Source organism: Novosphingobium sp. BF6, assembly GCF_058273105.1.
The window spans coordinates 2568375-2794313 of the sequence record NZ_CM177775.1; the positions used below are offsets into that span (position 1 = coordinate 2568375).

The following is a 225939-nucleotide window of genomic DNA, read 5'->3' on the forward strand; positions in this document are numbered from 1 at the left end:
AGCCACGACCTCGACATTCGCGGCGCGGGTAACCTGCTGGGCGACGAACAATCGGGCCATATCCGCGAGGTCGGCTTCGAACTCTACCAGTCGATGCTGGAGGACGCGATCCTCGAAGCCCGCGCGGGCGGTGTCGGGCTGGAGAAGAACACATCGGGCCTGTCGCCGCAGATCACGGTGGAAGCGCCGATCATGATCCCGGAGGACTACGTTCCCGATCTGGCCGTGCGCATGGCGCTCTATCGCCGCCTCAACGATGCGGACAGCAAGGACGAGATCGAATCGCTCTCTGCCGAGATGATCGACCGTTTCGGGCCGCTGCCATCTGCCACGTCGAACCTCGTCCAGCTCATCCAGATCAAGCGGCAGGCGATCGAGGCGCATATCGCCAAGATCGATGTCGGCCCGCGCGGCACGCTGGTCAGCTTCCACAACGACAGCTTCCCGAACCCGCTGGGCCTCATCGCCTATGCCGAACGTTTGCAGGGCGCGGTCAAGCTGCGGCCGGACAACAAGCTGGTGCTGCAACGCGCCTGGGGCGACCCCAAGTCGCGCCTCAACGGCCTGCTGCAATTGACCAAGGGCCTCGCAGCGGTAGCGCGCAAAGGCTGACGCTGCGCCACCCCATCAGGCCCTGCCCTACATCAACGGCACCCTGATCCGCGCGATCAGCCCTCCACAGGGCGACGTCGCGAAGGACAGCTGCCCGCCGAACCGCATCATCAGCCTGTGAGCAGTAGGGATACCGAGGCCGAAGCCCGGAGTGTCGCGCGTGCGCGCTTCGTCGAGACGGAAGAACGGCGTAAGCACGTCTTCGAAATGGCTCGGCGGAATGCCGGGGCCGGTATCCTCCACGTCGATGAACCAGTCCGCCCCTTCATGGCGCAAGGCAACCTCCGCGCGCCCACCGAAGCGGATGGCGTTCTCGACCAGCGCGCCGGTCGCCAGCGCCAGCGGCTCGGGGAAACTCTCGACCACGGCCTTGCCCGCCCCCGTCAGCCGCGCCCGATCGTCGTAAGGCGCGATAACGCCCGCCACGAGTTCGCCGAGATCGACCTTCTCCGCGTCCGAGGAGAGGTGCTGGGCGCGCAGATAGCCTTGCAGGGAGGCCAGCAGCCCCTCCATCTCGTCGATACTGGACTGCATGATCTCGGAGATTTCCGGATCATCGATAAGGTCGGTGGCGATCTGCTGGCGCGAGAGCGGCGTTCGCAAGTCGTGGCTGATCGCTTCGAACGACCGAGCCTGGTCCTCCAGCAGTCGGGCGATGCGCTCCTGCATGACGTTCATCGAATGGGCGAGGTTGCGCAGATCCTCCGGCCCGCTCTCCCGAATCTCGACGCGCTGGCCGTGGCCGATGGCATCGGCGGCCTGGGTAAGGCGGCGCAGCGGATTGGTGAGGAGGCGCAGCAGGATCAGCCCGATGGCGATGCAGGCGAGCGCGGTGCAGAGCATGAGCACACTGGCCCGCAAGGCGATCGGCCACATCGAGGTGATGTCGCGCGAGCGGAAATTCAGCCACTTGCCGTCGGCAAGACGCACCGACCCCACGAGATCGCTCTTGCCGCCGGACGTATCGGCGGTCGCAAGATGGAGTGGACGGGAAGCGAGACCCGGTTCCCATTCGATCACCTGCCCGGCGATTCGGCGCAGCGATTCGGAATTGGCCATGCCCCGCACCGCCGGTTCGAGCGAAAATTCCGCCTTGAGATGGCCAGTCGTCATGATCGGGGCGGCAAGATTCGGCTGAAGCGCGTGGATACGGTCGCTGACAACGATCAGTTCGGCGATTCGCCGCGCATGGTCGGCGCGAATCGTCTGCCGGTCGATGGACTGGTAGAACAGGAGGCTACCGATCAGCTGCGCCACGCAAAGCGCAAGGAAAACGACCGCAGCCAGGACTGCCAGACGCGGAATACTGATTCGGGTCACATTTCCTCTCACGGGATGCCCGATTGTTATGCGTGATATGCCGGGGCGTCCTGCAAGAGCGCTCTCACCGGATGAGGCGTTCGTCAATGCGCTGCTTGCTTGGGAAACATTTTGACACTTGCGGAGATAACCGCAACACTCGCTTTCTTGAGCAGAGCGACTTTCCCGCTTCCGGTTTTCCGGAAGGAAGGAAGTGGCTCCCCGAGTAGATGTCACATTTCATCGTGTTGACCCGCTGTTTTCTGTCGTTTTCAGGTTTGCGTAATTGGGCGGATGCCCCCTGAAGTGCCCCCTCAGGGATCAGCAATTTGACCGGCACTTTTTTAATCTTGGCGATTCGCGAACGGGCGCTGCCGCTTCCATTCCTCAATTTCGGAAGACCACCAGCCGACTGCCTGGATGCCGATTCGGACTTGTTTCGGAAACGTCCCGCGGGCCATCGCCCGGTAGATCGTGGGCCTGCTCAACCCAGTTTCCTGCTCGACTTCCTTGCGCCGCATGAACCGGCCCATGCCCCCCTCGCTCACCAGGTGCGCTCCCGCGCTTGGAGTGGATGTCGGATAGGTGTTCATGCGCGCGCCCCGGCGATTGCGAGTGGTTGGGAGAGTCGAACGCCGGCGCTGTGCGCACTTTGCGTAGGCAGCGGTGCTGCGATGAGGTGGAAGTCGATCACGAGGACCTCGGGATTGTTCTCCCAGAGCTGGTCGCCCTTTGTGAGGGAGAGGTTCTTGTCCCAAGCCCGCGAGAATGCCGTGCGGTGGGTAAAGCCCTGGGCCTTGATCTCGTCGATCGTGATGGACTGAAGCGGCGCGCGGCCGATAAATGCGACCTGCAGGTGCTGGCGATGCCACACGCGCAGCAGCTCGCGCGCGAAACGGCGGCGGCCGAGCGTCGGCGCCGGTTCCGGCGTTTCGATATCGGTAACGAACGTCGGCCGCGCGCCGCGCAGCTCTGCCTGCACGGGAGACTTGTGCTCGAACTCGCGTGGCAGGTGGAAAGGCTCGCGGACCCACAGTAGATCACCCGGCCGGATGGCTTGGAGCCTTCCGACCGGGCGATAGAGGCGAGAGAGGCAACCATCGACGAGCCGCTCTATTTGCGGCTCGACGATCGTGAAGGGCTGGGATTTCACTCCGCTGCCTCCCTGCTTCCGCTCTGTTCGGATGCCCCGTTTTCGGGGCTTTGTGCGACACCGAAGGACAGCAGCGGATGGACCCAGCCCGCAGCTTGCGCGAGCACTCCGACCGTGGCGCCGGTCAGCACCTGGTCGTTGAGCTTGTTCCAGGAACGGAATTCTTCTTCGCCGACGTGCGGCTGGGCGAGGCCGAGCCGGTTCAACTTGGGGAAGAGGCTGACGAAGCGCGCGGTCGGCGACCAGTAGCGCCGCACTTCCTCTCCAGTAGCGGCGAAAAGTTCGGCAATGACATCGTGGGCACCGATGCGCCAACCTGGGGTGTTCGCCGATCGTAGCAGAGCGAACCCTGCCAGCACTGCACCGGCGCGACGCTTCGTTTTTTCCGGCGCGAAATAGAACGCCCTGAAGGCCTCCGCCGGATCCTCGATCGTCATGAACAGCTCAGCGCGGATCTTCTCGATCGCGGACAGCCACACCGTCTGTGCGGCAGTCTCTTCGAGGAGCGGCGCCACGAAATCTACCGGCTCAGCATCCTCCGCGCCGTTCCATTCGGAGGATAGGCCGCGCGCACCGACGTGGTTCGGCCGGACGCCCTTCTCCAACGCCATGCGAAGTTGCGCCCACACCAGGTAATCGCGGCCGATGGTACCGCCCTCATCAGCGTCATCGGCCAGGATCGCGCGGAGGACTTCGCGCCGGATCGAGCGCATGGCCTGCAACCCGTCGCCCGTCAGACCGTGGATATCCTTGACCGCGGCACGGGCCGCCTGGGCTGTAAAGTTTGCCGAGGTATCGAAGGCTTCTCCGGCCGCCACCGTCACTCCGATCGACGTCGTCACCTTCGCCGCCACCTTCTCTGGCGCGAGACTCCGTTCCGCCTCCCGCTTGGCCTTGCGGCTGGCCCACCAGAACCGAGACTCGGCCTTGCCGCCCTGGTCGACGACAAGGGTCACGACGATTTCACCGGATGGGAGGTCCAGGTCAGCGCCCCTCCCCGCAGTGCTTGGAAACACCTCGAGCGCGTTATCCGTGAAGCCTTGTGCCTTCGGCGGTTCGGCCACGAAGCGAAGATCCGCACGGCCAGTGCGCTGACGCAGATCCTTCCGCATGTAATCCAGCTTGCTCTCGGCGAGCTGACGCAACGTGCCCTCGTCCAGCACACGGCCTTGCTCCGGGCCTTCCGCAAATAGATCAAGCTCGATCCGTCCACCGGCGCGCCGATATTCTTCAGGATCGACGAAGCGCAGAAGGCGCTCGTTCTCCGCATCACCGATCTTCAGGTAGGCGCGGATTTTGCTCGGCGTGCGGTCATACGGCTGGAGGGCCGAGAAATGCTTCCATGCGGCGCGCTGGAGATCTGCATCTGCCGTCGCGGCAAAGGCCCTGATTTCCTCGCGGTCGATCTCCTGTGCGACATAGGCTTCGAAGATCTCTGGAACTAGCCTGCCGAGCCGAAGGTGCTGAGAGACCCAGATCGGACGCTGGCCCAAGTTCGTCGAGATCTGCTCGATCGAGGCGCCCTGCTCGTGAGCGCGCGCGATCGCCGCGTGCACCTCGTAGGGGCGAAGTCCGCGCCTCAGTAGGTTTTCAGCCAAGGAAAGCTCGGTGATTTCCGCCGGCGACAGATCGCGGATCACCACCGGGATTTCGTAATCCCGCGGCAGGCGGCCTGCGTCGATCAGCCGCGCGATTGCGCGTAAGCGGCGGCCGCCAGCGAGGACCCCGTATGGCGCGACCTCGCCGTCCGGAAGCGGATGCGCGAGCAACGGGAGCATGAGCCCGATTTCCAGGATCGACTGCTCGAGACCACTTGTCGCCTCTGCGTCTTCCTCATTCGTCCGCACGTTCAGCGGCGAAACAACCAGGTCGTCGATCGTGAGCATGGCCATCGTCATGACAGTGCACTCCGTTGAGCGGCGCTCTTCGCGCGCCGGGCGGCCTTGCGCCGCGAGTTGAGCTTGATCGGGAAGGCGAGTTGAGTGCCCTCGCCCGGATGAGCGGCATCGAGCGCTTGGCACTGGGCGCATTTGCAGCGCGTCGAGCGCGGTCGAGAGGTCACGATTGCACCTCCGTTTCGGTGCGCTCGTTGCGGCGACGGCGCAATTCGTCCAGGAGCTGGAGATCGTCGGCCGACATGGGGATGACGCGGGCGGCCGGGCGGCGGCGCAGCGCCTTCAGGAGGCGCATGATCACCGGCCCGCTCCCGACAGTGCCGCGATGAGCGCGGGCACCATGAAGCAGAGGCCCGTAGCGAGCAGCGCCGCCCACAAGCCGGCGAGCCGCTGCTCGGTCCGGATTGGCCGGCCGAGCTGGCTGCTGATCCACGAGGCCCCCCGCGTGAACATCAGTCGATCCCAAGCGCCGTCTTGTAGGTGTCGAGGAGCATGTCCATTTCGCGGCGATCGTCGGGCTTCATCTTCCGGATACGGAGGATCTGCCGCATGATCTTGACGTCATACCCGACGGCTTTGCCCTCGTTGAAGACGTCACGGACGTCGTCAGCGATGCCCTTCTTCTCTTCCTCCAAGCGCTCGATGCGCTCGATCAGCAGGCGGAGGCGATCGTCGGTGGTTTCAGCCATTGGTCGACGCCTTCGCGCTGGTCCGCGTGAAACCGAACAGGTTGCTCAGGTGTCGGAGGTCCTTCAGCATGAAGTCGAGGCGATCGTGAGCCAGCTGGAGCGCAAGTTCGGTTGCCACCAGCCTGACGCCGCTAGTCGCCGCGCCTTCTGTCAACCTGAGCAGCGCCGCAACGCATTCATCCGCCGCGTGGCAGGCAACGTCGACAACCTCGGAGGTTTGGGACGTGGTCGCCCCGCCCGTGCTCACGAGGGCGCGAAGCTCGCGACGGAAGGCTTCATCGTACAGAGTTTTCACGCGAACTCTCCCTGGAGCGAGTTGTCGGGCAGATGACGGGCAAGCCAGCCCGCGCCCGCGCGGCGATCGCTGCGGAGTGCGGCAGGCGTCGGCAGGTGGCGGGCGTGCATGATCTTTTCGAGGATGCCGAAGTGGCCGTAGACGACGTCATCGTCGAACGGGTCGAAGTCTGCCCCGGCGCGCATGGCGTACTCGGCGCAGAGCGGCGTTTCCTCGCAGTCGATCCAGGACTCGCCGGAGACGCGATCCCACCAGTCCTCGATCGTGAAAACGTGGCCCTCGTAAGTGCCGCTGGCGATGACGACGGTCTGTCCCGCGAGCGGGTGCGGCTTCCGATGCATGGTCACGCGAATTCTCCCTGTCGGGTGGATCGCACCTGGTCGTCGCCGAGACAGCCGGTGCAGAGATTCGAGGTTGCGCTCGTCCAGCGGCACGGGCCGGAGCTCGTCCGGCAGGCATCGAGCCAGGAGCAGCCGCAGTCGCGGCAGATGTGCGGCATGGGCAGCGAATTGCCCTCGCCCGCGTAATGCCGCAGGAACAGCAGCTCGTAGACGCTGGCGTCGAAAGCGAAGATCCGGCGCAGCAGGCTGGCTTCCAGCGGTGGCAGGCACGGCTCGTTTTCCTCGGCCGCGAAAAGCCGGTGTTCCAGCTTCAGGACGTCTGAGTCCGTGATCGGGCGGATCGGCCCGCCAAATGCCAGCAGCGCCGCGGCGACCTCAGCCACGTCCAGGCCCGCCGCGACGCGACGCTTCTGAAGGTAGGCTCCGGGCGACATGGGCATGGTTCACCGTTTCACTGGACAGCAGAAAGGCGCTTCGAAAGGCGTGCTGCCGATCGAGCGCGGGGAAACTTCGAGGTGTTGATGGAGGGTGCCTCTACCCCTCGATCGCTGGGGGTCCCGTCGCGCGAGGAACCCCCACCAGATCTTCCATCATCGACGGGCCGGTCAGACGGCCGCCGTTGGCCATCGCGGTCACGAAGACGCGGGCCGTCTGGTAGTCTTCCTGCGCGTCATCCAGGCGGATGAGCGCTTCGCGATAGTGCTCGCGCCCGGCGCCCGGCTGGGATGCCAGCACTAAAGCAGCATGCGCTTCGCTGCTTTCGACAATCAGCTCGGCGACGATGCGGCCAAGCCCGAGATTGTCGGCAGCGTGGAAAGTGCCCGCCTGGTCCAGGCGATAGGCGAAATGCTCCAGCAACGGCGCGCCGTCGCCGCCCGATCGGCGGAACAGCAGGTCGAGCTTGATCGCGCATTCGAGCGGGATCTCTTCGCGCCGGTCAGGATCGCCCCAGGCGCGCACGATGCTCGGCTTGCGCGGCGCGAGCTCGGCCGCCATCGCGGCCCAACCGCCCGGCACCGCGTCGGCAATGTCCTCAAGGGCGGCATGGAGCGAGAGTGGCGGGCGGCGCTTGGTCACAGCTCGCACCGCATAAAGGGCGCCCGGCGGCATCCGGTATGCTGCCGCCGGGCTATCGTCGGGCGTCCACCTACCGACGAATTGGAATGGGTACCGGCTCGCAGCAGCTGTTGGGACACTAAACTGGCGCGTTCAGCACTGCGGCTCAGCCAGAAGCGCGCGGCACGGGCGGCGCCGGCGGACGCCTGGTCTGCTGAAAAGCGGGCGCGCGATTGCAGCTTTGCAGTCGAGCGCGCACCGATATGTCCTGCCCCCATGGACGAGATCATGACTGTAGGCCTTGCACCGGGTCTTGGACGCCGGCGGCAGCGGGGGGGAGGGATGCTGCCGCCGACGATCCGCCCGCATGCTCATCGGGCATCTCGATGGGGTAAATGTCGGGCCGCAATTCGTGCCGCGAAACGCCGGTCAGCTCTTCGACTGCCAGGACATACTGCGGCGGAATCGCGCTGCCACGCTTCACCCAACCCGAAACGGCCTGCTGCGTAATGCCGAGAGCGCGCGCGAGAGAGCGCTGCGAACCTGCGCACTCAATCGCCTTCTCCAAGGCCACACGAGAGGATGAATCGGATAACACGCCATGTTGTTACAACACGCATTGTTGCAGGTCAACACCGAGACGGAAGTATCAGCATAACAGCATCAGTTGTACCCAGCAGGTAATGCTGATCCCTGAACGTCTCCGCGACCAGATGGCCGCCTGCGGTATGTCGCAGGCCGCTTTGGCGCGCCGAGTGGGAGTGAGTCAGCAGACGGTTGGGCGGCTTGTCACAGGCGAGGCATATAGCTCTCGCTATCTGCATAAGATCGCTCGCGAACTACATACCACGCCCGCATACCTCACCGGCGAGACTGATGATCCGGAGGCAGAGAGCCCGGATTTCGCAACCACTTCGGAAGAGCGCGAGATCATAGAACTTCTGCGGGCGTTGACCCCGGAAGAACGATCAGCTGCCTTGGTCCTGATCAGGTCTCTTGCCGTCAGTGCAAGGTCGCCGAAGGTGCATGGTTAGGGGCGTTGTTGCCGTGGGGGCGGGGTCAGTTTGGTAACGATATCGATTGCAATGCGCGGGGCCGTGTTGATGGCCGCATTTCTCGGCGCATCAGCGCTCAACGCTGAGTGCGGCATCGAAAGCTCGCAGGACCAGATCAGCGACGAGGCTTCCCGCATAATCTGGCGACAAAGCATGAAAAAAGTCGAAGCAGAAGCTGCGATCGACAAGGAAACCAGCCAGCTCTTGCTCGGGCGGCTCTTCGATCTCGAAACCGGCGAAAGGCTAAAGCTTAACGATAAGCTCCAACAGCAATACACCATAGATGCAAAGTACTTTGCGGAAGCTCTCCGTACGGAAGCCGCTGCTAGGCGCGCCAGCGCAGAAGCGATCTTCAGCCGCATCAAGCCGTGCGATCTGGAAGACGAGGACAAACACCGTGGCGGAAATTGATGGCGACGAAGGCGGGTTCGAAGGCGCAGACGTCGTTGCGGTCGTGACTCATGCGCTCACCAAGCAAGCTGCGGTGAACATCGAAGTGCTGAAAATCCTGCAGAAAATGGCTGATGGCGCGCGTTTGACGCAAGATGACGTAGAGGAACTGCGACTACGGATAGTTGAGATGCTGGATAAAGCGGAGGAATCAGCGACGCTCTTGCGCGGGAAGTTTGGCGTATGAGTTTGGACCAACGGCTGCGTGAAATCACTGCAACTCAGCAAGAACTGCGTGCTATGCAGGACGAGGCTCGTCACCGTGGCGGTGGTCCGAGTGGTGGCGGAGACAATCCTGGAGCTATGGACCATCGCGTCGTTCGCCTTGAAAGCCAATTCGAAAAGCTGCGCGAAGAATCGGTAGCGGTTCGCATTCAACTGGCTACGTTGACTGAGAAGGTTGCTCACCTTCCCGGCAAGGGCTTCATTGTCGGCGCCACCCTCAGCAGCCTCGCCGTCATGGCGGCGATCATAACCTTTGCCGAAAAGTTGCAAGCTCTCGTCCGCTAAGCGGGCGAGAAAGCGAAACTTTCGCTAGAGTTCTGGGGGCATCGCCGGGGGTATCGACCTTGTTCCCGCAGCCGGGAAATTTCCAAATAGCGCCATTTCGCGATCTGACCCGGGCGGAGGGTGTATCCGCCACAATCAGTTTTTTCTTGTGAGGACCAATATGAGCGACTTTGAACGTTTCGTGGAGCAACAAACCGCTCAAGGCAGTACGCCGGAACCCGATTGGAACAGGCAGAAGGAAAAATGGCTCGCCAGGGTTGATGAGCTTTATGGTCGGATTGAGCAGTATCTCGGGCGCTTCGTTGCGGAAGGCTCTATAAAGCTGGAGCGTAAAACGGTTGAGCTAAGGGAAGATTTCATCGGACGATATGCGATCGACCAATTGCGAATTCTTATCGGTAAGCAGGTCGTCACTTTGAAACCCGTCGGCACGTTGCTTATCGGCAGTGCTGGTCGGGTAGACGTGGAAGGTGCACGAGGCACCTCGCGTATCGTTCTAGTTCCTGAAGGGTCGGATGGTCCTAAAATCAACATTACGATGCGCACGTCGCCCCATGAACTGAATGTCGAAGAGCCGCTTCCGGAGCCGAATTGGACTTGGAGGTTGGTCGTGCCCGGCCCCCCGATGCGCTACATCGAACTCGATCTCGAAACCTTCCAAACTGCGCTGATGAATGTTGCCGGTGGCTGATCGGGTCCCGTTATCGAATCAGCAGCTCGGACTGCTGGGGGTGGTGGCTCAGCGAGACGATGTTCACGCTGGCCTCCAGCTACATCATTCACCCATCAACCCTCGTTACAATACGCGGTTCGCTACGTACGCACCTGATGCGGTCTCGCAGGAACTCGAGGTACGGGCAGAAGAAGTTGATCGACAAGCCATACTGAATTTGCTTGCTGCAATCGAGGCTGCCTTCTTTGTCGATTATCTCCAGCGAACAAATAGACGCGGCAAGGAACCTATATCACGAGCAATGAGGACTTTGTACCGGGAGAAGGGTGCTCGCGCCTCTTTGGACCGCGATATCCTCGAAACGTGGAAGGAAAATACCCTCGGTGCATCTCGCCTAATTTCTGAGATTAGAGCGGCGTTTAACTTAAGGCATTGGCTCGCTCACGGTCGATGGTGGGAGCCAAAGCTTGGACGACGCTACGACTTTTTCTCTATCGAAACCCTCGCCACAGAGGTGTTCAATTCGTTTCCATTTGAGAGTTGATAGATCGATGTCGTGGCGGAGATATCTCAGCTGTTTATGCCCGCAACGCGCGACGTTTGTGGGGTTGCAATGTTGAAGTTGACGATTGGTGCAGAAGACAAGGGCATGGACTGGCTAGATTGGTCGGCAAACGTCATCGGATCCCTTGCTTGGCCGATCGCTGCTCTCATTCTCGCGATCATGTTTCGAAGCCAGATAGCCGCCCTTCTAGCCAGAATCAGCGAACTCAACTGGGGGGACAAGTCTGCAAAGTTCGCCGCCAAATTGGATCAGATCGAGCAACGGGCGATCGCTAAACCCGAGGGAGAGAAGGCTCCGCCGAACGTCCCAAGCCAAACCACCAAGTTGGGCGATGTCACCTCTCTGCCATCACGCTTCGAGTTGTTGGTCCCGATCTCACCGGCGGCCGCTGTCCTGGAAGCGTGGAATTGGCTCGATACCCGGCTACGTCAACTCGCTGAAAACCACCGGGTGGTGTTTCAGACGAAGACCACCGCCATGCCCGTCGCAATAGCGCTTTACCGAGCTGGAGTGATCGACAAAGGGACTATGTCGCTAATTCAGGACTTGAATAAGCTGCGCAATGATGCGGCACATAACCAACCAGTGTCAGAAGTGGATGCATATCGTTTCAACGGGATTGCCCAAGGCCTCCTCAAGATCCTTGAGGCCAAGTAGGCCGTCTGGCGCCCTCGACACGTCCATCACAGCATCGCCCTGCCGCCAACAGGTGATGACGGGACGATTTGCATCCGTGCAAGGGATGTAAAATTTAGATTTTCTTGCTATGTTCTCCCCGGGGGACCTGGGGGCGAACAGGTGCGAACTGGAAACTCGACAATGACCGGCGAGGCTGCCTCGGGCGCCTCGCTCCGACTTCACCCTGCGATGACAAGCCGGCGGCTTCTCGTCCTCGACTTCGTCCGCAAATACATCCTGCGGTATGGCGGGAGCCCGTCCTATGGCGAGATCGCCAACGGCCTGGATATAAGCCCGACCCGCGCGCGCCAGTTGGTCCAGGCTCTCGTAAAGTCGGGGCAGCTGCTGCGCACGCCAGGCCCGCGCGGCCTGTCCCTTCCAGCGCTTCGGGACGAAGCCGTGAGGCAACTCCGTGAACTCGGTTGGCAGGTCTACGCCCCCTGCGCAGAATCGGCTCTGCCGAACGCCCCGATGCTCGATTACGTCCCGGATGAACAATCGGAGACTGCGGGGCAATGGGAACAGCAACGAGCCGACGCTCGAGGGAACGCCTGAAAGAACAGGCACGGGCGCACGACGACATCCACCGGAAATGGGCCGCGCGCCATCCTCTACGAGCCCGCGACGAGCGCCAGCTCCGCAAGTTCAACGCGACTGTTCGCAAGGATTTCGGGCACAAGGTCAACGGCACTCCCGAGACCTGTGCCCGCGCGTCCGTAACACGTCAGGGCGCCGTCGCCCGGTTGTTCGAGGCGGGCGACATCGATGCCGAGCAGCTGGCGGCTTCCCAATCGATCGCCCAGACCCACGCGCGGATCACCGGCGACGTCGCGATCAACACGGTCAGCTTCGAGACCCGCGTTGATCAGAGCGGCCACTTCGGTGACGCATTCTTCGAAAAACTCGGCAGCGTCCGCGCCGAGGTCGCCTACACCGGCTGGCGCCAGGCGCTGTCCCACCCTGCCCTCGTCCTGGCGGTGATCATCGGCGACGAAGGCATCAGCATAGTCGCCAAGCGGTTCGGCATGCGAAACTCGCGGGCGAAGAAGATCCTCATCGACGCGCTGGATCTCTGGCGCAGCTTCTCGATCGAGGCCTGCAAGTTCGTCGACGACGCGACGTTGGCGGCCGCGCAGGCCGGCATTCTCAGTTAGCGTTCGCCTCCTGCTGTTCACGGATCAAGCGCGCAACTAGTTCTTCATTCGAGCGGCGTTGTTCGTACTCGATACCCTTCCGCTCGAGACGGAGCTCCAAGTGACCCAAACCCTCGATCGATATCGGGTCGCCCACCGGCCTGCCCTCTAGGTCGGCCACAATTTGAAGGGCTCGCCTCGCCGCCCTCACAGCATGTTGGCGCACGACATCGCTGGCATAGTGCTCATCAAGTTGAATTTCCCAGAACGTGTCCACGAAAGCGCGGAGCTGCTCAACTTGAGACACAAACTCGAGAAATTCCCCAGTCCGATCCGCACCGAGAACTTTCCAGTCGATACTTTCGAGAGAGGACGGAGGCTCTGGCAGATTTCTGGCCAGGCACCCAGCCGCACCATGCGATTCGTCGAACCGCTCTGAGGCCATCACCAACGCATAAGCTTCGCGAGCGAAGTTCTTCAATGCGGCCGTCAGGTAGATTGTCGAGAGTCGGCGGTCTTCGCTTTTGCCCTTGGCATCTCTCCACCAGCTTAACGCTTGGGTAACTAGCGCAGACACGACGGACGAGCTTGCAACCAGCGTAACGATACCCGCCGTCGTAAATTCTACTTGGCCGCCCATTCAAACCGCTCCCATTTCGTGCAGACCCCCTGCGCAAATTCGACCCTGCCATTTCGTCACCTTACAAGGCAAATCCGACCCCGCGATAGCTGCGCCTACCCTTGATGGCTCAGCTGAATGGATCCCGAAAAGCCCGTCAGCCTTCCCCGGCCGGCGGGCTTTTTGCTTGCCCGGAGATTGCTCAAGTGAAGATGCGCAGCGAACATGCCAACGGTCGCCGGCCGCTCGGCTTTACCCCCATCGGCAACGCACGCATCGCCAAGGCACTTCAGGTCGCATTCGCCCGCGCGATCGCGCTGCACATGACGCCCCGCCTTGCCGACATCGAGGCGCGAGCCACAGTGGCACGCGCCCTGCCTCCTTTGCCCTTCGCGAAGCGTTACCGCCTGCCCAAGCCGTCCAGGTCCGACGATCCCAGCTACCGCAAGCCGATCGTCTTGAAGAGCCACAGGTCGTGCGCGGTCCCCGCGTAACGCGCCGGCTGAGCCTCGAGGCACAGCTCGACGAGCAGCAAAGCGAACTTGACCAGGTGCTGGCCGAAGTCCGCAGCGGCGTCCGTGATGCCCGTCATTACGACGAGCTCGAGGAGCGCACCCACTCCATCGCTGGCGGCCTCAAGTCCGCCTTCCGAACTTCCCGAGGAAAACGCTCGTGATCGATCTCGATAAGGCCCTGCAGATTGTCGGGGACGCGCATGACAATGCCACCATCACCGTCTCGGCTAGGTGGCTGAGACAGGCGATCATCGAGATCGGCAAAGGTCGCAAGTCTCAGCCGGTCGCGCTCCTCGATCTTCCGCCGGCGCCGAGCCGCTGACCCTTCCGACATCCAACAGCTGGAGAGCCTGATGTCCATCCGCACCCCCAAGACTGACCAGGCGGCAACCGTGCTGCTGCAACGGTTCGCCCAGCTGCTGGCGTCGATCGACCTGCTCGAGAATGCCCGCAACGACGCCATCGCTGCGGCGAACGCCGAGGCGGACAAGAGCCTGGCACCACTCATCAAGGAGTGCGACGAGATCCGCTCGAAGCTTGAGCCATGGTGGAAGCAGGCCACTGCCGCCCTCACCGGCGGCAAGCGCAAGTCCGTCCAGCTTGGCGGCTGCATGGTCGGCACCCGCACCGGCCGCGCCAGCGTCGCGATAGACGGCGACGAGGCGGCGATCGTCGCCAAGCTCCAGAAACGGACTTGGGCGGAGGGCCTGCTTCGGGTGACGACGAAGCTCGACAAGACCGCGATCCTCAAGGCGATAGCCGGTGAGCACGGCAAGAAGCTCAAGGCCCTCGGCCTGTCGAAGAGCGACGGCACCGAGACGTTCTTCGTCGAACGCGCCGAACAGGACGGCACCGTCGCCGCCGTCGCCTGATGAAAGCCTCCGAAGTCGAGCAGGCCGCCGAGCTCATCACTGCTCGGGAGACCGTCGAGTTCCTGATTGCGACGGCCACCCTATCGATCGACGGCGCGCCGCTGGCGCATTCGTTCCGGGTCTTCGTCGGCGACGTCCCGGTGGGCGGCGTACTCCTCAAGGCGCTCCATGCCGAGCTGCTGGTCGGGCTGCGAGCGCGTAAGGACGAGATCGACGCCGAATTGCACGAGCTCGGCGTCGACATAGGCTGATGCCTACCCAGAACCCACGGTTCCGCCCGCCGGGCTGGCGAGAGCCGCAGCCTTGGGAACGCCCCCTGCTCCATCGTGACCAGCGCAAGCGCGGCCGCGCCGGGCAGCGCGATCGGGAGCAGGTCCGCCGTGAGGAGCCCTTCTGCCGGCGCTGCCTTGAGGACGGCAAGTACGTCGCCACGAACGTCGTCGACCACATCGTGCCGCTCGCCGAGGGCGGCAGCGACGACCGAGAGAACAAACAGGGCCTCTGTGACCCGTGCCACGACGCGAAAACCCGCGACGAGGCGCGACGAGGCCGATCCCGTTCAGGATCGCCAAGCGAAACCTGAACCGGGAGGGGGAGGGGGCGGATCTGGAGCCGATTTGGCCGGACACCGACGCCCTCCCCAAATTTTCACGCGGGCAAATTCAAAGGGTAAAAAGTTACGCGGCTTCGGCCTCGCAGCCGGTACCCCCAGCTTCAGATGGAGGTGCCGGTGTCGAGAGGTGGATCCCGACCTGGTGCCGGTCGGCCGCGCAAAGCCCCGGAGCTGAAAGCCCTCGCCGGCACCGATCGCCCCGATCGCGAACTTGCGGTGGGAGAGGAGCCGAAAGAGGGCGATATGATTTGCCCACTGCACCTTTCCGACCTGGCGCGACTGCACTTCGAGTCGATCGCGCTGATCCTGGAAGAGCAGAAACGCTCAAGCCCGCATTATGCCGAACACGTGGCGCTGCTCGCGCAGCGGCTTGAGCAGATCCAGCGCTACCAAGCGGTGATCGAGGTCGAGGGCGACACCTTCACGTCTGAATCGGCGAAGAAGGTGAACGGCAAGATGGTAGTGACCCGGATGGTGCGAGCTCGACCGGAAGTTGCGATGCTGAACGAAGCCATGCGCCATGCCCAATCACTTCTTGGCGAACTTATGCTGACCCCGGCGGCCGCCCTGCGGATCGCCAATGGGAAGCCACCGGAAGCCGGCGACTTCGACGGCTTCTAATGTGGAGGAGCGCGATTACGCGGCGATCGCCCGCCAGTACGCCGGCGACATTGTCTCCGGTAAAATCCCGGCCTGCAAGTCCGTCCTGCTGCAATGCACCCGGTTCCTGGATGACCTGAACGCCCAGGACTCCGACGAATTCCCCTATCGGTTCGACGAGGATAAAGCCGCTCGCCCGTGCAAGTTCATCGAGTTGCTCCCGCACTCGAAGGGAAAATGGGCCAGTAAAAAGCTTAGGCTGCGGCTGGAGCCTTGGCAGGTATGGATAATTGCCTGCACGTTCGGCTGGTTGCGAAAGCGCGACGGGTTGCGCCGGTTTCGGCGGTTATTCGTGGTGGTCCCACGTAAGAACGGCAAGTCGGCACTGGCCGCAGGCATCGGCCTGTACATGTTCTGTGCCGATAACGAGTTCGGCGCAGAGGTCTATTCCGGCGCCACCAACGAAAAGCAGGCCTGGGAAGTCTTCAGCCCCGCCCGCCTCATGGCGCTGCGCACACCGGCATTGCTGAAACGCTTCGCCATTACCGTGAACGCCAAGAATCTGATGCGCGTCGATGACGCCTCCAAGTTCGAGACCATCATCGGTGATCCTGGCGACGGGCAGTCGCCCAGTTGCTCGATCCACGACGAGTACCACGAGCACGGCGACGACGGGCAGGTCGATACCATGCTGACTGGCATGGGCGCACGCGATCAGCCCTTGCAGGTGCTCATCACGACGGCGGGCTATAACCTCGCCGGACCTTGCTACGCGGCAATTCTCGACGAGCAGAAGAAGCTAGCCGGCATCGGCCATAATGGTGGGCCACCGCTCGACGACGAGACCTTCTTCGTCGAGTACACGATAGACAAGGATGACGACTGGAAGTCGGCGGACGCCCTTCGCAAGGCCAATCCGAACTACGACATTTCGGTCACCGAGGACTTCCTAAAGGCCCGGCAGCGCGACGCCGTCTCCACCCCGCGCAAGGCTGGCGTCTTCAAGACCAAGCACCTCAACCTGTGGGTTTCGGCGAAAGCCGCATTCTATGACGTTGAGGCCTGGCGGAAATGCGCACGGACAAAGATCCCCGCGGATCCACGGGAAGCCCTCAAGCTCGATTGGCTTCAGGGCCGACGCGTCATCCTCGGGCTTGACCTGGCATCGAAGGTCGACATCGCTGCTTTGGAGTATCTCTTCCTCCCGAACGGGGAGAAGGCAACCAAGGAAGATCCGTACATTCGGATCGGCCGGTACTTCCTGCCGACTGACACCGTGTCCGACGTTCCTGCCTACCAAGGGTGGGATGCGCAGGGCCTCCTCGATGTCACCGAGGGGAATATCGTCGATTACGACGAGATCGAGCTGGCGATCGAAGAGGCCACCAGCTGCTTCCAGGTCGAGCATGTGCCTTACGACCCGTTCCAGGCAACACAGCTCTCCACGCGCCTCCAAAAGAAGGGCGTGCCGATGATCGAGTATCGGCCGGTGGTGCTCAACTTCAGCGAGCCGATGAAGGAGCTGGATGCGCTCATACGCTCCCAGCGACTGATCCACGGCGGCGACCCCGTGATGGAGTGGGAAATCTCCAACGTGGTCGGCGCCCCCGACAAGAAAGACAACGTCTACCCCAACAAGCCGGAGGGGCAGGCACACCTCAAGATCGACAACCCGGTCGCGCTGATGAGCGCGCTCGGCGTCGCCATGGGCGGGAAGGAACCAGAGGAAGAGCCGAGCTCGCCCTGGGACGACCCCAATTTCAGTATGAACGGGGAGAACGAACCGTGATGTCGCCCGACGACTACATCCACCGGTCGGCGGCGCAGCGCGCAAGCGAAGTCCGTTCGATCGAGGATCCCACCCATCGCCTGAGCGAGAACCCCGAGGCGCTCCTGGCAATGCTGGGTGCCCTCGACAGCAGGAGCGCTCTGCCGCCGGTGTCGATCGACGCCGCGCTGGGCGTTCCTGCTGTCATGTGCGCCGTCGGTTTCTTGTCGCGCGCTCTCGCCAGCCTGCCCCTGCAAGCCTTCGAGGGAGGCAACGGCGGCGAAAAGGTCGACGATGGCCTGGCCATGCTGCTCAACGAGGCTCCGAACGAGGAGACATCGAGCTTCGAGTGGCGCCGGCACATGTGGCAACAGGTGTTCACCGGCGGCCGCGGTATGAGCTGGATCGAGCGCGCGGGCGTCCGTCCCGTCGCGATCTGGCCACTCGATCCGAAGGAAACCTCGATCCAGCGTCGGAATGGACGCAAGATCTTCATCTCCGAGGGCCGCGAGTATCCGGCGCGCGACATCATCGACGTGTCGTTCATGCCGAAATCCGACCTGGTCGGGCACTACAGCCCGATCTTCCTGGCTCGAAAGGCGATCTCGCTCGCCATCGCCATGAACGATTTCGCGGGCAGCTTCTTCGCCAGCGGGGGCGTTCCTCCGCTTTCGTTGGAAGGGCCGCTCCCACAGGGCATTGACGCATTCAAGCGCGCGCAGGCGGATATTCAGCGCGCCATCGACCATGCCAAGAGGACGAACGCGCCCTTCTTCGGCATGCCACCCGGTCACGCGCTGAAGCCGATCGGCATCGAGCCTGCAAACGGCCAGATGATCGAGCAGCGGCTCTTTCAGATCCAGGAGATCGCCCGGATCTGGGGCCTGCCACCTGTCTTCCTTCAGGATCTGTCCAAAGGCACCTTCTCCAACACGGAGCAGCAGGACCTCCAGCTGGTGAAGCATGTGATCGGCCAGTGGGCGAAGGCGTTCGAAGACGAGCTCAACCTGAAGCTGTTCGGCCAGCGCCAGCGCAGCCGCAAGGCGAAGCACAACCTCGACGGCATGCAGCGCGGCGCCTTCAAGGATCGGATCGAGGGCATCGCCCGGGCAATCCAGACTGCCCAGATGACCCCAGATGAAGCCCGCGCGCTCGAGAACCGGCCGCCAGACCCCTCCGGCGCTGGCGCAAAACTCTACATCCAGGGCGCGACCGTCGAGCTGGGAACTTCGCCCGGCCAGGGCCACAACGGCGGCCCGCCGCTCAACGACAACGAGGAGAACGGCGGCGATGCCGGCGACGACGACCAAACCGAAAACTGACGAGCGCGAGTTCCGCGCCCTCACCGAAGGCCTCGAGCTCCGCTCCGCGACCGCCGCTGGCGAGGTGCGTACGGCCACCGGCTATGCCGTGCTGTACAATCAGGACGCGAGCGTCGCCGGGTACTGGATCGAAACGATCGCGCCCGGTGCATTCGACAAGTCCCTCCAGGAGCGCGACGTGCTGGCGGTGCACAGCCACGACACCGGGCGCGTTCTCGGTCGCAAGGATGCCGGCACGTTGACCCTGCGGTCGGATAGCAAGGGCCTCGCATTCGAAAACCCGCTTCCCGACACAAGCGACGGTCGCGATCTCGCTGTGCAGATCGATCGCGGTGATATTCCTGGCATGTCGTTCGGGTTCCGCTCGCTGAAGGAGGAGTGGGACGACACGCAGGATCCGCCGAAGCGGACAATTCTCGAGGGTGAGCTCTACGAGATCACCTACAGCCCGATGCCCGTCTACAAGCAGACGGAAGTCGGCCTGCGATCGCTCGACGCGGCCCGCCAGGAGCGCCGCGCGCACAACCGCGCCGGGGCGACCGGCCGGATCGCTGCCAAGCGCATGAAGCTGGCGCAGTCCGAACGGAAAATCTGAGTTCCCGGCCAAGCCGGAGGTGGCGAAAGCACCCGCTTCTCGCCCTGATCGCCCCGCCAGCGCGGGGCTTTTTCATTCCAGGAGCATGAGATGACCATTCTCACCCAGTATTACGAGGAGCGGGGCCAGCTCGTCACGGAGGCGCGCGACCTCCTTGGCCAGGCCGAAAAGGAAACCGACACCACCAAGGCGGCCGAGCTCGAGCAGCGCCATGACCAGGTGATGGGCAAGGTCGATGCGCTCGACCTGAAGATCAAGCGCGAAGAGCGAACTGCCGCGGCCGAAAATGCCGAAGAAGAACGCCGCTCGCGCAATCGCCCGGGCCGCAGCAACGTCGACCATCGCGGCCAGGAGGGTGGCGAAGGCGAGGAGCGCTCGGCCGAGCAGCTGCAGACCGAATATCGCGACGCTTTCTACGCGGTCATGGCGGAAGGCGGCGACGTCAGCGCTGTATCCCCCGAGCAGCGATCGCTCCTGCGGCGCGGCTACGTCGAGAACCGTACGCAGACCGCGGGCTCCCCCGCGGCCGGCGGCTACACCGTTCCCACCACCCTCGCGAACCACATCGTCGAGACCATGCGCGATTGGGGTCCGATGTATGACCCGGGCATCACCGATGAAATGGTGACGAGCTCGGGCAACCCGTTCGATATCCCCACGAACGACGACACCGCCAACACGTCCGAAGCAAAGGACGAGGGCGACGATCTGACCGATGACAACAGCGGCGATCTCGAATTCGGCGAAGCCAACCTGAGCGCCTATGTGTTCGCCACCCCCTGGCTGAAGATCAGCTTCGAGCTCCTCCAGGACTCCGCCTTCAACATCGAGCAGTTCGTCGGTCGCAAGCTTGGCGAACGTCTCGGGCGGGGCGCCAACAAGTTGCTGACCATCGGCACCGGCGTCAATCAGCCGCGTGGAATCATCACCGCTTCCGCGCGCGGCAAGTTGGCAGCTGCAGTCGCAGCGCTGACGGCCGAGGAACTGATCGACCTGCAGCACTCGGTCAACGCGGCGTATCGTCGTAGTCCGTCCTGCCGCTGGATGTTCGCCGACACCACTCTGGCAGCGATCCGCAAACTGAAGGATGGCGAAGGCCGCTTCCTGTGGACCATGGGCGACGTGCGCGTCGATGCCCCCGATCAGATCCTCGGCAAGCCTTATTCGGTCAACGACGACGTCCCCGAGATCGGCGCCGGCGCTCGTTCGGTCCTGTTCGGCGACATGAGCCGTTACACCGTGCGCAAGGTCGGCTCGCCGCTGATCGGCACCGTGCGCGAGCGCTTCTGGCCCAAGGTCGGTCTGGCCGGCATCATCCGTTACGATGGTGACCTCCTGGACGCCGCTGCGGTCAAGCACCTGCAGCAGGCCGCAGCCTGATCAAGATCCGGGCGGGGTCACTCCCGCCCGGGCCTTTTCCTGACGCCGGTGCGCCGGTGGCACGGAAAGGCAAGTTCCAGGAGCTCACCATGAAAATCAGAATGATCGCAGGCCTTTCGGGGCCAAAGGTTTCGCTCGCCCCCGGCGACGTCAGGGACTTTCCGAACGAGAAGGAGGCGCAGCGCTTGATCGACGCCAAGTTCGCCGAGCTCGTCGTCGAGGACGCGACGGCATCCACGGCGATCGACGAGACGCCGGCGGAACGCGTCGCTCGTCTCGAGGCAGAACTGGCGGATGCCAAGGCCGCGCACGACGCCGTGTCCGAAACGACTGAACGTGCGGAGCCCGATGCGGCACCGGCTGCGCCGGTCGCAGCCGAGACGCCCGCCGCCAAAACCGCCGCAAGCAAGGCCACCCAGGCCAAGCCCGCCGCCTCGAAGGCCTGATCATGTGGCAGTCACCGGTCATCGTTACGCCGCCGGCGGCCGAGCCGGTGACGCTCGACCAGGCGAAGGAGTTTCTGCGCGTCGATGATGCCGACGACACCTTCGATACCGAGATCGGGCTTCAGCTCGCCGGTGCCCGCAATCACATCGAGTCCGTTACCGGCACCAGGCTGATCAGCCAGGTAGTCGATGTGCAGGCGGACAACTTCGAAGATCTCGCTCTGATCAAGGTCGGGCCGATCGTCACGATCGACGAGATTACGTACCTCGATCGCAACGGCGCCGAGCATACGCTCGCGGCCGAGGCGTACGAGCTTACCGGCGCCGGCCTAGAGCGCGGTGCCCGGCCGGCCCCTTCCAAGCGATGGCCGGTTGCGTCCACCGCCGGCGGCGCGATCACCGTCCGCGTCACGGTCGGCTACGGTGATGACGGTGACGCCATTCCCCAGGCCGTTCGCCTGGCGATCCTGCTGAAACTGCGCGCGCTGTTCGAAGACAGCTCGGCCGACATCGACTATCTACTCGTGAACGATCGGATCTGGCTGTGACCAAGGTCACCAAGCGCACCACGCGAATCTCGATCGAGCGCGCAGCGGTCGCCCAGGACGACTATGGCGAGGAAATCGCTAGCTGGGCGCCGATCGCCCGGCCGTGGGCCGCCATGTTCTACGGAACCGGCCAGGAGCGGCGTCAAGCGGCCGCCGAAATGGGCCAGCAGTCCATCACGCTCAACGTCCTTGCTTCCGCCCTCACCCGTGCTGTCACCCTGAAGGACCGGATCGTCGTCGGCGCCGAGACCTGGGACATCGTCGGCATCTCGCCGATCGGCCGCCGGGAGATCGACTTTACCGCCGTGAGGTCGCAATGAGCTTCGAACGGGACCTGCGCACCCGCCTCATCGATGACGCCGCGATCGGCGCGCGGGTCGGAACCTCCGTCTATTGGCGGATCCGGCCGCAGAACGGGCCGATCCCGGCGATCGTCCTCACCATCATCTCGGATCCGCGCCCACAGCACCTCGAGGGCTTCCACGCGCTGCGCGACACGCGGATCCAGCTCGACTGTTATGGTCGCTCCTACGACGAGACGGTCGCGCTCCGCGAAGACGTCGTCACCGCGATCGCGCCGTACGCGCGCGTCGGCGACACCCGGTTCGACCATACCGAAATCGAAAACGTGCTCGACCGCGGCGACGATACCGCCACCGCCTTCCAGCACTGCCACGCCATCGATGCCACGATCTGGCACGGAAAGGAGTAACCCATGCCCATTTCTGAAGTGACCACCGGTCACGGCTCTCAGCTGCACCTCAATCCCAGCGGCGTCCTGACCAAGGTCGCAGAGGTCGACGACATCCCCGAGCTACCCTCTTTCACCACCACGCTGTACGAGGTCTCGAGCTTCGACACCGAGGAGGCGAAGGAGTTCAAGAAGCAGCCGCTGAAGGAAGGCGTCGAATACACGATCGCCGGCAACTTCGTGCTCGGCTCGCCCTCGACCACCCTGCTCGATGCCGCCGAGGCGAACAACGAGCCGATCCCGTACGAGATCCACCTGCCGCAGGGCGAGGACACCTACGTCGTGAGCGGCACCGCGCTGTTCTACAACCTCAAGTACCTGAACGTCGCGAACGAAAAGCGGAAGTTCAACATCACCATGAAGCCGACTTCCAAAGCGGCGCGTGAGAAGGAGACGCCGTAATGGTCGCTCCGGTCGACGCGAAGAGCGTCATCACGGTCGACGGTGAGGAATTCACTTTCCGCCTCGGCTTCCGCGCGATCGCCCTGGGCGAGCACCTGGGCGTAGACCTGTTCGCCGAAAAGGGCATCGACTTCACGATCTCGAAGATCGCGCTCCTGGTGAAGTGCCTGACGGTCGCCGATCACCCCGAGCTTACCGAGGAAGACGGGCTGGCGATCGCCTTCCGCTATGGCATCGAGAACATGGCGCCGCTGATCCTCGATCTGCTGAACCGCTTCGGCGGCCGGGCCGAAGAGCCGAGTGCCGAGGGAAAGGCAAAGCCGGCAGCGAAGCGGACGAGGAAGCCGACAACGGCCCTGTAACCACCGAGCGTTTCTTCGTCATGTGGTGCCAGTCCGGCTTCGATCCCGACAGCTTCTGGCATCAGACGCCCCTGCACTTCCAGCTCGCCATGCGCGGCGTGCGCAAACGCCTGACGGCCGCCGCCGAAGCGAGTCTCCGAGAGGCTTGGTGGGGCGGGGCTTTTGCGGGCCTTACCCAGTCGAAGGGCGGCCTGAAACCGCTCGATCACTATCTGCGCAAGAACAGCGATCGCCGTATGGCGCCGGACGCGATGCTCGCCGCCTTCCAGTCCATGGAAGCGCGCGGTGCCCCGATGTCGATCCGGAAATTCACCCGCGCAGAACTGGAGGCGAGGAATCGCGATGGCTGACGAAGCAATCTCGCTCGACGGTTTCGCCGACCTGGACGCGGCCCTGTCCGCACTGGCCGACGAGGCGCTCGAGCGACAGACGCTCATCAATGCCGGCATGCGCGCGCTTCAGCCCGTCCAGGCCGAAGCGCGCCGCCTGGTTCCGGTCCATGAGGGTAAGCTGCGCGATTCCTTGCTCATCGCCACCAACGGCCTGACCCGCGATGCCGCCCGGGACGAGATCATCGACAAGGGAGCGGTGCGGATCTTCTTCGGCACGGCAAACCGCAACGGCGTGCCACGCGAGTTCGGCACGTTCCGCTCGGTCGCCAAGCCTTTTGCCCGACCGGCATGGGATGCGAACGTCGACAGCATGCTGGATACCCTCGCGGCCGAAATTGGTCCGGGCGTGGAGGCGGCCGCCGAACGCCTCTCGAAACGGCGCGGCCGCAAGGGCTGATCAGGCGTCGAGGCCCTTTTCGACCAAGCGGCGGATCGCTTCGGACACCGTTACGCCTTCCGCCTCGGCGAAGGCCTCTAGCCGTCCTTTCAGCCCCTCATCGAACCGAACACCTATCCGGGGCGAGTGCCCCGTTGCCGGACGGCCGCGACGTTTCTGTGGGACACTTATTGACGACATATTTTCTGTGTGCCATAAAGTTCGGGCTGGAGCAAGGTAGCCGCCTTGTCCCAGCCCTAACCATCAACATGGAGAGACCCATGTATCAGGCTGCGGCCGCTTCTAGCATTCCACACCTTCCCGCCAACCCGTTCCGTCGTCTGATCGAGCGCCTGACCGGCGATCGCCAGCTGGCGGCCGACTGCACGACGGAAATCAGCCTGGTCCAGCGCCGACTTGTTGCCTTGCGCGGATCCGCTCCGACCTGGCACCCGCTGCACCTTCGGCGCACCGTCAGCCGGACAGTCGTAGAACCTCTGCGCTCCATCCTGCCCCAGCTGCGCGGTTCCGCCGCGCGTCAGGTGGCAGAGGCGATGGCCGTACTGGTGGGCACGGGCGACATCTCGATCGAGGACCTCGACCGCGCCGCGCTGCTCCTTGTCGGCCCTGCCGGGGAACGCCGCGGTGCATAGCGGCACCGCAATCGCGGTCGGCAGTAGCGTCGCACCGGCCCTCGATATGGCGCGCCAGCATCAGGCCGCGCTCGATCAGCTCGAGGAGCTGCTTTCCGGCGCCAATCGACCGACCATGGACGATGCGGCCGCCGCCGTAATCATGCTTGGCGCGCAGTTCCAGCTGCTCGTCCAGGAACTCGAGAAACTGACCTGACCGCCTAGCCGGTCAGTCGATAGCTCCCATCAGGGGCGGTCCTTTGCAGGGCCGCCCCTTTTTCGTGGCCGGATGGCCGGAAGGAACCCGCGATGGCCGCCAAAATCGGTTCGCTTCGCGCGGACCTGACGCTTGAGACCGCGCGCTTTAGGGCAGGTGCCGCCGACGCGCAGGCCAAGATGGCGGCGCTGAAGAACAGCATCAACGTCGGCTCCCGCGAGATCCGCAAGGCCGCCAACGACATGGGCACGAGCATGGCCGGCTTCAGCCGCCAGCTCGCCGACCTGAAGGCGCGCCTCGATCCGCTCTCCGCTGCCCAAGCGCAGTACAGACAGGAAGTGGATCTCGCGCGCAAGGCACTGAGTCTCGGCGCAATCTCCGGCAAGCAGTACGGCCAGGCCATGGTCGAGGCCGGGCAGAAGCTCGCCCAGTTCCGCAGAGATCTAAATGGTTTGAAGGAGGGTGCCGGGGCGACGACGGCGCTCTCGGCTGAAATGGCCGCCCTGAAAGCCCGCCTCGACCCTGCCAGTGCCGCCCTCGCCGCCTACCGCAACGAGACCAAGCTACTGCGCCAGGCGCAGCGCGAAGGCGTGATCTCGACGGCGCAGTTCGTCACCGGAATGAAATCGGCGACCGCCGCCTATCGCCAATCGTCCTCGGGTGTCGTCGCCGCAAACGGGGCCGCGCGCGCCGGCATGCAGCAACTGCAATTCCAGATAAACGACGTCGCCACCATGTGGGCGATGGGCGCGAAGCCCATGCAGATCTTCGCTTCCCAGGCTGGCCAGATCGTCCAGGCGCTCCAGTTGATGACGAACGGCGCAGGGAAGTTCGGCGCCTTCATGGCCGGGCCTTGGGGCTTGGCGATCACGTCGGCGGTAATTGTACTGTCGACGCTTATCCCGAAGCTGCTCGACACCGGCAAGGCCATGGAAGACGTCAAGCTGGCGTCGAATGGCCTATCCGATGCGCAGTCGGTCCTCGGCGAAATGTTCGATCTGACGACGGGCAAGCTGAAGCACCAGAACGAGATGCTCCGGCTGAATGCCACTCTCATGGCGATCAATCTTCGAGCGCAAGCCGCCGGTGAAAAAGCCAGTTCGGAGAAGACCTTCGGCAATTTCCAGTCCGGCAATCTCGGTCTGTCGTGGGGTCAGAAAGCACTGGGCGCCGTCGGTGTCGACGTCACGAGTGCCATGAACCGCAACAACGCGGTGCGAGATCTTTACGCACAGTTCAAGTCGGGTGAGGTCGGCAGCATCGAAACCGCCCGACGGGCCGAGAAACTGGACTTTGACGGCCTAGCGGTCAGCAAGCAGGAGTTCCTTCAAGCGATAGCCGACGGTGTCTCGTACCCGGGCAAACAAGACATTGCCGCGAAGATCGAAAAGTCGCTTGCTGAGAATTCCCTCGACCCCTCGCTTCGCCGCGAAAAAACGGAACGCAAGAAGCGTCCGCCCGCCATGGCGACGGACGCCCAGCAAGACGAGGAACTTGCCGCCCTCAATCGCGAATACCTTCAGGCAAAGCTCGATGTCACCACCGATGCGGAAGAGCGCGCCAAGATCGAGAACGAGCTGCTCGCCGCCGATCGTACGAAGCGCCTCCTTGAGGTCGACGCCAACAAAAAGCTGACGGACGCCCAGAAAGCCGAGCGCAAGGCCGCGATCGAGCGGATCTATGGACCGGAAAGCGCCTCCGGCGATATCGGCGTCACGCTCGCCCCTGCGCTGCTCAAGCTGGCCCGCGAGCGCGCCGATCGCGCGGTCCAGCTCGACAACGACATGCTTTCCCGCCAGGCCGAAACGCTTCAGGCCATGGCCGACATCGAGCCGAACACGCGCAAACGCGCAGAGCTCGAAGGCAAGGCGTTGGAGATCCAGCAGGAGATCCAGCGCAACCTGCTCGATCAGCAGATCGCCAACGGCGACATCGCCGATGCCGACAAGGCCCGATCGGAGCTGGCCGCGCAGCAGACCGCCCAGCGTCAGCGTCTCGCGATTCAGAACATGTCGCCAGGCCAGCAGTACGTCTACCAGCTGCGCAGCCAGGTCTCTAATATCAACGACGCGATCGAGGGCATCAAGGTCGACGGCATCGACGCCATGATCAACGGCTTCGCAGACGCGACGGTCGGCGTCCGCAAGTTCGGCGACGTGTTCAAGAACGTGGCTCAGCAGGTGATCTCGGACCTGGTGCGGATCCAAATCCGCAAGGCCATGGTCGGCGCCCTGGGGAACATCTTCGGCGGCGGGCTTTCGCTCGGCGGCGGCGGATCCTCCAACATCTCCAGCGCCGGCGCGTCCTACGACTTCAGCGCGTTCAGCGGGATCTCGCTTGCCGGCGCGCGCGCCGATGGCGGCCCCACTGCAGCCGGCCTGCCTTACTTGGTCGGCGAGCGCGGACCGGAGATCTTCCTGCCCAGCTCCTCCGGCCAGGTCATCCCGAACCACGAGCTATCGAACCTTGGCGGCGGCAACGGCATAGGGACGCAGAACAACTACTACGGCCCCGGCTCCGAGCTGTTCTGGAGCCAAGTGGACCAGCGCGCCGCCGGCGTCGCCGGGCCCATGTCCGTCGCGTCTGGCGTCCAGGCCCGATCGGCCGCCGGCGCCGACATGTCGCGCCAGGCCCGCCGACGCATCCCATAAGGAAAAGCACCTGTGGCAGCGATTGCTATGCCGGCGGAGGTCGTCCCGAACTCCGCCACCGTATTCCTGCGCGAATTCGGCGCGGTCCTGTCGCCATTCCTTGGCGGCCCGGAGCAGCTGATCGACCGGTTCGGAACCCGGTTCGGCGTTCGCCTTCAGCTTCCGTCGAAGCGAACCGAGACCGAGGCCATGGTCATCCAGTCCCGCCTGCTTCAGGCGCGAAAGCAGCGGTTGATCATGCCCTTCCCGCAGCCGGGCTTCGATACCGGCAATCCGGGCGCGCCGGTCCTCGCGAGCGCCGTGCTCGCGGGCAGCTCCATTCCGCTCACCGGCCTCACGCCGGGTTATGTCGCCGCCGAGGGCCAGTTCTTCTCCATCATTCGCGCCGGGCGCCGCTACCTGCACATGTTCCGGACTGGCGGAACAGCAGCCGCCAACGGATCGCTGACGGCGAACATCTTCCCGATGCTCCGCGTGCAGCTCGGCGCAGGCGACGTCGTCGAAATCGCGCAGCCCATGATCGAGGGCCTCGTCAGCCCCGGCGACGAGCTCAACTGGCAGATTTCAGTGTCCCGCCTGACCGCCTTCAGCTTCACGATTTCCGAAGGGGCCTGACCCGTGGATCCCACGCTACAGAGCGCGCTGGCGCAGTCGTCTGTGCTGCTGTTCGGCGCGGTGCGTATCGAACTGCCGAACTACACCCTCCGCCTCCTCGATGGCGCCGGCACTGTCCTGATCGACGGGGAAGCCTATTCCGGGATCGATCCGACCTTCGGCACCCTGTCCACGATCTCCGAGCTTTCGGAGGAAATCGGCGACGAGGCGCCGGAAGTGACGATCGGCCTGATGCCGCCCGACATCAGCGCGATGTCCGTCCTGGCCAATCCCTCCATGCAGGGATCGCTCGTCCGGATCATGGTCGGCGCCGCGGATCCGATCACCGGCATGGCGATCGGCCAGCCCGAGACCCTGTTCCTGGGCGAGATCGACGTGCCGACCCCCGGCCTCGATGCCAACGGCGCCCGCACCCTGGAATATACCGTCGTCAGCGTCTTCGAGCGCCTGTTCGAGGTCGAGGAAGGTCAGCGCGCCTCCAACGCCTGGCACCAGTCGATCTGGCCGGGCGAGCGCGGTCTCGAATTCATGACGGGCACCGACAAGAACCTCTATTGGGGCGTCAAACCACCCAAGAGCAGCGCGACCGCAAAGTCGGGCCTCGGGGTGATCACTGGCGCCAGGCAGGCCATCGCATGACCCCGCTTGAACGGCGCCACGCCGCGACCGAAGCCACCCTCGCCCGCTATCGCGGCCGCGCCTTCAAATGGGGCGCTGTCGATTGTGCCAAGGTCTCCGCGTTTCACCTGAAAAAGCTCGGCCACAAGATCTTGGTCAGCAAGGCCGGCGCATATCAGAGCGAATTCGGCGCCGCCCGCGCGCTGAAGCGGCTCGGCTATTCCACCCTCGCCGAAATGGCGGACGGTGTCGGCCTGGTCGCGATCGCGCCGGCGCGCATGCTTCTAGGCGATATCGCGCTGATCCCGTCGGAGGGAGCGATCGGCGCGCTCGGCATCTATGCGGGCAACGGCAACCTCTTCTGCTTCCACCAGGATCATGATGGGCTTGTGACGTTCAGGCCGACCGAGATCCTGCGCGCCTGGAGTGTCCTCGCATGAAGACCCTTCGCACCGCCGGGATGGTTGTCGCGGCCGTCGCCCTGGTCGCAACCGGCGTCGGCGCGCTCGCCGGCGCCGGCGTCCTCGGCGCTGCCGCCATGGGCTCCGCCGGTGTGGTTGCGGGCATTTCGACCGCCACCATCACCGCTGTCGGAATGTACGCGGGCCTCGCAGCCGGTGTGATCGGCATGATCGGCGCGGCCACGGCGCCGAAGGTCTCAAACCAGGGCAGCGCGACAAGCTTCACCACGAATCCGCAGAGCGGCCTTCCCTACGCGATGGGCCGCACCCGCATGTCGGGCCTGCGCTTCTTCGCGGACACAAACACGCGGCCAGGCTACACCAAGTTCAACGACCTCCTCTGGTTCGGCGCCCTGCTGACGATCGGCGGGCAGATCGAGGGCATCGAACAGTTCACCGGCGACAACGAAGCCGTGACTTTCGCAGCCGATGGCAATGCGATCGGCACCTATCACGACTATCAGGCCCAGAAAGTTCACCTGGGCGGGCCGATGTCGTCGGCGCTGGCGGTCTCACTCGGCGGCGGTACCGCCCCGGGCTGGACCACCGCGCACAAGCTCTCCGGCATCACACATGCCATGTGGTGCCTGCGCTACAACAAGCAGGGCGAGATGTACGGCGCTGGCGCGCCCGAACCCTCCTGGATCGGCAAGTGGGTCAAGGTCTACGATCCGCGCCTCGACAGCACTTATCCAGGTGGCTCGGGCAGCTGCCGCGCCCTGATCGAGACGACCTATGTGTGGTCGGACAATCCGGCGCTGCATGCGCTGACCTGGTCGCTCGGCCGCTACCAGAACGGCAAGCGCACGTGCGGCATCGGCGCACCGATCGCGAACATCCGCGTCGAAGAGTTCGTCGAGTGCGCGAACGTCTGCGAAGCCAACGCCTGGAAGGTCGGCGGTGTCGAATGGACCACCGACAGCAAGTGGAACACGCTGAAGCGGATCCTTCAGGCGGGCGGCGCGGTGCCGACCCAAACCGGCGCGATGATCGGCTGCCTGGTCTATACTCCGCGCGTCGCGATCGCGACGATCGAGAGCTGGCACCTCCACGACGGCGCTTCGTTCCCGATGACGAAGAGCCGGCGCGACCGGTTCAATACCGTCATCCCGCGCTACGTCGACGAAGCCAGTGATTGGTCGGTCATCTCGGGCACGGCTATCACCGAACCGGCGTACGTCGCGGCCGACAAGGGGCAGCGCACCAAGGAAATCGACTTCCCACTGGTGCAGGTATTTACCGGCCAGCAGGCGAAGCAACCGGGCCAGCTTGCCGCCTACGAGATCGTCAACAGCCGGGAGGCCGGGCCGTGGACGTTCACCACGGGGCCCCAGCACATCGGCCTGAAAACCGGCGACGTCGTCAACCTGAACGTGCCCGACGAGGGCATTGTGTATCAGCCGGTGCTGATCACCAGGCGCTCGATCGACCCGGCTACCGGCAAGGTCTCTTTCACGGTCCAGACCGAGACACCTTCGAAGCATGCCTATGCGCTTGGCCAGACGACGACACCCCCCGCGCCGTTCCAGCTGAGCGCCCCCGATCTCAAGCCCCCGGCACCGGTCGAAACGGAATGGAGTGTTTCCGGGACGACGTCCGGCGAGGGCTTCCCCGCACTTCTCGTCGCCGGCGAGAGCGAGATGCCCTCCGCCGACGCCGTGGTGATCGACTATCGCCTGCATGCCGACGGTCAGGGTGTGAGCGAGAACTGGACGAGCTCCGCAATCCTCTCCGGCGCCGGTGCGGTGCGGCACGTCATCGCCCCGCTCCAGAGTGAGACCCGGTACGACGTCCGCATCAGCTACCGGATCGGCACGATCGACGGCGACATCACGATCTTCTCCAACGTCCTGACCGGCGTCGGCAAGATCACGATCATCGAGGAGCAGCTTGACGATCAGGCCATCAAGTTCGCGCAGCTAGAAGACGATGCCGCCGCCGCGAAGGTGATTATCGACAAGGCCGTCGACGACATCCGCGATCAGGGCTCCGCGATCGAGAACATCGAGGCCGCCGTCGAGGGTAACACCGAGAACATCGAGCTGCTCGTGGAGCAGATCGAGGCACTCGACGGCGACGGCCTTGCCCAGCTTTCCAACAAGCAGGGCGTGATGGTTCGCGACCAGGAGAGCCAAGCCGGTTCGCTTTTGGCCATGGTTGTCCAGAGCGGCGCTCAAAATGCTGCGATCACGAGCGAGCGCACGATCCGCTCGAACGCCGAAGCAGCTATCGCGCGCCTGGTGGACCAGGTCGCCGTCGGCATGGGCGGCGCCGAGGCCGGGCTGGAGCAGGAGGCAATCCTTCGTGCGGCCGCCGACCAGGCAATCGGCATGCTGATCACCACGCTATCGGCGACGGTGAATGGCAATACGGCATCGATCACCCAGCAGTCAGAAGTCCTCGCTCAGGCTGTGGGCGATGTAGTCGCCCTGTTTGCCCGCGCCGCAGTCACCCTCGACGTCCAAGGCTATGTGACGGGGTGGGAAGCCAGAAATAATGGAGAGGTCGGAGACTTCACCATCCGATCCGATCGCTTTCGTGTGATCCCACCGGGAGGACTGGGGAGCGATGGGTGGACCGTCGATGTCGACGGTTCGGGGCGGACGACCGAGTACATCTTGGCAGGTGGAGTTCGCGTCATCGAGCAGGGGTGGCTTACCTGATGCCTTACGGGTTTCGACAGCGAAACGCCGCGGGCGCCATCACGCTTGAAATTACTGACAGGATCACCCGCTTCGCGGGAACGTTCACTGTGACCACCGCAAACACCGGCTCGTTTGTAGACGGTGTGCTTTTGGGAAAGTCTGCCTGGTTTCACCCCCTGGGATCATACCGGGCGCCACGAATAACTTTTGCCGCAGGCACAGGCACATTCAATTGGGACTGGGAGGGGATACCCGCCGTTTACCGCTCTGCGCGCATTATTCGATACGGGCTTTATTGATGGGCGAGTACGGCGTCCGCATAACCAATCAATCTGGCATTGTGCAGATTGATGGAACCTATCGCAATTTCCAGTTGGTAGACAAAGGCGTTGCTATCCCCGACACAACGACCTCGACCACCCAAGGCGAGTACTTCATGCAGCGGAAAGTTCTGAATTTCTCAGGACTGAACAACCCTATCATGGTCATCTACTGCACTGACCAATCATTTGTCAGCCAGAGCCGATCTGGAGGAACCGACACTTTCACGTTGTATAGGCGAAAGACCTATTCCTCCCCCATTGAGTGGTGGCTGTTCGACGACGCGAAACCCACCTCGATCGCTCCCGGGTGGGGCCAGCGTATCCGCAACAGGTCTACCGGACAGGTCGTCTACGACACTCGCCTGCCGCCTTTCCGCGTGGCAGGCATCATTGAGAGATCGGTTCGAGACGCGGCCGCTGACTTCACCTTCAAGGCCAACCGCAAGTACGCCTATGTCCCTTGCCGGATGGGTGAATTCTATGATGTCTCACTGGGCCCGGGCGGCGTCGGATCAAATCCGACCATTGCTATCAACAACACGGTTTCATGTTGCGCTGGAATACCTGGCGGTGTGCGGATCGGGAACGAGTCCTGGTACGTCTTTGTCGGAAATTACAACCAAGCGCCCCAGGGGGACGCTTGGAACTCCATACTCGCGACCTGGCTGATCGTCGACGTGACAAACATTTAACGGGCTACCTCAAGAACGCACCTTGCGCCGGTAGCAGGTGAAGTCCGCATCGGGGTACTTCTGCTTGGCCTCTTCGACCTGCTGCTTGCCCGCTGCAATGCATGAAGCCCGATCATCGAAATGCTCGGTGTGCTTCACAACAACGTTGCCGCCGAGCGTGTTATAGACGGCAATTACCAGAATAAATTTAATCATTTCGCCCCCATTCAATTCTGAAAGCATAGTGACTGGTTTTACCTAAGTCACTCCCGCTTCAACATTTTAAGGGCGGCGAAACTTAGCGGCGGCAATCCGCCGCTCTCCCACATCAATAATTCGCTCCCAAAGGAGACTTCGCGGCCATGTGGTATAACGCGGGGACGGCTTCTGTCGTCAACAACAGCGTCGATGTGACGGGCGTCCTCACGCTCTGGGTCGATAACGTCGATGCCGGGCAGGCTTTCATCGGGCCGGACGGCATCCCTTACGAGATCGCCTCGATCGTCTCGGCAACGGCGCTGAAGCTGCGCACCCCCTATCGCGGCGCGACGACGGGCGGGCAGGCCTACACGATCATGCCCGCGCAGGGATATCTCATGGCGCTGGCGAAGGCTGCTGCGGCGCTCGTGCAGTCCTTCGCCGATGTTCGCGATGGCATCGGCCAGGGCGTGTTCCCGGCGGGCAGCGTGGCCACGCCCGGCTTCCGCTTCGCTGGTGACGAGAACACCGGTATCACCCAGACCGGGCCGGACACGTTCGCCATCGTGGTGGGTGGTCAGGTCGTCGCGAACTTCAACATCAACGGCTTCTCCCCCGAGCGCATCTTGGTGGGCGACGGCACGCTGGCCGCGCCCGCGATGGGCTTCATTTCCGATCCGAACACCGGCTTCCGTCGCCCCGGCGAAGGTCAGTTGGCGGTCACGAACAACGGCGTGGACACCGCTCTGTTCGATGCTGACGGAACCATGCGGCTCTACAAGGCGGCTCGCTTTGCAAGCGGCACGGCCGCGCTACCCGGCATCACGTTCGAGGGCGATCTCGATACAGGGGCGTACAGGCCGGGTGCAAACATTCTCGGTCTCGTCACCGCTGGAGCAGAGCGGGCGCGGATTGACGCGGCGGGCAACTTCGGGATTGGCACTTCCAATCCTACTTTCAGGCTTGATGTTGTTGGTACTGCCGCTTTCCGAAATGGAATTTACCTCGGCGCTAATGCTGTCCAGAATATAGCTGCCGATGCTTCTACTCTTTACCTGCGCGGCGGGTCGTTTGCCTGGCAGAATGCCCTTGCCACCACAACATCCGCATTCATGGACAGTAGCGGCAACTTTGGAATTGGCACAACTGCGCCAGCCCAAAAACTTGACGTGAACGGTCAGGCGCGAATTGCTAGTAGTCTGTCTGTTGGTCCGGGTGGTGTTGTAGTCAGCGACTCCAACGATTTTTATGTTAGAAATTCCGGGGGCGGAATACTCTATCTCGGTTCTAGCAACCAAAATCTAATTAGACTGAATACGGCGGCTTTCCATCCAAACAGCGACAATGCGTTGGCGCTTGGCTGGAACTCTCTGAGATGGTCGGTCGTGTATTCTGCTACAGGTGCGATCAACACCTCCGATGCCCGATCGAAAACCGAGCCCGACCCCATCCCCGACGAATGGCTTGATGCTTGGGGCGCCGTCGAATGGGTCCGCTTCAAGTTCAAGGATGCGGTCGCGGAAAAGGGCGATGATGCGCGCTGGCATACAGGCTTGATCGCGCAGCAAGTAAGGGACGCGTTTATCGCACATGGTCTCGACGCAACTGAGATCGGGTCAAAAAACGCCCTGCTCTGCTACGACGAATGGGAAGAAGAGCGCGAGCCGATCATGGAAGAACGCCAGATCGACATCGAGACGGTGGTGATCGCGCGCATCGCAACTGGCGTTCTCGACGCCGAGGGCAACATCATCTTCCGAGAGGTCACCGAGGACCGCCCCGTCATGGGCATGGTCGATACCGGCGAAACTCGCGTGACGCTGGAAGCCGGAAACCGCTGGGGTCTGCGCTACGACGAGTGCCAGGCCATGGAAGCCGCATGGCAGCGCCGCGAGCTGGCGAGAGCACTCGCGCGCGAAGCCGCGATGCGGGCGCAGTATGACGGGATGATAGCCGATCTCGTCGACCAAATCACGGCGCTCGCTGCCTGATCGCGGGCCGCGTTCGATCACCTCAACTCCTACGAACTTCGGAGACGCAAATGTTCGATAACACGCAGGGTGTCGGCGAATACGCCGGCGCCGTGGGGAAGGCTGCGCCCCCGATTGCCGTCAGCACCGCTGCCATTGCAGGCCTGAGCCTGCAGGATTGGGTGCTTATAGCCACCCTCGCCTATACGCTTCTGCAGATCGCACTCCTGGTCTGGAAGTTTGTCCGGGACCAGCGCCGTGGCTGATACTTCGAAAAAGCTCGTCGGCCTGGCGGCGGTTGTCGGGACGGCGGCGGCCGCCATGCTGCTCACTGTCATCCCCGAGGATGAGAGCGGCCGGAAGGTTCAGGTCTCGATCGCGCAGGATGGCAAGGCGACGGTGACACACGTCGCCGGCCGCCAGTACCTGAAGGCCTACCTGGACATCGCCGGCGTCGCCACTGCATGCGACGGCCTGACCAGGTACAAGGGCAAACCGATCCGGATGGGCATGAACTTCACCGAGGCGCAGTGTGCCTCGATGCTCGAGGACGAGCTGGTCGCCCATGGCAAAATCGTGATGGCCTGCACGCGCTGGGATAAGGAGCTACAACCGCACCAGATTTTCGCCAGCGTCAGCATGAACTACAACACCGGCGGTTGGTGCGGATCCACCGCCGCCAAGCGTGTCGCCGCTGGCAACTTGGTCGGCGGGTGCGAGGCACTGCTGATGTGGAACAAAGCCACCGTCAAAGGCCGCAAGGTCGCGGTGCCGGGCCTGACGAAGCGCCGTCACCGCGAGCTCGAGTATTGCCGCACCAACGTCGTTCCCGGCGCGACGGCCGCAAATCTTCAGGAGCGCCTGAAGCCATGGCGCTGAACCCGTTCTCGGCATTGGCCGCCAAGATCTACGCCGGACTGTTCGGCGCGGCGCTTGCCCTGGTCGTGGTGCAGACCGTCCGTATCAACGGCCTCTGGTTCATCACCGGCCTGGAGGAGATGCTCGAAACCGCCCGCACCAAACTTGCCAACGAGCGGACCGGCCGCGCCGATGACCGCGCCGAGTGGGCGCGCCAGGTCGCCACCGCCACCGCCGCGCGAGCGGCGGCCGAACAAACCTCGAAGGAGATCGCCACCGATGCCCAAGCCTCCCATGAATCGCTGCTGGCGGATAATGCTGGCCTGCGCGAGTACATCGCTTCTCATCGCCTGCAACAGGGTGGCCCCGTCCGTACCGCACCTTCCACCGGCGCCGCCGGTGATCTCGCTCCCCGCATTCCTGAAGGAACCGCCGCCGGTGCCATCGTGGCGACGTCCGAAGCCGACCTCCGCGCCTGCGACGCCGATTACGCCTACGCCGTCAGCGCCTATGAGTTCGGTCAGCAGCTGATCGCGGAAAAGCTCGCCAAGTAGGCCGAAATCGCCCCGGAAAATGGGGGTATCGGTTGGGGTATCGGAATCTGTCCGGCCCCTCACGAACGGCGGAAATCCGCCAGATCAACGCTTGACCAGGGCGGAGGGATCATCCGCCGTTTTCAATCTCGAGGACAGATCGCCCCTCGGCAATCATGCTCTCTAAAGCCTTGCGAAGTGCTTGACCGTCAGCGTCCAACCTTTCCCAGTTCGCCCTGAAGGGCTCGTCATCCGCTAACTCTGCATCCATTTTGTTCAAGATCGTGGTCGTCGACGTAGGAAGAAGGAGCCGGGCGACAGCGCTCACCTCGTCGACCTTCCTCTTGGCTTCCGAATAACGCTGACTTTGGCGCTCACTCCAAGTCGCATTCGTTTCGCCGCCTTCTTCTTCCTCTGTCAGCCACGCGGAATTGATCCGGTCCATTTCAGCCAGCGCAGTCACAACGTCAGCATAGGCCGCGAGGCGGCGTTCCCAGACCTTTTCTGCTTTGTAGCGTGAGAGCGCCCAGCTCACGGACATTCGGGCGACCACGAACGCCAACGCCAACTGCGCGAATAGCTTGAGCACCTCAAAGCCGCCCTCAAAACAACTGATCATCGTTCCCCCCTGTGGTTCGATTTTATCAGTCAGAACTCTTGGAAAAAAAGCAATGCTTACCAACGGTGCCGTTAAGGCCGCCGCAGCGCAGTCGCGCCCCTACAAGATCAGCGATGCCGGGGGCCTCTACCTCTATGTCACGCCCGCCGGCACCAAGTCTTGGCGTCTGAAGTACCGCTGGCAGGGCAAGGAAAAGCTGCTGGTGATCGGCCGCTTCCCCGGCATCTCGCTCGCCGAAGCGCGCCAGCGCCGGGAGGATGCCAAGGCGAAGATCCGCCAAGGCATGGATCCGTCGTCCAACGCGGAGAAGCTCGAGACCTTCGAACAGGTCGCGCGCGCATGGTATCGACATAACGAGAACGGCTGGTCACCAGCCCATGCCGGCGACGTCCTAGCGAGCCTCGAGCGCGACGTCTTCCCGGCGATCGGTGCGCGGGCGATCGCCTCGATCGAGCCGCCAGAGCTGCTCGACGTTCTGCGCCTGGTTGAAGGCCGCGGCCGGATCGAGACGGCGCGCCGCCAGCGCCAACGCCTCTCTGCCATCTTCGGCTACGGGATCGCGCGCGGCCTCACCGATCGCGACCCTGCCGAGCATGTCGGCCGCGCCATGAGCACTGCGCGCCCGGTACGCCCGCAGCCGGCGCTGACCATCACCGACGAATGCCGCGAGTTGCTCGCGGCCGCCGATCGCCAGCCCGGCCGCCCGGCGACGAAACTTGCGTCGCGGTTCCTGGCACTGACGGCCGTCCGTCTGGAGGCGGTGCGCGGCATGCGCTGGAGCGAGATCGAGGGGCTGGACGGCGACGCGCCGGTGTGGCGCGTGCCGTCGGCGCGGATGAAGCTCAAGAAATCGAAGAAGGACGATCCGCGTTTCGCCCATCTCGTGCCTCTTTCGAGTCAGGCTGTGGCCGTTCTCCGCGAGGCGGCGCGCGAATTCGGCTACGCTGGCGCGTGTCCCGAGGCTGACGATCTGGTCTTCCCGGGGCGGGATCGGGGCCGGCCGATTGGTGAGAGCGCGATCGGCGCGCTTTATGATCGAGCCGGCTTTTCGGGTCGCCATGTTCCGCATGGCTGGCGCTCGAGCTTCTCCACGATCCTGAACGAGACGCTGGGACCGGACGCCGCCAGCGACATAGACCGCGCGCTCGCCCACAGTCCCAAGGACAAGGTCGAGGCCGCCTACAATCGTGCGGAGCTGCTCGGCCGCAGACGCGCGCTGTTCAATCGATGGGGCGAGTTGCTAGCTGAGTGACAGAACCACACCCTTCGCTCAACCTGCCCGTCTCTTCGTAATATCCGATTGCATAGGAAATGCCGAGGCTAAGCGCCGCACCCTCGGTCGGCTGCTTCACGACCCAAGTGACGAGCCGGTTGTAAACGGTTCGCTTGCCCAGGCTGACCTCGGCGCGCCAAGCCCCACGCTCCGGGATTGTTCGCCAGGCCCACTCGAAGTTCCGTTTCGCCGCGAAAGCCGCCAGACGGGAATCGTCCAGTGGCTCTCGTTCCGGCCGGGTCTCAGAGGTCGAGGTTTCGTCGTTCGATTTCATCGAGAACTGCATTTTCTTCAGGTGAGAGATCCGGGCCGCCTTCGACCTGGTCCCAAGCTTTAATGAGCTCGGCATCCGTCATCGCTTTAGGATCTTTCGCAGTATTCTCGGCCGCCATGGTCCACCTCGGGTCATGTTTCTCGACTCGAATTTAGAACGAACTGAGAACATTTGATAGCGCGCAATTGCGCCACTGCGCCGTCGCGCAGCTATCTCACGGACTATTCCGAAAAATTTCTTCCGCCCGAGCCCGCCAGCCTGACCGGCCGGCGGGGCGGGGGTTTCCGGGCTGACCCCCGGGCACCGACGAGTAATGGCTCGCCACGACACAGCTGGCCGACTGGCCGCCCCGCACCCGCATACGGGCGGGGTCATGGAGCCCATATAAAAAATGCTGTCAATACAAAGTGTTCGCCCCGTTTCCCCCGCCGCTGGTTATCAGGGCGGCAAGCGGAACTTAGCGCGGCGGATCTGCGCGATGATCGACCGTACCCCTCACGAGGCTTATGCCGAGCCGTTTGTCGGCATGGGCGGGATTTTCCTGCGCCGCGGCACGCGGCCGAAGGCCGAGGTCATCAACGATATCTCCGGCGACGTCGCCACGTTCTTCCGCGTGCTCCAGGAGCACTACCCCTATTTCATCGACATGCTGAAATGGCGCGTCGCGAGCCGGGCGGAGTTCGAGCGGCTGCGCGATCTGGATCCGGCCCGGCTAACCGATCTGCAACGCGCAGCGCGGTTCCTCTATCTTCAGCGCCTGGCATTCGGCGGCAAGATCGTCGGTCGGACATTCGGCGTCAGCGCCGGCACCGCCTCCCGCTTCAATGTCACGAAGCTGGAGCCGATCCTTGCCGACATCCATGAGCGGCTCGCCGGCGTGGTGATCGAACAGTTGCCCTTCGACAAGTTCATCGCGCGCTACGATCGGCCGGACATGCTGTTTTATCTTGATCCGCCCTATTTCGGCTGCGAGACCGACTATGGCGCCGGCGCGTTCGATCGTGGCGACTTCGAGCGCCTGGCGGCGATCCTCGCCACCGCGCGCGGCAAGTTCCTTCTCTCGATCAACGATACGCCCGAGGTGCGCGAGATCTTCTCGGCATTCGAGATCAGGGACATTGAGACGACCTGGACGATCTCCAGCGAGGCGAAGAAGGTGAACGAGCTGATCATCAGCAATTTCGCGCCCGTTTGACAGAGCAATCGAAGGGGCCGGGGCTACGATTCAGAATGGCACGGCCATTGCTCCCGGCCCCCTGGGACACCCTGGGCGGCGCAGCCGCCCTCACGCGCCGGTGCGTCCGGCGCTTCGTTTCTGGTCAGAACTGCCCTGAAGGCCTCGGGGGACGGAACAAACCGGGGCGAAGCCGGCTCCATAGGGCGCCGAAGCGCCCTATGTCCCTATCGGATTAGGATAATCCCCCGGTCTCTCCGATTGTGGAAGATTCGCCCTTGCGGAAATCGCGCGCGTCGAGCGAAGCCGCGAGACGCCGCAGCGTCTCGCCCAGGAGGCGATCGCCGCTCCAGGTCGCGTTGTGGCGCTCCTCGGCCGTCAGGGATGCGAGCATCGCCTCGTAGGCTTCCTGCTGCTGTTTGCGGCGATCTTGCTCGCATTGCGAGGCTGGCGCGCTCTTGAAGAGCGATCGCAGCCAGTCCTTCATCTCAGTTGGAACGAGCAACGCATATGCGTTCTGTATCTGTTCCACCTGCTGACCACCCGGCTCCGGGTTGTCGAGCGGGCGGGACCGGCGCATCCAGTGCAGAAAGCCCTCTTTGCGCAATCTGCAAAGTGCCACGTGCACGGCACCATACGATCGCCCGACGCCATCAGCGATCGTTTGGATCGCCGGCTCAAGCCGGCCGGTAGAGAAATCGACGAGCTCGTAAAGGAACTCGAGCACTTCGATGCCGATCTCACCGAGCACGCCGTTGCGGGCGCCCGGCTCCTTCTCACGGCGCTTGAGCCGCGTTCTGTATTCGAGCGCCTTGGCCGCCTTCAGCAACGCGCCGACCCAGCGCTTGCCACCGCGTGGCGTGCCGTCGTGGATCGGCTTCCAGACGCGATCCTCGATCGTGCCCTCGGTGTAGGAGTTCCGCCAGACCTTCTCACCGCTGCGCGGGCTGTCGCCGCGCTCCAGGAGGGCGCGTGTCTTTCGGCCGAGGGCCGCCTTCGTAACCTTTGCCGCGATCAGGCCGAAAGGCGAGGCGTCGGTGTATGTGGCGGCCGTCATGCGCGGCCGCCCTTCGTCAGCGCCGAGGACCTATCAGCAAGGTCTCGGGATGATGCACTCCATCCAGAAGCAGATCTGCCCACTCCTGCGCTAGTTGCCGGCGCCGCGGCATGTACGCCGCGCGGTTGTAATGCGCCTCGACGCCCTCCGGCTGGTGAGCCAACATAAGGTCGATGATCGCCCGGTCGCCTGGTCGATCGAGATCCATCGCGCGCTCGTTCATGATGGTCGAGAACGACGATCGCCAGCCATGCGGAACATGCCGACCTGCAAAGCCGGAGCGCCGATATGCGCTGCTCAGCGCATTCTCGCTGATCGGCAAGTGCGACTTCGAAGCCGATGCGAAAACGTACTTCCGATTGCCGGTCATCTGGCGAACGGCAAGAATCGTCTCGACCGCTTGCCGCGATAGCGGCAACACGAACTCGAAGGCCGCTTGCTCGCTCTCCTCGCGCTCCAGCTTCATCTTCTCCGCCGGTACCCGCCAGATCGGCGAAGGCCCGTCCAGGCTCTCGAACTCGTGATGCTCGACGAATCGAATCATCCCCGGTCGAGCCGCTGTTAGCGCCAGGAGCCGCGACGCGAGCTTCACCGTTGGGAAGCCAGGCTCGCTCTCGACCTTCAGCAGACATTGCCGAGCTGACCGCAGGTCCAGTAACGCCGGATGTTTGCGCTTCACGATCGGCTTCAGCGCCTTGGACAGGGAGGCTGCAGGATCGGTCCTGATCAACTCCGCGACCACGGCCGTCTGAAAGATAGCTGAGAGCCTGGACCTGATTCGGTGCGCGGCTTCCGTCGCGCCGCGATCCTGAATCTCGGTCAGCAGCTCGAGGACGTCCGCCGCGCTGATCTGATCCAGTGGGCGCTCGCCGAGCGCCGGATAGACCTCCTTCTCCAGGCTCTGCTCGACGTCCTTGGCATGTTTCGGTTTCCAGACGTCCGCCTGCAGCGCCATCCAACGCAAAGCCATCTGCCGCATTGTTGGCACCGCCTCGGCTACCTTCACAGCTCCGGGGTCGAGGCCATCGCGTAGCGTGCGCCGCGCTTCGTCGCGCCGATCGCGCGCTTCCTTCAGCGACACCTCCGGCCAAGGGCCAAAGGTGATTCGCTTTTCCTTGCCCGCGAATCGGTATTTGTAACGCCAGCTCTTGAAGCCGGTCGTCGTGACGTAGAGGTGTAAGCCCTTCTCGTCGGTCAGCTTGTACGCTTTTTCTTTCGCAGCGGCCTTGCGGCACTGCAACTCGGTCAACATCGGGTGCCCCCACTTCCGAAAACCGGTGCCCCAAGAATGCCCCCGCTATGCGTGAGCTTCCATGAGAACGGTTGATCTTGGTTGAGCACCCGGTAGGGCCAAAAAGCTCGACATTACAAGGCTTGTGAGCCTGCTGGAGCTTCCTTGAGAAAGGAAAGTGGCTCCCCGAGTAGGATTCGAACCTACGGCCATTCGATTAACAGTCGAATGCTCTACCGCTGAGCTATCGGGGAGCAGCCTGTCAGTGTTTCCACCGCCGGGCAGGAGTGCGCCTATAAAAGGGGTCCTCAGGGTTGGCAAGCACTCTGTCATGAAAATGATGCAAAAACTTTTCCACAGGGCAAAGTCTTCGCATGGCGCCTTTCCTCAGACCTGGAACTGCTCGGCGAAGATGCGCTCCTCCAGGGTGAAGCCCGGATCGAACAACAGGGTCAGTTCCTTCTCGGCATTGGCGACGATGCGCACGGTCTTCACATCGCGCACTTCCTTCTGGTCGGCCACGGCGGCGACCGGACGCTTGCCCGGCTCGCGGATGCGGAATTCGACTTCGGCGCTCTCGGGCAGGATCGCCCCCTTCCAGCGGCGCGGACGAAACGGGCTGAGCGGGGTCAGCGCCAGCATCCGTGAGCCCAGCGGCAGGATCGGCCCATTGGCAGAAAGGTTGTAGGCGGTGGAGCCGACCGGCGTAGCCACGAGCACGCCGTCGCCCACCAGTTCCTCCATCCGCACCTTGCCGTTGATCGTCACTTCCAGCTTGGCGGTCTGGCGCGTCTCGCGCAGCAGCGAGACTTCGTTGATCGCATAGTAGACGAAACTGCGCCCGTCGTGGCTGGTCGCGTGCATCTGGAGCGGACGCACCGGCACCGGATGCGCCTCTGCAATCCGTTCGGCGATGGGAACGCCGTCGTGCGGTCCGTTCATCAGGAAGCCCACGGTGCCGAGGTTCATGCCGTAGACCGGCTTGATCGCGTCCCGGTCCAGCATCTCGTGCAGGATGTGCAGCAGGAAGCCGTCCCCGCCGACCACGACGAGCACATCGGCCTCGGCGGGATCGACCCAATCGTGGGCCTTGCGCAGGTCCGCCGCGCCGCACTGCGCCTTGGCGCTGTCGGAAACGATCAGGCCCAGCTTGGGTTCGTCAGTCATTGCAATTCCCGGTGCGAAGAGGTGCGAACGCCCGCTCGGCGTTCATCTGGGAACAATTCATGAGATCCCGTCTCATTTTGAAGCCCTTTTCATGCCGCGGACCTTTCGAATTTTGCATCGTTTGGCAAGGCCTTTGGCTATAGCAAAGGCGATGGGCGAACGACGCAAAGGTTTGCCGCGGGAACATGCCCGCGGGCTGGAAGACAGACTGACCGGAATTCCCGGCCTCGACGCCGTGCGCGAACGCATTGCCGGATGGCGCAGCGATGCCGAGAGCGCCCCGCAGCATGCCCATGTCCACGCAATGCTGGTCTCCCTGCGGCGGCTCGACACGATCAACATGGCCTATGGCGCGGAAGCCGGCGACGGCGCGCTGGAGGAAGTGGCCGGACGCATCGCCCATTTCGCGGGCGAGGAACTCGACGGCCCCTGGCTGGTGGCACGCGCGGGCGGCGGTTCCTTCGTGCTGGTCGCCAACGAGGCCTGCAGCCGCGAGCGGTGGCACCTCGTGGCCGACCAGCTTGCCGACTTCATTTCCCGCCCGATCGCCCTGCCCACCGGCGTGCTGCGCCTGTCGCCCCGCATCGCCCTGATTCGCGCACTCACCGGCGAGAGCGTCGATTCGATGCTCGACAGGCTCGGCCATGCCCTGGTCGATCTGCAGGACCAGTCCGCCACCCGCCTGGGCTGGGCGGACGGCGAAGTCACGGTGCCGGGCCGCTCCGCCGCGCAACTCGAAGCCGACCTGCTCGGCGCCATCGACCGCGACGAGATCGAGATCCTGTTCCAGCCGCAGTTCAGCCTCACCGACGATTCGCTTACCGGCGCGGAGGCGCTTGCCCGCTGGAACCACCCGGTGCTCGGCCGCATCGGCGCGGGTGCCCTCTTCGCCATCGCCGAGCGCGCCGACCATATCGGGCCACTCTCCCGCCATATCGCCGCCAAGGCCATGGCCGCGGCGGGCCAGTGGCCGGGCGACTTGCGCCTCTCGATCAACGTCACCCCGGCCGATCTCGCCTTCGGCACTTACGTGCGCCAGATGCTGGACCTCGTGCGCGAGAGCGGCTTCCCGCCGCGCCGGTTGACGCTGGAGATCACCGAGCAGTCGCTGATCAGCGACATCAGCCAGACCGCGCAGATGATGGCGGAATTCTCCTCGCAGGGCATCCGCATCGCCCTCGACGACTTCGGCGCGGGGTTCTGCAACTTCCGTTATCTCAAGGTCCTGCCGATCCACTATCTGAAGCTGGACCGGACGATGATCGAAGGCGTCGCCACCGACCGCCGCGACGTGGCGGTGCTGCGCGCGATCGTCGCGATGGCGCGGGCGCTGGATCTTGAAGTCATTGCCGAGGGCATCGAGGAAGAAGCCCAGCGCAACGTCGCCGCGCGTGAGGGCTGCGCCTATTATCAGGGCTTCCTGAGGGCGCAGCCGATGTCGGCAGCTATGTTCGCCAAGCTGGCGCGAGTCGGTGGCAAGAAGCCTGCGGGCTGAAGGAAAAACTTCCGCTTCCCTTCTCAAAAAGCAAAACGGGCGCTTGCGGGAGAACCGCAAGCGCCCGTTTTGCTTTGCCATCGGCCCCGAGAAAACCGGAACCGATGGCCTATCCGATGCCACGTTACGCCAGAGCGCCGTGGCAGTGCTTGTACTTCTGCCCCGAACCGCAAGGGCACGGTGCATTGCGGCTGATCGGCAGGTCGGCATAGGGATTCTCACCCGAGGCCCCCGCGCCGACGGCAGCCTGCGGGCTACCCGCAAGTGTGCCGAACAGTTCCGGCATGAAGGCCGAACCGTCGCCGTCGTTGGAGTTGTCGAGGCCGGTCAGCGGATCGATATGGCCGGTCAGGAAGTCCGGCAGCTCGGGCAGGCCGACCGGATCGGGCATGCGCAGTTCGCTGACCGAGAGGATGCGCGTCACGTCCTCGCGGATCTGGTCGAGCAGGCGCTCGAACAGACTGAAGGCCTCTGTCTTGTACTCGTTGATCGGGGTCTTCTGGGCATAGGCGCGCAGGAACACCACCTGACGCAGCGCGTCGAGGGTGGAGAGGTGCTCCTTCCAGTAGTGGTCGAGGCGATCGAGCAGGATCGACTTCTCGACCTGGCGCCAGATCGCCGGATCGTCCTGCGCCATCTTCGCGTTCATGTGCTCGGCGGCCATGGCGGCGATGCGTTCCTCGACGAGTTCGGGATCGATCCCGTTCTCCTCGATCCAGGCCTCCAGCGGCACATCGACGGCAAGGATGTCCAGCGCCTTGGCCTTGAGGCCCTCGATATCCCAGTGTTCGGGGTAGGAGCCGGCCGGGCAGGCATCGGCGACGAGCGCATTGACGGTGTCGTTGCGCATGTCGACGACGACTTCATCGACCGTTTCCGAATCCATGATGTCGGCGCGCTGCTCGTAGATGACCTTGCGCTGGTCGTTCATCACGTCATCGTATTCGACGACCTGCTTGCGCACTTCGTAGTTGCGGGCCTCGACCTTCTTCTGTGCGGTCTCGATGGCCTTCGACAGCCACTTGGAACCGATCGCCTCGCCGTCGGCCAGGTTGCTGTTCATCATCTTGGCGAAGAGCGTGTCCGGGCCGAAGATGCGCAGGAGGTCGTCCTCCAGGCAGAGGTAGAACTTCGACAGGCCGGGGTCGCCCTGACGGCCCGAACGGCCGCGCAGCTGGTTGTCGATGCGGCGGCTTTCATGGCGCTCGGTGCCGATCACGCAGAGGCCGCCCGCTTCGAGCACGAGGCGCTTCTGCTCGGCGACTTCCGCCTTGATGCGGGCAATCGCCTCGTCACGCTCCGGCCCTTCGGGCAGCTCGCTCAGTTCGTCCTCGACGCGGAACTCGACATTGCCGCCGAGCTGGATGTCGGTACCGCGACCGGCCATGTTGGTGGCGATCGTCACGGCGCCCAGCGAGCCGGCCTGCGCGACGATATGGGCTTCCATCTCGTGGAAGCGCGCGTTCAGCACCGAGTGCTTGACGCCCTCCTTGTTGAGGAAGTCCGAAAGCAGTTCCGACTTCTCGATCGAGACGGTGCCGACCAGCACCGGCTGGCCGATCTCGTGCTTCGAGCGGATCAGCTTGGCGATGGCGCCGAACTTGTCGTGGGTGTTCTTGTAGAACTCGTCTTCCTCGTCGATGCGCTGGATCGGCACGTTGGTCGGGATGGTGACGACGTTCATCTTGTAGATGTCGTAGAACTCCGGCGCCTCGGTGGCGGCGGTGCCGGTCATGCCCGAAAGCTTCGGATACATGCGGAAGTAATTCTGGAAGGTGATCGAGGCGAGCGTCTGGTTCTCCGGCTCGATCCTGACGCCTTCCTTGGCCTCGACCGCCTGGTGCAGGCCGTTCGACCAGCGGCGACCGTCCATCATGCGGCCGGTGAACTCGTCGATGATGACGACCTTGCCGTCCTTGACGATGTAGTCGATGTCGCGCTTGAACATGACCACGCCCTTGAGGCTCTGGTCGAGGTGGTGGACCACCTGGGTGTTCTCGACGTCATAGAGGTTGGAACCGACCAGCAGACCGGCGGCTTCAAGCATGCGCTCGGCCTTTTCGACACCGTCCTCGGTCAGGCTGATGTTCTTGGTCTTCTCGTCCATCTCGTAGTCTTCGGGGACGAACTGCTTAACGACCGCGTCGACCTGCATATAGAGTTCCGACTTGTCGTCGGTCGGACCCGAGATGATGAGCGGGGTGCGCGCTTCGTCGATCAGGATCGAGTCGACTTCGTCGACGATCGCGAAGTTGAAGGGGCGCTGCACCATCTGGCTGCGCTCGTGCTTCATGTTGTCGCGCAGGTAATCGAAGCCGAATTCGTTGTTGGTGCCGTAGGTGATGTCGGCGCCATAGGCTTCGCGGCGTTCCCATTCGTTGAGATTGGGGACGATCACGCCGATGGTGAGGCCGAGGAAGTTGTGCAGCTTGCCCATCTGCTCGGCGTCGCGGCGGGCGAGGTAGTCGTTGACGGTGACGACGTGAACGCCCTTGCCCTCGATGGCGTTGAGGTAAGTGGCGGTGGTCGCCACCAGCGTCTTGCCCTCACCCGTGCGCATTTCCGCGATCTCGCCGCGGTGGAGCACCATGCCGCCAATCAGCTGCACGTCGAAGTGGCGCATGCCGAACACGCGCTTCGAGGCTTCGCGCACGGTGGCGAAAGCTTCGGGCAGGATCTGGTCGAGCGTGCTGCCATTGGCCAGCAGTTCGCGGAACTTGGGCGTCTGCGCGGCGAGTTCCTCGTCGCTCATGACTTCGAGCACGGGTTCGAAGGCGGCGATCTGGGCAACGATCTTGTCGAGCGACTTGACGTAACGTTCGTTTGACGAACCGAAAATGGACTTGGCGATGGCGCCGAACATGGCGGAAATCCCTGTTTTTCGTGAATGCGTATGTCGGATATGCGCGCCTGCGATACGCGCAGGCACGGGAAATGTTTCGCGAAAGAGCGAATCGTCGGCGCGCTTACTCGCGCGCGCGGTCTATTCCGGTGAGAACAGCGGGTATCGCCAGCGAATCCGGCGTCTCCACGAGCGACGGCGCCTGCCGCCGGACGGAGCGGAACCCCGGCTCGGGCAATTGCGCCAGCGCTACCGGCGCGCGCGGCGCCTTGGCGGCGACGGCGGCCTCGTTCAGCACCACCTGCAGGCTGGCCACCTGCGATGCACGCGCGTCGGCAGGGCCGATCTGCGCGGCAAGACCCGTGAGAAGGGCCAGCAGGGTGAGTAGCAGGCGGTTGGCCATGGCGGATCAGATAGGGGGCGGCGGATGAATAGTCCACAACCCATATAGATCGCCGGGCCATGTAAATCACCGGAGATCACGGTCCACGGGCGCCACGCGGACGCTTGACCTGCCGCACCCACGCGCTACCCACCCGCCATGGCCTATCCCACCTCCCCGCTCGCCTCGCCCTTCCCCGCCATGCCGCCGATCGCCGGTGTCACCCCGCACGTCGTGCGCGCCGGGTACAAGGACTGGGGCCGATGCGACCTGACGTACGTGGAACTGGACGAAGGCACCGCCGTCGCGGGCGTATTCACGAAAAACCTGTGCTGCTCCAGCGAAGTCGAGCTGGGCCGCGACAACGTGCAGCAGGGCCATGCCCGCGCGCTCGTCGTCAACGCGGGCAATTCCAACGCCTTCACCGGCTACCGGGGCCGCGAGGCCGTCGAGCAGATCATGGACCAGGTCGCCGCCCATATCGGCTGCCCGCGCGAACAGGTCTTCGTCTCCTCCACCGGCGTGATCGGCGTGCCGCTGCCCAAGGACAAGGCGCGCGAAGGCGTGGAGAAGGCCCTCACCGCAGAGCCCTGCTCGTGGGAAGAGGTCGCCAATACCATTTCCACCACCGATACCTTCGCAAAGGGCGCGACGGCCACCGCGATGATCGGCGACACCAAGGTCACCCTCGCCGCCGTCATTAAGGGTTCCGGCATGATCGCGCCGGACATGGCGACGATGCTCGGTTACATCTTCACCGACGCCGCAGTGGAGCCTGCCTTCCTCCAGGAATGCCTCTCCGCCGCAAACTTCCGCACTTTCTCGTGCATCACCGTCGATTCGGACACCTCGACCAGCGACACCGTGCTCGCCTTCGCCACCGGCAAGGCGGGCAATGCGCCGCTCTCCTCGATCGCCTCGCCCGGCGCCCACGCCTTTGCCGCCGCGATCCATGACGTCTGCCGCCAGCTCGCCCACCTCGTCGTGCGTGACGGCGAAGGCGCGCAGAAGTTCATCGAAGTGGCCGTCTCCGGCGCCGTTTCCGACGAGAGCGCCCGCAAGGTCGGCATGGCCATCGCCAACTCGCCGCTGGTGAAGACCGCCATCGCCGGTGAGGATGCCAACTGGGGCCGCGTCGTCATGGCCGTGGGCAAGGCGGGCGAACCGGCAGACCGCGACAAGCTCTCCATCGGCTTCGGCGGCACCTGGGCCGCGCGCGAGGGCCTGCCGCTCGCCGACTATGACGAGGCCCCGGTCGCCGCGCACCTCAAGGGGCAGGACGTCCGCATCGAAGTTGACCTCGGCCTCGGCGAAGGCGCCGCCACCGTGTGGACCTGCGACCTGACCCACGGCTACATCTCGATCAACGCCGATTACCGGAGCTGACGATGGCCAGTCCGCAGTTCACCATCTGGGGGCGCCTCAACTCCCACAACGTCAAGAAGGTCGCCTGGTTCGCCGAGGAACTCGGGCTGAACTACGTCCGCCACGATATCGGCGGGAAGTTCGGCTATACCGAGGAATACCTCGCCAAGAACCCGAACCGGCTGGTTCCGATGATCGAGGACGGCAAGCTCGTCCTCTGGGAATCGAACGCGATCCTGCGCTACATGGCGGCCGAATACGGCGGCGAGCGCTGGTTCCAGCGCGATCCCATCGACCGGGCGCTGGCCGACCGCTGGATGGACTGGCAGATCACTTACGCAGACGCCCAGCGCCTGCCCTTCCTTTCGATGGCCCGCACCCCGCAGAGCGAGTGGGACATGCCCGCCATTGAGCGCGACGTGAAAGCCTGCGCCGCCCACCTCGCCGTGCTGGAGCGCTATCTCGGCGAGAAGCCCTGGCTCTCCGGCGGAGAGTTCGGCGTGGGCGACATCCCCATGGGCGTCTATGCCTATACCTGGTTCAGCCTGCCTTTCGAAAAGCCCGAGTTCCCCGCCGTGGCCGAATGGTATGCCCGCATCCGTGAGCGCAAGGGCTATGCCCAGCAGGTCATGATCCCGCTCACGTGATCCTCCATACGAAAGCCTCCCGCATGATCACCCCTTCGCTCAACGCCGCAGTCGAAACGATCATGCGCGAGGTCTCTCGCGATGTGATCCTGCCGCACTACCAGTCGCTGTCGAGCGAACAGATCGTCAGCAAGGCGGTGAACGACGTCGTCACCGTGGCCGACCGCGAGAGCGAGGCGATCCTCACCGAACGCCTCACCGCCCTGCTCCCCGAGGCCGCTGTCGTCGGTGAGGAAGCCACTTTCGCCGACGAGAACGAGCTGCTGAAGCTCAAGGACCATCTCTGCTGGATCGTCGACCCGCTCGACGGCACCAACAACTTCGCCTCGGGCAAGCCCCCCTTCGGCATGCTGATCGCGCTGGCCGACAAGGGCGAGACGCTGGGCGGCTGGATTCTCGACTGCCTGACCGGCCGCTTCTGCCGCGCCGCGCTGAACGGCGGCGCCTGGGTGGACGGCGAGCGCCTCACCGCCCGCGCCACCGGAGAAACGCCGCCCGTCGCCGCGATCTCGCTGATCTTCACCGAGGAAGCCCGCCGCGAACGCCTGCGCAGCGAAGTCGCCCCGCACTATCGCATGGTCGACATCCCCCGCTGCGCCGCCGAGCAATACCCCCGCCTCGCGCTTGGCCAGAACGACGTGGCGGTGTTCGAGCGCACCCTGCCCTGGGATCACGCGGCAGGCGCCCTCTTTCTCAACGAAGCGGGCGGTAAGTGCGCCCGCCCCGACGGCAGCACCTATCGGGTCGACGAAATCGACCGCAAGGGGCTGATCGGGGCCGCCTCGCCGGCGCTGTTCGAAGACCTTGCCGCGCGCCTCTCCGCGCTGGAGGACTGACGCTTTCCGCACAAGGTGACACTCAGGTTGACACAGTTGACACGGTCCTGAGAGGAAAAAACCGCCACCTTGCGCCTCCCCGCGACAGGAGGTGGTTTCGCCAAAAAGTTTCGAAAGATATCGCACCCGGCGATGATGGCAGACCGGCGCGATGTAGGAAAACGCGCGCCGCCCTGCCTGCCGCCCGGTCGCATAACGGCTTGATCTCCCGCGCCTCCCGGTGCCAAGTAGCGTCATGCAAGCCCATACCCGCGCCCTTGTCGCCGCAGCCGCCTTCGCTTTCGTCACCGGCAAGAAAGTCGCCGGTCTCTACGACCATGCCGCAAAGGCGGACCGGCGCATCGCCGCCGAAGCCCGTGGAAACGCCTTGCAGGGCTTCGACGGCGATCTCGTCGCGAAGTTCGGCGGCAATCTCCCCGAAATCCTCGATGCAGGCAACGCCAGCCACATCTCGTTCGAAATCGACGGGACGAGCGTGAAAGGCTACGACCGCTTGTCCGCGACTTTCTACGAGGCCCGCGTCGGCGAAGGCCTCGTGCAGGTCTTCGATCACGGCGAGGCCGCCTGGTTCACTTACGACATCCAGGATGCCGAAGCGGCCCAGAGCTATCACCGGAGCACGGAAGCGGGCCTTTAACCCGCCGATTTCACGTCAGATGCCGCAGATCAGCTGGCTCTTTCCGCGCATCTGCTTGTCCTCCTGCGTCGCCGAAATCGACGAGGACACCGGGGTATCGTCGGAAACGAGGAAGCTGCCGTCCTTGTCGAGACGGAAGCCCAGCTTGCGGAACACCGCTTCCACGCGGGCAGGAGAATCGACGAAGGCCACCCCGTGCCATTCGTAGCCGCTCACCACGTAGCTCACCTTGAGCCCCCGGAACGTCTTGTTGACGGGATAGATATATTCCTCGGCGGACTCGTCATCCGTCGTCGGCCAGAGCTTCGAGGCTTTCTCGAAGTAGGGGGCCAGTTCCGCCCCGAATTCGCAGCTGCTCGGCTCGAATTCAATCAGCCCGTTCGCCGCCGCCCACTTGGCGGTTGAAGGCTGGGTCGGGCAGGCGTCCTTCGCCGCATAGCCGACGCCTCCGCCCGGCAGTGCCAGTTCGACGGCGCCCTTCGCGGTAATGCCGACGATCCGCACCGGCGACCCAGCCGCGACTTCCCCCTTCTCCTTCGCCCCCGCCGCTTCGGATTCGCGGATCGAACAGGGCGCGGTGGTCACGCGGTCGCTGCCGTCGATTTCGGCGAGGCGCGGCGGCGCGTTCGACGACAGATTGACGAGGTTCACATAGGCCCCGCCCTCGTCGAGCTTCAGCCAGCGACCGCCCTGCGTGCCGTCGACGAGCACGCCGCGCACCGCCTGCCCGCGCTCGATCCGGCCGACGACCTGCGATCCGTCCTCGCTCGGCGCATCGCGCAGATCGCTCTCGACCGCGACATGATAGTCGAGCGATTTCGGCGTGTCCGGCACCGCCGTTTCATCGGCAACCGGCGCTTCGGTGGCGATGGACGGGCCGGTGGTTTCCCGCCCCAGCCAGAGCCCGCCGACGATAGCCAGCGCCAGCACCCCGGCGCCCGCAATCAGCGGCACCTTGTTGCGAGCCACAAACGAAGCGCGCGGCGTCGCCGAATCGTGCACCGGAGGTGCGGGCGGCGTCTCCTGCGGAACCTCCGCCGTCACGGCCTGACCACAGTCCTGACAGAAACGCGCGCCCTCTCCGAGAGCCGCTCCACAATGCTGGCAATAGTTACGCATGCCGCTGCGATAATTCGAAACAAATCCCGCCCGCAAGTGACTGTTTCTGTTATCCCGGCTTCTGTCTGCGCGGGACCTATTCGATCGTAACGCCCGCGACGCGCCAGTTGCCGTTTTCGCGCGAGAGCGAGACCGTCTCCACGGCGTCGGCCTTGTTGGCGAAACTGGTGCGGAATTTCACCACTTCATAGCCGTAAGGCGGCGCGGGAAGGTTCTCCTGACGGAGAAATGTCCGCGAAACCACCGGTCCCAGCGGTACGCGCACTTTATCGTTGGTCGCGGCCCAGACCTGCAAGCTATTCAGCTTCCGGAAGGCCGAGCCGGTTTCCTTGTAGCTCTCCTCCCAACGGCCCTGATCGATCAGAGTCAGCCATCCGCGAGCAACCTGCTGCACTTCCGAACCGGCAGACTCGTCCGAAGAGGTCGGCGCGGAGGGAGATGTCGGCGTGACTTGCGAGAGGGCGGCCAGCGCGACAAGACCAAGGGCAATCGACATGAGCAATACTCCGGTAAGGATCCGGGGGCGGCCCTGTGCTCGCCCCGCACCGACGATCGGCGCTCCTGTCGAATCCCCTTTCAGCGGGGCCGCGTCTTCCCCGATTTCCGTGTCCTCCAAGGAATTGGTGGACGAAGCCTGCCGGTCTTCGCCTTCCGCATCCAGCAGGAGGCGCGCCGCCTCGCGGCTGCTCGACACCGCCATCTTGCGCCGTGCCTCGCGCAGGCGCTCGTTGATCGTATGCACGGAAAGATCCAGAGACCGCGCAGTCGACTTGGCATCGTGGCCGCGCACGATCAGGCGAAGGGTCTGCTTCTCCTTTTCGGTAAGCCCCCAGAGACTGTCGTTCACCGGCATGTTCATACCCATCCGGGCTAAGTTCGGCCCGCCGCCTTTGCTACCCCAAAAAATCTGTACCCGGACTGCTCCAGCCGCTCTGAAAAAGCAAAACCCCTCCCGCCTCGCGGCGGAAGGGGTTTTTCATTTCCAGCCCGAAAGCGGAAAAACGAAGCGTCAGAGTTCGCCTTCGATCCAGCCCTTCAGCGCGCTCTTGGGCGCGGCGCCGAGCTTCTGGGCGACCGGCTTGCCGTCCTTGAACAGCACCATCAGCGGGATCGACTTCACGCCGATCTCGGCGGGAATGCCGGTGTTGGCCATGATGTCCATCTTGGCGATGGTGACCTGGTCGGACAGCTCTTCGCTGATCTCTTCCAGAGCCGGGCCGATCATCTTGCAGGGGCCGCACCAGTCGGCCCAGAAATCGACAAGCACCGGCTTGTCGGACTTCAGAACGTCCGCTTCGAAGCTGGCGTCGGTAACAGCGATAGTCGCCATGAATTGAAACTCCTCGGGTATCTCGGTTGAACGCAATCTAGGGACGAATTGCCCGGAGGCAACGCCTGCCTCGGCATAGGTTTACTGGGCCGGGGAAAAGTCCGGCTTGTGAGCAGCCAGCACTTCGGCGGGCACCGCGATCAGGCGCGGTACCGTGGTGTAGAGCAGCGCCACTTCCACCGCGCGGCCCGGAAACGCCACTTCCAGCGCGGCGGCATAGGCGCCCATCTGGCGCAGCACACCGCGCGGCACCTGTTCCAGACGCTCGGGCGGACGGCGCGCGGTCTTGTAGTCGACCAGGCGCACGCGCTCCGGCTCCACCACCAGACGGTCGATCGTGCCCGCCACCACCTGCCCGCCGACGACCGCCGCCACCGGCACTTCGGCCAGGCTGTCCGGGCCGAACAGTTCCGCCCATGCGGGATTGCCCAGCACCGCCATCGCGCTGGCCAGCATGGCCTCGCGCGCGTCCTCCGGCAGGTCGGCGGCATTGCGGGCGAGCCATTGCCAGCCTGCTTCCTCGCGCAAGTCCGCCGCGACTTGCGGCAGGCGTTCGAGCAGCTTGTGGACGAGCGTGCCGCGCCGCAGGGCATCGCGCCCGGCGCCCGGCGGGAACGGCGGATCGGGGGCATCGTCCTCGCCCAGCGCCGAGGGCGCGAGCGGGCGCGGCGGGCGCGGTTCGGCGGGCGGCGCGCGCTCCAGCCAGCGCGGCAGCGGCTCGCGGAACGGCAGTTCGACCGAGCGCACTTCGGCAGGCAGCGGCGCGGGCACCGGGCCGTTCTCGCAGCGCGTGCCCCAGATCGCGTCCTCGACGTCGGCCTCCGCCGGGAACAGCGCGCGCAAACTGGCGTACCAGCTCTTTTCCGCCGGGCCATCCCGGTCGCGCCGCCCGAGCGCGCCGCCGACGAACAGCGCTTCCTCGGCGCGGGTCATGGCGACGTAGAGCAGGCGCCAGTGCTCCTGCTCGTCGCCCTCGCGGTTGGCGGCGATCTGCGCGGCGATGCGGCCGACTTTCTCATCCTTCGACAGCGGCGGCAGCGGCACTTTGCGGCGTTCCTCGCGCGGATCGGCGAGATCGAAGCCCCGGTCGCGCGCGGCTTCCGGATTGCCGGTGGCGTCGGCAAGAATGACGATCGGCGCCTGAAGCCCCTTCGAGCCATGGACCGTCATCACCCGGACGAGACCCGATGCGGCATCCGCCTCGCGCTTCAGCTCGCCGTCGCCTGCGTCGAACCAGGCGAGGAAGCCCGCCAGGCTCGGCGTATCGGTGGCGACATAGGCCTGCGCGGCGTTGACCAGTTCGTCGATCGGATCGTTCGCCTCGCTGCCGAGCCGCGCCACCAGCTTGCGCCGCCCCTGCCACGGGCCGACCAGCAGCCAGTGCAGCATGTCCTGCGGCGGCGTGAAGTCCGCGCGCCCCAGCAGGTCGATGAGCTGCGCCAGCGCCGCGCCGATCTCCGGTCCGGACTGGGTGCGCAGATGCTCCCAGAGGCGCCGGTTTTTGTCGCGGTAGCCGAAGCGCAACAATTGCTCCTGGCTCCAGCCCACCAGCGGCGAGACCAGCAGCGCGGCGAGGTTGAGATCGTCGAGCGGCTGCACTGCAAAGCGCAGCGCCGCGATCAGGTCCTTCACCGCCAGCGGCGCGCCGAGGCGCAGGCGGTCGACGCCCGCCACCGGAACCCCCGCCGCATGAAGCCGCGCGACGATCAGCCCGGCGAGTTCCTTGCGCTGGCGCACCAGCACCATGATGTCGCCCGCACCTGCGCGGCGCTGCCTGCCCTTGCTGAGCGTGAACCCCGGCCCCGAGGGATCGAGCCATTCGCGCACCTGCTGGGCGATGCGCTCGGCCATCTGGCGGTCGGGGCGGGAGAGCCAGTTGGGCTGCTGGCCGTCATTGTCGTCGCCGTCTTCGAGCGGCTCGTCGTCGTCCTCGCCGATCTGTTCGGAGACCGGCTTCCACAAGGCGACATAGCCGGGGCGTTCCTGCCCGACATGGCGCTCGGCAGGCCGGTCGAGGCCGAAGCGGGCATGGCCGATCCCGGCGATGGCCTCGTCGACGAAATCGAGCACCGGCTGCGCGGTGCGGAAGCTGCGGTCCAGCCCCAATTCAACCAGCGGGCGCGCGGCCACTTCGCTGCGCAGCATTTCGGCGTTTTCGGCGGCGTCCTGCATCCGGGCGCGCACGCGGTCGGCGGCGCGGCGGAAGTTCTCGGGGCTGGTGCCCTGGAAACGGAAGATCGCCTGCTTGTAGTCGCCCACCACGAAGAGGGTGCGCAAGAGGCTTTGGGGATGGCCTTCGCGCTGCCCCTCTCCCGCCCAGAATTCCTCGGCCATGGCGAAGACGATGTCCCACTGCGCGGCGTTGGTGTCCTGCGCCTCGTCGACGAGGATGTGATCGAAGCGGCGGTCGAGCTTGTAACGGATCCAGTCGGCGGAAGCCTGACCGCGCAGCAGGTCGGCGGCGCGGCGGATCTGGTCGTCGAAGTCGATCAGCCCCTCGCGCTGCTTCGCCTCGTCCCAGGCAAGCGCGAAAGCGCGGCCGAGGCGCAAGGCGGGCACCAGCCTGTCCGCCAGCCCCAGCAGCGCTTTGGTCTCACGGATTCGCGCAAGGCTCTCGCCGACGCGCAAGGCATAGCCTTCGTAGTCGGGATCGCGCTTGGAGAGGTGGTTGAGGCTGCGGACGCTGTCGTCCTTGGTGAAGAGCGCGGCATGGAGATCGTCGATCCCCTCGGCGCGCTTCGCCGCACTCCAGGTCAGCCACGGCACCAGAACGTCGGTGGCCTTGTGCGCGGTGGCGGTGTTCCACTCGGCCAGCACTTCGCAGCACTTGCGCAGCGAACGCACGTCGAAGGCATCGTCCCCGCACATTTCCGCGAGCAGTTCGTCGTCCGCCTCGGCGGGAAGGCCGAGCAGGCGCAGCACATGGCTGCGGATATCGCCCGCCTGCCACGAGCCGGGCCCGAACCACGCCTCGCGCGCACCGGCACAGCGCAGCAGGAAATCGACGACCGAGTCCGGTCCGTGGCGAAGCGAAAGCTGGGCGATGGCGCCGAGCAGTTGCGGGCCGTCGAAAGCATCGGTCTCGGCGGCGACCAGCAGATCCGCGAGCACCTGCCGCGCCAGCAGCGCGCGTTCGCGGTCCTCCATCGGCCGGGTGCCGGGCACGAGCTGCGCTTCGAGCGGGAAAGTCGCCAGCAGCCACTGCGAGAAGGCGTGGATCGTGTCGATGCGCAGGCCGCCGCCCGGACTGTCGAGCACGGCGGCGAACAGCGTGCGGGCGCGGTCCATCGTCGCGGGATCGGTCGGCGCGCCGATGGCTTCGAGGCGCAGGAACAGCTGCGTCTCTTCCAGACGCACCCATTCGGCCAGCGTGCCGTTGATGCGCGCGGCCATTTCCGTCGCGCCTGCCTTGGTGAAAGTAAGGCACAATACCTGCGAAGGCTCGACGCCTTCCTGCAACAGCAGGCGCAGCACGCGCGAGGAGAGCACCTGCGTCTTGCCGGTCCCCGCCGAGGCCGAGAGCCACACGGTATCGCGCGGATTCACCGCCAGCATCTGGTTGCCGTACAGCGGATGGACGACGGCGGGACCGCTCATGCTTCGTCCTCCCCGCCCGCCCGTTCGCCGCCCGCTTGTTCTCTGGCGCCAAGCGAGGTGATCCATTCGTCGAGACGCATCAGCTGGTCATAGTCCGCATAAGAACCGAGTTCGGGATTGAGCCGCGCGGTGAACGGCTCGGTGCCGAGAATCCAGCGGTCGAGCGCGTCGTTCAGATAGCGCTCGGTCTCGGGCAGGAAGTCGTCCGGCTCGATCCCGGAGCGGCGCTTGCCGACCTTGAGCGGCGTCGTCGCATAGCCGATGCGGTTCTTGTCCTTGGCCATCGACCAGTATTCGAATTCGCTGGCCTCGCCCGCGATCTCGCGGTCCTGCATATCCTTGAAACCGCCCGCCTGCGCGATCAGCGCGATGAGGCCGAGTTGCAGCGCGAAGCCTTCCTCCACCCGGCGCGGCGTGGGCGGCGAGCCGGTCTTGTAGTCGACCACCGCCAGCGAACCGTCGGGCAGCCGGTCGATGCGGTCGGCGCGGCCGTGGATGCGGATGTCGCGGTAGCGCATGTCGCCCCAGGCCTCGCTGGCGACGACCTTGCGGCCCGCCGTCTTGTGCGCGAGCACGAGGTCGCGGAAGGTATCGAGCGCGGCGGAAAGACGCGGCCACCAGAGCGCGCGCATCAGCGGATGGGCGTTCTTCTCGATCAGCACCGCCTGCGCGATGGCATGGAGGCCGTCCACCGGCTCGCCCGCCTTGTGCCAGTCCTCCAGGATCTTGTGCGCGACTTCGCCCTTCCACGCGGCGCTCGGCTCGGCATCGAGCGCGTCGAGCTTGCGCAGGCGCAGCACGGCATTGGCATAGAATTCGTAAGGATCGCCGCGCAGGCGGTCCAGCCCGGTCACGGCCAGATCGACGCGGCGCTGCTCCGCCGAGGGCATGGGCTGCGGGCGCGGATGGCCTGCGACCGGCGGCGCGTCGTCAAGCATGCGCGCCAGACGCAGGGCCTCGCTCTCGATATGGCGCTTCACTTCGTCGCCGAGCAGCGCCTTGATGCGCAGCACGAAGCGCGAAGGGATCACCGGACCGCCCGCATCGCGCAAGGCCCAGCTCAGCACGACTTCCGGCGCGCCGAGCGCAGCGGCAAGGTCATGCGCGGCAAGACCGATGCGGAAGTCCGCCCCCGGCACGCCCAGCGCGCGCAGCACCGCAGGCGGCAGCAGCGCATCCTGCGAAGGCGAGGCAGGCCAGACGCCCTCGACGAGACCGCCGCAGATCACGAGATCGGCACGGCTCATCCGCGCTTCGAGCAGGCCGTAGATCGAGACGCGCGGATGGCCGCCCCAGGGCGGGCGCACGGAGACGCGGTCCATCGCATCGCGCAGCATGGCGTGAAGCTCGCGCGGGTCGAACAGCGTGCCCGCCGAGCCTGCCGCCGCGCGCAGTTCCTCGACCATCATGCTGAGGCTACGGCCATCGGCCTGCGCCCAGATCGCCTCCCCGCAAAGCGCTTCGGCGGCATCGACCAGCGTACCGAGCATCGCTTCCAGCGGCTGGCCTTCCTGAAGCGCGAAGAGCGGCGCCAGCACCGCCTCGACTTCGCCCCACCACTCGCCCAGCTTTGCCTGCTCCGCGAGATCGGCCAGCGCCGACAGCCCCGCGCCGGGACGCGGCCCGCGCAAGGCTAGATCGAGCTTGCGGGCGGATTCCAGCCAGCGCGCGCGGCCTTCTCCGCCGCCTGCCAGCGGGTGGACCAGCAGCGCGATCAGCGGCACCGGCGCGGCCTGCTCGGCCAAGACTTCGGCCAGCAGCAGCAGGAGCCGCCCCGCCGCCGTCTGCGCCAGAGGGCGGCCTGCCGTGTCGTCCGCCTCGATCCCCCAGCGCGTCAGGTGCGCGACCACGCGGCCCGCCAGCCCGCGATCCGGGGTGATGAGCGCGACGCGGCGCTCGGGCACTTCCAGCGCCTCGCGGATCAGCACGGCGATGGCCTGCGCTTCCTGCTCCGGATGGGTGCTTTCCATCAGCCGCACGCCGGAAAGGCGGCGCTTCTCGGCAGGCAGGCCGACCCATGCCGCCGAAGCGCGCGGCGGCAGGAACAGGTTTGAGATCACCGTGCTGCGCTCGGCAGGCGAGGCGCCATAGCCGGAGCGATGCCAGGGCGAGACTTCCTCGCGGGCGATGCCCATCCGGTTCAGCAGCAGCTTGAGATGGTACTGCGGATGCGTCACCGCGTCGCCCCGGCCGAACGGCGGCTCCTCCGGGTTCTCGGGCTTTCCGGCAATGCCGAGTTCGTCCCACACCTCGCCAGGGAGCGCCAGATCGAAGTCCGGCAGGACCACCGAGCCGCCCGGCAATTCGCTGACCACGCGCAGCAATTTCGCCAGCGCGGGCGAAGCGCTGGTCACGCCTGCCGCGACCACGGGATAGGCTGGCGGTGCGGCGCGCCATTCCTCGGCGGCATGTTCGAACAGACGGTTGCGGCGCTCCGGCGCGTCGATCTCGCCGCGTTCGGCGAGTTCCGCGATCCAGTATTGCTGCACCTTGAGGAACGTGCGGGTATTGTCGGTCCAGTGCCCGGCAAGGTCGCCGACGATGCCGATCACCCGCTCGCTCATCAGGTCGAGCGGGGCGATGCCTTCGACCAGCAAGCGGTCCATCGTGCGGCCCAGTTCCCAGGCGCGGCGCAGCAGGGCCGCGCCCTTCCCGGCCTCGGCGCCCTCGACTTCGCGCAAGTAATGGGCGAGCCGCAGCCAGCGCCGGGTCGCATCGGCGGCGGGCGGAATGTCGGCGGCGCCGAGCGGATCGAGCAGCGGCCCGAGCGTCTCGTCAAGATCGAGATCGCCGACCACGACCATGCGCGGCAGCAACATGCCGGGCCTGTCGGTCGTGCCCGAATGGCGCACGAAAGCCTCGGTGACGGTGCGGACCGCTCGGCGGCTCGGCAGCAGCAGGGTCAGCCGGGCGAGGCCGAGTTCGCCTTCGGAATAGCGCGGCACCAGCCCTGCCACGAGGGCGTCGGCAAAACCACGGTGCGCAGCAATGGAATAGACTTTGGGCCCGCCTTTTTCAGGCACGGGTCAGCCATTCCTCGGTCGGCTTGATGGCGCCCGGCTCGCCGACTTCGAACCACAGGCCGGTATGGGAAATGCCGAAGACGCGGCCTTCCTCGATGGCGCGATTCCACAGCACGTTCGTGGAAAACGGCCCTTCCGGCGCGTCACGGAGCAGCCGCTTCGACACGATCTGGATGCCCGAATAGATGAACGGCGCAACCCGGCCCGGCTTGCGACGCGAGATGCGGCCCACCGGGTCGAGGTGGAAGTCCCCCTCGCCGCGATAGTTCATCGCGCGCGGGTGCGAGACCAGCAGCAGCAGCGCGTCCATCCGCTCCTCGTCCCAGGCGCGCGAGAGTTCGTGGAACACGTCCTCCGGACCATCGAGCCAGATATTGTCGCTGTTGAGGCAGAAGAAGGTCTCGGGCAGCAACGGCGCCGCCTTGACCATGCCGCCGCCGGTTTCAAGCAGCTGCGCGCGCTCGTCCGAAACGGTGACGTGCGGCCCCTTGCGGCGCGCCTTGAAGTGCCCCTCCAGCGCATCGGCCAGATAGTGGACATTGACCACCGCCTTCTCGACCCCCGCCGCGTCGAGCTTGTCGAGCGCGTGGTCGATCAGCGACTTGCCCGCCACCCGCACCAGCGGCTTGGGCTGCGTGGCGGTGAGCGGGCGCATGCGCTTGCCGAGACCGGCGGAGAGCACCATGGCCGTGTCGCTGGCCAGCTTCACCCCGTTCACGGCCCCGCTCATACGGCGTAGCTCCCGCCGTTGGCGTCGCGCAGATGGGCGGGGATATTGGCATCGAACCAGCGTGCCACCGGCTCCAGCGCCGGATGGGCGAGGTCGCGCTCCAGCATGGCCCAGACGCGCGGGATCAGGTCGAGATAGCGCGGCTTGCCGTCACGCCGCCAGAGGCGCACGAAAATGCCGATGATCTTGGTGTTCCGCTGCGCGCCGAGGCGGGCATAGTCGGCCAGGAACGTCTCGGGATCGACGCCGGTGATCTGGAGGTAGTGGTCGAACATCTCCGCTTCCAGTTCGGGCGAGACGTCGCGGCGGGCGTCCTGAAGCAGCGAGACCAGATCGTAGGCCGGGTGGCCGATCAGCGCGTCCTGGAAGTCGAGCAGGCCCTGCTTTTCCAGCGCGCCGAGCAGCATGATGTTCTCGGCATGATAGTCGCGCAGCACGGTCACGCCGGGGCGCTGGCGCGGGAGCAGGCCGCTGAGCACGGTTTCCCAGGCGGCGACGAAACCTGCGGTGTCCACCCGCAGGTTCTGCGCGGCGCAGTACCAGTCGACGAAGAGGCGGACCTCGCGCTGGTATTCGCTCATCGAATAGTCGAGGAAAGGCCCCGGCGGCAGTTCGCGCAGCTGCGCCAGAACGTCCACCGCGCCCTTGTAGACAGCCGATTCGTCGTCCGGCCACTGGTCGAGATAGTCGCGCATGCGCGCATGGCCGAAGTCCTCGATGAGCACGAAGCCGCGCTCCGCCCAGTCCGACAGGATACGCGGCGCCCGCAGCCCGTTGGCATCGAGCCAGCGCGCGGCGCGCAGGAACGGCGTCGGGTCCTCATTGGGCGGCGGCGCGTCCATCAGCATCGCCGTCTCGCCATCCGCGCGGGTCACGCGGAAGTAGCGGCGGAACGAGGCGTCGCCCGCAAGCGGTTCGACATGGGCACCCGCCCAGCCGGCCTGGGCAAGGAAGGGTTCGAGATCGGCGGGAAGATTCGTGCTCATTTCGGTTCCCGCCCTAACCAATCGGTGCCCGGCTCGACAATGGCGATCCGCCCCTCATCCGCAACTTCCAGCGTAATTGAAAGGCAGCCCGGCTCATGCGCGAAGCCTCCGGCATGATCGGGCCACTCGGCTAGCAGCGCGGCACCCTGCCGGTAATCGTCGAGACCGATCTCGTCGGCTTCCGAGGGGTCCTTGAGGCGGTAGAAGTCGGCATGGACCAGCGGCAGGCGCACGCCCGGCGCGCCGGAAAGTGGCGGATCGTAGACTTCGATGATCGCGAAGCTGGGCGACGGTACTTCGCCCTCGTGCCCCAGCCCAGCGATGATCGCGCGGGCGAGCGTGGTCTTGCCCGCGCCGAGGCCGCCGGTCAGGGCCACCACGTCGTCGGGGCGCAATCGGTCGGCGATGGCGCGGCCGAAGCGCTCCATCGCGGCGAGATCGGGCAATGCAATCTTCACGGAAGCTCCACCAGAGCGCTGGTGCCCTTGCCGGGCTCGGAAACGAGGCGCAGCGCGCCGCCATGGGCCTCGACAAGCTGGCGCGCGAGCGGCAGGCCGAGGCCCTGGCTGCGCTCCACCGACTTGCCGTCGGCGCTGGTCTTCATGCCGTCGAGCGCGAGGGCGACGCTGCGACTATCCATGCCCGCGCCCTGATCCTGCACGAGAATCTGGAGCCACTCCCCCTCGCCCGACCTGCGGCGGCCAAGCTGCACGAGGATGTGCTCGCCCCGCGGCGAGGCGGCAATGGCATTGTCGACGAGATGGCCGAGCGCGCGCGCCAGCCGCTTGCGGTCGCCGGAGATCGGGCGCAGCAGGCCGCTGGCCTGAAGATCGAGCACGAGGCCCGCCTTCTGCAGCCGCGCGGCGCGTTCCTCGACCACCGAGCGCACGAAGGGCATCGGATCGATCTCTTCCTTCTTGAGCGGCAGCAGCCCCGCCTCGCTCTGCGAGAGGTCCAGCAGGCTGTCGATATGATCGCCAAGCTGTTCCACCGAGGTAAGGATCGCGCCGACATAGTCGTGCCCGCTCTCGGAGAGGTCACCGCCGACGCCCGCTTCCAGCAGTTCCGCAAAGCCGCCGATCGAGGTCAGCGGCGTGCGCAATTCGTAGCTCATCTTGGCGAGGAAGCGCGTCTTGATCGTATCCGCCTCGATCAGCGCGGCATTGCTTTCGCGCAGGGCCGCCTCGGCCTTCTGCGAATCGGTGATGTCGAGCACCGCCAGCAGCCCGTTGCCGTCCGGCAGCGGCACCCCTGCGAATTCCAGCATGCGGCCATCGGCCAGCGCGATACGGCCGCCCTTCTGCGCGCGGTCGAGCGTGGCGGTGCGCACCACGCCGCCGACCATGTCCGCCTCGACCGGGTGCTTAAGGCGCGGCGCGATCTTCTTGAGCAGGTCCTGCATGTGCGGATGGGTGTCGAGGAAGTCGCTGTCCAGCCCCCAGTCGGCGGCGAAACGGCGGTTCCAGATCTGCAAACGACCGTCCGGCGCGAAGACCGCTATCGATTCGAACAGGCTGTCGAACGTCGCCGTTCGCGTACGCAGCAGGGTGTCACGCACGGCGGAGAGGCGCAGCTGCTCGGTGCGATCCTCGGCGATCAGCATCAGGCCGCCGTCCGGCACCGGCTGGGCGACGATGCGCAGGTGCGTGCCGTCCGCCAGGGTCCAGGCTTCCTCGCTAGCCTCGCCGCTGGCGAACCACGCCGCCTTCTCGCGCCGCCAGGCCGGGAAGTCCCGCGCCTCGGGCACGCGACCGGCATCGCGCGCGGCATCGAGCAGGCGCTCGAAGGCAGGCAGGTCCTGCATGGCGGCGGTCGAGAACTTGAACAGACGCTGGAACGGCTGGTTGGCGAACGTCAGGCGCTTCTTCGCATCGAACTGGGCGACGCCCGCCGAAAGCTGGTCGAGCAGCCCGCGCTGCGCCTCGCGGAACGCGCGGAACGAGCGCGACATTTCCTCAAGGTCCTCGATATCGACGGCATAGCCCGCCACCCCGTCCTCGCCGAGCGGCAGGTCGCTGACCCGCATCGCCCGGCGCTGGCCGTTGATCGTAGTCGAGACGATGCGCTGGATCGGCGCCCCCTTGTCGGCGGCGGCGCGCGCCACCTGGGCAGGCGTCAGGCCGTCCGCACTCTCGATCAGTTCGGTGCCGCTGGCGACCACGGCCTTCGCGCTGTCCCCGCCGACGGCGGCGACATAGGCCGAGTTCACCAGTTGCAGTTCGCCGTCCGGACGGCGGAACCACATGGGCATCGGCGCCGCCTCGATCAGCGAGACGAGCGCGGTGAAATCCCCCCGCGCCCGCGAGGCTTCGTCGCGCAGACGGGTAAGTTCGGTCTCGCTGTCGGAAAAGTCGAAGACCCAGACCATCGCAGCCCCGCCGGGCGATATCTGAGGATCGGCCAGATGCCCACGCAGCGCCAGCGAGCGGGTCGAGCCGCGCGGCGTCAGCACCATGCGGAACGGCGCGGCGGTTTTCTGGGTGCGGCGCACCGCCTCGGTCAGTTCTTCCAGCTTTGCGGTGGGCAGGCCGCGTTCGCCCCCAAGTTCGCCGGTGTCGAGTTCGGACAGGAACTGCGGCACCCCGTCCAGCCCCAGCCACTGCGCGAGGCGCGGACTGGCCTCGATTCGCCCGTCCGAGCGCACGAGCAGCGGCAGCGCGGGCGATTCCTCGACCATGCGGCCGAGCCTGCGGGCCGAGCGAAGCTGGCCTTCCGCGCGCTTCTGGCGGCTGCGCGCGGTAAGCACGGCCCAGGCCGCCGCCAGCATCCAGGCAGCGAGTAGCAGGCCGATCAGGAGGGGTACGAGGCGATCCTGGTCCATTCACCCACGGCTATGAAATGGCGGGCCGATAAACACAATGGGGAGAGCGCCACGATTGCAGCACTCTCCCCATCGTTAGCCAATCAGTGCCTTACCGATCAGTAGCGGTAGTGGTCCGGCTTGAACGGACCCGCTTCCGGCACGCCGATGTAGTCGGCCTGCTTCTTCGACAGCTTGGTGAGCTTCACGCCCAGCTTTTCGAGGTGCAGCGCGGCGACCTTTTCGTCGAGGTGCTTGGGCAGCACGTAGACTTCGTTCTTGTAGTCGTCGTTCTTGGTGAACAATTCGATCTGCGCCAGCGTCTGGTTGGTGAAGCTGGAGGACATCACGAAGCTGGGGTGGCCGGTGGCGCAGCCCAGGTTCACCAGACGGCCCTTGGCGAGGATGATGATCTGCTTGCCGTCAGGGAAAGTGACGAGGTCGGTGCCCGGCTTCACTTCCTTCCAGTCGTAGTTGTCGAGCGCCGAAATCTGGATCTCGGAGTCGAAGTGACCGATGTTGCAGACGATCGCCTTGTCCTTCATCGCGGCCATGTGCTCGCCGGTGATGACGGAGTCGTTGCCGGTCGCGGTGACGAAGATGTCGCAGCGGGTCACGGCTTCTTCCATGGTGACGACTTCATAGCCTTCCATGGCAGCCTGCAGGGCGCAGATCGGATCGATCTCGGTGACCATCACGCGCGCGCCGCCGTTGCGCAGCGAAGCGGCCGAACCCTTGCCGACGTCGCCGAAACCGGCAACGCAGGCGACCTTGCCGGCCAGCATCACGTCGGTGGCGCGGCGGATCGCGTCGACCAGCGATTCCTTGCAACCGTAAAGGTTGTCGAACTTCGACTTGGTGACAGAGTCGTTCACGTTGATCGCGGGGAACGGCAGCTTGCCGTCCTTGGCGAGGTGGTACAGGCGGTGGACGCCGGTGGTGGTTTCTTCCGAAACGCCCTTGATCGCCTTGACGGTGGCGGTCAGGTAGCCCGGCTTCGCCTTCAGGAAGGCATTGAGCGCGCGAACGAATTCGATCTCTTCGGCGTTCGAGGGTTCGAACAGCGCTTCGCCCGCTTCGACGCGCGCGCCCCACAGGGCGAACATGGTGGCGTCGCCGCCGTCGTCGAGGATCAGGTTGCAGGTCAGATCGGCGTCGGCTTCGCTGGTCCAGTCGAAGATCTTGCCGACGTAGTCCCAGTAGTCGGCCAGCGATTCACCCTTGATCGCGTAGACCGGGATACCGGCGGCGGCGATGGCGGCGGCGGCGTGGTCCTGGGTCGAGAAGATGTTGCAGGTGGCCCAGCGGACGTCGGCGCCGAGCGCGACCAGCGTCTCGATCAGAACGGCGGTCTGGATCGTCATGTGCAGCGAGCCGGTGATGCGCGCGCCCTTGAGCGGCTGCGACGCGCCGAATTCCTCGCGCAGCGCCATCAGGCCCGGCATTTCGGTTTCGGCGATGGCAATCTCGGTACGGCCGAAATCGGCGAGCGAGATATCGGTAATGGCGTAGTCGTGGGCGATCTGGGCAGTGGCCACGGGAAGCTCCTGGTACGTTGGACGTTGCATGGGGACACCGCGCGTAGGCCCGGCGTCCCCGAATGCATCGTCCCTACCCCGTCAGCTTTCGCGACGCAAATATAAAGATATCTTTATATGCTTCGCGAAAGTTGCGGTGGAGCACGCAAATTCACTTCAAATCGAAGCGATCGGCATTCATCACCTTACACCAGGCGGTCACGAAGTCCCTGAGGAATCGCGGCCCGGCGTCCGACTCCGCATAGACCTCGCTGAGCGCCCGGAGCTGCGAGTTCGAGCCGAACACGAGGTCCGTCCGCGTCGCCGTCCACCTGGGCTGGTTGCTGGCGCGGTCGGTGCCGGTGAATGTCTCGTCCGCCTCATCGTCCACCTGCTTCCACGCCGTGCCCATGTCGAGCAGATTGACGAAGAAGTCGTTGGTGAGCTGCCCCGGCCGGTCGGTGAAAACACCGTCCGTCCTGCCGCCGTGATTGGCGCCGAGCACCCGCAACCCGCCGACCAGCGCCGTCATTTCCGCCGCGCCGAGGCCGAGCAATTGCGCGCGGTCGATCAGCAGTTCCTCGGTCGGCACCGTGAACGCGACCTGGAGGTAGTTGCGGAAACCGTCCACGCGCGGCTCGAGCACCGCAAAGCCGTCCACATCGGTCTGCTCCTGCGAGGCATCGGTGCGGCCGGGCACGAACGCGACGTCGAGCGGGGTTCCCGCATCGGCCGCCGCTTTCTCGATCCCCACGCCGCCGCCCAGCACGATGAGATCGGCGATCGAGACCTTGCGCCCCGAAGCGCCGCCGTCGAACCCGGCCTTGATCCTCTCATAGACGCCGAGGACTTTCGCCAGCTTCTCCGGCTCGTTCACCTCCCAGTCCTTCTGCGGGGCGAGACGGATGCGCCCGCCATTGGCGCCGCCGCGATGGTCCGAACCGCGATAGGTCGAGGCCGAGGCCCAGGCGGTCGAGACCAGTTCCGCGACCGTGAGGCCCGAGGCGAGAATTTCCCGCTTGAGCGCCGCCACGTCCTCGCCGGTAATGACGGGGCCGTCCGCCGCCGGGATCGGGTCCTGCCAGAGCAGGTCTTCCGCCGGAACTTCCGGGCCGAGGTAACGCGCCTTGGGTCCCATGTCGCGGTGGCAGAGCTTGAACCAGGCCCGCGCGAAGGCATCCCCGAAATAGGCGGGGTCGGCGCGGAACTTCTCCAGAATCCTGCGATATTCGGGATCGACCTTGAAGGCCATGTCGGCGGTGGTCATCATTGTCGGCAGGCGCCGTTCGGGGCTATGCGCTCCGGGCGCGAGGTCCTCCGGCTTCTGATTCACCGGCTGCCACTGCTGCGCCCCTGCCGGACTGCGGACCAGTTCGTATTCGTAGTCGAGCAGCATGTGCAGGTAGCTCATGTCCCACTTGGTCGGCGTCGGCGTCCAGGCGCCTTCGAGGCCCGAGGTGATCGTGTGATCGCCAAAGCCGCTTTCATGGCCGCTCTGCCAGCCGAGGCCCTGCTGGGCGATATCCGCGCCTTCCGGCTCGGCGCCGATCTTGGCGGCATCTCCCGCGCCATGGCACTTGCCGAACGTGTGGCCGCCCGCCGTAAGCGCGGCAGTCTCCTCGTCGTTCATGCCCATGCGCAGGAAAGTCTCGCGGATATCGCGGGCCGAGCCGATGGGGTCAGGCTCGCCGCCGGGGCCTTCGGGATTGACGTAGATGAGGCCCATCTGGATCGCCGCCAGCGGGTTTTCGAGCGCCATCTCCCGCTCCGGCTGGATGCGGGTTTCGGCGCCCTGCCCGACCCATTGTTCCTCGGTGCCCCAGTAGACGTCCTTCTCCGGTTCGAAGATGTCCTCGCGCCCGCCGCCGAAGCCGAAAGTCGGCCCGCCCATGGACTCGATGGCGACATTGCCGGTCAGGATCAGCAGGTCGGCCCAGGAGAGCTTGGCGCCGTACTTCTGCTTGATCGGCCAGAGCAGGCGGCGCGCCTTGTCGAGATTGGCATTGTCCGGCCAGGAATTGAGCGGGGCGAAACGCTGGTTGCCCGAGGAGGCGCCGCCGCGCCCGTCGCCGGTGCGGTAGGTGCCGGCGCTGTGCCAGGCCATGCGGATGAAGAACGGGCCGTAATGGCCGTAGTCGGCCGGCCACCAGGGCTGGCTGTTAGTCATCAGCGCGGTGAGATCGGCCTTCACCGCCGCATAGTCGAGCGACTGGAAGGCCCGCGCATAATCGAAGCCCTCGCCGAGCGGGCTGGCGCCGCTCTGAGGCAGGATGTCGAGGGAAAGCTGGTTGGGCCACCAGTCGCGATTGGTGCGGCCCAGGAGCGATCGTATCGGCGTGCCGTGCATCGGGCAGCCACTGGTCTTCGCGTCCATGTCGTTCTCCTTCCGGTCGGTACTGTTTGCCCACCCTGTTTCCGGGTGGTTCTGGAATGTCCGGTCATCGTCTCCAACGGCGCGCAGCTTGACAGATATGAGGCCGCGATCAAAGCGCGGGCTCGCGTTGCCGTCACGCGAAATTCCGATCATGGACCGGGGCGAAACTGATGAGAGAAACGGTCACGAGGCGCGGTTTTTCCGCCTCCTGTCGCGCTCGGTGGTGGTTGACAGGAGGCGGAAGTTGGCACGACAGGCGAGGCCCGTCGTTGCACCTCCGGGGCGGAGCCGTGCCCCGCCGAATGGCTGGAGCGATACGCTCCGTTCACGCCTGCTATCTCCCGGAATTATTACGGGCGCAAGACAAATATTCCCGTACCACCTTTGGCTATAGAATTACCCGTTTCTTGAATTAACCAAGATATGAGCAGCAATGAACACTGCAGCATGGTAACGATCACTGCAGCACGGCTGAAATCTCGCGAATAATTCTAGGCCGAACCTCCCCCAGCCCAGGCCCCACCGAACAAGCAGCACCAGCCTCAGAATTGGCATGACCGCCAGAAGCGGAAGCAGGCATTCCAAACTCGAGAGCAGTCGATCCGATTGCATCGGATCAACTCCTTTAAGTTTTTATTTTACAGCATTTTCCGAGTCATCAGGTGATTCCACCTGATTAGAAAATGCTCTAGGCCCTGCGCTCGGTGGGCACGGGATGGAGCGGCGTGCCGTCTCGCTCGAAAGCGCTGATGTTGCCGATCGTGGTCCCGGCGATGGCGGTCATCGCCTCGCGGGTAAAGAAGCCCTGATGGCCGGTGATGAGCACGTTCGGAAACGTCATCAGCCGCACGAAGACATCGTCGCGGATCACCTGATCGGACAGGTTCTCGAAGAACAGGTCTTCCTCTTCCTCGTAGACGTCCAGCCCGACATGACCGACTTTGCCGCTCTTCAGCCCGGCGATCACCGCGCGCGCATCCATCACCGCGCCGCGGCTGGTATTGATGAGCATGACGCCGGGCTTCATCTTCGCGATCGCCTCTCGGCCGATCAGGTGATGGGTCTCGGGCGTCAGCGGGCAATGCAGGCTGATCACGTCGCAGCGGGCGAGCAGTTCGTCCACGGTCACGTAGCGCCCGCCGAGCGCGGTCAGTTCCTCGCTCTCGAACGGATCGCTCGCCAGCACCTCGCAGCCGAAGCCCTTGAGAATGCGCGCGACGTTGATGCCGATCTTGCCGGTGCCGATCACCCCTGCGACCTTGCCCTTCAGATCGAAGCCGAGCAGGCCCTCCAGCGCGAAGTTGCCCTCGCGCACGCGGGCATAGGCCTTGTGGATCTTGCGGTTGAGCGAGAGGATCAACGCCACGGCGTGCTCGGCAATGGCATCGGGCGAATAGGCGGGGACGCGGCCGATCTGGAAACCGAGATCGCGCGCGGCGGCAAGGTCCACATTGTTGAACCCGGCACTGCGCAGAGCGATCATGCGGGTGCCGTTCGCGGCGAGGATTTCCAGTTCCGCGCGCCCGAGCTGGTCGTTCACGAAAGCGCAGACGCCCTCATGCCCCGCCGCGAGATGGGCGGTATGCGCATTGAGCCGAGGCTCCAGATAGAGCAGCGCATGCCCGGCGGCGGACTGTTCGTTGGCATGGTCGAGGAATTCACGGTCGTAAGGACGCGTGCTGAAGACCGCAACTTTCAAGGAAGTTCTCCAGTTATCAGGGCATTTTCCGAAGTATCATCGCAGGAGGGTCGCCCGGTTTCATGGGAGCGGCTTCACGGTAGCGGCTTCACCGCATCGATCACCGTCAGGTGCTCCAGCGGCCCCTCCCCCACGCGCGAGTTGGTGACGAGGATGGTCGTGCCGGGGGTCAGCACTGCCCTGACCTTCTCGTAGAACGGGCGCGGCAGGCGCAGGCGGTTGATCACCGCCTCGTCCACTTCGCGCCCCTCGTCCTCGGCGTGGCCGGGAAGACCGATATAGATCCAGCGCGGCTTGCCTTCGCGCAGGGCCATGGTGATGACATGGGAGCCGGGATCGTCGTCGTTCACTTCGGCCACGCTGCGGCCGATCTCCACCCCGCCGCGCAGCACCACGACGCGCTGGTCGAGCTTGGAGACGATGATCGAGAGCGGCCCGCTCGGCGCGAGCTGCGGGCGCCAGCGATATTGCTCGCCGCCGGTTAGCGGAGCGCGGTCCACCGGCTTGCCCTGCCCGTCGAACGGGGCCAGCAGGCTGTTGTCGCTGGTGCGGACATGGCTTTCCGCATCGCCCGCCACCACCACCGTCACGCCCAGCTTGGTGATCGCGAACAGTTCCTTCGCGAAACCGTAAGGCAGGTGGACGCAGCCGTGGCTCTCCGGATAGCCGGGCAGTCCGCCCGCATGGAGCGCCACGCCGTCCCAGGTCAGGCGCTGCTGATAGGGCATCGGCGCGTTGTTGTAGGTGCTCGACCGGTGCTTGGCGTCCTTCTGGAGGATCGTGAACACGCCGGTCGGCGTGGCGTGGCCGGACTTGCCGCTCGACACCGTGGTCGCGGCGATGCGCACGCCGTTGCGGTAGACGACGCCGATCTGGCGCGAGAGATCGACGTAGATCACCACCGGCCCGCTCGGCGAGACGCCCGGCGCCCAGACCCATTCGCCGGGCTTCAGATGCTCGATCCGCCGTGCGAATTCCGGCGGCGAACTGGCCTTCGCCCCTTGCGCCAGGACCGGTGGCGACCAGAGCGCAATAAACCCGACTGACGACGCCAGCAGCGCCGCCCGGTTCAATCCCCGCATTGCATTCCCTGTTATTGGTGAAACCGACGGTTCAGCGCACGCGCCCGCGCTGGATGAGATTGACGATGGCCAGCAGTACCACCGCGCCGATGAAGGCCACGATCAGGCCGACGATCGAGAATTCCTTGACCGATCCGGCAATGCCGAACCGGTTCGCGATCAGATTGCCGATCACCGAACCGACGCAGCCGACGACGATATTCCACAGGATGCCCATCGAGGCGTCCCGGTTCATGACCAGACTGGCCAGCCAACCGGCAATGCCGCCCACGATCAGTGCAATAATCCAGCCCATGACGTTCTCCCGATGAAAGTCCCGCGAAGAGGACGGAGATTTGGTCTTTACCTGAACAATTCTGCGGGGAAGCTGCGCCTGTCTTGCAGGAACGTCAACAGATACATCGGTATTTCTACCGTGCCGCGCGAGTATCGCCGCAAACTACCCCCCGGCGCTGTTGTAGCCGCTGTCGACGTAGATCGTCTGCCCGGTGACGAAGCGCGATTTCGGTCCCAGCAGGAAGGCGCCCATGTGGCCGATCTGCTCGATGGTCACGAGCTGGTGGAGCGGCGCCTTGTCCGCCGCCAGCCGCATCAGCTCGTCGAGGTGCGAAAGGCCCGAGGCGGCGCGGGTGCGCACCGGACCGGTCGAGAGCGCATTGACGCGAATGGCGCTCGGCCCGAGTTCGTCGGCGAGATAGCGCACGCTGGCTTCGAGCGCCGCCTTGACCGGCCCCATCAGCCCGTACCCCGGCACGACTTTCTCCGAACCGTAGAAGCTCATCGTCAGGATCGAGCCACCGCCCGCCATCAGCGGCTCGGCAAACCGCGCGAGGCGGATCAGCGAGTGGCAGGAAACGTCCATCGCCTTAGTGAAGCCCTCCACCGAACTGTCCACCACCCGGCCGTGCAGATCCTGCTTGGGCGCGAAGGCCACCGAGTGGAGCAGGAAGTCGAGGCTGCCCCAGCGCGCGGCGATCTCCGCAAAAAGCGCTTCCATCTGCTCGGGCGCGGTCACGTCCAGCGGCTGGAAGATCGGCGCGCCGAGCGCCTCTGCCAGCGGCTCGACATGAGGCCGCGCCCTCTCGCTCTGATAGGTGATCGCCAGTTCCGCGCCTTCCGCGTGCAGGGCCTCGGCGCAGCCGAAAGCGAGCGACTGGTCGTTCGCCATGCCAACGATCAAGCCGCGCATGGAATTCTCCTCATTCGTGCCGAAGGGCGTCGATCGGATTGAGGCTCGCCGCGCGGCGCGCCGGGAAGTAGCCGAAGATCACCCCGATCGCCGCCGAGACCGCAAAGGCGCCGAGGTTGACCACCGGGTCGAAAATCCACGGCAGATCCATCAACGGCGTCGCCACCCCGACCACCAGTTGCGCCAGCAAGAGGCCGATCAGCCCGCCGAGGCAGGACAGCACCACGGCCTCGACCAGGAACTGCATCAGCACTTCATTGGCGACGGCGCCGATGGCAAGGCGGATGCCGATCTCCCGCGTGCGCTCCGTCACCGAGACGAGCATGATGTTCATGATGCCGATCCCGCCGACCACCAGACTGATCGCGGCCACGGCGGCGACGATCCGGGTCAGCATCGTCGTGGTCTGGGTCAGGGTATCGGAAATCTGCTTGGTGTCGAAGATGTTGAAATCGTCGTCCTTGCCTTCGGTGATGTGCCGCCGCTCGCGCAGCAACCGGGTAAGGCTCTGCTGGACCTGCTCGCTCGAATAGTCGCCGTTCACGCCCACCAGGATCGTGCGGATCGAGGTCGAGCCGAGGAAGCGGCGCTGCACCGTCTTGAGCGGCATGATGACGATATCGTCCTGATCGCCGCCGAAGCCCGCCTGCCCTTTGGTGGTGAGCAGGCCGATCACGTCGCAGCTGACATCGCCGATGCGGAAGCGCTTGCCGATCGGATTGACGCCGCGGAACAGGTTGCTGCTGACGGTGGAGCCGATGATGCAGACCGACTTGCCCGCCGCCTCTTCCTCCGGGTTGAACAGGCGGCCCGACTGGAGCGGCCAGGGCTGGATCTTGAAATAGGCGGAGGTGGTGCCGTTGATCGTCGTCGACCAGTTGGCGCCTTCGTAGATCGCCCGCCCGCTGTAGGAGACTTGCGGCGCAACCGCGGTGACGCCGCCCACCTGCTGGCCGATCGCAACGATATCGGCGGGATCGAAGTCCTTGGGCGCCGGTCCGCCGCCGCCGCGACCGAAGCCCTGTCCGGGGCGGACCTGAAGTATATTGGTGCCGAGCGCGGCGATCTGCTGGGTCACCGCCGCCGTCGTCGCCTTGCCCAGCGTCACCATCGAGACCACCGCTCCGACGCCGATGACGATGCCCAGCATCGTCAGCAGCGAGCGCAGGACATGGCGGCGGATCGAACGAAGCGCGAGGAGGAAGACCGTGCCCAGCATCAGCCCGTCGCTCCGGAATGCACGCCGTTGGCCTGGTCTATGCGGTCGATCAGCCCATCCTTGAAATGGACGATCCGCCGCGCATATTCGGCCATGTCCGGCTCATGCGTGACCATCAGCACGGTGATCCCGGAATCGCGGTTGAGCGCGGCGAGGAACTCCATGATCTCCACCGAGCGCTGGCTATCGAGGTTGCCGGTCGGCTCGTCGGCCAGCAGGACCTCGGGCTGGGTGACGATAGCGCGGGCGATCGCCACGCGTTGCTGCTGGCCGCCCGAAAGCTCGCCCGGCGTGTGCCCGGCCCAGTCGGCAAGTCCCACCTTGTCGAGCGCCGCCATCGCTTCCTTACGGCGGTCCTGCTTGGCATCGCCCCGGTAGAGCAGCGGCAGTTCGACGTTCTCCAGCGCGGACGTGCGCGCCAGCAGGTTGAAGCCCTGGAACACGAAGCCAAGGTACTTGCGGCGCAGCAAGGCACGCTGGTCGCGGTCGAGGTTCTCGACGTGATGGCCATGGAACAGGAACTGCCCGGAGGTCGAGACATCGAGGCAGCCGAGGATGTTCATCATCGTCGACTTGCCCGAACCCGACGGCCCCATCACCGCCACGAAATCGCCCGCCATGATATCGAGATCGACGCCTTTCAGCGCCCGGAAGGCGGTCTCGCCGCTGCCGAAGACCTTGGTGATCCCGCGCAGCGAGATGATGGGATCGGGCGAAGTCATGCCCTGCCCCTCAGCTTCCCGAACCGGCAAGCTGGCCGGTCACGACCTGCATTCCGGGCTTGAGATCGCCCGAGACCACTTCGGTCTGCTGGCCATTGGTGCTGCCGGTGACGATCTCGATCGGCTGCGGCGTGCCATCGGCGCCGAGCACGTAGATGGTCTGGCGGGTGCCGCGATCGAGCGTCGCGCTCTTGGCGGCGCGCTGGCCGCGACGGGGCGGACGGAAGCCGATCGCATCGGTCACGCCGCCGCCCTTCTTCTTCGCGCTGGTCTGCGGGGTGAAGGACAGCGCGGCATTGGGGATCAGCAGAACGTTCTGCTTGTCCGACGTGACGATATCGGCGGTGGCGGTCATGCCGGGCCGCAGTTTCAGGTCCGCATTCGCGACCGAGAGATCGGCCGCATAGGATACCACCTGCCCGGTCGTGCTCGTCGTGCTGGCCGAGGAACTGGACGAGCTTGCCGAAGAGGCGGTGAGGTTCGACGCGATCTCGACGCGGGTGATCTTCGCCGGGAAGGTCTGGCCGGGGAAGGCATCCACGGTGAACTTCGCGCTTTGGCCTTCCTTCACGGTGCCGACGTCGGCCTCGTCGATGGCCACTTCCAGCTTCATCTTGCTGAGATCCTCGGCGATCACGAACAGGGTCGGCGTGTTGAACGAGGAGGCAACGGTCTGGCCGGGATCGACCTGCCGGGCCAGCACCACGCCCGAAACCGGCGAGATGATCCGCGCCCGCGCCCGCTGCGTCTGGTTCTGCGCCAGCGAGGCCTCTGCGGCGAGCACATTGGCCTGCGAGGTCTTGAGCGCGGCGGCGGCACGCTGCATGTCGGCGCGGCCCGCCTGAAGTTCGGTCTTCGACGGCACCTTGCCGCCCGACAGCCGCGAGACTTCCTCCAGCCGCGCCAGCTGCGCCTGCGATTCCGCCAGCGTCGCCCGCGCCTGCTCCACTTGCGCGCGGTTGGCGGCAAGCTGGGCCTGTCCCTGCCGGATCTGGTCCTCGATCTGCTCGGGATCGATCTCGGCGAGGACCTGCCCCTTCTCCACCCGGTCGTTCACGTCGACGAGGACTTTCACGACCAGACCGGAAAGCTGCGAGCCGACCGTCACCTGGGTGGTCGGCGCCAGCTTGCCGGTGGCCGAAACGCTGGTGACGAGTTGGCCGCGCTCCGCCTTCGTGGTCGCATAGCCCTGCTTCTCCGCACTGCCGAAGCAGCGCACCAGCAGCAGCGAGAGCAGCACCAGCACCGCAAGGCCGGTCCAGAACACCCATTTGCGCTGCCAGATCGGCCGCTTGTCCGCGCCCAGGAATTCGTCGAGTTTCGCGTCGGCCATCTCAGTTGTTTCCCCGGGGCTCTATTGCCAGCACGGTGTAATCGGAAGACGGGTCCCAGCCGCCGCCGAGCGCGTCGTAGAGCGCGATCAGCGCAGTAGCGCGATCGGAGCGCGCCTGGACCAGTCCGTTGCGCGCCGAGATCAGCGCGGATTCCTGCGTGTTGAGCGTGGTGAAGTCGGTCAGGCCGGAGCGGTACTGCGCCCGCGCCAACAGCGCCGAATTGTTCGAGGCGTCGAGCGCGATGGCGAACTGCCGCTCCCGCTCCTCCGCCGATTGCAGGGCGACGACCGCGTTCTCCACGTCTTCCAGCGCCGTCAGCACCGAGGACTTGTAGGCCGCGAAGGCGCCGTCCGCCGCCGCGCGGCTGGAGCGGACTTGCGCATTGAGCCGCCCGGCATTGAAGATCGCCTGGCTGATCCCGCCGAACAGGCCGCCGGTGATCGTGTCGAGCAGCCCGCCGAAGTTCGCGGCATTGGTGTCGAGACTGCCGCTGATGTTGAACTGGGGCAGGAGCTGCGCCTTGGCGACGCCGATCTGCGCGGTGGTGGCGGCAAGCTGGCGCTCCGCCGCGCGCACGTCGGGCCGCTGGCGCAGGACATTGGCGGGAATGCCGGAGCCGACCTGCTCCGGCCCCTTGGGAATAGGCTGCTCTGCCGCCATCACCGGCTTGACGCCTCCCGGCGCCTGCCCGGTCAGCACCGCGATGCGCGAGACGGCGGCGTTGTACTGCTGCTCGATCTGGGGAATGCCCGCGGCGGTCTGCGCCCGGCTGGCCCGCGCCTGCTCCTCGTCGACCGAGGACACGAGACCAGCCATCACCCGCCAGCCGGCGATCTGGAGGTTGTCGTCCTGAATGGAAAGGCTGGCCCGCGCATTGGCGAGCTGCGCCTGATAGGCACGCGCCAGCATGTAGTTGCGCGCGACTTCGCTTTCCACGGTGAGCAGGGTCGTCGCATAGTCGAAGCCCGAAGCCTCGAACTGCGCGCGGCTCGCTTCCACCGCGCGGCGATTGCCGCCGAACAGGTCGAGCTGGTAGCTGGCGTCGAGCCCGAGCGAGAAACTGGTGCGCCCGCCCCCGCCGGTAGTGATGACGGTGCCGTCAGGCTGCGTCAGCGTGGCCCCGCCGCCGCGAAGCGGTTCGGTGCGGTTGACGCTGCCCGAGCCGCTGACCGAAGGAAACAGCGCCGCCCGGCTGATGATGAGCGATTCCCGCGCCTGTCGCAGCCGCGCGAGGGCCTGTTCCAGATCGAGATTGGCGGCGGCGGCCTGCTCGACGAGGCCGGTCAGCACCGGATCGTCGAAATTGCGCCACCAGCGCGTCAGGTCCTCGGCCTGCGGCGGCGCCGTGACCGACCACTGGTCCGGCACGCCCAGTTCGGGCGCGCTCCTGACCTTGTAATCAGGACCGACCGCGCAGCCTGCCAGCAGGCCTGCCGCGAGCGGAACGAAAAGAAGACGATCGAATCCGGCTCGCAAGATCATCGGGCTCCAGGGTGATCCCTCGACGAGTTGCGAAGTTGATCTGTTTCGCGAGGAAAGGTCAATAAAAAGCTGCGCCGATACAAAGTCTTGTCGGATCCTGATGTTCCCGGCGCTTTTTCGGGGAATCCGCATGACAGTCATGATATGCGCGCATCAATGCACCGCGAACATCTCGCCGACCTGACTGCCTTCATCGCCGTTGCCGACGAGGGCAGCTTCACCCGCGCCGCCGCCAAGCTGGGTTCCTCTCAATCGGCGCTGAGCCATACGATCAGGCGACTGGAATCGCGGCTCGGGGTGCGGCTGCTCTCGCGCACCACCCGCGCGGTCTCGCCCACCGAGGCGGGCGAGCGCCTGCTCGCCACCCTGCGGCCGGCGATGGACGAAATCGCCATGGGCCTCGCCACCGTCAGCGAGCTGCGCGACAAGCCTGCGGGCACCGTGCGCCTGACCGCCTCGGAGCACGCGGCCCATTCCGTGATCTGGCCGGTGCTTCGCGACTTCCTGCCGCTCTATCCCGAGATCAACGTCGAGTTGAACATCGATCCCGGCTTCGTGGATATCGTCGCCGAGCGCTTCGACGCGGGCGTTCGCCTCGGCGAATCGATCGCGCGGGACATGATCGCGGTGCGCATCGGCCCGCACGCCCGGCTCGTGCCGGTCGCCTCGCCGGACTATATCGCGCGTCGCGGCATTCCCGAAACCCCGCACGACCTTGCCGCGCACCAGTGCATCAACTTGCGCTTCCGCACGCGGGGCAGCATCTTCGCCTGGGAGTTCGAGAAGGACGGCCGGGAACTCAACGTCCGCGTCGACGGCCAGCTGACCTTCGACAGCATGGCGATGATCCTGCAAGCCGCGCTGGACGGCGCCGGGATCGCCATGATGATGGACACTTACGCCAAGCCGCATATCGACGCCGGAAGGCTGGTGCCTCTGCTCGACGACTGGTGCCAGCCGTTCTCGGGCTACCACCTCTACTACCCCAGCCGCCGCCAGCCCTCCGCCGCGTTCCGCCTGCTGGTGGACGCCCTGCGCTATCGGGGAGAGTAGAGGGTTTGCGGTTTCGATGGCGGATCGGTGCGGGTTCTATGTGGAACCCGGCTTTCCGGATTCGCCGACAAAACTGACGTTGGCATTTCGGGAGGCGAGTGGCATTCTCAGTCAATGGTAGACACCAGAGCCCTTTTCCAAATCGGAGACGCTGCTGAAGAGGCTGGAAACTTCGCACACGCTCGCGCAGCCTTTGAACGCGGCGCTGCTCTGGGCGACGGAGATTGTCTCACACGCCTCGCTTACCTTTTCGACACTGGAGCTGGCGTCGAAGCGGACAAATCTACCGCAATGCGGCTCTACCAACGTGCTTGGCGTAGGGAGCATAGCATCACGGCGGGCTCAAACATCGCCATCCTATATCGTGAACGAAAAGAGTGGCGGTCCATGTTCCGATGGTGGCAGCGGGTTGCGAAAACCGGTGATGGAAGTTCTCAATTGGAAATGGCGAAGTGTTACTTTCGGGGGCGCGGAGTGAGGCGCGACGTGCAGGCAGCACTCCGCTGCCTCGCGATTGCCGAAAGTTCGGTCTACATCAGTGAGTACGAGCGAGACCTGACGCGACGTCTTTTGCGTAAGCTCCGCCCACGGCGGGTTTAAATCAGCTTGGGTGTACCACTGCTGATAATGTCTGCTCCCCCGACATTCCGGCCATTCCACTCGCTCCATCTGCTCCCTGTTATCGGACATAAACCGGCCCGACGCATGACGAACCGGCCGGGTCACCCCGGCCGGTTCCCGTTCATCGCCCGATCGTCGCCATGAGTTCGGGTGGGTAGCGGTCGCCCTCCACCTGGATGGCGTCGGCGGCGGTCCGGAGATCGACCAGTTCCTGCGTCGACAATTCCACTTCGGCGGCAGCGATGTTCTCTTCCAGCCGGTGAAGCTTGGTGGTGCCGGGGATCGGCACGATCCAGGACTTCTGCGCCAGCAGCCAGGCCAGCGCGATCTGCGCGGGCGTTGCGCCCTTGGTCTCGGCGACAGACTTGAGCAGATCGACCAGCGCCTGGTTCTTCTCCATCGCCTCGGGCGTGAAGCGCGGCAGGCGGCTGCGGAAATCGCCCTCGCCGAGGCTGGTTTGGCTGCTCATGGCCCCGGTCAGGAACCCCTTGCCCAGCGGCGAATAGGGCACGAGGCCGATACCGAGTTCCTCGCAGGCCTCAAGAATGCCGTTGCTCTCCACCCCTCGCTCCCAGAGCGAATATTCGTTCTGGAGCACCGCCACCGGCTGCACCGCATGGGCGCGGCGGACGGTCGCGGCGCCGGGTTCGGACATGCCGAAGTGGCGCACCTTGCCCTCGGCGATCAGGTCCTTGACGGTGCCCGCCACATCCTCGATCGGCACGGCGGGATCGACTCGGTGCTGGTAGAACAGGTCGATCACCTCGACACCCAGCCGCTTGAGCGAGGCATCGGCCACGGCGCGGATCTGCTCGGGACGGCTGTTCAGGCCCTTCATCTCGCCATCGACGATATCGAAGCCGAACTTGGTGGCGATCGTCACCCGGTCCCGCACCGGCCGCAGTGCCTCGCCGACCATTTCCTCATTGGTATAGGGGCCGTAGACTTCGGCGGTGTCGAAGAAGGTCACGCCGCGATCGACGGCGGCGCGGATCAGGGCGACGCCCTCGTCCTTGCTCACTTTGGTCGCATAACCGAAATCGAGGCCCATGCAGCCGAAGCCGAGGGCCGATACTTCGAGGCCGCTGCGGCCGAGAATGCGGGTCTTCATGGAATTTCTCCTTGGAAAGGCGCCGTCCGGGGGACGACGGCGCCCAACGGCAAGATAGGCCGATGCCGCTCCCACGATTAGCCCGGCAAACGAGAACGCCGTGATGAAAGGAACGCATCAATCGCACGCATTGCCGCGTCTTCACCGCCCGGACTTGCCAGCAAGCCTTTGTTAGCGCTACCTCCGTTCCGCCAGCCCGGCCATCAAGGCCTGCGGCAGTCCCATGGGAGTGGACCGGAAGCGATGACCATCCTCGAAGCACACGGCTATCGGCTGGAACTGGCCCCCGAACGCGGCGGCTCCATGCTGCGGCTGGACTGGCGCGGCGAGGCGCTGATGCGGCCGGTCTGCGGGGAGACGATCTTCGATGTCGCCAGCTTCCCGCTGGTGCCCTTCTCCAACCGCATCGCCCGCGGGCGCTTCAATACCGGCGCGCGCAAGGGCACGATCGCACCGAACTTTCCCGGCTCCGACCATCCCCATCCGCTCCACGGCTTCGGCTGGCTTTCGGCGTGGGAAGTGGTGGAGCAGAACGAAACCCAAGCCGTACTCGAACACGCCTACCCCGGCGGTGAATGGCCCTGGCCCTACCGCGCGCGCCAGACCTTCGAACTCGGCGAGGAAGGTGTGAAGACGACGCTTTCGATCACCAATCTCGGTGAGGCGACTATGCCCGCCGGACTGGGCTTCCACCCCTATTTCCCGCGCGATGCGACGACCCTCTATCGCGGGCTGCACCACGGCGAGTGGTACAACACCCCCGACTGCCTGCCGAGTTCGCTCGACGAGCACGAGGAAGCCATCGACTGGTGGCAGGGCGCCCCGGTCGGCAGCCGCGCGGTCGACACCGCCTATACCGGACGCGAGGGCCTTCTCGAAATCGACTGGCCCGCGCGCGGCCTCGGCCTGACGATCGCGCCTTCGCAGGAACTGGCGACCACGGTGGTCTTCACGCCCGAGGGGCAGGACTATTTCTGCGTCGAGCCAGTCAGCCACGCCACCGATGCGATCAACCGCGCGCCGGAAACGATGCTCTGGCTGGAACCGGGCGAGACGGCAGAAGTGAGCATGACGATCACCGCGCGCACCCTGACCTGAGATCAGGCCTCCCGGCGCGCGCCCGGTCCGAAGTGCGCGGTCAGTTCGTAGGCCCCGGCGACGAAAAGCTGGCGGACATACGTGATCGGCTCCGAGCCGCGCCAGGTCTTGCGCGCCACGCAGAGGCATGGCTCGCCCGGCTCCACCGCCAGCGCGCGCGCCTCGGCAGCGCTCGCCCCGTTCGCGGTGATATGGGCGTCGGCCTCGGTCCAGGGGACATGTTCCAGCAGCCAGGTGCCGGGCGAGGAACCGGTGAAGTCCGCCGCCGAAATCTCCGGCACGGCGGCGACGTTCACGAAGCGGTGTTCCCACGCAAAGGGGGTGCCGTCGGCGAAATGCACGCCTTCCAGTTCGAGCAGCGGCACCGCGCGGTCCACTTTCCACTCCAGCCGCGCCTGCCCGCCGGTCAGTTCGCGCCGCAAGCCGAGATCGAAGCGATAGGCCTGCCCGCGCTCGGCCACTTGCGCGCCGATATCGGGAATATCCATGGCCATCGCGTGGACGCGCGGCCGTGCGACGAACGTCCCCGCCTTCTTGCGCCGGTCCACCAGACCCGCGGTGGCGAGCGCGGTCAGCGCCTTGTTCACCGTCATGCGCGCGCAGTCGTAATGCGCCATCAGCGCCTGCTCGGTCGGCAAGCGCGCGCCGGGGTCCAGCGCGCCGGAAAGGATGCGCGTCTCGAAATCCTGACGGATGCGTTCGTGGAGCGGTAAGTTCACCCGATCAGCCTGCCCAACTTGTCCCTGTAGCGCCGGACGACCGCGTCCCGCGCAAGGTGACGGCCTCCGCTTACCACTTGCGCGCCGAAGCGCCAGACGCAATCCACTGCGCTCCGTCCTGCCGCAAATACCAGCCCGTCGAGCAGGCGCTCGCTGCCGCGCATCGCCAGCGAGGGATGATCGAGGTCCAAGGAAACGGCATCGAACGGCAAGCCGATGGAAAGCCCGCCCTTTACGCCGAGCGCCTGCGCGCCGCCCTCCGCCGCCTGACGCCAGAGCGTCTCGCCGGTGGAGCGCATCTCACGGCTCGCGACAATATTGCGTCCGCGATGCTGGAGCCGCTGGCCATACTCGAACAGCCGCAGTTCCTCGGCGGCATCGATCAGCACGTTCGAGTCGCTGCCCACGCCCCAGCGCCCGCCCGCATCCAGATAGGCCCGCGCCGGAAACAGCCCGTCGCCAAGGTTCGCCTCGGTGATCGGGCAAAGCCCCGAGACCGCGCCGCTGCGGGCGAACCGCCGGGTCTCCTCCTCGGTCATGTGCGTCGCGTGGACGAGGCACCAGCGCGCATCCACTTCGGCATGATCGAGCAACCATTCCACCGGTCGCTGCCCGCTCCAGGCGAGACAGTCCGCTACCTCGCGGACCTGCTCGGCAATGTGGATGTGGATCGGCCCGGCGCCCGCCATCGCCTCCAGCGCCGCCAGTTGCTGGGGCGAGACGGCGCGCAGACTGTGGGGCGCTAGGCCGACCACCGCATCGTCCAGCCCGCTCACCGCCTGCCGCGCCCCATCCAGCAGCCGCGCGAAGCCGTCGAGGTCATGGAGGAAGCGCCGCTGGCCCGTGCTCGGCGGCTGCGCGCCGAAGCCGGAATGGGCGTAGAACACCGGCAGCAGCGTCAGACCCAGCCCGACCTCTGCCGCCGCGCGGGCGATCGCCGCGCTCATCTCGGCGGGGTCGGCATAGGCACGGCCTTCGGGATCGTGGTGGAGATAATGAAATTCGCCGACCCGGGTGAAACCGCTCTCCAGCATCTCCAGATAGGCCATGGCGGCCACCGCATGGAGGTCGTCCGGCGTCATCCGGTCGAGGAAACGGTACATGACCTCGCGCCAGGTCCAGAAACTGTCGTCCGTATCGCCGCGCTGCTCGGCCAGTCCCGCCATGCCGCGCTGGAAGGCATGGCTATGGAGATTGCCGAGACCGGGGATCACGCAAGCATGGCGCTCGTCGCCCGCCTGCGCCGCCGCGCCGCTCTCGATGGCGGAAATCCGCCCTTTTTGGACTATGAAACGCACGTCGGCGGCCCAGCCGTGGTCCAGCAGCGCCGTTCCGGCAAAGATCGAACGGGCGGGGTTTTCGGCCATGGCGGGAAGCTCCTTCGTTATTTTGTCTATACATTAAACCCGGCCGATGCAATAACCGGGACAACAGGAGGATGGACTCGTCATGCGCTGCGACAGGCTCTGGAGAAACGCCCGGCTGGCCACGATGACGGGCGACTCGATGCGCCTGGTCGAACAGGGCGTAATTGCGTCGCGGGCCGGACTGATCTTGTACGCCGGTCCGGAGGCCGAGGCTCCTTCATTCGAAGCTGCCGAAACGATCGACTGTGAAGGGCGCTGGATCACGCCGGGCCTGATCGATTGCCACACCCACCTCGTCTTCGGCGGCGATCGCTCGCGCGAGTTCGAACTGCGGCTGGAAGGCGCCTCCTACGAGGAAATCGCCCGTGCCGGAGGCGGCATAGTCTCGACCATGAAGGCCACGCGGGCCGCCAGCCAGGACGATCTGGTCGCCTCCGCCCTGCCCCGGCTCGATGCACTGATCGCGGAAGGCGTGACCACCGTCGAGGTGAAGTCGGGCTACGGCCTCGACCTCGCCAGCGAACTCAAGATGCTGCGCGCCGCGCGGCGGCTGGGCGAAGTGCGCCCCGTGCGCATCGTCACCACCTTCCTCGGCGCCCATGCGCTTCCCCCTGAGTTCGCGGGCGATGCGGAGGGCTACATCGACCACATCTGCAAGGTCATGCTGCCCGCCGTGGCCGAAGCAGGCCTTGCCGACGCGGTGGATGCCTTTTGCGAGGGCATCGGCTTCTCGCCCGCCCAGACCGAGCGCCTGTTCGTCGCCGCCAAGGCGCATGGACTGCCGGTGAAGCTCCATGCCGAGCAGCTTTCCAACCTCCACGGCGCCGCCCTCGCCGCCCGCCACCATGCGCTCTCGGCGGACCATCTGGAGCACCTCGACCGCGCAGGCATTGTCGCCATGGCGGCATCCGGCACGGTCGCCACACTGCTACCGGGCGCCTATTATTTCTGCCGCGAGACCGTGCTGCCGCCGGTCGACGCCCTGCGCGAGGCGCGCGTGCCGATCGCGCTCGCGACCGACTGCAACCCCGGCACGTCGCCGCTGACCTCGCTGCTGCTGGCGATGAACATGGGCGCGACCCTGTTCCGCCTCACCGTGCCCGAATGCCTCGCCGCCGTGACGCACAATGCCGCGCAGGCGCTGGGCCTTTCCCACCGGCTCGGCACGCTCGAACCCGGCAAGGCCTGCGACCTTGCGATCTGGGACATCGAGCGCCCGGCCGACCTCGTTTACCGCATGGGCTTCAATCCGCTCCATGCGCGCATCTGGAGTGGACAATGAACGACATCCTTCTCACGCCCGGAGACGTGAGCCTCGCCGCATGGCGCGCGGTCTATCGCGGCGCCAGCGTGACGCTCGACCTGGCCTGTGCCCCGCGCGTGGCCGAGAGCGCCGCCGCCGTGGCGCGCATCCTGGCCAAGGGCGAGCCGGTATACGGCATCAACACCGGCTTCGGTAAGCTCGCCAGCGTGCGTATCGGCGACGAGGACCTCGCCACGCTCCAGCGCAACATCGTGCTCAGCCACGCGGCCGGCACGGGCGAGCCTTCGCCGGTCCCGGTGATCCGCCTGATGATGGCGCTGAAGCTCGCCAGCCTCGCGCAAGGCGCCTCGGGCGTGCGCCCCGAGACCGTCGCCCTGCTCGAAGCGATGCTGGCCAAGGGCCTGACCCCGGTGGTGCCCTCGCAAGGGTCGGTCGGCGCCAGCGGCGATCTCGCCCCGCTCTCGCACATGGCTGCGACGATGATCGGCGTGGGCGAGATCATGCTCGCAGGCGAGCGTCTGCCTGCTGCTGAGGCCCTGTTCCGCGCCGGTCTCGCGCCGCTCGAACTCGGCCCGAAGGAAGGCCTCGCGCTGCTCAACGGCACCCAGTTCTCTACCGCCAATGCTCTGGCCGGGCTGTTCGAGGCCGAACTGCTGTTCCGCTCCGCGCTCGTCACCGGCGCGCTCTCGACCGAAGCGGCCAAAGGTTCCGACACTCCGTTCGACCCGCGCATCCACGCGCTGCGCCGCCATCGCGGCCAGATCGAGGTGGCCGATGCCCTGCGTGGCCTGATGTCCGGTTCCGCGATCCGCGCCAGCCATGTCGAGAACGACGCCCGCGTGCAGGACCCCTATTGCCTGCGCTGCCAGCCGCAAGTCATGGGCGCCGCGCTCGACGTGCTGCGCCAGGCGGCGACGACACTGGAGATCGAGGCCAACGGCGTTTCCGACAACCCGCTCATCTTCCCGGAAGCCGACGAAGCCCTTTCCGGCGGCAACTTCCACGCCGAACCGGTCGCCTTCGCCGCCGACATGATCGCGCTGGCCGTCTGCGAGATCGGCTCGATCTCCGAACGCCGCATCGCCATGCTGGTCGACCCGGCGCTCTCCGGCCTGCCCGCCTTCCTGACGCCGCGCCCCGGCCTCAATTCGGGCTTCATGATCCCGCAAGTGACCGCCGCCGCGCTGGTCTCGGAGAACAAGCAGAAGGCCTATCCGGCCTCGGTGGACTCGATCCCGACTTCGGCCAATCAGGAAGACCACGTCTCAATGGCCGCCCACGGCGCGCGCCGTCTGCTCTCGATGGTGGAGAACGCGACCGCCGTGATCGGCATCGAACTGCTCGCCGCCGCACAGGGCATCGAGTTCCACGCGCCGCTCGCCTCCAGCACCTGGCTCGAAGCCGCGCGCGGCGTGCTGCGCGCCGAGGTCCCCGCACTGGACGACGACCGCCATTTCCACCCGGACATGGAAGCGGCCAACCTGTTGATCCGCTCCGGCGCGCTGGCGGAGACGGCGGCGGACCTGCTCCCGGCGATTTCGTGATGGCACCTTTCGTTCTCCATCGCGGGGAGTCGCCGCTCATCGTCGCCTTTCCACATGTCGGCACCGATCTTGCGGACATCGGCCCGGCCTTCCGCTCGGAATGGCTGGCGCGGCGCGATGCCGACTGGTGGGTGGACGACCTCTACGCCTTCGCCCGCGAGCTTGGCGCGACAACGATTGCGGCGCGCATTTCGCGCAGCGTGATTGACCTCAACCGGGATCCTTCGGGCGCCTCGCTCTATCCGGGGCAGGCGACGACGGAACTCTGCCCGACGACCACCTTCGACGGCGAACCGCTCTACAAAGACGGTGCACCGGACGAAGCCGAGATCGCCCGCCGCCGCACGCTCTGGTTCGATCCGTACCATGCCGCGCTCACTGCCGAGATCGAACGACTGCGCGCGCTGCACGGCAAGGTCGTGGTCTACGACGCGCACTCGATCCGCAGCCATGTGCCCCGCCTGTTCGATGGCGAATTGCCGCAGTTCAACATTGGCACCAACCTCGGCCAGACCTGCGATCCGGCGCTTTCCGCCGCCGTGGTCGACGTCTGCAAGGCGAGCGGCCTCACCCACGTTCTGGACGGCCGTTTCCGTGGCGGCTGGACCACGCGGCGCTACGGGCAGCCCGAAAGCGGCGTCCATGCGATCCAGATGGAACTCGCCATTCGCGGCTACATGGATGAGCCCGAAGTGCCGAGCGAAGCCAACTGGCCCCTTCCCTATTCGGCGGCGCGCGCCGCCGCCCTCACCCCGATCCTGCAAGACGTGCTGAAGGCCGCCATCGCCTTCGCCCGCACCTGACCTGAGGAACACGCCCATGACCCGCCTCGACAACAGCCGCGTCATCAAGCCCGCGACCGGCACCGAACTCTCCGCGAAATCGTGGCTCACCGAAGCGCCGCTGCGGATGCTGATGAACAACCTCCACCCCGACGTGGCCGAGAACCCTGCGGAACTGGTGGTCTACGGCGGCATCGGCCGCGCAGCGCGCAACTGGGAAAGCTACGACAAGATCGTCGAGACCCTGCGCCGCCTGAACGAGGACGAGACGCTGCTGGTCCAGTCCGGCAAGCCGGTCGGCGTATTCCGCACCCATGCCGATGCACCGCGCGTGCTGATCGCCAATTCCAACCTCGTGCCGGAATGGGCAAACTGGGAGCACTTCAACGAACTCGATAAGCGCGGCCTTGCCATGTACGGCCAGATGACCGCCGGTTCGTGGATCTACATCGGCACGCAGGGCATCGTTCAGGGCACGTACGAGACGTTCGTCGAAATGGGCCGCCAGCACTACGGCGGCGACCTTTCGGGCAAGTGGCTGCTGACGGCGGGTCTTGGCGGCATGGGCGGCGCCCAGCCGCTGGCCGCCGTGATGGCGGGCGCCTCGTGCCTTGCCATCGAATGCCAGCCCAGCCGCATCGAAATGCGCCTGCGCACCGGCTATCTCGACCTCGCCGCCGAGACCATCGACGAAGCCATGGCGATCATCGAAAAGGCCAATGCCGAGAAAAAGCCGGTCTCCGTCGGCCTGCTCGGCAACGCCGCCGAACTGTTGCCGGAGATGTTCGCGCGCGGCATTCGTCCCCACCTGCTGACCGACCAGACCAGCGCCCACGATCCCGTCAACGGCTATCTCCCCGCCGGCTGGACCGTCGCCGAATGGATCGAGCGGCGCGAGCGTGAACCGGAAGCGGTCGCCAAGGCGGCCAAGGCCTCCATGGCGGTCCACGTGCAGGCCATGCTGGACTTCCAGGCGGCGGGCGTGCCCACCACCGACTACGGCAACAATATCCGCCAGATGGCCAAGAACGAAGGCGTCGAGAACGCCTTCGACTTCCCCGGCTTCGTGCCCGCCTATATCCGCCCGCTGTTCTGCCGCGGCGTGGGGCCGTTCCGCTGGGCCGCGCTCTCCGGCGATCCCGAGGACATCTACAAGACCGACGCCAAAGTGAAGGAACTGCTGCCCGACCACGCGCACCTGCACAACTGGCTCGACATGGCGCGCGAGAAGATCCAGTTCCAGGGCCTGCCCGCGCGCATCTGCTGGGTCGGTCTGGGTGACCGCCACCGGCTCGGCCTCGCCTTCAACGAGATGGTGGCGAACGGCGAACTCAAGGCCCCGGTCGTCATCGGCCGCGATCACCTCGACAGCGGCTCGGTCGCCTCGCCCAACCGCGAGACCGAGGCCATGCGTGACGGTTCGGACGCGGTTTCGGACTGGCCGCTGCTCAACGCCCTGCTGAACACCGCCAGCGGCGCAACCTGGGTTTCGCTGCACCACGGCGGCGGCGTCGGCATGGGCTATTCGCAGCATTCGGGCATGGTGATCGTCGCCGACGGCACCGAAGCGGCGGCCAAGCGTCTGGAGAGGGTGCTGTGGAACGATCCGGCGACGGGGGTGATGCGCCACGCCGATGCCGGGTACGACATCGCGCTGGATTGCGCGCGGGAGAAAGGGCTGGATTTGCCGGGTATTCTCTGAGGATACGGTTAAAATTGGGGAGGACGCGCAAGCAACCCCCGCGTCCTCCCACTTCGTCATCCTGAACTTGTTTCAGGATCCATTTCTGACCATCAGCGGCGGCCTGTTCGGCACGATGGATTCTGAAACAAGTTCAGGATGACGGAGCTTATGGTTCGACGCGGGCGCGGGAACGCGGCCTACCCCGGCCCGAAGCGGCTCGCCAGATCGACAGTACTTTCCTTGCCCAGCCGCTCGATCGATGTCTCGCACCAGCGCCGGGCCGCCGCCTCGCCCGCATCGCGCAGGGTCAGCAGCAGATGTCGCACCGGCAGCAGCTTGCTCTGAGCGGGCATGGCCGCAAGCGTTTCCTCGTCATGGATCTCGTGAAAACGCAGCCGCTCCACTTGCGCGATCAGGCCATCCTTGGCGCGGGTGCGCCCGAGCGAGGATTGCAGCAGGAACAGCCCCTGCAATTCCTTGCGCATGGACTGGTTGAAGCCGATCTCGGTAATCCGGTCGACGATCCCGGCAGCATTGCGCGGCGTCTGGTCGCGCACTTGCGGATTGACGGTAATCAGCAGCAGATCGTCGTTCGCGCTTTCCAGCACCAGCGGCACGAGCGGCGGATTGGCGCTATAGCCGCCGTCCCAATAGTCCTTGCCGTCGATCGTCACCGGCGGAAAATAGAGCGGCAGACAGGCCGAAGCGAGCAAGGCCTCGGTCGTGAGGTCCTGCTTGTGGAAGATACGCGCCGTGCCGCTCTGCGCATTGGTGGCGGAAATGAACAGCGGCGGCGCTTCGGCGCTGGCGATGGCCGCGAAATCGACGTGTTCCTCGATGATCTTGCGCAGGATTTCCTGCAATTCGCGCCCCATTTCCGGCGAACCATGGGCCGTACCGAGATCGCCGAACATCGTGTTCCACCACGAGGACATCGCCCGCGTCGTCTCCGGAAACGCCTCGATCATCGGGATCAGCGGCCCCGCCTCGCGGCCGGAGCGGTTGAGTTCCTTCCAGAACGAGCGCAGCCGCTCCCGAGCGCCTTCCGCCCCGCCGCAGACGAGGCCCGAAACCAGCACCGCCGCGTTCATCGCCCCCGCGCTTGCCCCGCTGACCGCGCCCACCGCTAGGCGCGGTTCCTGGAGCAGTCCGTCGAGCACACCCCAGGTGAAGGCGCCATGTGCGCCTCCGCCCTGAAGCGCGAGATCGAGGCTATGAGGCTTTTCCATGCGGGCCATTTGCGTGCTCACTCATGCTGCATTGCAACATGGAAATTCATAGCATTCGCAAATGTTCCTTACCAGCGGAGAACCGCTCAATGCGCGGCGGCGTTCAACGCCGCAAAAGTCCGCGCATGACGCCCTTCCGCCTCGGCATTGCGCAGGAAGCCGAGACGCTCGACGCCGATCAGCTCGGGCGTGGGCACAGCTGCAAACAGGCCCATCACTTCGTCGATGAAGGCGTCCAAGGGCATATAGCCCTCGCGAGTCGACTGGCCGGGCGTCAGTTCGGTCTGCACCGCAGGCGGCGCCAGTTCGATCACTTCGACCACGCCCTTGAGCGCAAAGCGAAGCGAATCGCTCCACGAATGGATCGCCGCCTTGGTCGCCGAATAGACCGCCGCGCCCACCAGCGGCACGAAGGCGAGGCCGGAGCTGACATTGACGATCGCCGCATCGGCCTGTTCGCGCAAGTGGCCGATCAGCGCGTCGGTCATGCGGATCGGGCCGAGCAGATTCGTGACCACGCAGGCCTCGGCGCGGGAGAGGTCGCGCGGGATCGAAACGTCCTCCAGCGGCATGATCCCGGCATTGTTGACCAGCACGTTGAGCGCCGGGAACCGCGCAAGGATCTCCACCGCGAAAGCCGCGATGGCCGCCGGATCGGCCACGTCGAGCGCGAAGGCATGGATATTCTCGCGGCCTCTCGCGGTTTCTTCCAGGCTGGCAAGCGTGCGCCCGGTGACGATCACGACATTGCCGGCATCGTGCCAGCGCTGGGCCAGTTCGCGCCCGATGCCGGTGCCGCCGCCGGTGAGAAGTAGGGTGTTGCCGCTGGTCTTCATGGAACTCGCTCCTGTGAGAAGAGATTGCGAGAACGGATGTAAACCGATACTCTCTTTTGGAAAGTAGGCACCCCAAAGTGCTGTAGTTACCTGAGAGTAAGAAATGGAAAATCCGGCGATCACCCGCTACTCGAACGTGCCCGGCGTCGATGCTCTCGTCAACGAACTGATCGGCCGCGTCGCCGACAAGTGGACGCTGCTGGTGCTGGAGGCCCTCGAGGAGCACGGCGAGAGCCGTTTCAGCGCCCTTGCCCGCGCCGTACCGGGGATCAGCCAGAAGATGCTCACGCAGACCTTGCGCCAGATGGAGCGCGACGGCTTCGTCCACCGCACCGTCCATCCGGTGATCCCGCCCCATGTCGACTACCGCCTCACCCCGCTGGGGCACAGTCTGGGCGAAGCTTTCTGCAGCGTCTGGCTCTGGGCCGAAGCCCATCTCGAAACCGTCGCCGCCGCCCGCGCCGATTTCGACAGCCGCGACTGATTTTTGCGCCGCGCCGTGGAAAGCGCAGGCGCAGGCATCTTTTCCGCTGCGTTCGATATCGCTAGTCAGGGCACCGGACGGTGGGCATCCCCGCACGCCGTATACGGGGCTTACCTCTTTGCTGCGCATCCTTGCCAAGACCGTCTTCTGGTTCGTCGCGATCAGCGTGGGGCTGACCGTGCTCTACCGCTTCGTACCGCCGCCGGTGACGGTGACGATGCTGGTGGACGGCAACGGCATCACCAAGGACTGGCAGCCGCTGAGCCGGATCGACCGCAACATGGTCGCCGCCGCCATCGCCGCCGAGGACGGCAAGTTCTGCACCCACAACGGCTTCGACACTACCGCGATCGAGAAGGCCTTCGAGCGCAATGCCGCGGGCGGCCGCCTGCGCGGCGGCTCGACGATCAGCCAGCAGACCGCCAAGAACGTCTTCCTCTGGCAGGGCGACGGCTGGACGCGCTATCTGCGCAAAGGCCTGGAAGTCTGGTTTACCTTCCTGATCGAGAACCTGTGGGACAAGCGGCGGATCATGGAGATCTACCTCAACGTCGCGGAGACCGGCATCGGCACGTACGGCGTGGAAGCAGGCGCCCAGCGCTACTGGGGTCAGTCGGCCTCGAACCTGACGACGATCGAGGCAGGCCGCATGGCCGCCGCCCTGCCCAGCCCCAAGACCCGCAGCGTGAAGAGCCCCTCCGGCTTCACCCGCCGCTACGGCAATACGATCGCCGCCCGAATCGGCACCGTGAAGACCCAGGGTCTCGATTCCTGCGTTTACGACTGACGAAACCCGCGCCTAACCGCGCACAGGCCTACCGGAGAGATTGAGCGCGATCGCCGCTCTGATCAGTGCCGTCAAAGCGGGTTCGTTGATGGCGTCCCCCTCATGAAAATCGATGGCGCGGCGCTGGTTGCCGTCGAGACTGGCGTTGAACAGCCCGGAAGGATCGTCCAGCGCCGCGCCCTTGGCGAAAGTCATCTTGACCGCCGCCTTGTAGGTCTCGCCGGTGCAGATCATGCCCCCGCGATACCAGACCGGCACCCCGCGCCACTTCCAGTCCTCGGTAATCTCCGCATCGGCAGCGAGGATCACCTCGCGCAGCCGCGCCAGCATTTCCCCTCGCCAGTCGCCAAGTTCGGCGATCCGGGCATCGATGCGCTGCGATGGTCCTGGCTCAGCCATTACCGCTCCCCTCACCGTTTTGAATCGAGAGTTTCGCAGAAGTGCATAGCAGATACGAAAAAAGGGAGGGAACTCGCGTTCCCTCCCCTTCCGATTTCCAACTATCGGTTGGGCTTAGAAGCCCATGATGAGAGTGGCGCTGATGGCGCGCGGTGCTCCGAAGTTCACGAACGTGCTGGAATTGTTCGCCAGCGTGTCGAGACCGCCCGAGAACGAACCGACGTAGAACTTGTCGAACAGGTTGCTGACATTCAGCTGAACTTCGCTGTTAGCCAAGCCCAAGCTCTCGAGCTTGTAGCGGACGTTGAGGTCCACAACGGTGTAGCTCTTGAACTTTGCACCCGGGTAGATCGTGGTCGGCGTACCGTTGACGTTCACCGACTGGATTTCGCCATTGAGGTCGTTCAGGAAGCGCGAGCCGGTATACTTGGCCTGCGCACCGAACTGGAAGTCGCCCAGATCGACCTGGGCACGACCGCCGAACAGCCACTCAGGCGAACCACGCTCACGCTTGCCTGCGGTACGCAGGTAGCTGACGCCGTTCGTGGTGTAGCACAGACCGGCACGGGAGATGTCGCCAGTGGCTGCACAGCTGTTGGTGATCGTGTCGTTCTCGATTTCCGACTTGATCCACGATCCGAAGACATAGAGCGACAGCGGCTGAACCGGCTGAACCGACAGGCTGGCGTCCACGCCGTACTTCTTCACCTTGCCCAGATTGGTGTCAGTCGCGTTGCCGTCGATGTCATATGCCGTGACGAGACGGTTGTTGTACGAAGAATACCAGCCAGTCAGCGACGCCTGAACGATCCGCGACGCATAGCGCAGGCTCAGGTCGAAGCTGTCCGACGTTTCCGGGGTGCGGTATGACGAAGGATCGTTCGCAGGGAAGTAGAATGAGTTGTACAGCGTATCGGTGCTCGGCACCGACAGGTTCTTCGAGTAGCTACCCGCGATGCTGACTTCCGGCGCGATCTTGAACGTAGCGCCAACGTTCGGAAGAATCTTGTCGTAGTGCAGCTTGCGCGACTGCGGCACAGCCGCACCCGTCGCCTTGCCCGTCGTCGGATTGTACGAATAAGGGTTGGCTGCGATGTAAGCAGCCATCTGGTCGGCGGGGACGCAATTCACGAAGGCGCCTGAAGCACCACCGCTGTTGGTGGTGAAGCAGTTCTGCGTCAGGTCTCGGCTGAAGAACGGCGCGGCAACGCCGAGCACGACGGTCAGCTTGTCTTCCAGGAAAGTACCGCGATATTCACCGGCGATCTTATTGAGCGTAGCATAAGAGTCACGATCGCGCTTCTGCAGGACGTTGCCGGCAGCGTCGGTCACCGGATCGTTCACCGGGAAAACGTCGAACGGCTCGCCGCTCGGCTTCAGGAAGCCGGCAGCGCCGGTCTGGCGGTGATGCGCGCGGTCGAACGAATACGACAGGCGGATACGGTTCGTATCGTTGATTTCGTAGGCGAGGTTTGCGATCGCCACGTAACGGTTGGTCTTGGTCTGGCTCGGCTGCAGCAGGGTAACGCGATCAAGGATATCGCCGTCGCCATTCAAGTCACGGCCGAAGTAGAACTGACCGCCATAGTTACCGGTGCCGGTGAATACCGGCTGACCGCCAACAAGCTGGGTATAGGCGCTTTCATAGGCAGAGGTGGTGCCACCGCCGTTAGCCTTGGTGTACTGATACGCAGCGTCGACCGACAGGCTCAGCTTTTCGGTCAGGTGGAAAAGCGAAGCCAGACGAACGTTGCCGGTGTTCGACGGATTGTAACGGCGCTCGAACGACGTGCCGCAGCTGTTGGGAGTGTCTGCGAGGCCGGGACGCGCGGCCGCCAAGGTGCAAGGATAGCCGCCGGTGATATCATAAAAACGGCTGGACTTGTCGCCGGTGATGGCATTGGGCCGCAGCGGCGAACCACCGAAGTTGTTCCGGTTCTCGTTGTAGTGACCCGAAAGTGCGATGAAATCGCCGTTGTCGCCCAGCGGCTGATAAATCTTGGTGTTGAACTGCTTCTTCTCGACCTTGCCGTAGTTGGCGAAGGAGGGCCCGTTGCGCAGATACGAACCGGTGAAGAAGGCGCGCGTGCCACTGGAGTTCAGCTCACCGGTCTCCACCTTCGCAAAGAAGCGCTGGTAGGAACGATCGACACCACCCGCACCTTTCGCGGCGATATCGCCATAAGACGTGCTGGTCATGATACCGAACTGTTCGTCAGGCACCTTGGTATTGATGTTGACGGTGCCGCCAACCGCCGAGGCAGTGGGGCTGTCCACGTCGGTCGAGCCGAGGTTGACGTTTACGCGCTCGATGATTTCGGCGTCGACTTGCTGGTTCGAATAGACTGCGTAGTTGCCCGAGTCGTTCAGCGGAATGCCGTCGAACGTCTGCGAGATGCGGCTGGAATCGAAGCCGCGAATGGTGAACGAGCCGCCGCTCGATCCCCAGGGGTCGTTGTTCGTGAAGCTTACACCGGGCACCAGGTTGATCATTTCGTTGACCGTCTGGCCGGCACGCTGCGAGGCGATGAAATCTTTGCCGATCTCTACCTTCGCCTTGGGCGAATCAGGAGTACGGATGCCAACGATGCCTTCGCCGATGCGGCCACCCGTGACCACGATGGTGTCACCATCGAAGTCTGCCGAGCCGGTCGACTGCGCGAATGCCGGGACGGCCAGGAACGCGGCGCCGACGGCGAGCGAGCTGGTCGCGGTGGAGAGAATGGTCTGAAACTTCATCTTAGCCCCCTGGAAACCTTCAGAGTGGTTGGAACCGAATGCGGAAATAGGTTGCCCCGCCGCAGGTTTGCTGCGGCTGCTAAGAGCAGCGCAATATGACAATCCTCTGACACACGGGATTCATTTTCGATCTTCTTCGCGCAATTTTCTGACTCAAATTTCCGCCCGCCACGATCAACAGGTATTTTTCCTGAAATTTCTGCCGTTTAAGCGCCAATATGACAATATTGGGTGAGGCATAAATGTCACGCACCGCGACTTCCGGGTCGCAGCCCGCGAGGCGCGAGAAGGATGTGATGTTACGTCATCGCTTGCTGTTAAGGTCCGGCGCATGCGATGAATTTGCCATGGGCGTCGCACACCAGCATCATCAAGACCACTCCGATCGCGGACATGGCAAGGGTCATTCGCACGGGCATGGGCATGGCCACTCCCATGGCCATCATCACCATGGTCCACCTCCTTCCGGAGACGTCGGCAAGGCCTTCGCAATTGCGGTAGGACTGAATGTCGTCTTTGTCATTGCGGAGGCTGCCGCCGGGTTCTTCAGCGGCTCGATGGCGCTGCTCGCCGACGCGGGACACAATCTCTCCGACGTCCTTTCGCTGCTGCTCGCCTGGGCCGCCAGCGTGCTCGCCGCACGGCCACCCTCGGAGCGCTTCACTTACGGCCTCAAGAGTTCCTCCATTCTCGCAGCGATCGCCAATGCCGCGCTGCTCTGGGTCGCCATCGGCGCGATTCTGGTCGAGACGGTCCGCCGGTTCGCGGAGCCTGCGCCAGTCATGGGTACGACGATGATCGCCGTCGCCGCGCTCGGCATCGCGGTGAACGCCTTGTCGGCCCTGCTCTTCGCCAAGGGCAGCAAGTCCGACCTCAACTTGCGCGCCGCCTTCGTCCACCTGATGGCCGATGCGGCGGTGTCGGCGGGCGTAGTGATCGCCGGTATCGTCATTCTGTTCACCGGCTGGCAGATCGTCGACCCGATCGCCTCGCTGGTCATCACTGCCGTCATCGCCTGGTCGAGCTGGGGTCTGCTGCGCGAGTCGCTGACGATGGGGATGATGGCCGTGCCGGAGAGCATCGACATCGCCGCCGTGCGCGCTTTCCTCGAAAGCCAGCCCGGCGTCACCCGCGTCCACGACCTGCACGTCTGGCCGATGAGCACGACCGAGACGGCGCTGACCGTGCACCTCGTCATGCTCGGCGCCGATCGCGGCGACGGCTTCCTGCACAAACTGGCCCACGATCTGGAGCATCGTTTCGGCATCGGCCATCCCACCGTCCAGATCGAAACCGACGCCGAGTCCCCCTGTGCGCTGGAAAGCGAGACCGTCGTCTAGGTCGGCAATTCGGAGCTGCTGGCTTCCTTCGCTGCGCGCGCAATGACGAAGGTTGGGCGGGCAATACGAAATTCACGCAAAAGAAAAAGGCCCGCCCGGACGAACCGGACGGGCCTTTTCATGATCCGACCCCGAAAAGCCGGAATTCAGATGCCTCAGGCGGCAGCTTCCGCCTTGTCGCCCTTGAGGACGCGGACGGGTTCCTTGCGGCCTTCGACCACTTCCTTGTCGACCACGACTTCGGCGATATCGCCTTCGGTCGGCAGGTCGAACATGGTGTCGAGCAGCAGGCCTTCCACGATCGAGCGCAGGCCGCGCGCGCCGGTCTTGCGGTCGATGGCCTTCTGGGCGATCGCCTCAAGCGCCTCGTCCGTGAAGGTCAGTTCGACGTCTTCGAGGTCGAACAGCTTCGCGTACTGCTTGATCAGCGCGTTCTTCGGTTCTCGCAGGATCTTGACCAGCGCCTCGATGTCGAGGTCGTTGAGGGTCGCGATCACCGGCAGACGGCCGACGAATTCGGGGATCAGGCCGAACTTGAGCAGATCTTCCGGCTCCGCCTTCTGGAGCAGTTCGCCCACGCGGCGCTTGTCCGGATCGGCGACATGCGCGCCGAAGCCGATCGAGCGCTTCTGGAGGCGGTCGGCGATGATCTTCTCAAGGCCCGCGAAGGCGCCGCCGCAGATGAACAGGATGTTGGTCGTGTCCACCTGCAGGAATTCCTGCTGCGGGTGCTTGCGGCCGCCCTGCGGCGGAACCGAGGCCGTGGTGCCTTCCATCAGCTTCAGCAGCGCCTGCTGCACGCCCTCGCCCGAAACGTCGCGCGTGATCGACGGATTCTCGGCCTTGCGGCTGATCTTGTCGATCTCGTCGATGTAGACGATGCCGTGCTGCGCCTTCTCGACGTTGTAGTCGGAAGCCTGGAGCAGCTTGAGGATGATGTTCTCCACGTCCTCGCCCACGTAACCGGCTTCGGTCAGCGTGGTGGCGTCGGCCATGGTGAAGGGCACGTCGAAGGTCTTGGCGAGCGTCTGCGCGAGCAGCGTCTTGCCCGAACCCGTGGGACCGACAAGCAGGATGTTCGACTTGGACAGTTCCACGTCGCCCTGCTTGCCGCTGTGCTTCAGCCGCTTGTAGTGGTTGTGGACAGCCACCGACAGCACGCGCTTGGCGCGTTCCTGCCCGATCACGTAGTCGTTAAGCGTCTCGCAGATTTCGCGGGGAGACGGCACGCCGCCGTCCTTCTTGCCCGCAATCCCGGCCTTGGTCTCTTCGCGAATGATGTCGTTGCAAAGCTCGACGCATTCGTCGCAGATGAAGACCGTGGGTCCCGCGATCAGCTTGCGCACTTCGTGCTGCGACTTGCCGCAGAAGCTGCAGTAGAGGGTGCTTTTCGCGTCAGATCCGCTCAATTTCGTCATTTTCCGTCTTTAGGCCATTTCCGGGCGACTCATCAAGTCTACCTTGGAGGAGGCCGGTTTTGCAATCCTGAGACCGATATGGGTATCCCCATAACCGTTGCAAAGGTCATAACCCCTGCAAGGATTGAGGCCGGAACTCCGTAAAATTCCGGCCTTGCGGTCGTGCTCAGGCTTCGGTGGGCTTGTCCCCGTCGGGGCGGGTCTCGAAGACCTTGTCGACGAGGCCGAACGCCAGCGCTTCCTCGGCTTCGAGGAAGGTGTCGCGGTCCATCGCCTTCTCGATCTCGTCGAGCGACTTGCCGGTGTACTTCACGTAGAGATCGTTGAGACGCTTGCGCATCCGCAGGATCTCGCGCGCCTGGATCTCGATGTCCGAAGCCATGCCCTGGGCGCCGCCCGAGGGCTGGTGGACCATGATGCGGGCGTTCGGCAGGGCGATGCGCATGCCCGGCTCACCGGCGGCGAGCAGGAAGCTGCCCATCGAGGCGGCCTGGCCGATGCACACGGTCGAGACGCGCGGCTTGATGTACTGCATGGTGTCGTGGATGGCCATGCCGGCCGTCACCACGCCGCCCGGCGAGTTGATGTACATCGAGATGTCCTTCGAGGGGTTTTCCGACTCGAGGAACAGGAGCTGCGCGACGATCAGCGAGGCCATGTGGTCCTCGACCTGGCCGGTGATGAAGACGATGCGCTCGCGCAGGAGGCGCGAGTAGATGTCGAAGCTGCGCTCACCGCGGCTGGTCTGCTCGACGACCATCGGCACCAGCGCGCCGGTCACGGGATCGGTAGTGAACTTTCCTTGGGCGCCCGAAGCGCCAAACAGGTCGAGCATGGGAGTCCTCTTCTGGTTTGGACCGCCTATGTCGCGTGCCCGTGGCCGATGTTCAAGGGCTTTAACGATCTAACGCGGATGGACGTGGAAAACCTCATTCCATCGTCGATACGAAAACGGCCCGGCGCATCTGCACCGGGCCGCTTCGTGACGATCGGTCACCCGAAGGAGGCCGTCATCCGAAGGAGGTCAGTCCTTCTTGGCGGCAGCCTTCTTGGCCGGAGCCTTCTTGGCGGGCTTGGCTTCCGCCTCGCCTTCCGCAGCGGCTTCGTCCTTCTTGGCAGCAGCCTTCTTCGCCGGAGCCTTCTTCGGCTTTTCCTCGGCGGCAGCTTCTTCGGCAGGAGCTTCCGCTTCGTCCTTCTTGGCGGCAGCCTTCTTCGCCGGAGCCTTCTTCGCAGGCTTCTTGGCTTCGACCTTCTCGCCGTCGGTGTCGGCTTCGATGGCGGCCTGCAGCTCGTCGCGGGTCACTTCACGCTCGGTGACTTCGGCCTTCTCGATCAGGAAATCGACGACCTTGTCTTCGTAGAGCGGCGCGCGCAGCTGGGCAGCCATCATCGGGTCCTGCTGGACATATTCGAAGAAGCGCTGGCGGTCTTCCGGACGGTACTGCTGAGCGGCCTGCGAGACCAGCATCTGCATTTCCTGCGCGGTGACTTCGACGCCGTTCGACTGGCCGATTTCCGACAGGAGCAGGCCCAGACGCACGCGGCGCTCGGCGATCTTGCGGTAGTCGTCCTTCTCGGCTTCGATCTCGGCGAGAGCGGCGGCCGGGTCTTCCTCGTGGCTGGCTTCGTGGGTCAGCTGCTGCCAGATCTGCGCGAATTCGGCTTCCACCATGGTCGGCGGAACGTCGAAGTCATGGCCGGCGGCAAGCTGGTCGAGCAGCTGGCGCTTCATGGCGGTGCGGGTCAGACCGGCAGTTTCCTGCTCGAGCTGGCCCTTGAGTAGGCCCTGAAGCTGTTCGAGGCTCTCGAGACCCAGTTCCTTGGCGAAATCGTCGTCGATCTGCGATTCGGCAGGGGCCTTCACTTCGTGGGCGACGATGTCGAAGGTGGTTTCCTTGCCGGCGAGGTTCGCGGCCTGGTAGTCTTCGGGGAAGGTCACGGTGATGACGCGCTCGTCACCGGCCTTGATGCCGACGAGCTGCTCTTCGAAACCGGGGATGAAGCGGTTCGAACCGATCACCAGCGGGGCCTTCTCGGCCTTGCCGCCGTCGAACTCGACGCCGTCGAGCTTGCCGGTGAAGTCGATGATGACCTGGTCGCCATCGGCGGCCGCACCGTCCTTGGTCTCGAAACGCTGCTGCTGCGAAGCGATGCGCTCCACGGCTTCGGTCACGGCGTCTTCGGCCACGGGCACGACCAGCTTTTCGAGCTTGAGGCCGTCAAGCGAGGGCGCGGCGATCGTCGGCAGCACTTCGAGGCTGACGGTCAGCTCGGCGTCCTTGCCCTGCTCGTAACCTTCGCCGAGGGCGACGTCGGGGTTCATCGCCGGGCGCAGGGCGTGGTCGGCGACCAGCTTGTCCATGGCTTCGCGGATCGTGGCGTTCAGCGCGTCCTGGTGGATCGCTTCGCCGTGCATCTTCTTGACGAGGTTGGCCGGAACCTTGCCGGCGCGGAAGCCGGGCATCTTCACCTGCGGGGCGATCTTCTTGATCTCGCCCTCGACGCGGGCGGTGATGGTCGTGGCGGGGATGGTCACCGTGTAGGCGCGCTTCAGGCCTTCGTTGGTGGTTTCGACGATCTGCATTTCAAATGCCTTCCTGTGCAATTCAACGGGCCTTAGGGGGCCAATTCTCGCGACCTCATCTCCCCCAGGGCGGCGTAATGGTGCGGGCGAAGGGACTCGAACCCCCACATCTTTCGATACTGGTACCTAAAACCAGCGCGTCTACCATTCCGCCACGCCCGCAAAGATCGAAGCCTGAAACTCAAGGGACGTGCCCTTATAAGGACACGCGGAAAAGGGCAAGCGCCGCGAGTCGCGCGTGTGCAAGTCGCGGGCACTTCCTGTTTCCTCTCCCGGCAACTTGTCCTGTGCTTTCGGGTTTATACCCAGACCCCCACCGCAAACACGAGAGAGGCGATCATGGCCACCCAGCCTGCCGACAATCCGGGCGACACCCCGCCCGAGACCCCGACCCTTCCCACCGATCCCGACCAGCCCACCGCACCGACGGAAATGCCCGAGACCGGCCCGGACTTCGACCAGCCCGAGACCGGACCGGTCGAAATGCCGCCCCCGGATTGAGTTCAGGCGGACTGAGTTTCGGCAGGGCTAGTCCCTGCCGAAGAAGCGCGCGAGGCTTTCCAGCATCGAAAGCTCGCGCGCGTTCACGGCTTTTGCACGCCCCGGCACGACCGGGCATTCGAGGCAATAGACCTGTGCCCCGCGCGTCGTGAACATCGCCCCGGCCTGTTCGGCCAGTCGTGCGAACTGCTGCTGGCGGCGCACCGCCACGAAGCTGGAGAAATCGAAGGCAGCAGCGGATTTACGGGCGGATTCGCTCGCCGAATCCGAGGTCAGCCCGCCAAGGAACTTCGAGAACGAATCCTGGTCCTCCTTCAGATAGACCGCCTGCCACTTGCCGTTGCCGACGCCGCCGAGGCGGGCCGCTTCGGCCAGCGCCGCATCGAGGTCGCCGATCTTGTCCACCAGCCCGATTCGCTGCGCTTCCTGTCCCGGCCAAACCCGGCCCTGCGCGATCGAATCGAGCTTCTCCGGCGTCATTTTCCGCGCGGCGGCGGAGAGGCCGACGAACTTGCGATAGGTGTTCTCGATCGAGGCCTGGAGCATGCCCTCCACTTCCGGCGTAAAGCCGCCGAGAATGTCGGGTTGGCCGGAAAGCGCCGTCGTCTTTACGCCGTCGCTGGTGACGCCGTAGTCGCCCAGGGCCTTCTCGAAGCTTGGGATTACCGCGAAGACGCCGATCGAGCCGGTGATCGTCTCGGGCTGCGCGAAGACCTGCTGGCCCGGCGTCGAGACCCAGTAGCCACCGCTCGCCGCGACATTGCCCATCGAGACCACGATCGGGATCTTGCGCTCCTTGTAGCGCACGATGGCCCGGCGGATACGCTCCGCCGCCATGGCCGAGCCGCCCGGCGAATCGACCCGCACGACCAGCGCCTTGAAGCCCTGGTCGATATTCTCGTCCAGCAGTTCGGCGATGCGGTCGCCGCCCGCCTTGCCCGGCCCGGCATCGCCGTCGACGATCTCGCCCGCCACGGTGACGACGCCGATCTTCGCGCCCTCGGCCTTCTCCGGATTGGCGGCAAGCCATGCGGCGAGGCGATTGGCCTTGTACGGCAGGTCGCTGGTGCCTTTGGCCGCCTCGTTCTTGCCCGCGATCCCGGCAACGCGGTTCTGGAATTCGGTGCGGTCGCCGATGCGGTCGACGAGACCGGCGGCCTTGGCGCCTTCGGCAAAGTCGCCGCCCGCAGCCTTCGACCAGGCGACGGGATCGCCGGTCATCCGGTCGAGCCCGGCCTTGGGCCGCGCCCGGGCGATATCGGCCTTGTAGCCGCTCCACAGCGCGCCGTAGATGTCCTCATAGGCCTCGCGCGCGGCGGGGGACATGTCGTTTCGCAGATAGGGCTCGACGAAACTCTTGTAGGTGCCCGCGCGGTAGACGTGGGCATTGACCTTGAAACGGTCGAGCAGGCCCTTGAAATAGACCTGGTTGCCGCCCGGCCCGGCTACGAAAGCGCCGCCCATCGGATCGACCCAGACCTCGCTGGCATGGGCGGCGAGCTGCACGCCGTCGTCGGCATAGGCATTGGCGAAAGTCAGCACCGGCTTGCCCGCCTTGCGCACCGCGTCGAGCGCCTTGCCGATCTCCTCGATGTGGACCATGCCGCCGCCGAGGAAGCGCGACATGTCAAGCACGACGACCTTGATCCGCGCATCCGTCGCCGCCAGCCGCAGCGCCCGCTCGATGTCACGCGCCTGATACTCGCCGGCCGGCGATTCCGCGCTCATCAGCAGCTTGAGCGGATCGACTTTGCTCTTCTCCTCGACGATGCTGCCGTCGAGATCGAGCAGCAACGCGCCGTCCACGATCTTGCCCGGCGCGGGCCGCGAGGACAGCGCGGCATAGAGCAGCGCAAAGAACAACAGCAGGAAAATCAGGGCCAGGGCGTCTTTCACGCCCACCAGCAGGTTCCAGATCTTGCGCGCGAACGTCATGAATTCACCAGCCTTTCGATGCCTAGCCATAACGGGCGAAAAGCCCCGCGGCCAGAGCAAGCAGGTCATGGCCGAAACGATAGACCCCACCCGTGTGAAGGGTGTGCTCAACCCTCCGCAAAGGTATCCCGAGCAAAACCGCAGGACGGAGATGGTTCCTCACGCAACAAACCACTTGAGCCGACTCCGCCCCGTGCCTAAGGCCTTGTCTTCGATGACAGCTCCAGAATTCATATATCCGGAAGGCTCCGCAGCCTTCCCGCACCGCAGCCTCGTGGGCATCGGCGGCCTGGCCCCGCACGAGATCATGTTCCTCCTCGACGAGGCCCAGCAATGGGTGGAGCTGAACCGCGGCACGCAGAAACGCCGCGACCTTCTCTCCGGCCTGACGATTATCAACGCCTTCTTCGAGAATTCGACGCGCACGCTGCTGAGCTTCGAGATCGCCGGCAAGCGCCTCGGCGCCGACGTGGTCAACATGGCCGTCGCCAATTCCAGCGTGAAGAAGGGCGAGACCCTGATCGACACGGCATGGACTCTCAACGCCATGCGCGCCGATGCCATCGTCATCCGCCATGCCAGTTCGGGCGCGGTGCACCTGATCTCGAACCTCGTCGACTGCCCGGTGCTCAACGCCGGTGACGGCCAGCACGAGCACCCGACCCAGGCCCTGCTCGACGCCCTGACCATCCGTCAGAACAAGCGCGCCTTCAACGGCCTGCGCGTCACCATCTGCGGCGACATCCTGCACAGCCGCGTCGCCCGCTCGAACATCCTCGCGCTCAACTCGCTGGGCGCCGAAGTGCGCGTCTGCGCGCCGCCCGCGCTGCTGCCCGCCGATATCGAGCGGATGAACGTGCAGGTCTTCCACGACTTCGACGCGGCGCTGAAGGGCGCCGACGTGGTGATGATGCTGCGCCTCCAGCTCGAACGCATGGAAGGCCAGTTCATCCCCTCCCCGCGCGAATATCGCCACCTCTACGGCCTCTCGCTGGAGCGCCTCGCCAAGGCGGAAAGCAATGCCCTCGTCATGCACCCCGGCCCGATGAACCGCGGCATCGAGATCGACAGCAATGTCGCCGACCTCGTCGGTCGCTCGCAGATCACCACCCAGGTCGAAATGGGCGTCGCCATGCGCATGGCCTGCCTCGAAGTGCTGACCCGAAGAGCGCGCGGTGTGGAGGGCTGGGCATGAGCAACAACGCCCCCCTGACCGTCACTGGCGGCAAGCTGGTCCTTCCCGACGGCACCATCGTCCCCGGCGCGCTGCGCAGCGAAGGCGGCTTCATCACCGCCCTCGGCGCCGATGTCACGCCCCAGCCCGGCGACGAAGTCCACGACGCGCGCGGCAAGCTGATCGCCCCCGGCCTCGTCGACATCGGCGTCTTCGCCATCGACAAGCCCGCCTTCCACTTCGGCGGCATCACCCGCGCCGCGCTGATGCCCGACCAGAACCCGCCGCTCGACGTGCCCGCGCGCGTCCGCTTCGCGGCCCAGTCGGGCAAGCCGGACCTCTGGGTCCACCCGCTCGCCGCCGCCACCCAGAACCTCGAAGGCAAGGCCCTCGCCGAAATCGCCCTGATGCGCGACGCCGGGGCGAAGGCCGTCACCACCGGACGCCAGTGGATCGGCGATTCAGGCACGATGCTGCGCCTGCTCCAGTACACCGGCATGCTCGGCATGGTCGTGCTCACCCACCCCGAGGACGCCGGGATCACCGGCAAGGCCGTTGCCACCTCGGGCGAGATGGCCACCCGCCTCGGCCTGCCCTCCGCGCCCGCCGAAGCCGAAGCCCTCGCCATCGCGCGCGACATCGCCCTGGCCGAACTGGCAGGCGCCGCCATCCACTTCCGCAAGGTCACGACCGCCAAAGGCCTAGACCTCGTGCGCCGCGCCAAGGATCGCGGGCTGAAAGTCACGGCAGGCGTCACGCCCGCCTACTTCATGCTCTCGGACCTCGCCCTCGCGGGCTTCCGCACTTTCGCCCACCTCTCCCCGCCGCTGCGCTCGGAAGACGACCGCAAGGCCGTGATCGCCGCCGTGGGTGACGGCACGATCGACGTCATCGCCTCCGGCCACGACCCGCGCGGCCCCGAGGACAAACGCCTGCCCTTCGCGGACTCCGCACCGGGCATGGCAGGCGCGGAAACACTGCTGCCGCTGACGATGAACCTCGTGCGCGACGGCGTGATCTCGCTCTCGCGCGCCTTCGAACTGCTCGCCACCAACCCGGCACGGCTGCTCGGCGTCAATGCGGGCAAGCTCGAAGTCGGGGCCGAGGCGGATATCGCCGTGATCGATGCCGACCGTCCGTGGATCGTCGATTCGGACAAGATGGCGGCTGCGGCCGGGAATACGCCGTTCGACAAGCAACCCGTGCAGGGGCGCGTGCTGGCGCTGTTCAAGGGCGGCGTTGCCGTTAAGGCCAAGTAAGAGAAGGGATAAAGCAGGGGAGCATAGCCCCCCTGCACCCCCAATAATGTCTAGGTCACGCGGACCAACTCCGTTGCGCGCTCATGGCTGGGTCGGGAGACATAATGGCTGCGCCGCGGGGAGCGCACGACGGATAGGTCGCGCACAACGTCGCCAATTCCGAGGGTCTGGGGATCATCCCCCAGGACTTTCACTTTTTTAACTTCCCTGAAACCAAAAAAGACGGCCCCTGTCCGAAGACAGGAGCCGTTTAGTTCACATGGAACTCAGATGCGAGGCAACGACCTCGCGGAAACTTCAAAGCTCGGCGCGGCGGGTCTGGCTCATCCGGACATTGCCGGGCAGAGGCCGCTGCTGCGCGTAGGCAAGGCAGGCATTGCCGCTCTGCCGCAAGCTGGAGCAGACAGACTGCGCCGTGCGCTGGTCGAACCCGCCCGCCGCGACGCGGTAGTAGGTCAGACCGTTCACTTTCGCCTCGGTGATGCGTAGATCATGCCCTTTTAGCGCAGGATTGCGCGACTGGAAAATACCCCAGGCCTTTTTAGCACCGTCCATCGTCCGGAACGAGCCGAGCTGGACGAGGTGCGTGCCCGAAACGGCGACCTTGGGCGCGGCAGGCTTCGGCGCCGGACGCACGGCAGCACGCGCAGGGGCGGGCGGCGGCACGGGCGCTTCGTCCTGCGGCTGATAGGCGCCCCAGAAACTTTCGCCACTCTGCACAGGCGGCAATTCGGCCTCAGGCGCGGGCGCGGGAATTTCGGCCTTCGCGAACTGCGGCGCGGCGGCAGGTGCGTTCAGCGCGAGCATCGTGGGCTGTCCGGGATCGGAACGCAGCGGCGCGCCGATCAGTCCGGCGATCCGCGCGCGCGACTGGTCGGGGCGGGCCGCTTTCGCCCACTCGCCGAGGCGCGCGTCGAGCTGGTCGGCGGGAACGTCCTGCGAGGCGATAAGCCGCGCCTCGCGCCAGCGTCCGTCGAGGGCATAGGCATAGGCGAGGTTCTGGCGCGCCTTGGGCGTGTTCTCGCCGCCGCGCACCACGTCGGTCAGGATATCCACACCTGCATCCGGGCGTCCGGCAAGGGCCACGGCGAGGCCGTAGTCGCTGGCGGAGATGCCGTTGCGAAAGCGCTGGAGCACGGCCATGGCCTCCGCTCCGCGCCCGGCACCGATATAGGCAAGCGCAGTGCTGAGGCCGGTACGCGGGCTTTGATCGCCCAGCGAAATGGCATCCTCGAAAGTCGTTGCCGCCGAATCGAAGCGCCCGGCGGCGAGATAGCTCTGGGCAAGCGCGGCACGGGCCGAGGCATCGCGCGGCGAGCGGGCGACTCGCTGTTCGGCGCGGGAGAGGTCCTTGTCGGCGGGTTCGCCGGGGGCCGCCGATGAACCGGCACGGGCGAAAGGTGCCTGTCCGGCGCAGCTCACCAGCAGCACGGCGCCCATGGCGGTGCAGATCGCGAGCCCTGCATGGCGCAGACGGAGATTGGCCTTCATCGTCATGCCCCTGCGACGCCCCCGGTGATCCGGCGTCCGAAGCCGCCGACCGGGCGCGGTGCACCGGGCATGACGGGCTGGCCGGTGAGGCCCGGCGCCGAGAACACGGTGCGGCGGAAATTGCGTTCGAGCCGATCGGAAACGTAGTTCCACAGCGCGGTCACTTCCTGCGCGGAACGGCCGTTCGGATCGACTTCCATGACGGTGCGGCCGTCGATCATCGAGGCGGCGAAGTCGGTGCGCTGGTGCAGCGTGACCGGCGCGACGGTGCCGTGCTGCGACAGCGCGACGGCGGCCTCGGCGGTGATGCGGGCCTTGGGCGTCGCGGCGTTGACCACGAAGATCAGCGGCTTGCCCGCGCGCTCGCAGAGATCGACGGTGGCGCCGACGGCGCGCAAGTCGTGCGGGCTGGGGCGGGTCGGCACGACGATCAGTTCGGCGACCGAGATCACGCTCTGGATCGCCATGGTGATGGCGGGCGGGGTATCGATGACGGCCAGCTTGAAGCCCTGCTGGCGCAGCGCCTGCAAGTCATTGGCCAGACGAGCCACGGTGGTCTGCGCGAAGGCGGGGTATTCGGCCTCGCGCTCGTTCCACCAGTCGGCTAGCGAGCCTTGCGGATCGATGTCGATCAGCACGACCGGCCCGGCACCGGCGCGCTGTGCCTGCACGGCGAGGTGACCGGAAAGCGTGGTCTTGCCCGAACCACCTTTCTGCGATGCCAATGCCAGTACGCGCAAAGCCGTTACCCCCTGAGCGCCGTAGAAAAATCGGCGCCTCACAAGAAGCTGGATCGCAGATCGTTCCTAATTTAGGGTTAACCCCCCTATGCCGGTTACGCGCCGTTTTGGCAGGATCGGTCGCTCTTTATAGCGTCGGAATTAACGTGATTTTCGCTCTTCCCCGGCCATTCTGCGACTTACCAGAGCATTCCGGCAGGAACTTTCGCTTCCACGGCCGGACCAGAACCAGGAATTAGAGGCTGGCCGACGTGCGGAAAAATCGACGCTCCCTTTCGCTGGGTCTCGTGCCCCTTGCCTTCGCCGTCAGCCTCGCCGCCGCGCCCGTCCTCGCGGACGTAAAGGCCGGAGTGGATTCGTGGACCGCAGGCCACTACGCCGCCGCAGTGCAGCAGTGGAGGCCGCTGGCCGACAAGGGCGATGCCGATGCCCAGTTCAACCTCGCCCAGGCCTACAAGCTGGGACGCGGGGTGCCGGTCGATCTCGGCAAGGCGGAAGCGCTTTACGGCAAGGCCGCCGCGCAAGGCCATGTCCAGGCCTCGGACACTTATGGCCTGCTCCTGTTCCAGCGTGGCGAGCGGGCGCAGGCCATGCCCTATATCCGCAGTTCCGCCGCACGCGGCGATGCACGGGCGGAGTACATCCTCGGGCTGGCGCATTTCAACGGCGACGTCGTGGAAAAGGACTGGGTGCGCGCCTATGCCCTCGTCAGCATGGCGCAGCGCGCGGGTCTGGTGCAGGCCACCGGCGCGCTCGCGCAGATGGACGAGCATATTTCGCTGGCAGACCGGCAGAAGAGCGTCGCCCTCGCCGCCCAGCTCACCGCACAGGCCGACGCGACCCGCGTGAGCGAGGCAACCGGGGCGGAACTCGGCACCGTTCCCCGCGCCGTAGCGGCACCGCGTGTCGCCGCCGCCCCCGAAAGCCCGGCCCGCGCGGGCGCTGACTACACCCTGCCCGTGATCGCTCGCCCAGCGCCCCCGGCTCCGGCGAAAACTCCGGCGAAGGCACCTCCGAAAGTGGCCGTTGCGCAATCCTCTCCGCCACCCGCACCGAAACCGGCCCCCAAAGCCCCGCCCCGCCCTGCCCCGGTAGCCGCGAGCGGCGGCGTCTGGCGACTCCAGCTCGGAGCTTTCGGCGTTCCCGGCAATGCCGAAAGGCTCTGGGCATCGCTGGCGAAACGCCCGGAAATGACCGGTGCGAAACGCCAGCTCGTTCCCGCCGGAAAGCTCACCAAGCTCTATGCCGCCGGATTCGCCAGCAAGGCGCAGGCGGACAAGGCCTGCGGCGCACTCAAGGCCTCGGGCCACGAATGCATCGTCATCTCGTAGTTTTCAAAGGTCCGCGCCGGTCGTCGTGGACGAGGCACATCTGATCGCTTACTCTCCCGCGCAGGGAGACAGGGAATGCTGGAAGCGATCACGGGCGAAAACGCCCGAACAGCTACACGCGCGTCGATGTCATGGCGGCCACCCGATGCGGGAGGACGGCTGGCGACGCTCGACCTTATCCGCGGCGTGGCCGTGCTGGGCATTCTCGCCATCAACATATCCGGGTTCGCCGGACCCAGCCCGGGCGCGCTGACGCCGGACTTTCCCGCCCGCGCCACTCTGCCCGACGAGGCCGCCTGGGCTTTCGGCTTCCTGTTCTTCGAGGGCAAGATGCGGGCGCTTTTCGCCATGCTGTTCGGCGCGGGCATCGCCCTTCAGTGCACGCGCATGGACGCCGCCGGGCAGGACGGGGACCTGCTACAGTTTCGCCGTCTCTGCTGGCTGATGGTGTTCGGCACACTCCATTACCTGCTGCTGTGGTGGGGCGACATCCTGTTCGTCTACGCCTGCTGCGGGATTGCGGTGCTGTTCCTGCGACGCCAGCCCTGCGCGGTGCTGTTGGGCGTTGCCGCCGGGATCATCGTCACTGCGACGGTGGTGGACTTGTGGTCGATGCTGCCCCTCGCCCGCGCGGAAGAAGCAGTCCGTTTCGGCACCGCGAGCGCGGCGCAGCACCGGGAAGTGCTGGCGCGGCTCGATCTCTACCACGCCAATACGGCGGGGCAGATACGGCTCTATCGCGCGGGTTTCCTCGATATCGCGCTCTCCAAGCTGCGCGGCGATCCGTTCTGGCTCTTCACCATGACCGCCCATGCCTGGAGCGAAGTCTTGCCGCTGATGCTGCTCGGCGTAGTGCTGCTACGGAGCGGGTTCTTCGCCGGAGACTGGCCGGCGCACTGGATGAAGCGCCTGCGAATCGGTGCGACCGCCATCGGACTTGGCCTCACCCTGCTGGTGCTCGCCTGGGCCTGGCCGCGCCATTTCCCGCCGATCGCCATGGCCATGCTGCTCGGCGAAGCGCTCTGGCCCGCGCATCTGCTTCTGGCGCTGGGCTATGCCGCCCTGCTCCTATGGGCGACGCCGCGCCTGATCGAGACCCGGCTCGGCCAGCGGATCGTCGCGACGGGGCGGGTGGCCTTCACCAACTATATCGGCACCACCCTGCTCATGTGCGGCCTGTTCTACGGCTGGGGCCTGAACCTGTTCGGCAAGGTGGGCCCGGCCGGGCAATGGGCCTTTGTCCTGCTCGGCTGGATCATGATGCTGACCTGGAGCGCGGCCTGGCTGAGTCGCTATCGCCGAGGCCCGCTTGAGCTGCTCTGGCGCTGCCTTACCTTGCAAAAACGGCTGAAAAACCGCCGTGCGGCAGTAGTTTGAGAGAAAAATCAACTCCGCTATTGCGATCCATTTGCATTTGCATATGATGGTCCTCAAGAGGATCGCACCATGTACGTTTGTATCTGCAATGCCATTCGTGAGACCGACCTGCGCACCGTCGCCCGCTGCTGCCGCGGCGATGCGACAGCGCTCTACGGCGCTCTCGGACATGCACCGCAGTGCGGACAGTGCCTGGACGATGCCGAAGACATTATCGCCGAGGAATCGGCAAGCGCCAACGCGCCGCTGAGCGCAGCAGCCTGACCCTGCAACAAGGCGGGTTACACCTGGCTTCGGCCGGGTGTTTTCGCGTGCCTGCTTGCCTTGTGGGGCAGGAAAGGCCATAAACCGCCCGAACAGATTCAGGAGTATTCCCATGAAGGGCGACCAGCAGGTCATCGATTTTCTCAACAAGGCGCTCTTCAACGAGCTGACCGCGATCAACCAGTACTGGCTGCACTACCGCATGCTCGACAACTGGGGCATCAAGAAGCTCGCCGAATACGAGCGCCACGAATCGATCGACGAGATGAAGCACGCCGACGTGCTGGCCGACCGCATTCTCTACCTCGACGGCCTCCCCAACTTCCAGGCCCTCGGCAAGCTGCGCATCGGCGAAAGCGTCGAGGAAATCCTGAAGGCCGACCTCGCGCTCGAACATGACGCAATCCCGCTGCTCAAGGACGCCATCGCCCACTGCGAGACCGTGCGTGACTTCGTCAGCCGCGAAATCTTCGCTCGCATCCTCGAAAGCGAGGAAGAGCACGTCGACTTCCTCGAAAAGCAGTTCGACATGATCGAGCGCATGGGCATCCAGAACTACTGCCAGCTACAGAGCAAGCCGGCGGGCGAGGGAGAGTAAGTCCGGACGGCGCGCGAAAAGGTATTCCCGGACATGGACTTTCTCGCGCGCCTCGGCCTTTCGAAACCCCTGATACAGGCGCCGATGGCGGGCACGTCCACCCCCGCCCTCGCCGCCGCAGTCTGCGATGCCGGAGCGCTCGGCTCGCTCGCCCTCGGGGCCATCGCCCCCGACGAGGCCCGGCGCCAGATCGCCGACCTTCGCAGCCGCACCGCGCGGCCCTTCAATCTCAACCTCTTCGTGCACGAGACGCCGCAGCCCGATCCTTCAGGCGAAGCGGCTTGGCTGGACGTGCTCACGCCCGTCTTTGCCGGGTATGATGCCCAGCCCCCCGTCGCACTGGAGACGATCTACGAGAGCTTCGCAGGCAATGCGGCCATGCTCGATGTCGTGCTCGAAACGAAACCCGCCGTCGTCAGCTTCCATTTCGGGCTGCCCGATGCGGCCACCATCGCAGCGCTCAAGCGGGCGGATTGCCTGCTCCTCGGCAGCGTCACCAGTCTGGCCGAAGCGGAGCTTTCGCTGACGGCGGGGATCGACGTGCTCGTGGCGCAAGGCTGGGAAGCGGGCGGCCATCGCGGCATGTTCGACCCCGATGCGCCGGACGACCGGCTCGGCACTTTCGCGCTGACCCGCCTGCTGGTCGCGTGGGGCAAACTGCCGGTGATCGCCGCAGGCGGCATCATGGACGGCGCCGGTATCCGCGCCGCGCTCGATCTCGGCGCAGTGGCCGCGCAGCTTGGCACGGCCTTCATCGCCTGTCCGGAAAGCAGCGCCGATGCGGGCTATCGCACGCTGCTCGCGTCCGACGCCGCGCAGCACACGACGATGACGCGGGCGATCTCGGGGCGCCCCGCGCGCTGCCTCGCCAATCGTTTCACGGAATTCGGAGAGCGGGCCGACCTGCCGCCCTTCCCCGCCTATCCGCGCACCTACCATGCCGGAAAGGCGCTCAACGCCGCCGCGAAAGCGCGCGGCGAGACGCGCTTTGGCGCGCAATGGGCGGGACAGGGCGCGCCGTTGTCCCGCGCGATGCCGGCGGCGGAGCTGGTCGCCCTGCTCGCCGCCGAACTTTCGCTTACTTAGCTTCCGCTGCCGGAGCGGTCTTGCCGGTCTGTATCTTATCGGTCCGGTACTTGTCGAACCATGCTAGGATCGCCGAAGCCTTGGCCGCTGATTGCGAGGGCCGCGCGGCAATGCCGCCGTGGCTCGCCCCCGGCACCTTGACCAGCGCCGTCGGCACGCCGCGAATCTGGAGCGCCGCGTAATACTGCTCGGCCTCGCTGACCGGGGTGCGGAAGTCTTCCGAGCCAACGACCACCATCGTCGGCGTCTTGACGTTGCCGACCAGGCTCAACGGCGAGCGACGCCAGTATTCCATGGGGTCTTCCCAGGGCTTCTTGTCGAACCAGTAGCGCGAGGTGAACGGCGTGGCGTCCATCGTCAGCGCCTCGCTGATCCAGTTGATGACCGGCTTCTGCGTCACCGCCGCCTTGAAGCGGTCGGTCTTGCCGACGATCCACGCGGTCAGCACGCCGCCGCCCGAACCGCCGGTAACGAAGAGGTTGTTGGGATCGGCCACCCCGTCCGCGATCGCGGCATCGACCGAGGCGATCAGGTCGTCGTAGTCGGTGCCGGGATAGGCACGGTCGATCAGGTTGGCGAATTCCTCGCCGTAGGAGGTGCTCCCGCGCGGGTTGGTATAGAGCACCGCATAACCGTGCGCCGCGTAGAGCTGGTAATCGGTCGCGAAGCCCGGCGCATAGGCGGTGTTCGGTCCGCCGTGGATTTCGAGGATCAGCGGCGCCTTCTGGCCCGGCGCAAGACCCGGCGGCGTCACCAGCCAGGCGTCGATCGCGCGGCCATCGGGAGCGGTCACCGCCAGCTTGCGCACTGGCGCGAGGGCCTTGGCATCGAGCCAGGTGCCGTTGAGATCGGTCAGCTTGCGCCCTGCCCCGCCATTACTGACCCAGAGATCGGCGGGACGCTGGGTGGTGCCAGAAGTATAGGTCACCCGCCCGTTCTTCGAGACACTGAAGGCGCCGCCGGTATAAGGCCGGTCGAAGTGGTCGCCGGGGCTGAGACCCTCGACCACGTTCTTGCGCGAACCGTCGAGGCCAACGCGGGCCACGTAAGTCTTTGCATGGTCGTCGTACTGCACCATGATCGCCGCATTGCCCGCCCAGTCGAGCGCGTCGATCGAATGGTCGAAGCCCTTGGTGAGCAGCCGCGAGCCCGAACCGTCGCTGTTCATCACATAGAGGTCGGAATTCTCGTAGGAACGATTCACGTCATCATAGCCGAGATAGGCGATGTGCTTGCCGTCAGGCGAAACTTTCGCGCCGGAATCCGGACCGTTGCGCGAGGTCAGCGCCGTCACCGCGCCGCTGGCGAGATCGAGCGCGTAGACTTCGGAATTGTTGATGTCGTGCTGCCAGTTGTCGTGGCGGTTCGCGCTGAAGACGATGCGCTTGCCATCCGGGGTCCAGGACAGCGGGCCGCCATCGTCGAAATCGCCGAAGGTCAGCTGGCGCGGCGCGCCGCCGTCGGCCGAGACCACGAAGATGTGGTCGTATCCCGGCTGCGCATAACCGCCACCGTCGAAGCGGTAGGTCACGCGGTCGATCACCTGAAGCGGTTCGGCCCACTGCGCGCCTTCCGGGCGATTGGACGGTTGCGAACCCATCTTGAGCCCCTCGCCCGGCACCCGCATGGTATAGGCGATCCGGGTGCCGTCCGGCGACCACGAGAGGCTGCCCGGACTGTCGGGAAGACCCGTCACCTTGACCTTGGCGCCGCCGTCCAGCCAGAGCACATAGAGCTGCGGCGCGCCGCTGCCGTCGCTCGACACGTAGGCCAGTCGCTTGCCGTCCGGCGACCAGCGCGGCGAGAAATGCGCACCGGCGCCGGTGACGAGCGGGCGCTGCACGCCGCTGGCGGCATCGACCAGCCAGATCGACGGCACGACCTTGTCGGTCATCACGTCTGCGGCGGCGCGGACATAGGCGATGCGGCTGCCGTCCGGCGAGATTTGCGGGTCGGTGGCGCCGGCCAGCTTGAACAGGTCGTCGGGGGTGAAGCCCCGCTCCGGTCCCTTGGTCGCAGGCGCCGCATCCGCAGCAAAGGCGGACGAGAGCGGAACGACGGCGCAGGCCAGCGCGAGAGCGGCCAGACGGAAAGCCGGGCGCGAGGCCGGGCGGGGGGCCAGATTACTGGGCAAAATGGAAAACTCCTGCTCGAAAGGCGGATGGCCCTGTCTTGCCCAGGCTTCCTGAAAAATCCAGACTTCGTGAAAAATCCAGTCACCTCGGCCAGCGGCCTTGTCCAAGGCGAAATCATGCTAAGACGCGAGGCATGGAGCAACCTGAACGTCCCCCCTACACCATCGAGGACTATGGCTTCGGCGTCCTCGTCATTCTCGTCACCGCCGCATTTGCCTGGCTGCTGCTGCCCTATTTCGGCGCCGTGCTCTGGGGCGTGGTCGCCGCGATCCTGTTCCAGCCGCTGACCGCGAAGCTCGCGACCGCCCTCGGCGGGCGCAAGAGCCTGGCGGCGGGCCTCATGCTGCTGGCACTGCTGGCGCTGTTCATCATCCCGACGATCCTGCTGGGCGTCAGCCTCGTGCAGGAAGTCTCGAACATCTACGATCAGGTGCGCGGCGGCCAGATCGACATTCCCCGCATGCTCGAACAAGTCCGCGCCGCCGTGCCGGAATCGCTGGAACGCCTGGTAGACCGCTACGGCCTCGCCGATTTCGAGAACTTGCGCCGCCAGTTCGGCGCGGGCATCGCCAACGGGTTGCAGGGCCTCGCCGCGCGGCTGCTCTCGGTCGGCCAGGGCGCCTTGAGCTTCCTCGCGGCGCTGGGCGTGATGCTCTACCTCACCTTCTTCCTGCTGCGCGACGGCGACCGCTACGGCGCGCTGATCCGCGACGCCATGCCGCTGCGCCCGCACCTCCGCGACCGGCTCGTCGCCAATTTCGTCGTCGTCGTGCGGGCGACGATGAAGGGCACGGTGGTCGTTGCCGTGGCGCAGGGGCTAGTCGGCGGCACGATCTTCTCGCTGCTGGGCATCCAGGGCTCGCTGCTCTGGGGGGTGATGATGGGCTTCTTCTCGCTGCTACCCGCGGTCGGCACCGGCCTCGTCTGGGTGCCGATGTCGGCCTACCTGCTGGCGACCGGCCATATGTGGCAGGGCGGGGTGCTGGCCTTCTGCGGCCTCTTCGTGATCGGCATGATCGACAATATCCTGCGCCCGATCCTGGTCGGGCGCGACACCCGCATGCCAGACTTCGTGGTGCTGATCGCGACGCTGGCAGGCCTGCAGATCTTCGGCCTCAACGGCTTCATCGTCGGCCCGGTGATCGCCGCGCTGTTCATCGCCGTCTGGACGCTGATGCGCGAGATCAAGAACAGCGACGGCATGCTCGAACCCGACGCCATAGAGGTGGCGGAGGAACGCGCCGAAGCGCCGCTATCGGATGCGGAAACCGCGGCGCATCCGTCCTGACACGAAAAATGCCGCCGGAGATCATCTCCGGCGGCATTTTGCTTACTTGGCGAAGGGGTTTTTCGGCATCCGCAAGTTGAGCCGGATCGGCACAGCCTCGAAGCCCAGCTCGCGGCGCATGCCGTTGATCAGGTAGCGACGATAGCTTTCCGGCAGCAGGTCCAGACGCGTACCGAACAGCACGAAGCCCGGCGGGCGGGTCTTGGCCTGGGTGATGTAGCGCAGCTTGATGCGCTTGCCGCCCGGTGCCGGCGGCGGATTGGCCGAGAGCGCATCGTCGAACCAGCGGTTGAGCGCGGCGGTCGGCACGCGCTTGCTCCAGGCTTCGCGGATCGAGAAGCCGGTGGCGATCAGATCGTCGATGCCCTTGCCGGTCCGCGCCGAAACCGCCAGCAACGGCACGCCGCGCACCTGCGCCAGACCTTCGTCGAGGGCGCCGCGAATGCCGTTGAACAGCCCGGACGGGCCTTCCGCCACGTCCCACTTGTTGATTGCGATGATCAGCGCGCGGCCCTCTTCGAGCACCTTCGAGGCGATGGTGAGGTCCTGATGCTCCAGCCCGCGCGTGGCATCGAGCAGCAGCACGACCACTTCGGCGAAGTCGATCGCATGGCGCGCGTCGGCCACGGCCATGCGCTCCAGCTTCTCGGTCACATTGGCGCGCTTGCGCATGCCTGCGGTGTCGATCAGGCTGACCTGGCGGACTTCCTGCGTCTTGGGGTCGGTCCACTCCCAGTCCACGGTGATCGAATCGCGGGTGATCCCCGCTTCCGGCCCGGTGAGCAGGCGGTCTTCGCCGAGGATGCGATTGATGAGCGTCGACTTGCCCGCATTCGGACGGCCGACGACCGCCAGCTTGAGCGGACGGCGCAGCAGCGCTTCCTCGTCCTCTTCCTCGGGGAACTCCGGCTCTTCGGGCTGGAGCGGTTCGAGGTGCGGCAGCAGCGATTCGAACAGGTCGGCAATGCCGACGCCGTGCTCGGCAGAGAAGGTGATCGGATCGCCGAGGCCGAGCGAGTAGGCTTCGAGCACACCGCCCTCGCCCGCACGGCCTTCGGCCTTGTTGGCCAGCACGATCACCGGCACTGTCGAGGCGCGCAGCCACTGGCCGATTTCCTCGTCCAGCGGGGTCAGACCGGCGCGCGCGTCGACCACGAACAGCGCCACATCGGCGGTTTCCAGCGCCGCTTCGGTCTGCTTGCGCATGCGGCCGGGCAGCGTCTGGTCCTCGTCGTCTTCCCAACCCGCCGTATCGACGATCTGGAATTTCAGGCCGAGCAGCTCGGCGTCGCCGAAGCGGCGGTCACGCGTGACCCCCGGCTGATCGTCGACGAGCGCGAGCTTCTTGCCGACGAGCCGGTTGAACAGCGTGGACTTGCCGACGTTCGGTCGGCCGATGATGATCACCTGGGGTAACATGTTATAACTCGATAAGGGATTCCGGCCCCTAGACGAATTCCGCGCAAATGGGAACTTTCGCATTTCCGCAATGCAGCGGGAACAAAATCCTACCTCGCGATTAACCATCCCCCGAAGGATTCTCACAAGCAGACAGGGCCGAATTGAGGGGCATGAAGGGTTACCGGATCGCAATCATGCTGGGACTGGCCGGCGCGACGCTCGCGCCTGCAAGCGCCCGTTCCGCCATCGACGACGCTCTTGCCGGCATGGACGATGACCGTCCCGCCGTCGCGAAAGGCCCGGATTACCTCGAATGCGTGCCCTATGCCCGGCAGCTTTCCGGCATCCAGATCTTCGGCGACGCCCATACCTGGTGGAAGCAGGCCTCGGGCCGCTACGCCACCGGCCATGCCCCGCGCGTCGGCGCCGTCATGGCGATGGAGCCTTATGCGAATTCGCAGCTCGGCCATGTCGCCACGGTCAGCAAGGTGGTCGATTCGCGCACGATCCTGGTCAGCCATGCCAACTGGTCGCCGATCGAGGGCCAGCGCGGACGGATCGAGAAGAACGTCACCGTGCTCGACGTCTCCCCCGCCAACGACTGGAGCGAAGTGCGCGTTTGGTATCAGCCGATCCACAACCTCGGCACCACGCACTGGCCGGTCTCGGGCTTCATCTACAACGACAGGCCCGGCAAGACGGCAACGGCGGCGGCGGCGACAGCCAAAAAGAAGGGCCGCCGAAGCGACCCTATCGGCGACATCATCGCCGGAAATTATTGAAGAGAATGGTGTCTCAGATCTTGGCGACGGGCGCGTCCTCGCCGAGGTCTTCGTACCAGGCCTCGACCGGCCCCTGGAGCTTGACGGTCAGCGGATTGCCCTTGCGGTCCAGCGTCTTGCCGGCCTGAACGCGCACCCAGCCTTCGGAAATGCAATATTCCTCGACATTGGTGCGCACGGTGCCCTTGAAGCGGATGCCCACGCCGCGCTTCAGCTTGTCCTCATCGAAGAACGGGCTCTTCGGGTTGATGGCGAGGTGGTCGGGCGGCACGTCGGCGCCGGTCTTGGTCTCTTCGGTCATGCCCTCGCGATTTAATTGCAGATGGGCGCTTGTCAATTCGATCCGACTCATCTAGAGGCGCGCTTCCCCGACGGACACGGTCCATTCGGCGGGCGCGTAGCTCAGTGGTAGAGCACACCCTTCACACGGGTGGGGTCGCAGGTTCAATCCCTGCCGCGCCCACCATCTCCCCTTCGCGAGATGGCTCAAGTCTTCGGACATGTTCCCCAAGATCGCCGTTTCCCCCAGGCCCGACCGCCGCCCCAAATCTGCTGCCTCGAATCTTGCGCCTTCCGGCCTGAGACGGCATAGCGCGCGCCATGCACGATATCCGCCTTATCCGCGAGAATCCCGAAGGATTCGACGCCGGCCTCGCCCGCCGTGGGGTTGCCCCCGTGGCCGCCGACATCCTCGCCCTCGACGAGCAGCGCCGCTCGGTCGCGACGCGCATGCAGGAAGGGCAGAATCGCCGCAACGAAGCCTCGAAGGCGATCGGCAAGGCCATGGGCCAGGGCGACACCGCCACTGCCGAAGCGCTCAAGGCCGAAGTCGCCCAGCTGAAGGACACCCTCCCCTCGCTCGAAGCCGAGGAGAAGGAGCTTTCCGCACAGCTTCATAACGCACTGGCGGGCCTGCCCAATATCCCGGTGGCCGAAGTGCCCGACGGCACGGACGAAACCGAGAACCTCGAAGTCGCCAAATGGGGCACGCCCGGCACGTTCGCCTTCGAACCGAAGGAACATGCCGACCTCGGCCCGGCGCTCGGCCTCGATTTCGAGACCGGCGCAAAAATCTCCGGCGCACGGTTCACGTTCCTGAAGGGCCAGATGGCCCGCCTGCACCGCGCCCTCGCGCAGTTCATGCTGGACACCCAGACCGCCACCAACGGCTACATGGAATGCATCGTGCCGCTGCTGGTGAAGGACGAGGCCGTGTTCGGCACCGGCCAGCTTCCCAAGTTCGCGGAAGACCTGTTTATGACCAGGATCGGCGTCGATCGGGACGCCATTCGACAGGAAATTGACGCCGCGCTCGATCAAGTCCGTGATGAGGAAGAGTTTTCCGGTAGTTCCGAAAAGATATTCGAGGAAGCTAAGCGGAAAACTTATTTTGCGGTTCTAGAAGCACAGCAAAAGGCCTCCACACATCGGCGCTGGCTGATCCCGACCGCCGAAGTCTCGCTGACCAACGCGGTGCAGGACGAGATCGTCGATCTCGAAGCCCTGCCGCTGCGCATGACCGCGCTCACCCCCTGCTTCCGCTCGGAAGCGGGCGCGGCGGGCCGCGACACGCGCGGATTCATTCGCCAGCACCAGTTCGAAAAGGTCGAACTCGTCACCGTCTGCCCGCCCGAACAGTCGGAAGCCGAGCACGAGAAGATGGTCGCCGCTGCCGAATCGATTCTTCAGGCGCTGGAACTGCCCTATCGCAAGGTCCTGCTCTGCTCGGGCGACATGGGCGCGACCGCGCGCAAGACCTTCGACCTCGAAGTCTGGCTGCCGGGTCAGGCCGCCTACCGCGAGATCAGCTCGATCTCGAACTGCGGCGACTATCAGGCCCGACGCATGAACGCGCGCTTCAAGCCGGAAGGCTCGAAGAAGACCGAGTTCCTGCACACCCTCAACGGCTCCGGCCTCGCGGTCGGCCGCACGCTCGTCGCCGTGCTGGAGAACTACCAGCAGGAAGACGGTTCGGTGCTCGTTCCGGAAGCGCTCAAGCCGTGGATGGGCGGGATCGATAAGCTGGAGCCCCGGTTCTGAAGGGGCTTCGACAGGCTCAGCCTGAGCGGGGCCCGCGAGGACATTCCTCCAATCCCGCCGAGCCTGATCCTCCCCTCCGCTCATCCTGAGCCTGTCGAAGCCCGCTCATCCTGAGCCTGTCGAAGCCCGCTCATCCTGAGCCTGTCGAAGGATGATTGGACCCAACGCCCGGCCAAGTTAGAGAGACACTATGCGTATCCTGCTCACCAACGACGACGGCATCAACGCCCCCGGCCTCTACGTCCTCGAAAAGATCGCCGCCCAGCTTTCGGACGACATCTGGATCTGCGCGCCGAGCGAGGAACAGTCCGGCGCGGGCCATTCGCTGACGCTCGGCCGCCCGGTGCGGATGCGCGAACACGCGCCCAAGCGCTTCTCGGTAACCGGCACGCCCACCGATTCGGTGACGCTCGGCATCAAGAAGGCCATGCCCGGACCGCCCGACCTGATCCTCTCCGGCGTCAATCGCGGCGCCAACCTCGGCGACGACGTGACTTATTCGGGCACCGTCTCCGCCGCGATGGAAGGCGCGCTGGCGGGCATCCGCTCGATCGCGCTGAGCCAGGTCTATGCAGGCGAAGGCCACGGCAACAACGTCAGCTTCTCGGCTGCCGAGGAATGGGGCGCCAAAGTGCTGAAGCCCCTGCTCGACGCGCCTTTCGCGCCGCGCACGCTGGTCAACGTGAACTTCCCGCCTGTGGCCGGTGCCGATGTGAAGGGCATCCGCGTCGTCCGTCAGGGCTTCCACGACTATGCGCGCGGTTCGGTGGTCGAAGGCATCGACCCGCGCGGGTTCCCCTACTACTGGTTCGGCCTCCACGGCATCGAGCAGACCCCCGGCCACAAGTCCGATCTGGAAGCGATTGCCGAGGGCTATATCTCGGTGACGCCGCTCCAGCTCGACCTCACGCACGACGCCTCGCTGGCCGAGATCGCGAGCCGTTTCGAGGCATGATGCGCAAGGCTGTCCTGCTGCTGGCGGCGCTCGCGCTGCCGTTTGCTCCTGCTTTCGGCGCCGCGCCGAAGCAGGAGGCCGTGCACGTCGTCGCGGCGGGCGAGACGCTGAACGGCATCGCCAACCGCGCGGGCGTTTCCGCCGAGGCGCTGGCCAAGGCGAACGGGCTGAAGGCGCCCTATGTCGTCAGGCTCGGCCAGAAGCTGACGATCCCCCGCGCCAAGGCGGCACCGGCAAAGACACCCGCAAAGGTTCCAGCGAAGCAGCCCGATCCCGCCGCCCCGGCGAAGAAGGCCGCCGCTGCCGCGAACTCCACCGCCAAGGCTGCGATCGCCGCCGCCGGATCGCCGGAGCAAGAGAGCATCCATGTCGTCCAGCCCGGCGAGACCCTCGGCAGCATTGCGCTGGCCGCCAAGGTCCCGCGCGTGCTGATCGCCGAGGCCAACGGGTTGCAGCCTCCCTATGCCGTGCGCCTCGGCCAGAAGCTGCAAATCCCCCGCACCCGCCGCCATACGGTGAAAGCAGGCGAGACCGGCTTTTCGATCTCCTACAAGTATGCCGTCCCGTGGGAGCAGATCGCGCTCGCCAACGGTCTCGACGCAGGCGCGCCGGTCAAGCCGGGACAGGCGCTGCTGATCCCAACGCTGCTCGATCCGCCCGCGACGAACGCCGCTCCGGCCACGCCGGTCGACGCGCCCCCTCCCCCGGCGGCCAGGTCCAAGCGCTTCGCATGGCCGGTGAACGGCCCCGTCCGCCGCGGCTTCGCGAGCGGCACGAACAACCACGACGGCATCGACATCAAGGCGCCGGAAGGCACGATGGTCCGCGCCGCCGCCGCCGGAACCGTGCGCTTCGCCGGGATGGAGAAGGAGCAGTTCGGCAACCTCGTCGTGCTCGACCACGGCGACGGATGGTTCACCGCCTATGCCTTCCTCAGCCGCGTGACCGTGAAGGGCGGTGCGAAAGTGGCAGCCGGTGAGCGGGTCGGCCTCGTCGGCCACACCGGCCTCGCCAAGGGCAACGAACTGCACTTCGAAGTGCGACGGGACGGCAAGCCCGTCGATCCGCTGGACGACCTGCCGAAGGCTCCCTAAGCTGGCGGGGCATGTCGAAACGGCGCCCCGTCCGCAACCTGCTGCGACCCAACGCGATCAAGCCGCTTCGGCGCACGCTGGCGGTACCGGTCTGGGCCGATGTCGCCCTGCGGCTCGGCGGCGCATTCCTGCTGATCTTCATCGTCATCATGGTCCACTGGAGCGACCGCGCGGGCCTCAACGACGTCCACGACGGGCAGGTCAGCTTCCTCGACGTCGTCTACTTCACGATGATCTCGATCACGACCACCGGCTTCGGCGACATCGCCCCGGTCAGCGACCGCGCACGGCTGATCGAGGCGGTGCTGGTCACGCCGATCCGGCTCGCGGTCATCACCATCTTCGTCGGCACCGCCTACAATTTCATCATCAAGCGCAGCTGGGAGACATGGCGCATGAAGCGAATCCAGGAGAGGCTGGAGGACCACATCGTCGTGCTCGGCTTCGGCGTCAGCGGCTCGGAAGCGGCGAGGGAGCTGATCGAACGCGGCACCGATCCTGCGTGTATCGTCGTGGTGGACCCCGCGCAGGCGCGCCTTGCCCAGGCCGAGAAGATGGGCTGCAACGTGCTCCAGGGCGACGCCACCCGCGACGAAGTGCAGAACGCGGTTCGGGTCGGCACGGCAAGGTCGATCCTCGTCTCGGCAGGCCGCGACGATACGTCGGTACTGATCGTCCTGACCGCCCGGCACCTCGCCCCGAAAGCGCCGATCACCGTCGTCATCCGCGCCGACGACAACGAATTGCTCGCCCGCCAGGCCGGAGCCAACAATGTCATCAACCCGGTCCGCTTCACCGGCCTGCTGCTGGCGGGATCGGCGGAAGGGCAGCATATCGCCGACTATTTCTCCGACCTCGCCTCGGCGGCGGGCCGGGTCCAGCTGGTGGAGCGTGCCGTGGATCCCTCCGAGATCGGCGGGTCGCTCGACACCCTCGTCAGCGGCGGCAAGGGCCTGCGCATTTACCGCGGGACACGCACCATCGGCTTCTGGGAAGACGATGCCAGGGTGCTCAAGGCCGGAGACGTGGTGGTCGAGATCCTGCCGACGGCCTCCACCGACCGACCTCTCGCTGGCGACGAATCAGCCTAGCATCCAGAACACCAGACCCATCGCCAGATAGGCGACCAGCCAGAACAGGCAGTCCATCGCCCGCCGCATCGGCTCGGCGCGGTAGCGGACATGGGTCAGCCAGATCGCCGGAAGCACGAAGGCGATGGCGACGCCGCCGGTCTGCATGAAATAGAGCCAGGGCTTGGCCGCCAGCGTCTCGGCGCCGATTCGCGCGAAATTGTGGCCGAGCATGACCGAACTGATCAGGAACACGAAACAGACGAGGCCGTAGTTCCCCGCCCGCTCGGACTTGCGAGGCGAAAGGCTGCGCCCGTCCTGAAACGGCTGTCCGTTCCAGATCACCCCCAGCAAGACGGCAAGCGCCGCTGCGAGAACCACGGCCAACCAGTTCACCGGACCCATTGTGATGTTCCTTTTTCCAACAGCTTCTTCCTTGCGCAGGGTCTTCCCGAAGGTGCAAGGGCGCTAACGGTATGCAAGGCAGATAGGTGCGAATCATTTTCACATGATTCGTTTTTCGTGACTCTCGGCCGCAATGCGCGTATCGGGCGCGCCATCCCTATGGCTATTGAAATCCCCTCTCCGCCCAAGGTCGGCATGGTCAGCCTCGGCTGCCCCAAGGCGCTTGTCGACTCCGAACGCATCCTCACCCGCCTGCGCGCCGACGGTTACACGATGAGTCCCGACTACGCCGGGGCCGATGTCGTGCTCGTCAACACGTGCGGATTCCTCGACTCCGCCAAGGAAGAGAGCCTCTCCGCAATCGGTGAAGCGATTGCCGAAAACGGCCGCGTGATCGTCACCGGCTGCATGGGCAACGAGGCCGACGTGATCCGCGCCCGCTTCCCGGACGTGCTCGCCGTCACCGGCGCACATCAGTACGAAGCCGTGGTCGAGGCCGTGCACGAGGCAGCTCCCCCCGAGCTTTCGCCTTACGTCGACCTGATCCCGCAGGCCTACGACGAAGCGGGCGTGAAACTGACCCCGCGTCACTACAGCTATCTGAAGATTTCGGAAGGCTGCAACCACGCTTGCTCTTTCTGCATCATCCCCAGCCTGCGCGGCAAGCTGGCGAGCCGCCGCATCGACGCGGTGCTGCGCGAGGCGGAAAAGCTGGTTCAGGCGGGCACCCGCGAACTGCTGGTCATCAGCCAGGACACTTCGGCCTATGGCGTCGACGTGCGCCATGAGACGCGCATGTGGAAGGACCGCGAGGTCCGCACCCACATGACCGATCTCGCCCGCGAACTGGGCCAGCTCAGCGATTCGCAGGGCCGCAAGCCCTGGGTGCGCCTGCACTACGTCTACCCCTACCCGCACGTCGACGCGGTGATTCCGCTGATGGCGGAGGGGCTTATCACGCCTTACCTCGACATTCCCTTCCAGCATGCGGCGCCCTCGGTGCTCAAGTCGATGAAGCGCCCGGCCAACGAGGCCAAGGTGCTCGACCGCCTGCACAAGTGGCGCGAGATCTGCCCGGATATCGCCATCCGCTCCAGCTTCGTGGTCGGCTTCCCCGGCGAGACCGAGGCGGACTTCCAGTACCTGCTCGACTGGCTGGACGAGGCCCAGCTGGACCGCGTCGGCGCGTTCCGCTTCGAGCCGGTCGAAGGCGCCAGCGCCAACGACCTGCCGAATGCCGTGCCGGAAGAGGTCAAGGAAGAGCGCTACGCCCGCATCATGGAGAAGACCGCCGCGATCAGCGCCGCCAAGCTCCAGGCCAAGGTCGGCCGCATCCTGCCCGTCATCATCGACGAAGTGGGCGAGCCGGACGAAGATGGCGACATCGGTGCAACCGGCCGCTCGCAGGCCGATGCTCCCGAAATCGACGGCAACGTCTTCCTGCGCGGCGCCTCGAAGGACCTGCAAGTGGGTGATATCGTTGACGTTCTCATCGAGGATGCCGACGAGCACGACCTCTACGGCGCTTTCACCGAAGTCTGAATGCGGATCGGGTGGCAGTTGCAATCCTTGCAACGTTGCCCAATTTTTTCGCATTTGCAGCGAATCGGTGCCAGGAGCATATGGAGCAGGCCTTTCAGGCATCCTCTCCCAAAAACTTTCCAAAGGCTGGTCTCCGGACCGGCCTTTTTTTTGCGCATCGCGGGCGGGTTATCTGCTTTATACGCTGTCGCCGGTCCCCTTCCCGACTTACCCTCGCAATGACGAAACGGCTAACTCCGACAAGCGCTCCGCATGCATTTACGGCAACTCGCCCTCCTCGGCAAAAAGCCCGAAAAGCGGCACTAAGTCCATGACTTGCACGTCATGCAACACTCCCTCATTTTTTCGCATTTGCAGCAAAACATGTCCAAGGTCATAAGGATCGGGCCTTTCAGGCATCCTCTCCCAAAAACTTTTCATAGGGCTGGTCTTCGGATCGGCCCTTTTTTTTGCCCGTTTTCCAGGCGAAAGCCGCCATGGCTGGCAGTCGGCGCGGCTTTGCCCTAGCCATGCGACATGGCCGAATCCTCGCGAATCTACACCGCCGCCCTCGTCGTCATTGGTGACGAGATCCTCTCCGGTCGCACGCACGACAAGAACATCGCGCAAGTGGCGACCTGGCTTCAGGTGCAGCGCATCCGCCTCCGGGAAGTGCGCGTGGTCGCCGACGACACGGCCGCCATCGTCGAGGCGGTGAACACCCTTCGCATCCGCAACGACTACCTCTTCACCACCGGCGGCATCGGCCCGACCCACGACGACATCACCGTTGACGCCATCGCCGAGGCGCTCGGGGTGCCGGTCATCGTGCACCCGGAAGCGCGCGCCATCCTCGAAACCTATTACGAGACGCGCGGCGGCCTTACCGAGGCGCGGCTACGGATGGCCCGCACGCCCGAGGGCGCCAGCCTCATTCCCAACCGCTACACCGGCGCGCCGGGCATTCGCTACGAGAACGTCTTCATCATGGCGGGCGTCCCCAGCATCACCGCAGGCATGCTCGACGCGCTTTCCGGCCAGCTCGAAGGCGGCGCGCCGCTGCTGTCGGAGACGATCGGCTGCTGGGTCGGCGAAAGCGAGGTCGCCGAACTGCTGCGCCAGACCGAGAAGGCCCATGAGACCTGCCAGATCGGCTCCTACCCGTTCTGGGGCGAGGGCCGCACTGGTGCCAATTTCGTGATCCGCTCGGTCAGCGCCGAGGATCTCGCCGCCTGTACGCGCGCGCTGATCGAGGGACTGGAGGCGATGGGCCGTCCGGCAGTGCCCGGTGGCATCTGAAACCGTCGCCGCGCTTGTCCTGATGGCCTCCTCGATCCCTGCCCCGCTTGCCGCCGCGCCGACCCTTGAAGCCTTCGAGAGCGTCCTGAGCCGCCACGACAGCGCCACGCTCGCGCTGGAGGAATGGTGCATGGCACGCGGCTTCGCGCAGCCCGCCAGAGTGACCGCGCAGTTGGTCACAGGCGGCGAACAGGCCCCTGCCGCCGAGATCGGCACCAGCCTCGGCCTTGCGAAAGGAGAAACCGTAGCCTTGCGCAATGTCAGGCTGAGCTGCGGCACCAGAGTGCTGTCGATCGCGTGGAACTGGTACGTCCCCGAGCGCCTGACGCCGGAAATGAACGAGACGCTGCGATCGAGCGACACGCCGTTCGGCAAAGTCGTCGCCCCGCTGCACTTTCGGCGCAAGCCGCTGGCGGTGATCCCCGGCCCGGCGGCGAATTGCCCCGCCGGGACGATCTCGACGCATCAGGCGATGCTCATCCTGCCCGACGGCCGCCCGCTGGCCTATCTCGTGGAATGCTACACCGCGGCGAACCTGGCACCCTGAGCCTCGCTCAGGCCGCCACCACCTCGGTCCCGGCAATCGAGGTCCGGTGCATCATGCGCCCGGTCGAACTGTCGTAGGGGATCGCCCGGTGCATCGCGCCGGTATTGTCCCAGATCACGAAGTCGCCTTTCGTCCACTTGTGCCGCAGCGAAAACGCGGGCTGCGCCGCCCATTCCTGCAAGCGGATGAGCATGGCCCGCCCGGCAGGCACTTCCATGCCGACGACATGATCCGCCGTCGTGCCGATCACCAGCGACTTGCGGCCGGACTCGTGCGTCCAGACCAGCGGATGCTCCTTGACGAGGCCGATGCCCAGAACGCGCTCGCGGTGCTTCTCGGGAATGGCGTCGGCGATCGGCGAAAGGCTGGCCCGCACCGAATGCACCGCCTTGAGGCCGTCCAGCGCCCGCTTCTCCTCCTCCGGAAGCCCCTCGTAAGCGGCATAAGTGCTGGCGAACTCCGTCTCGCCGCCGATGGCAGGCGCGATGCGGCAGGACAGCAGTGTCGCGAAAGGCGGCGGCATGTCCACGGTAATGCCGTCCATGTGCCAGAAGAAGGTACCCAGCACATATTCGGGCTGCGGGTTGATCTTCTCGTCCAGCGTGACCTGGTAGACGTCGGCATCGTTGTTCTGGACGTTGTTGCGCGCGGTCAGGCGCACTCTTTCGCCCATGGCTCCGGTGATCGCTAGCTGCTCGGCGTCGGTGAGGTTCAGTTCTGGAAACACTACGACCGTGCGCGCCTCCACCTGGGCGCGGATCGCCAGCGCGGCTTCGGGCGTGAAGATATCCGCGCGATCGTCCCAGACGACGCGCGAGCCGATGTGCTCCTTGATGTCCTCGAATCGGATGGCCATGGCGGCACGCTCTCCAGTTTATCGTTTTGAACAGTTGTTCAGCGCGAATTACACCGGTGAGCGGCGCGCCGCAAGACGAAGCGCTCCGCCGGGAGATCGCTGCAACGAAAAAAGGGCCGGAGGTTTCCCTCCGGCCCTTCTATCCGTTTCGCCGATCCCGAAGGATCGTGCGCCAAATCAGGCGCCGGCGATCTCAGTCGTGTCGATCTTCAGGCCGGGGCCCATCGACGACGACAACGAGATCTTGCGAACGTACTTGCCCTTCGAGCCCGAGGGCTTGGCCTTGACGATCGCATCGACGAATGCGCTGAAGTTGGTCAGCAGGTCGGCGTCCGAGAACGACATCTTGCCGATACCGGCGTGGATGATGCCCTGCTTTTCGACGCGGAACTCGATCTGGCCGCCCTTGGCGTCCTTCACGGCCTGCGTGACGTTCGGGGTCACGGTGCCGAGCTTCGGGTTCGGCATCAAGCCCTTCGGACCCAGCAGCTTACCGAGACGGCCGACGACGCCCATCATGTCCGGGGTGGCAATGACGCGGTCGTAGTCGAGGTTGCCGGCCTGCATGTCGTCCATGAGGTCTTCCGCACCGACCTTGTCGGCGCCGGCGGCGAGAGCTTCCGCAGCCTTGTCGCCCTTGGCGAACACGGCGACGCGAACGGTCTTGCCGGTGCCGGCCGGAAGCGAAACCATGCCGCGAACCATCTGGTCGGCGTGACGCGGGTCGACGCCCAGGTTCATCGCGACTTCGACGGTTTCGTCGAACTTGGTCGTCTTCAGGTCGCGCAGGGTCTGCAGCGCGTCAGCGACGGGGTAGAGCTTGAGGTTGTCGCCGAGCTTCGCGGTCAGCGACTTCTGCTTCTTGGTCACCTTGGCCATGGAATCAGCCCTCCACCACTTCGAGGCCCATCGCGCGGGCCGAACCTTCGATGATCTTGGTGGCGGCATCAATGTCGTTGGCATTGAGGTCGGCCATCTTGACCTGGGCGATCTCGGCAAGCTGCGAGCGCTTGACCGTACCGGCGCTGATCTTGCCCGGCTCCTTCGAGCCCGACTTCAGGTTCACGGCCTTCTTGATGAGGAAGGTCGCCGGGGGAGTCTTGGTGACGAACGTGAAGCTGCGATCCGCATAGACCGTGATGATGGTCGGGATCGGCATGCCCTTTTCGAGTTCCTGCGTGGCGGCGTTGAAAGCCTTGCAGAACTCCATGATGTTCACGCCGCGCTGACCCAGCGCAGGGCCGATCGGCGGGGACGGCGTGGCGCTGCCGGCCTTGACCTGCAGCTTGATGTAACCTTCGATCTTCTTGGCCATGTGGCCACTCCTTTCACACTTTCACACCTGCCGGGCAGATGCTCATGTTTAGCGGTCTTACGGACGCCGGGGCATCCTCCCGCAGGGAATCGGCTCGGCACGAGGCCGCTCCGAAGGGCGCGCCCCTAAACCATATCCGGCGAAAAGGAAAGAGCCGGTTTCGCCCTTTCCGTCGCGGGTTGCCGCCGCCATATGCCTGGCGACATGACGGACAATCCACTCGACAATTTCATCTGGTCGGCTCTCTCCGGAGAGCAGGCCATGTTCTCCATCGGCGAAGAGCACGCCCGGCGCTTCGATCCCGCGATCGGCCCGCTCGCAGGCCTGCGCGACCTTTCGCCGGAGAGTCTCGCCGCCTTTGCCCAACTGGTGCGGACGACCGGCACGGCAGCGCTCGGCCTCACCGGTGTTACAGAGGACCTCCCTGTTCCCGGCACGCAGATCCTGCGCGGGGCGGAGGGCGTGCAGATGGTGTTCGACGGCGATGCGGAGGCCCTCTCGGAATTCGAACGGGCTTCGGCAGACCCGCGCATCGTACCGCTGGGCGAAAGCGACTATCCGGAGATGCTGGAACTCGCCCTGCTCACCGAACCCGGCCCCTTCGCCGAGCGCACCGGCGATCTCGGGCAGTTCTGGGGAGTCCGCGAGAACGGACGACTTCTGGCCATGGCGGGCCAGCGGGTGCGCACGGCGAGCCATGTCGAAGTGAGCGGCGTCTGCACCCATCCCGAAGGTCGCGGCAAGGGCTATGCCGCCCTGCTCTCGCGCCGCGCGGCCGGAGCGATCCTCGCGGACGGGCGCTGCCCGCTGCTGCATAGCTATGCCGACAACGAAACGGCGCTGGCGCTCTACCGGAGGCTGGGCTTCGTCGAGCGCGCCCGTGTGCGCTTCACGATCTATACGCCGCTGCCATAACGAAAAAGGCCGGGCATTTGCCCGGCCTTCCGATCACTTGCTGAGTTCGACGTGCTCGAAGTCGAGTTCGACCGGCGTCGCACGGCCGAAGATCGAAACCGCGACCTTGACCTTGTTCTTGTCGAAGTCGAGTTCCTCGACGAGGCCGTTGAAGCTGGCGAAGGGACCGTCGAGGACCTTCACCGAATCGCCGATCTCGTAATCGATGTTGACGGTCTTGCGCGGGGCGGCGGCGGCGGCTTCGGCAGCACCGAAGTAGCGCGCGGCCTCGCTCTCGCTGATCGCCTGCGGCTTGCCGCTCGAACCCAGGAAGCCGGTGACTTTCGGGGTGTTCTTGACGAGGTGGTAGACGTCGTCGTTCATCGCCAGCTTGGCGAGCACGTAACCGGGCATGGTCTTGCGTTCGGTCTGGACCTTCTTGCCGCGCTTGACCTCGGTGATGGTCTCGTGCGGAACCTGAACGTCCTCGACAAGCTGCGAAAGCCCCATACGCTCGGCTTCCGAGAGGATGGATTCCTTCACCTTGTTCTCGAAACCGGAATAGGCGTGGATGATGTACCAGCGGGCCATGATTCTCTCTTTAAGCTAGTTCAGGCGATCACAGCAGCGACAGGATCGAGCTGACGACCCAGCCGAACAGCGCGTCGATCCCCAGGAAGAACACCGCGAGAAAAACCGTCATGATTCCGACGAAGATCGCCGTCGTCACCGTCTCCTGGCGCGAGGGCCAGTAGATCTTGGAGGTTTCCGTGCGCACCTGGCGGATGAATTCGCCGGGACTGGTCTTGGCCATGACTGTCGTTCTCGCGTCTCTTGCCTGCTGCCTGAGCAGAAAAATTGCATCTCTTCCGGCTAGGGGCCATCGCCGCCCCGGCCGAGGCCGGGAGGGGCAGATGCGATCCTCATGTCGGAAGGAACCGCCGACTTAACCCCGACCTGCCCGTTTTGCAAGGTCTGGCGAAGATGCTTTACGTGCCGGGAGCAGAAGGATCGGCGAGGCGCGCCAGGAACGAATTCTCACTGGAATAGAGAATCCGCGCCCCATCCGGCAGCGCCACCGGCTTGATGCGACCAATGTACCAGAGATACTCGGCATGGCGGGCCGGGCCGAACTTGCGCAGATCGATGTGCTGGCGCGGCGAATAGAGGATGCGCTGGCTGGGATCGGCAAAGCGGTACGACAGGTCGCGCATCGACAGCATATGCACATCGGGCAGCGCGAAGTTGGAATTCTCCATCGCACTGCGGCGCACCACGGCATAGGAGCCGAAGTGCTCGAACGGGCCGAAGCGCCACTGGATGCGGGGGATCGCCACCGCCGTGGCGACGCGGGCGCCTTCCGGCACCTGATCGAGCGCGGCGATGAGCTGGCGTGCGGTCTGTGCGTCTTCGTACCACACGACCGTCGTCACCGCCGTTCGCGAGACGAACAGCGCCGCCGCCGCCACGACCATCCAACGCCGGATCGGCAGGTCGATCGCAAGGCAGGCGACCATCAGCGCGGTTGTGCTGAGGCGATAGTCGGCATAGTCGCCGCCGAAGATCTGGCGCGGCACGATCAGCGTCAGAACCAGCAGGATCAGCGCCGCCCAGCCGAACCGGCCGTCGATACGCTTGCGCAGCAAGGCCCAGCCGAGCACCAGCAGCACCAGGTCGAGGCTGATGATGTCGAAATAGAAGTCGAAGCTGCGCATCGCCTTGTAGAGGATGCCCCACTTGTATTCGAGCACGTAGCGCCCGTAGGACACCTTCGAATTGGCCCCCATGCCGATCAGCATCGGCAACAGCGGGAAGATCAGCGGCCAGGGTTTCACGAAGGGGCGCCAGTCCAGCCAGCTGCGGCGGCGCGCCCATTCGTAGCCGAACAGCATCACGCCCATCACGCCCCAGCCCGAGACGTGGCAGAGCCAGACCACGAAGCTGATCGGCACCATGACCGCCCAGCGCCACGGCTTGCCCTCCAGCTTCACCCAGAGCGCGAACGTGAACAGCCCCAGCGCGATCGACAGCGCATAGTTGAGGAAGCCCATCAGCAGCGAGGGCGACCAGATCATCGCGAAGGCGAGAATCGGCCCGACGCCCAGCTTGCGGCCGAGCGAACGGCAGGCCGCCACGATCGACAGGCCGGTAAGGAAGGGAATCATCGCCACGATGATTCGGCCCGCCTGCTCCAGCCCGAAGACCGGCGCCATCGGCACCATCAGCAGCTCGACGCCGAGATTGCCGGTCCACTCCCAGTTGAACACGAAATAGCGCGTCAGATAGGGATCGGCCCCGTGGTCCAGCGCGACCTTGTAGCCGGCCAGATGCGAAGGGTAGTCCGTCATCTGCGGGGCCCAGGCGACGAGCGCGGGCAAGGCGGCCACCGCCGACAGCACCACGCCCAGCACGAGCGCCTTGTCCTGCCCCAGCAGCTCGGCCAGACGCTGCCACAGGCCGCGCCATTTGCCGTTGTTCAGTCCGATCTGTTCCGCTTGCGGTTGCGCGGTTCCGTGCATCAGCGCCTGTATCTTTCTCGAGAAAGCCCCCGAACGATTTTGGTCCGGGCTGCCGACCGGGGTCGATGCGGATGCCCGATTCGCCAAACGCGGCTCTCTAATCGCAGTGCCGCGAATGACAAGGGACGCACGGTATCGCGCTTCTCCGTTTATCGCAATTGCAGCACGAAACGCGAAACGCCCGCTTCCGATCAATTCGGTAGCGGGCGTTTCAGGAAATGCTGGCAGGAGTGCACGGACTCGAACCGTGGGCCCTCGGTTTTGGAGACCGATGCTCTACCAACTGAGCTACACTCCTGCGGGCGAGGAGGCCTCTAGAAGGAGACGGCGGGGATTACAAGAGGGTTACGGCGGCAGGACGGAAGATAATTCACAGGCTTGCATTTTGCCGGCGCAAAAGCCCAGATAACACGGCAAATACCATGGGTTTCCATGGACCGCCCGGAGCCGGAACGAAGCACTTCGTTCCGGCCACAAAGACATTTCAGGATACCGCCGCCAGGATCATGCACGCCCCCACTACCCCGACCATGATCGAACCCGACCTGCTGATGCTGGCCTATCGCAGCGGAATCTTCCCGATGGCGGACAGCCGCGACGATCCCGAAGTGTTCTGGATCGAGCCGCGTCTGCGGGCGATTCTCCCGCTGGGCGGCTTCCATCTCTCGCATTCGCTGGCGCGGACGCTGCGCCGGGGGCGATTCTCCGTCACCTGCAACGCCGCCTTCTCCGAGGTCATGGAAGCCTGCGCAGCACCGCGCCAAGTGAGACCCGACAGCGACGACGACAGCGGAAGCTGGATCAGCCACCGCATCCAGGCGAGCTACGAGCAGTTGCACGCGCTGGGCCATGCCCATTCGATCGAAGTCTGGCAGGATAACGACGGTCGGCGCGAACTCGTCGGCGGTCTCTACGGCGTCGGTTTCGACCGGGTGTTCTGCGGCGAGAGCATGTTCTCGCGTCGGACCGATTCGTCGAAAGTGGCACTGGCCTATCTGGTCGCCGCGCTGAGGCGTGCGGGCGCGACGCTGCTCGACTGCCAGTTCATGACCCCGCACCTCGCCTCTCTGGGTGCGGTGGAAATGCCGCAGAAGCGTTATCTCACGCTGCTGCGCGAGGCTCAGTCGGTAGCGGGAACTTCGGCAGCCGGGGCCGGACTCGGCGAAGCCGGAGCGGCGGAAGCGGCCGGGGAAGGTGCTCCGCTCGGCTTGCCTGCCGCCTTCGCCGGACTTTTCGCCGCATTGCCGGATGCCGATTCTTCCTCACCCGGGAAAGTCATCGCGCAGCTCTTGACCCAGACGTCATAGACCGGGTGTTCGACCGCGTTGAGCGCGGGCGAATTCTTGAACAGCCAGCCCGAGAAGACCTTGTGCCAGCCGAGCTTGTCGGCGGCGCTGCGGCGCTCCTCGACAAAGGCCTGGACGAAAGCGCCCTCTTCCTGCGGCTGCTCCCAGGGGAGTGACTTCTCGCATGTGGCGACCTTGACCACGAGGTTGCCGATGCGGCGCGCCTCGCCCGGCTTCATCACCAGGTCCTGGGTCAGGTTGTTGCGCTTGTTGAGGACGCCCAGCGTGACCACGCGGTCCTTGTTGGGCGTGCCGATCTGCTGGCCCTTGGCGGCCTGCGCAGGTCCCGCCTGCATCCCGGCGATCGCATCGGGAACGCTGGTATCCTGTGCCTCGGGCGCCGGTTCGCCCTTGCCACATCCGGACAGGAGCGGCAGCAGGACGAGAATCGGCGCGAAGGCGGAAAATCGCGTCACGGAAGCTCTCAGGCTTCCGGCGACCAGGCTTCGTAGTCGCCCGTAGCGGCAGCACGCTTGCCGCCCCGCTCCAGAGCGCCCTGCGGACGATAGGCGGTGGCCGTGCCGGTGGCATTGGGGGTGTAGTCCACTTCCCAGATGCGCGCGGGCGCCAGATGGCTCTCGGGCACGCCGTCATAGGAGTGGTGCAGCCAGCCGTGCCATTCGGAGGGGACGTTGCTGGCGTCGTTGGCGCCGGCATAGATCACCCAGCGGCGTTCCCATCCCTCGGTCGTGCGCACTTTGGCGGACTTCGAACGATAGTACTTGTTGCCCTGCGCGTCGGTGCCGACGTGCTCGCCGTTACGCGAGCTCCAGAGCGAGGTGCCGATGGTGGCGCCGTCCCACCAGGTGAAGATCTTGGACAGGATTCCCATGAGCCGCGCGTTAGCGCTGTTCACCGCCGATGCCAAGCATGTTCCCAAACGAAAACGACAAGGTTCCGGCAATCGAGGAAGCTTAGCAGGGGACATCTCCTCCGCTTCGGAGCTATCTGCCCGTCCCTGCACATCGATTGCATGCTGGACATGCCCTCCCGCCCGCATCACGCTGCCATGCGGGAGAGACGCTCGAAGGCGCTTGGTTTGGCAACGACCCCGGGGAGGGTTCCGCATGCGTAAACAGACTATCGCGCGACTTGCATTTGTCGCTCTGGCTCCTTTGGCCTTTTCAATCGCCGCGCCTTCATCCGGCGCCAGGACTACCGGTACACTCTCGAACTTGCCCGCCCTCGGCGTGGACGCGAATCACGTGACGGTCTCCGGCCTGTCTTCGGGCGGGTTCATGGCGGCGCAGTTTTCGGTGATCCATTCCGCCACTGTCAGCGGCGTCGGCATTGTCGCGGGTGGGCCTTACGGTTGCGGCCTGCTCGGTCTGACGGTGGTCAAGACCTGCATGACCGGCTCGCCTTCCGGCTCTGGAGCAAGGCTCGCCGCGCAGATCAACGAGATGAGCGGCCTGATCGACCCACTCGCCAATGTGAAGGGGCAGCGGGTCTATCTGTTCCGCGGCGCTTCGGACACGGTGGTCGGGCAAGGCGCGCTCGATGCGCTGCGCGAGTTCTACAAAGGCGTCGGAGTGCCTGCGGAGAACCTCCAATATCTCGCGAGCTTCCCGGCGGAACACGCCTTCCTCTCGCTGACGGCCAAGTCGACTTGCGCCTATCTCGGCGGGCCATACGTCAATCACTGCGGCGCCGACGGGACCGTCGGCGGCCAGCCCCGCTACGACCAGCCCGGCGCGATTCTCACCAAGGTCCTGGGCGGCACCATCACGCCGCCCGCCACCAAGCTGTCGAGCGCGCCGCAGGCCTTCGCACAGTCACCCTACCTCTCGCCGCTGAGCGCCATGGCGGCGACGGGCTATGTCTACGTGCCCAAGCCGTGCAGCACGGCGGGGGCCAATTGCCGCATCCATGTCGTGTTCCACGGCTGCGAGCAGGCGGCCGCCTATACCGGCGATGCCGTCTACGGGCAGCTTGGCTACAATGCCTGGGCCGATACGAACCGGATCGTCGTGCTCTATCCGCAAGTCGAGAAGAGCATGCTTTCCGGCAATCCGATGGGCTGCTGGGACTGGTGGGGCTACACCGGGGCCTTCGCCACCCGCTACGGCCCGCAAACGCAATCGGTGCAGGCGATGATCGATCAACTCGCCAAAACCGGCAGCTGACCCGCCTACCAGTCCACCCTGTCGCCGGGTGCGATGCCGAGTTCGGCCGCGCGCCCGGCGTTCAGCTCCAGCACGGCGATCACCGGCCCTGCCGAGGGCAGCGGCGTCTCGTCGTAAGGCACGGCATCGGCGGCAATGTTGAGAACGCGTTGATCCGGGCCGATGAACAGAAGGTCGAGCGGGATCACCGTGTTCCTCATCCAGAACGCCGCCTTGCGCGGCGTCTTTTCAGGGAAGATCATGCCCTCGTCCGTGCCCATGGCGGTGCGGAACATCAGTCCCCTGGCCTGCTCGGCCTCGCTCGCCGCCACTTCGACCCGAAATACATGCGACTTTCCGCCCGATACAACAGTGAGCGGAACCACGGCCAATCCCGATTCGGGATGGACCGATTTCACTTCCTTTGTCGTGCCTCCAGCTTCCGCGCCGTCTTTCGAACAGGCAGCGGGCAAGAGCAGCACGGGCGCCAACAGACAGAGGACAAGGTTCCGGTTCAACATCGCCTCAGTCGTCTCCCGCCTCGGACACCCAGGCCTCGGCATCTTCCGGAGTCTCGGCATCGATGATCGCGCGCGCCACGTCGAGCCGGTGCCCTGCCCGCAGCATCGCGCCTATATGCTTTTCCCGCAGCGGCCTGTCCGCCTCCTGAACGCAAAACGGCCCGAACCGCCGCCGCCGCGCCAGCACCAGCGCCGCCTGGCGCTCGGCGGCCTCGTCGGGGCGAACATCCTCGCGCAGGGATTCGTCCAGCCCGGCATGGCCCAGCGCCTCGCCCACCCGCCGCGCGCCGTAGCCGCGACGCAGCAGGCTGCCCGCCTTCATCCGCGCCCAGCCCGCATCGTCGACATAACCCAGTTCGACATAGCGCCCGATCAGCCGCTCCAGATCGGGCGCCTCGCCCCCGCCCCAGCCCCGTTCGCGCAGCTTGCGTTGCAGATAATCGCGCAGCTTCCCTTGCGTCGTGGCAAAACGCGCGACATAGGCCAGCGCCAATTCTTCCAGGCGCGGTGCGGTAAGGGGTTGCGGATTGCGACGCTTGACGGACATCTTGCCCTATTCGTGCCACAGTCGGCTCGGATTGGGGAGAGCGCACGGAACCGCGTCGTGCGGATTTGCTGCCTCCGGTGTTGAAAAACCGGGTGTCGGCACGGGGTTCCGGTGAGAATAAACGGTATAACAACAACGGGTTAGAACGAAATGAACGACACCATCAACGTGGTGCCGCGAGCGATCGAAGCACTTGTCGCCACGCCTAACGACGACGCGCTTGCCCGCCGCTTTGCCGATTTCGACACCTTCTGCGATGCGCTCGACTATGCGGCGCAAGGTCAGCGCGGCTTCAATTTCCACGATCCGCGCGGCACGCTGAAGCAGGTCTATCCGTTCAGTCAGCTGCGCACGGATTCGCTGAAGGTCGCCCATGCGCTGATCGCGCGCGGCGTAAAACCGAACGACCGCGTCGCCCTGATCGCCGAAACCGGCCCCGACTTCGCGGCGCTGTTCTGCGGCGTCGTCTACGCCGGTGCCTGGCCGGTGCCGCTGCCGTTGCCCACCAGCTTCGGCGGCAAGGACAACTATATCGAACAGCTCGCCGTCCAGCTTTCCAGCTCGGACCCGATGCTGCTCGTCGGCCCGGACGAGATCGCCGAAATGACCGCCCAGGCCGCGACGCGCCAGGGCTGCGACCATGCCACCTGGGCAGACTTTGCGGCCAAGGATGCGCCCGAAGTCGCCCTGCCCAAGGCCGGTCCGGACGATATCTGCTATCTGCAGTATTCCAGCGGCTCGACCCGCTTCCCGCACGGCGTTGCCGTCACCCACCGTTCGCTGATGTCGAACCTCGCCGCGCACAGCCACGGCATGGAACTGATCGACAGCGACCGCTGCATCTCGTGGCTGCCCTGGTATCATGACATGGGCCTGGTCGGCTGCTTCCTCTCGCTGATCGCCAACCAGGTCTCGGGCGACTACCTCAAGACCGAGGACTTCGCCCGCCGCCCGCTGGCATGGCTCGACATGATCACGCGCAATGAGGGCACCTCGATCTCGTACTCGCCGACTTTCGGCTACGACATCTGCGCCCGCCGCATCTCCAGCCAGAGCCATGTCGACGACCGCTTCGACCTGTCCCGCTGGCGCCTCGCCGGCAACGGCGCCGACATGATCCGCCCCGACGTGATGCAGAGCTTCGTCAATGCCTTCGCGCAGGCAGGCTTCAAGGCGACCGCCTTCCTGCCCAGCTACGGCCTTGCCGAAGCGACGCTGGCCGTCACCATCATGCCGCCGGGCGAAGGCATCCGCGTCGAACTGGTCGAGGAAGAACGCCTCTCCGGCACCCCGCGCGACCTCAGCCGCCCGGCCCGCTACCGCGCCATCGTCAACTGCGGCAAGCCCGTGCGCGACATGGAAGTCGTGATCCGAGGCGAGAACGGCGACAGCCTTTCCGACCACAAGATCGGCAAGGTCTGGTGCCGCGGCACCAGCGTCATGCACTCCTACTTCCGCGATCCCGAAGCGACCGAGGCCTGCCTCGTCGATGGTTGGCTGGACACCGGCGACATGGGCTACATGGCCGATGGCTACCTGTTCATCGTCGGCCGCGCGAAGGACATGATCATCATCAACGGCAAGAACCACTGGCCCCAGGACATCGAATGGGCCGTGGAACAGCTGCCGGGCTTCAACCACGGCGACATCGCCGCCTTCTCGGTGGAAACCGACAATGGCGAGGAAGCCCCCGCCGTGCTCGTCCACTGCCGCGTCTCCGACCCGGTCAAGCGCATTGAACTGCGCGACCTGATCCGCGACAAGGTGCGCTCGATCACCGGCATGAACTGCGTGGTCGAACTGGTGCCGCCCAAGAGCCTGCCGCGCACCAGCTCGGGCAAGCTCAGCCGCGCCAAGGCGAAGAAGCTCTACCTTTCGGGCGAGATCGAGCCGTTCAAGCTCGCCGCCTGATCGAAGCTTTCAGATAGAGGAACGGGCCGGAGAGCATTGTGCTTTCCGGCCCGTTTTCTTTTCAAGAACAAGAGATAAGCAGGGGAGCATAGCCCCCCTGCACCCCCATTACCGTATAGGTGGGGGCACTCCCTCATCTTTGCGCCCAGATTGCCCGAAGGGCCATAAATGCCCTGCGGGCGGCCGCAAGGAGCGCACAACGACTAGGCAAGGCACAACGAAGACAGTTTTGGGGGTGCAGGGGGTGTTGACCCCCTGCTTTTCCCTTTTCTTCAAATAGTCCGATGCAATTCCAGATAATCGCGCGGAATGCTCAGAGCTTCCTTCGCCACCTGGGTCTCGCGCAGGAACAGCACCAGCGCCACCAGCAGCAGCACGATCGAGGCGAGGAAGATCACCGCCGCGACGCCGTGAAGGTTCAAGCCTGCCAGTCCCTGAAGGAACAGCACCGCCACGGTCGTACCGATGCACAGCGCCGAGAGCACCATAAAGCGGATCGCATTGGTGATGATGTTGATGCGCTTGTCGACCAGACGGATTTCGAGGACGACCATGTCATGTTCGGCCCCCGCCGTCCGGTTATGCCGTTCCTGAAGCTCGCGCGCGCGATCGACCACCCGGCCGAGGCGACTGGAGAGGATGTTCAGGATATTGCCGATGGCGACGAGCACGAAAACGGGCGTCAGCGCCAGCTGGATGGTCTGGACGATCATGGCATCGTTTATGTCTGACACAGGTCAGTCTGCACAGGCGCGGGCAAGCAGGCAGACGCCGTTTTCCGCAAATTCGATCTCGTCCAGCGAAGCGGCCAGTCCGCAACCGCCGGGCGCAACGGTTTCGTTGCCAATGGTCACCGAACCTTCGCGCGGGATCACCAACAGGGCTTGCGGATAGCGGGCCGCGACGTCCGGCGACGGCTTGCCCGCAACCTGATCGAGCAGGAACAGCGGTCCATCGACGAGGGTCGCGCTGCCTTCGGCGGGAACGCGCTTGTGCCAGCGAGCGAGATCGTAGACCTCGCCGCGAGAGACGGCCATGCCCTCATCAAGGTGCAGTTCGCGCGGACGGCCGTAGTCGTAGAGACGATAGGTGATATCGCTGTTCTGCTGGACTTCGATCAGGCTGACCCCGACGCCGATGGCGTGGACGGTATTGGCCGGAATGTAGAAGAAATCGCCCGGCGCCACTTCGTGCCAGGTCATCAGGCCTTCGATCGAACCGTCGAGAGCCGCCTCGCGCATGGCCTGCTCGTCGATCGGCGCATCGAAGCCGATGCCGAGCGTGGCGCCGGGTTCGGCGGCCACGATCAGCCAGCACTCTTCCTTGCCCTGCTTGCCCAGCCCCTTGGCGAGCGTCTGGGCATCGCTGGGGTGCACCTGAACCGAAAGCTTCTCGCTGGTGAAGATGTACTTCACCAGCAGGTCGGGCAGCGCTGCGGGCGGCTCGAACCAGATCTCGCCAATGCGTTCACCGTCCGGAGCCTTGAACGGCGCGGGCAGCACATCCTTGCCCCAGGGCTTTTCGACCTGGCGGATCGGCAGTGCAGCAGTCATCGATATATCCTTACTGGTTGACGGCTCCGGAGAGCTTTCCAACCTTTTGCACACCGTCAACGGTCGTGACCAGCACATCGTTTCCGTCGATCACGACAATCACGTTTTCCAGCCCGATCACCGAGACCCGCGGCCCGTCGCTGTCGACCAGGACATTGCGGCAATCGACCATTTCGACTTCGCCGGAGCCGCGCACGGCATTGCCCTGAGCGTCCTGCGGAAGTGCCTCGTGCAGGGCCTGCCAGTTGCCGATGTCCGACCATTCCATGTCGGCGGGGACCAGTGCGGCGCGACGGGTGTTCTCCATGACCGCGTAGTCCACCGAATCGCTTTCGACTTCGGCAAAGGTCGCGGCATCGGGATGAAAGCGGTGGCCGTCCTCGGCGCCCTTCCCGACCGCCTCGCGCACTTTGGCGGCGATCTGCGGGCGATGGGCGGCGAGTTCGGCCATGAAGTCGCCCACGCGGAAAGCAAAGATGCCTCCGTTCCAGGCGTAATTGCCGTCAGCGAGGAAAGACTTCGCACGTTCGAGATCGGGCTTCTCGACGAACTGGGCGGTGCGGAAGGCCTTTTCATGCCCTTCGATGGCTTCGCCGCGCTTCAGGTAGCCGAAGCCGGTTTCCGGCGCGGTGGCCTCGATGCCAAAGGAGACCAACCATCCGTCCTTGGCGAGTTCGGCGGCGGCGCAGGCAGCCTCGGCGAAGACTTCCGGACGGCCGATGTGGTGGTCGCTGGGGCAGACCAGCATGATCGCATCTTCCGGCAGGCGGCAGGCCGCCAGCGCAATCGCGGCGGCCGTGTTGCGCGCGGCGGGTTCGACGATGACCGATGCGCCTTCGACGCCGCGAAGCTGCGCCTCGACATGTTCGAGGTGCTTGGTCCCCGTGACCACCACCGGCGCCGCAAAGCCGCCGTCCGCCGGACAGCGCGCCACCGTCGCCTCGAACAGGGTCGAGTCGCCGACGAGCGGCAGGAACGGCTTGGGCATGGCGACGCGGCTGCGCGGCCAGAGCCGGGTGCCGCTGCCGCCGCAGAGAATGACGGGTACGATTTCGGGCATGTTCAGCAGGGGAGCGCTCGCAGCATGAAGGGAGAGGGAATTTTCCGGCGCGCTATTAGACGCACCTTCGACCAATGCAACAGGATCGATCCAGTCAGACTTCATCATTCACTCCTGCGCAGCGGATTTCCAGATGCAATCGAGCAACCCGCAATAGAGCAACGCGAATGCACCGGGAAAAGCGCCCGGAACCGGAAACTTCGTTTCGTGCCGCAAAGCTAGCGCGAACCGCGCCGCCCGTCTTGGCGGAACGAGACCAAACGAACCGGAGCCGCGCCATATGGAAAATGCCCCTTTTGGAGCAGGTTGCCGCGCATGGCTTACTCCTCCCCTTTGAGGAACCATCGCTGCCGCCAGCCGAATTCCGTCTCGACCGGATTTCCGGCGGCGTCCCGGCCCGGCCTGAAGCGGAAACGCTCGGTAGCGAGTCGGCAGGTGATCCGGTCCGCCTCGGCATCGGGACTGGGGCGAAGCACCCGGCAGGCCTTCACCCGCCCATCGATGCCGACTTTCAGGGCGATCACGACTTGCGACCCCAGCCGCAAGTCGCGGCTCTCGCGGGGGTAGTCGCGCGCCGAATTGATGTCTCCGGCGATCTTCACCGGCTTGGCGGCAATTCCTCCGCCGCCGCCCTGCCCGGAGCCACCCGCGGCTGCTCCGGTTCCGCTGCCGAGACCCGACGCGCCGGTTCCGGCGCCTTCGTCCCGCGCTCCGGAGGCGTTTTCGGTGCCCTTGCCCGCAACTGGCGGCGCCTCGCTCGGCCTGATCGCGATCGGCGCTTTCGGGACGGCGGTGTCGCGGGGCTTGGCGCGTTTGCCCGGCGCTCCTGCCGCGCCTTCGTCCTGTGCGGGTGACGGGTTCGGTTGTGGAGCGGGCGATGGCGGTGGTGGCGGCGTTTCGAGCGGCACGTCAAAGGTCTGCGTGAGCGATCCCACGATGGACGCGGCGAATTCAGGGGTGAAAGCGCGGATCAGCGCGGCGAGCGTCACGAAATGAAGCAGCGCGACCAGCGCGATCGCTCCCAGCCGCGTTTTCCGCGCCGGTTTGAGGTCGGCCTTCACCATGGCGCGGAAATGCCATGCGCTCCGGTGGCTTGGCAAGGTGCCGAGGGAGGATCAGCTTTCGGCGAAAGTGTAGGGCTGAGCGGCGCGGCGATAGTCGTCGGCCAGCACGTCGCGGCCGATGGGCGGCACCGAGCGGGCTGCGCAGTCGGCGCGCTGGCAGAGACGGCAGGTCACGCCGATGGGGGTCGCTACCGTCTCCGGCCCGGCGCCGTAGACCAGCTTGCCCGCCTCCTCCGCAGCACAGGCGAGTGCCACGGCGCGGGTGACTTTCATCCGCCCATGCCGCCCCTCGCCCGAAGTGACGGTGCGCGCGATCGAGAAGAAGCGCTGCCCGTCCGGCAGTTCCAGCCACTGCGTGCGCACTTCGCCCGGCCAGCGGAACACCTGATGCACAGACCACAAGGGGCAACCGCCGCCATGCGCCGCGAAGGGGAAGCCCGCGCCGTCCAGCCGCTTGGAGACGTTCCCGGCTTCGTCCACGCGCAGGAAGAAGAACGGCACCCGCTCCTCGCCGGGACGGTGCAACGTGGTCAGGCGATGGGCGACTTGCTCGAAACTGGTGCCGAACAGCCCGCAGAGCGCCTCGATATCGTAGCGCCGCGCCTCGGCCGCACGCGCGAGTTTGCCGTAGGGCATCAGGATCGCCGCCGCCGCGTAGCCCGCCAGCGCGCGGCGCACGAGCGTCGCCGTGGTGGTCTGCACAAAGGCAGCGGCGCGCACGACCGCCACGATGTCGCTGCGCATCGCGGTATGGGCGATGTGGGTGGCGATCTGGAACGCCCGGCTTGAGGGGCCGAGCGTGTCGTCGATCAGCAGTTGCTGGTTGTGCCGGTCGAACCGTCGCAGCGAATCGACCATGACGTCGGGCGGCAGCAAACGCACGCGCACGCCCCTGGCGGCGAGCCATGCGGTGGCACCTCCGGCCTGCTCGATCTCCGTGGCCAGTTCCTCGGCACGTAAGTCGAGGGTGTGGAAGTAATTGCGCGAAGCCCCGAGGAAGCGCTGCGCCTCGCGCACCGGCTCGTTCTCCTCGGCGACGGGACCCGAAGCGCGCTGCTCGGCCAGGGCCTGACTTTCGCGCGTATAGGCGCCGTGCAGCCGCAGCAGTGCCTCCGAAATGCCGGGAAAGCTCATCGCGAGATCGGCCACTTCCAGCGAGGGCAGGTCAATATCGGCGAACAGCGGATCGCGCAGCACCTCTCCCACGCGGCGGGCATATTCCTCGCCATCGTCCCCGGCGATATCGGCCATGTCCAGCCGGTAGGTCCTCGCCAGCCGCAGCAGCATGTCCGCCGTGACCGGGCGCTGGTTGCGTTCCAGCAGCGCGACGTAGCTGGGCGATATTTCCAGATCGTCCGCCATGGCCTGCTGCGTCAGGCCCAGTTCGCGGCGCAGGCGGCGCAGTCTGGGGCCAAGATAGAGAGGTCGTGATTCCGCCATGGCTCAGTAGTTTGTCATGCCTGCACATCTTTACAAGGAATATTTGTAAAGTTTGACAACCGGACTTCGCAGGCCGTTCCGCGTCGCACAAATGAGGGTTAGCTCAAGGTCATCGCCCAATACCATTTTTCGACGGGGACTTTTCGCAGTGACCTACCAGAGCAAGATCACCGAAGCCGGTCAGACGATCACGACCGAACCGAACTGGAACGGCATCGAGGCGGAATCGGTCGCGCGCATGCGCCTGCAGAACCGCTTCCGCACCGGCCTCGACATCGCCCGCCATACCGCGCGCATCATGCGCGAGGACATGGCCTCCTATGATCGCGACCCTGCCAACTACACCCAGTCGCTGGGCTGCTGGCACGGGTTCATCGGCCAGCAGAAGATGATCTCCATCAAGAAGCATTTCGGCACGACCAAGGGCCGCTACCTCTACCTTTCGGGCTGGATGGTCGCGGCGCTGCGCAGCGAGTTCGGCCCCCTGCCCGACCAGTCGATGCACGAGAAGACCTCGGTTCCCGCGCTGGTCGAGGAACTCTACACCTTCCTGCGTCAGGCCGATGCCCGCGAACTCGGCATGCTGTTCCGCGATCTGGACAAGGCACGCGAGGCCGGTGACGAAGTCGAGGCCAAGCGCCTTGAACACGCCATCGACAACCACGAGACGCATGTCGTGCCCATCGTCGCCGATATCGACGCGGGCTTCGGCAATGCCGAGGCGACCTACCTGCTCGCCAAGAAGTTCATCGAAGCCGGCGCCTGCTGCATCCAGATCGAGAACCAGGTCTCTGACGAGAAGCAGTGCGGCCATCAGGACGGCAAGGTCACCGTTCCGCACGAGGACTTCATCGCGAAGATCCGCGCGGTCCGCTACGCCTTCATGGAACTGGGCGTGGACGAGGGCCTGATCGTGGCGCGCACCGACTCGCTGGGCGCGGGGCTGACCAAGCAGATCGCCTTCACCCGCGAACCGGGCGACATCGGCGACCGCTACAACGGCTTCCTTGACTGCGAGGAGATCGCAGCGGGCGAGGTTGGCCACGGTGAGGTGCTCATCACCCGCGACGGCAAGCTGATGCGCCCGAAGCGGTTGCCCTCGAACCTCTATCAGTTCCGCAGCGGAACCGGCGAGGATCGCTGCGTGCTCGATTGCATCCATGCGCTGGAAAACGGCGCGGACCTGCTGTGGATCGAAACTGAAAAGCCGCACATCGGCCAGATCGGCGGAATGGTCAGCCGCATCCGCGAAGTGATCCCGAATGCCAAGCTGGTCTACAACAATTCGCCCAGCTTCAACTGGACGCTGAACTTCCGCCAGCAGGTCTACGACGCGTGGGAAGCAGAAGGCCGCGACACCGGCGCCTATGACCGGGCGAAGCTGATGAGCGTGGACTACGACGGCACGGAACTCGGCAATGAGGCCGACGAGCGCATCCGCACCTTCCAGAAGGACGCGGCGCGCGAGGCGGGGATCTTCCACCACCTCATCACCCTGCCGACCTACCACACCGCCGCCTTGTCGACCGACAATCTGGCGAAGGAGTACTTCGGCGAGGCGGGCATGCTCGGCTACGTCAAGGGCGTGCAGCGCCAGGAAATCCGCCAGGGCATCGCCTGCGTGAAGCACCAGAACATGGCCGGATCCGACATCGGCGACGACCACAAGGAATACTTCGCCGGCGAGGCCGCCCTCAAGGCAGGCGGCACGCACAACACGATGAATCAATTCGCTGCCTGAGGCAGCTGGGGAAGTTCCCCGCCAAGCAAGGAAAGGAAGGTACTATGACCACCATGACCACCGAACCGGCCCGCGCCCGCGCGGTGCTTTCGAACCAGGACTTCAAGCTGCTGCAGGAAGCCGTCCTCTACTACATGCGCGCGCATGAGGACGATCCGATCAGCTCGACGTACTCGAACCTCTACCACAGGCTCGGCAGCGCCACCCGGCGCTGACGACAACCTGAAACCTCCAGCGCCACCCGGCGCTGACGGGAAATACCGGAACGCAGGCACCCAAAAACGCCTGCGACCGGAACCACCGGCTCTTCGGAGCCGGATAACCTCTCAAGCGTTTTCCTGGGGAGGAAAACCAGGCCCGTCGCACTCCCCCTGCGGCGGGCCCTTGTTATTGGTTAACTTGCCGTCAAGAGTGTCGACCGGCATTGCAACGCATGACACCATCAGGCGTTGACGGAAATGTTAACATCTTGTGACATAACCTGATTCCAACACGGGGACGCAAAGTTGGTTCTGGTAACTTCGGAAGAGTACGAGCCGTTGGCAGGCGAAGCGCCACCGGGATCGCTCGACGCCGCACTCGCGGCAGCTTCCCGCGCGGAACGACGCCTGCGCGAGGCTATCGACGTGCTGCCGCAAGGCGTCGTGTTCCTCGACGAGCAGGGTCGCTACATCCTCTGGAACCGCAAGTACGAGGAAATCTACTGCCGTTCCGCCGATCTGCTCGAACCCGGCGCAAGGCTGGCAGACACGCTGCGGGTGGGTGTCGCGCGCGGTGACTATCCCGAAGCAAGCGGGCGCGAGGAAGAGTGGCTCGCAGACCGCCTGTCGCTGATGCAGCAGCCCGCTGCGCGGCACGAACAGCGCCTCGCCAACGGCCGCTATGTGCTCATCGAGGAACGCCGGACAGACGACGGCGGCTCGATCGGCCTGCGCGTGGACATCACCGACCTCAAGCAGAAGGAGGAAAGCTTCCGCCTCCTGTTCGAGCAGAACCCGCTGGCCATGCTGGTCCACGATCCGGAAACCGGCCGGATCCGCGCTGCGAATGCCGCTGCCTGCCGCCTGTTCGGATATGCTCCTGACGAGATCGAAGGCCTCGATGCCCGCCACCTGTTCGGCGGCGAAGCCTGGCCCGAGGCCGCGCGGATGCTCGAAGCCGACACGCCCACCTGCAATGCGGGCTGGACGATGTTCCGGCGTGACGGCGATGTGATGGAAACCCATGTGACCACCCATGCCTCGGCCATCGAGGGGCGGCCGGTAACGATCGCCTCGATCTTCGACATGACCGAGCGTCGCCGCATCGAACGGCGCATGGAATACATGGCGCGCCACGATGAAGTAACCGGACTTGCGAACCGCACGCATTGCCGCGAAACGCTGCACGACCTGCTGTCGAAGGCCTCACCCTCGGAAACGGTGACGCTGGCGCTTATCGACCTCGACAATTTCAAGACCGTCAACGACACTTACGGCCATCTCTTCGGGGATGCCCTGCTCGCCGAAGCCGCGCGGCGGATGCGCGGCCTGGTCCCGCCCGGCACCCTGCTCTTCCGTATCGGCGGCGACGAATTCGCGATCGTGTTCCGCAGGACGGACCTTGCCGAGGCCGAGCACGTGAGCAAGGCGATCATCGCCGCGCTTGGCGAAGCCTATCACGTCGACGGCAATACCCTGCACACCGGCGCCACCATGGGCATGGCCGCCGCGCCCCTCGACAGCAGCGACCCCGAGACGCTGCTGCGCTATGCCGACCTCGCGCTCTACGCCGCCAAGGCCGACCGGCGCGGCACCTGCCGCCGCTTCGAAGTCGCCCTCGACGAAGCCGCGCAAGCCAAGATCCGCCTTGAAACGGACTTGCGCAAGGCCGTGCAGGACGGCGAACTCGACGTCCACTACCAACCCCTGCTCAACCTCGAAACCGGTGCGATCGAGTGCTGCGAGGCGCTGCTGCGCTGGAACCATACGGAGCGCGGCCCGGTCTCGCCCGAAGTCTTCGTGCCGCTGGCGGAAGAACTCGGGCTGATCGACAGGCTCGGCAGCTTCGTCCTGCAGAAGGCCTGCCGCGAGGCGACGCGCTGGCCCGAACATGTGCGCCTCTCGGTCAATGTCTCGCCCGTGCAGTTCCGCAACGGCAACCTGCTGGGCACGGTCACCGATGCCCTCGCCGCCTCGGGCCTCAGCGCCGAGCGGCTCGAACTCGAAATCACCGAGGCGGTGCTGATGGAGCAAGGCCCCCGCCCCGCCGCGATCATCCGCAACTTGCGCGGTTTCGGCATCGGCATCTCGCTCGACGACTTCGGCACCGGCTATTCCTCGCTGAGCTACCTCCTCAACTACCCTTTCACCAAGATCAAGATCGACAAGTCGTTCATTCTCAACCTCCACGAGGAAGCCAGTTCCCGTGCGGTGATCCGTGCCGTGATCGGCCTGGGGCGCAGCCTCGGACTGACCGTGGCGGCAGAGGGAATCGAGAGCGACGTGGAGCGCGAATACTTGCGTTCCGAAGGCTGCACCCAGGGCCAGGGCTTCCTGTTCGGCAGGCCGCAACCGGGGGCGAAGCTGGAGTTTCCCGAAGGACCGCCGCCGGACAGACGCGACGCGGCCTGAGCACCGGACAGGTTGCAGGTCGAATAAATCCAGGACGACCTATCGTCGCTCCCCGCCTGCGCGGGGATGCATGAGAACCCGGCCTGTCCACGAAGGGAGCCGCCTTGATGAAGAGCATCGCCACGCTGACGATGAACCCGACCATCGACGTGTCCTACGATGTCGGCCAAGTGCGCCACACCCACAAGATGCGCACCGAAAACGAGCATTACGCGCCGGGCGGCGGCGGCATCAACGTGGCGCGGGTCTTCGTGCGGCTCGGCGGCAATGCGCGGTGCTTCTATCTCTCCGGCGGGGCCACCGGCCCGGCGCTGGACGGGCTGATCGACCTCCACCAGCTCGTGCGTACCCGCATCGCCATTGCCGGACCGACCCGCATCGCCGCCGATATTCTCGAACACGATACCGGAAAGGAATACCGCTTCACCCCCGCCGGTCCGCATGTCCGCGAGGCCGAGTGGCAGGAATGCCTAGACCGCCTCGCCGAAGCCGACTGCGACGTGCTGGTCATGAGCGGATCGCTGCCGCCCGGCGTACCCGACGATTTTTACGCGCGCGTCTCGCGCCTTATGCGGAAACGCGGGCGCGAGGTCGTGCTGGACAGTTCGGGCAAGGCCCTGGCGGCGGGGATCGCCGAAGGCGGCCTCCTGCTGGTCAAGCCGAGCCAGGGCGAATTGCAGGACTACATCGGCCGCAAGCTTGAGGATGTCGAGGCGATCGGCAAGGCCGCGATGGAGATCGTCGAGAGCGGCAAGGCCCGGCTGGTCGCGGTGACGATGGGCCATGAAGGCGCTGTGCTCGCCCGCACCGAAGGGCCGGTGTTCCTTCCCGCACTCAAGATCGACGCCGCCAGTGCGGTGGGCGCTGGCGACAGCTTCGTCTCCGCGATGGTCCATGCGCTGTGCCGGGGCGACAGCGAACTGGAAGCCTTCCGCCGCGGCATGGCTGCCGGTTCCGCCGCCGTCCTGCGCGCCGGCACCGATCTTGCGCGCCCGGCGGATATCGAAGGGATGCTGGAACGGATCGCCCCACTGTGATCCTTCAGGCGACGATCGCCCGCCTGCAAAAATCCCAGATCGCCGCGGCCAGGGCCTCTCGCTCGGAGAGGTCGGGAGCGCCGCCTTCTTCCTGGAGCAGGACGGTGTGCACCGTGGTCGAAACCAGGTTGTAGATCAGCCGCGCCTGCAAGTGCGGCTCGGCCGGACGGAATTCGCCATTCCCGATCCCCTCCGCGACCAGCCCGGCCATGAGATCGAGCAGAGGCTGGAGCGCGGCCTGTAGCTCGGCGGGACGGGACTGGGCGAGCCGCAGGTGCTCGCGGCTGAGCGCGGCGCTGCGCAGATGGGCGCCGCCTTCCATCCCGCCGTTCTGGCCATGGCCGAGCTGGCCGACGACAATGCCGGAAACGATGAGCCTCAGTGCTTCGGTCGGGCTGGCCACCTGCCGCGTCATCTCGCCGAACCGCAGCGCGGCCGATCGCAACGAGGAATCGAAGACCGCCAGCACGAGATCGTCCTTGCCCTGGAACCGCTCGTAGAAGGCGCGGCGCGCAAGGCCGGTGCGCGCCAGCACCGCGCGGATCGTCAACCCTTCCAGACCGGCCTCGTCGAGCAGGTCGTGCGCCGCTTCGATCAGCAGTCGACTACGGTCGTTCTCGCCGTCGTCGGACGCAGCGAAAGGGGCGGCAAAGGGAGCGGCGGGGGGAGCGGAAGTCGGACGCTGGGTGGCCATCGATCAAGGACTAGGCTCTCCGACGCGCCCGGTCCAGCCTCCCATTGACTCGCTGCCGATGTCCGCGTTAGACATTTTGAGAACAGCGTTCTCAGAAGCGCGACAACAGTCGAAGGGAGAGTTCGATGCCCAAGGTCACTTACGTCGATCACGAAGGGCGCGCGTCCGCCGTCGAGGTGGGACTCGGCGACAATGTCATGCACGGCGCCGTCTATAACGGGATCGACGGCATAACCGGCGAATGCGGCGGCGGCCTCTCCTGCGCCACCTGCCACTGCTACGTCGACGAGGACTGGGTGGAGACGGTCGGCGGCCCTTCCTCGCAGGCCGAGGAGGAACTTCTGGAAGCGGTGGCGGCGGAACTCAAGCCCGGCAGCCGTCTCTGCTGCCAGATCGAGATGACCGCGGCGCTCGACGGGCTTGTCGTCCACATGCCCGAACATCAGTTCTGATCCGCCGGAAAGGAAGAAAGCCATGCCCATCGACGCCGCCAATCCGGTTCCGCCGAACCTCCCGCGCCATGTCGGCATGGACCAGATCCCCGACCATGTCCCGGCCGAGCTTGTCCGCCAGTCCGGCCTGACCGTCGGCCCGGAATTTCTGGCCGCCCCCCACGATTTCATGGCCGCGCTCCATCACAAGCAGCCGCCGATCTATTACGACGTCAGCCCGATGGGGAACATGTGGCACCTCACCAAGCACGAGGATGCCCTGTTCGGCCTGCGCCATCCGGACATCTTCTCGAACGAGGGCGCCACCCCCTTCCCCCGCGATCCGAACGACTATTTCTACTTCATCCCGATCGAGATCGACCCGCCGCACCACCGCAAATACCGCAATATCGTCGACCCGGTATTCAGCCCCAAGGGCGTGCTCAAGCTGGAAGAGCTGATCCGCAAGCGCTCCAACGACCTGATCGACGCGATCGAGGCCAAAGTCGCTGCGGGCGGCACGTGCGAGTTCACCGAGGACTTCGGCCGCCCGCTGCCGGTCTCGGTCTTCCTCGACATCATGGGCCTCCCCCAGGCCATGCGCGACACGTTCGTGGAATGGGCGATGGAACTGCTCCATTCCAACGACCGCGCGATCATGGGCCAGGCCATGGCCAAGATCACCGCCTACCTCAAGGAAGCCATCGCCGAGAAGAAGGCGCATCCGGACGACGGCGTCGTCAGCCTGATCGCCCATGCAGAGCCCGACGGCGTGCCGCTCTCCGACAAGGAGATCTTCGGCTTCGTCTGCTTCCTGTTCATCGGCGGGCTCGACACCGTCTTCGCCACGCTCAACAATATCTGGCTCTGGCTGGCGCAGAACCCGGAGCAGCGGCAGGAGATCATCGACCGCCCGGAGGACATCGACCGGATCGTCGAGGAACTGCTGCGTCGCTGGTCGGTGACGTTCTCCGGCCGGGTGCTCGACCGTGACCACGAGATGCGCGGGGTGCAGATGAAGAAGGGCGACCGCGTCACCTTCATTCTGCCCGCCTGCAACTTCGACCCCGAAGTCTTTCCCGATCCGATGACGGTGGACTTCGACCGCCCGCGCAAGACGATCCTGGCTTTCACCGTGGGCGTACACAGCTGCATGGGGGGGCACCTCGCCCGTCTCGAAGTGAAGATCGCGCTTCAGGAATGGCTGAAGCGGGTGCCGAACTTCGACCTCCAGCCGGGCACCCGCATCGAGTACCGCCCCGGCGGCGTGATCGGACCGGAAGCGGTGCCACTGGTCTGGTAGCCTTCATGCATCACGAATGAACAATCGACTCCGGTGCCTGCAATTCCGCTTTGCGATCTGACGAAATTGTTGCAGAGTAATTGGCGAAAGGTCGCTTGCGGCTTTACCGGCGTTGGGAGAGAGCGCGCCGGGAAGGAAGTTAATTTCTTTCCGGCGCGCCGAATCTTCGCAGGCGCAACATCTTCTACAGACTACTTTTCAGCGCCCCGGCCCGCACAAAGCGGGCCGGGGCGCTCTCGTTATGTTGCATGCCCGTGAACGACGTTCGCAGTTGCAGCATGAACCTGAAAGCGTTCCGAAGCGAAGATTCAGGGAAAATCGAATCACTCTGACGCGCGTCCTCCGCCGAGTCGATTGGACGATTCGCCCCATGCCCGCCCGTCGATTGCCCCACTCAAGAGCCTGCGCTAATCGCGAACGACCTTGACCGAGCACCTCATCCAGCCCGCCCGAAGCCAGACCCGCCTGCTCTGGTCGATCGCCCTTCCCGCGATGCTGACCAATGTCGCCACTGCACTGTTCGGACTGGCCGACATGTGGGCGATCGGGCGCCTCGGCGACGCCCCGGCGCAAGGCGCGGTCGAGCTGGGCGCGAAATACATGATGGGCCTGCTCAACGTGTTCAACTTCCTGCGCACCAGCACCGTGGCGCTGACCGCCCAGAGTGCCGGACGCGGCGAGCGCAGCGCGCAAGGCGAGACCCTGGCGCGGGCCATGGCGGTGGCGCTGGGCATCGGCGCAGTGCTGCTCTGCCTGATGCCGCTGGCGATCCCGTTCGGGCTGGACCTGCTGGAAGCGAAAGGCGCGGTCCGCGAGAGCGCCCGGCACTACATCGCCATCCGTTACTGGGCCGGGCCGCTGTGGCTGGGCAACTGCGTGCTGGTGGGCTGGCTGATCGGCCAGCGCCTCGTCCGCCATGTGCTGGTGGTCGAAGTTGTAGCCAATATCGTGCACATCGCGCTAGACCTGTTCCTCGTGCTCGCGGTGCACTGGGGCGTGACCGGGGTGGCGACGGCGACCTTCTCCTCCGAGCTGTTCAAGTTCCTGGTGCTGGCCGCCCTCGTGCTCCGCCGGCCGGAGGCCCGCGCCGCTTTCGCCTCGGTGCGACAGCGGGCGACCTGGCGGCGCCGCGAACTCGCCCGCCTCTTCGCGCTCAACCGCGACCTGTTCCTGCGCACCCTGCTGCTGACCGCCGCCCTCCTCGCCTTCGCCCGCACCGGCGCGCAGGCCGGGCCGGTCACGCTGGCGGCGAACGGCATCCTGTTCCAGCTGTTCATGCTGGCGACGCTGCTGCTCGACGGTTTCGAAAGTGCCGCGCAAGTGCTTTGCGGCGAAGCCCTCGGCGCCCGCGACCGCAGCCGCTTCACCGCAACGGTCCGCTCGGCGCTGCTGTGGGGCGCGGTCATGGGGCTGATCCTGACGCTCGGCTATGCGCTGGGCGGGCGCATGCTCGCAGCGGCCTTCACCACCGCGCCGGACGTCATCGCCGCCACCGCCACTTATGCGCCCTGGCTGGTGCTGCTCCCACTGCTCGGCGTCTCGGCCTATGTGCTCGACGGCGTGTTCGTCGGCGCCGGATGGACGCGGGCGATGATGGGGACGATGCTGGCGGCGATGGCGGTCTACGCAGCGCTGCTCTGGGAACTGCATCCCTGGGGCAATCACGGCCTCTGGGCCGCCTTCACCCTGTTCTTCGTGATGCGGGCCTGCGCGCAGGTGGCCGTACTGCCGCGCCTCGTGCGGCGCAGCTTCTCCTGAACAAGCAAAAGCCGCCGATGCCGGAGGAGGAGATGGCATCGGCGGCTCGCTTGGCGTCAGGCAGGACGTTCAGGAACCCTGGGGAGGAGTCCTGGGGATCAGTGCCCTCCTGACGCCGGCTTCGCACCGCGCGGGGGACGCGGGGCAATCCAGATAGTGCACGCGGCAATGAACAGCAGGATCGCGCAGAGCGCAAAAATGTGCACGGTGCCGAGCGCGGTTCCTTGCGCGTTGACCAGATTGGCCAGCGTCTGGCGCGCCTGCTCCATCGAGAAGCCGGCAGCCTGCATCTGGTCCATGGTCTGCTGCGGGTTGTTCATCGTGGCCGCCATGTCCGCCCCGTTGGCGCGGGATTTGTCCTCCCAGGTGGTCGTCACCAGCGCCGTGGCGATAGCGCTGGCCAGTGTGCGACCGAAGTTGGCGATGCCCGCCGCGCCTGCCGTCTCGTCGGGCCGGACGGAGGCTAGGCTGATCGTCGTGAGCGGCACCATGAACAGCGAGACGCCCACGCCCTGCACCAGCTGCGGCCAGGCGATCGTCCAGAACGGCACGTCGGTGGACCAGCTCGTCCGGAAGAGTGCCACCACGCCGATCCACGAAATGCCGATGAACACCAGCATGCGGGGATCGAAGCGCTGCATCAGCTTGGGCACGAAGGGCGAGGCGAAGACCGCCAGCACGCCGGAGAAGGCCATGGCCTCGCCCGCCTGGGTCGCAGTGTAGCCCATCGAGGTCTGGAGCCACTGCGGGATCACCACGACCGAGGCGAAATATGTGCCGAAAGCGATCGTCAGCGAGAACGTCGCCGCCGAGAATCCCCGATGCCGGAAGACCTTGAGGTCCACCACCGGATGATCGTCGGTCAGCTCCCATATCACGAAGGCGATGAAGAAGATCACCGCGATCACCGCCAGGGCGACGATGAAGGGCGAACCGAACCAGTCGTGTTCGCGGCCGAGATCCAGCATCATCTGGAACGCGGCGACCCAGGCGATCAGCAGTCCGAGACCCACGACGTCGATCGGCAGCTTTCGCGTCGGCGTCTCCACCCCGCGAAGGATCGTGAAGAGGCCGAAGAAGACCAGCGCCACGATCGGCACGTTGATGAAGAATATCCATTCCCACGACCAGTTGTCAGAGATGTAGCCGCCGACGATCGGACCCGCGATCGGCGCGGTGACGACGGTCATCGCCCACATGGCCATGGCGCGCGGGTGCATGTGCTTGGGGAAGATGCGCAGCAGCAGCGTCTGCGTCAGCGGCATCAGCGGACCGCCGCAGAACCCCTGCCCCAGACGGAACAGCACCAGCAGTCCGAAAGTATGGGCGATCCCGCAGAGCGCGGAAAACACGCCGAAGCCGATCAGCGAGAGCAGGAACACGCGCAAGGACCCGAAGCGCCCCGCGAGCCAGCCGGTCAGCGGCACGCAGATCGCCTCGGCCACCGCGTAGGAGGTGATCGCCCAGGTGCCGTTGGACACCGAGACGCCCAATCCGCCCGAAATGTGCGGGATCGAGACGTTGGCGATCGTCATGTCGAGCACGACGACGAAGTTGGCCATCGCCAGCAGGAAACCGGCGATGAGCAGCTTCGCACCCGTAAACGTGGTTTCGCCGGTTGCGGCGCCTCCGTTCGCGTTTCCGGCTGCGGGCGCAGTGGCTGCGCCGGCCATCAGTCGGCGTCCGTCAGTTCGATCTCGGCATCCATCGAGAGACCGATGCGCAGCGGGTGCTCCTGAAGCTCCTTGGGATCGAGTTCGATGCGCACCGGCAGGCGCTGCACCACTTTGATCCAGTTACCCGTCGCGTTCTGCGCCGGGATCAGCGAGAACGCCGCGCCGGTGCCGCCCGAGAAGCCCACGACCTTGCCGTGATAGGTCACGCCCGAACCGTAGAAGTCGGAGGTCAGCGTTGCGGGCTGGCCGGGACGGACCTTGCCGAGCTGTGTTTCCTTGAAGTTGGCATCGACATAGAGGTGGCCGACCGGAACCACCGTCATCGCCACGCCGCCGGCCTGAACCTTCTGGCCGACCTGGATGGCCCGCTTGGCGATCACCCCGTCGATCGGCGCGCGCACCACGGTGCGTTCGAGATCGAGCTTCGCCTGGTCGAGCTTGGCCTGGGCCTGGCGGATTTCCGGTGCGGTCGTGTCCGAAGTGCCCTTGGTCAGGGCGACGGCAGCGTCTTCCTGGCGGCGGGCGCTGACGGCGGCGGCCTGCATCTGGGCGAGCATCGCGCGCGCCTCGCTGGCCGAGGCCTGCGCCGAGGCGAGCTGCTGCTGGGCGCTGGTCAGTTCGTCGCCGGAAACGGCGCCGCTGCCGACGAGCGCCTTGCGGCGCGCGAAGTCGGTCTTGGCCTTGGTCAGGGTCGCCTCGGCCGAAGCCACGCTGGCCTTGGCGGAGTTGATCTGCGCATCGCTGGCGTCCGCCGAGGCGCCGAGCGCCCGGTTCTGCGCGAGCGACTGGCCGTAACGGCGCTGCGCGGCGGCGAGTTCGGCTTCGGCCTGCGCCAGCGCGATGCGCTGGTCGGAGTCCTCGATGCGGAACAGCAGCTGGCCCTTGCGGACGGGCTGGGTGTCGGTGACCAGCACTTCCACCACGCGGCCCGAAGTCAGCGGCGTCACTTGCGCATTGTCGCCGCCGACATAGGCATTGTCGGTCGAGACCGAGCGGCTGCCGATGAAAGTATCATAAGCGAAATAGAGCAGGCCCACCGCCGCCACGCCGACCGCGAGGCCGATCAGCAGCGGCTTGCGCCTGTTCTTGCCAAGCACGCTCCCGGAGCCTTGCTCGTTTGTCTGTTCGTCACTCATCACTCGGGAGCCTTCTTGCTTGAATTGTCTTCGTAACCGCCGCCCAGCGCGCGCTTGAGCGCGACTTCGCTGGCGAGGGTCCGGAAATGGGCATCGACGGCGGCCTGCCGCGCATCGAGCGCGGTGGTCTCGGCGCTCAGCGCGTCGAGGTAGTTGGCGAGGCCGCCCTTGTAGCGCTTCATCGCGATGTCGTAGGCGCGGGCCGACTTGTCCTGCGCGTCGGCGGAGGCCTGTTCCTGCTCGGCCGCCGCATTGCGGGTGGCGAGCGCGTCGGCCACGTCCTGAAGCGCGCCGATCACCGTGGCATTGTAGTCCGCCACGGCAAGATCGTAGGCACCGCGCGTCTTGGTGTACTCGCCCTTGAGGCGGCCGCCCTGGAAGATGGGCAGGCTGATCGCTCCGCCTGCATTTCCATAAGTGGACCCGCTCTTGAACAGGTTCGAGAGGCCGAGCGACTGGAGGCCGAACAGCCCGCTGATCGAGATATCGGGCAGGAACGCGGCCTTGGCGGCATCGATCCGCTTGCCCGCCCCCTCGGCGCGCAGACGCGCGGCGACGATATCCGGGCGGCGACCGACGAGACCGATCCCGGCATCGGCGGGAACCGGGGTGACCGGCAGGCTGGCGATGGAGCTGGGCGCGATCGCGAGACCGCGATCCGGTCCGGCGCCGAGCAGCGCTGCCAGCGCATGGCGGCGCAGCAGGATCTGCTCGCTATTGGCCGAAAGCTGGGCGCGGGCCGAGGCGGCCAGCGATTCCGACTGGCGCAGCGGCAGTTCGCTGTCGAGGCCCTGCCGGCTGCGCTGGTCGCTGAGCGTAACCATCGCCTCGCGCGCCGAGACCGCATCCTTTAGCGCCTCGCCGCGCGCCACGAGGCGGGCAAGGTCGAAATAGGAGGAGACCACGTTCGAGGAGATCATCAGCTCGGCCTGGCGGGCATCGGCCTCGGCAGCCTTCTGCTCGGACGTCGCGGCGGCCAGCATCTTGCGATACTTGCCCCAGAGATCGAGGTCGAAATCGCCGGAAAGCGCGAGATCGCCGGTGCTCTTCCAGCCCTTCGGCACGAAATTGGCCGGAATGCCGTTGTTGTAGCTCTGCTTCCTGCCACCGGCGGAACCCTGCCCGCCCACCGTCGGCAGGGTCGAGGCCCCGGCGACCAGCGCGGCGCCGCGCGCCTGCAGGATACGGGCCTGCGCTTCGGCGACATCGGGCGAATTGGCCAGCGCCTCGGCCACGAGGGCATCGAGCTGGGCGTCGCCATAAGCGGTCCACCACTGCTGCTGCGGCCATGCGGCATCGGACGTGGCGCTCAGGGATTGGGCGCTGTCCAGGGTTGCGGGAGCCCGCATCTGCGGCTTCGGCCCCAGGTCGGGCACGGCGCAGGCGGACAGCGAAAGGCCTACGGCAAGCATCGAAGCTGCCGCGACTCGGGGGATAGTTATCGTACTCATCGGTACAGTTTTTATCGGAGTCCGACTTGCGCCTGTCAATCAAAAAGTGTACTAGCCAGTACCACTATGACAGAAAATCCGGGCAAGAGAGAACTCAACAAGGCGAAGAAGCGCGCGGCGATCGTGGAGGTCGCGACGAAATCCTTCTTCGAACGCGGCTATGCCGCCACCACGATGTCTTCCATCGCCGACGAACTGGGCGGCTCGAAAGCGACGCTCTGGGCGCACTTCAGCTCGAAGGAAGAGCTTTTCGCCGCCGTGGTGGACAACAAGGTGGACGCGTTTGCGCAGGAGGTGAACGAAGTGCTCACCGGGCAGGCATTCTCGTTCCCAGCCCTGCGGCGGGCGTGTCTCCGCTTCCTCGACTGCCTGCTGCGCGAGAACTCGGTGCAACTGTTCCGCCTCGTGTTGAGCGAAGGCGAGCGATTCCCCGAGATCAACGAGATGTTCTACGAGCGGGGACCATGGCGTTTCCGCAGTTGCATCACCGAATTCTATGCGACCCATTTCACGCGGGAAGAAGCCGAGCGCCTGACGCTTGTGACGGTTGCAGCGATAGTCGGCTACCGTTCGGACATCCTCATGCGGCCGAAGCGCCCTACCCTGAAGGAGCGCGAGGCCTTCGTGGACAACCTTATCGGCCTGATCGACTGGCCGCGTCGCCCCTGTCCGCAAATGGCGTGACAGGCCGGAATGGCTTGACCTGACACGATCGGGAGAGGAAATGGCGCGCATGGACAAGGCCCCTGCACTCTCTCCGATCCTCGTCGTCACCACCGGCGGTACGTTCGACAAGCAGTATTTCGATGCCCTCAGCGAATACCAGATCGCCGAGAGCGTGATCGAGAAGCTGCTCAAGGTCGCCCGCGTCGCCCATCCGGTGCGCGTGGTCGAACTGATGCGCAAGGACAGCCTGGAACTGACCGACGAGGACCGCGCCGCGATCCGCGCGATCGTTGCCTCGGCGCCGGAAGCCCATGTCGTCATCACCCACGGCACCGATACGATGACCGAGACCGCCAAGGTCCTCGCCGACGTGCCGGGCAAGACCACGGTGCTGACCGGTGCCCTCGCCCCGGCCCGCTTCGCCGAGAGCGATGCGACCTTCAATCTCGGCATGGCCTTCGCCTGCTGCCAGTCCGCGCCCGAAGGCGTGTGGATCACGATGAACGGCTCGGTCTTCAACGGCCTCAAGGTGCGCAAGGACCGCGAGGCGGGGAAGTTCGTCAGCGTTTGAGGGACAGGGGGGGCTCCTGCCACCCCGCCTCACCCCAGCCCGCCCACGCTCCCATAACCACCCCCGTCGCCTCCCTCATTCGCATGACGGCTTTTCCCAAAAACTAAGGGCAAAACCGGAAAGCCTCCTTCGTCAGCCGCAAACGGCTGCTCCCTAGACCTGTACGCGGAAGTCCGATCGCCGCGTCGCTCATGAATGCGCACGACTTCCCGGTCGCATGGTAACGCCGCCGCCCTTTCCGGGAGGCCGGTCCTTACGCTGCAAAGGGAGTTGTCGTGACGGTAGCGTTTCAAAATCAGGCCGATGTCCATGTCGCACTGACCCATGCCCCGACCGGCGCGATGATCATCGACGAGGCGGGCGTGATCTCCTGGGCGAATCCGGCGCTGGCCGCATTGCTGGGAGAGCCGGACCCGGCCGCCCTGCGCCTTACTCTCGCCTTCGTCTGGCTTTCGCAAAACGATGCCGAGCTTCTCCAGCAGATGCTGGAAGTGTTCTTCGCCGCCCCGGCGGAAGCCCGCCCCTCCTGGACCCGCGTGGTCACGATCAGGGCGCTGGAAGGCATCGAGCAGACCGTCGAACTGACGCTGACCTCTTCCCCCGGCGAGTTCGACAAGCGCGCGATCCTCTGGTTCCAGAGCCTGACGCGGCAGACCGTCGCCGAAAAACGCTTCACCCAGATCTTCGAGAATCTGCCGCTCGGCGCGCTCGTCGTCGATACCCGCCAGCGCATCGTCCAGGTCAATTCCGCCCTCGCCGCCGAGTTCGGCTACCCGCGCGAGGAACTGGTCGGCCAGCCGCTGGAGATGCTGTTGCCGCCGCGCTACCGCGAGGGCCATCTCCAGCATGTCGAAGGCTACGTCGCCGCTCCGAGCTCGCGGATGATGGGATCGGGGCGCGACCTGACCGGGCTGCACCGTTCCGGCCAGGAAATCCCCGTCGAGATCGCGCTGACCCGGCTCGAAAACGGCGCCCAACCAATGTTCATGGCGATCGTCAGCGACATATCCTCGCGCAAGCGGGGCGAAACAGCGCTCCAGCAGACCAATGCGCAGCTTGAGGAATTCACCTACGTCGCCAGCCACGATCTGCGCTCGCCGCTGCGGGGCATCGCCGATCTCGTGACGTGGATCCGCGAGGACCTGAGCGGAATCGACCTCAGCGAAGACGTCCGCCACAATTTCGACCGCATCGCCCTGCGCATCGCCCGCGCCGAGCAGATGATCGACGACCTCCTCGACTACGCCCGCGCCGGGGTGCGCGACCGCCATACCGAGACCCTCTCCCCCGCCGATCTCGTCGACGAGGCGCTGAGCCTCGCCCTCGTCCCGGACAGTTTTGCCGTCGAGATCGACATCCGAGGCGGCGATATCACCCCCCCCCGCGCGCCGCTGGCGACGTCATTGCGCAATCTCATCGGCAATGCGGTGAAGCACCACGGCGGGCGATCGGGCCGCATCCGCGTCGCCATGCGCGAGGAGGGGCGCTTCTCGGTCTTCACCGTGGACGACGACGGCAAGGGCGTGACGCCCGGCAACGAGGACCGCATCTTCAAGCTGTTCCACCGCGCCTCGCCCGGCACCAGCGGCGACGGCGTCGGCCTCGCCTTCACCCGCCGCATGATCAACGCCCACGGCGGCATGGTGACGGTGCAGTCGCCCGGACCGCTCGGCGGCGCCTCGTTCGAGATTCACTGGCCCCGAATCCTGCTGAAGGAGAACGAGGATGACTGACGGCGACACCGCCCTGTTCGACTATACCGTGCTGGTGGTCGATGACGACGACGTCGCCCTCGAAGGCGTGCTGCGCAGCTTCCGGCGCCACGGCGTCCCCTGCCGCAGCCAGACCGCCGGGGACGGCCGCGAGGCGCTGGACATTCTGCGCGGACGGCACCCCGGCAAGCAGGTCGCCACCCCGGTGATCGTCCTGCTCGACCTCAACATGCCGAACATGGACGGTTTCCAGTTCCTGGAGGAACTGCGCGCCGACGCCGAGCTGAAGCGCACCGTCGTGTTCATCCTCAGCACCAGCTCGCGCGATCAGGACCGCTCGCGCGCCTACGACGAACATGTCGCCGGATACATGGTGAAGTCGGCGGTCGGGCCGCAGTTCGCCCAGCTCGCCCAGTTCATCACCAAGTACGCCACCACGCAGAACCTGCCCGCGATCGCGCATTCGTGATCCCGCCGCGCCCAGTCGAGGAACCCGAGACGATGGATTACAACTACAAAGGCAAGACCGAAATCCAGGCCCTCGTGGTGGACGACGACGATGTCGACCGGGAGCGCCTGATCCGCATGCTCCAGCGCGGGCCGCGCGCGATCAACGTGATCGAGGCCAGTTCGCAGGCCGAGGCGCTCCAGATCATCCGCCATGCCGAACCCGCGCTCGACATCGTCTTCCTCGACTTCGGCCTGTCCGATGGCGACGGTCGCGATCTGGTGCCGACGATCCGCGCCGAAGTCGATCAGGACTGCCCGATCGTCGCCGTCACCGGCAATGCCGACGAACAGGTCGCGGCGGATTCGATCAAGGCGGGGATGACCGAATACCTGACCAAGCGCGCTCTCTCGCCCGAACGGGTCGCCGCCTCGGTCGAGGAAGGCATCGCCTGGCGCAAGTACCGGCAGGACCTGCGCCGCACCGAAGAGGAACTGACCCACCGCAGCCTCCACGATCCGCTGACCGACCTGCCCAACCGCACCCTGCTGTTCGACCGCCTCGGCCAGGCCTGCGCCCGCGCCCGCCGCAACGGCAATTCCTTCGCGGTGATGATGATCGACCTCGACCGCTTCAAGGAGATCAACGACAGCTTCGGTCATGCCGCAGGCGACGTCGTGCTCACCACGATCGCCCGGCGGTTGCGCGGCCACTTGCGCGAGGTCGATACGGTGGCGCGGCTCGGCGGCGACGAGTTCGCCCTGCTGCTTCAGGACGTGCCGGACACCGAGACCGCCACCGGCCTCGCGGGCAAGCTGGCGCGGGTGATCGAGCAGCCGATCGTCCACGAGAACCGCATCCTCCATGTCGGCGCCTCGATCGGCATCGCCATGTGCCCGCAGCGCGGCTATGCGCCGACCGGCCTGCTCTCCGCCGCCGACGACGCGATGTATGCGGCCAAGCGCGGACTCGACAAGCTGGTGGCCAGCCGGGACAATCTCCCCGCCGCGCCGGCCTTCGATCCCAAGGACATGCTGGAGGAAATCGACCAGGCCATCGCCCACGATGCGCTCGAATGGCACTGGCAGCCCAAGGTCGATTTGCGCGACGGGCGCGTGCTCGGCTTCGAGGCGCTGGTCCGCTGGCGCCATCCGCGCAGCGGCAATATCCCCGCCGACCAGCTCATCCGCACGGTCGAGCAATCGCCCTTGCTGGAGACCTTCACCAACCAGTGCCTCGACACCGTGCTCGCCCAGTTCGCGCGGATCCAGGACAAAGTGGACGGCGCCGCCATCGCCATCAACGTCTCGGCCCGCATGCTGGAACGACCGACGTTCGTCGACAGCGTGGTCGAACTGATCGAATGCCACCGCATCGCCCCCGAGCGGGTGACGCTGGAACTCACCGAGACCGCGCTCATCACCAATCCCTCGCAGGCCAAGCGGGTGATCGAGCGGCTGCACGAACACAGGATCCCGCTTTCCATCGACGACTTCGGCGCGGGCTTCACCTCGTTCGGCTACTTGCGCGATTTCGCGATCAGCGAGATCAAGATCGACCGCTCGTTCATCTCGCGCTTCACCGAGAGCCGCTTCGACCAGTCGCTGGTCAACAGCCTCGTAGTGCTCTGCGAAAGCCTCGGCATCCCGCTGGTGGCTGAGGGTGTCGAGAATCCGGAAACGCAGGAACTGCTGGTCTCGCTGGGCTGCAATGCGGGGCAAGGCTACGGCATTTGCAGGCCGATGCCCTATGACGACGTGCTCGACTGGATGGACTCCTGGCGCAATCAGGCGCCGCTGATCCGCCAGGTCAACGCCTGACCCTGGCCACCGGGGCGAGAACTACGCCCCGGTGATACCTGCCGCTGCCGGTCCATCACCGCTGGACCACGGCTGCGCCATTCGCGATCCTCCCGCCGACATCAGGAGAGGGAACGCGTCATGAGCGACGAAACGGCAGCGGCGATCAGTGCCGTCCGGCGCGACTGGGTTACCGAGCACCGCGACATGTACCTCGGATCCGGCGGCGCGCAGGGCCACATCATGGACATCACGCCCGTCGGCGGCCGCAGGTTCGCGACGCACTGTCTGCTCAGATATACCGGGCGCAAGAGCGGCAAGACCTTCATCACCCCGCTCTGCTACGCCGATATCGGCGGCGAAGTGGCGATCTGCGGCTCCAAGGGCGGCGCCGACACCCATCCGCAATGGTATCTCAACCTCGTCGACAATCCCGAGGTGGAATTCCAGATCGCCACCCAGGCCTTCAAGGGCACCTGGCGCGAACCCGAGGGCGCGGAACGGCAGAAAGTCTGGGACTTCTTCATCGACTGCCACCCCTTCTACGCCGACTATCAGGTCTCGACCGAACGGGTGCTGCCGCTGGTGCTGATGAAGGCCGACACGGAGATTCCGGTGTTCAGGGCCGAGGACGCCACCGGCATCCGCACCACCTGACCCTTCGGCCCTCCCCTTTCAGGAACCTCCAGGCGATGAGCACCGCAACGATCGACTTCACCGATATCGACCAATACCTCGGCAAGACCATGGACTTCTCGCCCTTGCGCGAACCCGTCGCCAACAATGACATCCGGCGCTGGGTCCATGCCATGCATTATGCCAACCTGCTGCATTTCGACCCGGCCACGTTCGAGAAGAGCCGCTGGGGCCGTCTCGTCGCCCCGCAGAGCTTCGCCATCGCCACCGACGACGGCCACGGCGCCGCGCCTGCCTGCGTAGGCTGCATCCCGAACTCGCACTTGCTGTTTGGCGGCGACGAATGGTGGTTCCATGGCCCGCGCATCGAGGCGGGCGACGTGGTGACGAACACCCGCATCCCCTTCGACTACGCCGTGAAGGAAACCGGTTTCGGCCCCACCTGCTTCCAGCGCGGCGACAACAATTACGCGAACCAGAAGGGCGAACCGATCGCAAGGCAGCGCTCCACTGCCATCCGCTACCTCGCCCATGCCGGCGGCGATTCCGTCAAGGCCGAGGAATTCGACGAACCGGAATGGACCGACGAGGCAATCGCCGCGCTGGAAGACCGCAAGTTCGCCTGGGTGCGGATGCTCCACGACCTGGGCCACAAGGAACGCTGGTGGGATGACGTCACCGTGGGCGACCAGCTTCCCGAGCGTGTGTTCGGACCGCACTCGATCGCCAGCTTCGCCACCGAATGGCGCGCCTACATCGTCAACACCTGGGGGACGATGGACTTGCGCAAGAACGACCTCGAAGCGCTGGGCTTCACCCGCGAAATGGCCGGCTACGAGAACGATCCCGACATGATGCGGGTGAACCCCTCCCTTACCGACGGCGCCTATTACGGCCCCTCGCGCGGGCACCTGTTCCCCAAATACGCGCGCCGCATCGGCATGCCGCGCGGCTATGGCTACGGCGCCTCGATGGGTTCATGGGTCACGGACTTCCTCTCGGGCTGGGCGGGCGAGCACGGCATGGTCGTCCACTCCATCGCCCATTACCGCGGCCCGGCGCTGACCGGCGACGTGACGATCCAGACCGCCGAAGTCACCGGGAAATCGGTGGACGAGGATGGCCGGCACCTCGTCCACGTCAAGCACCTGATGACCAACCAGAACGGCAAGACGATGTGCACCGGCAGTGCCGAAATCGCCCTGCCCAAGAAGCCGGACTGACGCGCGGGTCAGAACGGTCCCGGCAGCGCCCCGCCTGCCGAGACCGTCTCGACCCGGCCCGCAACCCAGATCGAGCCGTCGGCCTCCTGTCGGCAGTGCACCAACCCGTCCGCACCGACCTTGCGCCCCTGCGCCGCGACGTAGCTTTCCCGAACCAGCCCTTCGGCAAAGAGATATTGCGCCACGGCCGCATTGAGGCTGCCCGTCACCGGGTCTTCCACCATGCGGCCCGCCGGGTCGGCGAAGAAAGCGCGCACTTCGAACTGCGCCGGAGAGCAGGGGGCGCAGGGTCCGAGCAGGGCGACATCGGTGTGCAGCGGTGCACGCGGCGCCGGTTCGGCGGCGAGAACCGCTTCGGCGGATGCGAGATGCAGCAGCTTCCAGCCGGGACCGTTGGCGGCATGGACGGCGGCGATCACCTCGCTTTCCTCCACGCCGCAGAGGCGGATCGTCTCGGCCCGGTCCGCAGCATCCAGCGGACCCGAGCGGCGCAAGTCCGGCGCGCGGAAGGCCAGCATGTCCTGCTCCTGCCGCACTTCGACGAGACCGATGCCGCATTCCTGGATCACTGTGCCCGCAGCCTTGGGAGTCCCGCCTGCCGCCAGCCAGGCATGGGCGCTGCCCAGCGTCGGATGCCCGGCGAATGGCAGTTCGCCCGCCGGATAGAAGATCCGCACCCGGTAGTCAGCCGCGGGGTCGGTCGGCGGCAGCAGGAACGTGGTCTCCGAAAAGCCCAGCCAGCGCGTGATCCGCAGCATGGCCGCCGCATCCAGATCCTCGCCTCCATGCACGACCGCCAACGGATTCCCGGTCAGCGAGCCGGAGCCGAAGACATCGACAAGATCGAGTGTCATGATCCGCATTCCCTTTCAATTCCCATCATTTGGCGCTATTTTTGCACGGTTGCGACGTCGAGGCGACATGCGGCTTCCAAGGCAATTCCCGTGGTTCATTCGAGGTTGTGGAGCAAGGGCGCATTCGGTTCGTTATGCCGTCACGAAAACAGGTTCTCAGGAAGGACACCGCGATGAAAAAGACCCTTTTGGCATTTGCCATGGCCGCCCTGGTTCTCCCGCTTGCCACCCCCGCAGCCGCCCAGGACTGGCGCCGCGACCGTCATGACAACCACGGCCGCTACGACCGGGACCGGTACGAACGCAACCGTTACGACAATCGCGGCCGCTATCGCGAACCCCGCCGCCTCGGCCGCAACGACCGCGTCTGGCGCGGCAACGACGGGCGCTACTATTGCAAGCGCGACAACGGCACCACCGGCCTGATCATCGGCGCCGGTGCCGGGGCACTGGCCGGGCACACGATCGCCGGTCGCGGCGACCAGACCCTCGGCGCGATCATCGGCGGCGTCGCCGGCGGCCTGCTGGGTCGGGAGATCGATCGCGGCGAAGTGAAGTGCCGCTGAGGCGCTGAGGCGCTGACCCACGACAGGACGAAAAAACGGCGCGCCATCCGTCCATGGCGCGCCGTTTTCTTTGTCGTCAGGCTTTTCCGGAAGTCACCAGCCGCAGATGATTGTCGGCGGAAGGATCGGCAGCAGAGACCGTCCGGTTCCGCCCCTGCCGCTTGGCATCGTAGAGCGCCTCGTCGGCCCGCCGCATCGCCTCCGGCAGCGACAGCCCCCGCGTCGCCGCCACACCGAGGCTCAGCGTGGGTGCAACCTCGCCCCCGGCGAATGTCGAGACGGCCAGTTGCTCCACCGCCCGGCGCAGGCGCTCGGCAGCGGCATGGGCCTCGCGGCTGCTGCGGGCATGAAGAAACAGGCCGAACTCCTCGCCGCCGAGCCGCCCGCACAAGTCTCCGGCGCGCAGGTTGTGCTGGATCGTGTTGCCGATCGCGACCAGTACACGGTCGCCCACGCCGTGGCCGAAATCGTCGTTGATCTGCTTGAAATGGTCCACGTCCGCCACGATCAGCCAGCCATCGCGATCCGCCATGACGTCGCGCGTCATTTCGATGAAGACATCGCGATTGATCAGCCCGGTCATGCCGTCGACGCGGGACGTGCGTTCGAGCCGCTTGAACGCCTGGGCCAGTTCGCCATGGAGCGCCGCGATCCTGAGTTGCTGGCGCATCAGCACGATGCAGACCGGCGCCGAGACGGCCAGCGCCACGACCACGCCGAGCACCAGCAATTGCACCGGCATCGCGAAGCCGGGCAGGCAGGCCGCCAGTTGCAGCAACAGCAGGGTCGCCGCCACCGACAGCCCCGTCCCGGCAGCGACACTGCGCAAGCCCTGGCTTTTCATTTCGAAAGAACCCCGTTTAACCCCTTAGGCCCGATAGATCCGGATAGTTAACAGATCGCTCTCAACGCCATTCGTAATTATACGTAAGGGAGAGCCGCAGGCCGCGGGATGCGATCCGGAAACGCTCGATAGGCCTTGAAAAACTGCGCTTTTTATCGAAATCCGCGACCTCGCGCGGAGGCACTGCATGCGCGGGCAAGGCGATAAGTTTTGTAAGACAACGTTTCCCGACGACAAATTCGTGTGCACCGACACAGTCTTGGCCATCGAGCGGGCGATAGGGGCTGGCCTCTGCCGCGATCATCGGTCATCGTGCCGCCTCCTTCCAGTCAAGGAGAGTGCGTGTACCGTCCGACGCTGATCGCCCTCTGCGCGATATATACCGTTTCCTCGTCCCCGGCGATGGCGGACACGCCGCGCGAATTGCTGACGGCCGCAGCCTTCCAGGCGCCGGACAAGGCCAAGGCGCTTGCCCTGATCGGCCAGGCAATCGCTGCGTCCGACAGGATATTGGCCGCCCGCCCCGGCGACCACGAAGCGACACTCCAGCGCGGAATCGCCATCGGCTACCGCGCCAAGCTCACCCGCAGCCGATCGGACGCCCGCGCCGCGCTCGGCATCTTCGAAAAGCTCGCGGCCCAGAACCCGCGCGATGCCGAAGCGCAGATGGTGATCGCGGGCTGGCATCTCGACGCGATCGACCAGCTTGGCGGCTTCCTCGCCCGCACCGCCCTGGGCGCAAAGACCCAGACGGGCGAAACCGCGCTCACCCGCGCGGTTTCGCTCGGCGGAGACCGTGCCTTCTATCCGGGCCTCGCCGCTCTCATGCAGATTCGCAAGGACCCGGCGGACATCGCCCAGGTCCGGCGCTGGGCCGAAGCCGCCGCCAAGGCGCCCACCCCCACTCCGCTCGACGCCCAGATGAAGCGCGGCGCCCTCGCTATCCTTCCGTCGCTACGCGCGGGCGACGCCAGGACGGCGGCGACCTTGGCGCGCAAGTTGCTGCCCTTCGGAAAGTTGCCAAGCTGAGACCGGAACCTTTCGTCTACGATAGGCCCCGCTTCGGCGTGTATCGTTAAATTGACGCAAATGTTCATCCTCCGTTTTGGCGCCCGGTGGAAAGGCGGAGCCCGGTCGTCAAGACATTCAACTCGGAAGGATTTTCAGATGCGCAAAGCCATCACCGCAGCCCTGCTGGCCGCTATCACCGTTCCCGCCACGCTCGCCGTCACCGAAGTCGCCGAAGCCCGCGATCACGGCCGCCGCTACCACCGCACCGACAACGGCGTCCGCTACTGGCGCGGCAACGACGGCCGCTATCGTTGCAAGAAGTCGAACGGCACCACCGGCCTGCTGATCGGCGGCGTCGCCGGTGCCCTGGCCGGTCGCGCCATCGACACGCGCGGCGATCGTGCCACCGGCACCATCCTGGGTGCGGGCGCCGGTGCCCTGCTCGGCCGTTCGATCGACCGCAACAACAGCCGCCCCCGCTGCCGCTGATCTACGGAAAACCACGACGCGCCGCCGCTCGCGGCGGCGCGTCCGATACCTGCCACGATTGAAATATTTCGAAATCTCCCGGCGACGGGATAGGCCTAAGCCTTCGGCCCATGGCTCTCGATCTCGAACGGACTACCGGCACCACCGGCGTCAACCGCCTCTTCGCATCGGCCTTCGGCGTAAGCCTCGTGAGCGATATTCCCGAACGACTTTCCCACCACGGCCTGCGCCCCTGGCTGGATGGCAAGCGGCGCCGCCGCCTTGACCGCATCCGCGATAGCGGCCTGCTGTTCATCCACGTCCCCAAGAACGCCGGGACCTCGATCTGCGACCGTCTCTACGGCGCCCAGATGAAGCATTGCTCGATCCGGTACTACGCCAAGGCCGCGCCCGACCTGCTGGCCCTGCCCAGCTTCGCGCTCGTCCGCGATCCGATCGACCGCTTCCTTTCCGCCTTCCGCTATGCCCGCACCGGCGGCACCCGCCACCGCACCGTCTCCGCGCCCTTCCGCGAGCGTTACGCCACGTTCCGGACGATCGACGACGCCATCGATCATCTTGCCGAGGCGCGCTCGCCCTTCGGCATCGATCATATCTTCCGGCCCCAAAGCTGGTACGTGCTCGACGCCCAGGGCCGTTCGGCGGTCGACCGGCTGATCCCCTACGAACAGATCGGCGAGATCGGCAAGCGCCTCGGCCGCGAGGAACTCTCCACCTTGCCCGATTTCAACCGCAGCAGCGAAACTGGCGGACACGAAACCGACCGGCGCCCGACACCCCGTCAGCTCGACTTCCTGCACCGCTTCTACGCCGCCGACTTCGCATTGCGTCACCAGGCCGTGACCGGCATGCCCGCGCGGCTGCGCAGCGCAGGCACCGCGACCAAGCCGGTGCCCTCGCTCGCGGGATAATCGCCCTGGGTCCTGTGGGGTTTCAATCCATGCAGGCCCTAAACGGAAGTATATGATTATGCGGAGAGGCCTTTCCTACAGGCCCGGTCTGTGCTCCTATGCCCGCAATGATCGTTTGCCCACCTCTCCCGCCGCGTCGCCAGACCTGCCGAACCGGACCAGACGCCAGGGCCGACGGGAATTTTCTCCCAGGACCGTGTAAACCGTGTCAACCTGACGCCATGGCGGCAACGCGATGAGCGAGCGGCCGGCCATGCTGGTAACCGGCGGTGCCAAGCGGATCGGCGCGGCCATCGCCCGCATGTTCGGCGCCGCGGGATGGCACGTCGTCATCCACTACGGCCATTCGCGGGATCAGGCCGCAGCGCTGGCGGCGGAGCTGCCGTCATCTGAAATCGTCGGCTGCGAGCTGAACGACTGGCATGCTGGTCCCGCCATGGTGGAAGAGCTTGCCGCCCGCCTGCCCGACTGGCGCGTGCTGGTGAACTGCGCGGGGATGTTCGACCTCGACACCGCCCAGACGCTCGATCCGCACACGTTCGAGAAAGCGATGCGCGTCAATGCCGGAACCCCGGCCCGGCTGGCACAGGCTTTCCTCGCCCATGCCCGCGCCCAAGGCGGGCGGCGGGTGATCCACGTCACCGACCAGAAGCTGCTCAATCCGAACCCGGATTTCTTCTCCTACACGATGAGCAAGCACGCCCTGGCCGCGACGATCCCGATGCTGTCGATGGCCCGCGCCCACGAGGACGACCGGATCTACGGCCTCGCCCCCGGCGCGATCCTCGCCAGCCACGACCAGACCGAGGCGGAAACCGAAGTCTCGCACCGCATGAACCTGCTGGGCCGCAAGACCACCCCGGACGACGTTGCCTCGGCCGCCCTGTTCCTCTCGCAAGGCTGGCTGGCAAGCGGCGAAACGCTCTACGTCGATTCCGGCCAGCATCTCCTCGCGCAGCCGCGCGACGTTCTTTTCCTCGCACGCCAGTAACGATTCCGTCGCATCGCTTGCGCATAGGGCAAGCGAACCTTCTTGCACCGGGCCGAAGCCCCCTTCACAAATGGTTGATGGTAATGGGAATTCTCGATCACTTCCTCCAGCGCGGCGTCCGTCAGGGCGTGTTGGAGGTCGTCCGCCCCGATGGCAGCGTCAAACGCTTCGGCACATCCACCCCCGGCTTCCCCGAAGTCCGCATCCGCTTCACCGACAAGGCCGGTGAACGCCGCATTCTCACCGATCCGCGCCTGGGCGCGGCGGAAGCCTTCATGGACGGCCAGCTCGTCATCGAGCAGGGCGACATCATGGAGATGGTCGAACTGATCCGCGCCAATGCCAAGTGGGACAAGGGCGGCGAGCTTCACGAACATACCGCGTTCAAGAAGCTGAAGGGCAAAGTCGTCACGCTCGTCGACGGCATCAACAAGGCGGCCAGCGCCAAGAAGAACATCGCCCACCACTACGATATCGGCAACGACCTCTATAACCTGTTCCTCGATATCGAGCACATGCAGTATTCCTGCGCCTATTGGCCCGATCCCGCCAATATGACGCTGGAGCAGGCGCAGACCGCCAAGCTCGCGCATATCGCCGCCAAGCTGGCGCTCGAGCCGGGCCAGCGGGTGCTCGACATCGGCTGCGGCTGGGGCGGCATGGCGATCTACCTCGCCAAGCACGCCGGAGCCTCGGTGCTCGGCATCACCCTCAGTGAGGAACAGCTCGCCCTCGCCCGCGAGCGCGCGGAACAGGCCGGTGTGGCGGACAAGGTCACCTTCGAACTCGTCGACTACCGCGACCTCGCCGCGCGCGGCGCGAAGTTCGACCGCATCGTCTCGGTCGGCATGTTCGAACATGTCGGGCAGGCCCAGTTCGGCCAGTTCTTCAAGGCCGTCGGCAACCTGCTCACCGACGACGGCGTGATGCTGCTGCACACGATCGGCCGCATGGGCGGCCCCGGCTCGACCGACGCCTTCACCCGCAAGTACATCTTCCCCGGCGGCTACATCCCCGCCCTCAGCGAGACCGTGGCGGCGAGCGAGAAGTTCCGCCTGATAGCCACCGATGTCGAGAACCTGCGCCTCCACTATGCGCTCACGTTGCGCGAATGGTACAAGCGCTGCGTCGCCAACAAGGAAGCCATCGTCAATCTCATGGACGAACGCTTCTACCGGATGTGGATCTTCTACCTCGCAGGCGCCACCGCCGCCTTTGAAAGCGGCGGCATGTGCAACTACCAGATCCAGTACGCTCGCAGCCGTCACGCCCTGCCGCTCACCCGCGACTACATGGGCGTCGCGGAAAAGGCGCTGCTGGCCGAATAGGCCCGGCGCTTTCCTTCCCGGACCTTTCCTTCATTGCGCAAGGGGGCGCGTGCTGATAGGCGCGCGTCCCGAATCCATGCCCTTTCCTGCGGAGCCCGCGCCCATGTCCGACAGCATCAAGAAGGTCGTCCTCGCCTACTCCGGCGGCCTCGACACCAGCGTCATCCTCAAGTGGCTTCAGGTCACCTACAACTGCGAAGTGGTGACGTTCACCGCCGACCTCGGTCAGGGTGAGGAACTCGAACCCGCCCGCGCCAAGGCCAAGCTGATGGGCCTGCCGGACGAGAACATCTATATCGACGACCTGCGCGAGGAATTCGTGCGCGACTTCGTCTTCCCGATGATGCGCGCCAATGCCCGCTATGAAGGTGACTATCTCCTCGGCACCTCGATCGCCCGCCCGCTCATCTCCAAGCGCCTGATCGAGATCGCCCACGAGACCGGCGCCGATGCCGTCGCGCACGGCGCCACCGGCAAGGGCAACGACCAGGTCCGCTTCGAACTCTCGGCCTACGCGCTCGATCCGAACATCAAGGTCATCGCCCCCTGGCGCGAGTGGGACCTGACCAGCCGCACCGCGCTCATCGCCTGGGCCGAGCAGCACCAGATCCCCGTCCCCAAGGACAAGCGCGGCGAAAGCCCGTTCTCGACCGACGCCAACCTCCTCCACACCTCGTCCGAAGGCAAGGTTCTGGAAGATCCGTGGGAAGAGACCCCCGACTACGTCTACTCGCGCACGGTCAACCCCGAAGACGCGCCGGACGCGCCGGAATACATCACGATCGACTTCGAGAAGGGTGACGGCGTCGCGCTCAACGGTGTGGCCATGAGCCCCGCCGCGCTGCTCACCGCGCTCAACGAGCTTGGCCGCAAGCACGGTATCGGCCGCCTCGACCTCGTCGAGAACCGCTTCGTCGGCATGAAGTCGCGCGGCATGTACGAGACGCCGGGCGGCGAGATCTACGCCCGCGCCCACCGCGGCATCGAGCAGATCACGCTCGACCGCGGCGCCGCGCACCTCAAGGACGAGCTGATGCCGAAGTACGCGGAGCTCATCTACAACGGCTTCTGGTTCGCGCCGGAACGCGAAATGCTGCAGGCCGCCATCGACCACTCGCAGCTGCGCGTGAACGGCACCGTTCGCCTGAAGCTCTACAAGGGCAATGCCTCGGTCGTCGGCCGCAAGTCGGCGGACTCGCTCTACTCCGAACGCCACGTCACGTTCGAGGACGACGCCGGCGCCTACGATCAGAAGGACGCGGCCGGTTTCATCAAGCTGAACGCCCTGCGACTCCGCCTGCTCGCCCAGCGCGACGCGAAGTAAGCGCCCCCGGATTCGGCCTCCCGAATCCTTTCAACGTCTTAACGACATCCGGCGGCCCGTTGCCAAAGTGCGACGGGCCGCTTTTGCATGGGTCCCCAGAGCGACGAACTGCCTGTAGGAGTCCTCGCCATGACGGGGAAGCACAACCAACCGCATAAAGCCCAGCGACTTGCGCGCATCGGCTTTGCTCTTGCCACCGCTGCCATGCTGGTAGCGCCGGCCTCCTCGGCGATCGCCGAGTCGAAGCTGGCGCCCGCAAAGGCCGCTGCCGAGGCATCCGCGCCCGCCGCGATCATCGCCGCGCCCGCAGCCACCGCGCCCGTCGCCGCGCTGCCGCAATCGCTTGAGCAGGACTTCGAGGCGATCAAGGGCGGCACTGCCAGCTTCTACGGCCACTCGCTCCGCGGCGCCCGTACCGCCAGCGGCGAACGCTTCAACCCGGACGACCTCACCGCCGCCCATCCCTCGCTGCCCTTCGGCACCAAGCTGCGCGTCACCAACGCGCTGACCGGCGATTCCGTCATGGTCCGCGTCAACGACCGCGGCCCGTTCCACTCCAACCGCGTGATCGACCTCTCCGAGGCCGCCGCGAAGGAAATCGGCATCGCCCGCATGGGCTCCGGCAAAGTCGAACTCGCCGTCCTCACCGAAGACGAGTAACCCGCGCAAATCTCTGAAAAAGAGAAGGCCGACGCGGTAACGGAGGGGGTGGGGGAAGCACCGCGCCGACCTTCACCCATGATAACATCGCACCCCGCATCGGGTTCCCGGCCGAGCTGCAAATCACCGACCCTGCCCTCCGCAGGTTGACACGGTTTACACGGTCCAGAGCGAAAAAACCCGCGCCTCCCGCCCAGCGACTTGAACTCCATCGGCGGCAAGTCTCCGCAGGCCTCCGCCACCACCGCATCGACCTCCCCCGCCGCGCGCCGACGCCAGCCGTCCCAGTCCCGCGCCGCCACCTCCCGCCAGACCGCCACGCGCGCTTCAGGCTCGTCCTCCGGCCCCGCCTCGCCCGCCGCCACGGCCTGCTCCCACTGCCGGTCCGCCTCGTCCTGAAGCAAGGCCCCCGCCGCCTCGGCGTAATCCTCCCGCGCCGGAGGCAGCAGTTCCGCCGAAACCGGCACCAGCTCCACCGGCCCCTCGCCCGCGACCACCGCCAGCACTTCATCGAACCGCTCGGCCAGACCGCCCTCCGCCGCCCGGTCCAGCCGCGCCAGATGCGCCAGCAACAGCCGCGCGTCATACCGCCGCCGCACCGCCACCTGCTCGCCATGGTAAAAGACCGGCTCCTCCACCCCGTCGAGCGCCCGCGTCGCCAGCACTTCCTCGACATGCCGCCGCGCCAGCCCCAACGCCGCCTCCCACCCGAGCGCAAAAGCGGTATCCCGCCGCCGCCACACATAAGCCGACTGCCGCGACATCCCCACCCGCGCAGCCGCCGCCCGCACATCGCCCTTCTCGGCCAGATAATGCAGAAACCGAACCTTCCGCGCGGGAGACCAGCGCGAGTCATCCAGGGTTGAAGAAGAAGGAGAAGTGCGAGGGCCATCGCCCTCGCGCTCCCCGACCCTTTCCGTCACGCCCCGCCGACCCGGAGCGCCCTCCTTGAGAGCCTCGTCCAGCCCATCCTCGCAGGCCGGAGCGCCACCTTCTTCGTCATCCCGGCGAAAGCCGGGATCGCCCTCAGCCAGGTGCCCACCTAGCCCGCGCGTAAAGGCCTCCCCCGGCAACCCGATATCCCGAGAAGCTGGAATCCACCCCCGCCCGGCAGCCGTGGGATACGATGAGTTCGAATGGTCGGACATGGTTCACTCCCAGAATTGGAGCCAAAGCCCCGGCGCAGCCGCGCCGGGGTGAACCGGATCATTTATCGCATGTAGGGATGTGTAGGAAAATATAAATTAACCGATACGTCTTCAGCGCATTTTCCTGTGGCTATTCGAGACATACGTCTCATTATCCATAGGCGAGCAATACACACCATTGTCGAGAAACCTCAAAACATGAGTCAAATCCCGACCTTTTGGCAGAATAATACGGTTGTTTTCCGAATCTATTTTCAATTTTGTCCCGCTAGTTTTATCCAATATTTCACTAACGGTAAATCTATCAAAAATATCCGATCTATTTATGGCAAATATCAATTTACGCTGCGTACTATTTAACTTCGAAACAAACTCACCCTGATCTTCTATAGATAACGCAGAAATCTCAGAAAATTGCACAACTTCTTCGTTAGTCGCCTCTCTATACACGTCCCTGAGATCAAAAATTTGCTTGGCAGCATGGAAACTTTTAAATTCAAATCTTCCAGACCAAATTACACCGTCAATTTTATTGCCGATGAGAATGGCAGGCTCCAAAAATTTTTCAAAAGTCTTCCTGCCGCCCCAAGAGATCAGCATGCCACGACGGGACACTGCCTGTGCTTTAGTGAAATTTTGGATAGCCACTCGCTTGTAGCCACCTGTTTCATAATGCCAGAATAGCGCGCGTATCTCATCAGGTAGAACGGCCTCCGGGTCATATTCATCCCGACCAATAGAGCCTGAATCCATTTGGCCGACCACGGAATTCATTTCTGCTGTGAGCGGCATTTGAAGCATTTGGTTGTCATCGGGACGATAGCCTCCATCAAATCCGATGTGCTCCTCAATGCCTTCGTAGAAATTCTCTTCCATAAACGCGAAGCGAGAAGCCAACTCCTCCTGCAGATCACGATTAACCTGTATTAAACGCACCTCATCCGTCCCACTCGGCTGAAATGTACAATACAGGTTTCCCACGGCTTACACCTCCATAATCACGTAGTCAGTTAACTGCACAACGCGAGCGGAGCCAAGAACATTTCGTATATTCCGTCGGGTTATCAACACCCTGCCAACATTATCGGCAGTGCTCACCTTGTAAAAATGCCAGCCAGCAATATTCAATAATGGATTGAAATGATAACTATTACCACATACAACAACGGCCAGAAATACTATTAAAACCGGAATTGCTATGGAGAAATTTAAATTTTTCACCGAATCACTAAAAAGAGGAGATATGTACAACAGAAGGAACGCTATATTTTCTTGGTCAGCAATCTCCACGTTATTGAGATTGACGGATGAAATTTGAATATTATTTCGACACCACCAAAGAAAATAAGCAGCCACGCAAACTAAAGCAATACTCACTCCCCCAACCACGTATCCGGCTCGCAGCGCACCCTCTTTTACCAGGGCATAAGAGTATATTCCGCCGACCGGAGCCAAAGCCGTGGCAGTGAATAAAAAACGAGCAATTAGCCCCAGCATATTGCCCCCATCATGACGACACGCACATGCGCGCGCGAATCACAATTAAAATTTATTCAGCAAATTCCAAGTCGCAGAAGTGAACATCGGGCCGTCACTTCCCCACATCAAGCAGCGGCTTCAGATAATGCCCGGTGAAGGACTTCTTCACCTTCACGATATCCTCCGGCGTCCCGGCCGCGATCACCTCGCCGCCGCGCACGCCGCCTTCCGGGCCCATGTCGATGATCCAGTCGGCGGTCTTGATGACATCGAGGTTGTGCTCGATCACCACCACCGAATTGCCTTGTTCGACAAGGCGGTGGAGCACTTCGAGCAGCTTGCGCACGTCCTCGAAGTGGAGGCCGGTGGTCGGCTCGTCCAGCACGTAGAGCGTCTGGCCGGTGGAGCGGCGGGCCAGTTCCTTGGCGAGCTTGACGCGCTGCGCCTCGCCGCCGGACAGCGTGGTCGCCTGCTGGCCGACCTTGACGTAGCCGAGGCCCACTTCGTTCAGCATGTGCATCTTATCGCGGATCGGCGGCACGGCCTTGAAGAACTCTTCCGCGTCCTCGATCGTCATGTCGAGCACGTCGGCGATGGAGTGGCCCTTGAACTTCACTTCCAGCGTTTCGCGGTTGTAGCGCTTGCCGTGGCATTCCTCGCAGGTGACGTAGACGTCGGGCAGGAAGTGCATCTCGATCTTGATGAGGCCGTCGCCCTGGCAGGCCTCGCAGCGGCCGCCCTTGACATTGAAGCTGAAGCGCCCGGCCTTGTAGCCGCGTGCTTCCGATTCCGGCAGCCCGGCGAACCAGTCACGGATCTGGGTGAAGGCGCCGGTGTAGGTGGCGGGGTTGGAGCGCGGGGTGCGGCCGATGGGGGACTGGTCGATCTCGATCACCTTGTCGCAGTGTTCAAGCCCGGTGATCCGGTCATGCGCCCCGGCGACGACGCGCGCACCGTTGAGCTGGCGCGCGGCGCCCGCTTGCAGGGTGTCGATAGTGAGCGAGCTTTTGCCCGAGCCGGAGACGCCGGTAACGCAGCAGAAGGTGCCGAGCGGGAACTGCGCCGTCACGTTCTTCAGGTTGTTGGCGCGGGCGTTCTCGACCACGATCTGCTTGCCGTTGCCCTTGCGGCGGGTGGTCGGCACCTCGATCTTGCGGGTGCCGTTGAGGTAGGCAGCGGTGAGGCTGTTCTTGGCTTTCAGCACCTGCTTCAGCGTGCCTTCGGCCACGACTTCGCCGCCGTGGACACCGGCGCCGGGGCCGAGGTCGACGATATGGTCGGCGGTGCGGATCGCGTCCTCGTCATGTTCGACGACGATCACGGTGTTGCCGAGGTCGCGCAGGCGCTTGAGCGTTTCCAGCAGCATGTCGTTGTCGCGCTGGTGGAGGCCGATCGAGGGTTCGTCGAGCACGTAGAGCACGCCCGACAGGCCCGAGCCGATCTGGCTGGCAAGGCGAATGCGCTGGCTCTCGCCGCCGGACAGGGTGCCGCTGGTACGGTCGAGGTTGAGGTAGTCCAGCCCGACGTTGTTGAGGAAGCCGAGGCGCTCGTTGATTTCCTTGAGGATGGCCTTGGCGATCTGCTGCTGCTGGCTGGTGAGCTTGCCCTCAAGCTCCCCGAACCACGCGAAGCCGTCCGCCACCGAAAGGCGCGCGGCATCGGCGATGTCGCTGCCCGCGATCTTAACCGAAAGCGCTTCGGGCTTGAGGCGCTTGCCCTCGCAGGTCTCGCAGGGCTGCGCGGTCTGGAACTTGGACAGTTCCTCGCGCATCCAGGCAGAGTCGGTCTGGATCATGCGGCGGTTGAGGTTGCCGATCACGCCCTCGAACGGCTTGTTGACCGTATATTCCTTCTTGCCGTCCTTGAACGTCAGCGGCACGGCCTTGCCCGCGGTGCCGTAGAGGATGACGATCTTCACTTCGGGCGAGAGCGCGTCCCACGGCGTGGTGAGGTCGAACCCGAAGTGCTCGGCCAGGCTGGAGAGCACCTGCATGTAATAAGGCGAAGGCGGGTTCGACTTGGCCCAGGGTACGATGGCGCCCTGCTTGAGGCTGAGATGCTCGTTCGGCACCACCAGCTGCGGGTCGAACAGCAGCTTCTCGCCCAGACCGTCGCAGGCCGGGCAGGCACCCTGCGGGGCGTTGAACGAGAACAGGCGCGGCTCGATCTCCTCGATGGTGAAGCCGCTGACCGGGCAGGCGAACTTTTCGGAGAAGACGATGCGGTTCGGCGGCAGGCCGGTGCCCTTGAGCGTCTTCTTGGCGCCCTTTGCCTCTGGCCCTTCCGCTTCACGGCCGGGAACGACGCCGTCGGCTAGGTCGATATAGGCCAGCCCTTCGGCCAGCTTCAGCGCCTGTTCGAAGCTGTCGGCAAGGCGGGTCTGGATGCCGTCCTTCACCGCGATACGGTCCACCACGACTTCGATGTCGTGCTTGTACTTCTTGTCGAGCGCGGGGGCGTCCTCGATGGCGTAGAGTTCGCCGTCGATGCGGACGCGGGTGTAGCCCGCCTTCTGCCACTCGGCCAGTTCCTTGCGGTATTCGCCCTTGCGGCCGCGCACGACCGGCGCAAGCAGATAGGCGCGGGTGCCTTCGGGCAGTTCCATCACCCGGTCGACCATGTTGGAGACGGTCTGCGCCTCGATCGGCAACCCGGTGGCGGGCGAATAGGGAATGCCCACGCGCGCCCAGAGCAGGCGCATGTAGTCCCAGATCTCCGTCACCGTCGCTACCGTGGAGCGCGGGTTGCGGCTGGTGGTCTTCTGCTCGATCGAGATCGCGGGGCTGAGGCCGTCGATATGCTCGACATCCGGCTTCTGCATCATTTCCAGGAACTGGCGGGCATAGGCGGAGAGGCTCTCCACATAGCGGCGCTGGCCCTCGGCATAGATCGTGTCGAACGCGAGGCTGGATTTCCCCGAACCGGAAAGCCCGGTGATGACGATCAGCTTCTCACGCGGAAGTTCGATGTCGAAACCCTTGAGGTTGTGCTCACGGGCGCCGCGGACGGTGATGTGGGAGAGACTCATGGAGGTGACGTGTTCCAGATTTGTTCGCAAAGCGCAACCCGCCGCGACAGGCGTGTTGCCGCTGCGAAAGTCAGCCGCTCATGTGGGAGCGCAACGCGGAATTGCAACGCGCGCGTGCGGGGATGACCGGACGCCATGTCGTCCATCGGTCGATCTCTGTCGTTCGACGATCCAACCGCAAGGATGACTTGAAACCCGCACGTTTCTGCGCAATACAGAAACTGCCCGGAAATAATACCGACTCACCTTTTGCCGAATGTTGATCTTACCACTTCAAGTAATGATCTAGACATTTCTCGAAAGCCAAGGCGTGATCGCGGGGGCACTTCAAAAGTCTATACATGATTGTGGAGTCGTGACGGAACCCCTCAGCGCATTCGTTGTTTGGGAACGACTTCCCTCATCCATAGCGGTCGCTTTGCAGTTCGTTTGCCACGAGCCGTGGGGGTTCGTGCCGGGAGAGCTGCGCTCTTGCAACGGGAGAATGCAGATGACCAGGATTCACACCACTTTCGCCGCATTCGGCATGATTGCCATGGCTGCTACCGGCCTTGCGACCCCTTCGCTTGCCGACGTTATCGTCAAGGACGGCTCGCTTCGGGACGTACCGCATCGTGAAGTGCGCTACGGCGACCTCAATCTCGACAGCCAGGAAGGCCTGGCCACGCTGAACAACCGGCTGGAAATCGCTGTTCGGGCAGTCTGCCCGATGCAGAACAACCAACTCGACCATGTCGCTTGGGTCCACGATTGCCGCGATTCCTCACGCGAACGCGCCTTCGCGGCCCGTGACGACATGCTGGCGACGCGCATGGCCGCCAAGGAGAGCCCGGACCGACTGGCGACCGCCGCGCCGACATCGCTGGCTATCGTCGCCCGTCGCAGCAGATAACCGGCTTCGACCGGCCACCCCGGAAGGCCGCCGACAGGGCAATCCTGTCGGCGGCCTTTTGACTTCCGCCCGGGCAGGTTCCCGCATTCGCCTCAGGTTCCGCGCGTCTCGTCGCAGCAGCCAACGGCCTGTCGCATCCGAGATTGCTTCAGACCCACCGCTCGGTCAGAGAATTTTCCGCAAAGAACTCTTCAGGGACGGAAATAACAGACATGAAAGCTGGGCGCATCCTGCTTGCACTGGGCACTCTGGCGCTGTCGGCGCAGGCCTTTTCGGGCACGGCGCGGGCCGACGATCCGAACGATCGCATGACGCCCGAGGACATCGCCCGCGATGCCGCGATCATCCGCAAGCTCAACCGCGACCAACTCGATTACGTCCGCAAGCGCGACGCGCAGTACGCCTCGGGCTGGAAGGCCTATCGCGACAGCCATGGCGACGGCGACGAGGACTACGCCGCCGACGACGACCGCGACTATCAGGCGAGCAGGCGCGAATATGCCGGACAGTCGCGCGCCTATGCCCAGGCCCGCCGCGACTACGAGGCCGACCTCGCCCAATGGCGCCGCGACGTGGCCGCCTGCCGTGCGGGAGACTATTCGCGCTGCGAGTAGACCGGTAGCAGCAGTACTGGCAGGCAGTAGTAAAGGCCCGAGGGAGACGAACGATGAAGCCGAAGTTCACTGTCTCGGGCCGGATCGCCAGACCCATCTCGGAAGTCTTCGAAGCGGTCGCCGCGCCCGCCATTCTCTCCGAATACTTCACCACCGGCGGCGCGAAGGGGCGCCTTGAAACCGGCGCCGTCGTCACCTGGGATTTCCACGACTTTCCCGGCGCCTTCCCGGTCCATGTCGTCGAGGTGGTGACCGACCGCCACATCCTGCTGCGCTGGGGCGGCGACAGGGAGGCCGTCCTCCCCGATCTCGAAGGCGAGCACCGGACGCTGGTGACGCTGGCCTTCGAGACGCTCGAGGACGGACGGACCCTCGTGCAGATCACCGAGGAAGGTTGGTCGGAAACGCCGGAGGGCATGAAAGCCGCCTTCGGCAATTGCGAAGGCTGGACCGGCATGCTCGCGGCACTGAAGGTCTGGCTTGAGCACGGCGTGAAGCTGCGTCAGGGGTTCTACAAATAGTCGAGGGGTTCACGCGCAGGCGCTGAAAGATCATGCTCGCCCGCATTGGCGTCGTATCAATCGCCAACCCATGAGCGCCCCCTCAACCCGCTCAGGCTGAGCTTGTCGAAGCCCCCTGCGGCGTGGCGCTACGGGCCGATTGGCGCACCGGCAGCCACCCCCCGGCCATCATCACTTCCTTCTTGGCACGGCTCCAGCCCTTGAGTTTGCGTTCTGCCGCAAAGGCCGCATCGCGGGTGTTGAAAGTCTGGCGTCGCGGGCGGGCTTCGACAAGCTCAGCCTGAGCGGGGTGGGGTTAAAACCCGGCAAATCTGAACATGGTTCGCTATCCCCTAAAGTCCGTCATCCCCGCGAAGGCGGGGATCCCGCTCCCCTCGCGCAAGGCGAAAGGTTGCCAAGGCAGCGGGACCCCGCCTTCGCGGGGGCGACGGGGAGGCAATAGAGGCCCCACCGACGTCTCTATTGCCTCCCCTGCCCTGCCGCCTAAAAGCGAGTGCCATGAAGACAAAGCACCTCCTCGCGCCCATTGTCGCGCTGCTCGCAACCGCCTCCCACTCTGCCATTGCCAAGGAAGCGATCGACGCCGACCGCATGGTCGCCGACGTGAAGACGCTGGCTTCGGATACGTTCGAGGGCCGCGCGCCGGGCACCGTGGGCGAGGAGCGCACGATCGGTTATCTGATCGCGCGGTTCCAGGACATCGGCCTCCAGCCCGCCGGGCCGGACGGCCAGTGGGTGCAGAAGGTGCCGCTGCTGCACACCACGCTCGGGGCGCCGAAGACGCTCGCGTTCGCCGGCCCCAAGGGGGCGATGCCGGTGACGGTTGCCAAGGATATCTACATCTCCACCCTGCGTCCGGACGATACCGCGCGCATCGCCGGTGCCCCGGTGGTCTTCGTCGGCTACGGCGTGAACGCGCCGGAGCGCGGCTGGGACGATTTCAAGGGCATGGACCTCAAGGGCAAGGTCGTGGTGTTCCTCATCAACGACCCGGACTTCTACGCGAAGAAGGGCGAGCCTGCCGCGGGCAAGTTCGGCGGTCGGACGATGACCTACTATGGCCGCTGGACCTACAAGTTCGAGGAAGCCGCGCGGCAGGGCGCGGTGGGCGCGTTGATCGTCCATGACACGGCGGGCGCGGGTTACGGCTGGAACGTCGTCACCAGCCCCGGCGGCGAGAACTACGATATCGTCCGCGAGGCCGACAAGCTCACCAGTCTGGCGTTGCAGGGCTGGCTCTCCGCCGATGCCTCGACGCGGCTGTTCGCCTCGGCGGGGCTGGATCTCGCCAAGCTCTCGGTCGCCGCGCGCCGGACGGACTTCAAGCCGGTGGAGCTGAAGGGCGTGACTTTCGATGCCGAGGTTCCGGTGAACCACGAGGAAGTCATGAGCCACAACGTGCTGGCGCAGATTCCCGGCACTACCCGCAAGGACGAAGTGGTGATGTTCGGCGCGCACTGGGATGCCTACGGCAAGGGCGCGCCCGATGCGCAGGGCCGCATCTACCGCGCCGGCGCCAATGACGACGGCATCGGTATCGCCGGTATTCTCGACATCGCCCGCGTCATGAAAAGCGAGCCGGCTCCGCAGCGCACGGTCGTCTTCGCGGCCTGGACGGCGGAGGAGCGCGGGCTGCTCGGTTCGGAATTCTACGCCGCCAACCCGGTGTTCCCGATGGAGAAGACCGTCGCCAACCTCACCATCGACGTGCTCCAGACCGCGGGCGCCGCGAACGACGTGACGGTGATCGGCAAGGGTCAGGACACGCTGGAAGACGACATGGCGCGCGTCGCCGCGACGCAGGGCCGCCGCGTGACGGTCGAGAGCCTGCCCGAGCGCGGGCTGTTCTACCGCGCCGACCACTTCTCCTTCGCCAAGCGCGGCGTGCCGGTGATGCTGATGATGGGCCTTGCCGGGGCGGCCGACCTCAAGGAAGGCGGCGTCAAGGCGGGTCAGGCCTGGATCGATGCCTATACCGGCCAGTGCTACCACCAGGCCTGCGACGCCTGGTCGCCCGACTGGAAGATGGAAGGCGCGGTGCAGGACGTCGAGCTGATCCGCACCATCGGCGAGGAACTGGCGGGTTCTGCCAAGTGGCCGCAGTGGAAGCCGGGCTCGGAATTCAAGGCCGTGCGCGACAAGTCGGACGCGGTGCGCCGATAATTCAGGTCCAGTGAACGAGCAGGTCGGCGGCGGCGTGGAGTACCACGGCGCCGCCGATCAGCCATCCCGCCAGTTTCACCGCCCGCGCCGTGCCGTCGTCACGGACCGGCGGTGACGGCGCTTCCATCCGCGCCGAGGCCGCGCGCAGGAAGCGCGGCGCTTCTTCCGCCACGCGCGAGAGTTCGAGCAGCGCCGTCTCCAGCTTGTCCGGCGCGGCAAGGCGCTGCAACCGCGAGGCCACCAGCTTGCCCCGCATCCGCCCGAGCGCTGCGGACAAGTCGAAGTCCGGCGCGATGCCGGAGAGCACCCCGTCCATCGTCACCATCGCCTTGAAGATCAACACGAGGTCGGGCGGCAGCACCAGCCCCTCCTGTCGCAGCAAGGGGAAGAAGTCCGCGACCATCGCGTTCAGCACCAGCGATCCGGTGCCGTGGCGCGCGACGAGGCGCTCGGAGGCGGTGAGCAGCTTCTCGCGCGGGACGTCGCCGCTTTGCGACCATGTCGCCAGCATGTCCGCCACGCCGCCGGGGTCGCCGCTGCGCAAGGCGAGGATGAAGGTCAGGAACTCGTGCTGGCGGCGCGGGCTGACGAAGCCGACCGAGCCGAGATCCAGCAGGGCCAGTCCGTCACCGGCAAGGCACAGCAGGTTGCCGGGGTGCGGATCGGCATGAAAGCGGCCGTTGACGAGCACCATCTCCAGCACCAGTTCCGCACCGAGCAACGCGATGCGCGAGGGATCGATGCCCGCCGCCTTGAGCGCCTCGGGATCGCGCGGGGGAATGCCTGCCACGTAGTCCATGACCAGCACTTGCTCGCCGGTCCATTCCCAGTGGATGCGCGGCACCGAGACCCGCTCCAGCGCGGCGAGATCGGCGCGCAGCAGATCGGCATTGCGGCCTTCATGGGTGAAATCGAGTTCGTCGAGAATCTCGCGCCCCAATTGCTCGATCATCGCGGCGGGCTTCATCCGGCGTACCGCCGCGCTGCGTGCCTCGGCCAGCGCGGCGAGGTGGCGCATGAGCCTCAGGTCCGCCTCCATCCGCGCGCGGATGCCGGGGCGGCGGATCTTCACCACGACTTCGGTGCCGTCCTGCAACCGCGCCCGGTGGACTTGCGCGATCGAGGCAGCGGCCAGCGGCTCGGTTTCGAAATAGGCGAAGACGCTTTCCGGCGGACCACCCAGCGCGGCTTCCACGTCGCTGCGGAGGTCCTCGAAGGGAATGCGCCGGGCATCGCTCTGAAGCTGCTCGAACGCGGCGATCCACGGATCGGTCAACAGGTCGCGCCGGGTGGCGAGGATCTGGCCGAGCTTCACATAAGTCGGCCCGAGCGCCTCCAGAGCCTTACGCGTGCGGGTCGGCAGATCGCGCGGTTCGGCGCCCGCTTCCGCCTCTCCTTCTCCGATCCCGAGGCGCACCGCCAGCGAGTCCAGCCCGAACCGGGCGATCACCGCCGAGACTTCGGCCATCCGCCCCCGGTCCCGCGCGGCCACGGCTATCGACTTGAACATGCATGACTCCTTCGACCCTGCACAACCTGCCCCGGTGCCGCGAGGTTCCCCCCCAAAGGACATGGACAGCGGCATGGACAGCCTGCCCGGTACAAGGCTAGGACCCGCGCATGAGCGGCAGTTTAACGGGGGCCTTCAGGGCCGCATTCGCAATCGTCCTCACCGCAGCGCTGGCGGCCTGCGGCGGCGGCACGAAGTTCCGTGCCGTGAGCGACACCCCGGTCCGCGTCGGCGCGCCCTACAAGGTGCGCGGCACGACTTATACGCCCGCCGCGCAGCCCGGCTACGACATGCTCGGCTATGCGACATGGTACGGGAGCGAGTCCGGCAACCAGGTCGCCAACGGCGAACGCTTCCGCCCGAACTGGCTGACCGCCGCGCACAAGACCCTGCCGCTGCCGAGCTATGTCGAAGTCACCGCGCTCGACACCGGCCGCCGCATCCTCGTGCGCGTCAACGATCGCGGACCGTTCGGGGAGAGCGCGCGGATCATCGACCTCTCGCGCGGCGCGGCGGAGGCGCTCGGCGTGCGCGGCAAGGGCAAGGCGGCGGTGCGGGTGCGCGTGGTCGAACCCGCCGAAAAGGACCGCGCCGCCTTGCGCAAAGGCAAGGCGGCGAAGGAACTGGCGCCCGTCTCGGAGGCGGCGCTCGCAAACCTCCAGTCTCAGTTCGCGAGCGGCGTCGGGACGCGATAAAGGCGCCTTGCGTCAGGCCGCTTCCATCTCGGCATAGGCTTCGGCTTCCTTGCCGATCAGGATATCGGCGAGGAACCAGTAGGCCTCGCCCCAGGCGGCGAGCACTTCGTCGGTGGCCGCCTCGCCCAGCACGTCGCGGATCGCGGGCAGCAGGGCTTCGGCCACCAGCGGATAGTGCTCGGCCTTCACGCCGGTATCGACATGGCGCTGAACCATCCGCGCCACCGCGCCGGTAAGGTTCTGGAGCTTGTCCACGTTCTGCGCATAGCCGAGGATCGCGGCGGCGAGACGGCGCGGCTGCTCGCCCGAATCCTGCGCGGCCTGATCGAACATGGCGCGCACCTCCTCGTTGCGGAACAGGCGTTCGTACATGCGCGTGGTGATCTCCACCCCGTGCTGCTGGAGCGCGGGCGCGGTCGCCTTGATCGTGGCGACAGTCTGTTCGCTGAGCGGAGCGGCCATTTCGATTCGTCCTCTTAAAAGATGCAAACTGGATGCATCTATACGCCGATCCAAAAAGATGTAAATAGAGCGCATCATTTCACCGGAGATCCGCCTTGCGCCTCACCGCGCACACCGATTACGCCTTGCGCATCCTGCTTCACGCCGCCGTCGAACCCGAGCGGCTGTTCTCGATCGCGCAAGTGGCACAGGCCCATGCGATCTCGCGCAACCATGCGATGAAAGTGGTGAACCTGCTCGGCAATGCGGGCCTGCTGGAGACGGTGCGCGGGCGAAACGGCGGCTTTCGCCTCGGCCGCCCGGCGAGCGAGATCACGCTGGGCGAAGTCGTGCGACTGACCGAACCGAACATGAGCCCCGCCGATTGCGGCAACTGCCTGCTTCAGGGCGCCTGCGGGCTGACGGCCCTGCTCCGCAAGGCGATGGGCGCCTTTCTGGCGGAACTCGATGTGCATACTTTGGCCGATGCGGCGATGGGGACCCGATTGCCCTTCCCGCTCGGCCTGCCCGTAAAGAGCCAGATGGGTTAGGCCACAACACCCGCCTTGCCCCTATCGTCATCCTGAACTTGTTTCAGTATCCATCTTTCCACGCAGGCTACTGGTCTGATCGGCGAAATGAATCCTGAGCCAAAGGCCAGCGAAGCTAAACAAGTTCAGGATGACGCTTCTCCATGCGCCGCCTTCACTCATCGATGATGCCCCTTCGCCCTTGAGGATATCTCTGTTCCTCCGGGAACTTTCCCCTCACCTGCGCGTTTCTCCTCGAAAGAGGAGAGCCTGAAATGAACATCGGAGCCGAAATTCCGTTTCGCCGCAGCCGTTTCGCGCGGAAAACGGGATCGCTGATCCTGGACCGCAAGCGCGAGGAAAATCGCCGCGACCATGAGGACGGCACCGACCCCATGCGCGTATGGACCAACGGTCGCTTCCGCACGAGCTGATCCCCCATCCCCTGTCGGCCGATTCCCCTGTTGGACCGACCGGACGGCGCGCCGGAGCGTAACTTGATTGCGCTCCGGCGCGTATTCGTATGCGCGCACAAACGTCGCATACGTCATTTGCGCAAGGTGCTTCCGCAGGCCTGACCTGTGCTTGCAAGCCCCGGTTTTCTGCGCTTCAACCCCGCTCCTCGATTACCTCGGCACCCATCCGCACCCCCACAGGGAGGCGCAGCGGATAGTCTTTCGGGTTGCCGAAGCCAGGAGAAAACAACGATGAAGACCCGGCTCATGGCCGCCGCCGCTCCCCTCGTGCTCGGTGCCGTCCTGCTTGGAGGATTTTCCGTGACGGCATTTGCGAAGACCGCTGAAAAGGCTGCTGCTGCGACGTACACCGGCCCCTTCGCCAAGCCCAGCACGCTGCCGTTCCATGCCCCGGACTTCACCCAGTACAAGGACGCCGACTGGCAGCCCGCGATCGAGGCCGGCATCGACGCCAAGCGCCGCGAGATCCGCGCCATCACGCTCGTCCGCTCGGCCCCGACGTTCGAGAACACGATCGTCGCGCTGGAACGCGCAGGCACGCTCTATGACCGCGCCTACAACGTGTTCAGCCAGCTCACCTCGGCCAATACCAGCGATGCACTCGACGCCATCGACACCGCCGTCAGCCCGCAGATTTCCGCGCTCAACGACGACATCTACCTCGAGGATGCGCTCTTCGCCCGTGTGAAGGCCGTCCATGACAGTGCCCAGGGCAAGGCCCTGACCGGCGAGGACGCCATGCTGCTGGCGACGACCTATGACAAGTTCGTCCATCGCGGCGCCCTGCTCTCGGCCGAGCAGAAAGTCGAGCTGAAGGCGATGAACCTCGAAATCGCCAAGCTCGAAACCGCCTTCGCGCAGAAGCTGACCACGGCCACCGCTGCCAAGGCGCCGCTGTTCGACACCGCCGCGCAGCTCGACGGCCTCTCGCAGGCCGAGATCGCCGCCGCCGCCAAGCTCGCCGCCGACAAGGGCCATGCGGGCAAGTTCATGCTGGCGCTGGACAACACCACCCAGCAGGCCGCGCTCACCAGCCTCAACAACCGTGCCAGCCGCAAGATCCTGTGGGATGCCAGCGTGAACCGCACCTCGGGCGGCGACGAATACGACACCACGGCGATGGTCACCCAGATCGCCAGCTTGCGCGCGAAGAAGGCGAAGCTGCTTGGCGCGCCCGACTTCGCGACGTACCAGATGTACGACCGCATGGTGAAGACGCCCGCACAGGCGATGGAGTTCATGAAAGGCTTCGTCCCCGCCCTGCGTGCCACGCAGGACCGCGAGGCCGCCCTGCTCGAAACCGCCGCAAAAGCCGACGGTCAGAATATCAAGCTGGAACCGTGGGACTGGTCCTACTACGCCGAGAAGGTCCGCAAGGCGAAGTACGACCTCGATGAAAACCAGATCAAGCCCTACTTCGAAGTCTGGCGCACGCTGGAAGACGGTGTGTTCTATGCCGCCAACCAGACCTACGGCCTGACCTTCAAGCGTCGCACCGACCTGCCGGTCTATCACCCGACCATGCGCGCCTACGAAGTCTTCGACGCCGACGGCACGTCGCTGGCGATCTTCTACTACGACCCCTTCGCCCGCTCCAACAAGCGCGGCGGCGCCTGGATGAACAACTTCGTCGAGCAATCCTACCTGCTCGGTGAGAAGCCGGTCGTCAGCAATACGCTGAACATCCCGGCCCCCGCCGAGGGCCAGCCCGCGCTGGTCAGCTTCGACAACGTGGAGACCATGTTCCACGAATTCGGCCACGCGCTGCACGGCTTCTTCGCCAGCCAGAAGTACCCCTCGCTCTCGGGCACCAACACCGCGCGCGACTTCGTGGAGTTCCCCAGCCAGTTCAACGAGAACTTCGCGACGATCCCGGCCGTGCTGAACCACTACGCCAAGCACTACCAGACCGGCGCGACGATCCCGGCGGAGCTGATCGCCAAGATCGAGGCTGCGAAGACCTTCAACCAGGGCCTGGGCCTGGGCGAAACGCTGTCGGCGGCGATGCTCGACATCCAGTGGCACCAGCTCTCGCCGGAAGAAGCCGCGCAGCCGCCGATGGCCTTCGAAGCCAAGGCGCTCGCCGCGACGGGTCTCAACACCGACCTGATCCCGCCGCGCTACAAGACCCCGTACTTCCGCCATATCTGGGACAACGGCTATGCGGCGGGCTACTACTCGTACATCTGGACCGAGATGCTGGCGCACGACGGCTGGGACTGGGTGGTCAAGCACGGCGGCATGACCCGCGCCAACGGCGACCACATCCGCAAGTCGTTCCTCGGCCAGGGCCATACGAAGGACTTCGCGGAACTCTACCGCGACTTCACCGGGCACGACCCTGAGGTCGAACCGATGCTGGAAGCGCGCGGTCTGGCGCCGAAGGGTCAGTAAGAACGGGGTTAACCTTGCAAGACGCCGCTCTGGAAACAGGGCGGCGTTTTTTGTTTTCGGACGAGATGAAAAGAAGGTCCCGCAATACGAGCGAAGCGGTCCCACCGCACAAACCTCGTCGCCCCCGCGCAGGCGGGGGGCCCGCTTCCTTTGCCGCCTCCCGCCCCGCAATGAAGAAGTGGGGTCCCCGCCTTCGCAGGGACGACGAACAGGAGCGAGCGCAATGGTCGGCCTATCCGGTTCTCGTGAGCTTCACAGTTTCCCCCAGCCTCTAGAACTGCTGCCGGAAATCCACTGCCAGCGGGGCCGGGGCGCCGATCGAGAGGGCGCGTTCGCCGGGGTCGCCGAGCCAGTGGGCCGGGCAGTTCCACACGCGGCTGACGACCTCGCGCGAGAGGGCCATTTCGGGCGGACCTTCCGCCTCTACCCGGCCCTTGGCCAGCACCAGCACCTGATCGGCGTGGTTCATCGCCGTCGCCAGGTCGTGGAGGACGAGGACGACGCCCTTCCCCGCCCGTGCCTGCTGGCGCAGGCGCTGCATCAGCGCCAGCCCGTGGGCGAGGTCGAGGCTGGCGAACGGTTCGTCCGCGAGCAGCCAGCCGGGCTGGGTCGCCAGCACGCGGGCCATCAGTGCGCGGGCGCGTTCGCCGCCGGAGAGGGTCGAGACCGGACGATGGCGGAGGTCCTGCAGGTCCATCGCGGCGATGGCGTCCTCGATCGCCGCCTGCGTTTCGGTGGCGGGAGCGCCGCGCCAGGGCAGGCGGCCAAGCGAGATCAGCACTTCCACCGAGACGTCCCAGGCCACTTCCGGCGTCTGCGGCAGGTAGCCGATCCACTGCGCCCGCTGGGCGAGCGAGACGGCCGTGAGCGGCCGTCCGCCCATCACCGCATGCCCGGAATCTGGCCTCACCAGCCCGGCGATGACCGAAAGCAGCGTCGACTTGCCCGCCCCGTTGGGGCCGCAGATCGCGGTGATCATGCCCCGGCGGCAATTGAGCGAAACGCCGTCGAGGCGGCCCGCGACCGTCACGTTGTCGGCACCGAAGCTCATGCCACCATCCCCCGCCGCATCCTCAGCAGCAGCCGCAGGAAGAACGGCGCGCCGAGGAGGCTGAGGGCGATGCCGAGGCGCAGTTCCCCGCCCGAAAGCGGGAGAATGCGGCAGAGACAATCGGCGAAAAGCAGCAGCAGCGCCCCTGCCACGGCGGAAGGCACCAGCAGCGAGGACGGCTTGCGGTCGGTCATCGGGCGCACGAGGTGCGGCACCATCAGGCCGACGAAGCCGATGATCCCCGCCACCGCCACGCCCGAACCGACGATCAGGCCGACACCGAGGATCATCAGCGCCTGAAGCCGCAGCGGCTCCACGCCCAGCGAGCGGGCGGCCATCTCGCCAAGGGTCATCGCGTCGAGGTCCCTCCCGGCGTAGAACAGCACGCCGAGGCCGGTCACGGTCAGCGGCGTCGCGATCCAGACCTCGCGCCAGGAACGGTCCGCCAACGAGCCCATCATCCAGGTGACGATCTCACTCATGGCGAAGGGCGAAGGCGTGAGGCTGATGGCGAGGCTCATCAACGCCCCAGCAAGGCTGGAGACCATCAGCCCGGCCAGCGTGAACAGCGCCACGCCGCCGCCGCGCCCGGCGATCAGCGCCAGCAAGGTCATCGCTCCGCCCGCGCCGATCAGCGCGAAGAGCGGCAGCATCCACGGCGCCGAGGCATAGCCGGTCCAGAAGCTCAGCACCGCGCCCAGCGCCGCGCCCGGCGCGATGCCGAAGAGGCCGGGGTCGGCCAGCGGATTGCGCAAGTACCCCTGCATCGCCGCGCCCGCCGCGCCGAGACCCGCGCCGAGCACCAGCGCCAACACTGCGCGCGGCAGGCGCAATTGCACCAGGATCACCGAGGCGTTCTGCAGTTCGGGGGAAAAGGGGTTGATCCACACGCGGCCCGCCAGCAGCGACAAAGGCACCGCGACAAGGAGCGCGAGAGCCAGTAGCAGGACGAAACGCAAGTTCATGGCGAGAGAGAAACGGTCCTTTGAAGGATTGGCCTATCGGTAAAGGGCTGCGCCGTCTCCAGCGCCCGCCGTGCCGCCGCCAGTTCGTCCAGCGCATGCGGGATCGTAGGCCCGCCGCACCAGAGGATGGAGCGGCTCAGCATGAAACGCCGGGTACTGGTCAGCGCGGAAAGCGCCGGGTGATGCAGCATTCGGTCCTCCTCGGCGAGCGGGTCGCCTACCGCAAAGACCACGCGCGGCGGGTCCGCCAGCACGTGCTCCAGGGGTAGGAAATCGGCCTGGGAAAGGCCTCGCGCGCCGGCAATATTCGTAAAGCCGGTGCGGTGCATCATGTCAACGATCAGGGTCCGGTCCCCGGCCACCAGTCCACCGGATTCCCACATGAGTGCAGGAACTTGACGAGAACCGGGAGGCGGCGCGCTCCGGCGCAGGGCGGCATCGATGCGCGCCACCAGCCGCTCGCCGCGCTCGGGATGCCCCGCCAGCCGTGCCAGTTCGCGCACCTGCTCGCGGGCGGAGGCGATGTCCGTAGCGATCGGCATCTTCACCAGACGATAGCCCAGCCGCCGGAATGCCCCCTCGCTCGCCGGATCGAGGAAGGCGCTGGCGACGACCACTTTCGGGCCGATCGTCGCCACTTCCTCCACCGTGCCCGCGATCGCGCGGTAACGCCGCGCCTCGGCCATCGGCATCGAGCTGCTTTCCGGATCCTGGCTGTAGCTGGAAATCGCCAGCAACTGCCCCGGCCCGGTCACTTCGGCGAGGATCGCGTCGGTACAGGGATTGAGCGAGACGATGGTGGGCTGCGCGGCGCCCCGCGTCACGGCAGCGGCCTCGCTGGCGCCGCCGCCACAGCCCGCCAGCGTCGCGGCGGCACCGGCCAGAACCAGCGCCGCCGCGACCGGGAAGGCCTTGCGCTTCCCCCGCCCGGTTACCGTCAGGGGAAGCGGCAGGATCACATCTTCACCCGCACCCCGGCGTAAGCCGCGCGGCCCGGCGTGCCGTAAGTCCGCACCACTTCGTAGTGCTCGTCGAACAGGTTCTCGACCCGGCCGTAGACCTGGATGTTCTGCGTCACGTCGTAGGCCGCGCGCAGGCCGACCACGACATTGCCGCCGAGATAATAGGTGTTCGCCACGTCGTCATAGCGTCCCCCGCCCACGCGCAGGTCCGCACCGAGGCGGAAACCCTGCGACCAGTGCTTGTCGAGGCTGGCATAGAGGTTGGTCTTGGGACGGCGGGCGAGCCGGGCGCCGGTGTCCTCGTTGGTGGCGTCGAGATAGGTGGCGGAAAGGCTCATGTCGAAGCCTTGCCAGTCGCTCACCTGCATGCCCAGTTCCACGCCCTTGGCGCGGGCGCGGCCGACATTGTAATAGTTCCACGCGGCCAGATCGTAGTCGATCAGGTTCTTCGTCTTGCGGTCGAAATAGGTGACCGAGAACGTACCGTGCCCTTCCGCGAAGGGCTGCTCGACGCCCACGTCCCACGACTTCGAGGTCTCGGGATCGAGCGCACGGAAACCGGCATTGGTATAGAGCTGGTAGAGCGAAGGCGCCTTGAAGCCCTCGCCATAGCTGGCGCGCAGGATCGGCGCGCTCTCGCTGCCGCCGATCACCCAGGCGCCGTTGGCCGAGAAGGTCGTCTTATGGCCGAAGTCCGAGTTGTCGTCGTAGCGCAGCCCGCCGTTCAGGGTCAGGCCGGTGACCGGACGCAGGGTGAGCATGCCGAAGTAGCTGTCGATCGAGGTCGAGTCCTTCGAACCGTAATTGTCCGAGAACTTCTGCTTCTCGGTCTCGGCGCCGACGAGAATGCTTGCCATCTCGACCGGCGTGTAGGAAACCTGCCCCTCGAAGCGGTCGGCGCGGCCATTGGTCGTGTAGGGACCGAAGACCGCGTCGTCGGAAATGCGGCGCGTGTCGGTCAGGCCATAGCCCACGCGGGCGGTAAGGCGGCCGTCGAGGCCCCTGTAGCGCAAGTTCGCATAGCCCACCGTGTCGCGCTTCATGCCCACGTTCAGGGCATCGGCGCCGGTATTGTCGTAATCGTAGTTGGCCTTGGTCCAGTACGTCCCGGCATCGGCGGAGAGGCCATCGACGATCTGCACTTCGGCGCGGGCATTGGCGCTCTTGCTCTCGAAGCCGTCCTTTTCCTGTCCGCCGCGGCGCTCGTTGAAGGCGGAATAGCCGTCACCCTTGAGCCAGTTGCCGCCCAGCGTCAGGCCGACCGGCCCCACCTTGCCCGCCGCCGAGGCGCCGAGCTGCTTCTGGTCGCGCCAGCCGTACTCGGCCTGCCCGCGCGCGGTCCACTCGTCGGTCGGGCGCGCGGTGATGAGATTGACGACGCCGCCGATGGCGCGGCTGCCCCAGAGCACGCCGGACGATCCGCGCACCACTTCGATGCGGTCGAACTGGCCCACGGTCAGGCTGCCGAAGTCGAAGCCGCCGCCGACATCGCCCGGATCGTTGATCCGCACGCCGTCGATCAGCACGAGGCTCTGGGCGTTCTCGGCGCCGCGGATAAAGACGCTGGCGGGCTGGCCGAAGCCGCCCGACTGGGTGAAGGTCACGCCCGGCAGGCGCGCCAGGATATCGGTGGCGGTAACCGCCTGGGTGCGCTCGATATCCGCGCGGGTGACGACCGAGACGGACTGGCCGATCTCGCTCACCGGCGTTTCAGTGCGGGTGGCGGTGACGACGATATTGTCGCCGATATTCTCAAGGGCCGCCTCGTCCGCGAGTGCGGGGGTAGAGACCGCAAGGGCGGTCCCCAGCAGAAATAGGTACTTCACGGGTATTCCTCCAACCTGAACGACTTTTGCCGTCCATGGCGGAGCCCCGCGCGTTTTCCTCTGCGCATGGGCTCGCTGCATGCCGGGACACCCCGCCCGGCTGCGGAACGACCGTCAAAGGCAGGTCTCCTGGCTCCCGGATCGTCGCGCCGCTCCCGCCTTCCCGGTGTGACCCAGTGGCATCGCTTGGAAGGGGCGCTCCCCGGTCACAGTTGCGGGGGCAGCTTCGGACTCGCGCCGAATTCCCTTTTGAGGCCCGGTTGCGGGCCACCCATGACGTATCGCGCGGATTACCGGGCGTCGCGCGGATTGGCAAGCGGTGCGCAAAGCGCGGCGCTCGGGCATCGCCGGGGCAAATCCCCAAGAAAGTCTTAAGCGATTCAGTCTATCCCTCCCGCCTGTGCCGCTTCGGGACGCGCCCATCTCGGCAGATGCCATGCGCGCCGAAGCAGGGTAGGCGCGGGAGTGCGCCTCGTTGAAGTTGCGCCGAGAGGACCCGGATTGACCGCTGCCGCCCTTCCCTCCTGCCCCGAAACCTGGGAGCCGCGCCCGCTCGATTTCCAGGGGAACTTCGTGCGCGGCGGACGGCGGCGGCTCCTGCGTCGACGGCGCCGCTGGACGCTCGGCGCGGCGGCGCTCGTGGCCGTGGCCCTGCCCGCCTTCGCCTCGCCGCCGCTGACCGGATGGGACGGCTTCACCGTGACAGGGGCCGAAACCGCGCAGCCGCCGGTCCTGCCGATGCCCTTCGAGCAGGCGGGCGCCAGCTTCCCCGGCTCGGCCTATTACTATCTCGAAGCCGAACAGCCGGTGCTGAAGATCGGCGAAGGCATCCATTCGGACGCCGAAGACCCGGTGAGCGGCCCCGTCGCCCGCGCCTTCCGGATCGACAACTCCGGCGTCGACCGCAGCCGCGCGCTCCAGTGCCTGACCGCCGCGATCTATTACGAAGCCGCCAGCGAACCCGACGGCGGCCAGCGCGCGGTGGCGCAAGTCGTGCTCAACCGCGTCGCCCATCCGGCCTATCCCAAGACCGTCTGCGGCGTCGTCTACCAGGGATCGGAGCGCCCGACCGGCTGCCAGTTCTCCTTTACCTGCGACGGCTCGCTCGCCCGCGCGCCGCAGCGCTATTTCTGGCAACGGGCCGAGGATGTCGCCCGCGCCGCGCTCTCGGGTTACGTCTACGCGCCCATCGGGCTGGCGACGCATTACCACACGATCCAGGTCAATCCCTACTGGGCGCCGAGCCTCCACTACCTGACGACGATCGGCGCGCATCGCTTCTATGCCTTCAACGGCGCGGCGGGGAACCCGGCCTCGTTCCGCTTCGCCTATCTCGGCGGCGAACCGCTCGCCGCCCCGCATCGCCGCGACGAATCCGCCGCCAGCGCCCTTGCCAATGCCGCGCTCGACCCGCTGGCGGTGCAGCGCGCCTTCGAGGCCTCCGCACCTGCGCGGCTTGAGACGGCGGCGGCGCCCGTAACGGCCAGCCAGCCTCCCGCGCCACTCTATTCCAGCGACGTGCGCGAACGCGGGGGCGAGGACCTCTACCGCGCCCGCAACCTGCCGGAAGCGACCGTTCGCCCGGAATATGCCAATTCCGGCAAATGGATCGCCCAGCCCACCCATTGAAAAGCGGGGTTTAAGGATACTCCAAGGACCGGCGGCAAGGTTTCAGCAACCATAGGCTCTCACCAAGGCTTAGCGGCTTCCTCCTATAAAGAGCCTCCGGGACGCCGCCCCTGAGCGTCTCCAAGAAACGAGGCGCCCTTCCACCATGGCAATCCGCTTTTCCGCCGCCCGGAATGGCTCCTGTCCCATACTCGTGCGTGCGCTCTGCCCCTCGGTGCCGCTCTGCGCCGCCAACGACAATTCCCCGGCGCATGCCCGCCTGCGCCGCCGCATCCGCGAAGCGTCGGCGGATACCGCCAACGAGCGCATCTTCGCCGAAGCCCTGCGCCACTTCGCCCGCCACGGCCTCTCCGCCGCCGCCCATGCCCGCGCCCATGCCGCCGCCGCCCGCCTTGCCGGGGACGAAGTGTCCTGCACCTGGTGGATCGCCATCTGCCGCCAGCTCGACCGCCGCATGGCCGACGCCTTCGCCCAGCGCATCGCCCGGAACGGGTGAGCGTTACCCGACAAAGGGAGAGCATTGCCCCCCGGCCCGCTCGCCCTAAGCTTGTCGAAGGGCCTTCGACAGGCTCAGGCTGAGCGGGGTCGCGAGCGGGAGCGGGATCAGAGGGGGAGCCGAGTCTGGGTCGGGGTCGAGAGAAAACCCAACCGCGTCTCCCTCCCGCAACATTCCGCAAGCTCAGCGACACCCGCCGTTCAGCTCCTCCCTCTACAATAGCCTGAACCGCAATCGCGCGGCGCGACCGTCTGCCCTTTCTCCAAGGCGACTCGCTTCGGGTTACGCTTGCCGGTCATCGGGTCGTGCGAGACAGTGAGTCCGATTGCGACGCCGCTCGCGACGGATGCAATAAGCGCCCCGTCGGTTGCGGAAAAGAGGCCGAAACCTGCGTTTCGGGCCGCGCTTTCCGCGCACTTTCGTGACTTATTGCAATTGCGAACTATTATCAGTAAAAAGCGACACACGAGCCTTTCCCGCAGGCTTTTCCCGGTTGCAATGTCGGTTCGGGGGGCGTAGGCCGCCCCTCGTTGAACACCGGCACCTGCCTCAGCGGGACAAGAGCAGGCCGCCTTTTTCGTCCGTTAGGTCCCGCCTTTGGGAAGGACAAGCAAGCATCATGGCTCGTAAGAAGATTGCCCTCATCGGCGCCGGCAACATCGGCGGCACCCTCGCGCACCTCGCCGCGCAGAAGGAACTGGGCGACATCGTCCTCTTCGACGTCGCCGAAGGCCTGCCGCAGGGCAAGGCGCTCGACCTGTCGCAGTGCGGCCCCGTCGAGGGCTTCGACGCCAAGATCACCGGCACCAACGACTATGCCGACATTGCCGGTGCAGACGTCATCATCGTCACCGCCGGTGTCGCCCGCAAGCCCGGCATGAGCCGCGACGACCTGCTCGGCATCAACCTCAAGGTGATGAAGTCGGTCGGCGAAGGCATCGCCGCCAACGCACCCGACGCATTCGTGATCTGCATCACCAACCCGCTCGACGCGATGGTCTGGGCGCTGCGCGAATTCTCGGGCCTGCCCGCGAACAAGGTCGTCGGCATGGCCGGCGTGCTCGACTCGGCCCGCTTCTCGACCTTCCTCGCCTGGGAATTCGGCGTCTCGATCCGCGACGTGAACACGTTCGTGCTCGGCGGCCACGGCGACACCATGGTGCCGGTCGTGCAGTACTCGACCGTCAACGGCATCCCGGTTCCCGACCTCATCAAGCAGGGCCGCACCACCCAGGAAAAGATCGACGCGATCGTCCAGCGCACCCGTTCGGGCGGCGGCGAGATCGTCGGCCTGCTCAAGACCGGCTCGGCCTTCTACGCGCCTGCCGCCTCGGGCATCGCCATGGCCGAAGCCTACCTCAACGACCAGAAGCGCATCCTGCCAATCGCCGCTTACGTCGACGGCCAGTACGGCGTTGACGGTCTCTACGTCGGCGTTCCCGCCGTGATCGGCGCGAACGGCGTCGAGGAAATCGTCGAAATCGAGCTGGACGCCGAAGCCAAGGCCAACCTCCAGGTCTCGGTCGACGCGGTCAAGGAACTGCTGGTCGCCTGCAAGGGCATCGACCCCTCGCTGGCCTGATCCGGACCATGACGGCCCCGCCCGCCCCGTCATCGCACGGGGCGGGCGAGGTCTTCGGCCATCCGGCCCCAGATTTTACCAAGTTGATTTTACCACGTTGATTTTACCACTGGGGCGGTTGCACTTCGCGGAAATTGCGCCATGGCGCTATCCAAGCCGGAATCGGCCTACACCAGGAACAGGAATTAGGATCGACCTATGTCCATTCTCGTCGACAAGAACACCAAGGTCATTACCCAGGGCATGACCGGCAAGACCGGCAGCTTCCACACCGAAGCCGCGCTGGCCTACGGCACCCAGATGGTTGCCGGCGTTACCCCGGGCAAGGGCGGCACCAGCCACCTTGACCTGCCCCAGTACGACACCGTCGCCGAAGCCAAGGCCGCGACCGGCGCCACCGCCTCGTGCATCTACGTGCCGCCCGCGGGCTGCGCCGACGCCATCCTCGAGGCGATCGACGCCGAGATGGAACTGATCGTCGCCATCACCGAAGGCGTTCCGGTTCTCGACATGGTTCGCGTGAAGCGCGCCCTTTCGGGTTCGAAGTCGCGCCTGATCGGCCCGAACTGCCCCGGCGTCCTGACCCCCGGCGAATGCAAGATCGGCATCATGCCCGGCAGCATCTTCTCCAAGGGTTCGGTCGGCGTCGTCTCGCGCTCGGGCACGCTCACCTATGAAGCGGTGTTCCAGACCACCAACGCCGGTCTCGGCCAGACCACCGCAGTCGGCATCGGCGGCGACCCGGTCAACGGCACCAACTTCATCGACGTGCTGGAACTGTTCCTGGCCGACGAAGCCACCAAGTCGATCATCATGATCGGTGAAATCGGCGGCAGCGCCGAAGAAGAAGCGGCCCAGTTCCTCAAGGACGAAGCCAAGCGCGGCCGCAAGAAGCCGATGGTCGGCTTCATCGCCGGTCGTACGGCCCCTCCGGGCCGCCGCATGGGCCACGCCGGTGCCATCGTCTCGGGCGGCCAGGGCGGCGCCGAAGACAAGATCGCAGCCATGGAAGAAGCAGGCATCCGTGTCTCGCCCTCGCCGTCGCTGCTGGGTGAAACCCTTGTGGAAGTCCTCAAGGAAATCGCCTGATCCATCCCCGCGGGCGGCGCATGTCCTTCGGGACCTGCGCCGCCTTGCGGACCCACATGACCGTCCGGCGCGTTAGCGCGAGCGGATGCGATGCGAACGAACCGGCCCCTCCCCCCATTCGGGACCATCGGTCGCTATAACGAATTTGCCATAGTTACTATGGTAGGGCCGGCGGTTTTCCGGCGCGACAAAAGGTGACACCCGATGGGCGACGAAAGTTTCGACTTCACCCCCGATGATATTCTCGACGGCCCGCAGGCCGGTCCGAGCTGGCAACGCAAGAACTGGCCGCTCGTCGGCGCGGAATTCGAGGACGACCTGACGCAGGGCCTCGACCCCAGCGCCCTCAAGGTCAAGATCGAGAAGGCCGCCGCCAAGGGTGGTCAGAAGGTCGACCAGTCCCGCATAGACGAAGCTGCGGCCGACGCCATCCGCGCCATGATGCTGATCCGCACATATCGCGTGCGCGGTCATCTGGCAGCCGATCTCGACCCGCTCGGCCTCAACCAGCGCCAGCTTCCCGCCGATCTCACCCCCGAATACCACGGCTTCGTAGGCGCCGCGCAGGACCGTCAGGTCTATGTCGGCGGTGCGCTCGGCCTGGAATGGACGACCGTTCGCGAGATCGTCCAGATCCTGCGCGCGAACTATTGCGGCAAGGTCGGCCTCGAATACATGCACATCTCCGATGTCGAGGAACGCCGTTTCCTCCAGGAGCGCATGGAAGGGGCGAACAAGGAAATCGAGTTCACCCCCGAAGGCAAGAAGGCGATCCTTCAGGCCGTCGTGCGCGGCGAGCAGTACGAGAAGTTCCTCGGCAAGAAGTACGTCGGCACCAAGCGCTTCGGCCTGGACGGCGGCGAAGCCATGATCCCGGCGCTCGAAGCCGTGATCAAGTACGGCGGCACGCTGGGCGTGAAGGAAATCGTTTACGGCATGGCCCACCGCGGCCGCCTGAACGTGCTCGCGAACGTCCTTGCCAAGCCCTACAAGGTCATCTTCCACGAATTCTCGGGCGGCACCGCCAACCCGGAAGACGTCGGCGGCTCGGGCGACGTGAAGTACCACCTCGGCACTTCGGCCGACCGTGAGTTCGACGGTATCAAGGTCCACATGAGCCTGATGCCCAACCCGTCGCACCTCGAAACCGTCGATCCGGTCGTGCTCGGCAAGGTTCGCGCCTACCAGACCATCGCCGACGACATCGGCGACGACATCGGTCCGGGCGCCAAGCACAAGCAGGTCCTGCCGGTCTTGATCCACGGTGACGCGGCCTTCGCCGGCCAGGGCATCATCTGGGAGTGCTTCGGCCTCTCGGGCGTGAAGGGCTACAACACCGGCGGCTGCATCCACTTCATCATCAATAACCAGATCGGCTTCACGACGAGCCCGCAGTTCGCGCGCAACTCGCCGTACCCGTCCGACGTGGCGAAGGGCGTTCAGGCCCCGATCCTGCACGTCAACGGCGACGATCCGGCTGCGGTGACCTTCGCCTGCAAGCTGGCGATCGACTATCGCCAGACCTTCGGCCGCGACATCGTGATCGACATGTGGTGCTATCGCCGCTTCGGCCACAACGAAGGCGACGAGCCCGGCTTCACGCAGCCGCTGATGTACCAGAAGATCCGCCAGCACCCGCCGGTCAGCAAGATCTATGGCGATCGCCTGAAGCAGGAAGGCGTCATCGACGACACGTTCCTCGCCCAGACGGAATCGGAATTCACCGCACACCTCGAAGAACAGTTCGAGGCGGCCAAGACCTACAAGGCCAACCAGGCCGACTGGTTCTCCGGCCAGTGGAGCGGCTTCCACAAGCCCGCCGATCCCGAAACCGCGCGCCGCAACGTCGACACCACGATCGAGAACAAGCTGTTCGACAGCCTCGGCCGTACCCTGACCACGGTGCCCGAAGGCCTGACCGTCCACAAGACCCTGGCCCGCGTGCTCGCGGCCAAGGAAGAGATGTTCAAGTCGGGCGACGGCTTCGACTGGGCCACGGCGGAAGCGCTCGCTTTCGGCAGCCTCGTTACCGAGGGCTACAACGTGCGCCTCTCGGGCCAGGACTGCGAACGCGGTACCTTCTCGCAGCGTCACTCGGTCTGGGTCGACCAGACGGACGAGCGCAAGTACACGCCGCTGACCACCCTGCCCCACGGCCGCTTCGAAGTGCTGAACTCGACGCTGTCGGAATATGGCGTGCTCGGCTTCGAGTACGGCTTCGCCAGCGCCGATCCGAAGACGCTCGTGCTCTGGGAAGCCCAGTTCGGCGACTTCGCCAACGGTGCGCAGATCATCATCGACCAGTACGTCGCCTCGGCCGAGTCCAAGTGGCTGCGCGCCAACGGCCTCGTCATGCTGCTGCCCCACGGCTACGAAGGCCAGGGTCCGGAGCACTCGTCGGCGCGTCTGGAGCGTTACCTGCAGCTCTGCGCGCAGGATAACATCCAGGTCTGCAACATCACGACGCCCGCGAACTACTTCCACGTTCTGCGCCGTCAGATGCACCGTCCGTTCCGCAAGCCGCTGATCATCATGACCCCGAAGTCGCTGCTTCGCCACCCGCTGGCGAAATCGGCTGCCTCGGAGTTCACCAGCGGCACCTTCTCGCGCATCCTCTCCGACCCCAAGGGCTCGGAAGACGCCGCGACCAAGAAGGTCATCCTGTGCTCTGGCAAGGTCTTCTACGACCTGCTCGAAGCCCGCGATGCCGCCGAGATCGACGATACCCAGATCATCCGCATCGAGCAGCTCTATCCCTTCCCGGGCGAGCCGCTGGCCCAGCGCCTTGCGCGCATGCCGAACCTCGAAGAGGTCGTGTGGTGTCAGGAAGAACCGCAGAACAACGGTTCCTGGTTCTTCGTCGAATCGCAGATCGAGGCTGCCGCCGTCGAAGCAGGCGTGTCCCAGCCGCGTCCGCGCTACGCCGGCCGCAATGCCTCGGCCTCGCCGGCCACCGGTCTCGCCAAGCGCCACGTTGCCGAACAGGCCGCGCTGGTTGCCGACGCGCTGCATCTTTCCGTTCGTTCCGAACTCCGTCGCAAGCAGAAGGCTTGAGATAAATCATGACCACCGAAGTCAAGGTCCCCGTCCTTGGGGAATCCGTCGCCGAAGCCACCATCGGCCAATGGCTGAAGCAGCCCGGCGAAGCCGTTGCCGCTGACGAGCCCATCGCCAGCCTCGAGACCGACAAGGTCGCGATCGACGTCATGGCGCCCCACGCGGGCGTCATGGGCCAGCAGATCGCCAAGGAAGGCGACACCGTCGTCGTCGGCGCCCTGATCGCCACGATCGAGGAAGGCACCGGCGGTGCCGCCGCGCCGAAGGCCGCCGCTGCTCCCGCAGCAGCAGCCCCGGCTCCGGCCCCCGCTGCCGCCGCCGTCGCCCCGGCTGCTGCCGCGGCGGACGAAGGTTCGGCCGGTTCCTCGGTCCTCTCGCCGGCCGTGCGCCGCGCGATCCTGGAACACGGCATCGACCCGGCGACCATCAAGGGCACCGGCAAGGACGGCCGCATCACCAAGGACGACGTCCTCGAAGCGGCCAAGAACAAGCCCGCCTCGGCGCCTGTAGCCGCCTCGGCTGCGACCGCTCCGGCAGCCCGTAGCGAGGAACGCGTCAAGATGACGCGCCTGCGCCAGACCATCGCCAAGCGCCTGAAGTCCGCCCAGGACAACGCCGCACTGCTCACCACCTTCAACGACGTCGACATGTCGGCCGTCATCGAGGCGCGCGAGAAGTACAAGGACGTGTTCCAGAAGAAGCATGGCATCAAGCTGGGCTTCATGTCGTTCTTCGCCAAGGCTTCGGTCCTCGCGCTCAAGGACATCCCAGCCGTCAACGCGCAGATCGACGGTGACGAGATCGTCTACCACGACTACGTCGACATCTCGGTCGCCGTCTCGGCCCCGAACGGCCTCGTCGTTCCGGTCGTGAAGGACTGCGACAAACTGGGCTTCGCGGGCATCGAGAAGGCCATTGCCGAATTCGGCAAGAAGGCCAAGGAAGGCACGCTGACCATGGCCGACATGACCGGCGGCACCTTCACCATCTCGAACGGCGGCGTGTTCGGCGGCCTGATGTCGACCCCGATCATCAACCCGCCGCAGTCGGCCGTGCTCGGCCTGCACCGCATCGAGGACCGCGCCGTGGTGCGTAACGGCGAGATCGTGATCCGCCCGATGATGTACATCGCGCTGTCTTACGACCACCGCATCATCGACGGCCGCGAAGCCGTCACCGCGCTCAAGACCATCAAGGAAGCGATCGAGGATCCCACCCGTCTCCTCATCGACCTCTGAGGTTGCCTCGCCGCTCCACCTGTCTTCACGGCAGGCGGAGCGGCAAGCCCTAACACCCTTCGACAGGCTCAGGGTGAGCGGGTTCGATTGACTTGAATACCAATTCCCGCTCAGGCTGAGCTTGTCGAAGCCCCTTAGCGCGACGGAGGCCTAAACAATGGCTGATTACGATTACGACGTCCTTGTCATCGGTGCCGGCCCCGGCGGTTATGTCGCAGCGATCCGCGCCGCGCAGCTCGGTCTGAAGACCGCCTGCGCCGAAGGCCGCGAGACGCTGGGCGGCACCTGCCTCAACGTCGGCTGCATCCCCTCGAAAGCCCTGCTCCACGCTTCGGAATATTTCGAAGCGGCGAAGGAAGGCGGCTCGATGGCCAAGATGGGCATCAAGGTCACGCCCGAGCTGGACCTCGACACCATGCAGGGCCAGCGCCTCGACGCGGTGAAGGGCCTGACCGGCGGCATCGAATTCCTGTTCAAGAAGAACAAGATCGACTGGCTGAAGGGCTACGCCCAGTTCAAGGACGCGCACAGCGTCGAGGTCGCGGGCAAGACCGTGACCGCCAAGAACATCGTGATCGCCACCGGCTCCTCGGTCACCCCGCTTCCGGGCGTCGAGATCGACAACGCCGGCGGCGTGGTCGTGGATTCGACCGGCGCGCTCGAACTGAAGGCCGTTCCCAAGAAGATGGTCGTCATCGGCGGCGGCGTGATCGGCCTCGAACTCGGTTCGGTCTGGCGCCGTCTCGGCGCGGAAGTCACCGTCGTCGAATTCCTCGACCAGCTCCTGCCGGGCATGGACGGCGAAGTGCGCCGTGAAGCCGGCAAGATCTTCAAGAAGCAGGGCATGACCCTGAAGCTCGGCACCAAGGTCACCGGCGTGACCGTGGAAGGCAAGACCGCCAAGGTCACCGTCGAGCCCGCCAAGGGCGGTGATGCGGAAGTCATCGAAGCCGACGTCGTGCTGGTCTCGATCGGCCGCCGTCCCAACACCGAAGGCCTCGGCCTCGGCAACATCGGCCTCGAACTGAACGCCCGCGCGCAGATCGAGACCGACCACGACTTCGCCACCAAGGTGGACGGCGTCTGGGCCATCGGCGACGTGATCCCCGGCCCGATGCTCGCCCACAAGGCCGAGGACGAAGGCATCGCCGTGGCCGAGAACATCGCAGGCCTGACCGGCATCGTGAACCATGACGTGATCCCGGGCGTGGTCTACACCCAGCCGGAATTCGCAGGCGTCGGCCTCACCGAGGAAGCCGCCAAGGAGCGCGGTGCGATCAAGGTCGGCAAGTTCCCGATGCTCGCCAACTCGCGCGCCAAGACCAACCACGAACCCGACGGCTTCGTGAAGGTGATCGCCGATGCCGAGACCGACCGCGTCCTCGGCGTGTGGTGCATCGCCTCGGTGGCGGGCACGATGATCGGCCAGGCCGCGCAGGCCATGGAATTCGGCGCGACTTCGGAAGATATCGCCTACACCTGCCACGCGCACCCGACCCACTCGGAAGCGATCAAGGAAGCGGCCATGGCCGTGCTGGGCAAGCCGATCCACATCTGATCGGCGCCTTCTTTCGAAGGTCAAGAAAAGACCGGCGGTGCGCAAGCATCGCCGGTCTTTTTCGTTTTTGAAGCACGACTTGGAAGGTCCAGTCACAACCGCATTGCCGTCGCTAAAATTATGTCGTCATCCCAGCGAAAGCTGGGATGACGGGAAGAGGGAAGGCAACCCTCCCCCCTCGTACGACATTGCGACAAGCGTGCGCAAAGTCCGCTAAACCGCATTACCACCATTACCCTGAACTCATTTAGCTGCGCTGGCCTCCCCTCGCCATCCCCGCTATCCCACTCCCATGACCCTGCGCCCGTTCCACCTCGCCTTTCCCGTCCACGATCTCGACGCCGCGCGGGCGTTCTGGGGTGGGGTCATGGGGTGCCGTGAGGGGCGCAGCAGTGCGGCGTGGGTGGACTTCGACTTCCATGGCCACCAGATCGTCGCCCATCATGTTCCCGGCATGGCGCGCGGGGATGCCGGGGCCAATCCGGTCGACGGCCACGGCGTGCCGGTGCCGCATTTCGGGATCGTGCTGGCCATGGAAGACTGGCAGGCCCTCGCCGCCCGCCTGCGCGAGGCCGGAGTCGAGTTCGGCATCGAACCTTATATCCGCTTCGCCGGACAGGCGGGCGAACAGGCCACGATGTTCTTCCGCGACCCTTCCGGCAATGCCATCGAGATGAAGGCCTTCGCCGATCTCGGCCAGCTTTTTGCAACCGACTGAACGGCCCGAAGACAGGCAAATTCAACCACCGGAAACAAACCGGACACCTCCGCCTGCTACCTCTCATGCACAACAATTGAGCACATGATGCCTTGTTTTTAGGCACAACGAGAGGATGTAAGACGTGAGCCTCCTTGCCCTGACCGCCGCCGCACTCGCCGCAACCGCCCCTACGCCGGCCCACAGCGTCCAGATCGACCATCGCGGTGCCAGCTATGCGGTGGAATACGTCACCCATGTGGAGACCCGCGCCAAGGCCATCGGCATGTCGCCGGGAACGCGACCGAGTACGCGCCGCTGCATCGTCAGCGCCGAAGTCAGCGTGGAGCGCCGCATCCAGCCAGCGAGCGGCGGCCGCGCGATCGCCTCGCGCCTGCCCGGCACTCGCAGCTTCACCCAGAACCACCCCGGCGACTGCCGCAAGGGCAGCGAGGACGGCGCAAAGCTGGTGGCCGCCCGCTCCGACGCGATCGATGCCCATGTCCGCCAGCTCGCCTCGGCCGATCACCACGACACTCTGGCCGCTATCGATGCCGCTCGCGATTTCGCGGTGAACTGAAAACAGGCTACAGGCCTGAGCATGAACCGTTTCCTGATTCCGGCGGCCCTCTCGGCCGCCGCTTTCGCCGCGCCGACCACCGTCCTTGCGCAGTCCGCCTCCCCCAGCGTTTCCATCGAAGCGACCACGGACCTGCGCGAGCGCGGGCTGAGCTGGTCGGACGGCAAGCCTGCCCTTTCGCTCGATGCCACCCTGCCCGTGTCGCAGAGCGTCTCGGTCGATCTCGGCGCTGCCAGCCTGCGGGGCAGCGCCCGGCACGGCGGCGCCGACCTCGGCCTTTCCGTCGCGCCAGAAGTCTCGCTGCTGTCCACCGGCGGCTGGACGCTTTCGGCGGGCGCGACCGGGCATGTCTTCGTCGGCGGTTCCGGCCTGAGCTATGGCGAGCTGAACTCCACCCTCGCTTATGGCATCGGCCCGGCCCAGCTTTCGTTGGGTGCCAGCTTCGCCCCCTCCCAGAAGGCGATCGGCGGCAGCGACCTCTATCTGGAGGGCAATGCCACCGTGGGCATCCCCGGCACCGCCCTGACCCTCTACGCCGGCGGCGGCTACAGCACCGGCTCCACCCGCGACACCGCGCTCGCCGCCGAACGCGTGCGGCGCCTGCGGCCGGACGGCAGCTACTGGGACTATTACCTCGGCGTGGAGCACCAGATGGACCGCCTCGCGCTGGGCCTGCGCTTCACCGGCACCTCGATCGGCGACGACTTCACCCCGGGCCGCTACGTGGACCGCGACACCGGCTCGCGCCTCGCCGCCTACTTGCGCTTCACCCCGTAAGCCGGGGCTGGGAACCGGCGCCAGCCTCGGGTATTGTTCCTGCCTCAAGGGGCCATATCCGGGGCAATCACGGCATGAGGACATCAGGCGTCCGGCGAACGAGGACGGCAGCGAGCCTGCTGCTCTGCCTCGCCCTGTCGATGGCGGGCTGCAAGCGCCAGGCCGATCACGAACCGCCGCCCCGCGCCAACGATACCATCGCCGTGGAGCCACGCGCCTCGCTGATAACGGTGCCTCTCCACGCCGATGTCAGCGGCCTTGCCGCCGCGCTGGAACAGGAAATTCCCCGCAAGCTCTGGTCGATCGACCGGCCCGAGACCACTTGCGTCGCCTCGAAGAAGGTGAAGGTCGCCTTCGTCAAGCTCAAGACCCCTACCCTGAAATGCCGCGTCGTCGGCGAAGTGACGCGCGGCCCCTTGCGTTTCCACGGCCAGGGCCGCGACATCGTGCTGACCATGCCGCTCCATGCCGTGCTCCGGGCCGAAGACATCGGCGGCGTGCTCAAGCGCGAAACCGCTACGGCGGATGCCAATGCCCAGGCCACGATCCGCCTGACGCTCGGCAGCGACTGGACCCCGCGCGGCACCGTGGCCATCCGCTACGACTGGACGAACACGCCGCATCTCGATTTCCTCGGCCAGCGCATCGATTTCACCGACAAGGCCGACGAGAAGCTGCGGCCGGTGATCGCCCGGCTCGAGCGCACCCTGCCCGGCCATCTCGCCCGGCTGGAACTGCGCCCGCAAATCGAGAAGGCCTGGGCATCGGCCTTCACCGCGCTCGAACTCAACGAAAAGAACCCGCCGGTCTGGATGCGGGTGACGCCCGAGGAACTCCAGTACGGCGGCTACGAGCTTCGGGAAAATCGCCTGCTGCTGCGCCTCGGCCTGAAGGCGGTGACCGAGACTTTCATCGGCGAGCGCCCCGCCGACCCCAGGGTCAAGCCGCTGCCGCCGGTGCAGCCGCTCGAACAGGAAGCGGGCAGGCTGTCCTTCTTCATCCCCGTGATCGCCGATTATCGCCAGCTGGAGCCGGTGCTGATGCGCGCCTTGCGCAAGCGGGCTGAGCGACCGTTCGAAGTCCCCCACTTCGGGCCGATCATGGCGGATTTCGAGAAAGCGACGATCTACGGCACCACCGGCGGCCGCATCGCCGTGGGTGTGACCTTCACCGCCCGCGACAAGGCCGGGCGGATCAAGCCCGCGCACGGAACGGTCTGGATGACCGCCATGCCGGTGAATGCCGAGAACTCCCGCAAGGTCGATTTCGCGGACTTCCACGTCAGCGGCACCACCGATGCGGTGGGCGGCGATCTGCTGATCGGTTTCGCCAACACGCCGGGCCTGGCGGGGACGCTCGCCAGCGCGCTCGGACAGAATTTCGAGAACGACTACCAGGACCTGCTCGGCAAGATCGCCCGCGCCATCGACGACAAGCGCGAAGGCGCCTTCCTGATCCGCGCCGAAGTCCGGCGGGCCAATACCGGCCGTATCCAGGCGAGCGGCCAGGGGCTCTACCTGCCGGTTACGGCCGAGGGCACCGCCTCCATCGTCCTGCGGCCCGCCATCGGCCCTGCCATCAAGAAGCATGCTCCGTAACGGGACGCAGCAGGGATGCGACAGGCTTGACGTGCAAACGATTTATCCAGAAACGATTCATACAGAGTTGTCTAATATTCGTATGTGAACTGAAGACGGTAGGGATCGCTTGCAGGCTGTATTTTGCTCCGGCTTTGGAGAACGCTCCGTGCTGACGTTCGGCGAAGCGCCCGAACCGGAACCGAGCGCGGACATGGTCCTGATCCGCGTGGACCTGGTTTCGATCGAGGCCATCGATCTCGTGAAGCTGGCGCTCTATCGCACCGGAATGGCCGAAGTTCCGCCTTGCGGGGTGGTCGGCTGCCAGGCGAGCGGCACCGTCGTCGCGGTGGGATCGCAGGTTACGCAGTTCCATCCGGGAGACCGCGTAGTCGCCTATAACGGCTGCGGCAGCCACGCCGAGCTTTTCGCCGCACCCGAAGCCTCGACATGGCTGCTGCCGGAAGGGTTCGATTCCTGCGTCGGCACCGCCGCGCCCTATACGCTTGCGGCGGCTTACGGCACCCTGTTCACGCGCGGCGGCCTGCGGGCCGGAGAGACCGTGCTCATCAACCATGCCACCAGCAGCCTCGGCATCGTCGCCGCGCAACTGGCGCGGCAGGCCGGAGCCATCGTCATCGGCGTGACCCGCGATTCCTCGCGGCACCCGCGGCTTGCCCGGCTCGGCCTGCACCACCTTTACGCACACGACAAGGACGACGTGCTCGCCGGATGCCTGAAACTGACCGGGGGCCGGGGCGTCGATTTCGTCTTCGACATCAGCGCCGGAGAGCGCTTCTCCGAACTCGTCCGGCTGGTGATTCCCGGCGGTCGCTACGCCTCGATTTCGGTAGCGGGCGCGATAGCGCCGCCGGCTTACGGCCGGGAAGGCGCGAATGCCCCTGCCATCTCGCGCTTCACCATCGCCCCCGCCGGACCGATGCGCGATCGCCAGATCCACGCCGAGGTCGCGCGCCTGCTCGATCAGGTGGGCCACGGCACGATCCAGCTTCCCATCGAGCACGAATTCGCGCTCTGCGAAGCCGCCGAGGCCTATGACTTCATCCTCCGCGGCCTGCCTTTCGGGCATGTGGTCATGCGGCCCTGAGGGGCATGAGGTCGCGGGCAGACTGATCGCCTGACCAACCCTATCCCGTTGCCCCCGCCTTCGCGGGGATGACGGGGGGCTTCAGAGACGGGAGCGGGAGCGCTCAGATTCCCTCGGGATAGACCGGGCGGATATCCACGGGCAGGTCGGCCATGCTGGCGATCACCCCTTCCGCTTCCGGATCGAGCTTCGCCCAGCGCGCCATGAAGGCCTTGGTGCCCTCGTAGTCGCCCTTGGCCTGAAGCATCAGCATGTCGTGCAGCAGGTCGCGCAGGCCCGCTTCCATCTTCGCGTCGTCGTAAGTGTAGCGCTTCGTCACCGCGTCGTAGGTGAAGGCGCCCTTCGCCCGCAGATAGCCGTACTGCAGCGCCGCGCCCTTGCCGTGGGCCTCGACCGCACCGAACCGCACCGCACGGAAGATACCGGCGACGTACGTGGCGAAAAGCTGCGGGCGCTCGGCAGCGGGAATCTCACCCTTCCGCATCATCAGCAGGATGTCCCAGACCCCGGCGACATCGGCCTTGGCTTCCTCGATCGCCGAGTTCTGCTCCTTGAGCGCCTTGTCCACCGTGGTCGTCTGCCCGTTCACGACGATCGTGCCCGGCCCGAGGCTGTGCGACAGTTCGTGGAACAGCGTCTCCAGCTGCATGTACTTGCGATCGACCTGCGCCGCCTGCGACGGCACCAGCACCAGCGCACCCATCGGCTTCAGGATACGCTCGAACTTGGCGCCGAGCACGTTCGAGAGGATCACCTTCTTCGCGCCCTTGGCCTCGCGCACGCGCTCGTCGTTGGGCAAGTTGAAGGCCACCGTCTGCGGCCCCGGCACATTGTCGCCGCCGCCGCGAATCTGCTCGGCCACGGCGATCGGGCTTTCGAAACCGCGCTGGAAGTTCTTGTACTCCTCCGCGATCGGCAGGTTCGCTTCCATGTCGCGAAGATAGTTCTTGTACTTGGCGAGCGCCGCCGATTCTACCGGGTCCTTCAGGGTCACGAAGCTCTCGAACGAGGTCTTCGCGCCCATCAGCCGGTCGGTATAGACCTCGTAAGGCCCGATCGCGACTTCGATCGGCGTGTCCTTCAGGTCCATCCACGCCAGTTCGCTCTCGTAGTAATCGTCGGTGCGGAAAGCCTTGGCGCGCAGCGAGAGGAACGTCTTGAGGCTGGCATTGTTCGTCCGCGCCGCCGCCTGATCGAGCAGCTTCGCCGCCGGTTCCAGCCATTCCTTGTAGGCGACCGAATAAGGCACCGCGACCAGCTTCGCGCCGTCGCGGCGAACCACCGTGTAAGGGCTGGTCAGCGCCGCCTTCTGCTCCGGGTGCGCGGCAAGATAAGCCTCGAAATCGGCGCGCGTCAGGTCCTCGGGATAGAAGCCCGCGCCTTCCGGCATCGGCGTGGTGCCCCAGAACGGATGCAGATCGGCCAGCTCGTCCCAAGGGCCGAAGTTGCGGTCGAACATCTCGACCAGCAGATCGCGGTCGGCGCGGCGGTTCATCGAGACCGCGCGGCGCACCTGCGGGTTCTCGGCGTAGCGCTGGCGCAGATAGACCTCGCTCATCAGATCGGAAGCCTTGATGAGCAGGTTCACCACGTCGCGCTCCTCGGCCGAAAGGAACTTGGTGTCCACCGCCATCGGGATCGTCGCCAGCTTCGCCTTCTGCGCGGCGAGGTCGTAGGCCGGCTCGGCAGCAAGCGCCGGAACGGAAACGAGACTGGTCGCGGCGAGCAGCGCGGAGGCGAGGAGGAACTTGGGCATGGGATAGGGTCCGTCTGGGGGATTGATCGGGCGGACCCTAGGCTTCCTGCCGTTCGGTGCAAAGGGAAGAAAAAGGTAGAAGCAGGGGAGCATAGCCCCCCCTGCACCCCCAGGAATGTCGAGGTCAGGTGCAATCTGGCCGTTGTGCGCTCATGGCAGCGTCGGGAGACTTAATGGCTGCGCCGCAAGGAGCGCACTACGGATAGGTAGTGCGCAAAGGTAGACATTCCGAGGGTCCGGGGGATCATCCCCCGGAATCTTCCCTTCTTAAACTTCCAACAACCGATCCGCCTGCGCCCGAGCCTCAGCCGTCACTTCGGCACCGGAGAGCATCCGCGCGATCTCTTCCTTGCGCTCGCCGTCGTCGAGCAGCGCCACCGAAGTACGCGTAACGGTGCCCTCGCTGGACTTGGCGATCATGTAGTGCCGCCGCCCGCGCGCCGCGACTTGCGGGCTGTGGGTAACGGCCAGCAGCTGCCCGTCCGAAGCGAGCCGCGCCAGGCGTTCACCGATGGCGCTCGCCACCGCGCCGCCGACGCCGCGGTCGATCTCGTCGAAGATCACCGTCGCCGCGCCGCCTTCTTCCGCCAGCGCCACCTTGAGCGCGAGGATGAAGCGCGAGAGTTCGCCGCCCGAGGCGATCTTGGCCAGAGGGGCGAAATCGGCGCCGGGGTTGGTGCTGATGAGAAATTCGACCGCGTCCATGCCCTGCGCGTTCCAGCGCTCCTCGGGCAAACGGATCACCGAAGTCTGGAACCGCGCGGCATCGAGCTTGAGCGGCGCGAGTTCGGCGGCGACCGCCTTGTCGAGCCGCTTGGCGGCGGAGCGGCGCAAGTCGTGCAGCGCCTCGGCCTGTTCGCGGTAGGCCAGCGCGGCCTTCTGCGCCGTGCGTTCGAGCCCGGCGACATGTTCCTCGCCGCCCTCGATGGCATCGAGCGCGCTGCGCATCTCGCGCATCTTTTCAGGCAGGTCGTCGACCTGGCAGCCCTGCTTGCGGGCAGCGGCGCGGAGGTCGAACAGGCGGGTCTCGATGCGGTCGAGTTCGTCGGGATCGAAGGCCAGTGCCTCGGCGGCGCGGTCGAGCCGGTCTTCCGCCTCGCTCGCCTCGATCACGGCGCGGTCGAGCGCTTCAAGCGCCTCGGCCAGCAGCGGGTGTTCCCCGGCGATCCGGTCGAGACGGCGCGAGGCACCGCGCAAGGTCGCCAGCGCCGAATCGGAGCCGGTCCAGAGATGCTGGAGCGCGACGAGATCGTCCGAAAGCTTCTCGCCCTTCTGCATGCCGCCGCGGGCCTGGGCGAGTTCCTCTTCCTCGCCTTCCAGCGGGGACAGGGCATCGAGTTCGGCGAGGTGGGCGAGCAACAGGTCCTGATCCTCGGCCGCCTTGGCGACTTGCGCGCGGGCACTGTCAAGCGCGTGCTGCGCCGCGCGCCAGGCCTTCCACGCGGCCTCGACGCCCGCGACATCGCCCCCGGCGAAACGGTCGAGCAGGGCGCGGTGCCCCTTGGCATTGACGAGACCGCGATCGTCGTGCTGGCCGTGGATCTCGACGAGCGCGGGGGCGATCTCGCGCAGCAGGGCGACGCCCACCGGCTGGTCGTTGAGGAAGGCGCGGCTGCCGCCGTCGGCCTTGAGCTGGCGCTTGAGGATCAGCGGCTCGCCCGGCTCGATCTCCACATCGGCATCGTCGAGCACGGCGCGAACGTTCGGGGGAAGCTGCGGGAACTCGAAACTGGCGGTGACGGTGGCGCGGGCCTCTCCGGCACGGACGAGGCCGCTGTCGGCGCGGTTGCCGATGACGAGGCCCAGCGCGTCGAGCAGGATCGACTTGCCCGCGCCGGTTTCACCGGTGAGAACGCCCAACCCCCTCGCAAAATCGAGGTCGAGCGCTTCGATCAGCACGATATTGCGGATGGAGAGGCGGTTCAGCATGTTCGCGATCCGTTCTAGCGGATACCAGACCGTCCGTCACGCACCTTTGCGCGCCGCCCCTTCCGGCAAGTCCTCAGGCCGCGACGTTCTGCGGCGCGTACTTGCCGATCAGCTTGTAGGCGCGGTCGTACCACTTGCTGTTCGGATAGTTGTGTTCCAGCACGGCGGCGGCCTTCTGCGCCTCGTCGGGAACGCCGAGCGCGAGGTAGCCTTCGACGAGGCGGAACAGCGCTTCGGGCGCGTGGCTGGTGGTCTGGAAATTGTCGACCACGTTGCGGAAGCGCAGCGTGGCGGCCAGCCACTTGCCGCTGGCCTCGTAGGCGCGGCCGATGGTCATTTCCTTGCCCGCAAGGTGATCGTTCACGAGGTCGATCTTGAGCTTGGCGTCCGAGGCATAGGGCGAGTTCGGATAGCGGCGCATCACGTCGGTAAGCGCCTGCTTGGCCTGCTCGGTGGTCTTCTGGTCGCGCGTCACGTCGCTGACCTGCTCGTAGTAGCAGATGGCGATCAGGTAGTAGGCGTAAGGCGCATCCTTGTTGCCCGGATGGATCGACAGGAAGCGTTGCGCCGACTGGATCGACTTGGTGTAGTCCCGCGCGGCGTAGTAGCTGAAGGCGCTCATCAGCTGGGCGCGGCGGGCCCAGGGCGAATAGGGGTGCTGGCGCTCGACTTCGTCGAACAGCGCGGCGGCCTGCCGGGTGCGGCCCTGATTCAGGCGTTCCTGCGCAGCGGCATAGAGCGTGTCCACGTCGCGCGCGACATAGGCGGTATCCTTGTTGCCGCCTCCACGCCCGGCACATCCGGCGGTCAATACGAGCGCCCCGGTGGCGGCGGCGGCGAGGGCGATCTTGAAGCGCGAGCGTTCGAACATGGGGCCGGTCTATAGCCAGCGGTTTGCTGAACGCCAAGTGAAGTTGCGAGGGGATACACTTTAGCGTGGACAGCAGGAGCGCGCGCTTCTCTGCAAACGCAGAAATACCCGTGAACAGGGCCGCTTCGCCATTGTCTGTCGCGCCGCGCCTGCCATAGTCGGAAAGATAATGGCAGGCAGCAACGCACTCTCCTCTCCGGTCCTCTCCGACGCGCTCGTGATCCTCGGCGCGGCGGGCATCGTGATTCCCGTGTTCAACCGATTCCGCATCACCCCGGTGATCGGCTTCATCCTCGTCGGCCTGCTGGTCGGCCCGTTCGGGCTGGGGAGGCTGGTGTTCGACACCCCGTGGCTGTCCTGGGTGACGATCACCGACCCCGACGGACTGGAGATATTCGCCGAATTCGGCATCATCCTGCTGCTGTTCTCGATCGGCCTCGAACTCTCGTTCGGGCGATTGTGGGCGATGCGGCGATTCGTCTTCGGCCTCGGCTCGCTGGAACTGATCCTGACCGGCTCCGCGCTCACCTTCTTCTTCGCCGCGATCGGACAGGGCTTTTCCGGCGCCATGGCGCTGGGCCTCGCCCTCGCCCTTTCCTCGACCGCGCTGGTCCTGAAGATGACCGACACGACCACCCCGGTCGGCCGCGCCGCGCTGGCGATGCTGCTGTTCGAGGATATCGCGCTGGTGCCGATCATCTTCCTGCTCGGCGCCCTTGCTCCCCATGCCAAGGGCGCGGGCGTGGACGGGCTGATCCACACGCTGGTCTGGGGCACGCTGGTCGTCACCGCACTACTGGTGCTGGGCCGCTACCTGCTGCCGCCGCTCTTCGCGCAGGCGGCGCGCACCAAGAGCCCGGAGCTGTTCCTCGCCGCCAGCCTGCTGGTGGTGATCCTCGCCTCGCTGGCGACCGGCGCCACCGGCCTCTCGCCGATCGTCGGCGCCCTCGTCGCGGGGCTGCTGATCGCCGAGACCGAATACCACACCGAAGTCGAGCAGATCATCGAGCCGTTCAAGGGCCTCGCCCTCGGGGTGTTCCTCATCACCATCGGCATGAGCATCGACTTGCGGATCGTCTGGGAGAACCTCGCCTCGATCCTGATCGCGACGGTCGGGGTGGTGCTGCTGAAGTCCACCGTCACCGGCCTGCTGCTGCGCATGATGGGCGCCCGGCGCGGCACCGCGACCGAGACCGGTATCCTCATGTCCAGCCCTTCGGAAACCACGCTGATCGTGCTGAGCGCCGCCGGTGCGGCCCAGTTGATCCAGCCCGGCACGGCGATGTTCTGGCAGATCGTCACCGCACTAGGACTGACGGTCACGCCCTTGCTGTCGATGATCGGCAAGATGCTGGCCCGGCAGGTGGACAGCGTGGAAACCCCGCACCAGCCCGCCGAGGCGCCGGACAAGCCGCGCGTGCTGATCATCGGCTTCGGCCGCGTCGGGCGGCTGGTCGCCGATATGCTGGCGCGCCACGGCCGCCCCTACCTCGCGGTGGACAGCAATACCGACCTCGTCACCGACGGCCGCCGCCACGGCTATACCGTCGCGTTCGGTGATGCCGGGCGCGGCGATGCGATGCTGCGCTTCGGCGCTGCGAGCGCGGCGGCGGTGATCCTGACGATGGACGAGCCGGTCACTGCCCAGCGCATCGTCCGCAAGCTGCGCGCCGACTTCCCCGACCTGCCGATCATCGCCCGCGCCCGCGACGCCGAGCACGCCGCCGTGCTCTACCGCGCCGGAGCCACGCATTCGGTGCCGGAAACGCTCGAAAGCTCGCTCCAGCTTTCCGAAGCCGCGCTGGTCGAGATCGGCGTGGCGATGGGCCCGGTGATCGCCTCGATCCACGAAAAGCGCGACGAATTCCGCGAGCAGATCATGCAGCAGGGCGGCCTCTCGCAGAAACCCGCGCTCAAGTCGGGTCAGTTGCGCCAACCCGAGAAAGTCTAGGGCAGAGCCTGCCCAATGCTTGTGGTCGTCCCTCCCCGCTCATCCTGAGCGTCTTACACCCCGCTCATCCTGAGCTTGTCGAAGGATGGGAGGCACAGCGCCACGCCGCCAGGGGCTTCGACAAGCTCAGCCTGAGCGGTATTGAGAGTGGTGTTGAAACTTGGGGGAGTTAGATCACGCGCGGCTCGAACACCGACCATCCGGTGCGCTGGACGAGCCGCTCCAGCGCCATCTGGCCGAGCTGCGAGTTGCCGCTCTCGTTAAGGCCCGGCGACCAGACCGCGACGCTGGCGATTCCGGGCGCCACCGCGAGAATACCGCCGCCCACGCCCGACTTTCCGGGCAAGCCGATGCGATAGGCAAAGTCGCCGGAATTGTCGTAGTGCCCGCAGGACATCATCAGCGCATTGATGCGCCGCGCCCGCTTCTCGCTGATGACGCGGTGGCCGTCAGACCGCCCGCCGTCCATCAGGTAACGGCCTGCGAGCGCCAGTTGCCGGCAGCTCATGGCAAGCGCGCAGAAGTGGAAATAAGTGCCCAGCACCAGCTCGACATCGCCGTGGAGAGTGCCGAAAGCGCGCATGTAATTGGCCAGCGCGCGATTGCGGAAACCCGTTTCGCGCTCTGCGGCGGCGACCGTTTCGTCTATGGCGATGCTGTCGTCACCCGCCAGTTCGCGCACGAAGCGCAGCATCTGCCCGATCGCCTCACGCGGTTGCAACCGCCCGAGCAGCACGTCGGTTACGACGATAGCCCCGGCATTGATGAAGGGGTTGCGGGGAATGCCGTGCTCGGTTTCCAGCTGGACGATCGAGTTGAACGCACTGCCCGAAGGCTCGCGCCCCACCCGCTCCCACAGTTGGTCGCCCACCGCGCCGAGCGCCAGGGTCAGCGCGAAGACCTTGGAGATCGACTGGATCGAGAAGGCCTCGTCGGCATCGCCCGCGACATGGACCTCACCGTCCGCCATGACCACCGCCATGCCGAACTTGTCCAGCGGCACGGCGGCCAGCGGCGGGATATAGTCGGCAACCGTTCCCCGGCTGCCGACCTCGCGCATTTCCTCGGCGATGGCCGTGACGATCTCGGCGATAGAGAACATCGGCGAGGACACGGGCAGTCCGGGATCAACCCGCGAGCACGGCCTTGACCGCAGCGATGGCATCCGCCGCCTTGTCACCGTCGGGACCGCCGCCCTGCGCCATGTCGGCGCGGCCGCCGCCGCCCTTGCCGCCCAGCGTCTCGACGCCCTTGCGGACGAGATCGACAGCGCTGATCGTGCCGGTGAGGTCTTCGGTGACGGCAGCGGCGATGCTCGCCTTGCCCTCGTTCACCGCGACGATCGCGGCGACGCCCGAACCCATGCGCTGCTTGGCCTGATCGAGCAGGCCGCGCAGTTCCTTGGGGTCGAGGCCCTCAAGCACCTGACCCGAGAACTTCACGCCGTTCACTTCCTCGTCAGCCGCTTCGGCCTTGCCCGAGCCGCCGCCCAGCGCCAGCGCCTTCTTTGCTTCGGCCAGTTCGCGTTCGAGCTTGCGGCGCTCGTCGAGCAGCGCGGTGACGCGGGCCTCGACGTCTTCCGGCGTCGTGCGCAGCGCGCTGGCGGCGCCCTTCAGCGCTTCCTCGCGGGCCACGAGCCACTGGCGGGCACCTTCGCCGGTCAATGCCTCGATGCGGCGCACGCCCGAGGAGACCGCGCTTTCCGAAACGATGCGGAACACGCCGATGTCGCCGGTGGCGCGCACGTGGGTGCCGCCGCACAGCTCGACCGAATAGGTGCGCTCGCCCGCTTCGGTCTTGGCGCTGCGGCCCATCGACAGCACGCGCACTTCATCGCCGTACTTCTCGCCGAACAGCGCCATGGCGCCTGCTTCGATCGCGTCGTCGGGCGTCATCAGGCGGGTGAGCACCGGATCGTTGGCGCGGATTTCCGCGTTCACTTCGGCTTCGATCGCCGCGATATCCTCGGCGTCGAGCGCCTTGGGGTGCGAGTAGTCGAAACGCAGGCGCTCGGCGGCGACCAGCGAACCCTTCTGGGTGACGTGATCGCCCAGACGGTTGCGCAGCGCGGCATGCAGCAGGTGCGTGGCCGAGTGGTTGGCGCGCACGGCATCGCGGCGTTCAGCATCGACCTTGAGGTTGACGGCATCACCCACCTTGATCGTGCCCGCCTCGACCGTGCCGCTCATGGCGTGGAGACGGCCGAGCGGCTTGGCGGTGTCGGTGACGGCAATCTTCAGGCCGTTCGCGCCGAGGATCGTGCCGCGATCGCCTTCCTGACCGCCCGATTCGCCGTAGAACGGCGTCTGGTTGGTCAGCACTACGACCGCTTCGCCCGCCGTGGCGGACTGGACTTCCTTGCCGTCCCTGACCAGCGCCACGACCTGGCCTTCGCCGGTGATCGAGGCATAGCCGGTGAACTCGCTGGCGCCTTCGCGCTCGGCGATGTCGAACCAGACTTCGCTGTCGGCGGCCTGCCCCGAACCCTTCCATGCAGCGCGGGCGGCGGCCTTCTGCTGGGCCATTGCGGCGTCGAAACCGGCGCGGTCCACGGCGATGCCGCGCGAACGCAGCGCGTCTTCGGTGAGGTCGTAAGGGAAACCGTACGTGTCGTAGAGCTTGAACGCGGTCTCGCCGGGGAGTTCGCCGCCCTCACCCATGCCCCCGGTGGCTTCGTCGAGCAGCTTGAGGCCGTTGGCGAGGGTGCGGCGGAACTGCACTTCCTCGCGCTCCAGCGTTTCCTCGATCAGCGGCTGGGCGCGACCGAGTTCCGGATAGGCCTGGCCCATCTCGGCGACGAGCGCGGGCACCAGACGGTGCATCAGCGGATCGCGCGCACCGAGCAGGTGCGCGTGGCGCATGGCGCGACGCATGATGCGGCGCAGGACATAGCCGCGGCCCTCGTTCGAGGGCAGCACGCCGTCGGCCAGCAGGAAGCTGGTCGAGCGCAAGTGGTCCGCGATCACGCGGTGGCTGGCGCGCTGCTCGCCCTGCGCGGCGACGCCGGTGAGGCTTTCCGAGGCGGCGATAAGCGCCTTGAAGGTGTCGATATCGTAGTTGTCGTGCACGCCCTGCATGACCGCCGAGATACGCTCAAGGCCCATGCCGGTGTCGATCGAGGGCTTCGGCAGGTTGCCGACGATCTCGCCCGCCGACTGCTCGAACTGCATGAACACGAGGTTCCAGATCTCGATGAAGCGGTCGCCGTCTTCTTCCGGCGATCCCGGAGGGCCGCCCCAGATGTGGTCGCCGTGGTCGAAGAAGATTTCCGAGCAGGGACCGCACGGGCCTTCGTCGCCCATCGCCCAGAAGTTGTCCTTGGTGGGGATGCGGATGATCTTCGATTCCGGCAGGCCCGCGATCTTCTTCCAGAGGTCGAAGGCTTCGTCGTCGGTGTGGTAGACGGTGACGAGCAGCTTCTCGACCGGAAGGCCCCATTCCTTGGTCAGCAGGGTCCAGGCGTGGGTGATCGCCTGTTCCTTGAAGTAGTCGCCGAACGAGAAATTGCCGAGCATTTCGAAGAACGTGTGGTGGCGCGCGGTGTAGCCGACGTTGTCGAGATCGTTGTGCTTGCCGCCGGCGCGGACGCACTTCTGCGAGGACGTGGCGCGCGGCGCGAACGGCGTTTCAAGACCCGTGAACACGTTCTTGAACGGCACCATGCCGGCGTTCACGAACATCAGCGTCGGGTCGTTGTAAGGAACGAGCGGCGCGGACTGAACGGCCTCGTGACCATTGCTGGCGAAATAGTCGAGGAAGGACCGGCGGATTTCGTTGGTCGTGTGCATAGAACGCGCCGATAATCCAGCGACGCGGCGGCGGCAAGCGGGTTGCTGCGGTCAGACTGTTCGGTTCTCGCGATAAGCGGCGGCGGTGCAGGTGTGTTGCATCTGCGCCACGGGTTTTGGGTGGCTGGGGAGGCAGGCAAACCGACAGGGGATAACTCCTGAAATCCCGAAAACAAAAACCCCGGCGCAAGGGCCGGGGTTTTCTTCGTTCTGCGGGTACGCGCAGAGCTTATTCGACGTCGTCTTCCGCCGAAGGGCCGACCATCATTTCCTCGGCCAGACCGGCGGTCTGGGCGCGGATCGCCTTTTCGAGGCGATCGCAGATTTCGGGGTTGGTCTTGAGATAGGTCTTGGCGTTTTCACGGCCCTGACCGATGCGGATCGAATCGTAGCTGAACCAGGCGCCCGACTTCTCGACGATGCCCGCCTTGACGCCGAGGTCGAGGATCTCGCCGATCTTGGAGATGCCCTCGCCGTACATGATGTCGAACTCGACCTGCTTGAACGGCGGCGCAACCTTGTTCTTCACGACCTTCACGCGGGTGGCGTTGCCGACGATATCGTCGCGGTCCTTGATCTGGCCGGTGCGGCGGATGTCGAGGCGGACCGAGGCGTAGAACTTGAGCGCATTGCCGCCCGTGGTCGTTTCCGGGTTGCCGTACATGACGCCGATCTTCATGCGCAGCTGGTTGATGAAGATCACCATGCAGCGCGAGCGGCTGATCGAGCCGGTCAGCTTGCGCAGCGACTGGCTCATCAGGCGGGCCTGGAGACCGACGTGGCTGTCGCCCATCTCGCCTTCGATTTCGGCGCGGGGGACCAGCGCGGCCACCGAGTCGACCACCAGCACGTCGATCGCGTTCGAGCGGACCAGTGTATCGGTGATTTCGAGCGCCTGTTCGCCGGTGTCGGGCTGCGAGACGATCAGTTCGTCGATATTGACGCCCAGCTTCTTCGCATAGACGGGATCGAGCGCGTGTTCGGCGTCGATGAAGGCAGCGGTGCCGCCCGACTTCTGCGCCTCGGCGATGACGTGGAGGGCGAGCGTGGTCTTGCCCGAGCTTTCCGGCCCGTAGACTTCGATCACGCGGCCGCGCGGCAGGCCACCGACCCCCAGCGCGATGTCGAGCCCGAGCGAGCCGGTGGAGATCGCCTCGACCTGCATCGCTTCCTTCGAACCCAGCTTCATCGCGGAGCCCTTGCCGAACGCCTTGTCGATCTGCGCAAGCGCGGCTTCGAGCGCCTTCTGACGGTCCATGTTGTCCTTTTCCTTGCCTTCCTGGATCAGCTTGAGCTGAGCAGCCATGTCACTTCCCCTTGCTACCGGCCTGACCGGAAAGGTCAACGTCGTGGGGAACTATGTATCCACTTTGTTCTCATGGAACAAGAGGGGAACGATGGCTTATTTCCTATTTTTAACGCCGCCTGCGGTACGGGCCAGAACATCCCCGACTTTTTCCGAGAGCTGCTGCACGGAGAACGGCTTGGGCATGAACCAGGCATTGGCGATGCCGATTTCCTTGCGCAGTTGCTCCTCGGCATAGCCCGACATGAACAGCACCGGCAGCTCCGGGGCGATGCGGCGGATCTCGCGCGCCATGCCGGGGCCGTCGAGCGTGGGCATAACCACGTCGGAGATTACGAGGTCGAACCGGCCGCCCTCCTCCACGAGTTCCAGCCCTTCCTCGCCGTCGCGCGCGCAGGTCACGGCATAGCCCTGCCGGGTGAGTGCGCGTTCGGCGACGATGCGCACCGGGTCCTCGTCCTCCACCAGCAGGATCGCGCCGCCGCCCGCCCACTGGCTGGGTTCGACCTCGGGTTCCTCGACCGGCGCCGGTTCGGGCGCGGAGCCGGGGGCGACGTGGTGGACCGGCAGGTAGACGACGAAGCGCGTCCCCCGGCCCGGCTCGCTTTCCGCGAAGATGAAGCCGCCCGACTGCTTGACGATGCCGTAGACGGTCGAAAGACCAAGGCCGGTGCCCTTGCCCTGCTCCTTGGTGGTGAAGAACGGCTCGAAGATCTTGCCGAGGTGTTCGGGCGGGATGCCGCCGCCGGTATCCTCGACGATCATCGCGGTATAGTCGCCCGCCGGGATGATCTCGCTGCGCATCGCCCGCACGTCGGTATTGCTGATGCGGCAGGTGGCCAGCGTGAGCGTGCCCGCGCCGTCGCCCTTCATCTGCATCGCATCGCGCGCGTTGACCGCGAGGTTGACGATCACCTGCTCCAGCTGGGTCGGGTCGGCGCGCACCGGGCCGAGGTCGCGGTCGTGGGTGACGACGAGCTGGATCTTCTCGCCGATCAGGCGGCGCAGCATCTGCGAGACGTCCGCCACCACGTCGGGCAGCTGGAGCACTTCGGGGCGCAGGGTCTGCTGACGCGAGAAGGCAAGGAGCTGGCGGGTCAGCGAGGCGGCGCGGTTGGAATTGGCGCGGATCTGCTGGATGTCGTCATAGTCCGAATCGCCGGGCGTATGGCGCATCAGCATGAGATCGCAGGTGCCGAGGATCGCGGTCAGCACATTGTTGAAATCGTGCGCGACGCCGCCCGCGAGCTGGCCCACTGCCTGCATCTTGGTGGCCTGCGCGACCTGCCGCTTGAGGCGGGTTTCCTCCGAGGTGTCGGTGAGGCCGAGCAGCACTGCCGCCTCGCCGAGACCGCGCACGCCCGCAAGGCTGAGCGAGACCGGATCGTCGGGCTGGGTGGTCAGGCGCACGGCGATGTCGCCTGCGGCGGCGGGGCCTTGCGCGAAGCGGCGGATCGCTTCGGACAGCGCGCGCTTGTCGTCGCGGACGACGAGGTCGGTGGGGTAGCTCGGCGGGTGCTGGCCCTCCTGCCCGGCGGCGCGCATGAAGGCGGGGTTGGCGAAGAGCAGCCGCCCGTCGCGGTCGGCCATGGCGAGGCCGAGCGGCAACTGGCTGATCAGCGCCTCCAGATGCGGCGCGGCCGTACCGCCACCGCCACCCGCGCCGATGCCCTGCCCGGCCTCGACCACCAGCATCAGCGACGGCGTGACATGGGGATCGGGTTCGCCCGGCGCATCGGGATCGGCGATCGGGACGTGATAGAGCACGAGCGGTCCGCCGCGTCCGGCATCGCGCGCCCAGCCGATGCGCTCGCCTTCCTCCTGGCTGATGAGCGAAACGAAATCGAGGCCGGTCATGTCGGCCAGAGCGTCACCCGTCGCGCGCTGGGAGAAACCGGCGCTGGCGGCGCGGATCATGCCGTCGGGATCGACCACCGCTGCCGAGATGCCGGCGCGGGCAAGGCCCTTTCCGAGCTTGCCGTCGATCTGGCGGACCATGTCGCCCACGAGATCGACCGAACTGACCGGTTGGAACTGCCAGACGAGAAAGTCGTCGCCCCGGCCCGAGCGCTGGATTTCCACCCGCCAGTCGGCCGGGATATCGCCTTCGGTGCGCAAGTCGGTGCGGGCATGGCCGTCGCGCCAGGCGGCGCGGACGGCTTCGGTAAGGCGTTCCGTCGCGGCATCGCCCACCGGCAGGCGCGGCGGCGGGCTGGCGGTGCCGAACCACTGCTCGAAACCGGCATTGGCGCAGGCGAGGCGCCCGGCGCGGTCGGTGACGGCGATCGCGCTGTCGGCGCGGTCGATCGCGGCGACCGTGACCGACCAGTCGGGCTGGGCGAACTCCACGTCGGCGGCCTCGGTCCGGCGATTGGCGACCATCCAGGCGAGACCCGCGAAGACCAGCAGCGTGCCGGTGAGGATCGCGGTGAGCAGTCCGTCGCCGCTGACCAGCCAGACCAGCCCGGCGCTGAGCACCAGAGCGATGCCGACGACGGCGGTGTCGGAAAGACCGCCGATTTTACCCGCCGCCATGACCTCGCCCGCTTCCCGCTCCCGCTGGCCTGCCTTCATGCAATTCCTTCCGTATCGGCGGGTTTCGCCGCCACTGCAGCCGCCGCCGCGCGGTGGCGGCGGGCGCGGTGCTTGCGCCCGATCCAGTAGCGCCAGAACCAGATCGTCAGGAAATAGCTGACGAAAGCGGCGACGACCGACTGGATGAACAGGCCGATGACGACGGCGGGCGCGGTGTCCGACAACAGCCAGTTGCGCCACTGCGCCAGGCCCGCGCCTTCGCGCACCATGGCCTCCACTGTGGCGATGTCGGCGTGGTAGCCGAAGCTGTTGCCGATCGCGACCGCCAGCGGCAGGATGATGAGCAGCGTCGTCACCGGATTGGAAATGAAGGTGATCGCGGCGGCGAGCGGGATATTGCCGCGAAACGGCACGCACATGAGCGCCGCGCCGACGATCTGGACGCCGGGAATCAGCGCGAAGATGCCGATGAACATGCCCACCGCCACGCCGCGCGGCACCGAGCGGCGGGTGAAGCGGAACAGTTCGGGGCGGCGCGTGAACGGCGCCGTGAAGCGATTCGCCTCAAGCTGCGCATGGGTGGGCATCTGGCCGTGCAGCCAGGCACCCAGCCGGTGCAGCAGCGCGCTCACTTGTGCTCGCGCAGGATGCGGCCCTGCTCCCGCTTCCAGTCGCGTTCCTTGATCGTATTGCGCTTGTCCGCCGCATTCTTGCCCTTGGCCAGCGCCAGTTCGACTTTCGCGCGGCCCCGGCCGTTGAAGTAGATCGACAGCGGCACCAGGGTCATGCCCTTGCGCTCCACCGAGCCCTGGAGACGGGAAATTTCCCGCTCGTGCAGCAGCAGCTTGCGCGGGCGCTTGGGCACGTGGTTGTAGCGGTTGCCGTGGCTGAATTCCGGTACGTTGGAGTTCACCAGCCAGCATTCGCCGTTCTTGACCTCGGCGTAGGCCTCCGCGATCGAGCCTTCGCCGAACCGCAGCGACTTCACCTCGGTGCCGGTCAGCGCGATGCCGGCCTCGAAGGTTTCCTCGATGTGGTACTCGAAGCGGGCCCTGCGGTTTTCCGCGACGCTCTTGTGCTTGTCGAATGTCTTGTGCTGCGGACGTGCCATGATGTCCCGGCATGTAGGGATTCGCGCGCAAAAAGGAAACGCCCCGTTTGCGCGATTTCGTCATGCCGTGAACGATCGGCGGTCGGACCGCCGGCATGAAAGCATTTTAACCGCGATGGCGCCGAATATTGCCCTTGCCAAAGAACCCCACCGATTTGAATAGTCGGGAACAAACGGGGGAAATCCACAGTGCGCCTGATACTTCGGTCGGCTCTTCCGGCCGCCTTGCTGATTGCCGAATCCATAGTGCCCGCCGCCATGGCCGTGCCGGGCACGCCGCCGCCGCTCGATGCCTACGGCGAACTGCCGCAAGTCGAGGATGCCGCGCTCTCGCCGGACGGCACCTCGATCGCCAGCGTCACCCACACGGGCGGCGAACGCCGCGTCATCGTGCTCAAGAACAACGAAGTCGTGCTGAACGCCTCGTCCGGAACCACCAAGGTCCGCGCGATCGAATGGGCGGACAACGACACCGTGCTGCTCACCAACAGTGCCACCGTGCCGCTGTTCGGCTTCACCGCCGCCAAGTACGAAATGAACGGCACGATCATCCTGCCCCTGAAGCCGGGCGGCGAATCGGGCATGGTCTTCGCGAAGAACCAGGCGATCGCCAAGACCACGCGCGGTCGCTACGGCATACGCACGATCGACGGCCGCACGGTCGGCTATTTCGGCGGCATCGCGCTCGATGTCGA

217 protein-coding genes, 4 tRNA genes, 1 pseudogene and 1 riboswitch (2 of these 223 running past the window's edge) are annotated in these 225939 nt (G+C 65.5%); of the genes and pseudogenes, 123 read left to right on the forward strand and 99 right to left on the reverse strand.

All coding sequences use genetic code 11. The features are described from left to right. Window positions 1–612: the 3' portion of a transcription-repair coupling factor gene (mfd, locus tag AC4D6D_RS12545; RefSeq protein ID WP_491325553.1), read on the forward strand. Its footprint begins 2874 nt before the window's first position; 612 of the gene's 3486 nt are visible here — the last part of the coding sequence; the start codon falls outside the window, past its left edge; it ends in the stop codon at window positions 610–612. A gap of 27 nt (window positions 613–639) precedes the next feature. On the opposite strand, the gene AC4D6D_RS12550 is transcribed toward mfd, so the two are convergent. From AC4D6D_RS12550 to AC4D6D_RS12600, 11 genes are all read right to left on the reverse strand, one after another. Then, window positions 640–1932, reverse strand: coding sequence for an ATP-binding protein (locus AC4D6D_RS12550; RefSeq protein ID WP_491325554.1), 1293 nt, complete (start codon window positions 1930–1932; stop codon window positions 640–642). A gap of 323 nt (window positions 1933–2255) precedes the next feature. Then, window positions 2256–2504 carry a helix-turn-helix transcriptional regulator gene (locus AC4D6D_RS12555; protein ID WP_491325555.1) on the reverse strand — a complete coding sequence of 83 codons (249 nt, stop codon included), beginning with the start codon at window positions 2502–2504 and terminating at the stop codon, window positions 2256–2258. After that, complete coding sequence (locus AC4D6D_RS12560; RefSeq protein WP_491325556.1) at window positions 2501–3064, reverse strand: hypothetical protein; 564 nt, start codon at window positions 3062–3064, stop codon at window positions 2501–2503. Before AC4D6D_RS12560 ends, AC4D6D_RS12555 begins: the two co-directional genes overlap by 4 nt. After that, entirely contained in the window at window positions 3061–4962 is a 1902-nt protein-coding gene (locus AC4D6D_RS12565) for a ParB/RepB/Spo0J family partition protein (RefSeq protein ID WP_491325557.1), read from the reverse strand. The genes AC4D6D_RS12560 and AC4D6D_RS12565 overlap by 4 nt, the downstream gene beginning before the upstream one ends. Before the next feature lie 160 nt (window positions 4963–5122). Then, on the reverse strand, window positions 5123–5260 hold the full coding sequence (locus AC4D6D_RS12570; RefSeq protein WP_491325558.1) for a hypothetical protein: 138 nt from the start codon (window positions 5258–5260) through the stop codon (window positions 5123–5125). A 151-nt stretch (window positions 5261–5411) separates the two neighbouring features. Then, window positions 5412–5648 carry a DUF2312 domain-containing protein gene (locus AC4D6D_RS12575; RefSeq protein WP_491325559.1) on the reverse strand — a complete coding sequence of 79 codons (237 nt, stop codon included), beginning with the start codon at window positions 5646–5648 and terminating at the stop codon, window positions 5412–5414. Then, entirely contained in the window at window positions 5641–5943 is a 303-nt protein-coding gene (locus tag AC4D6D_RS12580) for a hypothetical protein (protein WP_491325560.1), read from the reverse strand. The genes AC4D6D_RS12575 and AC4D6D_RS12580 overlap by 8 nt, the downstream gene beginning before the upstream one ends. After that, entirely contained in the window at window positions 5940–6290 is a 351-nt protein-coding gene (locus tag AC4D6D_RS12585) for a hypothetical protein (protein WP_491325561.1), read from the reverse strand. Before AC4D6D_RS12585 ends, AC4D6D_RS12580 begins: the two co-directional genes overlap by 4 nt. After that, window positions 6287–6718: a hypothetical protein gene (locus AC4D6D_RS12590; RefSeq protein ID WP_491325562.1), complete on the reverse strand. Its 432-nt coding sequence runs from the start codon at window positions 6716–6718 to the stop codon at window positions 6287–6289. The genes AC4D6D_RS12585 and AC4D6D_RS12590 overlap by 4 nt, the downstream gene beginning before the upstream one ends. Window positions 6719–6818: 100 nt before the next feature. Beyond that, window positions 6819–7361 carry a hypothetical protein gene (locus AC4D6D_RS12595; protein WP_491325563.1) on the reverse strand — a complete coding sequence of 181 codons (543 nt, stop codon included), beginning with the start codon at window positions 7359–7361 and terminating at the stop codon, window positions 6819–6821. 265 nt (window positions 7362–7626) lie between these two features. Continuing rightward, window positions 7627–7938: a transcriptional regulator gene (locus AC4D6D_RS12600; RefSeq protein WP_491325564.1), complete on the reverse strand. Its 312-nt coding sequence runs from the start codon at window positions 7936–7938 to the stop codon at window positions 7627–7629. Window positions 7939–8068: 130 nt separating this feature from the next. Here AC4D6D_RS12600 and AC4D6D_RS12605 point away from each other — a divergent pair, with 130 nt between their 5' ends. The 8 genes from AC4D6D_RS12605 to AC4D6D_RS12640 all read left to right on the forward strand — a co-directional run bounded on the left by AC4D6D_RS12605 (window position 8069) and on the right by AC4D6D_RS12640 (window position 12425). Continuing rightward, window positions 8069–8374, forward strand: a complete 306-nt coding sequence (locus tag AC4D6D_RS12605; RefSeq protein ID WP_491327245.1) for a helix-turn-helix domain-containing protein — start codon at window positions 8069–8071, stop codon at window positions 8372–8374. Between the two features lie 69 nt (window positions 8375–8443). Further along, on the forward strand, window positions 8444–8806 hold the full coding sequence (locus AC4D6D_RS12610; protein ID WP_491325565.1) for a hypothetical protein: 363 nt from the start codon (window positions 8444–8446) through the stop codon (window positions 8804–8806). Next, entirely contained in the window at window positions 8793–9032 is a 240-nt protein-coding gene (locus AC4D6D_RS12615; RefSeq protein WP_491325566.1) for a hypothetical protein, read from the forward strand. The genes AC4D6D_RS12610 and AC4D6D_RS12615 overlap by 14 nt, the downstream gene beginning before the upstream one ends. Before the next feature lie 2 nt (window positions 9033–9034). Further along, window positions 9035–9355: a hypothetical protein gene (locus tag AC4D6D_RS12620; RefSeq protein WP_491325567.1), complete on the forward strand. Its 321-nt coding sequence runs from the start codon at window positions 9035–9037 to the stop codon at window positions 9353–9355. Between the two features lie 160 nt (window positions 9356–9515). Then, window positions 9516–10046 carry a hypothetical protein gene (locus AC4D6D_RS12625; RefSeq protein ID WP_491325568.1) on the forward strand — a complete coding sequence of 177 codons (531 nt, stop codon included), beginning with the start codon at window positions 9516–9518 and terminating at the stop codon, window positions 10044–10046. A gap of 595 nt (window positions 10047–10641) precedes the next feature. Beyond that, window positions 10642–11250, forward strand: coding sequence for a hypothetical protein (locus AC4D6D_RS12630; protein ID WP_491325569.1), 609 nt, complete (start codon window positions 10642–10644; stop codon window positions 11248–11250). A 162-nt stretch (window positions 11251–11412) separates the two neighbouring features. Next, window positions 11413–11826, forward strand: coding sequence for a LexA family protein (locus tag AC4D6D_RS12635; RefSeq protein WP_491325570.1), 414 nt, complete (start codon window positions 11413–11415; stop codon window positions 11824–11826). After that, window positions 11787–12425 (forward strand): hypothetical protein, encoded by a 639-nt coding sequence (locus AC4D6D_RS12640; protein WP_491325571.1) that lies wholly within the window; start codon window positions 11787–11789, stop codon window positions 12423–12425. Before AC4D6D_RS12635 ends, AC4D6D_RS12640 begins: the two co-directional genes overlap by 40 nt. Here AC4D6D_RS12640 and AC4D6D_RS12645 read toward each other — a convergent pair. Continuing rightward, on the reverse strand, window positions 12418–13044 hold the full coding sequence (locus tag AC4D6D_RS12645; protein WP_491325572.1) for a hypothetical protein: 627 nt from the start codon (window positions 13042–13044) through the stop codon (window positions 12418–12420). The two genes, AC4D6D_RS12640 and AC4D6D_RS12645, sit on opposite strands and share 8 nt — an antisense overlap. Before the next feature lie 185 nt (window positions 13045–13229). On the opposite strand from AC4D6D_RS12645, the gene AC4D6D_RS12650 reads away from it, so the two are divergent. From AC4D6D_RS12650 to AC4D6D_RS12740, 19 genes are all read left to right on the forward strand, one after another. Further along, window positions 13230–13517, forward strand: coding sequence for a hypothetical protein (locus AC4D6D_RS12650; protein WP_491325573.1), 288 nt, complete (start codon window positions 13230–13232; stop codon window positions 13515–13517). Then, window positions 13499–13699 (forward strand): hypothetical protein, encoded by a 201-nt coding sequence (locus AC4D6D_RS12655; protein ID WP_491325574.1) that lies wholly within the window; start codon window positions 13499–13501, stop codon window positions 13697–13699. Before AC4D6D_RS12650 ends, AC4D6D_RS12655 begins: the two co-directional genes overlap by 19 nt. Continuing rightward, a complete protein-coding gene (locus tag AC4D6D_RS12660) occupies window positions 13696–13860 on the forward strand; it encodes a hypothetical protein (RefSeq protein WP_491325575.1) in 165 nt (54 codons plus the stop codon). Before AC4D6D_RS12655 ends, AC4D6D_RS12660 begins: the two co-directional genes overlap by 4 nt. Window positions 13861–13891: 31 nt before the next feature. Next, window positions 13892–14410 carry a host-nuclease inhibitor Gam family protein gene (locus AC4D6D_RS12665; protein WP_491325576.1) on the forward strand — a complete coding sequence of 173 codons (519 nt, stop codon included), beginning with the start codon at window positions 13892–13894 and terminating at the stop codon, window positions 14408–14410. Continuing rightward, entirely contained in the window at window positions 14410–14661 is a 252-nt protein-coding gene (locus AC4D6D_RS12670; protein WP_491325577.1) for a hypothetical protein, read from the forward strand. Before AC4D6D_RS12665 ends, AC4D6D_RS12670 begins: the two co-directional genes overlap by 1 nt. Then, entirely contained in the window at window positions 14661–14993 is a 333-nt protein-coding gene (locus AC4D6D_RS12675) for an HNH endonuclease (protein WP_491325578.1), read from the forward strand. The genes AC4D6D_RS12670 and AC4D6D_RS12675 overlap by 1 nt, the downstream gene beginning before the upstream one ends. A 135-nt stretch (window positions 14994–15128) precedes the next feature. Then, window positions 15129–15644, forward strand: coding sequence for a P27 family phage terminase small subunit (locus tag AC4D6D_RS12680; protein ID WP_491325579.1), 516 nt, complete (start codon window positions 15129–15131; stop codon window positions 15642–15644). A 1-nt stretch (window position 15645) separates the two neighbouring features. After that, window positions 15646–17412: a terminase large subunit gene (locus AC4D6D_RS12685; RefSeq protein ID WP_491325580.1), complete on the forward strand. Its 1767-nt coding sequence runs from the start codon at window positions 15646–15648 to the stop codon at window positions 17410–17412. After that, window positions 17412–18713, forward strand: a complete 1302-nt coding sequence (locus AC4D6D_RS12690; RefSeq protein ID WP_491325581.1) for a phage portal protein — start codon at window positions 17412–17414, stop codon at window positions 18711–18713. The genes AC4D6D_RS12685 and AC4D6D_RS12690 overlap by 1 nt, the downstream gene beginning before the upstream one ends. Beyond that, window positions 18682–19308 (forward strand): HK97 family phage prohead protease, encoded by a 627-nt coding sequence (locus AC4D6D_RS12695; RefSeq protein ID WP_491325582.1) that lies wholly within the window; start codon window positions 18682–18684, stop codon window positions 19306–19308. Before AC4D6D_RS12690 ends, AC4D6D_RS12695 begins: the two co-directional genes overlap by 32 nt. A 90-nt stretch (window positions 19309–19398) precedes the next feature. After that, window positions 19399–20688 (forward strand): phage major capsid protein, encoded by a 1290-nt coding sequence (locus tag AC4D6D_RS12700; RefSeq protein WP_491325583.1) that lies wholly within the window; start codon window positions 19399–19401, stop codon window positions 20686–20688. 89 nt (window positions 20689–20777) lie between these two features. Further along, a complete protein-coding gene (locus tag AC4D6D_RS12705) occupies window positions 20778–21134 on the forward strand; it encodes a hypothetical protein (RefSeq protein ID WP_491325584.1) in 357 nt (118 codons plus the stop codon). A 2-nt stretch (window positions 21135–21136) separates the two neighbouring features. Continuing rightward, window positions 21137–21682, forward strand: a complete 546-nt coding sequence (locus AC4D6D_RS12710) for a head-tail connector protein (RefSeq protein ID WP_491325585.1) — start codon at window positions 21137–21139, stop codon at window positions 21680–21682. Then, on the forward strand, window positions 21679–22002 hold the full coding sequence (locus tag AC4D6D_RS12715) for a phage head completion protein (RefSeq protein ID WP_491325586.1): 324 nt from the start codon (window positions 21679–21681) through the stop codon (window positions 22000–22002). Before AC4D6D_RS12710 ends, AC4D6D_RS12715 begins: the two co-directional genes overlap by 4 nt. Further along, window positions 21999–22394, forward strand: coding sequence for a tail completion protein gp17 (gp17, locus tag AC4D6D_RS12720; protein ID WP_491325587.1), 396 nt, complete (start codon window positions 21999–22001; stop codon window positions 22392–22394). Before AC4D6D_RS12715 ends, gp17 begins: the two co-directional genes overlap by 4 nt. A 3-nt stretch (window positions 22395–22397) precedes the next feature. Continuing rightward, window positions 22398–22835, forward strand: a complete 438-nt coding sequence (locus AC4D6D_RS12725; protein WP_491325588.1) for a hypothetical protein — start codon at window positions 22398–22400, stop codon at window positions 22833–22835. Next, entirely contained in the window at window positions 22835–23197 is a 363-nt protein-coding gene (locus AC4D6D_RS12730; RefSeq protein ID WP_491325589.1) for a hypothetical protein, read from the forward strand. Before AC4D6D_RS12725 ends, AC4D6D_RS12730 begins: the two co-directional genes overlap by 1 nt. Window positions 23198–23217: 20 nt before the next feature. Further along, window positions 23218–23547, forward strand: coding sequence for a hypothetical protein (locus tag AC4D6D_RS12735; RefSeq protein ID WP_491325590.1), 330 nt, complete (start codon window positions 23218–23220; stop codon window positions 23545–23547). Beyond that, a complete protein-coding gene (locus AC4D6D_RS12740; RefSeq protein ID WP_491325591.1) occupies window positions 23540–23986 on the forward strand; it encodes a hypothetical protein in 447 nt (148 codons plus the stop codon). Before AC4D6D_RS12735 ends, AC4D6D_RS12740 begins: the two co-directional genes overlap by 8 nt. Here AC4D6D_RS12740 and AC4D6D_RS12745 read toward each other — a convergent pair whose 3' ends face one another. Then, window positions 23987–24166 (reverse strand): ribbon-helix-helix protein, CopG family, encoded by a 180-nt coding sequence (locus AC4D6D_RS12745; RefSeq protein WP_491325592.1) that lies wholly within the window; start codon window positions 24164–24166, stop codon window positions 23987–23989. Between the two features lie 80 nt (window positions 24167–24246). Between AC4D6D_RS12745 and AC4D6D_RS12750 the strand changes: the two genes are divergently transcribed. The 8 genes from AC4D6D_RS12750 to AC4D6D_RS12785 all read left to right on the forward strand — a co-directional run bounded on the left by AC4D6D_RS12750 (window position 24247) and on the right by AC4D6D_RS12785 (window position 32819). Then, a complete protein-coding gene (locus AC4D6D_RS12750) occupies window positions 24247–24618 on the forward strand; it encodes a hypothetical protein (protein ID WP_491325593.1) in 372 nt (123 codons plus the stop codon). Beyond that, on the forward strand, window positions 24611–24814 hold the full coding sequence (locus AC4D6D_RS12755) for a hypothetical protein (protein ID WP_491325594.1): 204 nt from the start codon (window positions 24611–24613) through the stop codon (window positions 24812–24814). Before AC4D6D_RS12750 ends, AC4D6D_RS12755 begins: the two co-directional genes overlap by 8 nt. A 92-nt stretch (window positions 24815–24906) precedes the next feature. Continuing rightward, a complete protein-coding gene (locus AC4D6D_RS12760) occupies window positions 24907–27465 on the forward strand; it encodes a phage tail length tape measure family protein (RefSeq protein WP_491325595.1) in 2559 nt (852 codons plus the stop codon). Between the two features lie 12 nt (window positions 27466–27477). Then, a complete protein-coding gene (locus AC4D6D_RS12765) occupies window positions 27478–28080 on the forward strand; it encodes a hypothetical protein (protein ID WP_491325596.1) in 603 nt (200 codons plus the stop codon). 3 nt (window positions 28081–28083) lie between these two features. Continuing rightward, a complete protein-coding gene (locus AC4D6D_RS12770) occupies window positions 28084–28719 on the forward strand; it encodes a hypothetical protein (protein WP_491325597.1) in 636 nt (211 codons plus the stop codon). Continuing rightward, entirely contained in the window at window positions 28716–29138 is a 423-nt protein-coding gene (locus AC4D6D_RS12775) for a DUF6950 family protein (protein WP_491325598.1), read from the forward strand. The genes AC4D6D_RS12770 and AC4D6D_RS12775 overlap by 4 nt, the downstream gene beginning before the upstream one ends. After that, entirely contained in the window at window positions 29135–31822 is a 2688-nt protein-coding gene (locus AC4D6D_RS12780) for a hypothetical protein (RefSeq protein WP_491325599.1), read from the forward strand. Before AC4D6D_RS12775 ends, AC4D6D_RS12780 begins: the two co-directional genes overlap by 4 nt. A gap of 280 nt (window positions 31823–32102) precedes the next feature. Next, entirely contained in the window at window positions 32103–32819 is a 717-nt protein-coding gene (locus AC4D6D_RS12785) for a hypothetical protein (protein ID WP_491325600.1), read from the forward strand. Between the two features lie 9 nt (window positions 32820–32828). Here AC4D6D_RS12785 and AC4D6D_RS12790 read toward each other — a convergent pair whose 3' ends face one another. Then, window positions 32829–33041 (reverse strand): hypothetical protein, encoded by a 213-nt coding sequence (locus AC4D6D_RS12790; RefSeq protein WP_491325601.1) that lies wholly within the window; start codon window positions 33039–33041, stop codon window positions 32829–32831. A gap of 119 nt (window positions 33042–33160) precedes the next feature. Here AC4D6D_RS12790 and AC4D6D_RS12795 point away from each other — a divergent pair, with 119 nt between their 5' ends. The 4 genes from AC4D6D_RS12795 to AC4D6D_RS12810 are packed head-to-tail and all read left to right on the forward strand — an operon-like array spanning window position 33161 to window position 36378. Beyond that, window positions 33161–34987, forward strand: coding sequence for a tail fiber domain-containing protein (locus tag AC4D6D_RS12795; RefSeq protein WP_491325602.1), 1827 nt, complete (start codon window positions 33161–33163; stop codon window positions 34985–34987). 50 nt (window positions 34988–35037) lie between these two features. Continuing rightward, window positions 35038–35232: a phage holin family protein gene (locus tag AC4D6D_RS12800; protein WP_491325603.1), complete on the forward strand. Its 195-nt coding sequence runs from the start codon at window positions 35038–35040 to the stop codon at window positions 35230–35232. Then, window positions 35225–35845 carry a glycoside hydrolase family protein gene (locus tag AC4D6D_RS12805; RefSeq protein WP_491325604.1) on the forward strand — a complete coding sequence of 207 codons (621 nt, stop codon included), beginning with the start codon at window positions 35225–35227 and terminating at the stop codon, window positions 35843–35845. The genes AC4D6D_RS12800 and AC4D6D_RS12805 overlap by 8 nt, the downstream gene beginning before the upstream one ends. Beyond that, window positions 35836–36378, forward strand: coding sequence for a hypothetical protein (locus AC4D6D_RS12810; protein ID WP_491325605.1), 543 nt, complete (start codon window positions 35836–35838; stop codon window positions 36376–36378). The genes AC4D6D_RS12805 and AC4D6D_RS12810 overlap by 10 nt, the downstream gene beginning before the upstream one ends. Before the next feature lie 109 nt (window positions 36379–36487). Here AC4D6D_RS12810 and AC4D6D_RS12815 read toward each other — a convergent pair whose 3' ends face one another. Next, on the reverse strand, window positions 36488–36976 hold the full coding sequence (locus tag AC4D6D_RS12815) for a hypothetical protein (protein ID WP_491325606.1): 489 nt from the start codon (window positions 36974–36976) through the stop codon (window positions 36488–36490). Between the two features lie 52 nt (window positions 36977–37028). On the opposite strand from AC4D6D_RS12815, the gene AC4D6D_RS12820 reads away from it, so the two are divergent. Next, complete coding sequence (locus AC4D6D_RS12820; protein ID WP_491325607.1) at window positions 37029–38228, forward strand: tyrosine-type recombinase/integrase; 1200 nt, start codon at window positions 37029–37031, stop codon at window positions 38226–38228. A gap of 263 nt (window positions 38229–38491) precedes the next feature. Here AC4D6D_RS12820 and AC4D6D_RS12825 read toward each other — a convergent pair whose 3' ends face one another. Further along, window positions 38492–38641 (reverse strand): hypothetical protein, encoded by a 150-nt coding sequence (locus tag AC4D6D_RS12825; RefSeq protein WP_491325608.1) that lies wholly within the window; start codon window positions 38639–38641, stop codon window positions 38492–38494. Window positions 38642–38914: 273 nt separating this feature from the next. On the opposite strand from AC4D6D_RS12825, the gene AC4D6D_RS12830 reads away from it, so the two are divergent. Further along, complete coding sequence (locus AC4D6D_RS12830; RefSeq protein ID WP_491325609.1) at window positions 38915–39718, forward strand: DNA adenine methylase; 804 nt, start codon at window positions 38915–38917, stop codon at window positions 39716–39718. 214 nt (window positions 39719–39932) lie between these two features. On the opposite strand, the gene AC4D6D_RS12835 is transcribed toward AC4D6D_RS12830, so the two are convergent. The 4 genes from AC4D6D_RS12835 to AC4D6D_RS12850 form a co-directional block, all read right to left on the reverse strand. After that, entirely contained in the window at window positions 39933–40754 is an 822-nt protein-coding gene (locus AC4D6D_RS12835) for a LexA family transcriptional regulator (RefSeq protein WP_491325610.1), read from the reverse strand. A 16-nt stretch (window positions 40755–40770) separates the two neighbouring features. Further along, window positions 40771–42006, reverse strand: a complete 1236-nt coding sequence (locus AC4D6D_RS12840; protein ID WP_491325611.1) for a tyrosine-type recombinase/integrase — start codon at window positions 42004–42006, stop codon at window positions 40771–40773. Between the two features lie 158 nt (window positions 42007–42164). Then, window positions 42165–42239 (reverse strand) — tRNA-Asn (locus AC4D6D_RS12845). Window positions 42240–42372: 133 nt separating this feature from the next. After that, window positions 42373–43152 (reverse strand): NAD kinase, encoded by a 780-nt coding sequence (locus tag AC4D6D_RS12850; RefSeq protein ID WP_147215605.1) that lies wholly within the window; start codon window positions 43150–43152, stop codon window positions 42373–42375. Between the two features lie 151 nt (window positions 43153–43303). Here AC4D6D_RS12850 and AC4D6D_RS12855 point away from each other — a divergent pair, with 151 nt between their 5' ends. Next, window positions 43304–44647 carry an EAL domain-containing protein gene (locus AC4D6D_RS12855; RefSeq protein WP_491325612.1) on the forward strand — a complete coding sequence of 448 codons (1344 nt, stop codon included), beginning with the start codon at window positions 43304–43306 and terminating at the stop codon, window positions 44645–44647. A 124-nt stretch (window positions 44648–44771) separates the two neighbouring features. Here AC4D6D_RS12855 and secA read toward each other — a convergent pair whose 3' ends face one another. Then, window positions 44772–47510, reverse strand: coding sequence for a preprotein translocase subunit SecA (secA, locus tag AC4D6D_RS12860; protein WP_491325613.1), 2739 nt, complete (start codon window positions 47508–47510; stop codon window positions 44772–44774). Window positions 47511–47613: 103 nt separating this feature from the next. Continuing rightward, a complete protein-coding gene (locus AC4D6D_RS12865; RefSeq protein WP_147215611.1) occupies window positions 47614–47892 on the reverse strand; it encodes a hypothetical protein in 279 nt (92 codons plus the stop codon). Between the two features lie 138 nt (window positions 47893–48030). On the opposite strand from AC4D6D_RS12865, the gene argJ reads away from it, so the two are divergent. The 4 genes from argJ (at window position 48031) to AC4D6D_RS12885 (ending at window position 51356) form a co-directional block, all read left to right on the forward strand. After that, entirely contained in the window at window positions 48031–49257 is a 1227-nt protein-coding gene (argJ, locus tag AC4D6D_RS12870; RefSeq protein ID WP_491325614.1) for a bifunctional glutamate N-acetyltransferase/amino-acid acetyltransferase ArgJ, read from the forward strand. Window positions 49258–49259: 2 nt separating this feature from the next. Next, window positions 49260–49883 carry a glutathione S-transferase family protein gene (locus tag AC4D6D_RS12875; RefSeq protein WP_491325615.1) on the forward strand — a complete coding sequence of 208 codons (624 nt, stop codon included), beginning with the start codon at window positions 49260–49262 and terminating at the stop codon, window positions 49881–49883. A 23-nt stretch (window positions 49884–49906) separates the two neighbouring features. After that, window positions 49907–50719: an inositol monophosphatase family protein gene (locus AC4D6D_RS12880; RefSeq protein WP_491325616.1), complete on the forward strand. Its 813-nt coding sequence runs from the start codon at window positions 49907–49909 to the stop codon at window positions 50717–50719. 235 nt (window positions 50720–50954) lie between these two features. Then, window positions 50955–51356, forward strand: coding sequence for a hypothetical protein (locus AC4D6D_RS12885; RefSeq protein ID WP_491325617.1), 402 nt, complete (start codon window positions 50955–50957; stop codon window positions 51354–51356). Window positions 51357–51371: 15 nt separating this feature from the next. Here AC4D6D_RS12885 and AC4D6D_RS12890 read toward each other — a convergent pair whose 3' ends face one another. From AC4D6D_RS12890 to AC4D6D_RS12980, 19 genes are all read right to left on the reverse strand, one after another. Continuing rightward, window positions 51372–52475: a zinc-ribbon domain-containing protein gene (locus AC4D6D_RS12890; protein WP_491325618.1), complete on the reverse strand. Its 1104-nt coding sequence runs from the start codon at window positions 52473–52475 to the stop codon at window positions 51372–51374. 76 nt (window positions 52476–52551) lie between these two features. Next, window positions 52552–53334 carry a DUF4019 domain-containing protein gene (locus tag AC4D6D_RS12895; RefSeq protein WP_491327246.1) on the reverse strand — a complete coding sequence of 261 codons (783 nt, stop codon included), beginning with the start codon at window positions 53332–53334 and terminating at the stop codon, window positions 52552–52554. Between the two features lie 150 nt (window positions 53335–53484). Continuing rightward, window positions 53485–53805 carry a thioredoxin gene (gene trxA, locus AC4D6D_RS12900; RefSeq protein WP_147215623.1) on the reverse strand — a complete coding sequence of 107 codons (321 nt, stop codon included), beginning with the start codon at window positions 53803–53805 and terminating at the stop codon, window positions 53485–53487. Window positions 53806–53886: 81 nt separating this feature from the next. After that, window positions 53887–57402 (reverse strand): double-strand break repair helicase AddA, encoded by a 3516-nt coding sequence (gene addA / locus AC4D6D_RS12905; protein WP_491325619.1) that lies wholly within the window; start codon window positions 57400–57402, stop codon window positions 53887–53889. Then, window positions 57399–60425: a double-strand break repair protein AddB gene (addB, locus tag AC4D6D_RS12910; protein ID WP_491325620.1), complete on the reverse strand. Its 3027-nt coding sequence runs from the start codon at window positions 60423–60425 to the stop codon at window positions 57399–57401. The genes addA and addB overlap by 4 nt, the downstream gene beginning before the upstream one ends. After that, complete coding sequence (locus AC4D6D_RS12915) at window positions 60418–61155, reverse strand: nucleotidyltransferase family protein (RefSeq protein ID WP_491325621.1); 738 nt, start codon at window positions 61153–61155, stop codon at window positions 60418–60420. The genes addB and AC4D6D_RS12915 overlap by 8 nt, the downstream gene beginning before the upstream one ends. Beyond that, complete coding sequence (locus AC4D6D_RS12920) at window positions 61152–62141, reverse strand: aminoglycoside phosphotransferase family protein (protein WP_491325622.1); 990 nt, start codon at window positions 62139–62141, stop codon at window positions 61152–61154. Before AC4D6D_RS12920 ends, AC4D6D_RS12915 begins: the two co-directional genes overlap by 4 nt. Beyond that, window positions 62138–62599 (reverse strand): tRNA (adenosine(37)-N6)-threonylcarbamoyltransferase complex ATPase subunit type 1 TsaE, encoded by a 462-nt coding sequence (gene tsaE, locus AC4D6D_RS12925; protein WP_491325623.1) that lies wholly within the window; start codon window positions 62597–62599, stop codon window positions 62138–62140. Before tsaE ends, AC4D6D_RS12920 begins: the two co-directional genes overlap by 4 nt. Continuing rightward, complete coding sequence (locus tag AC4D6D_RS12930) at window positions 62596–64962, reverse strand: sensor histidine kinase (protein ID WP_491325624.1); 2367 nt, start codon at window positions 64960–64962, stop codon at window positions 62596–62598. Before AC4D6D_RS12930 ends, tsaE begins: the two co-directional genes overlap by 4 nt. Window positions 64963–65060: 98 nt before the next feature. Next, window positions 65061–66509, reverse strand: coding sequence for an adenosylhomocysteinase (gene ahcY / locus AC4D6D_RS12935; protein WP_491325625.1), 1449 nt, complete (start codon window positions 66507–66509; stop codon window positions 65061–65063). 121 nt (window positions 66510–66630) lie between these two features. Beyond that, complete coding sequence (katG, locus tag AC4D6D_RS12940; protein WP_491325626.1) at window positions 66631–68832, reverse strand: catalase/peroxidase HPI; 2202 nt, start codon at window positions 68830–68832, stop codon at window positions 66631–66633. Window positions 68833–69520: 688 nt separating this feature from the next. Beyond that, window positions 69521–70531, reverse strand: a complete 1011-nt coding sequence (locus tag AC4D6D_RS12945) for a 2-hydroxyacid dehydrogenase (protein ID WP_491325627.1) — start codon at window positions 70529–70531, stop codon at window positions 69521–69523. A 74-nt stretch (window positions 70532–70605) separates the two neighbouring features. Beyond that, window positions 70606–71613 carry a L,D-transpeptidase gene (locus AC4D6D_RS12950; RefSeq protein ID WP_147215641.1) on the reverse strand — a complete coding sequence of 336 codons (1008 nt, stop codon included), beginning with the start codon at window positions 71611–71613 and terminating at the stop codon, window positions 70606–70608. Window positions 71614–71644: 31 nt separating this feature from the next. Then, window positions 71645–71908, reverse strand: a complete 264-nt coding sequence (locus tag AC4D6D_RS12955) for a GlsB/YeaQ/YmgE family stress response membrane protein (RefSeq protein WP_147215643.1) — start codon at window positions 71906–71908, stop codon at window positions 71645–71647. A gap of 144 nt (window positions 71909–72052) precedes the next feature. Further along, complete coding sequence (gene fabI, locus AC4D6D_RS12960) at window positions 72053–72802, reverse strand: enoyl-ACP reductase FabI (protein WP_491325628.1); 750 nt, start codon at window positions 72800–72802, stop codon at window positions 72053–72055. Window positions 72803–72812: 10 nt separating this feature from the next. Then, window positions 72813–74021 carry an ABC transporter permease gene (locus AC4D6D_RS12965; protein ID WP_491325629.1) on the reverse strand — a complete coding sequence of 403 codons (1209 nt, stop codon included), beginning with the start codon at window positions 74019–74021 and terminating at the stop codon, window positions 72813–72815. Further along, window positions 74021–74743 (reverse strand): ABC transporter ATP-binding protein, encoded by a 723-nt coding sequence (locus tag AC4D6D_RS12970; RefSeq protein WP_491325630.1) that lies wholly within the window; start codon window positions 74741–74743, stop codon window positions 74021–74023. The genes AC4D6D_RS12965 and AC4D6D_RS12970 overlap by 1 nt, the downstream gene beginning before the upstream one ends. A 10-nt stretch (window positions 74744–74753) precedes the next feature. After that, window positions 74754–76076 (reverse strand): efflux RND transporter periplasmic adaptor subunit, encoded by a 1323-nt coding sequence (locus AC4D6D_RS12975; RefSeq protein ID WP_491325631.1) that lies wholly within the window; start codon window positions 76074–76076, stop codon window positions 74754–74756. A gap of 1 nt (window position 76077) precedes the next feature. Then, window positions 76078–77553 carry an efflux transporter outer membrane subunit gene (locus AC4D6D_RS12980; RefSeq protein ID WP_491325632.1) on the reverse strand — a complete coding sequence of 492 codons (1476 nt, stop codon included), beginning with the start codon at window positions 77551–77553 and terminating at the stop codon, window positions 76078–76080. 162 nt (window positions 77554–77715) lie between these two features. On the opposite strand from AC4D6D_RS12980, the gene AC4D6D_RS12985 reads away from it, so the two are divergent. Then, window positions 77716–78612, forward strand: a complete 897-nt coding sequence (locus AC4D6D_RS12985) for a LysR family transcriptional regulator (protein ID WP_491327247.1) — start codon at window positions 77716–77718, stop codon at window positions 78610–78612. A 114-nt stretch (window positions 78613–78726) separates the two neighbouring features. After that, window positions 78727–79212 carry a tetratricopeptide repeat protein gene (locus tag AC4D6D_RS12990; protein ID WP_491325633.1) on the forward strand — a complete coding sequence of 162 codons (486 nt, stop codon included), beginning with the start codon at window positions 78727–78729 and terminating at the stop codon, window positions 79210–79212. A gap of 142 nt (window positions 79213–79354) precedes the next feature. Here AC4D6D_RS12990 and AC4D6D_RS12995 read toward each other — a convergent pair whose 3' ends face one another. Then, entirely contained in the window at window positions 79355–80344 is a 990-nt protein-coding gene (locus AC4D6D_RS12995) for an aldo/keto reductase (protein WP_491325634.1), read from the reverse strand. Window positions 80345–80587: 243 nt separating this feature from the next. On the opposite strand from AC4D6D_RS12995, the gene AC4D6D_RS13000 reads away from it, so the two are divergent. Next, window positions 80588–81442, forward strand: a complete 855-nt coding sequence (locus AC4D6D_RS13000) for an aldose 1-epimerase (RefSeq protein ID WP_491325635.1) — start codon at window positions 80588–80590, stop codon at window positions 81440–81442. Between the two features lie 2 nt (window positions 81443–81444). On the opposite strand, the gene hutC is transcribed toward AC4D6D_RS13000, so the two are convergent. After that, the gene (gene hutC / locus AC4D6D_RS13005; RefSeq protein WP_491325636.1) at window positions 81445–82161 is read right to left on the reverse strand and encodes a histidine utilization transcriptional repressor HutC; all 717 of its coding nucleotides are present in this window, start codon (window positions 82159–82161) and stop codon (window positions 81445–81447) included. Further along, a complete protein-coding gene (locus tag AC4D6D_RS13010; RefSeq protein ID WP_491325637.1) occupies window positions 82158–83528 on the reverse strand; it encodes a formimidoylglutamate deiminase in 1371 nt (456 codons plus the stop codon). The genes hutC and AC4D6D_RS13010 overlap by 4 nt, the downstream gene beginning before the upstream one ends. Window positions 83529–83610: 82 nt before the next feature. Between AC4D6D_RS13010 and hutI the strand changes: the two genes are divergently transcribed. Genes hutI through hutU form a run of 4 tightly spaced genes read left to right on the forward strand, consistent with a single transcriptional unit; the run spans window position 83611 to window position 88820 of the window. Then, the gene (gene hutI, locus AC4D6D_RS13015; RefSeq protein ID WP_491325638.1) at window positions 83611–84810 is read left to right on the forward strand and encodes an imidazolonepropionase; all 1200 of its coding nucleotides are present in this window, start codon (window positions 83611–83613) and stop codon (window positions 84808–84810) included. Next, the gene (gene hutH / locus AC4D6D_RS13020) at window positions 84807–86336 is read left to right on the forward strand and encodes a histidine ammonia-lyase (RefSeq protein WP_491325639.1); all 1530 of its coding nucleotides are present in this window, start codon (window positions 84807–84809) and stop codon (window positions 86334–86336) included. The genes hutI and hutH overlap by 4 nt, the downstream gene beginning before the upstream one ends. Continuing rightward, entirely contained in the window at window positions 86336–87139 is an 804-nt protein-coding gene (gene hutG, locus AC4D6D_RS13025; protein ID WP_491325640.1) for an N-formylglutamate deformylase, read from the forward strand. The genes hutH and hutG overlap by 1 nt, the downstream gene beginning before the upstream one ends. Window positions 87140–87155: 16 nt before the next feature. Then, complete coding sequence (gene hutU / locus AC4D6D_RS13030; protein ID WP_491325641.1) at window positions 87156–88820, forward strand: urocanate hydratase; 1665 nt, start codon at window positions 87156–87158, stop codon at window positions 88818–88820. Between the two features lie 179 nt (window positions 88821–88999). Here hutU and AC4D6D_RS13035 read toward each other — a convergent pair whose 3' ends face one another. Both AC4D6D_RS13035 and AC4D6D_RS13040 read right to left on the reverse strand, forming a co-directional pair. Further along, complete coding sequence (locus tag AC4D6D_RS13035; RefSeq protein ID WP_491325642.1) at window positions 89000–90031, reverse strand: patatin-like phospholipase family protein; 1032 nt, start codon at window positions 90029–90031, stop codon at window positions 89000–89002. Between the two features lie 86 nt (window positions 90032–90117). Further along, window positions 90118–90867, reverse strand: coding sequence for an SDR family oxidoreductase (locus AC4D6D_RS13040; protein ID WP_491325643.1), 750 nt, complete (start codon window positions 90865–90867; stop codon window positions 90118–90120). 103 nt (window positions 90868–90970) lie between these two features. Between AC4D6D_RS13040 and AC4D6D_RS13045 the strand changes: the two genes are divergently transcribed. Continuing rightward, entirely contained in the window at window positions 90971–91351 is a 381-nt protein-coding gene (locus tag AC4D6D_RS13045; RefSeq protein ID WP_147215678.1) for a winged helix-turn-helix transcriptional regulator, read from the forward strand. 121 nt (window positions 91352–91472) lie between these two features. After that, entirely contained in the window at window positions 91473–92138 is a 666-nt protein-coding gene (gene mtgA, locus AC4D6D_RS13050; RefSeq protein WP_491327248.1) for a monofunctional biosynthetic peptidoglycan transglycosylase, read from the forward strand. A 12-nt stretch (window positions 92139–92150) separates the two neighbouring features. On the opposite strand, the gene AC4D6D_RS13055 is transcribed toward mtgA, so the two are convergent. Together AC4D6D_RS13055 and AC4D6D_RS13060 are read right to left on the reverse strand one after the other, a co-directional pair. Beyond that, on the reverse strand, window positions 92151–92537 hold the full coding sequence (locus AC4D6D_RS13055) for a DUF1801 domain-containing protein (protein ID WP_491325644.1): 387 nt from the start codon (window positions 92535–92537) through the stop codon (window positions 92151–92153). 114 nt (window positions 92538–92651) lie between these two features. Further along, entirely contained in the window at window positions 92652–95276 is a 2625-nt protein-coding gene (locus AC4D6D_RS13060; RefSeq protein WP_147215682.1) for a TonB-dependent receptor domain-containing protein, read from the reverse strand. Window positions 95277–95623: 347 nt separating this feature from the next. Here AC4D6D_RS13060 and AC4D6D_RS13065 point away from each other — a divergent pair, with 347 nt between their 5' ends. Further along, window positions 95624–96616: a cation diffusion facilitator family transporter gene (locus tag AC4D6D_RS13065; protein ID WP_491325645.1), complete on the forward strand. Its 993-nt coding sequence runs from the start codon at window positions 95624–95626 to the stop codon at window positions 96614–96616. Between the two features lie 155 nt (window positions 96617–96771). Here AC4D6D_RS13065 and clpX read toward each other — a convergent pair whose 3' ends face one another. The 4 genes from clpX to AC4D6D_RS13085 form a co-directional block, all read right to left on the reverse strand. Continuing rightward, window positions 96772–98034: an ATP-dependent Clp protease ATP-binding subunit ClpX gene (gene clpX / locus AC4D6D_RS13070; protein ID WP_147215686.1), complete on the reverse strand. Its 1263-nt coding sequence runs from the start codon at window positions 98032–98034 to the stop codon at window positions 96772–96774. 166 nt (window positions 98035–98200) lie between these two features. Beyond that, complete coding sequence (gene clpP / locus AC4D6D_RS13075) at window positions 98201–98869, reverse strand: ATP-dependent Clp endopeptidase proteolytic subunit ClpP (protein ID WP_147215688.1); 669 nt, start codon at window positions 98867–98869, stop codon at window positions 98201–98203. Window positions 98870–99058: 189 nt separating this feature from the next. Further along, window positions 99059–100618, reverse strand: coding sequence for a trigger factor (gene tig, locus AC4D6D_RS13080; protein ID WP_491325646.1), 1560 nt, complete (start codon window positions 100616–100618; stop codon window positions 99059–99061). Window positions 100619–100696: 78 nt separating this feature from the next. Then, a tRNA-Leu gene (locus AC4D6D_RS13085) sits at window positions 100697–100780 on the reverse strand. 177 nt (window positions 100781–100957) lie between these two features. Here AC4D6D_RS13085 and AC4D6D_RS13090 point away from each other — a divergent pair. Continuing rightward, a complete protein-coding gene (locus tag AC4D6D_RS13090) occupies window positions 100958–101119 on the forward strand; it encodes a hypothetical protein (protein ID WP_186829887.1) in 162 nt (53 codons plus the stop codon). A gap of 27 nt (window positions 101120–101146) precedes the next feature. Here the strand turns inward: AC4D6D_RS13090 and sppA are convergent, their stop codons facing one another. Then, window positions 101147–103054 (reverse strand): signal peptide peptidase SppA, encoded by a 1908-nt coding sequence (gene sppA / locus AC4D6D_RS13095; protein ID WP_491325647.1) that lies wholly within the window; start codon window positions 103052–103054, stop codon window positions 101147–101149. A gap of 214 nt (window positions 103055–103268) precedes the next feature. Between sppA and AC4D6D_RS13100 the strand changes: the two genes are divergently transcribed. Then, entirely contained in the window at window positions 103269–104249 is a 981-nt protein-coding gene (locus AC4D6D_RS13100) for an aspartate carbamoyltransferase catalytic subunit (RefSeq protein ID WP_491325648.1), read from the forward strand. Beyond that, the gene (locus AC4D6D_RS13105) at window positions 104246–105487 is read left to right on the forward strand and encodes a dihydroorotase (protein ID WP_491325649.1); all 1242 of its coding nucleotides are present in this window, start codon (window positions 104246–104248) and stop codon (window positions 105485–105487) included. Before AC4D6D_RS13100 ends, AC4D6D_RS13105 begins: the two co-directional genes overlap by 4 nt. Before the next feature lie 297 nt (window positions 105488–105784). Here AC4D6D_RS13105 and AC4D6D_RS13110 read toward each other — a convergent pair whose 3' ends face one another. Beyond that, window positions 105785–106978: an SPOR domain-containing protein gene (locus AC4D6D_RS13110; protein ID WP_491325650.1), complete on the reverse strand. Its 1194-nt coding sequence runs from the start codon at window positions 106976–106978 to the stop codon at window positions 105785–105787. Between the two features lie 2 nt (window positions 106979–106980). Next, window positions 106981–107718 carry a ParA family protein gene (locus AC4D6D_RS13115; RefSeq protein WP_147215922.1) on the reverse strand — a complete coding sequence of 246 codons (738 nt, stop codon included), beginning with the start codon at window positions 107716–107718 and terminating at the stop codon, window positions 106981–106983. Window positions 107719–108005: 287 nt separating this feature from the next. On the opposite strand from AC4D6D_RS13115, the gene AC4D6D_RS13120 reads away from it, so the two are divergent. From AC4D6D_RS13120 to AC4D6D_RS13140, 5 genes are all read left to right on the forward strand, one after another. Next, the gene (locus AC4D6D_RS13120) at window positions 108006–109049 is read left to right on the forward strand and encodes an SPOR domain-containing protein (protein WP_491325651.1); all 1044 of its coding nucleotides are present in this window, start codon (window positions 108006–108008) and stop codon (window positions 109047–109049) included. A 75-nt stretch (window positions 109050–109124) separates the two neighbouring features. Further along, complete coding sequence (locus tag AC4D6D_RS13125) at window positions 109125–110426, forward strand: DUF418 domain-containing protein (protein WP_491325652.1); 1302 nt, start codon at window positions 109125–109127, stop codon at window positions 110424–110426. Between the two features lie 69 nt (window positions 110427–110495). After that, window positions 110496–110690, forward strand: a complete 195-nt coding sequence (locus AC4D6D_RS13130; protein WP_086493477.1) for a (2Fe-2S)-binding protein — start codon at window positions 110496–110498, stop codon at window positions 110688–110690. A 112-nt stretch (window positions 110691–110802) separates the two neighbouring features. Then, window positions 110803–111288 (forward strand): bacterioferritin, encoded by a 486-nt coding sequence (bfr, locus tag AC4D6D_RS13135; RefSeq protein ID WP_147215701.1) that lies wholly within the window; start codon window positions 110803–110805, stop codon window positions 111286–111288. Window positions 111289–111321: 33 nt separating this feature from the next. Beyond that, window positions 111322–112374 (forward strand): NAD(P)H-dependent flavin oxidoreductase, encoded by a 1053-nt coding sequence (locus AC4D6D_RS13140; protein WP_491325653.1) that lies wholly within the window; start codon window positions 111322–111324, stop codon window positions 112372–112374. Here the strand turns inward: AC4D6D_RS13140 and AC4D6D_RS13145 are convergent. Then, the gene (locus AC4D6D_RS13145; RefSeq protein WP_491325654.1) at window positions 112367–114508 is read right to left on the reverse strand and encodes a prolyl oligopeptidase family serine peptidase; all 2142 of its coding nucleotides are present in this window, start codon (window positions 114506–114508) and stop codon (window positions 112367–112369) included. The two genes, AC4D6D_RS13140 and AC4D6D_RS13145, sit on opposite strands and share 8 nt — an antisense overlap. A gap of 134 nt (window positions 114509–114642) precedes the next feature. On the opposite strand from AC4D6D_RS13145, the gene AC4D6D_RS13150 reads away from it, so the two are divergent. After that, window positions 114643–115797 (forward strand): AI-2E family transporter, encoded by a 1155-nt coding sequence (locus AC4D6D_RS13150; protein ID WP_491325655.1) that lies wholly within the window; start codon window positions 114643–114645, stop codon window positions 115795–115797. A gap of 42 nt (window positions 115798–115839) precedes the next feature. Here AC4D6D_RS13150 and der read toward each other — a convergent pair whose 3' ends face one another. After that, window positions 115840–117216: a ribosome biogenesis GTPase Der gene (gene der, locus AC4D6D_RS13155; protein WP_147215707.1), complete on the reverse strand. Its 1377-nt coding sequence runs from the start codon at window positions 117214–117216 to the stop codon at window positions 115840–115842. Between the two features lie 176 nt (window positions 117217–117392). Between der and AC4D6D_RS13160 the strand changes: the two genes are divergently transcribed. Beyond that, window positions 117393–117980 (forward strand): CHAP domain-containing protein, encoded by a 588-nt coding sequence (locus AC4D6D_RS13160; protein WP_491325656.1) that lies wholly within the window; start codon window positions 117393–117395, stop codon window positions 117978–117980. A gap of 13 nt (window positions 117981–117993) precedes the next feature. Here the strand turns inward: AC4D6D_RS13160 and AC4D6D_RS13165 are convergent, their stop codons facing one another. Continuing rightward, window positions 117994–118281: a DUF3297 family protein gene (locus tag AC4D6D_RS13165; RefSeq protein WP_147215711.1), complete on the reverse strand. Its 288-nt coding sequence runs from the start codon at window positions 118279–118281 to the stop codon at window positions 117994–117996. 90 nt (window positions 118282–118371) lie between these two features. On the opposite strand from AC4D6D_RS13165, the gene AC4D6D_RS13170 reads away from it, so the two are divergent. The 5 genes from AC4D6D_RS13170 (at window position 118372) to AC4D6D_RS13190 (ending at window position 123160) form a co-directional block, all read left to right on the forward strand. Then, a tRNA-Val gene (locus AC4D6D_RS13170) sits at window positions 118372–118446 on the forward strand. A 134-nt stretch (window positions 118447–118580) separates the two neighbouring features. Continuing rightward, window positions 118581–120020 carry a serine--tRNA ligase gene (gene serS, locus AC4D6D_RS13175; RefSeq protein ID WP_491325657.1) on the forward strand — a complete coding sequence of 480 codons (1440 nt, stop codon included), beginning with the start codon at window positions 118581–118583 and terminating at the stop codon, window positions 120018–120020. Window positions 120021–120210: 190 nt separating this feature from the next. Then, the gene (surE, locus tag AC4D6D_RS13180) at window positions 120211–120975 is read left to right on the forward strand and encodes a 5'/3'-nucleotidase SurE (protein WP_147215716.1); all 765 of its coding nucleotides are present in this window, start codon (window positions 120211–120213) and stop codon (window positions 120973–120975) included. Next, a complete protein-coding gene (locus tag AC4D6D_RS13185) occupies window positions 120972–122069 on the forward strand; it encodes a LysM peptidoglycan-binding domain-containing protein (protein ID WP_491325658.1) in 1098 nt (365 codons plus the stop codon). Before surE ends, AC4D6D_RS13185 begins: the two co-directional genes overlap by 4 nt. A gap of 11 nt (window positions 122070–122080) precedes the next feature. After that, on the forward strand, window positions 122081–123160 hold the full coding sequence (locus tag AC4D6D_RS13190) for a potassium channel family protein (RefSeq protein WP_491325659.1): 1080 nt from the start codon (window positions 122081–122083) through the stop codon (window positions 123158–123160). On the opposite strand, the gene AC4D6D_RS13195 is transcribed toward AC4D6D_RS13190, so the two are convergent. After that, entirely contained in the window at window positions 123152–123544 is a 393-nt protein-coding gene (locus AC4D6D_RS13195; protein WP_491325660.1) for a DUF1761 domain-containing protein, read from the reverse strand. The genes AC4D6D_RS13190 and AC4D6D_RS13195 overlap by 9 nt on opposite strands. A gap of 159 nt (window positions 123545–123703) precedes the next feature. Between AC4D6D_RS13195 and rimO the strand changes: the two genes are divergently transcribed. From rimO to AC4D6D_RS13210, 3 genes are all read left to right on the forward strand, one after another. Next, window positions 123704–125086: a 30S ribosomal protein S12 methylthiotransferase RimO gene (rimO, locus tag AC4D6D_RS13200; RefSeq protein WP_491325661.1), complete on the forward strand. Its 1383-nt coding sequence runs from the start codon at window positions 123704–123706 to the stop codon at window positions 125084–125086. A gap of 516 nt (window positions 125087–125602) precedes the next feature. Next, a complete protein-coding gene (locus AC4D6D_RS13205; RefSeq protein ID WP_147215727.1) occupies window positions 125603–126364 on the forward strand; it encodes a molybdopterin-binding protein in 762 nt (253 codons plus the stop codon). After that, entirely contained in the window at window positions 126354–126911 is a 558-nt protein-coding gene (locus AC4D6D_RS13210; protein WP_491325662.1) for a hypothetical protein, read from the forward strand. The genes AC4D6D_RS13205 and AC4D6D_RS13210 overlap by 11 nt, the downstream gene beginning before the upstream one ends. A gap of 7 nt (window positions 126912–126918) precedes the next feature. Here AC4D6D_RS13210 and AC4D6D_RS13215 read toward each other — a convergent pair whose 3' ends face one another. The 3 genes from AC4D6D_RS13215 to rplK all read right to left on the reverse strand — a co-directional run bounded on the left by AC4D6D_RS13215 (window position 126919) and on the right by rplK (window position 129082). Further along, window positions 126919–127767 (reverse strand): TauD/TfdA dioxygenase family protein, encoded by an 849-nt coding sequence (locus tag AC4D6D_RS13215; protein WP_491325663.1) that lies wholly within the window; start codon window positions 127765–127767, stop codon window positions 126919–126921. 177 nt (window positions 127768–127944) lie between these two features. Further along, complete coding sequence (gene rplA, locus AC4D6D_RS13220; protein ID WP_147215731.1) at window positions 127945–128646, reverse strand: 50S ribosomal protein L1; 702 nt, start codon at window positions 128644–128646, stop codon at window positions 127945–127947. A 4-nt stretch (window positions 128647–128650) separates the two neighbouring features. Next, window positions 128651–129082: a 50S ribosomal protein L11 gene (gene rplK, locus AC4D6D_RS13225; RefSeq protein WP_021232774.1), complete on the reverse strand. Its 432-nt coding sequence runs from the start codon at window positions 129080–129082 to the stop codon at window positions 128651–128653. 204 nt (window positions 129083–129286) lie between these two features. On the opposite strand from rplK, the gene AC4D6D_RS13230 reads away from it, so the two are divergent. Beyond that, the gene (locus AC4D6D_RS13230) at window positions 129287–129997 is read left to right on the forward strand and encodes a GNAT family N-acetyltransferase (RefSeq protein ID WP_491325664.1); all 711 of its coding nucleotides are present in this window, start codon (window positions 129287–129289) and stop codon (window positions 129995–129997) included. Window positions 129998–130030: 33 nt separating this feature from the next. Here AC4D6D_RS13230 and nusG read toward each other — a convergent pair whose 3' ends face one another. From nusG to AC4D6D_RS13250, 4 genes are all read right to left on the reverse strand, one after another. Continuing rightward, a complete protein-coding gene (gene nusG, locus AC4D6D_RS13235) occupies window positions 130031–130567 on the reverse strand; it encodes a transcription termination/antitermination protein NusG (protein WP_147215735.1) in 537 nt (178 codons plus the stop codon). 28 nt (window positions 130568–130595) lie between these two features. Next, complete coding sequence (gene secE, locus AC4D6D_RS13240; protein WP_086493495.1) at window positions 130596–130790, reverse strand: preprotein translocase subunit SecE; 195 nt, start codon at window positions 130788–130790, stop codon at window positions 130596–130598. Between the two features lie 175 nt (window positions 130791–130965). After that, the gene (locus tag AC4D6D_RS13245; protein ID WP_491325665.1) at window positions 130966–132495 is read right to left on the reverse strand and encodes a hypothetical protein; all 1530 of its coding nucleotides are present in this window, start codon (window positions 132493–132495) and stop codon (window positions 130966–130968) included. A gap of 222 nt (window positions 132496–132717) precedes the next feature. Then, window positions 132718–132793: transfer RNA gene (locus AC4D6D_RS13250), tRNA-Trp, on the reverse strand. 208 nt (window positions 132794–133001) lie between these two features. Here AC4D6D_RS13250 and aat point away from each other — a divergent pair. After that, window positions 133002–133802, forward strand: coding sequence for a leucyl/phenylalanyl-tRNA--protein transferase (aat, locus tag AC4D6D_RS13255; RefSeq protein WP_491325666.1), 801 nt, complete (start codon window positions 133002–133004; stop codon window positions 133800–133802). 35 nt (window positions 133803–133837) lie between these two features. On the opposite strand, the pseudogene AC4D6D_RS13260 reads toward aat, so the two are convergent. Next, window positions 133838–134137 (reverse strand): annotated as a pseudogene (locus AC4D6D_RS13260) (DUF2155 domain-containing protein); the annotation flags it as partial. 128 nt (window positions 134138–134265) lie between these two features. After that, complete coding sequence (locus tag AC4D6D_RS13265) at window positions 134266–134673, reverse strand: NADH:ubiquinone oxidoreductase subunit NDUFA12 (protein ID WP_147215739.1); 408 nt, start codon at window positions 134671–134673, stop codon at window positions 134266–134268. A 358-nt stretch (window positions 134674–135031) separates the two neighbouring features. On the opposite strand from AC4D6D_RS13265, the gene AC4D6D_RS13270 reads away from it, so the two are divergent. Further along, the gene (locus tag AC4D6D_RS13270; protein WP_491325667.1) at window positions 135032–135967 is read left to right on the forward strand and encodes an extracellular catalytic domain type 2 short-chain-length polyhydroxyalkanoate depolymerase; all 936 of its coding nucleotides are present in this window, start codon (window positions 135032–135034) and stop codon (window positions 135965–135967) included. A 5-nt stretch (window positions 135968–135972) separates the two neighbouring features. Here AC4D6D_RS13270 and AC4D6D_RS13275 read toward each other — a convergent pair whose 3' ends face one another. Together AC4D6D_RS13275 and AC4D6D_RS13280 are read right to left on the reverse strand one after the other, a co-directional pair. Next, window positions 135973–136467, reverse strand: coding sequence for a DUF192 domain-containing protein (locus AC4D6D_RS13275; protein ID WP_491325668.1), 495 nt, complete (start codon window positions 136465–136467; stop codon window positions 135973–135975). A gap of 4 nt (window positions 136468–136471) precedes the next feature. Next, entirely contained in the window at window positions 136472–137014 is a 543-nt protein-coding gene (locus AC4D6D_RS13280) for a regulatory protein RecX (protein ID WP_491325669.1), read from the reverse strand. Between the two features lie 150 nt (window positions 137015–137164). Here AC4D6D_RS13280 and AC4D6D_RS13285 point away from each other — a divergent pair, with 150 nt between their 5' ends. Then, window positions 137165–138925, forward strand: coding sequence for a fatty acyl-AMP ligase (locus tag AC4D6D_RS13285; RefSeq protein ID WP_147215748.1), 1761 nt, complete (start codon window positions 137165–137167; stop codon window positions 138923–138925). Window positions 138926–139197: 272 nt separating this feature from the next. On the opposite strand, the gene AC4D6D_RS13290 is transcribed toward AC4D6D_RS13285, so the two are convergent. From AC4D6D_RS13290 to AC4D6D_RS13310, 5 genes are all read right to left on the reverse strand, one after another. Next, window positions 139198–139659: a DUF2721 domain-containing protein gene (locus AC4D6D_RS13290; protein ID WP_491325670.1), complete on the reverse strand. Its 462-nt coding sequence runs from the start codon at window positions 139657–139659 to the stop codon at window positions 139198–139200. Window positions 139660–139662: 3 nt separating this feature from the next. Next, the gene (locus AC4D6D_RS13295; protein ID WP_491325671.1) at window positions 139663–140478 is read right to left on the reverse strand and encodes a class I mannose-6-phosphate isomerase; all 816 of its coding nucleotides are present in this window, start codon (window positions 140476–140478) and stop codon (window positions 139663–139665) included. A 10-nt stretch (window positions 140479–140488) separates the two neighbouring features. Continuing rightward, window positions 140489–141538: a mannose-1-phosphate guanylyltransferase gene (locus AC4D6D_RS13300; protein ID WP_491325672.1), complete on the reverse strand. Its 1050-nt coding sequence runs from the start codon at window positions 141536–141538 to the stop codon at window positions 140489–140491. A gap of 320 nt (window positions 141539–141858) precedes the next feature. Then, the gene (locus tag AC4D6D_RS13305) at window positions 141859–142602 is read right to left on the reverse strand and encodes a TonB family protein (RefSeq protein ID WP_491325673.1); all 744 of its coding nucleotides are present in this window, start codon (window positions 142600–142602) and stop codon (window positions 141859–141861) included. A gap of 51 nt (window positions 142603–142653) precedes the next feature. Continuing rightward, window positions 142654–144042, reverse strand: coding sequence for a helix-turn-helix domain-containing protein (locus tag AC4D6D_RS13310; protein ID WP_491325674.1), 1389 nt, complete (start codon window positions 144040–144042; stop codon window positions 142654–142656). A 148-nt stretch (window positions 144043–144190) separates the two neighbouring features. On the opposite strand from AC4D6D_RS13310, the gene AC4D6D_RS13315 reads away from it, so the two are divergent. The 4 genes from AC4D6D_RS13315 to AC4D6D_RS13330 all read left to right on the forward strand — a co-directional run bounded on the left by AC4D6D_RS13315 (window position 144191) and on the right by AC4D6D_RS13330 (window position 149432). After that, a complete protein-coding gene (locus AC4D6D_RS13315; RefSeq protein ID WP_491325675.1) occupies window positions 144191–145783 on the forward strand; it encodes an isocitrate lyase in 1593 nt (530 codons plus the stop codon). 44 nt (window positions 145784–145827) lie between these two features. Beyond that, window positions 145828–145998: a hypothetical protein gene (locus tag AC4D6D_RS13320; protein ID WP_186829893.1), complete on the forward strand. Its 171-nt coding sequence runs from the start codon at window positions 145828–145830 to the stop codon at window positions 145996–145998. A 291-nt stretch (window positions 145999–146289) separates the two neighbouring features. Next, complete coding sequence (locus AC4D6D_RS13325) at window positions 146290–148395, forward strand: putative bifunctional diguanylate cyclase/phosphodiesterase (protein ID WP_491325676.1); 2106 nt, start codon at window positions 146290–146292, stop codon at window positions 148393–148395. A gap of 107 nt (window positions 148396–148502) precedes the next feature. Continuing rightward, window positions 148503–149432, forward strand: coding sequence for a 1-phosphofructokinase family hexose kinase (locus AC4D6D_RS13330; RefSeq protein ID WP_491325677.1), 930 nt, complete (start codon window positions 148503–148505; stop codon window positions 149430–149432). A gap of 4 nt (window positions 149433–149436) precedes the next feature. Here AC4D6D_RS13330 and AC4D6D_RS13335 read toward each other — a convergent pair whose 3' ends face one another. Beyond that, window positions 149437–150126, reverse strand: coding sequence for a TetR/AcrR family transcriptional regulator (locus AC4D6D_RS13335; protein ID WP_491325678.1), 690 nt, complete (start codon window positions 150124–150126; stop codon window positions 149437–149439). A 125-nt stretch (window positions 150127–150251) separates the two neighbouring features. Between AC4D6D_RS13335 and AC4D6D_RS13340 the strand changes: the two genes are divergently transcribed. The 3 genes from AC4D6D_RS13340 to AC4D6D_RS13350 all read left to right on the forward strand — a co-directional run bounded on the left by AC4D6D_RS13340 (window position 150252) and on the right by AC4D6D_RS13350 (window position 153618). Then, complete coding sequence (locus tag AC4D6D_RS13340) at window positions 150252–150578, forward strand: 2Fe-2S iron-sulfur cluster-binding protein (protein ID WP_491325679.1); 327 nt, start codon at window positions 150252–150254, stop codon at window positions 150576–150578. 22 nt (window positions 150579–150600) lie between these two features. Beyond that, window positions 150601–151860: a cytochrome P450 gene (locus AC4D6D_RS13345; protein ID WP_491325680.1), complete on the forward strand. Its 1260-nt coding sequence runs from the start codon at window positions 150601–150603 to the stop codon at window positions 151858–151860. A gap of 423 nt (window positions 151861–152283) precedes the next feature. Further along, on the forward strand, window positions 152284–153618 hold the full coding sequence (locus AC4D6D_RS13350) for an MATE family efflux transporter (protein WP_491325681.1): 1335 nt from the start codon (window positions 152284–152286) through the stop codon (window positions 153616–153618). A gap of 98 nt (window positions 153619–153716) precedes the next feature. Here AC4D6D_RS13350 and AC4D6D_RS13355 read toward each other — a convergent pair whose 3' ends face one another. Genes AC4D6D_RS13355 through AC4D6D_RS13365 form a run of 3 tightly spaced genes read right to left on the reverse strand, consistent with a single transcriptional unit; the run spans window position 153717 to window position 157842 of the window. Then, window positions 153717–155291 carry a DHA2 family efflux MFS transporter permease subunit gene (locus tag AC4D6D_RS13355; protein ID WP_147215773.1) on the reverse strand — a complete coding sequence of 525 codons (1575 nt, stop codon included), beginning with the start codon at window positions 155289–155291 and terminating at the stop codon, window positions 153717–153719. Then, entirely contained in the window at window positions 155291–156430 is a 1140-nt protein-coding gene (locus AC4D6D_RS13360; protein ID WP_491325682.1) for an HlyD family secretion protein, read from the reverse strand. Before AC4D6D_RS13360 ends, AC4D6D_RS13355 begins: the two co-directional genes overlap by 1 nt. Next, the gene (locus AC4D6D_RS13365) at window positions 156430–157842 is read right to left on the reverse strand and encodes an efflux transporter outer membrane subunit (RefSeq protein ID WP_491325683.1); all 1413 of its coding nucleotides are present in this window, start codon (window positions 157840–157842) and stop codon (window positions 156430–156432) included. Before AC4D6D_RS13365 ends, AC4D6D_RS13360 begins: the two co-directional genes overlap by 1 nt. A 105-nt stretch (window positions 157843–157947) precedes the next feature. Between AC4D6D_RS13365 and AC4D6D_RS13370 the strand changes: the two genes are divergently transcribed. The 7 genes from AC4D6D_RS13370 to AC4D6D_RS13400 all read left to right on the forward strand — a co-directional run bounded on the left by AC4D6D_RS13370 (window position 157948) and on the right by AC4D6D_RS13400 (window position 164936). After that, window positions 157948–158565 (forward strand): TetR/AcrR family transcriptional regulator, encoded by a 618-nt coding sequence (locus tag AC4D6D_RS13370; protein ID WP_147215780.1) that lies wholly within the window; start codon window positions 157948–157950, stop codon window positions 158563–158565. Between the two features lie 49 nt (window positions 158566–158614). Then, on the forward strand, window positions 158615–159118 hold the full coding sequence (locus tag AC4D6D_RS13375) for an asparaginase domain-containing protein (RefSeq protein WP_491325684.1): 504 nt from the start codon (window positions 158615–158617) through the stop codon (window positions 159116–159118). A 275-nt stretch (window positions 159119–159393) separates the two neighbouring features. After that, window positions 159394–160851: a sensor histidine kinase gene (locus tag AC4D6D_RS13380; RefSeq protein ID WP_491325685.1), complete on the forward strand. Its 1458-nt coding sequence runs from the start codon at window positions 159394–159396 to the stop codon at window positions 160849–160851. Then, a complete protein-coding gene (locus AC4D6D_RS13385) occupies window positions 160844–161299 on the forward strand; it encodes a response regulator (RefSeq protein ID WP_491325686.1) in 456 nt (151 codons plus the stop codon). The genes AC4D6D_RS13380 and AC4D6D_RS13385 overlap by 8 nt, the downstream gene beginning before the upstream one ends. Window positions 161300–161331: 32 nt before the next feature. After that, window positions 161332–163098: a putative bifunctional diguanylate cyclase/phosphodiesterase gene (locus tag AC4D6D_RS13390; protein ID WP_491325687.1), complete on the forward strand. Its 1767-nt coding sequence runs from the start codon at window positions 161332–161334 to the stop codon at window positions 163096–163098. Between the two features lie 120 nt (window positions 163099–163218). Next, window positions 163219–163734, forward strand: coding sequence for a nitroreductase/quinone reductase family protein (locus AC4D6D_RS13395; RefSeq protein ID WP_491325688.1), 516 nt, complete (start codon window positions 163219–163221; stop codon window positions 163732–163734). Between the two features lie 35 nt (window positions 163735–163769). Beyond that, window positions 163770–164936 (forward strand): FAS1-like dehydratase domain-containing protein, encoded by a 1167-nt coding sequence (locus tag AC4D6D_RS13400; RefSeq protein ID WP_147215789.1) that lies wholly within the window; start codon window positions 163770–163772, stop codon window positions 164934–164936. Window positions 164937–164944: 8 nt separating this feature from the next. On the opposite strand, the gene AC4D6D_RS13405 is transcribed toward AC4D6D_RS13400, so the two are convergent. After that, entirely contained in the window at window positions 164945–165790 is an 846-nt protein-coding gene (locus AC4D6D_RS13405) for a PhzF family phenazine biosynthesis protein (protein WP_491325689.1), read from the reverse strand. A 173-nt stretch (window positions 165791–165963) separates the two neighbouring features. On the opposite strand from AC4D6D_RS13405, the gene AC4D6D_RS13410 reads away from it, so the two are divergent. Further along, window positions 165964–166356, forward strand: a complete 393-nt coding sequence (locus tag AC4D6D_RS13410) for a glycine zipper 2TM domain-containing protein (RefSeq protein ID WP_491325690.1) — start codon at window positions 165964–165966, stop codon at window positions 166354–166356. 76 nt (window positions 166357–166432) lie between these two features. Here the strand turns inward: AC4D6D_RS13410 and AC4D6D_RS13415 are convergent, their stop codons facing one another. Next, a complete protein-coding gene (locus AC4D6D_RS13415) occupies window positions 166433–167200 on the reverse strand; it encodes a GGDEF domain-containing protein (protein WP_491325691.1) in 768 nt (255 codons plus the stop codon). A 342-nt stretch (window positions 167201–167542) separates the two neighbouring features. On the opposite strand from AC4D6D_RS13415, the gene AC4D6D_RS13420 reads away from it, so the two are divergent. From AC4D6D_RS13420 to AC4D6D_RS13450, 7 genes are all read left to right on the forward strand, one after another. Next, the gene (locus AC4D6D_RS13420) at window positions 167543–168229 is read left to right on the forward strand and encodes a hypothetical protein (RefSeq protein WP_147215798.1); all 687 of its coding nucleotides are present in this window, start codon (window positions 167543–167545) and stop codon (window positions 168227–168229) included. A gap of 138 nt (window positions 168230–168367) precedes the next feature. Beyond that, window positions 168368–168700 carry a glycine zipper 2TM domain-containing protein gene (locus AC4D6D_RS13425; RefSeq protein ID WP_147215800.1) on the forward strand — a complete coding sequence of 111 codons (333 nt, stop codon included), beginning with the start codon at window positions 168368–168370 and terminating at the stop codon, window positions 168698–168700. Window positions 168701–168810: 110 nt separating this feature from the next. Continuing rightward, a complete protein-coding gene (locus AC4D6D_RS13430; RefSeq protein WP_491325692.1) occupies window positions 168811–169611 on the forward strand; it encodes a sulfotransferase family 2 domain-containing protein in 801 nt (266 codons plus the stop codon). Window positions 169612–169846: 235 nt separating this feature from the next. After that, window positions 169847–170602 (forward strand): SDR family oxidoreductase, encoded by a 756-nt coding sequence (locus AC4D6D_RS13435; RefSeq protein ID WP_491325693.1) that lies wholly within the window; start codon window positions 169847–169849, stop codon window positions 170600–170602. An 83-nt stretch (window positions 170603–170685) separates the two neighbouring features. Next, window positions 170686–171930 (forward strand): class I SAM-dependent methyltransferase, encoded by a 1245-nt coding sequence (locus AC4D6D_RS13440; RefSeq protein WP_491327249.1) that lies wholly within the window; start codon window positions 170686–170688, stop codon window positions 171928–171930. A gap of 103 nt (window positions 171931–172033) precedes the next feature. Further along, window positions 172034–173254 (forward strand): argininosuccinate synthase, encoded by a 1221-nt coding sequence (locus AC4D6D_RS13445; protein ID WP_491325694.1) that lies wholly within the window; start codon window positions 172034–172036, stop codon window positions 173252–173254. Window positions 173255–173383: 129 nt separating this feature from the next. Next, window positions 173384–173914 (forward strand): septal ring lytic transglycosylase RlpA family protein, encoded by a 531-nt coding sequence (locus AC4D6D_RS13450; protein ID WP_491325695.1) that lies wholly within the window; start codon window positions 173384–173386, stop codon window positions 173912–173914. Window positions 173915–175173: 1259 nt separating this feature from the next. On the opposite strand, the gene AC4D6D_RS13455 is transcribed toward AC4D6D_RS13450, so the two are convergent. From AC4D6D_RS13455 to uvrA, 3 genes are all read right to left on the reverse strand, one after another. Beyond that, window positions 175174–176043: a Kiwa anti-phage protein KwaB-like domain-containing protein gene (locus AC4D6D_RS13455; protein WP_491325696.1), complete on the reverse strand. Its 870-nt coding sequence runs from the start codon at window positions 176041–176043 to the stop codon at window positions 175174–175176. Window positions 176044–176046: 3 nt separating this feature from the next. Continuing rightward, window positions 176047–176559 carry a KwaA family protein gene (locus AC4D6D_RS13460; RefSeq protein ID WP_491325697.1) on the reverse strand — a complete coding sequence of 171 codons (513 nt, stop codon included), beginning with the start codon at window positions 176557–176559 and terminating at the stop codon, window positions 176047–176049. Between the two features lie 94 nt (window positions 176560–176653). After that, window positions 176654–179569, reverse strand: a complete 2916-nt coding sequence (gene uvrA / locus AC4D6D_RS13465) for an excinuclease ABC subunit UvrA (protein WP_491325698.1) — start codon at window positions 179567–179569, stop codon at window positions 176654–176656. A 490-nt stretch (window positions 179570–180059) separates the two neighbouring features. Here uvrA and AC4D6D_RS13470 point away from each other — a divergent pair, with 490 nt between their 5' ends. From AC4D6D_RS13470 to AC4D6D_RS13485, 4 genes are all read left to right on the forward strand, one after another. After that, entirely contained in the window at window positions 180060–180461 is a 402-nt protein-coding gene (locus AC4D6D_RS13470) for a UrcA family protein (protein ID WP_491325699.1), read from the forward strand. A 212-nt stretch (window positions 180462–180673) separates the two neighbouring features. Then, entirely contained in the window at window positions 180674–181075 is a 402-nt protein-coding gene (locus AC4D6D_RS13475) for a hypothetical protein (RefSeq protein ID WP_147219002.1), read from the forward strand. A 53-nt stretch (window positions 181076–181128) separates the two neighbouring features. Beyond that, window positions 181129–181596, forward strand: coding sequence for an SRPBCC family protein (locus tag AC4D6D_RS13480; protein ID WP_491325700.1), 468 nt, complete (start codon window positions 181129–181131; stop codon window positions 181594–181596). Window positions 181597–182094: 498 nt separating this feature from the next. Next, window positions 182095–183759 carry a M28 family metallopeptidase gene (locus tag AC4D6D_RS13485; RefSeq protein ID WP_491325701.1) on the forward strand — a complete coding sequence of 555 codons (1665 nt, stop codon included), beginning with the start codon at window positions 182095–182097 and terminating at the stop codon, window positions 183757–183759. A 1-nt stretch (window position 183760) separates the two neighbouring features. Here the strand turns inward: AC4D6D_RS13485 and AC4D6D_RS13490 are convergent, their stop codons facing one another. Then, window positions 183761–185269, reverse strand: coding sequence for an ABC1 kinase family protein (locus AC4D6D_RS13490; protein WP_491325702.1), 1509 nt, complete (start codon window positions 185267–185269; stop codon window positions 183761–183763). A 110-nt stretch (window positions 185270–185379) separates the two neighbouring features. Between AC4D6D_RS13490 and AC4D6D_RS13495 the strand changes: the two genes are divergently transcribed. Then, entirely contained in the window at window positions 185380–185964 is a 585-nt protein-coding gene (locus AC4D6D_RS13495; protein WP_491325703.1) for a septal ring lytic transglycosylase RlpA family protein, read from the forward strand. A 12-nt stretch (window positions 185965–185976) separates the two neighbouring features. Here the strand turns inward: AC4D6D_RS13495 and AC4D6D_RS13500 are convergent, their stop codons facing one another. Continuing rightward, complete coding sequence (locus AC4D6D_RS13500) at window positions 185977–186426, reverse strand: globin domain-containing protein (protein WP_491325704.1); 450 nt, start codon at window positions 186424–186426, stop codon at window positions 185977–185979. Window positions 186427–186521: 95 nt separating this feature from the next. Here AC4D6D_RS13500 and AC4D6D_RS13505 point away from each other — a divergent pair, with 95 nt between their 5' ends. The 3 genes from AC4D6D_RS13505 to AC4D6D_RS13515 all read left to right on the forward strand — a co-directional run bounded on the left by AC4D6D_RS13505 (window position 186522) and on the right by AC4D6D_RS13515 (window position 189805). Then, the gene (locus AC4D6D_RS13505) at window positions 186522–186956 is read left to right on the forward strand and encodes an Rrf2 family transcriptional regulator (protein ID WP_491325705.1); all 435 of its coding nucleotides are present in this window, start codon (window positions 186522–186524) and stop codon (window positions 186954–186956) included. Between the two features lie 254 nt (window positions 186957–187210). Continuing rightward, the gene (locus tag AC4D6D_RS13510; protein ID WP_186829991.1) at window positions 187211–187369 is read left to right on the forward strand and encodes a hypothetical protein; all 159 of its coding nucleotides are present in this window, start codon (window positions 187211–187213) and stop codon (window positions 187367–187369) included. Window positions 187370–187642: 273 nt separating this feature from the next. Next, a complete protein-coding gene (locus AC4D6D_RS13515; protein ID WP_491325706.1) occupies window positions 187643–189805 on the forward strand; it encodes a M3 family metallopeptidase in 2163 nt (720 codons plus the stop codon). 271 nt (window positions 189806–190076) lie between these two features. Here the strand turns inward: AC4D6D_RS13515 and AC4D6D_RS13520 are convergent, their stop codons facing one another. From AC4D6D_RS13520 to AC4D6D_RS13535, 4 genes are read right to left on the reverse strand one after another with little or no spacing between them, the layout of a single operon-like run. Beyond that, window positions 190077–190856 carry an ABC transporter ATP-binding protein gene (locus AC4D6D_RS13520; protein ID WP_491325707.1) on the reverse strand — a complete coding sequence of 260 codons (780 nt, stop codon included), beginning with the start codon at window positions 190854–190856 and terminating at the stop codon, window positions 190077–190079. Further along, entirely contained in the window at window positions 190853–191821 is a 969-nt protein-coding gene (locus AC4D6D_RS13525; RefSeq protein ID WP_491325708.1) for a FecCD family ABC transporter permease, read from the reverse strand. Before AC4D6D_RS13525 ends, AC4D6D_RS13520 begins: the two co-directional genes overlap by 4 nt. Beyond that, a complete protein-coding gene (locus tag AC4D6D_RS13530) occupies window positions 191818–192780 on the reverse strand; it encodes an ABC transporter substrate-binding protein (RefSeq protein ID WP_491325709.1) in 963 nt (320 codons plus the stop codon). Before AC4D6D_RS13530 ends, AC4D6D_RS13525 begins: the two co-directional genes overlap by 4 nt. Then, window positions 192777–194609: a TonB-dependent receptor domain-containing protein gene (locus tag AC4D6D_RS13535; RefSeq protein WP_491325710.1), complete on the reverse strand. Its 1833-nt coding sequence runs from the start codon at window positions 194607–194609 to the stop codon at window positions 192777–192779. Before AC4D6D_RS13535 ends, AC4D6D_RS13530 begins: the two co-directional genes overlap by 4 nt. Window positions 194610–194711: 102 nt before the next feature. Next, window positions 194712–194899, reverse strand: a riboswitch (cobalamin riboswitch). A gap of 211 nt (window positions 194900–195110) precedes the next feature. Here AC4D6D_RS13535 and AC4D6D_RS13540 point away from each other — a divergent pair. The 12 genes from AC4D6D_RS13540 (at window position 195111) to AC4D6D_RS13595 (ending at window position 209997) form a co-directional block, all read left to right on the forward strand. Beyond that, window positions 195111–196238, forward strand: coding sequence for a cell wall hydrolase (locus AC4D6D_RS13540; protein ID WP_491325711.1), 1128 nt, complete (start codon window positions 195111–195113; stop codon window positions 196236–196238). A 193-nt stretch (window positions 196239–196431) separates the two neighbouring features. Next, window positions 196432–196734 (forward strand): hypothetical protein, encoded by a 303-nt coding sequence (locus AC4D6D_RS13545; RefSeq protein ID WP_491325712.1) that lies wholly within the window; start codon window positions 196432–196434, stop codon window positions 196732–196734. A 619-nt stretch (window positions 196735–197353) separates the two neighbouring features. Continuing rightward, the gene (gene mdh, locus AC4D6D_RS13550) at window positions 197354–198316 is read left to right on the forward strand and encodes a malate dehydrogenase (protein ID WP_133083684.1); all 963 of its coding nucleotides are present in this window, start codon (window positions 197354–197356) and stop codon (window positions 198314–198316) included. Window positions 198317–198514: 198 nt separating this feature from the next. After that, window positions 198515–199405, forward strand: coding sequence for a succinate--CoA ligase subunit alpha (gene sucD / locus AC4D6D_RS13555; protein WP_147218977.1), 891 nt, complete (start codon window positions 198515–198517; stop codon window positions 199403–199405). Window positions 199406–199609: 204 nt separating this feature from the next. Then, window positions 199610–202459 (forward strand): 2-oxoglutarate dehydrogenase E1 component, encoded by a 2850-nt coding sequence (locus AC4D6D_RS13560; protein WP_147218975.1) that lies wholly within the window; start codon window positions 199610–199612, stop codon window positions 202457–202459. An 8-nt stretch (window positions 202460–202467) separates the two neighbouring features. Then, window positions 202468–203700: a 2-oxoglutarate dehydrogenase complex dihydrolipoyllysine-residue succinyltransferase gene (odhB, locus tag AC4D6D_RS13565; protein ID WP_491325713.1), complete on the forward strand. Its 1233-nt coding sequence runs from the start codon at window positions 202468–202470 to the stop codon at window positions 203698–203700. Window positions 203701–203857: 157 nt separating this feature from the next. Continuing rightward, window positions 203858–205258, forward strand: coding sequence for a dihydrolipoyl dehydrogenase (gene lpdA / locus AC4D6D_RS13570; protein ID WP_159829428.1), 1401 nt, complete (start codon window positions 203858–203860; stop codon window positions 205256–205258). A gap of 292 nt (window positions 205259–205550) precedes the next feature. After that, window positions 205551–205976 carry a VOC family protein gene (locus AC4D6D_RS13575; RefSeq protein ID WP_491325714.1) on the forward strand — a complete coding sequence of 142 codons (426 nt, stop codon included), beginning with the start codon at window positions 205551–205553 and terminating at the stop codon, window positions 205974–205976. A 124-nt stretch (window positions 205977–206100) separates the two neighbouring features. Next, the gene (locus AC4D6D_RS13580) at window positions 206101–206535 is read left to right on the forward strand and encodes a hypothetical protein (RefSeq protein ID WP_147218968.1); all 435 of its coding nucleotides are present in this window, start codon (window positions 206101–206103) and stop codon (window positions 206533–206535) included. Window positions 206536–206556: 21 nt separating this feature from the next. Further along, the gene (locus AC4D6D_RS13585) at window positions 206557–207312 is read left to right on the forward strand and encodes a TorF family putative porin (RefSeq protein WP_491325715.1); all 756 of its coding nucleotides are present in this window, start codon (window positions 206557–206559) and stop codon (window positions 207310–207312) included. Between the two features lie 74 nt (window positions 207313–207386). Next, on the forward strand, window positions 207387–208910 hold the full coding sequence (locus AC4D6D_RS13590; protein ID WP_491325716.1) for a DUF4403 family protein: 1524 nt from the start codon (window positions 207387–207389) through the stop codon (window positions 208908–208910). A 148-nt stretch (window positions 208911–209058) separates the two neighbouring features. Continuing rightward, entirely contained in the window at window positions 209059–209997 is a 939-nt protein-coding gene (locus AC4D6D_RS13595) for a quinone oxidoreductase family protein (protein ID WP_147218961.1), read from the forward strand. 103 nt (window positions 209998–210100) lie between these two features. Here AC4D6D_RS13595 and AC4D6D_RS13600 read toward each other — a convergent pair whose 3' ends face one another. The 3 genes from AC4D6D_RS13600 to AC4D6D_RS13610 all read right to left on the reverse strand — a co-directional run bounded on the left by AC4D6D_RS13600 (window position 210101) and on the right by AC4D6D_RS13610 (window position 214553). After that, on the reverse strand, window positions 210101–211753 hold the full coding sequence (locus AC4D6D_RS13600; protein WP_491325717.1) for a DUF8614 domain-containing protein: 1653 nt from the start codon (window positions 211751–211753) through the stop codon (window positions 210101–210103). 267 nt (window positions 211754–212020) lie between these two features. Further along, complete coding sequence (gene recN, locus AC4D6D_RS13605) at window positions 212021–213682, reverse strand: DNA repair protein RecN (RefSeq protein ID WP_491325718.1); 1662 nt, start codon at window positions 213680–213682, stop codon at window positions 212021–212023. Window positions 213683–213755: 73 nt separating this feature from the next. Next, window positions 213756–214553, reverse strand: a complete 798-nt coding sequence (locus tag AC4D6D_RS13610; RefSeq protein ID WP_147218955.1) for an outer membrane protein assembly factor BamD — start codon at window positions 214551–214553, stop codon at window positions 213756–213758. A gap of 169 nt (window positions 214554–214722) precedes the next feature. Between AC4D6D_RS13610 and AC4D6D_RS13615 the strand changes: the two genes are divergently transcribed. Further along, window positions 214723–216504: a cation:proton antiporter domain-containing protein gene (locus AC4D6D_RS13615; RefSeq protein ID WP_147218952.1), complete on the forward strand. Its 1782-nt coding sequence runs from the start codon at window positions 214723–214725 to the stop codon at window positions 216502–216504. A 169-nt stretch (window positions 216505–216673) separates the two neighbouring features. On the opposite strand, the gene AC4D6D_RS13620 is transcribed toward AC4D6D_RS13615, so the two are convergent. The 6 genes from AC4D6D_RS13620 to smpB form a co-directional block, all read right to left on the reverse strand. Further along, a complete protein-coding gene (locus AC4D6D_RS13620; protein WP_491325719.1) occupies window positions 216674–217606 on the reverse strand; it encodes a glutaminase in 933 nt (310 codons plus the stop codon). 25 nt (window positions 217607–217631) lie between these two features. After that, window positions 217632–220292 (reverse strand): alanine--tRNA ligase, encoded by a 2661-nt coding sequence (alaS, locus tag AC4D6D_RS13625; RefSeq protein ID WP_491325720.1) that lies wholly within the window; start codon window positions 220290–220292, stop codon window positions 217632–217634. A 229-nt stretch (window positions 220293–220521) separates the two neighbouring features. After that, window positions 220522–221598: a recombinase RecA gene (gene recA / locus AC4D6D_RS13630; RefSeq protein WP_147218946.1), complete on the reverse strand. Its 1077-nt coding sequence runs from the start codon at window positions 221596–221598 to the stop codon at window positions 220522–220524. A gap of 96 nt (window positions 221599–221694) precedes the next feature. Further along, on the reverse strand, window positions 221695–224133 hold the full coding sequence (locus AC4D6D_RS13635) for a hybrid sensor histidine kinase/response regulator (protein WP_491327250.1): 2439 nt from the start codon (window positions 224131–224133) through the stop codon (window positions 221695–221697). Window positions 224134–224168: 35 nt separating this feature from the next. Beyond that, on the reverse strand, window positions 224169–224765 hold the full coding sequence (locus tag AC4D6D_RS13640) for a DUF2062 domain-containing protein (protein ID WP_147218943.1): 597 nt from the start codon (window positions 224763–224765) through the stop codon (window positions 224169–224171). Beyond that, a complete protein-coding gene (smpB, locus tag AC4D6D_RS13645; protein WP_147218941.1) occupies window positions 224762–225244 on the reverse strand; it encodes an SsrA-binding protein SmpB in 483 nt (160 codons plus the stop codon). Before smpB ends, AC4D6D_RS13640 begins: the two co-directional genes overlap by 4 nt. A gap of 189 nt (window positions 225245–225433) precedes the next feature. On the opposite strand from smpB, the gene AC4D6D_RS13650 reads away from it, so the two are divergent. Next, window positions 225434–225939: the 5' end (the start) of an alpha/beta hydrolase family protein gene (locus tag AC4D6D_RS13650; RefSeq protein ID WP_491325721.1), read on the forward strand. It continues 1444 nt past the right edge of the window; 506 of the gene's 1950 nt are visible here — the first part of the coding sequence; it begins with the start codon at window positions 225434–225436; the stop codon falls past the right edge of the window.

Bases quoted from the DNA above. Each gene is read 5' to 3' on its own strand.
- AC4D6D_RS13375 (WP_491325684.1), top strand. From the start codon at position 158,615: ATGGACAAGGCCCCTGCACTCTCTCCGATCCTCGTCGTCACCACCGGC.
- AC4D6D_RS13575 (WP_491325714.1), top strand. From the start codon at position 205,551: ATGACCCTGCGCCCGTTCCACCTCGCCTTTCCCGTCCACGATCTCGAC.
- AC4D6D_RS13275 (WP_491325668.1), bottom strand. From the start codon at position 136,467: ATGTTGAACCGGAACCTTGTCCTCTGTCTGTTGGCGCCCGTGCTGCTC.
- AC4D6D_RS12675 (WP_491325578.1), top strand. From the start codon at position 14,661: ATGCCTACCCAGAACCCACGGTTCCGCCCGCCGGGCTGGCGAGAGCCG.
- AC4D6D_RS12565 (WP_491325557.1), bottom strand. From the start codon at position 4,962: ATGACGATGGCCATGCTCACGATCGACGACCTGGTTGTTTCGCCGCTG.
- hutU (WP_491325641.1), top strand. From the start codon at position 87,156: ATGACCCGCCTCGACAACAGCCGCGTCATCAAGCCCGCGACCGGCACC.
- serS (WP_491325657.1), top strand. From the start codon at position 118,581: ATGCACGATATCCGCCTTATCCGCGAGAATCCCGAAGGATTCGACGCC.
- AC4D6D_RS13100 (WP_491325648.1), top strand. From the start codon at position 103,269: ATGACAGCTCCAGAATTCATATATCCGGAAGGCTCCGCAGCCTTCCCG.
- AC4D6D_RS12695 (WP_491325582.1), top strand. From the start codon at position 18,682: ATGCCGGCGACGACGACCAAACCGAAAACTGACGAGCGCGAGTTCCGC.
- AC4D6D_RS13560 (WP_147218975.1), top strand. From the start codon at position 199,610: ATGGGCGACGAAAGTTTCGACTTCACCCCCGATGATATTCTCGACGGC.
- AC4D6D_RS12775 (WP_491325598.1), top strand. From the start codon at position 28,716: ATGACCCCGCTTGAACGGCGCCACGCCGCGACCGAAGCCACCCTCGCC.
- AC4D6D_RS12985 (WP_491327247.1), top strand. From the start codon at position 77,716: ATGCACCGCGAACATCTCGCCGACCTGACTGCCTTCATCGCCGTTGCC.
- AC4D6D_RS13585 (WP_491325715.1), top strand. From the start codon at position 206,557: ATGAACCGTTTCCTGATTCCGGCGGCCCTCTCGGCCGCCGCTTTCGCC.
- aat (WP_491325666.1), top strand. From the start codon at position 133,002: ATGCACGCCCCCACTACCCCGACCATGATCGAACCCGACCTGCTGATG.
- AC4D6D_RS12760 (WP_491325595.1), top strand. From the start codon at position 24,907: ATGGCCGCCAAAATCGGTTCGCTTCGCGCGGACCTGACGCTTGAGACC.
- AC4D6D_RS13445 (WP_491325694.1), top strand. From the start codon at position 172,034: ATGTCCGACAGCATCAAGAAGGTCGTCCTCGCCTACTCCGGCGGCCTC.
- der (WP_147215707.1), bottom strand. From the start codon at position 117,216: ATGTTACCCCAGGTGATCATCATCGGCCGACCGAACGTCGGCAAGTCC.
- AC4D6D_RS13425 (WP_147215800.1), top strand. From the start codon at position 168,368: ATGCGCAAAGCCATCACCGCAGCCCTGCTGGCCGCTATCACCGTTCCC.
- AC4D6D_RS13430 (WP_491325692.1), top strand. From the start codon at position 168,811: ATGGCTCTCGATCTCGAACGGACTACCGGCACCACCGGCGTCAACCGC.
- trxA (WP_147215623.1), bottom strand. From the start codon at position 53,805: ATGGCGACTATCGCTGTTACCGACGCCAGCTTCGAAGCGGACGTTCTG.
- AC4D6D_RS13615 (WP_147218952.1), top strand. From the start codon at position 214,723: ATGGCAGGCAGCAACGCACTCTCCTCTCCGGTCCTCTCCGACGCGCTC.
- AC4D6D_RS12800 (WP_491325603.1), top strand. From the start codon at position 35,038: ATGTTCGATAACACGCAGGGTGTCGGCGAATACGCCGGCGCCGTGGGG.
- recN (WP_491325718.1), bottom strand. From the start codon at position 213,682: ATGCTGAACCGCCTCTCCATCCGCAATATCGTGCTGATCGAAGCGCTC.
- AC4D6D_RS12735 (WP_491325590.1), top strand. From the start codon at position 23,218: ATGTGGTGCCAGTCCGGCTTCGATCCCGACAGCTTCTGGCATCAGACG.
- AC4D6D_RS13300 (WP_491325672.1), bottom strand. From the start codon at position 141,538: ATGCCCGAAATCGTACCCGTCATTCTCTGCGGCGGCAGCGGCACCCGG.
- AC4D6D_RS13190 (WP_491325659.1), top strand. From the start codon at position 122,081: ATGTCGAAACGGCGCCCCGTCCGCAACCTGCTGCGACCCAACGCGATC.
- AC4D6D_RS13475 (WP_147219002.1), top strand. From the start codon at position 180,674: ATGAAAGCTGGGCGCATCCTGCTTGCACTGGGCACTCTGGCGCTGTCG.
- surE (WP_147215716.1), top strand. From the start codon at position 120,211: ATGCGTATCCTGCTCACCAACGACGACGGCATCAACGCCCCCGGCCTC.
- ahcY (WP_491325625.1), bottom strand. From the start codon at position 66,509: ATGCAACGTCCAACGTACCAGGAGCTTCCCGTGGCCACTGCCCAGATC.
- AC4D6D_RS12890 (WP_491325618.1), bottom strand. From the start codon at position 52,475: ATGCGTAACTATTGCCAGCATTGTGGAGCGGCTCTCGGAGAGGGCGCG.
- AC4D6D_RS13280 (WP_491325669.1), bottom strand. From the start codon at position 137,014: ATGTCCGTCAAGCGTCGCAATCCGCAACCCCTTACCGCACCGCGCCTG.
- fabI (WP_491325628.1), bottom strand. From the start codon at position 72,802: ATGCGCGGCTTGATCGTTGGCATGGCGAACGACCAGTCGCTCGCTTTC.
- AC4D6D_RS12850 (WP_147215605.1), bottom strand. From the start codon at position 43,152: ATGACTGACGAACCCAAGCTGGGCCTGATCGTTTCCGACAGCGCCAAG.
- AC4D6D_RS12810 (WP_491325605.1), top strand. From the start codon at position 35,836: ATGGCGCTGAACCCGTTCTCGGCATTGGCCGCCAAGATCTACGCCGGA.
- AC4D6D_RS12915 (WP_491325621.1), bottom strand. From the start codon at position 61,155: ATGAGCGGGGCCGTGAACGGGGTGAAGCTGGCCAGCGACACGGCCATG.
- rplK (WP_021232774.1), bottom strand. From the start codon at position 129,082: ATGGCCAAGAAGATCGAAGGTTACATCAAGCTGCAGGTCAAGGCCGGC.
- AC4D6D_RS13195 (WP_491325660.1), bottom strand. From the start codon at position 123,544: ATGGGTCCGGTGAACTGGTTGGCCGTGGTTCTCGCAGCGGCGCTTGCC.
- AC4D6D_RS12575 (WP_491325559.1), bottom strand. From the start codon at position 5,648: ATGGCTGAAACCACCGACGATCGCCTCCGCCTGCTGATCGAGCGCATC.
- tig (WP_491325646.1), bottom strand. From the start codon at position 100,618: ATGCAGATCGTCGAAACCACCAACGAAGGCCTGAAGCGCGCCTACACG.
- AC4D6D_RS13320 (WP_186829893.1), top strand. From the start codon at position 145,828: ATGACCACCATGACCACCGAACCGGCCCGCGCCCGCGCGGTGCTTTCG.
- AC4D6D_RS13055 (WP_491325644.1), bottom strand. From the start codon at position 92,537: ATGGCTGAGCCAGGACCATCGCAGCGCATCGATGCCCGGATCGCCGAA.
- AC4D6D_RS13520 (WP_491325707.1), bottom strand. From the start codon at position 190,856: ATGAGCTTCGGTGCCGACAACGTGACGGTCGCGGGCCGCCTCGACGGC.
- AC4D6D_RS13130 (WP_086493477.1), top strand. From the start codon at position 110,496: ATGTACGTTTGTATCTGCAATGCCATTCGTGAGACCGACCTGCGCACC.
- AC4D6D_RS13310 (WP_491325674.1), bottom strand. From the start codon at position 144,042: ATGGCGGAATCACGACCTCTCTATCTTGGCCCCAGACTGCGCCGCCTG.
- secE (WP_086493495.1), bottom strand. From the start codon at position 130,790: ATGGCCAAGACCAGTCCCGGCGAATTCATCCGCCAGGTGCGCACGGAA.
- clpP (WP_147215688.1), bottom strand. From the start codon at position 98,869: ATGCTCGACCTGTTTGGCGCTTCGGGCGCCCAAGGAAAGTTCACTACC.
- AC4D6D_RS13035 (WP_491325642.1), bottom strand. From the start codon at position 90,031: ATGGAAAAGCCTCATAGCCTCGATCTCGCGCTTCAGGGCGGAGGCGCA.
- recA (WP_147218946.1), bottom strand. From the start codon at position 221,598: ATGGCTGCTCAGCTCAAGCTGATCCAGGAAGGCAAGGAAAAGGACAAC.
- AC4D6D_RS13330 (WP_491325677.1), top strand. From the start codon at position 148,503: ATGAAGAGCATCGCCACGCTGACGATGAACCCGACCATCGACGTGTCC.
- gp17 (WP_491325587.1), top strand. From the start codon at position 21,999: ATGAGCTTCGAACGGGACCTGCGCACCCGCCTCATCGATGACGCCGCG.
- AC4D6D_RS12995 (WP_491325634.1), bottom strand. From the start codon at position 80,344: ATGAAGACCCGCATTCTCGGCCGCAGCGGCCTCGAAGTATCGGCCCTC.
- AC4D6D_RS13395 (WP_491325688.1), top strand. From the start codon at position 163,219: ATGAGCGACGAAACGGCAGCGGCGATCAGTGCCGTCCGGCGCGACTGG.
- AC4D6D_RS13140 (WP_491325653.1), top strand. From the start codon at position 111,322: ATGGACTTTCTCGCGCGCCTCGGCCTTTCGAAACCCCTGATACAGGCG.
- AC4D6D_RS13230 (WP_491325664.1), top strand. From the start codon at position 129,287: ATGACGGACAATCCACTCGACAATTTCATCTGGTCGGCTCTCTCCGGA.
- AC4D6D_RS13400 (WP_147215789.1), top strand. From the start codon at position 163,770: ATGAGCACCGCAACGATCGACTTCACCGATATCGACCAATACCTCGGC.
- argJ (WP_491325614.1), top strand. From the start codon at position 48,031: ATGGCCTATCCCACCTCCCCGCTCGCCTCGCCCTTCCCCGCCATGCCG.
- AC4D6D_RS12885 (WP_491325617.1), top strand. From the start codon at position 50,955: ATGCAAGCCCATACCCGCGCCCTTGTCGCCGCAGCCGCCTTCGCTTTC.
- AC4D6D_RS13435 (WP_491325693.1), top strand. From the start codon at position 169,847: ATGAGCGAGCGGCCGGCCATGCTGGTAACCGGCGGTGCCAAGCGGATC.
- AC4D6D_RS13635 (WP_491327250.1), bottom strand. From the start codon at position 224,133: ATGGCGGCGGGTAAAATCGGCGGTCTTTCCGACACCGCCGTCGTCGGC.
- AC4D6D_RS13285 (WP_147215748.1), top strand. From the start codon at position 137,165: ATGAACGACACCATCAACGTGGTGCCGCGAGCGATCGAAGCACTTGTC.
- AC4D6D_RS12815 (WP_491325606.1), bottom strand. From the start codon at position 36,976: ATGATCAGTTGTTTTGAGGGCGGCTTTGAGGTGCTCAAGCTATTCGCG.
- AC4D6D_RS12645 (WP_491325572.1), bottom strand. From the start codon at position 13,044: ATGGGCGGCCAAGTAGAATTTACGACGGCGGGTATCGTTACGCTGGTT.
- AC4D6D_RS13185 (WP_491325658.1), top strand. From the start codon at position 120,972: ATGATGCGCAAGGCTGTCCTGCTGCTGGCGGCGCTCGCGCTGCCGTTT.
- AC4D6D_RS13440 (WP_491327249.1), top strand. From the start codon at position 170,686: ATGGGAATTCTCGATCACTTCCTCCAGCGCGGCGTCCGTCAGGGCGTG.
- AC4D6D_RS13345 (WP_491325680.1), top strand. From the start codon at position 150,601: ATGCCCATCGACGCCGCCAATCCGGTTCCGCCGAACCTCCCGCGCCAT.
- AC4D6D_RS12590 (WP_491325562.1), bottom strand. From the start codon at position 6,718: ATGTCGCCCGGAGCCTACCTTCAGAAGCGTCGCGTCGCGGCGGGCCTG.
- AC4D6D_RS12965 (WP_491325629.1), bottom strand. From the start codon at position 74,021: ATGCTGGGCACGGTCTTCCTCCTCGCGCTTCGTTCGATCCGCCGCCAT.
- smpB (WP_147218941.1), bottom strand. From the start codon at position 225,244: ATGGCACGTCCGCAGCACAAGACATTCGACAAGCACAAGAGCGTCGCG.
- AC4D6D_RS12790 (WP_491325601.1), bottom strand. From the start codon at position 33,041: ATGCTTTCAGAATTGAATGGGGGCGAAATGATTAAATTTATTCTGGTA.
- AC4D6D_RS12820 (WP_491325607.1), top strand. From the start codon at position 37,029: ATGCTTACCAACGGTGCCGTTAAGGCCGCCGCAGCGCAGTCGCGCCCC.
- AC4D6D_RS13385 (WP_491325686.1), top strand. From the start codon at position 160,844: ATGACTGACGGCGACACCGCCCTGTTCGACTATACCGTGCTGGTGGTC.
- odhB (WP_491325713.1), top strand. From the start codon at position 202,468: ATGACCACCGAAGTCAAGGTCCCCGTCCTTGGGGAATCCGTCGCCGAA.
- lpdA (WP_159829428.1), top strand. From the start codon at position 203,858: ATGGCTGATTACGATTACGACGTCCTTGTCATCGGTGCCGGCCCCGGC.
- AC4D6D_RS13490 (WP_491325702.1), bottom strand. From the start codon at position 185,269: ATGTTCAAGTCGATAGCCGTGGCCGCGCGGGACCGGGGGCGGATGGCC.
- AC4D6D_RS13390 (WP_491325687.1), top strand. From the start codon at position 161,332: ATGGATTACAACTACAAAGGCAAGACCGAAATCCAGGCCCTCGTGGTG.
- AC4D6D_RS13245 (WP_491325665.1), bottom strand. From the start codon at position 132,495: ATGCACGGAACCGCGCAACCGCAAGCGGAACAGATCGGACTGAACAAC.
- AC4D6D_RS13160 (WP_491325656.1), top strand. From the start codon at position 117,393: ATGCTGGGACTGGCCGGCGCGACGCTCGCGCCTGCAAGCGCCCGTTCC.
- AC4D6D_RS13090 (WP_186829887.1), top strand. From the start codon at position 100,958: ATGGCCACCCAGCCTGCCGACAATCCGGGCGACACCCCGCCCGAGACC.
- hutG (WP_491325640.1), top strand. From the start codon at position 86,336: ATGGCACCTTTCGTTCTCCATCGCGGGGAGTCGCCGCTCATCGTCGCC.
- alaS (WP_491325720.1), bottom strand. From the start codon at position 220,292: ATGCACACGACCAACGAAATCCGCCGGTCCTTCCTCGACTATTTCGCC.
- nusG (WP_147215735.1), bottom strand. From the start codon at position 130,567: ATGGCCCGCTGGTACATCATCCACGCCTATTCCGGTTTCGAGAACAAG.
- AC4D6D_RS12930 (WP_491325624.1), bottom strand. From the start codon at position 64,962: ATGGACCAGGATCGCCTCGTACCCCTCCTGATCGGCCTGCTACTCGCT.
- AC4D6D_RS13265 (WP_147215739.1), bottom strand. From the start codon at position 134,673: ATGGGAATCCTGTCCAAGATCTTCACCTGGTGGGACGGCGCCACCATC.
- AC4D6D_RS12785 (WP_491325600.1), top strand. From the start codon at position 32,103: ATGGGCGAGTACGGCGTCCGCATAACCAATCAATCTGGCATTGTGCAG.
- AC4D6D_RS13295 (WP_491325671.1), bottom strand. From the start codon at position 140,478: ATGACTGCTGCACTGCCGATCCGCCAGGTCGAAAAGCCCTGGGGCAAG.
- AC4D6D_RS13515 (WP_491325706.1), top strand. From the start codon at position 187,643: ATGAAGACCCGGCTCATGGCCGCCGCCGCTCCCCTCGTGCTCGGTGCC.
- AC4D6D_RS12700 (WP_491325583.1), top strand. From the start codon at position 19,399: ATGACCATTCTCACCCAGTATTACGAGGAGCGGGGCCAGCTCGTCACG.
- AC4D6D_RS12880 (WP_491325616.1), top strand. From the start codon at position 49,907: ATGATCACCCCTTCGCTCAACGCCGCAGTCGAAACGATCATGCGCGAG.
- AC4D6D_RS12970 (WP_491325630.1), bottom strand. From the start codon at position 74,743: ATGACTTCGCCCGATCCCATCATCTCGCTGCGCGGGATCACCAAGGTC.
- AC4D6D_RS13065 (WP_491325645.1), top strand. From the start codon at position 95,624: ATGGGCGTCGCACACCAGCATCATCAAGACCACTCCGATCGCGGACAT.
- AC4D6D_RS12630 (WP_491325569.1), top strand. From the start codon at position 10,642: ATGTTGAAGTTGACGATTGGTGCAGAAGACAAGGGCATGGACTGGCTA.
- AC4D6D_RS12950 (WP_147215641.1), bottom strand. From the start codon at position 71,613: ATGCGGGGATTGAACCGGGCGGCGCTGCTGGCGTCGTCAGTCGGGTTT.
- AC4D6D_RS12875 (WP_491325615.1), top strand. From the start codon at position 49,260: ATGGCCAGTCCGCAGTTCACCATCTGGGGGCGCCTCAACTCCCACAAC.
- AC4D6D_RS13500 (WP_491325704.1), bottom strand. From the start codon at position 186,426: ATGGCCGCTCCGCTCAGCGAACAGACTGTCGCCACGATCAAGGCGACC.
- rplA (WP_147215731.1), bottom strand. From the start codon at position 128,646: ATGGCCAAGGTGACCAAGAAGCAGAAGTCGCTGACCGCGAAGCTCGGC.
- AC4D6D_RS13495 (WP_491325703.1), top strand. From the start codon at position 185,380: ATGAGCGGCAGTTTAACGGGGGCCTTCAGGGCCGCATTCGCAATCGTC.
- AC4D6D_RS13410 (WP_491325690.1), top strand. From the start codon at position 165,964: ATGAAAAAGACCCTTTTGGCATTTGCCATGGCCGCCCTGGTTCTCCCG.
- mdh (WP_133083684.1), top strand. From the start codon at position 197,354: ATGGCTCGTAAGAAGATTGCCCTCATCGGCGCCGGCAACATCGGCGGC.
- AC4D6D_RS13450 (WP_491325695.1), top strand. From the start codon at position 173,384: ATGACGGGGAAGCACAACCAACCGCATAAAGCCCAGCGACTTGCGCGC.
- katG (WP_491325626.1), bottom strand. From the start codon at position 68,832: ATGGACGCGAAGACCAGTGGCTGCCCGATGCACGGCACGCCGATACGA.
- AC4D6D_RS12625 (WP_491325568.1), top strand. From the start codon at position 9,516: ATGAGCGACTTTGAACGTTTCGTGGAGCAACAAACCGCTCAAGGCAGT.
- AC4D6D_RS13620 (WP_491325719.1), bottom strand. From the start codon at position 217,606: ATGTTCTCTATCGCCGAGATCGTCACGGCCATCGCCGAGGAAATGCGC.
- AC4D6D_RS12855 (WP_491325612.1), top strand. From the start codon at position 43,304: ATGGGCGAACGACGCAAAGGTTTGCCGCGGGAACATGCCCGCGGGCTG.
- AC4D6D_RS13470 (WP_491325699.1), top strand. From the start codon at position 180,060: ATGACCAGGATTCACACCACTTTCGCCGCATTCGGCATGATTGCCATG.
- clpX (WP_147215686.1), bottom strand. From the start codon at position 98,034: ATGACGAAATTGAGCGGATCTGACGCGAAAAGCACCCTCTACTGCAGC.
- AC4D6D_RS13110 (WP_491325650.1), bottom strand. From the start codon at position 106,978: ATGAAGGCCAATCTCCGTCTGCGCCATGCAGGGCTCGCGATCTGCACC.
- AC4D6D_RS13340 (WP_491325679.1), top strand. From the start codon at position 150,252: ATGCCCAAGGTCACTTACGTCGATCACGAAGGGCGCGCGTCCGCCGTC.
- AC4D6D_RS12635 (WP_491325570.1), top strand. From the start codon at position 11,413: ATGACCGGCGAGGCTGCCTCGGGCGCCTCGCTCCGACTTCACCCTGCG.
- AC4D6D_RS13415 (WP_491325691.1), bottom strand. From the start codon at position 167,200: ATGAAAAGCCAGGGCTTGCGCAGTGTCGCTGCCGGGACGGGGCTGTCG.
- AC4D6D_RS13405 (WP_491325689.1), bottom strand. From the start codon at position 165,790: ATGACACTCGATCTTGTCGATGTCTTCGGCTCCGGCTCGCTGACCGGG.
- AC4D6D_RS13335 (WP_491325678.1), bottom strand. From the start codon at position 150,126: ATGGCCACCCAGCGTCCGACTTCCGCTCCCCCCGCCGCTCCCTTTGCC.
- AC4D6D_RS13060 (WP_147215682.1), bottom strand. From the start codon at position 95,276: ATGAAGTTTCAGACCATTCTCTCCACCGCGACCAGCTCGCTCGCCGTC.
- AC4D6D_RS12835 (WP_491325610.1), bottom strand. From the start codon at position 40,754: ATGACGGCCGCCACATACACCGACGCCTCGCCTTTCGGCCTGATCGCG.
- AC4D6D_RS13165 (WP_147215711.1), bottom strand. From the start codon at position 118,281: ATGACCGAAGAGACCAAGACCGGCGCCGACGTGCCGCCCGACCACCTC.
- AC4D6D_RS12665 (WP_491325576.1), top strand. From the start codon at position 13,892: ATGTCCATCCGCACCCCCAAGACTGACCAGGCGGCAACCGTGCTGCTG.
- AC4D6D_RS12990 (WP_491325633.1), top strand. From the start codon at position 78,727: ATGGTAGACACCAGAGCCCTTTTCCAAATCGGAGACGCTGCTGAAGAG.
- AC4D6D_RS13010 (WP_491325637.1), bottom strand. From the start codon at position 83,528: ATGGCCGAAAACCCCGCCCGTTCGATCTTTGCCGGAACGGCGCTGCTG.
- rimO (WP_491325661.1), top strand. From the start codon at position 123,704: ATGGCTATTGAAATCCCCTCTCCGCCCAAGGTCGGCATGGTCAGCCTC.
- AC4D6D_RS12555 (WP_491325555.1), bottom strand. From the start codon at position 2,504: ATGAACACCTATCCGACATCCACTCCAAGCGCGGGAGCGCACCTGGTG.
- AC4D6D_RS12680 (WP_491325579.1), top strand. From the start codon at position 15,129: ATGGAGGTGCCGGTGTCGAGAGGTGGATCCCGACCTGGTGCCGGTCGG.
- AC4D6D_RS12840 (WP_491325611.1), bottom strand. From the start codon at position 42,006: ATGTTGACCGAGTTGCAGTGCCGCAAGGCCGCTGCGAAAGAAAAAGCG.
- bfr (WP_147215701.1), top strand. From the start codon at position 110,803: ATGAAGGGCGACCAGCAGGTCATCGATTTTCTCAACAAGGCGCTCTTC.
- AC4D6D_RS12920 (WP_491325622.1), bottom strand. From the start codon at position 62,141: ATGAGCACGAATCTTCCCGCCGATCTCGAACCCTTCCTTGCCCAGGCC.
- AC4D6D_RS12750 (WP_491325593.1), top strand. From the start codon at position 24,247: ATGTATCAGGCTGCGGCCGCTTCTAGCATTCCACACCTTCCCGCCAAC.
- AC4D6D_RS13215 (WP_491325663.1), bottom strand. From the start codon at position 127,767: ATGGCCATCCGATTCGAGGACATCAAGGAGCACATCGGCTCGCGCGTC.
- AC4D6D_RS13590 (WP_491325716.1), top strand. From the start codon at position 207,387: ATGAGGACATCAGGCGTCCGGCGAACGAGGACGGCAGCGAGCCTGCTG.
- AC4D6D_RS13125 (WP_491325652.1), top strand. From the start codon at position 109,125: ATGCTGGAAGCGATCACGGGCGAAAACGCCCGAACAGCTACACGCGCG.
- AC4D6D_RS13305 (WP_491325673.1), bottom strand. From the start codon at position 142,602: ATGGTGAAGGCCGACCTCAAACCGGCGCGGAAAACGCGGCTGGGAGCG.
- AC4D6D_RS13205 (WP_147215727.1), top strand. From the start codon at position 125,603: ATGGCCGAATCCTCGCGAATCTACACCGCCGCCCTCGTCGTCATTGGT.
- sucD (WP_147218977.1), top strand. From the start codon at position 198,515: ATGTCCATTCTCGTCGACAAGAACACCAAGGTCATTACCCAGGGCATG.
- AC4D6D_RS12795 (WP_491325602.1), top strand. From the start codon at position 33,161: ATGTGGTATAACGCGGGGACGGCTTCTGTCGTCAACAACAGCGTCGAT.
- addA (WP_491325619.1), bottom strand. From the start codon at position 57,402: ATGAGCGGTCCCGCCGTCGTCCATCCGCTGTACGGCAACCAGATGCTG.
- uvrA (WP_491325698.1), bottom strand. From the start codon at position 179,569: ATGAGTCTCTCCCACATCACCGTCCGCGGCGCCCGTGAGCACAACCTC.
- AC4D6D_RS12730 (WP_491325589.1), top strand. From the start codon at position 22,835: ATGGTCGCTCCGGTCGACGCGAAGAGCGTCATCACGGTCGACGGTGAG.
- AC4D6D_RS12895 (WP_491327246.1), bottom strand. From the start codon at position 53,334: ATGAACATGCCGGTGAACGACAGTCTCTGGGGGCTTACCGAAAAGGAG.
- AC4D6D_RS12610 (WP_491325565.1), top strand. From the start codon at position 8,444: ATGGCCGCATTTCTCGGCGCATCAGCGCTCAACGCTGAGTGCGGCATC.
- AC4D6D_RS13525 (WP_491325708.1), bottom strand. From the start codon at position 191,821: ATGAACTTGCGTTTCGTCCTGCTACTGGCTCTCGCGCTCCTTGTCGCG.
- AC4D6D_RS12830 (WP_491325609.1), top strand. From the start codon at position 38,915: ATGCTGTCAATACAAAGTGTTCGCCCCGTTTCCCCCGCCGCTGGTTAT.
- AC4D6D_RS13460 (WP_491325697.1), bottom strand. From the start codon at position 176,559: ATGCTGGGGCTAATTGCTCGTTTTTTATTCACTGCCACGGCTTTGGCT.
- AC4D6D_RS13105 (WP_491325649.1), top strand. From the start codon at position 104,246: ATGAGCAACAACGCCCCCCTGACCGTCACTGGCGGCAAGCTGGTCCTT.
- AC4D6D_RS13045 (WP_147215678.1), top strand. From the start codon at position 90,971: ATGGAAAATCCGGCGATCACCCGCTACTCGAACGTGCCCGGCGTCGAT.
- AC4D6D_RS13370 (WP_147215780.1), top strand. From the start codon at position 157,948: ATGACAGAAAATCCGGGCAAGAGAGAACTCAACAAGGCGAAGAAGCGC.
- AC4D6D_RS12865 (WP_147215611.1), bottom strand. From the start codon at position 47,892: ATGGCCAACCGCCTGCTACTCACCCTGCTGGCCCTTCTCACGGGTCTT.
- AC4D6D_RS13480 (WP_491325700.1), top strand. From the start codon at position 181,129: ATGAAGCCGAAGTTCACTGTCTCGGGCCGGATCGCCAGACCCATCTCG.
- hutI (WP_491325638.1), top strand. From the start codon at position 83,611: ATGCGCTGCGACAGGCTCTGGAGAAACGCCCGGCTGGCCACGATGACG.
- AC4D6D_RS12740 (WP_491325591.1), top strand. From the start codon at position 23,540: ATGGCTGACGAAGCAATCTCGCTCGACGGTTTCGCCGACCTGGACGCG.
- AC4D6D_RS13600 (WP_491325717.1), bottom strand. From the start codon at position 211,753: ATGCCCAAGTTCCTCCTCGCCTCCGCGCTGCTCGCCGCGACCAGTCTC.
- AC4D6D_RS12780 (WP_491325599.1), top strand. From the start codon at position 29,135: ATGAAGACCCTTCGCACCGCCGGGATGGTTGTCGCGGCCGTCGCCCTG.
- AC4D6D_RS13510 (WP_186829991.1), top strand. From the start codon at position 187,211: ATGAACATCGGAGCCGAAATTCCGTTTCGCCGCAGCCGTTTCGCGCGG.
- sppA (WP_491325647.1), bottom strand. From the start codon at position 103,054: ATGACGTTCGCGCGCAAGATCTGGAACCTGCTGGTGGGCGTGAAAGAC.
- AC4D6D_RS12955 (WP_147215643.1), bottom strand. From the start codon at position 71,908: ATGGGCTGGATTATTGCACTGATCGTGGGCGGCATTGCCGGTTGGCTG.
- AC4D6D_RS12825 (WP_491325608.1), bottom strand. From the start codon at position 38,641: ATGGCGGCCGAGAATACTGCGAAAGATCCTAAAGCGATGACGGATGCC.
- AC4D6D_RS12670 (WP_491325577.1), top strand. From the start codon at position 14,410: ATGAAAGCCTCCGAAGTCGAGCAGGCCGCCGAGCTCATCACTGCTCGG.
- AC4D6D_RS12725 (WP_491325588.1), top strand. From the start codon at position 22,398: ATGCCCATTTCTGAAGTGACCACCGGTCACGGCTCTCAGCTGCACCTC.
- AC4D6D_RS12640 (WP_491325571.1), top strand. From the start codon at position 11,787: ATGGGAACAGCAACGAGCCGACGCTCGAGGGAACGCCTGAAAGAACAG.
- AC4D6D_RS13355 (WP_147215773.1), bottom strand. From the start codon at position 155,291: ATGGCCGGCGCAGCCACTGCGCCCGCAGCCGGAAACGCGAACGGAGGC.
- AC4D6D_RS12705 (WP_491325584.1), top strand. From the start codon at position 20,778: ATGAAAATCAGAATGATCGCAGGCCTTTCGGGGCCAAAGGTTTCGCTC.
- hutH (WP_491325639.1), top strand. From the start codon at position 84,807: ATGAACGACATCCTTCTCACGCCCGGAGACGTGAGCCTCGCCGCATGG.
- AC4D6D_RS13000 (WP_491325635.1), top strand. From the start codon at position 80,588: ATGACCATCCTCGAAGCACACGGCTATCGGCTGGAACTGGCCCCCGAA.
- AC4D6D_RS12975 (WP_491325631.1), bottom strand. From the start codon at position 76,076: ATGGCCGACGCGAAACTCGACGAATTCCTGGGCGCGGACAAGCGGCCG.
- AC4D6D_RS13360 (WP_491325682.1), bottom strand. From the start codon at position 156,430: ATGAGTGACGAACAGACAAACGAGCAAGGCTCCGGGAGCGTGCTTGGC.
- AC4D6D_RS13485 (WP_491325701.1), top strand. From the start codon at position 182,095: ATGAAGACAAAGCACCTCCTCGCGCCCATTGTCGCGCTGCTCGCAACC.
- AC4D6D_RS12605 (WP_491327245.1), top strand. From the start codon at position 8,069: ATGTCGCAGGCCGCTTTGGCGCGCCGAGTGGGAGTGAGTCAGCAGACG.
- AC4D6D_RS13040 (WP_491325643.1), bottom strand. From the start codon at position 90,867: ATGAAGACCAGCGGCAACACCCTACTTCTCACCGGCGGCGGCACCGGC.
- AC4D6D_RS12745 (WP_491325592.1), bottom strand. From the start codon at position 24,166: ATGTCGTCAATAAGTGTCCCACAGAAACGTCGCGGCCGTCCGGCAACG.
- AC4D6D_RS12710 (WP_491325585.1), top strand. From the start codon at position 21,137: ATGTGGCAGTCACCGGTCATCGTTACGCCGCCGGCGGCCGAGCCGGTG.
- secA (WP_491325613.1), bottom strand. From the start codon at position 47,510: ATGTTCGGCGCCATCGCCAAGTCCATTTTCGGTTCGTCAAACGAACGT.
- AC4D6D_RS12690 (WP_491325581.1), top strand. From the start codon at position 17,412: ATGTCGCCCGACGACTACATCCACCGGTCGGCGGCGCAGCGCGCAAGC.
- AC4D6D_RS13610 (WP_147218955.1), bottom strand. From the start codon at position 214,553: ATGTTCGAACGCTCGCGCTTCAAGATCGCCCTCGCCGCCGCCGCCACC.
- AC4D6D_RS13365 (WP_491325683.1), bottom strand. From the start codon at position 157,842: ATGCTTGCCGTAGGCCTTTCGCTGTCCGCCTGCGCCGTGCCCGACCTG.
- AC4D6D_RS13150 (WP_491325655.1), top strand. From the start codon at position 114,643: ATGGAGCAACCTGAACGTCCCCCCTACACCATCGAGGACTATGGCTTC.